Source organism: Steroidobacter sp. (assembly GCF_036402275.1).
GTDB lineage: Bacteria > Pseudomonadota > Gammaproteobacteria > Steroidobacterales > Steroidobacteraceae > Steroidobacter.
The window spans coordinates 115343-339377 of record NZ_DASWTF010000036.1; the positions used below are offsets into that span (position 1 = coordinate 115343).

248 protein-coding genes, 2 tRNA genes, 4 pseudogenes and 2 riboswitches (2 of these 256 cut by a window edge) are annotated in these 224035 nt (G+C 61.5%); of the genes and pseudogenes, 152 read left to right on the forward strand and 102 right to left on the reverse strand.

The features are described 5' to 3' along the window. The 3 genes from aceB to VGD45_RS19935 all read left to right on the forward strand — a co-directional run. Positions 1–36, forward strand: the 3' end of a protein-coding gene (gene aceB / locus VGD45_RS19925; protein WP_331157099.1) for a malate synthase A. Its footprint begins 1569 nt before the window's first position; the window shows 36 of its 1605 coding nt (coding positions 1570–1605); its start codon lies beyond the left edge, outside the window; it ends in the stop codon at positions 34–36. A 29-nt stretch (positions 37–65) separates the two neighbouring features. Further along, positions 66–1352: an isocitrate lyase gene (aceA, locus tag VGD45_RS19930; protein WP_331157100.1), complete on the forward strand. Its 1287-nt coding sequence runs from the start codon at positions 66–68 to the stop codon at positions 1350–1352. 308 nt (positions 1353–1660) lie between these two features. After that, a complete protein-coding gene (locus VGD45_RS19935; protein ID WP_414717594.1) occupies positions 1661–2290 on the forward strand; it encodes a uracil-DNA glycosylase in 630 nt (209 codons plus the stop codon). Between the two features lie 14 nt (positions 2291–2304). On the opposite strand, the gene yecR is transcribed toward VGD45_RS19935, so the two are convergent. The 4 genes from yecR to VGD45_RS19945 all read right to left on the reverse strand — a co-directional run bounded on the left by yecR (position 2305) and on the right by VGD45_RS19945 (position 5564). Next, the gene (yecR, locus tag VGD45_RS19940; RefSeq protein ID WP_331157102.1) at positions 2305–2628 is read right to left on the reverse strand and encodes a YecR family lipoprotein; all 324 of its coding nucleotides are present in this window, start codon (positions 2626–2628) and stop codon (positions 2305–2307) included. A 358-nt stretch (positions 2629–2986) separates the two neighbouring features. Next, on the reverse strand, positions 2987–3406 hold the full coding sequence (locus VGD45_RS34155; protein WP_349263311.1) for a type II toxin-antitoxin system VapC family toxin: 420 nt from the start codon (positions 3404–3406) through the stop codon (positions 2987–2989). Beyond that, entirely contained in the window at positions 3403–3657 is a 255-nt protein-coding gene (locus VGD45_RS34160; protein ID WP_349263312.1) for a type II toxin-antitoxin system Phd/YefM family antitoxin, read from the reverse strand. Before VGD45_RS34160 ends, VGD45_RS34155 begins: the two co-directional genes overlap by 4 nt. A gap of 173 nt (positions 3658–3830) precedes the next feature. Beyond that, entirely contained in the window at positions 3831–5564 is a 1734-nt protein-coding gene (locus VGD45_RS19945) for an NACHT domain-containing protein (protein ID WP_331157103.1), read from the reverse strand. Positions 5565–5765: 201 nt separating this feature from the next. Here VGD45_RS19945 and uvrC point away from each other — a divergent pair, with 201 nt between their 5' ends. From uvrC to VGD45_RS19970, 5 genes are all read left to right on the forward strand, one after another. After that, the gene (gene uvrC / locus VGD45_RS19950; protein ID WP_331157104.1) at positions 5766–7598 is read left to right on the forward strand and encodes an excinuclease ABC subunit UvrC; all 1833 of its coding nucleotides are present in this window, start codon (positions 5766–5768) and stop codon (positions 7596–7598) included. Next, on the forward strand, positions 7573–8217 hold the full coding sequence (gene pgsA / locus VGD45_RS19955) for a CDP-diacylglycerol--glycerol-3-phosphate 3-phosphatidyltransferase (RefSeq protein ID WP_349263313.1): 645 nt from the start codon (positions 7573–7575) through the stop codon (positions 8215–8217). Before uvrC ends, pgsA begins: the two co-directional genes overlap by 26 nt. Before the next feature lie 94 nt (positions 8218–8311). Then, positions 8312–8387: transfer RNA gene (locus VGD45_RS19960), tRNA-Gly, on the forward strand. A 92-nt stretch (positions 8388–8479) separates the two neighbouring features. Next, positions 8480–8553 (forward strand) — tRNA-Cys (locus VGD45_RS19965). 98 nt (positions 8554–8651) lie between these two features. Continuing rightward, a complete protein-coding gene (locus VGD45_RS19970) occupies positions 8652–10379 on the forward strand; it encodes an ATP-dependent Clp protease adaptor ClpS (RefSeq protein WP_331157106.1) in 1728 nt (575 codons plus the stop codon). A gap of 7 nt (positions 10380–10386) precedes the next feature. Here the strand turns inward: VGD45_RS19970 and VGD45_RS19975 are convergent, their stop codons facing one another. The 6 genes from VGD45_RS19975 to VGD45_RS20000 form a co-directional block, all read right to left on the reverse strand. Further along, positions 10387–11463, reverse strand: coding sequence for an alpha/beta hydrolase (locus VGD45_RS19975; RefSeq protein WP_331157107.1), 1077 nt, complete (start codon positions 11461–11463; stop codon positions 10387–10389). Positions 11464–11476: 13 nt separating this feature from the next. Continuing rightward, entirely contained in the window at positions 11477–12313 is an 837-nt protein-coding gene (locus tag VGD45_RS19980) for a MerR family transcriptional regulator (protein WP_331157108.1), read from the reverse strand. Between the two features lie 277 nt (positions 12314–12590). Then, a complete protein-coding gene (locus VGD45_RS19985) occupies positions 12591–13052 on the reverse strand; it encodes a hypothetical protein (RefSeq protein WP_331157109.1) in 462 nt (153 codons plus the stop codon). 3 nt (positions 13053–13055) lie between these two features. After that, entirely contained in the window at positions 13056–14021 is a 966-nt protein-coding gene (locus tag VGD45_RS19990) for an RHS repeat-associated core domain-containing protein (protein WP_331157110.1), read from the reverse strand. Continuing rightward, complete coding sequence (locus VGD45_RS19995; protein ID WP_331157111.1) at positions 14018–16087, reverse strand: hypothetical protein; 2070 nt, start codon at positions 16085–16087, stop codon at positions 14018–14020. The genes VGD45_RS19990 and VGD45_RS19995 overlap by 4 nt, the downstream gene beginning before the upstream one ends. Then, positions 16081–16563, reverse strand: a complete 483-nt coding sequence (locus VGD45_RS20000; RefSeq protein WP_331157112.1) for a hypothetical protein — start codon at positions 16561–16563, stop codon at positions 16081–16083. Before VGD45_RS20000 ends, VGD45_RS19995 begins: the two co-directional genes overlap by 7 nt. Positions 16564–16910: 347 nt before the next feature. Between VGD45_RS20000 and VGD45_RS20005 the strand changes: the two genes are divergently transcribed. Then, complete coding sequence (locus VGD45_RS20005) at positions 16911–17249, forward strand: hypothetical protein (protein ID WP_331157113.1); 339 nt, start codon at positions 16911–16913, stop codon at positions 17247–17249. Here the strand turns inward: VGD45_RS20005 and VGD45_RS20010 are convergent. From VGD45_RS20010 to VGD45_RS20030, 5 genes are all read right to left on the reverse strand, one after another. Continuing rightward, entirely contained in the window at positions 17226–18764 is a 1539-nt protein-coding gene (locus tag VGD45_RS20010) for an MFS transporter (protein WP_331157114.1), read from the reverse strand. The two genes, VGD45_RS20005 and VGD45_RS20010, sit on opposite strands and share 24 nt — an antisense overlap. Before the next feature lie 5 nt (positions 18765–18769). Continuing rightward, positions 18770–19894 carry a glycoside hydrolase family 88/105 protein gene (locus tag VGD45_RS20015; protein ID WP_331157115.1) on the reverse strand — a complete coding sequence of 375 codons (1125 nt, stop codon included), beginning with the start codon at positions 19892–19894 and terminating at the stop codon, positions 18770–18772. Between the two features lie 10 nt (positions 19895–19904). After that, positions 19905–20198: an L-rhamnose mutarotase gene (locus VGD45_RS20020; protein WP_349263326.1), complete on the reverse strand. Its 294-nt coding sequence runs from the start codon at positions 20196–20198 to the stop codon at positions 19905–19907. Positions 20199–20359: 161 nt separating this feature from the next. Continuing rightward, positions 20360–20584, reverse strand: coding sequence for a hypothetical protein (locus tag VGD45_RS20025; protein WP_331157117.1), 225 nt, complete (start codon positions 20582–20584; stop codon positions 20360–20362). A gap of 337 nt (positions 20585–20921) precedes the next feature. After that, positions 20922–22196: a PQQ-dependent sugar dehydrogenase gene (locus VGD45_RS20030; RefSeq protein WP_331157118.1), complete on the reverse strand. Its 1275-nt coding sequence runs from the start codon at positions 22194–22196 to the stop codon at positions 20922–20924. A 53-nt stretch (positions 22197–22249) separates the two neighbouring features. Here VGD45_RS20030 and VGD45_RS20035 point away from each other — a divergent pair, with 53 nt between their 5' ends. Further along, positions 22250–24385 (forward strand): fused MFS/spermidine synthase, encoded by a 2136-nt coding sequence (locus VGD45_RS20035; RefSeq protein ID WP_331157119.1) that lies wholly within the window; start codon positions 22250–22252, stop codon positions 24383–24385. On the opposite strand, the gene VGD45_RS20040 is transcribed toward VGD45_RS20035, so the two are convergent. From VGD45_RS20040 to VGD45_RS20065, 6 genes are all read right to left on the reverse strand, one after another. Then, positions 24378–25388 carry a RimK family alpha-L-glutamate ligase gene (locus VGD45_RS20040; protein WP_331157120.1) on the reverse strand — a complete coding sequence of 337 codons (1011 nt, stop codon included), beginning with the start codon at positions 25386–25388 and terminating at the stop codon, positions 24378–24380. The two genes, VGD45_RS20035 and VGD45_RS20040, sit on opposite strands and share 8 nt — an antisense overlap. Before the next feature lie 143 nt (positions 25389–25531). Beyond that, the gene (locus VGD45_RS20045) at positions 25532–26281 is read right to left on the reverse strand and encodes a BON domain-containing protein (protein ID WP_331157121.1); all 750 of its coding nucleotides are present in this window, start codon (positions 26279–26281) and stop codon (positions 25532–25534) included. Positions 26282–26398: 117 nt separating this feature from the next. Beyond that, a complete protein-coding gene (locus tag VGD45_RS20050) occupies positions 26399–27565 on the reverse strand; it encodes a glycosyltransferase family 4 protein (RefSeq protein ID WP_331157122.1) in 1167 nt (388 codons plus the stop codon). A gap of 27 nt (positions 27566–27592) precedes the next feature. Next, complete coding sequence (locus VGD45_RS20055; RefSeq protein WP_331157123.1) at positions 27593–28741, reverse strand: DegT/DnrJ/EryC1/StrS family aminotransferase; 1149 nt, start codon at positions 28739–28741, stop codon at positions 27593–27595. A gap of 130 nt (positions 28742–28871) precedes the next feature. Next, positions 28872–29858 (reverse strand): glycosyltransferase family 2 protein, encoded by a 987-nt coding sequence (locus VGD45_RS20060; protein WP_331157124.1) that lies wholly within the window; start codon positions 29856–29858, stop codon positions 28872–28874. A 73-nt stretch (positions 29859–29931) separates the two neighbouring features. Beyond that, entirely contained in the window at positions 29932–31542 is a 1611-nt protein-coding gene (locus VGD45_RS20065) for an amidase (RefSeq protein WP_331157125.1), read from the reverse strand. A 141-nt stretch (positions 31543–31683) separates the two neighbouring features. Between VGD45_RS20065 and VGD45_RS20070 the strand changes: the two genes are divergently transcribed. The 5 genes from VGD45_RS20070 (at position 31684) to VGD45_RS20090 (ending at position 37508) form a co-directional block, all read left to right on the forward strand. Beyond that, the gene (locus VGD45_RS20070) at positions 31684–32151 is read left to right on the forward strand and encodes a hypothetical protein (protein ID WP_331157126.1); all 468 of its coding nucleotides are present in this window, start codon (positions 31684–31686) and stop codon (positions 32149–32151) included. Positions 32152–32201: 50 nt separating this feature from the next. Next, entirely contained in the window at positions 32202–33098 is an 897-nt protein-coding gene (locus tag VGD45_RS20075) for a discoidin domain-containing protein (RefSeq protein WP_331157127.1), read from the forward strand. Positions 33099–33206: 108 nt separating this feature from the next. After that, positions 33207–33965: a TfpX/TfpZ family type IV pilin accessory protein gene (gene tfpZ, locus VGD45_RS20080; protein WP_331157128.1), complete on the forward strand. Its 759-nt coding sequence runs from the start codon at positions 33207–33209 to the stop codon at positions 33963–33965. A 178-nt stretch (positions 33966–34143) separates the two neighbouring features. Then, positions 34144–36525: a TonB-dependent receptor gene (locus tag VGD45_RS20085; protein ID WP_331157129.1), complete on the forward strand. Its 2382-nt coding sequence runs from the start codon at positions 34144–34146 to the stop codon at positions 36523–36525. Between the two features lie 41 nt (positions 36526–36566). After that, positions 36567–37508 (forward strand): SMP-30/gluconolactonase/LRE family protein, encoded by a 942-nt coding sequence (locus tag VGD45_RS20090; RefSeq protein WP_331157130.1) that lies wholly within the window; start codon positions 36567–36569, stop codon positions 37506–37508. Positions 37509–37565: 57 nt separating this feature from the next. Here VGD45_RS20090 and VGD45_RS20095 read toward each other — a convergent pair whose 3' ends face one another. Beyond that, complete coding sequence (locus VGD45_RS20095) at positions 37566–38999, reverse strand: esterase-like activity of phytase family protein (protein WP_331157131.1); 1434 nt, start codon at positions 38997–38999, stop codon at positions 37566–37568. 107 nt (positions 39000–39106) lie between these two features. Beyond that, positions 39107–40576, reverse strand: coding sequence for a porin (locus VGD45_RS20100; protein WP_331157132.1), 1470 nt, complete (start codon positions 40574–40576; stop codon positions 39107–39109). A 382-nt stretch (positions 40577–40958) separates the two neighbouring features. Here VGD45_RS20100 and VGD45_RS20105 point away from each other — a divergent pair, with 382 nt between their 5' ends. Genes VGD45_RS20105 through VGD45_RS20130 form a run of 6 tightly spaced genes read left to right on the forward strand, consistent with a single transcriptional unit; the run spans position 40959 to position 46776 of the window. Continuing rightward, positions 40959–43568, forward strand: a complete 2610-nt coding sequence (locus VGD45_RS20105) for a TonB-dependent receptor (protein WP_331157133.1) — start codon at positions 40959–40961, stop codon at positions 43566–43568. Between the two features lie 10 nt (positions 43569–43578). Next, entirely contained in the window at positions 43579–44016 is a 438-nt protein-coding gene (locus VGD45_RS20110) for a DUF6152 family protein (protein ID WP_331157134.1), read from the forward strand. Between the two features lie 8 nt (positions 44017–44024). After that, the gene (locus tag VGD45_RS20115; protein WP_331157135.1) at positions 44025–44807 is read left to right on the forward strand and encodes a hypothetical protein; all 783 of its coding nucleotides are present in this window, start codon (positions 44025–44027) and stop codon (positions 44805–44807) included. 14 nt (positions 44808–44821) lie between these two features. Then, positions 44822–45778, forward strand: coding sequence for a hypothetical protein (locus VGD45_RS20120; RefSeq protein WP_331157136.1), 957 nt, complete (start codon positions 44822–44824; stop codon positions 45776–45778). An 18-nt stretch (positions 45779–45796) separates the two neighbouring features. Next, a complete protein-coding gene (locus tag VGD45_RS20125; RefSeq protein WP_331157137.1) occupies positions 45797–46300 on the forward strand; it encodes a DUF6644 family protein in 504 nt (167 codons plus the stop codon). Positions 46301–46302: 2 nt separating this feature from the next. Then, positions 46303–46776: a DUF6644 family protein gene (locus tag VGD45_RS20130; protein ID WP_331157138.1), complete on the forward strand. Its 474-nt coding sequence runs from the start codon at positions 46303–46305 to the stop codon at positions 46774–46776. Positions 46777–46789: 13 nt separating this feature from the next. Here the strand turns inward: VGD45_RS20130 and VGD45_RS20135 are convergent, their stop codons facing one another. After that, the gene (locus tag VGD45_RS20135) at positions 46790–48433 is read right to left on the reverse strand and encodes a GAF domain-containing sensor histidine kinase (protein ID WP_331157139.1); all 1644 of its coding nucleotides are present in this window, start codon (positions 48431–48433) and stop codon (positions 46790–46792) included. Positions 48434–48613: 180 nt separating this feature from the next. Between VGD45_RS20135 and VGD45_RS20140 the strand changes: the two genes are divergently transcribed. Further along, entirely contained in the window at positions 48614–49516 is a 903-nt protein-coding gene (locus VGD45_RS20140; protein WP_331157140.1) for an ROK family protein, read from the forward strand. Here the strand turns inward: VGD45_RS20140 and VGD45_RS20145 are convergent, their stop codons facing one another. Next, positions 49517–50161 carry a glutathione S-transferase family protein gene (locus tag VGD45_RS20145; protein WP_331157141.1) on the reverse strand — a complete coding sequence of 215 codons (645 nt, stop codon included), beginning with the start codon at positions 50159–50161 and terminating at the stop codon, positions 49517–49519. A gap of 133 nt (positions 50162–50294) precedes the next feature. On the opposite strand from VGD45_RS20145, the pseudogene VGD45_RS34165 reads away from it, so the two are divergent. From VGD45_RS34165 to VGD45_RS20205, 12 genes and pseudogenes are all read left to right on the forward strand, one after another. Further along, positions 50295–50684: pseudogene (locus VGD45_RS34165) on the forward strand (chemotaxis protein CheB); the annotation flags it as partial. 113 nt (positions 50685–50797) lie between these two features. After that, a complete protein-coding gene (locus VGD45_RS20155; protein WP_331157143.1) occupies positions 50798–51784 on the forward strand; it encodes an ABC transporter substrate-binding protein in 987 nt (328 codons plus the stop codon). A gap of 8 nt (positions 51785–51792) precedes the next feature. Continuing rightward, entirely contained in the window at positions 51793–52386 is a 594-nt protein-coding gene (locus tag VGD45_RS20160; protein ID WP_331157144.1) for an SCO family protein, read from the forward strand. Positions 52387–52423: 37 nt separating this feature from the next. After that, positions 52424–52873: a hypothetical protein gene (locus tag VGD45_RS20165; RefSeq protein ID WP_331157145.1), complete on the forward strand. Its 450-nt coding sequence runs from the start codon at positions 52424–52426 to the stop codon at positions 52871–52873. A 27-nt stretch (positions 52874–52900) separates the two neighbouring features. Next, positions 52901–53659, forward strand: coding sequence for an ABC transporter permease (locus VGD45_RS20170; protein ID WP_331157146.1), 759 nt, complete (start codon positions 52901–52903; stop codon positions 53657–53659). After that, positions 53649–54443: an ABC transporter ATP-binding protein gene (locus VGD45_RS20175; protein WP_331157147.1), complete on the forward strand. Its 795-nt coding sequence runs from the start codon at positions 53649–53651 to the stop codon at positions 54441–54443. Before VGD45_RS20170 ends, VGD45_RS20175 begins: the two co-directional genes overlap by 11 nt. A gap of 197 nt (positions 54444–54640) precedes the next feature. Beyond that, positions 54641–55042 (forward strand): type IV pilin protein, encoded by a 402-nt coding sequence (locus VGD45_RS20180; protein ID WP_331157148.1) that lies wholly within the window; start codon positions 54641–54643, stop codon positions 55040–55042. Next, the gene (locus VGD45_RS20185; RefSeq protein ID WP_331157149.1) at positions 55039–55602 is read left to right on the forward strand and encodes a prepilin-type N-terminal cleavage/methylation domain-containing protein; all 564 of its coding nucleotides are present in this window, start codon (positions 55039–55041) and stop codon (positions 55600–55602) included. Before VGD45_RS20180 ends, VGD45_RS20185 begins: the two co-directional genes overlap by 4 nt. A 2-nt stretch (positions 55603–55604) precedes the next feature. After that, the gene (locus tag VGD45_RS20190) at positions 55605–57017 is read left to right on the forward strand and encodes a PilW family protein (RefSeq protein ID WP_331157150.1); all 1413 of its coding nucleotides are present in this window, start codon (positions 55605–55607) and stop codon (positions 57015–57017) included. Then, complete coding sequence (locus tag VGD45_RS20195) at positions 57014–57541, forward strand: pilus assembly PilX N-terminal domain-containing protein (RefSeq protein ID WP_331157151.1); 528 nt, start codon at positions 57014–57016, stop codon at positions 57539–57541. The genes VGD45_RS20190 and VGD45_RS20195 overlap by 4 nt, the downstream gene beginning before the upstream one ends. A gap of 10 nt (positions 57542–57551) precedes the next feature. Then, entirely contained in the window at positions 57552–60656 is a 3105-nt protein-coding gene (locus tag VGD45_RS20200; protein WP_331157152.1) for a pilus assembly protein, read from the forward strand. A gap of 4 nt (positions 60657–60660) precedes the next feature. Further along, positions 60661–61155, forward strand: a complete 495-nt coding sequence (locus VGD45_RS20205; RefSeq protein ID WP_331157153.1) for a GspH/FimT family pseudopilin — start codon at positions 60661–60663, stop codon at positions 61153–61155. Between the two features lie 32 nt (positions 61156–61187). Here the strand turns inward: VGD45_RS20205 and VGD45_RS20210 are convergent, their stop codons facing one another. After that, entirely contained in the window at positions 61188–61475 is a 288-nt protein-coding gene (locus VGD45_RS20210; protein ID WP_331157154.1) for a hypothetical protein, read from the reverse strand. Positions 61476–61982: 507 nt separating this feature from the next. Here VGD45_RS20210 and VGD45_RS20215 point away from each other — a divergent pair. From VGD45_RS20215 to VGD45_RS20225, 3 genes and pseudogenes are all read left to right on the forward strand, one after another. Further along, a complete protein-coding gene (locus tag VGD45_RS20215; RefSeq protein WP_331157155.1) occupies positions 61983–62300 on the forward strand; it encodes a helix-turn-helix domain-containing protein in 318 nt (105 codons plus the stop codon). Positions 62301–62949: 649 nt separating this feature from the next. Next, positions 62950–63245 (forward strand): annotated as a pseudogene (locus tag VGD45_RS34170) (type II toxin-antitoxin system RelE/ParE family toxin). An 11-nt stretch (positions 63246–63256) separates the two neighbouring features. Next, entirely contained in the window at positions 63257–63601 is a 345-nt protein-coding gene (locus VGD45_RS20225; RefSeq protein ID WP_331157157.1) for an addiction module antidote protein, read from the forward strand. Between the two features lie 88 nt (positions 63602–63689). On the opposite strand, the gene VGD45_RS20230 is transcribed toward VGD45_RS20225, so the two are convergent. The 12 genes and pseudogenes from VGD45_RS20230 to VGD45_RS20280 all read right to left on the reverse strand — a co-directional run bounded on the left by VGD45_RS20230 (position 63690) and on the right by VGD45_RS20280 (position 69600). Further along, positions 63690–63884 (reverse strand): DUF433 domain-containing protein, encoded by a 195-nt coding sequence (locus VGD45_RS20230; RefSeq protein WP_331157805.1) that lies wholly within the window; start codon positions 63882–63884, stop codon positions 63690–63692. Between the two features lie 158 nt (positions 63885–64042). Next, positions 64043–64369, reverse strand: a complete 327-nt coding sequence (locus VGD45_RS20235) for a helix-turn-helix transcriptional regulator (protein WP_414717590.1) — start codon at positions 64367–64369, stop codon at positions 64043–64045. After that, on the reverse strand, positions 64366–65877 hold the full coding sequence (locus VGD45_RS20240; RefSeq protein WP_331157158.1) for a hypothetical protein: 1512 nt from the start codon (positions 65875–65877) through the stop codon (positions 64366–64368). Before VGD45_RS20240 ends, VGD45_RS20235 begins: the two co-directional genes overlap by 4 nt. A 108-nt stretch (positions 65878–65985) precedes the next feature. Further along, positions 65986–66150: pseudogene (locus VGD45_RS34395) on the reverse strand (helicase HerA domain-containing protein); the annotation flags it as partial. A gap of 108 nt (positions 66151–66258) precedes the next feature. Beyond that, positions 66259–66444, reverse strand: coding sequence for a hypothetical protein (locus tag VGD45_RS20245; protein WP_331157159.1), 186 nt, complete (start codon positions 66442–66444; stop codon positions 66259–66261). A 26-nt stretch (positions 66445–66470) separates the two neighbouring features. Continuing rightward, positions 66471–66665 (reverse strand): hypothetical protein, encoded by a 195-nt coding sequence (locus VGD45_RS20250; RefSeq protein ID WP_331157160.1) that lies wholly within the window; start codon positions 66663–66665, stop codon positions 66471–66473. Continuing rightward, positions 66662–66955, reverse strand: a complete 294-nt coding sequence (locus tag VGD45_RS20255; protein WP_331157161.1) for a hypothetical protein — start codon at positions 66953–66955, stop codon at positions 66662–66664. The genes VGD45_RS20250 and VGD45_RS20255 overlap by 4 nt, the downstream gene beginning before the upstream one ends. Beyond that, on the reverse strand, positions 66945–67181 hold the full coding sequence (locus VGD45_RS20260) for a hypothetical protein (RefSeq protein WP_331157162.1): 237 nt from the start codon (positions 67179–67181) through the stop codon (positions 66945–66947). The genes VGD45_RS20255 and VGD45_RS20260 overlap by 11 nt, the downstream gene beginning before the upstream one ends. Continuing rightward, the gene (locus VGD45_RS20265) at positions 67181–67639 is read right to left on the reverse strand and encodes a hypothetical protein (RefSeq protein ID WP_331157163.1); all 459 of its coding nucleotides are present in this window, start codon (positions 67637–67639) and stop codon (positions 67181–67183) included. Before VGD45_RS20265 ends, VGD45_RS20260 begins: the two co-directional genes overlap by 1 nt. Positions 67640–67823: 184 nt before the next feature. Beyond that, positions 67824–68330, reverse strand: coding sequence for a sigma-70 family RNA polymerase sigma factor (locus tag VGD45_RS20270; RefSeq protein WP_331157164.1), 507 nt, complete (start codon positions 68328–68330; stop codon positions 67824–67826). Next, the gene (locus VGD45_RS20275) at positions 68327–68560 is read right to left on the reverse strand and encodes a hypothetical protein (RefSeq protein WP_331157165.1); all 234 of its coding nucleotides are present in this window, start codon (positions 68558–68560) and stop codon (positions 68327–68329) included. The genes VGD45_RS20270 and VGD45_RS20275 overlap by 4 nt, the downstream gene beginning before the upstream one ends. 14 nt (positions 68561–68574) lie before the next feature. After that, positions 68575–69600, reverse strand: coding sequence for a phage Gp37/Gp68 family protein (locus tag VGD45_RS20280; RefSeq protein WP_331157166.1), 1026 nt, complete (start codon positions 69598–69600; stop codon positions 68575–68577). Between the two features lie 51 nt (positions 69601–69651). On the opposite strand from VGD45_RS20280, the gene VGD45_RS20285 reads away from it, so the two are divergent. After that, the gene (locus VGD45_RS20285; RefSeq protein WP_331157167.1) at positions 69652–70008 is read left to right on the forward strand and encodes a hypothetical protein; all 357 of its coding nucleotides are present in this window, start codon (positions 69652–69654) and stop codon (positions 70006–70008) included. Positions 70009–70200: 192 nt separating this feature from the next. On the opposite strand, the gene VGD45_RS20290 is transcribed toward VGD45_RS20285, so the two are convergent. The 31 genes from VGD45_RS20290 to VGD45_RS20440 all read right to left on the reverse strand — a co-directional run bounded on the left by VGD45_RS20290 (position 70201) and on the right by VGD45_RS20440 (position 84809). After that, positions 70201–70401: a DUF551 domain-containing protein gene (locus tag VGD45_RS20290; RefSeq protein ID WP_331157168.1), complete on the reverse strand. Its 201-nt coding sequence runs from the start codon at positions 70399–70401 to the stop codon at positions 70201–70203. Then, a complete protein-coding gene (locus tag VGD45_RS20295) occupies positions 70398–70670 on the reverse strand; it encodes a hypothetical protein (protein ID WP_331157169.1) in 273 nt (90 codons plus the stop codon). Before VGD45_RS20295 ends, VGD45_RS20290 begins: the two co-directional genes overlap by 4 nt. Next, positions 70651–71367 (reverse strand): HNH endonuclease, encoded by a 717-nt coding sequence (locus VGD45_RS20300; protein WP_331157170.1) that lies wholly within the window; start codon positions 71365–71367, stop codon positions 70651–70653. Before VGD45_RS20300 ends, VGD45_RS20295 begins: the two co-directional genes overlap by 20 nt. 2 nt (positions 71368–71369) lie before the next feature. After that, positions 71370–71780, reverse strand: coding sequence for a hypothetical protein (locus VGD45_RS20305; RefSeq protein WP_331157171.1), 411 nt, complete (start codon positions 71778–71780; stop codon positions 71370–71372). 11 nt (positions 71781–71791) lie between these two features. After that, a complete protein-coding gene (locus VGD45_RS20310) occupies positions 71792–72067 on the reverse strand; it encodes a hypothetical protein (RefSeq protein WP_331157172.1) in 276 nt (91 codons plus the stop codon). Further along, positions 72064–72840 carry a hypothetical protein gene (locus VGD45_RS20315; protein WP_331157173.1) on the reverse strand — a complete coding sequence of 259 codons (777 nt, stop codon included), beginning with the start codon at positions 72838–72840 and terminating at the stop codon, positions 72064–72066. The genes VGD45_RS20310 and VGD45_RS20315 overlap by 4 nt, the downstream gene beginning before the upstream one ends. Further along, positions 72837–73475, reverse strand: coding sequence for a hypothetical protein (locus VGD45_RS20320; protein ID WP_331157174.1), 639 nt, complete (start codon positions 73473–73475; stop codon positions 72837–72839). The genes VGD45_RS20315 and VGD45_RS20320 overlap by 4 nt, the downstream gene beginning before the upstream one ends. After that, positions 73472–73930, reverse strand: a complete 459-nt coding sequence (locus VGD45_RS20325; RefSeq protein WP_331157175.1) for a zinc-finger-containing protein — start codon at positions 73928–73930, stop codon at positions 73472–73474. The genes VGD45_RS20320 and VGD45_RS20325 overlap by 4 nt, the downstream gene beginning before the upstream one ends. Then, a complete protein-coding gene (locus VGD45_RS20330; protein WP_331157176.1) occupies positions 73930–74148 on the reverse strand; it encodes a hypothetical protein in 219 nt (72 codons plus the stop codon). The genes VGD45_RS20325 and VGD45_RS20330 overlap by 1 nt, the downstream gene beginning before the upstream one ends. A 208-nt stretch (positions 74149–74356) precedes the next feature. Then, positions 74357–74695: a hypothetical protein gene (locus VGD45_RS20335; protein ID WP_331157177.1), complete on the reverse strand. Its 339-nt coding sequence runs from the start codon at positions 74693–74695 to the stop codon at positions 74357–74359. Further along, a complete protein-coding gene (locus VGD45_RS20340) occupies positions 74692–75180 on the reverse strand; it encodes a DUF1643 domain-containing protein (protein WP_331157178.1) in 489 nt (162 codons plus the stop codon). Before VGD45_RS20340 ends, VGD45_RS20335 begins: the two co-directional genes overlap by 4 nt. Continuing rightward, positions 75177–75941, reverse strand: coding sequence for a hypothetical protein (locus VGD45_RS20345; protein WP_331157179.1), 765 nt, complete (start codon positions 75939–75941; stop codon positions 75177–75179). Before VGD45_RS20345 ends, VGD45_RS20340 begins: the two co-directional genes overlap by 4 nt. Next, complete coding sequence (locus tag VGD45_RS20350) at positions 75938–77476, reverse strand: hypothetical protein (protein ID WP_331157180.1); 1539 nt, start codon at positions 77474–77476, stop codon at positions 75938–75940. Before VGD45_RS20350 ends, VGD45_RS20345 begins: the two co-directional genes overlap by 4 nt. Before the next feature lie 49 nt (positions 77477–77525). Continuing rightward, entirely contained in the window at positions 77526–77729 is a 204-nt protein-coding gene (csrA, locus tag VGD45_RS20355; protein WP_331157181.1) for a carbon storage regulator CsrA, read from the reverse strand. A 107-nt stretch (positions 77730–77836) separates the two neighbouring features. Continuing rightward, positions 77837–78838 carry a recombinase RecT gene (locus VGD45_RS20360; protein ID WP_331157182.1) on the reverse strand — a complete coding sequence of 334 codons (1002 nt, stop codon included), beginning with the start codon at positions 78836–78838 and terminating at the stop codon, positions 77837–77839. After that, the gene (locus VGD45_RS20365) at positions 78838–79773 is read right to left on the reverse strand and encodes a YqaJ viral recombinase family protein (protein ID WP_331157183.1); all 936 of its coding nucleotides are present in this window, start codon (positions 79771–79773) and stop codon (positions 78838–78840) included. Before VGD45_RS20365 ends, VGD45_RS20360 begins: the two co-directional genes overlap by 1 nt. After that, positions 79770–79952: a hypothetical protein gene (locus VGD45_RS20370; RefSeq protein ID WP_331157184.1), complete on the reverse strand. Its 183-nt coding sequence runs from the start codon at positions 79950–79952 to the stop codon at positions 79770–79772. Before VGD45_RS20370 ends, VGD45_RS20365 begins: the two co-directional genes overlap by 4 nt. Then, a complete protein-coding gene (locus VGD45_RS20375) occupies positions 79949–80146 on the reverse strand; it encodes a hypothetical protein (RefSeq protein WP_331157185.1) in 198 nt (65 codons plus the stop codon). Before VGD45_RS20375 ends, VGD45_RS20370 begins: the two co-directional genes overlap by 4 nt. Beyond that, entirely contained in the window at positions 80146–80418 is a 273-nt protein-coding gene (locus VGD45_RS20380) for a hypothetical protein (protein ID WP_331157186.1), read from the reverse strand. The genes VGD45_RS20375 and VGD45_RS20380 overlap by 1 nt, the downstream gene beginning before the upstream one ends. 193 nt (positions 80419–80611) lie before the next feature. Next, positions 80612–80809 (reverse strand): hypothetical protein, encoded by a 198-nt coding sequence (locus VGD45_RS20385; RefSeq protein WP_331157187.1) that lies wholly within the window; start codon positions 80807–80809, stop codon positions 80612–80614. 3 nt (positions 80810–80812) lie between these two features. Further along, positions 80813–80983, reverse strand: a complete 171-nt coding sequence (locus tag VGD45_RS20390; RefSeq protein WP_331157188.1) for a hypothetical protein — start codon at positions 80981–80983, stop codon at positions 80813–80815. 32 nt (positions 80984–81015) lie between these two features. Beyond that, positions 81016–81363: a hypothetical protein gene (locus tag VGD45_RS20395; protein ID WP_331157189.1), complete on the reverse strand. Its 348-nt coding sequence runs from the start codon at positions 81361–81363 to the stop codon at positions 81016–81018. Positions 81364–81383: 20 nt separating this feature from the next. After that, the gene (locus VGD45_RS20400) at positions 81384–81599 is read right to left on the reverse strand and encodes a hypothetical protein (RefSeq protein WP_331157190.1); all 216 of its coding nucleotides are present in this window, start codon (positions 81597–81599) and stop codon (positions 81384–81386) included. A 22-nt stretch (positions 81600–81621) separates the two neighbouring features. Further along, positions 81622–81780: a hypothetical protein gene (locus VGD45_RS20405; RefSeq protein WP_331157191.1), complete on the reverse strand. Its 159-nt coding sequence runs from the start codon at positions 81778–81780 to the stop codon at positions 81622–81624. After that, complete coding sequence (locus VGD45_RS20410; RefSeq protein ID WP_331157192.1) at positions 81780–82115, reverse strand: hypothetical protein; 336 nt, start codon at positions 82113–82115, stop codon at positions 81780–81782. The genes VGD45_RS20405 and VGD45_RS20410 overlap by 1 nt, the downstream gene beginning before the upstream one ends. Positions 82116–82335: 220 nt before the next feature. Then, positions 82336–82689, reverse strand: coding sequence for a hypothetical protein (locus VGD45_RS20415; protein WP_331157193.1), 354 nt, complete (start codon positions 82687–82689; stop codon positions 82336–82338). Then, positions 82686–82973: a hypothetical protein gene (locus tag VGD45_RS20420; protein WP_331157194.1), complete on the reverse strand. Its 288-nt coding sequence runs from the start codon at positions 82971–82973 to the stop codon at positions 82686–82688. The genes VGD45_RS20415 and VGD45_RS20420 overlap by 4 nt, the downstream gene beginning before the upstream one ends. After that, on the reverse strand, positions 82970–83434 hold the full coding sequence (locus VGD45_RS20425) for a hypothetical protein (protein ID WP_331157195.1): 465 nt from the start codon (positions 83432–83434) through the stop codon (positions 82970–82972). The genes VGD45_RS20420 and VGD45_RS20425 overlap by 4 nt, the downstream gene beginning before the upstream one ends. Then, positions 83431–83673, reverse strand: a complete 243-nt coding sequence (locus tag VGD45_RS20430) for a hypothetical protein (RefSeq protein WP_331157196.1) — start codon at positions 83671–83673, stop codon at positions 83431–83433. Before VGD45_RS20430 ends, VGD45_RS20425 begins: the two co-directional genes overlap by 4 nt. 156 nt (positions 83674–83829) lie before the next feature. Next, on the reverse strand, positions 83830–84291 hold the full coding sequence (locus VGD45_RS20435; RefSeq protein ID WP_331157197.1) for a hypothetical protein: 462 nt from the start codon (positions 84289–84291) through the stop codon (positions 83830–83832). 98 nt (positions 84292–84389) lie between these two features. Continuing rightward, entirely contained in the window at positions 84390–84809 is a 420-nt protein-coding gene (locus tag VGD45_RS20440) for a hypothetical protein (RefSeq protein WP_331157198.1), read from the reverse strand. 59 nt (positions 84810–84868) lie between these two features. On the opposite strand from VGD45_RS20440, the gene VGD45_RS20445 reads away from it, so the two are divergent. The 61 genes from VGD45_RS20445 to VGD45_RS20745 all read left to right on the forward strand — a co-directional run bounded on the left by VGD45_RS20445 (position 84869) and on the right by VGD45_RS20745 (position 126204). After that, complete coding sequence (locus tag VGD45_RS20445; RefSeq protein WP_331157199.1) at positions 84869–85102, forward strand: helix-turn-helix domain-containing protein; 234 nt, start codon at positions 84869–84871, stop codon at positions 85100–85102. Between the two features lie 420 nt (positions 85103–85522). Next, complete coding sequence (locus VGD45_RS20450) at positions 85523–85924, forward strand: phage regulatory CII family protein (RefSeq protein ID WP_331157200.1); 402 nt, start codon at positions 85523–85525, stop codon at positions 85922–85924. Positions 85925–86184: 260 nt separating this feature from the next. Continuing rightward, a complete protein-coding gene (locus VGD45_RS20455; protein ID WP_331157201.1) occupies positions 86185–86622 on the forward strand; it encodes a hypothetical protein in 438 nt (145 codons plus the stop codon). Continuing rightward, positions 86622–87587, forward strand: coding sequence for a hypothetical protein (locus tag VGD45_RS20460; protein WP_331157202.1), 966 nt, complete (start codon positions 86622–86624; stop codon positions 87585–87587). The genes VGD45_RS20455 and VGD45_RS20460 overlap by 1 nt, the downstream gene beginning before the upstream one ends. Further along, complete coding sequence (locus VGD45_RS20465) at positions 87574–88296, forward strand: hypothetical protein (protein WP_331157203.1); 723 nt, start codon at positions 87574–87576, stop codon at positions 88294–88296. The genes VGD45_RS20460 and VGD45_RS20465 overlap by 14 nt, the downstream gene beginning before the upstream one ends. After that, a complete protein-coding gene (locus tag VGD45_RS20470; RefSeq protein WP_331157204.1) occupies positions 88293–88571 on the forward strand; it encodes a hypothetical protein in 279 nt (92 codons plus the stop codon). The genes VGD45_RS20465 and VGD45_RS20470 overlap by 4 nt, the downstream gene beginning before the upstream one ends. Next, the gene (locus VGD45_RS20475) at positions 88568–88786 is read left to right on the forward strand and encodes a hypothetical protein (protein WP_331157205.1); all 219 of its coding nucleotides are present in this window, start codon (positions 88568–88570) and stop codon (positions 88784–88786) included. Before VGD45_RS20470 ends, VGD45_RS20475 begins: the two co-directional genes overlap by 4 nt. Continuing rightward, entirely contained in the window at positions 88786–89028 is a 243-nt protein-coding gene (locus VGD45_RS20480; protein WP_331157206.1) for a hypothetical protein, read from the forward strand. The genes VGD45_RS20475 and VGD45_RS20480 overlap by 1 nt, the downstream gene beginning before the upstream one ends. Further along, a complete protein-coding gene (locus tag VGD45_RS20485) occupies positions 89025–89444 on the forward strand; it encodes a hypothetical protein (RefSeq protein ID WP_331157207.1) in 420 nt (139 codons plus the stop codon). Before VGD45_RS20480 ends, VGD45_RS20485 begins: the two co-directional genes overlap by 4 nt. After that, positions 89441–89701, forward strand: a complete 261-nt coding sequence (locus tag VGD45_RS20490; protein WP_331157208.1) for a hypothetical protein — start codon at positions 89441–89443, stop codon at positions 89699–89701. Before VGD45_RS20485 ends, VGD45_RS20490 begins: the two co-directional genes overlap by 4 nt. A gap of 3 nt (positions 89702–89704) precedes the next feature. Then, positions 89705–90367 (forward strand): hypothetical protein, encoded by a 663-nt coding sequence (locus VGD45_RS20495; RefSeq protein WP_331157209.1) that lies wholly within the window; start codon positions 89705–89707, stop codon positions 90365–90367. A gap of 12 nt (positions 90368–90379) precedes the next feature. Continuing rightward, the gene (locus VGD45_RS20500; RefSeq protein WP_331157210.1) at positions 90380–90652 is read left to right on the forward strand and encodes a hypothetical protein; all 273 of its coding nucleotides are present in this window, start codon (positions 90380–90382) and stop codon (positions 90650–90652) included. Continuing rightward, positions 90649–90846 (forward strand): hypothetical protein, encoded by a 198-nt coding sequence (locus VGD45_RS20505; protein WP_331157211.1) that lies wholly within the window; start codon positions 90649–90651, stop codon positions 90844–90846. Before VGD45_RS20500 ends, VGD45_RS20505 begins: the two co-directional genes overlap by 4 nt. Then, entirely contained in the window at positions 90843–91109 is a 267-nt protein-coding gene (locus VGD45_RS20510) for a hypothetical protein (protein WP_331157212.1), read from the forward strand. The genes VGD45_RS20505 and VGD45_RS20510 overlap by 4 nt, the downstream gene beginning before the upstream one ends. After that, positions 91106–91399: a hypothetical protein gene (locus VGD45_RS20515; protein WP_331157213.1), complete on the forward strand. Its 294-nt coding sequence runs from the start codon at positions 91106–91108 to the stop codon at positions 91397–91399. The genes VGD45_RS20510 and VGD45_RS20515 overlap by 4 nt, the downstream gene beginning before the upstream one ends. A gap of 160 nt (positions 91400–91559) precedes the next feature. Further along, on the forward strand, positions 91560–91748 hold the full coding sequence (locus tag VGD45_RS20520; RefSeq protein WP_331157214.1) for a hypothetical protein: 189 nt from the start codon (positions 91560–91562) through the stop codon (positions 91746–91748). Beyond that, a complete protein-coding gene (locus tag VGD45_RS20525) occupies positions 91745–92008 on the forward strand; it encodes a hypothetical protein (RefSeq protein WP_331157215.1) in 264 nt (87 codons plus the stop codon). Before VGD45_RS20520 ends, VGD45_RS20525 begins: the two co-directional genes overlap by 4 nt. Beyond that, complete coding sequence (locus tag VGD45_RS20530; protein ID WP_331157216.1) at positions 91996–92979, forward strand: hypothetical protein; 984 nt, start codon at positions 91996–91998, stop codon at positions 92977–92979. The genes VGD45_RS20525 and VGD45_RS20530 overlap by 13 nt, the downstream gene beginning before the upstream one ends. Continuing rightward, a complete protein-coding gene (locus tag VGD45_RS20535) occupies positions 92976–93305 on the forward strand; it encodes a hypothetical protein (protein WP_331157217.1) in 330 nt (109 codons plus the stop codon). Before VGD45_RS20530 ends, VGD45_RS20535 begins: the two co-directional genes overlap by 4 nt. Then, positions 93302–93499, forward strand: coding sequence for a hypothetical protein (locus tag VGD45_RS20540; RefSeq protein ID WP_331157218.1), 198 nt, complete (start codon positions 93302–93304; stop codon positions 93497–93499). The genes VGD45_RS20535 and VGD45_RS20540 overlap by 4 nt, the downstream gene beginning before the upstream one ends. Then, positions 93496–93954 (forward strand): hypothetical protein, encoded by a 459-nt coding sequence (locus VGD45_RS20545; RefSeq protein WP_331157219.1) that lies wholly within the window; start codon positions 93496–93498, stop codon positions 93952–93954. The genes VGD45_RS20540 and VGD45_RS20545 overlap by 4 nt, the downstream gene beginning before the upstream one ends. A 1-nt stretch (position 93955) precedes the next feature. Continuing rightward, positions 93956–94240, forward strand: coding sequence for a hypothetical protein (locus tag VGD45_RS20550; protein WP_331157220.1), 285 nt, complete (start codon positions 93956–93958; stop codon positions 94238–94240). Then, complete coding sequence (locus VGD45_RS20555) at positions 94237–94749, forward strand: hypothetical protein (protein WP_331157221.1); 513 nt, start codon at positions 94237–94239, stop codon at positions 94747–94749. Before VGD45_RS20550 ends, VGD45_RS20555 begins: the two co-directional genes overlap by 4 nt. Before the next feature lie 10 nt (positions 94750–94759). Further along, a complete protein-coding gene (locus VGD45_RS20560) occupies positions 94760–95203 on the forward strand; it encodes a hypothetical protein (RefSeq protein ID WP_331157222.1) in 444 nt (147 codons plus the stop codon). Further along, a complete protein-coding gene (locus VGD45_RS20565; RefSeq protein WP_331157223.1) occupies positions 95200–95439 on the forward strand; it encodes a hypothetical protein in 240 nt (79 codons plus the stop codon). Before VGD45_RS20560 ends, VGD45_RS20565 begins: the two co-directional genes overlap by 4 nt. Continuing rightward, the gene (locus VGD45_RS20570) at positions 95439–95687 is read left to right on the forward strand and encodes a hypothetical protein (protein WP_331157224.1); all 249 of its coding nucleotides are present in this window, start codon (positions 95439–95441) and stop codon (positions 95685–95687) included. Before VGD45_RS20565 ends, VGD45_RS20570 begins: the two co-directional genes overlap by 1 nt. Next, positions 95684–96073 (forward strand): hypothetical protein, encoded by a 390-nt coding sequence (locus VGD45_RS20575; RefSeq protein ID WP_331157225.1) that lies wholly within the window; start codon positions 95684–95686, stop codon positions 96071–96073. Before VGD45_RS20570 ends, VGD45_RS20575 begins: the two co-directional genes overlap by 4 nt. Next, the gene (locus VGD45_RS20580; RefSeq protein ID WP_331157226.1) at positions 96070–96732 is read left to right on the forward strand and encodes a hypothetical protein; all 663 of its coding nucleotides are present in this window, start codon (positions 96070–96072) and stop codon (positions 96730–96732) included. The genes VGD45_RS20575 and VGD45_RS20580 overlap by 4 nt, the downstream gene beginning before the upstream one ends. 243 nt (positions 96733–96975) lie before the next feature. Beyond that, positions 96976–97263: a hypothetical protein gene (locus VGD45_RS20585; protein WP_331157227.1), complete on the forward strand. Its 288-nt coding sequence runs from the start codon at positions 96976–96978 to the stop codon at positions 97261–97263. A 92-nt stretch (positions 97264–97355) separates the two neighbouring features. Further along, a complete protein-coding gene (locus VGD45_RS20590; protein ID WP_331157228.1) occupies positions 97356–98876 on the forward strand; it encodes a hypothetical protein in 1521 nt (506 codons plus the stop codon). Between the two features lie 29 nt (positions 98877–98905). Next, positions 98906–99403: a hypothetical protein gene (locus tag VGD45_RS20595; protein WP_331157229.1), complete on the forward strand. Its 498-nt coding sequence runs from the start codon at positions 98906–98908 to the stop codon at positions 99401–99403. 11 nt (positions 99404–99414) lie between these two features. Continuing rightward, entirely contained in the window at positions 99415–99660 is a 246-nt protein-coding gene (locus VGD45_RS20600) for a hypothetical protein (RefSeq protein WP_331157230.1), read from the forward strand. Between the two features lie 2 nt (positions 99661–99662). Beyond that, positions 99663–101201: a hypothetical protein gene (locus VGD45_RS20605; RefSeq protein WP_331157231.1), complete on the forward strand. Its 1539-nt coding sequence runs from the start codon at positions 99663–99665 to the stop codon at positions 101199–101201. Further along, a complete protein-coding gene (locus VGD45_RS20610) occupies positions 101201–102469 on the forward strand; it encodes a hypothetical protein (RefSeq protein WP_331157232.1) in 1269 nt (422 codons plus the stop codon). Before VGD45_RS20605 ends, VGD45_RS20610 begins: the two co-directional genes overlap by 1 nt. Before the next feature lie 16 nt (positions 102470–102485). Continuing rightward, on the forward strand, positions 102486–103418 hold the full coding sequence (locus VGD45_RS20615; protein WP_331157233.1) for a hypothetical protein: 933 nt from the start codon (positions 102486–102488) through the stop codon (positions 103416–103418). After that, positions 103415–103972: a hypothetical protein gene (locus VGD45_RS20620; RefSeq protein ID WP_331157234.1), complete on the forward strand. Its 558-nt coding sequence runs from the start codon at positions 103415–103417 to the stop codon at positions 103970–103972. The genes VGD45_RS20615 and VGD45_RS20620 overlap by 4 nt, the downstream gene beginning before the upstream one ends. A gap of 50 nt (positions 103973–104022) precedes the next feature. After that, on the forward strand, positions 104023–104643 hold the full coding sequence (locus VGD45_RS20625; RefSeq protein WP_331157235.1) for a terminase small subunit: 621 nt from the start codon (positions 104023–104025) through the stop codon (positions 104641–104643). Further along, entirely contained in the window at positions 104588–105856 is a 1269-nt protein-coding gene (locus VGD45_RS20630; protein WP_331157236.1) for a terminase large subunit domain-containing protein, read from the forward strand. Before VGD45_RS20625 ends, VGD45_RS20630 begins: the two co-directional genes overlap by 56 nt. A 7-nt stretch (positions 105857–105863) precedes the next feature. Next, positions 105864–107348: a DUF4055 domain-containing protein gene (locus VGD45_RS20635; RefSeq protein ID WP_331157237.1), complete on the forward strand. Its 1485-nt coding sequence runs from the start codon at positions 105864–105866 to the stop codon at positions 107346–107348. Next, positions 107348–108418, forward strand: a complete 1071-nt coding sequence (locus VGD45_RS20640) for a minor capsid protein (protein WP_331157238.1) — start codon at positions 107348–107350, stop codon at positions 108416–108418. Before VGD45_RS20635 ends, VGD45_RS20640 begins: the two co-directional genes overlap by 1 nt. Positions 108419–108516: 98 nt before the next feature. Beyond that, the gene (locus VGD45_RS20645; protein WP_331157239.1) at positions 108517–109263 is read left to right on the forward strand and encodes a hypothetical protein; all 747 of its coding nucleotides are present in this window, start codon (positions 108517–108519) and stop codon (positions 109261–109263) included. Positions 109264–109278: 15 nt separating this feature from the next. Then, entirely contained in the window at positions 109279–110445 is a 1167-nt protein-coding gene (locus tag VGD45_RS20650; RefSeq protein ID WP_331157240.1) for a P22 phage major capsid protein family protein, read from the forward strand. A 71-nt stretch (positions 110446–110516) separates the two neighbouring features. Further along, positions 110517–110762 (forward strand): hypothetical protein, encoded by a 246-nt coding sequence (locus VGD45_RS20655; RefSeq protein ID WP_331157241.1) that lies wholly within the window; start codon positions 110517–110519, stop codon positions 110760–110762. A 3-nt stretch (positions 110763–110765) separates the two neighbouring features. Further along, on the forward strand, positions 110766–111260 hold the full coding sequence (locus tag VGD45_RS20660; protein ID WP_331157242.1) for a DnaT-like ssDNA-binding protein: 495 nt from the start codon (positions 110766–110768) through the stop codon (positions 111258–111260). Between the two features lie 10 nt (positions 111261–111270). Next, entirely contained in the window at positions 111271–111627 is a 357-nt protein-coding gene (locus tag VGD45_RS20665; protein WP_331157243.1) for a hypothetical protein, read from the forward strand. After that, positions 111627–112256: a hypothetical protein gene (locus VGD45_RS20670; protein WP_331157244.1), complete on the forward strand. Its 630-nt coding sequence runs from the start codon at positions 111627–111629 to the stop codon at positions 112254–112256. Before VGD45_RS20665 ends, VGD45_RS20670 begins: the two co-directional genes overlap by 1 nt. Then, on the forward strand, positions 112253–112687 hold the full coding sequence (locus tag VGD45_RS20675) for a phage tail terminator-like protein (RefSeq protein ID WP_331157245.1): 435 nt from the start codon (positions 112253–112255) through the stop codon (positions 112685–112687). The genes VGD45_RS20670 and VGD45_RS20675 overlap by 4 nt, the downstream gene beginning before the upstream one ends. A 106-nt stretch (positions 112688–112793) precedes the next feature. Further along, complete coding sequence (locus VGD45_RS20680; RefSeq protein ID WP_331157246.1) at positions 112794–113447, forward strand: phage tail protein; 654 nt, start codon at positions 112794–112796, stop codon at positions 113445–113447. A 12-nt stretch (positions 113448–113459) separates the two neighbouring features. Next, the gene (locus tag VGD45_RS20685) at positions 113460–113801 is read left to right on the forward strand and encodes a phage tail assembly chaperone (RefSeq protein ID WP_331157247.1); all 342 of its coding nucleotides are present in this window, start codon (positions 113460–113462) and stop codon (positions 113799–113801) included. After that, entirely contained in the window at positions 113801–114136 is a 336-nt protein-coding gene (locus VGD45_RS20690; RefSeq protein ID WP_331157807.1) for a DUF1799 domain-containing protein, read from the forward strand. Before VGD45_RS20685 ends, VGD45_RS20690 begins: the two co-directional genes overlap by 1 nt. Before the next feature lie 2 nt (positions 114137–114138). Further along, positions 114139–116712, forward strand: coding sequence for a phage tail tape measure protein (locus tag VGD45_RS20695; RefSeq protein ID WP_331157248.1), 2574 nt, complete (start codon positions 114139–114141; stop codon positions 116710–116712). 2 nt (positions 116713–116714) lie between these two features. Beyond that, entirely contained in the window at positions 116715–117314 is a 600-nt protein-coding gene (locus tag VGD45_RS20700; protein WP_331157249.1) for a hypothetical protein, read from the forward strand. Next, positions 117311–117886 carry a hypothetical protein gene (locus VGD45_RS20705; protein WP_331157250.1) on the forward strand — a complete coding sequence of 192 codons (576 nt, stop codon included), beginning with the start codon at positions 117311–117313 and terminating at the stop codon, positions 117884–117886. Before VGD45_RS20700 ends, VGD45_RS20705 begins: the two co-directional genes overlap by 4 nt. After that, complete coding sequence (locus tag VGD45_RS20710) at positions 117883–118287, forward strand: DUF6950 family protein (RefSeq protein WP_331157251.1); 405 nt, start codon at positions 117883–117885, stop codon at positions 118285–118287. The genes VGD45_RS20705 and VGD45_RS20710 overlap by 4 nt, the downstream gene beginning before the upstream one ends. A gap of 3 nt (positions 118288–118290) precedes the next feature. Further along, the gene (locus VGD45_RS20715) at positions 118291–123084 is read left to right on the forward strand and encodes a phage tail protein (RefSeq protein ID WP_331157252.1); all 4794 of its coding nucleotides are present in this window, start codon (positions 118291–118293) and stop codon (positions 123082–123084) included. Beyond that, positions 123081–123548, forward strand: coding sequence for a hypothetical protein (locus VGD45_RS20720; protein WP_331157253.1), 468 nt, complete (start codon positions 123081–123083; stop codon positions 123546–123548). Before VGD45_RS20715 ends, VGD45_RS20720 begins: the two co-directional genes overlap by 4 nt. Then, positions 123548–123889: a hypothetical protein gene (locus tag VGD45_RS20725; protein ID WP_331157254.1), complete on the forward strand. Its 342-nt coding sequence runs from the start codon at positions 123548–123550 to the stop codon at positions 123887–123889. Before VGD45_RS20720 ends, VGD45_RS20725 begins: the two co-directional genes overlap by 1 nt. A 7-nt stretch (positions 123890–123896) precedes the next feature. Then, positions 123897–124460, forward strand: coding sequence for a glycoside hydrolase family 108 protein (locus tag VGD45_RS20730; protein ID WP_331157255.1), 564 nt, complete (start codon positions 123897–123899; stop codon positions 124458–124460). After that, entirely contained in the window at positions 124450–125220 is a 771-nt protein-coding gene (locus tag VGD45_RS20735) for a hypothetical protein (protein ID WP_331157256.1), read from the forward strand. The genes VGD45_RS20730 and VGD45_RS20735 overlap by 11 nt, the downstream gene beginning before the upstream one ends. Positions 125221–125250: 30 nt before the next feature. Beyond that, positions 125251–125514, forward strand: a complete 264-nt coding sequence (locus tag VGD45_RS20740; protein WP_331157257.1) for a hypothetical protein — start codon at positions 125251–125253, stop codon at positions 125512–125514. A 306-nt stretch (positions 125515–125820) separates the two neighbouring features. After that, positions 125821–126204, forward strand: coding sequence for a hypothetical protein (locus tag VGD45_RS20745; RefSeq protein WP_331157258.1), 384 nt, complete (start codon positions 125821–125823; stop codon positions 126202–126204). A 645-nt stretch (positions 126205–126849) separates the two neighbouring features. Here the strand turns inward: VGD45_RS20745 and VGD45_RS20750 are convergent. After that, a complete protein-coding gene (locus VGD45_RS20750; protein WP_331157259.1) occupies positions 126850–127218 on the reverse strand; it encodes a sigma factor-like helix-turn-helix DNA-binding protein in 369 nt (122 codons plus the stop codon). A gap of 257 nt (positions 127219–127475) precedes the next feature. On the opposite strand from VGD45_RS20750, the gene VGD45_RS20755 reads away from it, so the two are divergent. Continuing rightward, the gene (locus tag VGD45_RS20755; RefSeq protein WP_331157260.1) at positions 127476–127805 is read left to right on the forward strand and encodes a helix-turn-helix transcriptional regulator; all 330 of its coding nucleotides are present in this window, start codon (positions 127476–127478) and stop codon (positions 127803–127805) included. Between the two features lie 428 nt (positions 127806–128233). Here VGD45_RS20755 and VGD45_RS20760 read toward each other — a convergent pair whose 3' ends face one another. Next, positions 128234–128692, reverse strand: a complete 459-nt coding sequence (locus tag VGD45_RS20760; protein WP_331157261.1) for a hypothetical protein — start codon at positions 128690–128692, stop codon at positions 128234–128236. A gap of 42 nt (positions 128693–128734) precedes the next feature. After that, positions 128735–128938 carry a hypothetical protein gene (locus tag VGD45_RS20765; protein ID WP_331157262.1) on the reverse strand — a complete coding sequence of 68 codons (204 nt, stop codon included), beginning with the start codon at positions 128936–128938 and terminating at the stop codon, positions 128735–128737. 235 nt (positions 128939–129173) lie between these two features. On the opposite strand from VGD45_RS20765, the gene VGD45_RS20770 reads away from it, so the two are divergent. Continuing rightward, the gene (locus VGD45_RS20770) at positions 129174–129917 is read left to right on the forward strand and encodes a PEP-CTERM sorting domain-containing protein (RefSeq protein WP_331157263.1); all 744 of its coding nucleotides are present in this window, start codon (positions 129174–129176) and stop codon (positions 129915–129917) included. A gap of 427 nt (positions 129918–130344) precedes the next feature. On the opposite strand, the gene VGD45_RS20775 is transcribed toward VGD45_RS20770, so the two are convergent. From VGD45_RS20775 to VGD45_RS20785, 3 genes are read right to left on the reverse strand one after another with little or no spacing between them, the layout of a single operon-like run. Then, positions 130345–130656 (reverse strand): hypothetical protein, encoded by a 312-nt coding sequence (locus VGD45_RS20775; protein WP_331157264.1) that lies wholly within the window; start codon positions 130654–130656, stop codon positions 130345–130347. Positions 130657–130691: 35 nt separating this feature from the next. Then, positions 130692–130892, reverse strand: a complete 201-nt coding sequence (locus VGD45_RS20780) for a hypothetical protein (protein ID WP_331157265.1) — start codon at positions 130890–130892, stop codon at positions 130692–130694. A gap of 10 nt (positions 130893–130902) precedes the next feature. After that, a complete protein-coding gene (locus VGD45_RS20785; protein ID WP_331157266.1) occupies positions 130903–132204 on the reverse strand; it encodes a tyrosine-type recombinase/integrase in 1302 nt (433 codons plus the stop codon). A gap of 632 nt (positions 132205–132836) precedes the next feature. Here VGD45_RS20785 and ccmA point away from each other — a divergent pair. The 11 genes from ccmA to VGD45_RS20840 are packed head-to-tail and all read left to right on the forward strand — an operon-like array spanning position 132837 to position 141101. Further along, positions 132837–133484 (forward strand): cytochrome c biogenesis heme-transporting ATPase CcmA, encoded by a 648-nt coding sequence (gene ccmA, locus VGD45_RS20790; protein ID WP_331157267.1) that lies wholly within the window; start codon positions 132837–132839, stop codon positions 133482–133484. Positions 133485–133513: 29 nt separating this feature from the next. Further along, positions 133514–134185 (forward strand): heme exporter protein CcmB, encoded by a 672-nt coding sequence (gene ccmB / locus VGD45_RS20795; protein ID WP_414717595.1) that lies wholly within the window; start codon positions 133514–133516, stop codon positions 134183–134185. Between the two features lie 7 nt (positions 134186–134192). Beyond that, entirely contained in the window at positions 134193–134930 is a 738-nt protein-coding gene (locus VGD45_RS20800; protein WP_331157268.1) for a heme ABC transporter permease, read from the forward strand. Positions 134931–134932: 2 nt separating this feature from the next. After that, positions 134933–135121 carry a heme exporter protein CcmD gene (gene ccmD, locus VGD45_RS20805; protein ID WP_331157269.1) on the forward strand — a complete coding sequence of 63 codons (189 nt, stop codon included), beginning with the start codon at positions 134933–134935 and terminating at the stop codon, positions 135119–135121. Further along, positions 135118–135576 carry a cytochrome c maturation protein CcmE gene (ccmE, locus tag VGD45_RS20810; RefSeq protein ID WP_331157270.1) on the forward strand — a complete coding sequence of 153 codons (459 nt, stop codon included), beginning with the start codon at positions 135118–135120 and terminating at the stop codon, positions 135574–135576. The genes ccmD and ccmE overlap by 4 nt, the downstream gene beginning before the upstream one ends. Before the next feature lie 8 nt (positions 135577–135584). Then, positions 135585–137540, forward strand: coding sequence for a heme lyase CcmF/NrfE family subunit (locus VGD45_RS20815; RefSeq protein ID WP_331157271.1), 1956 nt, complete (start codon positions 135585–135587; stop codon positions 137538–137540). A gap of 13 nt (positions 137541–137553) precedes the next feature. Further along, positions 137554–138087 carry a DsbE family thiol:disulfide interchange protein gene (locus VGD45_RS20820; protein WP_331157272.1) on the forward strand — a complete coding sequence of 178 codons (534 nt, stop codon included), beginning with the start codon at positions 137554–137556 and terminating at the stop codon, positions 138085–138087. Further along, the gene (locus VGD45_RS20825; protein ID WP_331157273.1) at positions 138084–138515 is read left to right on the forward strand and encodes a cytochrome c-type biogenesis protein; all 432 of its coding nucleotides are present in this window, start codon (positions 138084–138086) and stop codon (positions 138513–138515) included. Before VGD45_RS20820 ends, VGD45_RS20825 begins: the two co-directional genes overlap by 4 nt. Next, positions 138512–139603 (forward strand): tetratricopeptide repeat protein, encoded by a 1092-nt coding sequence (locus tag VGD45_RS20830; RefSeq protein WP_331157274.1) that lies wholly within the window; start codon positions 138512–138514, stop codon positions 139601–139603. Before VGD45_RS20825 ends, VGD45_RS20830 begins: the two co-directional genes overlap by 4 nt. Before the next feature lie 57 nt (positions 139604–139660). Then, complete coding sequence (locus VGD45_RS20835) at positions 139661–140548, forward strand: MaoC family dehydratase (RefSeq protein ID WP_331157275.1); 888 nt, start codon at positions 139661–139663, stop codon at positions 140546–140548. Positions 140549–140558: 10 nt separating this feature from the next. Next, positions 140559–141101 carry a nitroreductase gene (locus VGD45_RS20840; protein WP_331157276.1) on the forward strand — a complete coding sequence of 181 codons (543 nt, stop codon included), beginning with the start codon at positions 140559–140561 and terminating at the stop codon, positions 141099–141101. A gap of 3 nt (positions 141102–141104) precedes the next feature. Here VGD45_RS20840 and VGD45_RS20845 read toward each other — a convergent pair whose 3' ends face one another. Both VGD45_RS20845 and VGD45_RS20850 read right to left on the reverse strand, forming a co-directional pair. Further along, the gene (locus VGD45_RS20845; RefSeq protein WP_331157277.1) at positions 141105–143516 is read right to left on the reverse strand and encodes a hybrid sensor histidine kinase/response regulator; all 2412 of its coding nucleotides are present in this window, start codon (positions 143514–143516) and stop codon (positions 141105–141107) included. 13 nt (positions 143517–143529) lie between these two features. Beyond that, on the reverse strand, positions 143530–144525 hold the full coding sequence (locus VGD45_RS20850; protein ID WP_331157278.1) for an ABC transporter substrate-binding protein: 996 nt from the start codon (positions 144523–144525) through the stop codon (positions 143530–143532). Positions 144526–144781: 256 nt separating this feature from the next. Between VGD45_RS20850 and VGD45_RS20855 the strand changes: the two genes are divergently transcribed. The 3 genes from VGD45_RS20855 to VGD45_RS20865 all read left to right on the forward strand — a co-directional run bounded on the left by VGD45_RS20855 (position 144782) and on the right by VGD45_RS20865 (position 148832). Beyond that, a complete protein-coding gene (locus tag VGD45_RS20855; RefSeq protein WP_331157279.1) occupies positions 144782–146509 on the forward strand; it encodes a hypothetical protein in 1728 nt (575 codons plus the stop codon). A 96-nt stretch (positions 146510–146605) separates the two neighbouring features. Next, positions 146606–147802: a sodium/glutamate symporter gene (gene gltS, locus VGD45_RS20860; protein ID WP_331157280.1), complete on the forward strand. Its 1197-nt coding sequence runs from the start codon at positions 146606–146608 to the stop codon at positions 147800–147802. A 70-nt stretch (positions 147803–147872) separates the two neighbouring features. Further along, positions 147873–148832 carry a pyridoxal-phosphate dependent enzyme gene (locus VGD45_RS20865; protein WP_331157281.1) on the forward strand — a complete coding sequence of 320 codons (960 nt, stop codon included), beginning with the start codon at positions 147873–147875 and terminating at the stop codon, positions 148830–148832. Between the two features lie 391 nt (positions 148833–149223). On the opposite strand, the pseudogene VGD45_RS20870 reads toward VGD45_RS20865, so the two are convergent. Together VGD45_RS20870 and VGD45_RS20875 are read right to left on the reverse strand one after the other, a co-directional pair. After that, a pseudogene (locus VGD45_RS20870) lies at positions 149224–149898 on the reverse strand (HupE/UreJ family protein); the annotation flags it as partial. Positions 149899–149903: 5 nt separating this feature from the next. Beyond that, on the reverse strand, positions 149904–150407 hold the full coding sequence (locus tag VGD45_RS20875) for a cytochrome c (protein WP_331157282.1): 504 nt from the start codon (positions 150405–150407) through the stop codon (positions 149904–149906). 352 nt (positions 150408–150759) lie between these two features. On the opposite strand from VGD45_RS20875, the gene VGD45_RS20880 reads away from it, so the two are divergent. The 4 genes from VGD45_RS20880 (at position 150760) to VGD45_RS20895 (ending at position 154531) form a co-directional block, all read left to right on the forward strand. Beyond that, on the forward strand, positions 150760–151473 hold the full coding sequence (locus VGD45_RS20880; RefSeq protein WP_331157283.1) for a class I SAM-dependent methyltransferase: 714 nt from the start codon (positions 150760–150762) through the stop codon (positions 151471–151473). Positions 151474–151731: 258 nt separating this feature from the next. Next, on the forward strand, positions 151732–152010 hold the full coding sequence (locus VGD45_RS20885; protein ID WP_331157284.1) for an MbtH family protein: 279 nt from the start codon (positions 151732–151734) through the stop codon (positions 152008–152010). After that, positions 152007–152762 carry a thioesterase II family protein gene (locus tag VGD45_RS20890; RefSeq protein ID WP_331157285.1) on the forward strand — a complete coding sequence of 252 codons (756 nt, stop codon included), beginning with the start codon at positions 152007–152009 and terminating at the stop codon, positions 152760–152762. The genes VGD45_RS20885 and VGD45_RS20890 overlap by 4 nt, the downstream gene beginning before the upstream one ends. 119 nt (positions 152763–152881) lie before the next feature. Then, the gene (locus VGD45_RS20895; RefSeq protein WP_331157286.1) at positions 152882–154531 is read left to right on the forward strand and encodes a discoidin domain-containing protein; all 1650 of its coding nucleotides are present in this window, start codon (positions 152882–152884) and stop codon (positions 154529–154531) included. A 6-nt stretch (positions 154532–154537) separates the two neighbouring features. Here VGD45_RS20895 and VGD45_RS20900 read toward each other — a convergent pair whose 3' ends face one another. Next, positions 154538–155191, reverse strand: a complete 654-nt coding sequence (locus tag VGD45_RS20900; RefSeq protein ID WP_331157287.1) for a class I SAM-dependent methyltransferase — start codon at positions 155189–155191, stop codon at positions 154538–154540. Between the two features lie 124 nt (positions 155192–155315). Between VGD45_RS20900 and VGD45_RS20905 the strand changes: the two genes are divergently transcribed. Further along, positions 155316–156953: a carboxylesterase/lipase family protein gene (locus VGD45_RS20905; RefSeq protein WP_331157288.1), complete on the forward strand. Its 1638-nt coding sequence runs from the start codon at positions 155316–155318 to the stop codon at positions 156951–156953. 26 nt (positions 156954–156979) lie between these two features. Next, positions 156980–158527 carry a carboxylesterase/lipase family protein gene (locus tag VGD45_RS20910; RefSeq protein WP_331157289.1) on the forward strand — a complete coding sequence of 516 codons (1548 nt, stop codon included), beginning with the start codon at positions 156980–156982 and terminating at the stop codon, positions 158525–158527. Positions 158528–158531: 4 nt separating this feature from the next. Here VGD45_RS20910 and panB read toward each other — a convergent pair whose 3' ends face one another. Beyond that, on the reverse strand, positions 158532–159359 hold the full coding sequence (gene panB, locus VGD45_RS20915) for a 3-methyl-2-oxobutanoate hydroxymethyltransferase (RefSeq protein WP_349263327.1): 828 nt from the start codon (positions 159357–159359) through the stop codon (positions 158532–158534). Positions 159360–159483: 124 nt separating this feature from the next. Here panB and VGD45_RS20920 point away from each other — a divergent pair, with 124 nt between their 5' ends. Beyond that, positions 159484–160413, forward strand: coding sequence for a LysR family transcriptional regulator (locus VGD45_RS20920; RefSeq protein ID WP_331157291.1), 930 nt, complete (start codon positions 159484–159486; stop codon positions 160411–160413). Here VGD45_RS20920 and VGD45_RS20925 read toward each other — a convergent pair. Further along, positions 160374–160790: a DCC1-like thiol-disulfide oxidoreductase family protein gene (locus VGD45_RS20925; RefSeq protein ID WP_331157292.1), complete on the reverse strand. Its 417-nt coding sequence runs from the start codon at positions 160788–160790 to the stop codon at positions 160374–160376. The two genes, VGD45_RS20920 and VGD45_RS20925, sit on opposite strands and share 40 nt — an antisense overlap. Before the next feature lies 1 nt (position 160791). Then, on the reverse strand, positions 160792–160950 hold the full coding sequence (locus VGD45_RS20930; RefSeq protein WP_331157293.1) for a hypothetical protein: 159 nt from the start codon (positions 160948–160950) through the stop codon (positions 160792–160794). A gap of 261 nt (positions 160951–161211) precedes the next feature. Between VGD45_RS20930 and VGD45_RS20935 the strand changes: the two genes are divergently transcribed. Continuing rightward, positions 161212–162705, forward strand: coding sequence for a hypothetical protein (locus VGD45_RS20935; protein ID WP_331157294.1), 1494 nt, complete (start codon positions 161212–161214; stop codon positions 162703–162705). Between the two features lie 117 nt (positions 162706–162822). Further along, positions 162823–163695: an FkbM family methyltransferase gene (locus tag VGD45_RS20940; protein ID WP_331157295.1), complete on the forward strand. Its 873-nt coding sequence runs from the start codon at positions 162823–162825 to the stop codon at positions 163693–163695. A gap of 4 nt (positions 163696–163699) precedes the next feature. On the opposite strand, the gene VGD45_RS20945 is transcribed toward VGD45_RS20940, so the two are convergent. After that, positions 163700–164332, reverse strand: coding sequence for a LysE family translocator (locus VGD45_RS20945; protein ID WP_331157296.1), 633 nt, complete (start codon positions 164330–164332; stop codon positions 163700–163702). Positions 164333–164639: 307 nt separating this feature from the next. Between VGD45_RS20945 and VGD45_RS20950 the strand changes: the two genes are divergently transcribed. From VGD45_RS20950 to VGD45_RS21025, 16 genes are all read left to right on the forward strand, one after another. After that, positions 164640–165809 carry an ABC transporter permease gene (locus VGD45_RS20950; protein ID WP_331157297.1) on the forward strand — a complete coding sequence of 390 codons (1170 nt, stop codon included), beginning with the start codon at positions 164640–164642 and terminating at the stop codon, positions 165807–165809. A 3-nt stretch (positions 165810–165812) separates the two neighbouring features. Then, on the forward strand, positions 165813–167003 hold the full coding sequence (locus tag VGD45_RS20955; RefSeq protein WP_331157298.1) for an ABC transporter permease: 1191 nt from the start codon (positions 165813–165815) through the stop codon (positions 167001–167003). Positions 167004–167301: 298 nt separating this feature from the next. Then, positions 167302–168126 (forward strand): formate/nitrite transporter family protein, encoded by an 825-nt coding sequence (locus VGD45_RS20960; protein ID WP_331157299.1) that lies wholly within the window; start codon positions 167302–167304, stop codon positions 168124–168126. An 8-nt stretch (positions 168127–168134) separates the two neighbouring features. Beyond that, on the forward strand, positions 168135–169868 hold the full coding sequence (locus VGD45_RS20965; RefSeq protein WP_331157300.1) for a bifunctional protein-serine/threonine kinase/phosphatase: 1734 nt from the start codon (positions 168135–168137) through the stop codon (positions 169866–169868). 218 nt (positions 169869–170086) lie between these two features. Beyond that, positions 170087–170178, forward strand: a riboswitch (cyclic di-GMP riboswitch). Positions 170179–170387: 209 nt separating this feature from the next. Next, positions 170388–170915 carry a hypothetical protein gene (locus VGD45_RS20970; RefSeq protein WP_331157301.1) on the forward strand — a complete coding sequence of 176 codons (528 nt, stop codon included), beginning with the start codon at positions 170388–170390 and terminating at the stop codon, positions 170913–170915. Between the two features lie 5 nt (positions 170916–170920). Then, positions 170921–172807: a tetratricopeptide repeat protein gene (locus tag VGD45_RS20975; RefSeq protein ID WP_331157302.1), complete on the forward strand. Its 1887-nt coding sequence runs from the start codon at positions 170921–170923 to the stop codon at positions 172805–172807. Continuing rightward, positions 172807–175866 carry a tetratricopeptide repeat protein gene (locus tag VGD45_RS20980; protein WP_331157303.1) on the forward strand — a complete coding sequence of 1020 codons (3060 nt, stop codon included), beginning with the start codon at positions 172807–172809 and terminating at the stop codon, positions 175864–175866. Before VGD45_RS20975 ends, VGD45_RS20980 begins: the two co-directional genes overlap by 1 nt. Further along, positions 175850–176518, forward strand: coding sequence for a tetratricopeptide repeat protein (locus VGD45_RS20985; protein ID WP_331157304.1), 669 nt, complete (start codon positions 175850–175852; stop codon positions 176516–176518). The genes VGD45_RS20980 and VGD45_RS20985 overlap by 17 nt, the downstream gene beginning before the upstream one ends. A 10-nt stretch (positions 176519–176528) precedes the next feature. Further along, a complete protein-coding gene (locus VGD45_RS20990; protein WP_331157305.1) occupies positions 176529–176825 on the forward strand; it encodes a hypothetical protein in 297 nt (98 codons plus the stop codon). A gap of 55 nt (positions 176826–176880) precedes the next feature. Continuing rightward, positions 176881–177579, forward strand: coding sequence for a MotA/TolQ/ExbB proton channel family protein (locus VGD45_RS20995; protein ID WP_331157306.1), 699 nt, complete (start codon positions 176881–176883; stop codon positions 177577–177579). Between the two features lie 9 nt (positions 177580–177588). After that, positions 177589–178116, forward strand: a complete 528-nt coding sequence (locus tag VGD45_RS21000) for a biopolymer transporter ExbD (protein ID WP_331157307.1) — start codon at positions 177589–177591, stop codon at positions 178114–178116. Between the two features lie 34 nt (positions 178117–178150). Continuing rightward, a complete protein-coding gene (locus VGD45_RS21005) occupies positions 178151–178639 on the forward strand; it encodes a biopolymer transporter ExbD (protein ID WP_331157308.1) in 489 nt (162 codons plus the stop codon). Continuing rightward, positions 178626–180092 carry an AgmX/PglI C-terminal domain-containing protein gene (locus VGD45_RS21010; protein WP_331157309.1) on the forward strand — a complete coding sequence of 489 codons (1467 nt, stop codon included), beginning with the start codon at positions 178626–178628 and terminating at the stop codon, positions 180090–180092. Before VGD45_RS21005 ends, VGD45_RS21010 begins: the two co-directional genes overlap by 14 nt. A 26-nt stretch (positions 180093–180118) precedes the next feature. Beyond that, positions 180119–180215: riboswitch (cyclic di-GMP riboswitch) on the forward strand. 82 nt (positions 180216–180297) lie between these two features. Next, entirely contained in the window at positions 180298–185904 is a 5607-nt protein-coding gene (locus VGD45_RS21015) for a hypothetical protein (RefSeq protein WP_331157310.1), read from the forward strand. Then, positions 185901–191171 carry an OmpA family protein gene (locus VGD45_RS21020; RefSeq protein WP_331157311.1) on the forward strand — a complete coding sequence of 1757 codons (5271 nt, stop codon included), beginning with the start codon at positions 185901–185903 and terminating at the stop codon, positions 191169–191171. Before VGD45_RS21015 ends, VGD45_RS21020 begins: the two co-directional genes overlap by 4 nt. Before the next feature lie 43 nt (positions 191172–191214). Beyond that, a complete protein-coding gene (locus tag VGD45_RS21025) occupies positions 191215–191388 on the forward strand; it encodes a hypothetical protein (RefSeq protein ID WP_331157312.1) in 174 nt (57 codons plus the stop codon). A gap of 414 nt (positions 191389–191802) precedes the next feature. Here VGD45_RS21025 and VGD45_RS21030 read toward each other — a convergent pair whose 3' ends face one another. Further along, entirely contained in the window at positions 191803–192570 is a 768-nt protein-coding gene (locus tag VGD45_RS21030) for a hypothetical protein (RefSeq protein WP_331157313.1), read from the reverse strand. 306 nt (positions 192571–192876) lie between these two features. Between VGD45_RS21030 and VGD45_RS21035 the strand changes: the two genes are divergently transcribed. After that, positions 192877–193533: a hypothetical protein gene (locus tag VGD45_RS21035; RefSeq protein WP_331157314.1), complete on the forward strand. Its 657-nt coding sequence runs from the start codon at positions 192877–192879 to the stop codon at positions 193531–193533. An 8-nt stretch (positions 193534–193541) separates the two neighbouring features. On the opposite strand, the gene VGD45_RS21040 is transcribed toward VGD45_RS21035, so the two are convergent. The 6 genes from VGD45_RS21040 to VGD45_RS21065 form a co-directional block, all read right to left on the reverse strand. Further along, positions 193542–193994, reverse strand: coding sequence for a Mov34/MPN/PAD-1 family protein (locus VGD45_RS21040; RefSeq protein WP_331157315.1), 453 nt, complete (start codon positions 193992–193994; stop codon positions 193542–193544). A gap of 44 nt (positions 193995–194038) precedes the next feature. After that, positions 194039–195868: a ThiF family adenylyltransferase gene (locus VGD45_RS21045; protein WP_331157316.1), complete on the reverse strand. Its 1830-nt coding sequence runs from the start codon at positions 195866–195868 to the stop codon at positions 194039–194041. Next, positions 195798–196988, reverse strand: a complete 1191-nt coding sequence (locus VGD45_RS21050; protein ID WP_331157317.1) for a metallohydrolase — start codon at positions 196986–196988, stop codon at positions 195798–195800. Before VGD45_RS21050 ends, VGD45_RS21045 begins: the two co-directional genes overlap by 71 nt. Positions 196989–197283: 295 nt before the next feature. Continuing rightward, positions 197284–197517 carry a DUF2188 domain-containing protein gene (locus VGD45_RS21055; protein ID WP_331157318.1) on the reverse strand — a complete coding sequence of 78 codons (234 nt, stop codon included), beginning with the start codon at positions 197515–197517 and terminating at the stop codon, positions 197284–197286. Positions 197518–198135: 618 nt separating this feature from the next. After that, entirely contained in the window at positions 198136–199587 is a 1452-nt protein-coding gene (locus VGD45_RS21060) for a PIN domain-containing protein (protein WP_331157319.1), read from the reverse strand. Positions 199588–199630: 43 nt separating this feature from the next. After that, entirely contained in the window at positions 199631–200530 is a 900-nt protein-coding gene (locus tag VGD45_RS21065) for a DNA-binding protein (protein ID WP_331157320.1), read from the reverse strand. 139 nt (positions 200531–200669) lie between these two features. Between VGD45_RS21065 and VGD45_RS21070 the strand changes: the two genes are divergently transcribed. Beyond that, positions 200670–201047 carry a type II toxin-antitoxin system RelB/DinJ family antitoxin gene (locus VGD45_RS21070; protein ID WP_331157321.1) on the forward strand — a complete coding sequence of 126 codons (378 nt, stop codon included), beginning with the start codon at positions 200670–200672 and terminating at the stop codon, positions 201045–201047. Next, positions 201044–201610 carry a hypothetical protein gene (locus VGD45_RS21075; RefSeq protein ID WP_331157322.1) on the forward strand — a complete coding sequence of 189 codons (567 nt, stop codon included), beginning with the start codon at positions 201044–201046 and terminating at the stop codon, positions 201608–201610. The genes VGD45_RS21070 and VGD45_RS21075 overlap by 4 nt, the downstream gene beginning before the upstream one ends. 196 nt (positions 201611–201806) lie before the next feature. Here VGD45_RS21075 and VGD45_RS21080 read toward each other — a convergent pair whose 3' ends face one another. After that, positions 201807–202181 (reverse strand): ATP-dependent Clp protease adaptor ClpS, encoded by a 375-nt coding sequence (locus VGD45_RS21080; protein ID WP_331157323.1) that lies wholly within the window; start codon positions 202179–202181, stop codon positions 201807–201809. A 5-nt stretch (positions 202182–202186) separates the two neighbouring features. Beyond that, positions 202187–202960, reverse strand: coding sequence for a methyltransferase domain-containing protein (locus tag VGD45_RS21085; RefSeq protein ID WP_331157324.1), 774 nt, complete (start codon positions 202958–202960; stop codon positions 202187–202189). Positions 202961–203043: 83 nt separating this feature from the next. On the opposite strand from VGD45_RS21085, the gene VGD45_RS21090 reads away from it, so the two are divergent. Next, a complete protein-coding gene (locus tag VGD45_RS21090; RefSeq protein WP_331157325.1) occupies positions 203044–203247 on the forward strand; it encodes a hypothetical protein in 204 nt (67 codons plus the stop codon). A 101-nt stretch (positions 203248–203348) separates the two neighbouring features. Here VGD45_RS21090 and VGD45_RS21095 read toward each other — a convergent pair whose 3' ends face one another. Both VGD45_RS21095 and VGD45_RS21100 read right to left on the reverse strand, forming a co-directional pair. Beyond that, positions 203349–204803 (reverse strand): lipopolysaccharide biosynthesis protein, encoded by a 1455-nt coding sequence (locus tag VGD45_RS21095; RefSeq protein ID WP_331157809.1) that lies wholly within the window; start codon positions 204801–204803, stop codon positions 203349–203351. 56 nt (positions 204804–204859) lie between these two features. Then, complete coding sequence (locus tag VGD45_RS21100; protein ID WP_331157810.1) at positions 204860–206149, reverse strand: glycosyltransferase family 4 protein; 1290 nt, start codon at positions 206147–206149, stop codon at positions 204860–204862. A gap of 31 nt (positions 206150–206180) precedes the next feature. Between VGD45_RS21100 and VGD45_RS21105 the strand changes: the two genes are divergently transcribed. Both VGD45_RS21105 and VGD45_RS21110 read left to right on the forward strand, forming a co-directional pair. Beyond that, on the forward strand, positions 206181–207302 hold the full coding sequence (locus tag VGD45_RS21105; protein WP_331157326.1) for a radical SAM protein: 1122 nt from the start codon (positions 206181–206183) through the stop codon (positions 207300–207302). Continuing rightward, complete coding sequence (locus VGD45_RS21110; RefSeq protein WP_331157327.1) at positions 207299–208324, forward strand: FkbM family methyltransferase; 1026 nt, start codon at positions 207299–207301, stop codon at positions 208322–208324. The genes VGD45_RS21105 and VGD45_RS21110 overlap by 4 nt, the downstream gene beginning before the upstream one ends. Before the next feature lie 16 nt (positions 208325–208340). Here VGD45_RS21110 and VGD45_RS21115 read toward each other — a convergent pair whose 3' ends face one another. The 4 genes from VGD45_RS21115 to VGD45_RS21130 form a co-directional block, all read right to left on the reverse strand. Beyond that, on the reverse strand, positions 208341–208874 hold the full coding sequence (locus tag VGD45_RS21115; RefSeq protein WP_331157328.1) for a hypothetical protein: 534 nt from the start codon (positions 208872–208874) through the stop codon (positions 208341–208343). A gap of 18 nt (positions 208875–208892) precedes the next feature. Next, entirely contained in the window at positions 208893–209795 is a 903-nt protein-coding gene (locus tag VGD45_RS21120) for a hypothetical protein (RefSeq protein WP_331157329.1), read from the reverse strand. A gap of 109 nt (positions 209796–209904) precedes the next feature. Continuing rightward, entirely contained in the window at positions 209905–212526 is a 2622-nt protein-coding gene (locus VGD45_RS21125) for a response regulator (RefSeq protein ID WP_331157330.1), read from the reverse strand. A 137-nt stretch (positions 212527–212663) separates the two neighbouring features. Further along, the gene (locus VGD45_RS21130) at positions 212664–213686 is read right to left on the reverse strand and encodes an alpha/beta hydrolase (RefSeq protein ID WP_331157331.1); all 1023 of its coding nucleotides are present in this window, start codon (positions 213684–213686) and stop codon (positions 212664–212666) included. Between the two features lie 371 nt (positions 213687–214057). On the opposite strand from VGD45_RS21130, the gene VGD45_RS21135 reads away from it, so the two are divergent. The 3 genes from VGD45_RS21135 to VGD45_RS21145 all read left to right on the forward strand — a co-directional run bounded on the left by VGD45_RS21135 (position 214058) and on the right by VGD45_RS21145 (position 217992). Beyond that, positions 214058–214561, forward strand: coding sequence for a response regulator (locus VGD45_RS21135; protein ID WP_331157332.1), 504 nt, complete (start codon positions 214058–214060; stop codon positions 214559–214561). A gap of 270 nt (positions 214562–214831) precedes the next feature. Then, positions 214832–216505: an OFA family MFS transporter gene (locus VGD45_RS21140; RefSeq protein WP_331157333.1), complete on the forward strand. Its 1674-nt coding sequence runs from the start codon at positions 214832–214834 to the stop codon at positions 216503–216505. A gap of 134 nt (positions 216506–216639) precedes the next feature. Continuing rightward, entirely contained in the window at positions 216640–217992 is a 1353-nt protein-coding gene (locus VGD45_RS21145) for a hypothetical protein (protein WP_331157334.1), read from the forward strand. 27 nt (positions 217993–218019) lie between these two features. Here the strand turns inward: VGD45_RS21145 and VGD45_RS21150 are convergent, their stop codons facing one another. Further along, complete coding sequence (locus VGD45_RS21150; protein WP_331157335.1) at positions 218020–221100, reverse strand: TonB-dependent receptor domain-containing protein; 3081 nt, start codon at positions 221098–221100, stop codon at positions 218020–218022. A gap of 209 nt (positions 221101–221309) precedes the next feature. Then, positions 221310–221576, reverse strand: a complete 267-nt coding sequence (locus VGD45_RS21155) for a DksA/TraR family C4-type zinc finger protein (protein WP_331157336.1) — start codon at positions 221574–221576, stop codon at positions 221310–221312. A gap of 384 nt (positions 221577–221960) precedes the next feature. Between VGD45_RS21155 and VGD45_RS21160 the strand changes: the two genes are divergently transcribed. Beyond that, positions 221961–222299 carry a hypothetical protein gene (locus VGD45_RS21160; protein ID WP_331157337.1) on the forward strand — a complete coding sequence of 113 codons (339 nt, stop codon included), beginning with the start codon at positions 221961–221963 and terminating at the stop codon, positions 222297–222299. A 48-nt stretch (positions 222300–222347) separates the two neighbouring features. Here the strand turns inward: VGD45_RS21160 and VGD45_RS21165 are convergent, their stop codons facing one another. Continuing rightward, a complete protein-coding gene (locus VGD45_RS21165) occupies positions 222348–222806 on the reverse strand; it encodes a hypothetical protein (RefSeq protein ID WP_331157338.1) in 459 nt (152 codons plus the stop codon). 142 nt (positions 222807–222948) lie between these two features. Between VGD45_RS21165 and VGD45_RS21170 the strand changes: the two genes are divergently transcribed. Then, complete coding sequence (locus VGD45_RS21170; RefSeq protein WP_331157339.1) at positions 222949–223692, forward strand: endonuclease/exonuclease/phosphatase family protein; 744 nt, start codon at positions 222949–222951, stop codon at positions 223690–223692. A 23-nt stretch (positions 223693–223715) separates the two neighbouring features. Next, positions 223716–224035: the 5' end (the start) of a 3-hydroxyacyl-CoA dehydrogenase NAD-binding domain-containing protein gene (locus VGD45_RS21175; protein ID WP_331157340.1), read on the forward strand. 1708 nt of this gene lie beyond the right edge of the window; the window shows 320 of its 2028 coding nt (coding positions 1–320); its start codon is at positions 223716–223718; the stop codon falls past the right edge of the window.

Genomic DNA, 224035 nt, shown 5'->3' on the forward strand with positions numbered 1-224035 from the left:
TTTATCACTTTGCCGGCCTACCGGGTCATCCACTAACTCTTACTCAGAGTCACATCGAGGTTCCTATGACACTCCCTTCCGCCGAACAACTCCGCAAGGACTGGCAAACCAACCCGCGCTGGAATGGTGTCGAGCGCCCCTACAAGGCCGAGGACGTCGTGCGCCTGCGTGGTTCCGTGCATGTCGAGCATTCGCTCGCACGGCTGGGTGCGGAGAAGCTGTGGAAGTACGTGAACGAAAAGCCGTTCGTCAATGCGCTCGGCGCGTTGACCGGCAATCAGGCCATGCAGCAGGTGAAAGCGGGCCTGGATGCGATTTATCTCTCGGGCTGGCAGGTGGCGGGTGACGCCAACCTCGCGGGCGAGATGTATCCCGATCAATCGCTGTATCCGGCGAACTCGGTGCCGGCGGTGGTCCGTCGCATCAACAACACGCTGTTGCGCGCCGATCAGATCACGACCTCCGAAGGCGATACGTCGGTGGATTGGTTGAAGCCCATCGTCGCCGACGCGGAGGCAGGTTTCGGCGGCGTGCTGAATGCGTTCGAGCTGATGAAGAGCATGATCGAGGCGGGCGCCGCCGGCGTGCACTTCGAAGATCAGCTGTCCTCCGCCAAGAAGTGCGGCCACATGGGCGGCAAGGTGCTCGTGCCGACGTCAGAGGCGATCAGCAAATTGGTGGCGGCGCGTCTGGCTGCGGATACCGCCGGTGTGCCAACCGTGCTCGTCGCCCGCACCGATGCCGAGTCGGCGAACCTGCTGACGGCGGATGTGGATGAGCGCGATCGTCCGTTCATCAAGTCCAAGGATCGCACCAGCGAAGGTTTCTTCTATGTGAACGCGGGTCTCGATCAGGCGATCGCGCGTGGCCTGGCTTACGCGCCTTATTCCGACTTGATCTGGTGCGAGACCGGCAAGCCCGATCTGCACGAAGCGAAGCTGTTCGCCGAGGCCATCCACAAGAAGTTTCCGGGCAAGCTGCTGGCGTACAACTGCTCGCCGTCGTTCAACTGGAAGAAGAAGCTCGACGACGCCACCATCGCCAAATTCCAGCGCGAGCTGGGCGCGATGGGTTACAAGTTCCAGTTCATCACGCTGGCGGGTTTCCATGCGCTGAACTATTCGATGTTCCAGCTCGCCAAGGGCTACAAGGCGACGCAGATGGCTGCATACGTCCAGCTGCAGGAGCAGGAGTTTGCTTCGGAGAAGGACGGCTACACCGCCACGAAGCACCAGCGCGAGGTTGGCGCGGGTTACTTCGATGATGTGACTCAGACCGTCACCGCCGGTCAGTCGTCGGTGACGGCGATGAAAGGCTCGACGGAAGAAGAGCAGTTCCACAAAGCATCGTGATCGATATGCAGGCTTCCCGTCCGCTCTCGTGCCACAGTGAGAGCAGGAAGTGGCGGGAAGCCTGCAGACCCATGGCGACAATCAGCTGCCGCAAGCGGCAGTAACGCCGGCCGTCGCTCGCGCAGCGGGCCAAGTACAATGGGCGGATGAGCAAGCCATCCGCCCGCAAATCCTCCGTCCAGCCCACCAAGGCCGCGGCTAAAAGCGCCGAGCCCATTTCGATTCCTCGCTCCACCAAACGCAGCTCCGTGGAGCAAGTCGCCCTTGGCGACGATAAGGCCACCAACGGTTTGTGGCCTTCGGACGGCGTGGTCTTCGATCGAACCTGCACTGATTGTCCGCGCCTGGCCGCATTTCTCGAGGCGGGGCGCAAGCAATATCCGGACTACTACTGCGCGCCAGTGGCCCCGTTCGGCGATCGCAAGGCTAAACTCATCATTGTCGGTCTCGCACCGGGTTTTCATGGTGCGAACGCCACGGGGCGGCCGTTTACCGGCGACTACGCTGGCGTGCTGCTGTACCAGACTCTCCATAAATTTGGTTTCGCGAACAAGCCGGACTCCGTCCATCGCAACGACGGCCTGAAACTCACCGGCGCGCGCATCACCAACGCAGTGAAATGCGTACCGCCGGAGAACAAGCCGTTGCCCGTCGAGATCACCACCTGCAACCACTACCTGCAAGCCGAACTCGCCGCCGCGCCCAAAAACGTCGTACTGCTGGCGTTAGGCTCGATAGGACACAACGCGTGCTTGCGCACGCTGGGCTTGAAAATCAGTGACTACAAATTCGGTCATGGCGCCGAGTTCAAGCTGCCCGGCGGGCAATGGCTCATCGACTCGTACCACTGCAGCCGATACAACACGAATACGCGACGCTTGACCGAAGAGATGTTCGAAGCAGTGTTCAAGCGGGCCAAGGAATTGATCGAGGGCTGAACCACGCCCGACCATCACTGGGGCTTGTTCGCACCAATGCACTGATACTGCACACTCACTGTGGCGTTCAGACAGCTGCCATACCCGTTGTACTGGTGACAGTGGGTCTTCTGGCCGCCGAAGGCCTGGGCATCAGAATAGCCCCATGCTTGACAGCGTTGCGCAGCGACAGTGGCGCCTTGTTGAAAATCGACCTTCGCGGTCTCGAACATTCTGACGTCATATGACAGCTCGACGGTGCCGTCAGAGCGGCTGCCGCCCGTTGGTACTAACGTTTTCTGTACAGCGCACGCAGGGAGCATCGCGATAAATGCCAGGGCCAGAAGGGATTGTTTCATCGTGCTTCCTCGAAGGACATCCGTTGGGGACCGCTTAGTCCCCAGGATCACATCAGGCACGCAGTGCACGCCGTTAGGAGTAACTTGCGACCCGATAGCACGATCTTGTGTTCGATGCGAAAAGTGTGAAGGCGTGCGCTATTTCTCGACCGATATCTGCGTTGCGGCGAGGAAGCGCATGGCGGCGTAGCCGTGCCGGTTTGGGTGAACGCCGTCGATGCTGAAGTCGGGTTTCATCGCGCCATCGCTCGTCGCGAGCATCGAATGGTAGACAACGTATTCGAGCTGCTCTCGCTGAGCGTACTTGCGCAGCCATTGTTTAAGCTCGATGACCTGTTGGGACGGGCGAAGCTCCGCGCTATTTCCAGGGATTTACGATGGGGTTGGCGGCTTCCGCGAAGTCCGCAGAATTTCTTGTAACGAGCGTCAAGGAATGCACTTCGGCTGTAGCCGCGATCAGAGCATCCATGGCATGTATGGGTCGACCCTTCGACTCGCGACGCGCGACTAAGTGGCCCCATCTATCTGCTACAGCTGCATCAACTGGCAAAATGCGTTGCTCGAACCGCAACGGCAGATCGGCGCGCAGCCAGTCGTCGAGCTGTGTCCGCCGTTTGCCAGGCGACAATCGCTCAATTCCGTGACGCAGCTCAGCCAGTGTGACAACGCTCAGATACACCGAGTCCTCGTCAACATTCGCGAGCCAATCGACGACACCAGGATTGGGCCGAGGCTTGGTCCACTCCGAGACGACATTTGTGTCGAGAAGGAAGCTCACAATCCCGTCGGTCGCAGGCGGTCCTTGGACCGACGGATCTTCAATCCGGAACCACGCAGCGGAGACGCCGCGAAAAACTCCGCCAGATTCCCGCTACGTTTGGTTCTGCGTTCCCACTCTTCGATGTCAACGACCACAACTGCTCGTCGGCCATTTCTGGTTATGGTTTGTGGGCCATCACTCTGGGCGTGATCAATGACCTCACTCAGCTTCGCCTTGGCTTCTGCGACAGTCCAATGATCGGCTTCCATGATTGAGTTACTCTGGAATGACTAGGATGGTCATTATAGTCACGCGGGGCCCTGCTACAACAGGGCTGAACAAGGTACGGCGCTTGCCGATAAGCGGTTGATTTTACTGCCAATTGCGGAGGTCGAACCGGCAAGCTCGGCTCGATCCGGTAGAGCGACTGGACGTGCTTCGTCTAGGGGGAGACAAAGTCGGCAACGCGCGATTCTATCGCCAGCTCTGCCTCCGCTTTACTCAAAGACGTCCGAATTTCATTAATGACTTCCTGCACATGGGCAGTACAGGCGCTAAGCGCTCCTAGTTTAGCCGCCAAGTCTCCCACCCTTATGCGCTCATCGATTGCATTGGGAGTGGCCAGTTGCAATCGCAATTCGTAATGAAAAGTCCGGTCGAACGATTTCATGGCGATCACTTCGGCAACAAATCCTAATTCTGGCGCGAGGTCGAAGCGCCACGGGATCCCTGTTGACCTTAGCGCGAGGGTGACGGAATTCAGTATGTTCGTGGCGCTCTCTGCAGTTATTCGAGTTTGTGCTGTATCAATGCCGAAAAACTGCAACGCCGCCAGCGCGGAGGGAACGTAGAAATATCGTAGATATCTGGGCCGATCGATCTGAGACAGGAACTCCAGCTCTTGTCGCCATTTCGGCCACTTGCCAGGAGTCATGCCTGAATAGAACTTCCGCGCATTATCTTCGGATGTTCTGCTGACGAACGAAGCTGCATGGAACTCTACGACGCTCTTATGTATGAAATGGCACTCGAATCCTTCCTGTAGCATCAAGCACGCCACTTTCGTCATGTCGTGGATAAATGCTTCAGTGATGCACGAGATGCCGGTCGCCCCCGATGCTCGCTCCAAGAGCGCTCCGATAGTGGTCTCCTTGAGTACCAGCTGATCCTGCTGCCGCGCGGCGTAACAAAAAGCTTCGAACAGTTTGCGAAGCTCAGAGTCTGCCAGGCCAGTTTCCCGCTTGCGGCGAAATCCGGGCTTGTTCTTGTCGTGCCGGGTAAGAAGAGTGAAGAATATCGCGTCGTAGAACTCAGACAGCGACGAGGGGATCTCTTGCCGCGAGTTGTAGACCATGACCAGCAAGGTCAGCAGCAGCGGAGTCCGCAACAGTAACCTGATCTCAGTGCCGCTTTTAGCGATCGCGGCCGCAATTTCATCGACGCGAGGCCGTTCGGAGACAATTTTCGCGAGAAATGACCGGTGGTCATGCGAGGTCAGCGCGGCGAGCTGATAGACCCGGAAATGGGGTGAGCGTTCGATGCCGCTATCGGGGCGCGAGGTGACAACGATTTGAAGCGAGGGATACTGCTGTGCCAGCGCCTCAATTTCAGCAAGGACATCGGTTACCGCTCCCTGCTCGACTTCGTCGAACGCATCCAGTAGTAGAACGAGCTTTCCTGACTCCGCCAGGTAATCGAACATGGAGTCATCGCATGGAATCCGGTAAAGCGAAACGGCACTGATGAGAAAGGCTCGGAAGGACAGGCTGGGGTTATAACGGCGCAGCTCGACGAAAATGGGGATCCGATGGGAGGCGACTAGCTCCTTAATGCATAGGTAACGGAGAAAAATGGATTTGCCCTGGCCTACGGTGCCCTGGATGACGAAGTTCTCCTTGGTCGAAACTGCCGCCAACGACGTAATCGGGCGCGGTGTCTTGTCAATGATGAGGCGGGATGGATAGTAGAAGCTCGTGAGCGGCACCTCCTTGTCGATACGCCACATCGTTTTCACTTTTTGCACTGACTTTATTGACTTCTGGATGTCCTTGAGCTTGCCAGAAGCGATCAGGGAGCGAAGCCTGCGTCGAATAGTGTCCTTCGATCCGTTGTATAGGTCCTCGATAGGCTTCTTAAGGGCATTGGCGGCGACAGCCGCGAGCAGGGTGCCGGCCATGGTTTTCTTCCTTCCTGTATGGTGACTGCTAAGAGGCAGAGACCGGCAAAGGGCGGGGTATGTCCTCCGATCGAACGGTATGGGTCACGTCCCCATACAACCGTGGAGGATTCTCGGCTCACGAATAATGATCCGGTCACCCCATGGCGCGCGGGAGATGCCTGACCAGCGCTGACCAGTCACATCCACTAAAATGGCGACATGACCGGGTCACCCACCGCCGCCTTCGATTCCAAGCTGTTCCTGGCCAATGTCAGCCAGCGCCCCGGTGTCTATCGCATGATAGGCGCGGACGGCGAGGTGCTGTACGTCGGCAAGGCGCGCAATTTGAAGAATCGCCTGACCACGTACTTCGTGGGCAAGGCGCAGGCCGCCAAGACCATGGCGATGGTCTCGCAAGTGGCGAATGTGGAAGTGACGGTCACCGCCTCGGAGACCGAGGCGCTGCTGCTCGAGTACAACCTCATCAAGCGGCATCGGCCGCGGTTCAACGTCACGCTTCGCGACGATAAGAGCTTTCCCTACCTCTACGTCACCACCGAAGACGAGTATCCGCGCATCAGCTTCTATCGGGGCAGCCGCAAGCTGCCTGGGCGCTTCTTCGGGCCGTACCCGAATGCGCGGGCCACGCGTGAGACCATCCTGCTGCTGCAGAAGTTGTTCCTGCTTCGTCCATGCAGCGACACGTTCTTCGTCAATCGCTCGCGGCCCTGCCTGCAGCACCAGATCAAACGCTGCTCCGGCCCGTGCGTGCGTCTGATCTCGCCGGAGGAGTATCGGCAGGATGTGAACGACGCGATCAAAGTGCTGGAAGGCAAGGGCGCCGAGCTGATCGACGATCTCGCTCAGCGCATGGAGCAGGCGTCGCAGGAGCTGGAGTTCGAGCGAGCCGCGCGCTTGCGCGATCAGATCAACGGCATCAAAGCGATCCATTCGACGCAGTCCGTCACGCGCAACGCCACCGAGGACATCGACGCCGTCGCGCTCGTCTCCCATGGCAGCGATCACTGCGTGTCCATCGTGTTCGTGCGCGGCGGTCGAAATCTCGGCAGCAGCAACTTCTTCCCGAAGCCGGGCATCGCCGAAGCAGGGGAGTTGCTCTCCGGTTTCCTCGCGCAGTACTACCTCGGCCGCGAAGCGCCGGGCGAGATCCTGATCACCGAGCAGATCGAGGACGCGGATACACTCGAGCAGGCTTTGAGCGAGCGCATGGAGCGCTCAGTCAAGATTCGCACCAACGTGCGAGGAGTGCGCGCTCGCTGGCTGGAGATGGCCCGCACCAACGCCGAGCTCGGCGTGAAGATGCGTCGCGCGACCGAGGCGACAAGCGTCGAACAGCTCCAAGCGATGCAGGAAGTGTTCAATCTGCCCAACCCGCCGGCGCGTATAGAATGCTTCGATATCAGCCACACGATGGGTGAGCGCACCGTCGCCTCCTGCGTGGTGTTCGGTCCCGAAGGTCCGCTGAAGAGCGACTATCGGCGCTTCAACATCGACGGCATCGCGCCTGGCGACGACTACGGCGCCATGCGCCAGGCGCTGTCGCGTCGTTACGCCAGGATCAAGAAAGGTGAAGCGCCGACGCCGGATGTGCTATTGATCGACGGTGGACCGGGACAGCTGGCGCAAGCCACCGAAGTGTTGAAGGAATTGGACATTAATAATGTGTTGATCGCAGGCGTCGCCAAGGGCGCCGACCGCCGGCCGGGCCAGGAGCGCCTGTTCCTCCCCGGTCACGAGCTGCCGACATTGCTGCCGCCGGACTCGCCAGCGCTGCATCTGATTCAGCGGGTGCGCGATGAAGCGCATCGATTCGCCATCACCGGCCATCGGGCGCGGCGGGCCAAGGCGCGCACCGAATCCATCCTCGAAACCGTGCCCGGCCTCGGTCCGCGCAAGCGGAGGGAACTGCTGCGCCAGTTCGGGGGTCTGCAAGGGGTCAGCCGTGCGGGCATCGACGATCTAGCCAAAGTGCACGGCATCAGTCGCAAACTGGCGCAATCGATTTATGACACTCTCCACGCGAACGGCTGAAAAGTCCTTACAATTCGTCCCAGTGACTTTTCCCATCGCGAACATCCTGACCGTGGCCCGGATCATCATGATCCCGCTCGTGGTCATCCTCTTCTACATGCCTCAAGCCTGGGCCATGGCGGCCACGGGCTGGTTGTTCATCCTTGCCGCCGTGACCGACTCGCTCGATGGCTATCTCGCGCGCAAGCTCGGGCAGACCTCGGCGCTGGGCGCGTTCCTCGATCCGGTGGCGGACAAGTTGATGGTCGCGGTCGCGCTGATCCTGCTGGTCAGCTACGACCCGCCGATGCTCGAGTTCATCAAGTTCGATCCGCACACCGTGATCGCGTTGACCGCCTGCGTCATCGTCGGCCGCGAAATCACGATTTCCGCGCTCCGTGAATGGATGGCCGAAGTGGGCGCGCGCGCCAAAGTGGCCGTGTCCAACATCGGCAAGCTCAAGACCATCTTCCAGATGACCGGCCTGTCGATGATGCTGTTTCGCGACGACGTGTGGTTCATCCCCGCGTTCGAGCTCGGGTTTTATTGCCTGGTTGCAGCCGCGGCCCTGACGTTGTGGTCGATGGTCGTTTACCTACGGGCGGCCTGGCCGGACCTGATGAGGTCGAGTTCCAAGTAAAAAATGTTGTGCGAAATGCACAGCTTGCCTTGACAGCCGCGAAGCCAACTCTAGAATAGCGGCCTCTTCCGAGGGCACTGCCTTCGGATCCAAAGCGGGAATAGCTCAGTTGGTAGAGCGTAACCTTGCCAAGGTTAAGGTCGCGAGTTCGAGCCTCGTTTCCCGCTCCAATTTCCTCAATGCCGTCAGCAAGTTAGAAGCCGAATAAGGGCCTGGCGGCAGGCGCAGGAGCTGGGGTTTCGCCACTCCTACCCACTCCTACGGCTCGGTAGCAAAGTGGTTATGCAGCGGCCTGCAAAGCCGTCTACGCCGGTTCGATTCCGGCCCGAGCCTCCAGTCCTTCAGCAGCAAACTGCCACCTCGATCAACGCCTGCTCTGCATCGAGCCGCCTAGACTTCGCGCGGCCTCGAATCACGCATGAGCGTCGGCAATCATGGAATCTTCAAGTCAGGGATCCGAGCGACGAGCCTCTCTGCTCGCAACGGTGCGCGCGAAGCTGTCCGGCTCGCCCGATGATGCCGAGGCCATCGCCGAGGTCGCCGCCAAGTACATGTGCGAGCTGTACGACCACGCGCTCCGACAGCGTTCGGTTCCCATTACGGTGGTGTGGCTGACACGTCACATCGTCTTCGACATGCCGACTCCCATCATCCGTGCGCTGCTAACGGCGTACGACGTGAAGGTGGATCGGGCAGCGTTCGACGTCGCCGCCACAGATGCAGCGAGCGAAGCGAAGGATGTGTCACAAGACGCGATCGACGTTGTTGTGCGCGCCCGCTCTCTGTCTCTAGCCCGTGGCGATGGCCTGCGCATCATCGATCCCGCCGACGTACTCGTCAGCCTTGCCAACCATCCGACGTCGGCTGCGATTCTCGGCCGACTCGGCCTGACGTACCTTCACATCACATACTTCCTGAGCCACGATCGCGCGCTGCCGGCGGTGCGAGACGATGAGATCGAACATCTGAGCGAGCGCTCGGATGATGCCTACGTCTGCATCCATAACGATGGCTACTCAGCCATGGAGCTGGTCACCCGGCTGATCGGCGATGTGTTTGGCTTTGATGCCGAACAGGCGCAGGCAAGCATGTGGGCCATTCATCAGCACGAGGCGGCCTTCATCGGTCCATACGCATACGAGGAGGCCTATGCGAAAGCGGCGAGGGCGATCGAGATTGCCCGCGAAGCAGGAGCGCCGCTGCGAGTGTCAGTGACGCGGAAAAACTCGCTCAGCTTTGCCGACCTTGTTCGCGAAGAAAAGCATCGACGGCTGCGTCGCATATCAGCCACGCGAGGTCGACCTGTCGGTTTCATTCGTCAGCATTGGCGCGGCGACTGGCCGCTTGCGAAATCCTTCTGGCTGGTTGGCGTGATTGGCAGCATTCTGGTGGGGGTCGCCTGCGTGAAAACCTTGACGCAGGCCGCGTTGCACTTGAGCGATCGCGCCTTTGCCGGCACGTCGATGCTCCTCATGCCGTTCTTCATCGTCGTTTTCGTCTGGCAATGGGCCGGCGTCTGGCGCTCCGCCGCGAGATACAAAACCACGAAGTGGCGCACCTGGCTCGCAAAGTGTTTGCAAGCCGCGATGGTCGTGATAGGCATCGCGCTCTTCAGTAGATCGATCTGGTTGGCGCCGACTCTCGAAGGCTTCGGCCGACTGTTCAGCGACGAGCAACCCATTCCCAATTACTCGATCGAGCTGGAAGGCTCGGACACGGTCGTGTTCACCGGCGGCTTCCGGTTCGGCGCATCGAGAGATTTGAAACGCGTGCTCGACGCGCATCCCGAAGTAAGCGTCGTGCGCCTGCATAGCCCCGGCGGCCTCGGTGCGGAAGGGATGCTGATGCGCGAAGTGATCGAGGAGTACGGTCTCACGACACACGTCCGTGATACCTGCGCCAGCGCATGCACGTCTGCATTCCTCGGTGGCGCGCACCGATATCTAAGTGAGCAAGGTCGACTCGTCTATCATCGCTCGCGGCATGGGCTGCAAGATAACGCGCCGGAGAGTTCGTACTCCGCGGAATACCAGTTAGGCCGAGCCGGCATCGCGCAATCTTTTATCGATCGCGTGGCGAGCACGCCAGCAACCTCCAGCTGGACGCCGGAGCATGAGGAGTTGCTCGAAGCGGGCGTTGTGGAGGTGATCGGCGAGCCTTGAGCGCGCATCAGCTCGCGCGAGAAAAAATCTTCGCAAGCCAGGCCAGCATCACGCTGACCGCGGGCTCGGGATTCACTTGACCTTCCTTCTCGGCGAACGCGGCCGTCGCGCTTGGGAACTGGGCGAAGTGATGATTCATGCGCGGAATCTCGGCGAAAGTGCCGCGGCCCGGTGACTTTGCATTGACGATGCGAGTGATGAGCGTGGTCGCGTCGTGGGATTCGAACCAATCGTATTCGCCATACAGTGCGAGTACCGGCGCGTTGACTTTCGACCACGCACCCGCCCAGTCGGCTTTCTGCGCTTGTTGGTGGAAAGCGAAGGGCCGACCGTACTGCCCGTCGGCGCTCGTGCCGACGATGCGCGACCAAACCGCGCCAACATCCGGATCTGCCTTCATGATTTGAGCCGGCGTCTCGCCGCGGACCAGATACCTTTCCAGAAACTGCAAACGCAACGTCATTTCGCGAGCGAGTTGCGAAGCTGGCGCGCCACCGAGCTCCAGCGCGTTGCGCTCGAACTTCATCATGCGCTCGGCCCAGGTGGTCGCGCCTGCGCCCCAGATCATGACGCCGGCGACGCGTTCGTCGGCCGCGAGCAGGGGAGCATACGTGCCCCCGATGCTGCCGCCGAAGATGACGATGCGATTGGAGTCGACGTCGTCGCGGCTTCGCAGCTGCTCGAGCGCCTCACGATGGTCGGCGAGCTCGGTGTCGTAATCCATCGTCGCGCAGCTGCCTTCGCTCTGGCCCACGCCACGCTTTTCGGTTCTCCAGACCAGCGCGTTGGAGCGTCGTACGACGTTCTTCAGCATCGCTGACCAGCCATCGCGCGGATTGTCGGAGATGGCGATGGTGTCGCACGACAGCCATTGCACGAACAGGATCGCAGGCAGACGCCGCGTGGCCGCCGCGGGCTTGGTCACGATGGTTTGCAGTTTCGTGCCGTCACGTACCGTCAATGTTCCATAGGAGGTGTCGATGTCCGGATGGCTCTCGCGTGAATCAGCGGCCATCGAATCGGCATGAGCGAGCGATACGGCGGCGATGATCAGCGCCGATAGGGCTTTCGACTTGCACGTCATCGTGGTCTCCTGCTCAGGTGAGTGGCGCAACAGGCGCCTGCAACTCGGTAACGAAATCGACAGTGCTCGTGGCGAGCACCGCCGCGGGAAGCGAATAGCCGATCTGATCGGCGCCGTAGCGGTGATAAACCTCGCGCAGTGGCCCGGCCAGGCGCATGCCGCTGCGATTCATCCAGTCGAGCAACAACGAGTACGCGAGGGGTGTTTGCTCGTAAGGGCCCTGATAGGTGATAGACGCTGCGGCCTCGCATCGAGGCAAGATGTGCGTGTCCAGCTTTGTGCCGGGCTTCACTGGAATACAAACTTCAACGTCCGCTTCCTGCTCCCGATACTCCAAGTCATGAAAGATCGTGAAGGGACTCGCGGAGCTGCGGGCCTGCGCGGCGGCGACTGTTGCTTCGGCCGCCTCGAACAATGCCTGCATCGGCGCGCCGAAATGAGGAACGCGCTGGCGGATGGAATAAACCTCGATGGCCGGGGACTCTCGCAACAACACCGTGGGCTGACTCGCATTGCTGCGCTGATCGATCGCGAGCTGTAGCGCTTCGAGTCGGCGTAAGCGGGATTGATCGGCGGCGATGCTCGCCGCGAGTTCTTCGCGACGCTTCTCCAGTACTGACGCCAGCGATGCGGCGTCCGCATGGAGCAGGGCGCGGATCTGATCGAGCGCGAAACCGAGATCCTTCAGCAACAGGATCCGATGCAGAGTCTGAAGCTGGGTTGCGTCGTAGTAGCGATAGCCGGTGTGCGGGTCCACGTGCAGCGGCTGCAACAGGCCCGCCTCATCGTAATGATGCAGGGTCTTGATGGTGACCCGAGCCAGTCGCGAAAAATCGCCGATCCGGAACATGCCGACCTCGCCGGTGCGAGATCGTAGCTTGCACCCTGACGTAGCAGGAGAGTCAAGCGTCCGAGTGTAAGGCCCGAGGGCGATGCCGCGGCATCACCAGCGCGAGTGATCGCACGTTGAGTCGAAAGGCTTCCGCCCCGAGGATCATCGTATACAGAGAATTCACGATGATGCGGATGTCAGGGGTGATCGGGTGGGAAATCACCTCGAGCGGCGAGATCATGGCCTTGGCTGTGCGCCCCTGATTCCGGCGCTCGTCACGCCTCTACCTTGAGATTTACCACTTCGCTAGGAACTGAGGCAGATCCACTTGGTACGACCATGAGGGGTCTTCTGCGCAGGAGATCTCGTGCATGGAATTGTGCCGCCCGAGATAGATGTTTGGTATATCGACGCCGCGAAGAGCGAATCGCAACCCATGTCGCGTGCGGTAGGCATGCAGTGTGTCCAGCAAGGCATCGATTCCTGCTGCGTCCGGGTCCACGTCTTCGTAGAACTTTGAGATTCGTTGCGCCAGAGAGATGCCCTCGGGCAAAAACTCAGGAGGATTCTCCTCCAGCAATGCCTCGCGATGCGCGCTGAACCAGTCCCACAGGTCTCCGGCTTCGCAAAAAAATTCGGCTAGGCCAATCTGCGCATGAGTAAGCTCGTCACACACGAGAAGTCGATAGCGGCCAACGGACGTGCCCGTATCCGTCAAGGCGGGATCATCCTGCTTCTCGAGACGCAAAGCATACATCTGTCATTTTCCTTTGATGAGCTGCCGATACTGGGCCGGCGAGATATCCCCACGATTCGCAAACTCGCGAAGAACTGAAGTGGGCGCTTCGTTGCCGCGAATCGGGTATCCATGCCACGTACCTGCATTATCGGGCTGGAACTCGTATACCTTGCCTTCGTGGATACCGTATCGCTGTTTGCCTCCCTGTACGGAGCGGTTGAGGACGCGTTGTGCGGCTTGCGGATCGAGATCCATTTTGGTGCCCCATCCGCCTTCCTCGTGCTTGGGGCTGGATTTATAGCGTAGAGACTCCTGGTCATCATCGTCGGGATTTGGGGGCGTCGCCGCTGCACCGCTCTGTTCGATTCCGCCGCTTGATGAATTCGAGCCGCCGTTGCCTGTGGCTTGATTCAGCATCCCGGTGAGCACCAGATACCGGCTTAGGATGGGATCCCGACTCATCCCTGCCTGCAGCACGTTCCAGGTTGCCTGGCCGAATTTTTCACAGGAACCAGCAATCTGACACCCGCCAAAATAGATCAGAGCGCCAACTGCAACCGCCTCTATAGCTACCGCGGCCCGCCCGTCCGGGTCGACGAAGCGGTAGGGGTTGTTGTTCGCGTATGCATACCGATTGAAGGGGAATAGATTCTCGACATTGATCTCAGCCGGGTCGGTGCTGAGGAATCTGCCAATCACTGGGTCGTAGTGACGCGCGCCTGCGTAGATCAGCCCAGAGCTATCTTCCTGATGATGCCCTGTGAACCACATGCGATTGGAGCGGGGGCTCACTTCCTGGCGAAGGCGCTCGCCGTAGGGAGCGTAGTCTTCGCGCCAGAGCAGGTTGCCGTACTCGTCCGTCGCGACGATCGGCGAGCCGGTGGCGTCTGCGTGGAAGTAGGTGACTACGTCCTGGGCCGAAGCACTCGTGAGCAGTGCGAGAAAGAGAGCTGCCGCACCAAGTAGGACACTGCGAATGTGCTTCATGGGGTGGTGTCCTCGGTAGGCTGATCCCCGAGAATCATCTGTAGGATCGGAGTCAGCACCGCAGGGTTGAACCTCGGCTTGGGATCGAGATTGTCGGGGACGCCGTCGTTATCGGTATCGCTACGATCGGGTCGGGTGCCCAACTGGAACTCTTGCAGGTTGGTGAGCGTATCACCGTCCGCATCCACGATGCTCGAATCCGCCACGAGGGCGTTCAATCCATAGCGGCGCTCGTAGCTGTCGTTGAGGCCATCGCCGTCGGTATCGGCGTTGAACAAATTGGTCCCTGCCTGATATTCCTGCAGGTCGTTCAACCCGTCTCCGTCGGTATCCAGCGCCGCATCGCTGCTGTCATTGGGATTCATGCCGTTGCGCCATTCTACGCAGGTCGGAATGCCGTCACTGTCGGCATCCGAAGAGTCCGTGCACCGCGACCGCGAGGCGACCAGCAGGTCGCCAAGGTACATATAGTCGGTCGCCTCTTTATTGACGGTATCGACGTCGTAAAGGCGGTGCTCTGACAGAGTGTAGAGCGAGTAGCGCGTACTCGATCCGTCCGAGCGAGTATCGATCGCCACGCGGCCGTTACCGTCGTACGTGTACTGAATCCGTGCGGGGCTACCGACTGTGACTAGGTTTGAAGCACTGTCGTACCCAAACACACCGAAGCCCATCTCGTTTCTGCCGTTCGCTGTGACATTGCCATACGCGTCGTAGGCGAAGCTCATGATCGATGTGCCTTGCGTGATCGAGTCCAGCCGTCCAGTCGCATCGTTGTACTGATAAGTAAACGTCTGAGTCGGAAACGACTTGGCGGTGATATTGTTGCGAGCGTCGTAAGTGAAAGAGCCGCTCGCCGAAGCGCCGCCGACGCCATAGGGACCGGTCGCGGTGCGCAGCCGATTCACACCGTCGTAGGTCATCGAGCGGTTCTTGGTCGGATCGCGATAGTCATTAAGGTTCTTCACGTTCGTCTGCGAATCGTAAACATACTCCAGGTCGAGGAGGCTGGAGGCAGCGCCGTTCCGCGAGGCCCTGGCTTGCAGCGTGGTGGGCAGCAAACGGTTGTTTTGCCCGTAGTCGGTCGTGTAGCCATTCGCGTACGTGAGCGTGTCGATTTGGCCATTCGGGAAATAGATCACCGAGCTGATGTGTGTGCCCAGTCCCGACTGGACGCGGGTGGGCTGACCGAACGCATTCGGCTCATATGACACCTGCAGGCCGCTCGGATACAGAATCGTGGATAGCGCATCGCGTGTGTTGTAGCCATGCGTGATGCCGTACTGAACGCCGCCAATCGTGGCTCGCTCCAGCTCCAGGTTATTGTTCGCATCATAGGTGTAGTCCCATGTGACGCCACCTCGACCCACTTGTTTGATCAGCCCGTTCTTGTAGTAGTCATAGTCAACCATGAACGCCGGCTGCGAGCCGTTGGCTGGATAGTCGATGTAATCGGTTCGATACAGGTCGTCCAGATGAAAGATCGTCATTCCAGAGCTGCCGACTTTCTTACTCACCAGGTTGCCGATGTTGTCGCGGCCATAAATGATCGTGCCAAGCTCCGGATCGACCTCATAGATCAAAAAGAAATGCGAGTTGTAGCGGTATTCGCGGGTAAGGCCATCCTGATTCACAGCGGTCACCTGTCCGAGGCGATTACGCTCGATGGACGTGGTGACAGTCTTGGTTTCCTTGGGAGTATCGCCGGCACGCGCCGAGATGCGCATCAGCTCTTTGATATCGGGATCGCCATAGGAGCGATACGAGTACTCTCTCACAAAGCCACCCGAGGTGACGTGGACCTTGTTATTCGCTTGATACAAATAATTGATTCCATTGCCATCCGCGTACGTGATGTGTGTCGGACGGTTGAGCGCATCGTAGTCGATCTGCTCGTAGCTCGAACCGCTATTGGGCAGATAGCGCCGAGTCACACGCCCTTCGGCGTCCAGGAAATATTGCATCTCACGGACCTGCCCACTGGCCGTGTCCTGATAGGTGACCCTCTGGAGTCTGCCGAAACCATCGTATCGACGAGTCTGCTTCAGCGTGCCACGAGTCAACACGCGGTAGCGCTCGGATGGGCCCGGCGAGCCGGAGCGGGTAATCGTCGTGTTGTTGTCGGTGGTCTTTGCCGTGGTGACGCGCTCAGTTCGTTATTGTCATCGTAGGAATAGCCGGTGGTCTTTGCCTCGGCGTCGGTCACGCTCGCGATCGTACCCGAATCGTTGACGGTTCGGGTAATGCCGATGCCAGCGATGGGAGACTGTTCGGTCCGCGGGGTGCCGCGCTTGTAGTTCTGGAAGGTCCAGGTGTTTGAGACTGCATCGGTGATCGTATTGATCTCGCCGCGATTGGAGCCGCTGGTGTACCAGTCATAATCTGTTTCGACGCCCGCGACCGACACGCTGCGCAGGTCCCCGTTCGAATCGAACTCGCGATCGGTGACATGGTTGATAACGTTGCCGGAAGTGTTCGGCGGATCGCTGAACGTATAGACCGTGCCGGCGTCGCGAATGGTCTCGTCTTCCACGCGCTGCACGATCCAGTTCGTGGTGTCGTTGAGGAAAGTGCGATCAATAGTGCGAGAGTGCTGGCCGCTCTCATCGCTCTGCCACGCATTGAACCTCCGTGTCTATTTGCGCGGCGCGAAGATGCAACGTCGACGTGCTTCATGTCAACGCTTAGATGCGAGCATCGGGACATCGACAAGAGAACGTTAGTCCAATCCCTGATTCGTGAGCCGACGCGAGTATGCGTCGTTGACAGCCGCGCGTTGCGATAGCAACTTATGATTTGCGGTGAGCGGTCAGGGATGGCGCACGGCGGAATCCCGGTGCAGCTCTTGAGCGGCCTCGGTCCCACCAAGTTACCCAGGAGGGAGTCTACATGTATCGCCCGTCACATTGGTCGCGTACCGCCCTGGTCGCCGCCTTGCTGTCTTGTTCCTTCACCGCATCCGCGTGGGATGGCGTAAATGACGGTGTGCCCGGCCTCATCGAGGTCACGAACGCCAACAATTACGGCGTTCGCGTCCATCTCGCCAACCCGGTTTCGATGTGTGGCCCCAACAGCCACAGCTTTGTCTATTTCGAGCCCACCGACGACAACTACAAGAGTTACATGGCTACCATCCTTGTGGCCAAAGCTCAGGGAACCCAAGTGCGATTGTTCGCACTAGCGGATGGCAACGGGTACTGCAAGCTAGGGCATCTGGCGATGTTCTGAGCTTGGCGTAAAGGCGGAAGTCACAGCGGATGCCAGTGACCGTCCTTTGCCCCACAGCTCCTCGTAACGCCAGCCCGACAGATCCTCGACGATGCGACGGCTCTCGGCGTCGGGCAGCGTGTCTGTTTGATCTTTGAAGCGCTGGATTTCACGCATCAGCACGCCGTGGGTGTCGCGATCCAGGTGAAAGCGCAGCGACACGATCCAGCCAAAGGCGAGAAGGGTCAGGGTTCCGAGCGTCATCACCAGCAGAATGGTGCGCACGGCCTCGGGCGACTGAACCGTGCTGCCGGAAAGAAAGCCGCCGGCCTGCAGCACAAAGCCTACACCCATGACGGCCGCCGCTTGAGAGGTCTTGCGGATGAAGGTCATCACGCCGGCGAAAGCGCCTTCGCGACGCCGGCCGGTGACGATCTCATCGACGTCGGCCATGTAGTTGTAGGTGTTCCAGGGAATGTAATTGAGTCCGCCGCGGCCCAGGCCCGCGATCAGCACCGGCACATAGATCCACCAGGCCGGGACGGGTTGCACTTGATGCAGGCCGACGAACAACAGCACCGCCGTGGCGTACAGACTGACGGCGATTCGATAGGACGGCGCCGGATGCAAGCGCAGGCACAGAGGAATGAACACGGCGACCGCGACGAGCTGCGCGAAGGCCATCGTTCCCATCAGATTCGAAGCAGTCACGACAGTGCTGCCGAGCGCGAACACGACGAAGTACGTGAACACCGCGTTGAAGATGTCCTGACTGATATAGCCGCCCAGGTACATCCCCAGGTGCAAACGGAAGGCGCGGATGCGCAGCGTGGCGATCAAGTCGGAATACAGCTGAGTCAGCCGCCGCAGCGCCGATTGATCGCTGCGATCGACGGCGATGCTCTCGATCTCTTCGCGCGGCCGCTCCCAACTAAAGGTAAACACGGCCAGCGCCACCAGCATGAAAATCACCGAGAAGATCACGCCGAGATAAAAGAACGTTTCGGCCGAGCTCTTGCCGAACGCCTCGATGATGCGGCCGGGCAGAACGCCAGCCAGAATCGCCGACACCTGGCCGCATAGAATGCGCGCGCCGGCGAACTTGGCTTTGACCTTGTAGTCAGGCGACATCTCCGCGGCGAGCGTCTCGTATGGAATGAGCTCCATCGCATAGACGACCTCGAAGAACACGTAGGTGACGAGGTAGTACCAGAAGCTCATGCCGTCGATCCACATCAGCGAGAAGCTGGGCAGCAACGGCACGGCGAGCAGAATGAAGAACCGCCGGCGACCGAAGCGTCGGCCGGCGGCGGTACGGTGGAAATGATCGGAAAAGTAGCCGATCAGCGGGCTCGCGACGGCATCGAAGAGCCGCGCGATCGCGAAGATCGCGGCGGCCTGCACGGCGGACAGTCCACAGAACGTGGTGTAGAAGAACAGGATCCAGCCGCTGATGACGGCCATCGCGCCGGCGCCGAGGAAGTCGTTGCTGCCGTACGCGAGATAGTGGCCGAATCGAACCGTGCGAGTGGTCATGACGATCAGATGCGCGTGCGCAGATATTCAGCGAGGCACAGCATGGCCATGGCCTGACCGTAGGGCATGGGGGTCAAGGGAATCTTGCGATAGAACTCCAGGTCCGATCCCATGGCGGTCCCGAAAGAAACATTGCGCAGCTCGCCGTTATCAGCGATGTTCGCAAGCACACCCTGCACGGCGCGCAATCCGGTCTCGGCATAGCTCTGAGGCAGGTAGCGCCGGCGCACGGCTTTCAGAATGCCGTAGGCGAAGCCTGCCGTCGCAGACGCTTCCAGATACGAAGACTCATCATCGATCAGCGTGTGCCACAGGCCGCTTGCGTCCTGATGTTTCTGCAGTGTTCGCACTTGCGCTTCGAGCGTATCGATCAGGAACTCACGCAGCGCATCGCCGGGCTGCAAATTCAGCATCTCGATGAACTCGGGAATCGCGATCGTGACCCAGCAGTTGCCGCGCGCCCAGCGCGCTTCCGCGAAGTTGTGCCGGCCATCGAACGTCCAACCGTGGAACCACAGCCCGGTCTGCCGGTCGTGCAGATACTTCACGTGCAGCAGGAACTGACGCCGCGCTTCCTCCAGATACTGTGGCCGACCCAGCACTTGACCGATACGAGCCAGCGGCAGCACGCACATCATCAGCGTGTCGTCCCACAGCTGCTGCGGATTTTCGGAATTGAACACGATGTGCTGGAGCCCGCCTTCTTCGGTGCGGGGCATGTCGTTCATCACCCACTCGGCCCAGATATCGAGATAGGGCAGGTAGGTGGGCTCGCCGCTTGCCTCATACAGATTCGCCAGCGTGAGAAACGGCGCCATGGTGTTGACGTTCTTGGTCGGCGTGCCGGCGGCGAAACGATTGCTGAACCAGTCCTTGACGATCTGCAGGCAACGAGCATCGCCGGTGAGCTGATAGTACTGATGAATGCCGTAGAGGCCGATGCCGTGCGTCCACTCCCAGTCGTTCCAGCCTTTGGTATCGATGACGCGTCCATCGTCCAGGCGCAGCAGGAACTCGCCGGAGGAATCCTTCAGGTCGACCAGATTGGAGATCAGCAGTTGAACCGTGCGATGCAGGCGGGGCGTGTCCCACTCTTTGAGTGAAACAGGGGCACGAAGCGAGACAGGCATGAATCTTCCTTCAATCCAAATGAAACATGGGCACTAACGGCCATTCGCGCGGGCGCAGATCGGGCTCGGTCTCCATCAGCTCCGCCATGTACAGCCACCAGCGCTTCATGACGGGATGATCGGGCAACTCCTCGCGCCGATGATCGGGCGTGAGCTTGAGTACCGCGAACAGCTGCAGTGTCGTCGGGTCGAGAAAAATGGAGTAATCGTAGATGCCCGCATCGCGCAGGGTCTCGACGAGCTCGGGCCAGATCTCGTCGTGCCGGCGTCGGTACTCATCGACCCTGCCGGGCTTGAGCTGCATGCGGAAGGCGATCGTGGTCGCGTTGCTCACGGCTTATCTCTCACTTTGACAGGCTGAACGCGCATCGCATCATGTCGAGGTTTTCCCAGGGATAAATCGGTTACAAGGCGACGCGCGACATGAAAGGGGGCTGTCATGCCACGCGCCGCCTCGAACCGCACTCACAGTCGCGCTCGCACTCCGAGGAAGTAGCGTGACCCGTAAGTCTCGTTGGCGATGCGCAGGCCGGCGCGAGTGCCGGTGACCACGACTTCCTCGAGCTCGCTCTGTTCGGCGCTGTTCGCTATCGACGGCCATCCGTGTAAGGCCAGCACGGAGGCGGCGGCGACAGCCCAGCGCCCGCCAGTAATAGAGTGCGAGCGGCGATATCCACGAATATTCCTCATGTCATTCCCCGGAACTCGTTCGATGTTCTGCTGGTGTCCGACCGCCGCTGACACCGGTGACAATCCGGCACGGCGGCGCGCGGCCCGTTGCTTATATTTGCGCTACTTTGATCGGCTTTGCAACGATTTGTCAGAGAAATCGTCTTTGCGGCGCAAAAGAACGGCAGGAATGCTCAATTTCGGTCGCGAGGGATGCCAAAGACAGGGAGAACAGACAAGATGCGCGGGCTGAGGAGGGCGGCGCCGTCATCGAACAAGAAACTTTCGAATGCGATGTCGAGCAGGCGACACGCAAACATGCGCCGGCTGCATGCACAGCCGGCGCAGGCCAAAACGATCAGCTCTTGCGAGAGAGCTTCAGCAACTCACCATCCGGCGCTTCGGTGACCACATAGATCGCGCCATCGGGTCCCTGCTTCACATCACGGATGCGACGGCCGCGATCCGACAGCAGCCATTCTTCGCCGACCACCTTCCCTTCCTGCAACTGCAGGCGCACCAGCTTCATGCTGGCCATGCCGCCGACAAAAATATTTCCTTGCCACTCCGGAAACATGCTGCCGTCGTACACGATCATGCCGGAGGGCGCGATGACCGGATCCCAGTAGTACACCGGCTGCTCGAGACCTTCCTTCGCCGTGATGCCTTCGCCGATCTTCGGTCCCGAATATTCGATACCGTATGTGATCACGGGCCAGCCATAGTTCAACCCGGCTTGCGGCTGATTCAACTCATCGCCGCCGCGCGGACCATGCTCGATGGTCCACAGCTTGCCGGACGCATCGAGCGTCGCAGCTTGGATGTTGCGATGACCGTACGACCAGATCTCCGGCTTCGCGTCGCTTCGGCCGACGAACGGATTGTCGTTGGGCACGCTGCCGTCGAGGTTGAGGCGCACGACCTTGCCGAAGTGGCTGTTCAGGTCCTGTGAGTGCACGCGCGCTTCGGGCACGGAGCGCTCGCCCAATGCGAGGAACAATTTGCCATCGGGCGTGAACACGATGCGCGAGCCGAAATGCAGATTCGATTGGAACGTGGGCATCTGCCGGAAGATGACCTGCACCTTCTCGACGGCGGTGTCGTCGGCGGACAAAACGCCCTTGGCGAGCGCCGTGCCGTTTCCGCCATCGCGCGGCTCGGCGTAACTCCAGTAAATCGTGCGATTGCTGGCGAACTGCGGATCGAGCGCCACGTCGAGCAAGCCGCCCTGGCCTTCGAAGTAGACCTTGGGCAGACCTTTGATCGGCGCGGACACCGTGCCGTCCTTGCCGACGATGCGCATGTTGCCCTGGCGCTCGGTCACGAGAATGCGCTGATCGGGCAGGAACTCGAAGGCCCAGGCGCCGTTCAAGCCCTTCGCGACCACGGCCACGTCGATGGGGAATTCACTCTTGAGTCCCGGGGCGCGGGTCTGGCCGGCGAAGGCGGGTTTGAAGTCCTTGCCATTGGCATCCCGTGTTTCCAGCGATGCGCTCGCGGCGGCGGTGGAGGGCGCCGCGTCGTTTGCAGCCGCTTGCGGAGCGGCAGCTTCACGCGAACAGGCGGCACAAAGCGCGAGCAGCGACAACGTGGCGGCCTTCAGCAGCGATGAGTGCGTGTACGTCGGATGCATACGATCTCTTGCAATGAGTGGGTCGGTTTGAGGGTCGTCTTGGGCGGGAGTATATGCGTTATCCTGGCGCGATGAGCGCCGAACCCGGGTCCACAACGCAGGCTCGCTTTACACCGCTATACGGCGTTACTGTGATCCTCGGCGCCTGCCTGTTGTTCCTCGTTCAGCCGCTGATCGCCAAGATTATTCTGCCGTGGTTCGGCGGCACGTCGTCGGTCTGGAGCGCGGCGCTGGTGTTCTTCCAGGCGTGCGTGCTGGGTGGCTACAGTTACGCGCACTGGCTGACGACTCGCATTTCGCCGCGCCTGCAGAGTCTGATTCACGGGGCGTTGCTGATCGGCAGTTGCCTGCTGATGCCCATCCTGCCATCGGACGCGCTGCGCCCGGACGCCACCGACGATCCGGCGCTGCAAATCCTTTTGTTGCTGACGGTGACGGTGGGGCTGCCGTCGTTGATGCTCAGCTCGACGAGCCCGTTGCTGCAAGTCTGGTACATGCGGCGTACCGGAAGTGAGCCGCCTTATTGGATGTTCGCGCTGTCCAACGCGGGCTCGCTGCTCGCGCTGTTGAGTTTCCCGCTGGCGCTCGAGCCCGCTTTCACATCGAGTGCACTGGCGTGGGCTTGGAGCGCGCTATACGTCCTGTTCGCCGTGCTGTGCGCTGGCATTGCTTATTTGAATAGCAAACAGGTCGTGGTCGAGGCAGGCCAACCAGTCAGTGCGAGCAACCAGCAAACGGCGCCCGCTCCGAGCGTCAGTCGGATGGTGCTCTGGCTGCTGCTCGCGGCGTGCGCATCCGGGCTGCTCGTGACCGTGTCGGCGAACCTCAGTGCGAACGTCGCGCCGATTCCGCTGTTGTGGGTGGTGCCACTGGCGTTGTACCTGCTGACATTCATCCTGGCCTTCGGGCATCACCGCGTGTATCAGCCGGCGTTGTTCTTTCCGCTCGTGGCGCTGTCCATTGGCTGTCTTGCGTATCTGTACACGCAGCGGATCGAGAATTTTCCGATTCAATACGTGATTCCGTTGTATCTCGCGAGCCTGTTCATCCTGTGCATGGCCTGTCATGGCGAGTTGGTGCTGCGTCGTCCGGCCGGACCGTATCTGACGCGCTTTTATTTGCTGATCTCGCTCGGCGGTGTCCTCGGTGGCGCCTTCGTGGGCTTGATCGCGCCGCATGTCTTCAGCACCTACATCGAGTTGCCGGTGCTGCTGGTGCTGATCGCCGAGCTGTATGTCGTTCTGCAATGGAATCGCCGTGGCTCACAGCGGACGTTGTTGCTGGTGAGAGGCACGATGATCCTGGGCGTGGTCACGCTGTTCATCCACCTCGTGCTATCGGAGATCGTCACGCGCAAACTGAGCGTGCTGGTGCAAAGGAATTTTTATGGTGTCTTGAGCGTGCAGGACGATCCGCCCATCGACGAGCTGTCCCGCCGATACTTGGTCCACGGCACGATCAGCCATGGGTATCAGTACCTGACGGGCAAATATCGTCGTCTGCCAGCCTCTTATTTCTCGAAGCACTCAGGCGTGGGCCTCGCTTTGACGGCGCTGCAGTCTGAAAAACCAGTGAGATATGGGGTCGTCGGCCTCGGCGTCGGCGTGCTGTCGGGCTATGTGCGGCCGGCCGACTCCGTGCGGTTATATGAAATCAATCCGGACGTCGTGAGCATCGCGGAGAGTCATTTCACATTTCTGCCAGAGGCCCGGCAGTCGGGGGCAGACGTCGATGTCCTGCTCGGCGATGGGCGGCTCACGCTGGAGCGACAAGAGCCGCAGAGTTTCGATCTGCTCGCGATCGATGCGTTCTCGAGCGACGCCATTCCCACCCATCTGCTCACGAAGGAAGCGTTCGAGCTGTATTTCAAGCATCTGAAGCCCGACGGCGTGCTGGCCGTGCACATCTCGAATCGATACATCGATCTCGTGCCGGTGTGTGCTCGCGCGGCCGAGCATGTGAATCGACCCGCGCATGTGGTTCGCAGCTTGAGCGATGGCACCTACGACACGAGCATCTGGGTGCTCGTCACTTCGAACCAAGAGTTGATGGCGCGTCCGGAGTTTCAAACCGACCAGGTATATCCAGCCCGCGCCGACGAGTCGTTTGCCGGGTGGACGGATCAGTACAGCAGCATCTGGCCGCTGCTAAATGTTCGAGGCAAGGCGCACGCCTCAGCGCTCAAGTAGGCTCACGGACTGCAGGCGTCGCCGCGCGGCTTTCGAGCCGGACGGCATTGCGCAGAGAGTCGAGCAGGCGCTGCCAGGAACCGCGCCGACGGGATTTGGCCGGCAATCCGAGCCGGTCTCGCATGGCGTTGAAGATAGCGTCCGGCACACTGATGCGACAGGCTTTCTCCAGTCCTTGAAAGCCCGGCGAGGAATTGGCTTCGCATATCCGGTAGCCGTCGGCATCGAGCAGGATATCGACGCCGGCCACATCCAGCCCGAGCACGTTGGCAACACGCACTGCCAACTCCGCCATGTCCGCGGGCGGCTCGAATGCCGTGCCGATTCCGCCCAACGAAATGTTCGACTTGAAGCTGCCATCGGTGGAGCGCCGCTCCATGGCAGCGACCGCGCGCCCGTTGATCACGAGCACTCGCACGTCGCGGCCATGACTCGCTTTGACGTACTGCTGGAAAATGAAATCGGAGCCGGACTGCGCGCCGTCGAGCAGATTCGCCAGATCGTTGAACTGCTCGCGGTTGGCGCACAACAAGACACCATTGCCGCGCGTACCACGCAAAGTTTTCACGACTACCGGAAAGCCGAGCTCGCGCTCGATCACCCCGACATCGACGGGGAACTTGCCGAGGATGGTCTTGGGAATGGGGATGCCCGCGCCGGACAGAATTTGCAGAGTTTGCAATTTGTCGGCGACAGCCTCGACCGCGGCGGGGCTGTTGACCATCGCGATCCCCTGGCGCTCGAAATGACGGAGCACGGCCAGCGTAAAGTAGCTGGTCTCGCTGCCGGTGCGAGGAATGATCAGGTCGGGCTTGGCGAGCTTGCGGCCCTGATACACCGCCGACCAGCCTTCGGTGGAATCGACGATGAGCTCGAAGTCGCGCGGGTTGAGCACTTCGAGGCGAATGCCCGCTTGCGCGGCAGACTGCTGAAAGCGAAACACTTCAGCCGCTTCCGGAACGTCGCGACGCAATTCCCGATGAAACAGCAACCAGCAATGCATGCGACGGCCTCCGACCTCGAGGTCAACGAACGCGCATGCTGCGCCCCCGAGTGCGGCATGTCCATTTCAGAGTGGTTACAAATAAAGAAAGGGAAGGCGGTGACGCAGGGGCGCGCAGAGTTTGCGCGCCCCTTGCTCACTCATCAGCGGAATGTGCCACCCAGCCGCGTCGTTGTCTGCGTGCCTTGCTGAGTACCTTGCGTTTCGCTCACCACACGCAAGCTGTTGATCACGTCGCGAACGCCGGGCAAGCGCTCGATCAAATCCTCGGCGTGACGCTTCTGCATGCGCGAAGTCACGGTGCCGCTCAACATCACCTCACGATCGTTGACCGCCACTTCGATGTTGCTGGCGTCGATGTGATCGTCGTCGGTGAGGCACTGACACACGTCTTCCTTGATGCGCTCGTCCGAGCGGCGATAGCCGCGTGGCCCGAAACCGCTGAACTGACCGCGTCGCTGCGACGAGGAGGCATCGGCGTCGAACGACCGGCCGCCATACACCGATTCGTCCAGTTGCATGGTGTCGACGTCGGAGCGCCACGGGGTCATCGGTAAGCCGGCCTTGGAGCCGAAGTAGCCGCCGCCTTCGTAGGCCGCGCCCGCGTTCATCAGCGGCCGCTCGCCATAGAATGGATTGCCGCCGGTGCCGCCATAGCGACTTTCGCCGCGGTCTTCATCGGAGAATCTGCCGTAGCCAGGGCCGCTATAGGAATTTTCCCAGCGATCGTTGAAGCGGCGGCGCTCCTCGTCGTGGTCCCGATAGATATGCGCGCCGTAGCGTGCCTCGGTCTCGTCGTGCCAGGAGTCCCGCGACAGCGGGTCCAGCGGATAGCGCTGACGGTCTTCACTGTGCTCGCGGCGTCCGCCTCTAAAAAGATCTCTCAGTGCCATGGTTGTACCCTCGCTCTTCGGTGTTTTTCCGACGGCCGCGCCAACCGGCGCGGCTCAGCAAGGAACAAACGGGTCGGCTTTCCTGCAGTTCCGTGCGGAAAGCGAGGAGGCTCGTCGCTATCGCTGACGGATGCGAAGCAACAGATCTTCGTAGATGTCTCTGAGTCGTGAGGCGCTGACGCGCTCGTCGAAGTGGCGCACCACGTGCTTGCGTCCCTGCAGAGCCTGGGCTTGCAAAGTTTCCCGGCCCTCGAGCGCCGCTGCCATGTTGGCGCTCAGCTCTGAGACCGAGTCGTCGCGCGTGAATTTCAAGTACGGCTTCACGCCATTGGATTCGTACGCCTTGAGTGGGTTGGTGAGCACCGGCACACCGCACGCCAGGCTTTCCAGAATGGTGACCGGAAAGGCGTCCATTTGTGGGAAGTTCACCGTGACATCGGCAGCGACATACAGGCCCGGCTGTTGCTCGTAGGCCGTGCTCTCCAGCCAGCGCACGCGCGGCGCAACGCCCAGTTCTTCAGCCATCCGCCGCAGCGTGGGCAGCGAAGTTCCTACGCTGTGACCGAAGGTCCTCATGAGCAGATACGAACGCTCACGCGCAGCGACGGGCAGGTTGGCGAACGCCGTGATGATCTCGCCCGGCCGATAGAGGGCGCCGAGTTGTCGCGCCGACAGAAACACGACCGCGTCGTGCTCGATCTTCAGCCGCTCACGCCATTGCCGACGCTCCTCGGGCAAATCAGGATGAAACAACTTGGTGTCGATGCCGATGGGCAGCGTCGCGGTGGGGATCGGCTTGCCTGCGAGTTGATTCGCGGTGGTAGCGATGTCATCGCAATCGACAATGAGAAGATCCAGCTCACGCAACGCCGCCCCGATGCGCAGACGCGTGGCATCGTCCGCCGAGGCTTGTGCCGGTACGTTCAAGTCGCTGCCCCAGGCTGTGGCGATCAGCGGACGAGCGCCGGCACGACTCACATCGAGGACGCGTTCATCCATCCATTGCACGTGACACAAGTCGGCCTGCGCCGCGCTCAACAGCGCTCCCAGGCGCTGCTTGTGCAGGAACGAGAGCGCCCACGCCGTCATCGGACCGTCGAGGCGGCGCATGCGTCGCGGATATCTCAGATGCTGGACGCCAGGAATAACCTTCGATTCGAACCCGCTGTGCTCGATGAGCGTGATGGCGCAGCCCGCAAGCTGCAGCAGTCGCACGTAGCGCCGACAGTGAATGTGCATCTGGCCACCCTGGCCGAAGGGCGCCGCGAACATTGTGACTTTCATGGCCGCCGCGCTCCTTGCGAACGTGCGTTACGGGAGCGCACGCAGGGTATGCACGATCTCGTCGACGTGCTCGACGGATAGATTGGGATGCAGCGGCAAGGTGATCGCGCGTTTCGCGAACTGATGGGTGAGCTCCAGATGTGCGGTGAAGCGCTCGCGAAAGCCGCTGAACTCCAGAATGGAAGGGTAGTGCCTGCTGGTTTGTACGCCGATGTCTCGGAGCGCCCGGACGCCGTCGGTACGGGTCTCGGCCGAGTCCGCGACCACGACCATCAAGTGACCGGCCGAATGTTCCACACGATCGGCGAAGACCATGCTCCAGCGCTCGTCGCCTCGCAGCCCGTCACGATAGCGTGCGAGCAACTGGCGGCGACGCGCGTTGCCATCGAGCAACTTGGCGAGTTGTGCGCGACCGATCGCGGCATGGAGCTCGTCGAGCCGATAGTTGAAGCCGGAGACGGCGATGTCGTACGACCCAGCACCGCCATGTCGCTCCCACGACGAACGCGTCATGCCATGACTGCGCATCATCTGAATGCGCTCGGAGAAATCGTCTCGATCCGTGACCAGCATGCCGCCTTCACCGCACGCGAGATTTTTATTCGCGTAGAAGGAGAAGGTGCCGATGTCGCCGATGCTGCCGGCCATCGAGCGATGTGGCGCGCGACCTTGCGCGTCGTGGTAGGCAGCGCCGAGGGCGTGACACGAATCTTCTATCAACATCAATCCATGCTGCTTGCAGATCTCCAGCAGCTCCCGCATGCGCGCGAGATTGCCGCCGTAGTGCATGGGAACGATGGCCTTGGTGCGCGAAGTAATGAGTTGCTCGACATGACGGGGGTCGAGCGTGGGCTCGGTGAGGCTGCAAATATCGGCGAACACGGGCGTGGCGCCGGCAAGCAAGGTCATGTTCGCGGCCGCCACGAAGTTGGCGCCTGGTTGAATCACTTCATCGCCAGGACCGATGCCGATCGCATGCATCGCTAAATGAAGCGCGGCCGTAGCGCTGGAGAGGGCATAGGCATATTTGCAGTTCTGCAGGGCCGCGAACTCCCGTTCGAACGCCAGCACCTCGGGCCCCATGGACAGCCATTTTCTGCCGATGACTCGTTGCGCGGCAGCCGCTTCTTCCACCCCGTAGTCCAGCACGGACAACGGAACGCGCCACTCAGTCAAAGGCGGTTCTCCCTTTGTTACTTTTCATAATCCCGCGCGGTTCATGTCACCGCAGCGTGATTGGTTGCCTCGTCGGGGTCAATTCGAGACAGCCGTGACAATGGATGGCCCCGAGCGAGTCTGTGCGGACTTACTTCGTCAGGCCCCGCGGCACGGCCATCGCCATGCGCATCGACCCCTTCAGCTTGCGCAGCGCAGAGCCGGAAATCCTGAACGTTTCCCGATAGGTTCGCAAACCGGCCCGCACCCGGCCCAGCCGGGTTTGATACAACGCCGCGTCGATGTGCGCTCTGACCAACCGGTCGCGATACGCGCGCAGATCGGTCTCACGAGTGACGTGCGGCGCGAGCGCCTTGAGCCCATTGAGCTTGTGAATCACCATCTCGCCCTGGTCGAGCGTTGCATTCGCGTCATGCCGGCGCACCTCGGCCAGCACCGCATCGGTGAATACGACGCCGCCCGCCAGATATGCTTTGAGCACGAAGTTGGTGTCTTCGCCGAGCGTGAGCGTGGGCTCGAAGCGCAAGTGTTCGATCATGCTACGGCGGAACATCATCACCTGCGTGTAAGCAGGAATGTCACCGCACGCGACCAACGCGCTGAATGCTTTTTCCTTGGGTATTCGGCCATGCGCATACGGCGCATCCCGAAGCAGCGCCGGGCGTTTGATCTCCGGATAAGACTGGAACTGATCGCTCAGCAGCTGGCCGCTCGGGTGCTGGAAGCGAACGAAGTTACTGAACACCGAGGCGACCGTCGGATCTTCGGAAAGATAGGCGTGCATCGTCTCTAGAAAAATCGGCCGCCAGCGATCGTCCGCATCGAGAAAGCTGATGTACTCGCCGCGTGCGGCATCCAAGCCGACATTGCGGGCGCTCGATATGCCGCCGTGCTCCTTGCGGATGTACTGGATGCGGCGATCCTTATAGCGGCGGACCACGTCCGCCGTGTCGTCGGTCGAGCCGTCGTCGACCACGACGATCTGCTCGGGCTGCAGCGACTGAGCGAGGATGGAATCGAGCGCTTCGCCGATGAAGCGGGCGGAGTTGAAGCTCGGCACGATGACGCTGATCGAGGCTCGCGGCGCGTGCTGAGCGGGGTTGGCAGGGGCTGACATGCAGGAATTTTGGCGCAGTCGGCGTCCGAAAAGAAGCCGACCGTGCCGTCAGCCAGCGCTCTGGTCCCTGGGGCTAGGGCTCTGCAGGCGCGAACGCCTTCTGATCCGCTTCGATCGACGCGATGAACTTCGGCGTCACGCGCGCTTTCGCACGCTGCTCGAAGGCATAACCCGCCGCGAGCAGCACATCTTCCGACCAGGGCGCCCCGATGAAGGAAATGCCCAGCGGCAGTCCTTTCAACTCACCCATGGGCACGGTCAGGTGCGGATAACCCGCGACCGCGGGTAGGGAACTGAAAGATCCCGGTGAGCGCGTGCCGTTGATCGAATCGACACGGGGCGCCACGCCCGTGGTGGGTGCCACGATCAAATCGAGCTTGTGCTCGGCCAACGTTCGCATGATGCCTTCCATACCCGCGAGGCGTTTGGAGTCCGCGCGCGCCGTCATGTATTTAGTATCGCTCAGCGGCGGCATGCCGTTCGACTTCTCGAATGTTTCCTGTCCGAACAGCGCAAGCTCCGCCGGCGTGCGTTTGTTGAACTCGATCAGCTGCTCCAGGGTTCGCGCCCCGATCTTGGCAGGGGTCGAGGCCAGATACGCGTTGAGGTCGGCTTTGAACTCGGCATGCAACACCAGCTCTTCGGCCTCATCCACGCGAGTCATCTTCGGAGTAGGCGCCTCGATCAGCGTCGCGCCGGCTTCCTTCAGATGATTCAGCGCCTTCTCGTACACGGGATTGAGATAAGCGTTCCGGCCAGTCTCGAAGCGCCACACGCCGATGCGCTTGCCATTCAACGCCGTGGGCACGAGACCCTTGGTGTAATCGGACTTGGCGCAGCCCGCCGACGGAGGATCGCAGGCAGGCGCATCGCCCACCAGGGCCGTGAGCAACAGGGCCGCATCTTTCACATTGGTGGTCATCGGACCGGCCGTATCCTGACTATGCGCAATCGGAACGATGTATTTGCCCGAGAGCAGCCCCAAGGTCGGCTTCAAACCCACGATGCCATTCATCGCCGAGGGGCACACGATGGAGCCATCCGTCTCGGTGCCGATGCTGACGGGAGTCAAGCCTGCCGCGACGGAAACACCGCTGCCCGCGCTCGATCCACACGGAGTGCGATCGAGGACGTGAGGATTTCGGGTCAAGCCGCCGACCGCGCTCCAGCCGCTGATGGAGCTGCGTGAGCGGAAGTTCGCCCATTCGCTCAGATTGGTCTTGCCGAGGATGATGGCGCCCGCCTTGCGCAGGTTGGCGATGATGGGCGCGTCGCGCTTGGTCACGTTGTTGATCAAAGCGAGCGAGCCGGCGGTCGTGGGCATGGGGTCTGCGGACTCGATGTTGTCCTTCACCAGCACGGGGATACCGTGCAGCGGGCCACGCGGCCCTTTGCTCTGCAATTCCTTGTCCAACGCACGCGCTTGATTCAGAGCGTCGGGATTGATGGCGATGACCGAGCGCAGCTGCGGACCGTTGCGATCGATGGCTTCGATCCTGCGCATGAGTGCCTGCACGAGCTCGACGGACGTGGTCTTTCTGGAATCCAGATCGGCGCGTAACTCGCTCAACGTGCGAGTATCCGGTTCGTCGGCTGCCGCCATCGATGCGACCAGCGTCAGCGCGATCAGTGCCCCCAAAGAACGGCGCCAGGGCGCCTCGAGGAAATCCTTCGCAGCGAGCATTTTTATTCCACCAACGCCAGAATTGGCTTTGCTGGTGTATATCCAACCTGTGGTTCATCGACAAGTCACCGCAGACAGGGCGGAGTCGATTCGCTAGATTAGCGGGGGCGTGCAGGGACAAAAAAACATGGGGGAACAACTATGCCGCGTAACCGCGCCGCCTACGCCATCCTGTGGGGTGGCCTCATCGCCGGCGCCATCGATATCACTTATGCGCTGGGCTTCTCCGCCGCGCGCGGCGTGCCACCGACACGCATTTTGCAATCAGTTGCGAGCGGGCTGCTCGGCGGCGCTTCTTATCAAGGGGGCACGGCCACGGCGGTGCTCGGGTTCGTGCTGCATTTTGTGTTGATGCTCATCATCGCGGCGATCTTCTATTTCGCAAGCACGCGCTTGCGCTTCCTGGTGCGGCATCCGGTGGGGTGGGGCGCCCTGTATGGCTTCCTGGTCTACTGGGTGATGAACCTTGTGGTGCTGCCGCTCTCGGCGTTCCCCAGTGAAGTGAAGTTCGTGCCCATCGTGGTGATCACCAGCCTGATCGTGCACGCGTTCGGTATCGGTGTGCCGATCGCGATCGCCAGCCGTAAGGCTCAGTCGGTCGTCTCATAGCATCCGAACAGGCGCGGCCTGCGAAGACCCCTCGTCGTTCAGCCGCCGGAATGCGGTTGTATGAGGGTCGTGCTTTGATTCGCCGCCTGCAATTTGCCATCGGATGCGTGATTACTTTGCTGCTCGCCGCACCGGCATCGGCGCAGTCATTGACGCGAGTGACGCCGATTGCCGCCACGGCCAGCACCGCGGAGGTCGGCAAGCCGGCGAGCGCCGCCATCGATGGCAAGGCGGCCAGCTGGTGGGAGGGCGATGGTCTCGGCGCCTCGCTCACACTCGACCTGGGAACCGCGCGGCACGTGAAGCAGGTGCGCATCGCGTTCCACCTCGGCGGCGCGCGGGCCTATAACTTCGAGATCCAGTCCTCCACCGACGGCCAGGGCTACACGACGGCGGGCTACTTCCAGTCCTCGGGCACCAGCGCCGCCTTCGAAAGCTTCACCGTGAATGCGCCCGGCCGCTATCTGCGCATCGTCGGCTCAGGCAACACCATGGACCGCTCGAACGCGTACAAGGAAGTGCAGGTGTTCGCCGAGGCCACGCTCACGCGAATCAGGCCGGTGAGCTTGCTGGCCAGCCAATCTGAATCGCCCGGCTGGGCGGCCGCGGCTATCGACGACGATCCGAACACTTACTGGCTTGGCAACGGTGTCGGCGCGCATCTGACGCTCGACTGGGGCGTCCGCAGGGAGGTGAAGCAGGTCCGCATCGCCTTCTACAACGGCAACGCCCGTGTGTACGGTCTGCAGGTTCAGGTGTCGAGCGATGGCGAGTCCTACACCTCGGTCGGCACCTTCCAGTCCTCCGGGACCACCAGCACCTTCGAAAGCTTCACCGTGGATGCGCCCGGCCGCTACCTGCGCATCGTCGGTTGGGGGAACAACATCAATCGCGACAGCGCCTACTACGAGGTGCAGGCCTACGCCGCCGGGCCTCGGCCGCCTTGAGATGTGATCCATCGCACAAGCCGCAACACCGTGCGCCCCGGGGTTCTTCCAGCGTCGGGGCGAGTTTTGGATAATTCGCGGCTGGCACGTTATCGGAGCTGATGTCCCATGATTGCCTGGCGCGAGAAATTTCGTGCTGTGCTGTTGCACTTCTTTGTGACCCTGGCGATGGCGGTCGCCGCCGCCGCGCTGATCTTTTTCGTGTGGTACCCCGATCCGTTCCAGGACATGCTGGGCGGCACCCGCTTTTTCCTGCTCATCGCCATCTGCGACCTGGTGCTGGGTCCGCTGACCTCGCTGATCATCTACAACAGCAAGAAATCGCGGCGCGCGCTCATATTCGACTACAGCGTCGTCGGCGTCGTGCAGCTGGCGGCGTTCGTCTACGGCGTGATGACAATTTCCAGTGCGCGGCCCGTGTACATCGCGTTCGTAAAGGATCGCTTCGAGGTGGTGATCGCCGAGGACCTGGCCGACAAGGATTTGCAGGAGGCCAAGGATCCCTATCGCACGCGGCCCAAGTGGGGCCCCGTCCTCATCGGCACGCAGCGGCCCGACACTCGGGAAGCGCGCAACGCTCTGGTTTTCGCGGCCATGGAAGGCAAGGACATCCAGAACTTCCCGCGCTATTTCGTGCCTTACGAGGCCGTCGCCGACGCAGTGAAACAGGCCGGCCAGCCGATGGAGAAGCTGTACAAGCATCACCCGGAGGCGAGGCAGCTCATCGCGGACGAGAACGTGAAAGAGCCGGACGCGCAGCTGCGATGGCTGCCGATCCAAGGCACCCGATCGTTCTGGACCGTGCTGCTCGACGCCAACACCGGCGCGCTGCTCGGCTATCTGCCGATCGATCCGTACGAGTCGTGACCGAACGTTTTGTTATCTGTTGATGCGATGTTATCGCTGTAACCGCAACTGATGCGACAATCCGGCGCAAGCAGTCACGGGCTCGCTCGAGCCGGTGACTGCGTCGAAACCCGCTTGCGACTGATTCGTTGACCGTTCCGATCCTAGATTGCAAGCGCCCTGCAGGGAGGGGCGCAACATGCAATCGGGTCAAATGAAACATTGGTTGGGGTGGGTCACGGCCGTCGGTACCGGCGTGGCCTTGAATGTTCCGGCGTTCGCCCAGGACGCGGAGGGCAGAGTCGAAGAAGTCGTGGTGACCGCCCGCAACCGCTCGGAGCTGCTGCAGGAAGTGCCCATCCCGATCTCGGTGGTCAGCGGCGATACGCTCAATCGGGATCGTACGTTCACTGTCGCCGAGCTGAGCCAACGCGCGCCGGGCCTCACGGCAACCACGCCGAATGCGCGCCGCTCGGGCATTTCCATTCGCGGCATCGGCAAGACCAGCGGCAACGACAACATGGAGCCCGCCGTCGGCGTCATCGTCGACGATGTATTCCTGGGTCACGTCGGCATGACTTACCAGGACTTCACGGACCTCGAGCGCGTCGAAATCCTGCGCGGCCCGCAAGGCACCTTGCTCGGCAAGAACACCTCGCTCGGCGCGATCAAATACACCAGCCGCGCACCTTCCTTTACGCCGGAGGGAAGCCTGGATCTCGAAGGCGGCTTGAGCACCGAGTCTTACAAGGCCCGCGGCTCGTACTCGAATGCGCTCGTCGACGATGTGCTGGCGGTTCGCGCTTCGGCGTTCGTCGACAAGCAGGAAGGGGACATCGAGAACGTCGCGAACGGCGGTCATTGGCATGAGCGGGACCGTTACGGCGGGCGCGTGCAGCTGCTGCTCAAGCCCAGCGACGTGCTCTCCGTGAAGCTCAACCTCGATGGCGCTTTCACCAACGAGAACAGCAACACCAAACCCTTCATGGTCGATCCAACCACGCTGAACGACGGCTCGGTGCGTACGACGACCTACACGACGCGGCTCGCGCGCGATTACTTCGGCGGCTACACACCCATCATCGGCTCATGGGATCGCATCGAGCTCGATATGGCGCGGCCGCTCATTACAGACAACTACGGCGCATCGGCCGTGGTGAGTTGGGACGCGGGGGTGGTGGAGCTCACATCCATCACCGCTGCGCGCTGGTTTCACTTCGACGCCAACAACGATCAGGAACAGACTCGGTTCGCTATTGCCCGCACCGGCACTTTGGTGGACACACGACAGCTCTCGCAGGAGTTCCGCCTGGCCGGCGACATCGGCGATCGCATCGATTATCAGACCGGCATTTATCTGTTCAACATCGACACCGACACTACCAGTCGCAACACCTATGGCGCCGATGCCGGCGCGTTCTATGCCAGCGACTCGCAATATCGGACTTTGAATACGCCAGCGGGTCGGCAGCTGCTGCAGGCATCGTTGCGTGATGTCTTCGTCGTCACCAACCAGAAGCCGGTGTCCGACAGCGCCGCGGTGTTCGGCCAGGTGAACTGGCAAGTGACCGACCGCGCGAGTCTCACGTTGGGATTACGGCAGACCTGGGAATACAAGACCAACGAGGTGTATCGCCGTTCGAGCCTGCGCGACGGCTCCGCGCTGGTCTCTACCGGTAACGCCACAGCCGATGCGATTCGCGCGGCACAGACCGGCGCCGACTACGCGACGGTGGAGGGTGAGCGCATCAAGGACGACTCCATCGCATGGCTCATCAACCCGAGCTTCCAGCTCACCGATGATGTGTTGCTGTATGCGTCCGCCAGTGCGGGCGAGAAATCGGGCGCAGTGGCTTTTGACAACAACGGCGGCATCGCTAACGTCGAGCCGGAGAAGTCGTTGAACTTCGAAACGGGCGTGAAGAGCCAGTTGTTCGACGATCTGCTGACGTTGAACGTGAACGTTTATTACACGCGCGTGCGTGACTATCAGAACGTCACGAGCGAGCCCGATCCGACCTCGCCAACGGGATTCAGCTCGCGACTCGGCAACATTCCAGAGATTCGCGCGGTCGGCACTGAGTTCGATGCTTCGATCCGTCTAACGGAGAATCTGCTGATCACGGCCGGCGGCTCCTACAACGAGGCGACCTACACCGACTGGTCCACCGCGACGTGCCCCCGTTCGTTCCCCTCGTCGGTGGCAGTGTGCGACAACACCGGTCGCCAGATCGTCGGTGCCCCTCGCTGGACCGGCATCTTCGGCTTCGATTACCAATTGCCGCTGGCGTCGGGCTTTGGCGCGCACTTCTTCGGCAATCACGTTTATCGCTCGCGCCACAACCTGGAGCAGCTGCTGTCACCGTACGGCGAGCAGTCCGGCTATTCGCTCACCGATCTCGGCGCCGGCATCACGCACACGACCGACTCGGCGAAGTACGAGCTCAGCATCGTCTCCAAGAACGTGTTCGACACCAAGTACACGACCAGCGTCAACGACTTCAGCAACAGCGCGCCAGTGGGCTACGACGGCATCGGCCCACGTCGCTACGTGGGTGTGATCCTGCGCACGAGCTTCTGATCCTCACAGGGAACGCCCAACAAACATTCTGGGGAAATGATATGAAAACGATTCGCAGCTGGCCGCTCGCAAGCTTGTTGTTTGCCCTCGGCGCGCACGCTGACGGGCTCGTGACGCCCGCCATCGAGGGCGTCGTTGCGGCGGGCACACCCATCGAGCTCATCAAGGAAGGGTTTCAAGGCACCGAGGGGCCGATCGCCTTGCCCGATGGCTCGGTGGCGTTCACCGAAGCGCAGATCGATCAGATCACGCGCATCGCGCCCGACAACAGCACGTCGGCCTATCTGCAGAACACCCACGGCGCGAACGGCCTCGCGTTCAATAGCTCCGGCGAGCTGATCGCAGTACAGACAACCAGGCCCGGCATCGCGGTGCTCGCACCGTCAGGTCGTGAGCGCGTGCTCGTCGACAAGTTCGAAGGCACGCCGCTGAATCGGCCGAACGATCTGGTGGTCGACAAGAGCGGCGGTGTGTACTTCACCGACCCAGGCGCACGCCCGGAGGCTGGCAAGCCAGCGCCGCCGACCGCTGTTTATTACTTGTCACCGCAAGGCTCGCTGCAACGGCTCGCGACCGACATCGGTCGGCCGAACGGCATTCAGCTCAGCCCGGACGAGAAGACCCTGTATGTCGCAAACACTTATGGCGAGCACATCCTGGCGTACGACGTGAATAAAGATGGCTCGGTCGGCAAGCGGCGTAATTTCGCCAAGCTGGCGGGCGTCACCAAAACCGACACCGGCATCACCAGCGGCGCCGATGGTCTGGCAGTGGATTCGAAGGGCCGACTGTATGTGGCGTCAGCAGCTGGCGTGCAGGTATTCGATGCCAAGGGCACGGCGCTCGGAACCATCGCGCTGCCCAAGTCGCCGCAGAATCTCGCCTTCGCAGGTGAAGGCAAAAAGACGTTATATGTCGTGGGTCGGGGCGCGGCTTATAAGATTGCCGTGCTCACACCCGGCTTTGCCGGCCGGGTGAAGTAGTCGCGGTCGGTGCACGCTCACGCCATAGGAGCGCGCACCGACCCTGCGACGAAGGCGTTATTCCTGCGCCGGCCGGCACTCCTTGTCATGGCCGTCATGGTCGCGGCCACGGTGATCTCTCCGACCGTGGTCGCGATCGTCCTTGTCGCAGTCGAGCAGCGGCGCCGTGTGGATCACGATGAACTCGTTGTTGTCCGGCACGCCGAACTCGCGGCCGGCCGAGCCTGGATAGTTGTTGTCGTTGATGACCAGCAGACGGTTGTTGTCGAGCACCAGCACGTCTTCGATGGTGGTGAAGGGGAAGGTGAAGACGGTCTTCACTTTGCCATCGGCGGCCACATCGCGCGGATCGTAAATGTTCATCAGGTCGGCCACTTCTTCCTTGACGAGGAAACCGTTGGCGTCGGCTCGTTGCAAATCGATTTTGTAGATCCGCTTGAAGCGAGCGGGACTGGTGAAGCGCGGATCGCTCGCGTCGCCCTGGCCGCTGTCGCGCTCGATGATCAGGAACTGTGTGTCGGTCAGCGCCGTGAAGTCGCCGATGGCGTTGCTGGCGCTCTCCATCGGGTACGCGAACGTCTTGCCCGTGTACTTGCGTTCCTTGAGGCTGAACTCGTTGATCAGCAGCCGCTCGCGCACCGGATCGCCGGTGACGGCCTTCTCGAGCAACGCATACAGCTTCGTCTTGCTGGCGTTCAACGCCATGCCTTCGAAGCCGCCGGAGTCCGACAGATTGGCCGGCAGCGTGCGCTGTGGATTGCTCACGGCCTGGATCAACGGGTTGACGTCGTTACCGCCGGGCGTGCTCGGCAGCTTGCGGAAGTTGGGCAGCGGAATCGGCGCTTCGAGCACGCGACCCTTGCTGTCGGTGTGAATGAGATACGGACCGAACTCGTCGCCGAACCAGAACGTGCCGTCGGCCGCGCGACGGATGGACTCGATGTCGAAGTCCGAGCCCGTCAACAAACGATTGGCTTTGATCGAAGCGTCGACCGGGATCGCCGCGCCACCGCCCACCGGCGTGCTTGGATAAACATCGCCATCGGCGACGATGGCGAAGGGCACCTTGCGCCACGGATCGCTCAAGGTGATGTAGCTTTCGGAGGTGAAGTCGTTCAGCTCATCGCCGGAGAAACGATTCACCGGCGTCACCGTGCCGTCCTTGAAATTCGGCCGCACCGCGTACACGCGCAACAGCGCATCGTTGGAGTTGGCCTTGTTGCCGAAGCCGTTATCCGACATCACCAGGAAAGTGCCGTCCTGCGAGCCGGGCAGCACGGCCGAGAAGCCCTGCACGGGCTGCTTGTTGATGAAGGGCGTGACCACGCCGTTGCCGCCAGCGGCGAACTGTCCCGAGGTGGGACCGGTCGAGAAGCTGGCGCTCGGCAATACAGCTCGATCGAGCAGTTCAGCAGCCTGCGCTTGCGAGAGCGCGGCGCCCGCGGCGAGCAACGCCAGCGCGGACCGCAGCGGGTGATTCAGACACTTCATAGTTGTGACTCCGGCACGCTCACACGTCGACCTCGACGTGTTAGGGACGAGCGGCGCGCGACATAATCGTGCCGGGGTATTTCTATTACGTGACTGGAATGCGACAGTCAGAAGTTGAGCTGCAACTGCAAGCGTAGCGCGTCGGCCTCGAAGCGCGCGTAGTCGAGCCTGCCCGCCCGATTGCCGGTCACGAGGTTGTTGCGTTTCATGCGATGGTAGACGGCAGCCAGTTCCAATGGCTCGGCGATCTGCCATTCCACGCCGATCTCCAGATCGTTCACGTCGTTGACCGGCGCGTTGTTCTCGGCCTTGTTCGCACCGTCGAAGTACTGCAATTTCACGAAGGGCAGGAACGCGCCAAAGCGGTGGTCGAGCTTGTACATGGCCTGTACGTAGCCGCCGTTGAGATTCCTTTCCACGATGCTGTTGGTCGCGAGATCGAGGGCAGGGGTCGTGCCCCAGTTCCATTCAGCCTGCAGGCCGAAGGGCTGCGGATACCAGATGGCGCTCACGCCGACCCGCTCGTCGTCGTGACCGAAACGGAATTCGTCCGCGATCGTCGGCGTGAGGCTCACATCTCCTGGTGCGCGGTAGGCGGCAGTGCTCGGCACGTACTTGCCGCTGTAAGCCTGGATGCCCGCTTCGAAGAATTGTCCGTTCGACAACTCCCACGGATAGTCGAGGCGAGCCACGACGTGCTGATTGTTGTTGCGATCGCCGCGGTTCGCGCCCTGGCCGTTGTAGAGACCGAGACCGAACATGCCGTAGTTGCCGCTGTGCTTGAGGCCCTGCTTGTTTATCTGACTGAAGCGGGCCTGCACGTGCTCGGGCGTGTAGTAGTAGAAGACGCCGAGGTCGCGCTCGTCGCGTACACCGCTGTTGAGCGCATCGGCGCGGTCGAGCGCCAGACGATTGGAGCTCGATTGCAGATTCTCCCAACCGAAAGGCACTTTGGATTGGCCCACGCGGAGGCGGTGCACGCGGTCGGTGGTCAGATAGACGTCGCCGTACGCATCTCGCATCTGGACCACGTTGCCCGTGGTGCCTGCGCTGCTGGCCAAGTCGGGTTGGATGTAGAAGGAGAGGCGATCGCCCACGTCGCCCTGGAACACCAGGCGTGCGCGACGAATCAGATAGTTCTTGTCCGCATCGCCCAGCGAGTTCTGATCGCCCACGGAGCGATCCGACCAGAGATTGATGCCGTCGTCGCCGCCCAGCATCTCGGTGTAGCGCGTCTGCAGATACCCGCGAATCTGGAAACGGTCCGTGAACGGGCTGCGAGATTCATCGGCGTCGTGCTTCTCGAGCGCGGCGATCTGCTTCTCGTTGCGCTCTACGCGCTCCTCCAGGGGAGCGACCGGAGCGGGCGCTTCCTTGGCAGGCGCTTCGGCGACCGTCGCTTCAGTCTCTTCCACGGGCCGGAACTTGCCTAGTCGGACCCGGTTCGGGCCGGGTTCGGCGTAGATCTGCTTGGTCTCGGTGTCCATGTAGAGTTCGAGACTCTCGGCCGATTGGGACGGGGCAGCAGCGGTCGAGGCAAGAACGATGGTGCAGGCAATCGGAGCGGATTTCTTCATCAGGACAGTTCTAACGGGGGGCACGACTTCGACCGCGCATCATATGAAGGTTTCATTGCTGGATTACGTCGAATGTTGCTGGAATGTTGCTGGCTGCTTCGATGCGCCTGGCACGATCATCGGTTGCGCGCGGCGGCGGCGAATTCCCATCGCGCCGTGCGACCGAGCAAATAACAGGTCCTGACGGGCGAAGTTACACGGCGGTCACTACGACCCTGCAACCGCCGTTTCGGTAACGATCCGAACCGCTTTCGGTCGTCCCCCGGTTAGAAAGCGATCACATCCCGTTACATGCAACGCAAATAACGACACGGCATTTCGCCGCGTGTGCGCGCGTCGCTAGATTGCGCCGCCCGAACATTCACGAGGACTACTTGCCACCATGCGTCGCGTCTCTGCTGCGGCCTTTGTTTCTTTGCTGAGCGTTCATTCCATTACGACATTGCACGCGCAGGATGTGGATGCAAACGGAGCTGTGACCGACGCCAGTGTGATCGACAGCATCGTCGTGCTCGGCACGGCCCGGGAGAACACCACGGCGCTCACCAGCACCGCACCGGTTGACGTGATCACGCCCGAACAGTTGCGTGAGACGGGCGCGGTCACCATCAATCAGGCGTTGTCCAAGCTGCATCCGTCGTTCAATTTCCCGCAAGGTCAGAACGCGGTGAAGGGGCAGGGCGTGCGCTCGGCCTCGCTGCGCGGCGTAGGTCCGGCGTACACGCTGGTGCTGGTGAATGGCAAGCGACGTCACTTATCGGCACAGCTCTCGGGCACGGACCCATGGCCGGCTGCGCAGGTCGTCGACATCAACACCATTCCGGTGAATGCGATCGAGCGCGTCGAAGTGCTGCGCGATGGCGCGGCGGCTCAATACGGCTCCGATGCGATTGCCGGCGTCATCAACATCGTGCTGCGTAGAGATGCCGCCGGCGGCGCACTCGGCGGCCGCTACGGCGGATATTCCGATGGCGGCGGCGATACGCATCAGCTGTTAGGGAATCTCGCCGCCGGGCTCGGCGAAGACGGCTTCGTGAATGTCAGCGTCGATCGGCTGAAGAACGACAATGTCGATCGCAGCGAAGCCGACTGGCGTCAGCTGTTCCCGAACGGCGATCCGCGCAATGAAACATTCAACAAGAAGTACGGCCAGTGGGGCCAGTCCGATCGCGACAACTGGAGCGCGCTGGTCAACGCCGAGATCGGTTTGAGCGACAGCGTGCACGCGTACGGCTGGGCCAACTACGCCGATAAGTCGGCGATGAACTACGTCAACCCGGAGCGCATCGTCAAAGCGAACACTCGGGTGCCGACCGCGACCGATCCCACCCGCGTTTCCGAAACCGCGGTGATTCCGGTGTATCCGAATGGCTATCAGCCCAACATGACTTACGAGGCCGAAGATTTCGCGGCCGTCGCGGGCGTGCGCTTCGAGAGCGGCACGCTGGGCGATCTGGACGTCGGCGTGTCGTTCGGCCAGAACGAAACCGGCCGTTACACCGACAACACCATCAACCCGAGCTACGGCCCGGACAGTCCGACGAGCTTTTATCTCGGCTCGTGGAAGAGCCGCACCACCAGCGTGACGGCCGATTACACGAAAGACCTCACCCTCCCAGGGCTGCAATCGTCCGTGCTGTCCTCAGGCGTGCTGTATCGACATGAGTATTGGGGCGTGGAGGACATGGGTGACCCAGCGGGCTACACGAGCGGTCCACTGGCCGGTCTCACGATCGCATCGTTGTACGGCCCCGGCGGCATCTACAACGAGTACGCGTCGCTGTTTCCGACGGTGGATTTCGCGAATGACCGATCGGTGATTCCGGCGACGGGATCCTCGACTGCAGGTGTCCAGCCGCTCGATGCGGGCTCGGTGACACGCGATGTGTACGGCGGATACGCCGGCCTCGACTTCACGGTGTTCGACAAGCTCGATCTCGGCGTGACCGCGCGCTTCGAAGATTATTCCGACTTTGGCAGCACCACCAACTATCGACTGACCGGTCGCTACGAGATCATTCCTGAAGTCGCATTGCGTGGCACGGTGAGCACGGGATTCCACGCGCCGAGTCTGGCGCAACTTGGCCAGCAGTCGACTGGCTACACGAGCACGTTCACCAACAACGGTCAGAGCATTCGCACGCCGGGCCGTACGCGGTTGTTCCGCTCGAACGACCCACAGGCCGCGGGCTTCGGCGCAAAACCGCTGGAACCGGAAGAGTCGACGACGCTTTCATTGGGCCTGGTGCTGCGTCCGACGAGCACGAGCTCGGTGACCATCGATGCGTATCAGCTCGATGTGGACGATGTCATCACCATCACCGACACGCTGCAGAACCCGGCCGCCACGCCCCAGAATCCGAATCCGACGCCGGTGGTCACGAACGCGTTCAACGCACTGGGCCTGAACGGTTACACGCAGGCCACGTACTACCTGAACGCGTGGGACATGCGCACGCGTGGCATCGACCTCGTTGGCCGGCAGCAATTCAACTTCTCGGCGGGCGCGCTCGATCTCACGGCGGCCGCGAGCTTCCTCGACATCGAAGTGGAGACGGTGAAGCGCACGGTGAACGTGGGCGGCACGGATCTGGTCGCGATCGGCAACTCGCGTATTCGCGACGCCGAAACGGGCATCCCGCAGAACAAATACATTCTGAACGCGCGCTATCGCCTCAATGCCTGGTCGGTCGACGCCACCGCGACCTACTACGACAGCTACACATACAACGTGGGCGAAGTGCCCGGCGTGGCAACTGCCAACGGCAACATCGATCAGGAATTCTCGCCGGAAACCTATATCGATCTGGGTTTCGACTACGAGCTGAGCGCCGGGCTGCGCTTGAACCTGCTGGTGCAGAACGTGTTCAACGAGTACCCGGACAAGTACGTGAACGGCAATCGCTCGAGCGGCATCAACCCGTATTCGTTCATCGCTCCCAACGGCGCGGCCGGTCGCTTCATCCAGGGCGGCGTGACGTTCTCCTTCTGATGAGTCAGACATGAGCAAAGCAATCGTTTCCAAATCGTTTCTGTCCGCGCTCGCCGCCGGCTATCTGCTCGCCGGGTCGAGCCAGGTCGCCGCGCATCACGCATTCGCGGCCGAGTTCGACGCCGATAAGCCCATCGACCTGAAAGGCACGGTGACCAAGATCAAGTGGGTCAACCCGCACAGCTGGCTGTACTTCGATGTCACGGAGCCGGACGGGAAGGTCACCAACTGGGGCGTCGAGTTCGGCGCGCCCAACCAGCTCGCCAAAATCGGGTTGAAGAAATCCGATGTCGCTCCGGGCACGGCCGTGCGCATCCGCGGCTACCTCGCCAAGAACGGCGGCTCGTACGGCTACTCGGTGATTGTCACGTTGCCGGATGGGCGCAACTTTCAGACCGGCGGTGCACAGGATGCTCCCTCCGCCAGAACCGCCAGCGTGTCTCAATGAGCGCGACGATGCGTATCGCGATGAGAGCTCGCCTCGCGGCGTTGCTGCTCGGCGCCCTGGCGGTCAGCTCGATAGCAGCGGCCGCTGAGCCGAAGATTCCGCGATTGCCCAGCGGCAAACCGGATTTTTCAGGCATCTGGGAAACCACCAGCTCGGCGGAATATGACCTGGAACCGCATTCGGGCCGCGCCGACGCGCCGCCGAGCGCAGGCGTGATCGAGGGCAAATACATTCCTTATTTGCCGGCGGCCCTGGAGCGGAAGAAGAAAAATTTTGCCGTTCGCGACAAAGAAGATCCGCGCCTGAAGTGCTGGACGCTCGGCACGCCACGGGGCATCTACTATCGCGAGCCGTTCCAGATCTTTCAGCGCGATCGCGATCTGACCCTGGTGTTCCAGTTCGGACATTCCGTGCGAACCATCCATACGAATGGCACGCTGCATCCGGAAGTGACTGACAACGAGTTCTATCTCGGCGATTCGCGCGCGCACTGGGAAGGCGACACGCTGGTGGTCGATGTCACCGACTTCAACGAGGAAACCTGGCTGGACCGCGCCGGCAATTTTCACAGCCCCAAGCTGCACGTGATCGAGCGCTGGACGTATCTGGACGCGAACACCCTCGAGTACAAGGCGACGCTCGAGGATCCCCAGGTCTTCTCTCGTCCCTGGACGCTGAGCGTGCTGTTGCATCGGCATCGTGAGAAAGACTTCCAGCTGATCGAGAACTACTGCTTCACGCTGGGCTACGACAAGTACTACCCGGTGCCGCAGCCGGGAGCGACGGAATAATGAGCTCTGGAATCATGACGACGAAATTTCTGGCGCAGCTGACTTCGGTGGCGGCATTGCTTGCGCTGATTCCCGTGCACGCGCAAGAGCAGCAGGCGCCGGGCGGGTCGCGCATTCAGCGCGAGACGACGGTCACGCCCATCGCATCTGGCAAATGGACGGGCAAGCGCCTCTCCGACGGTCAGCCCGACGTGCAGGGGCATTGGTCGAACACCATCGCCAATCACAACAACTGGACGGATCCGCAAGGCGGTGTGCCTGGCGACCCTGGGCGTAACGGCCCGCCGAAGACTCCGCGGAATGAGCGAGCGCCGAGTCGTGTGAGCGATCCGCCGGACGGCCAAGTTCCATTTCAGCCGTGGGCGAGGGCGGTTCAACAGGAGTTCCTGCAGTACTTTCACAACCCGGTGAAGGAACAGTACATCGAGCCGCTGGCCCGCTGCGCGCCGGCGGGCGTGCCGAAGTCGTTCACGTGGCACGGCTATGAGATCCGGCAGTATCCCGGCTATGTGGTGCTGCTGTTCAACTCGGGCACTCGCATCATTCACCTGGACGGCAAGCCGCACCTGCCGGAGAACATCAAGCTGTGGAATGCGGACTCACGCGGGCGCTGGGAAGGCAACACGCTGATCGTCGATGTGACGAACAACAACGCCAAAGCGCGTCTCGCGCGAACTGGCGAGTTTTTCAGCGAGAACGCGCACATCGAAGAGCGCTATATCTTCAATGGCGAAGGCACGCGATATAACTACGTCGCGACCATCACCGATCCGACGGTGTACACGCGGCCCTGGACGGTCACCATTCCGGCGCGGCGCTTCACCGTGAACGATGAGCCTGATGGCTGGCACTACGAAGTGGCCCTTGCGAATCAGCCTGCCGGCAAGGCGCCGTTGATCGAGCGCTATGAACGGATCTGCGTCGAGAACAACGGGCCGTTCGGCAACATTGCGGTCATCAGCGCCAAGTAACGCGGACGAATTGCACTCATGTCTACTTTGTACGCACTGGCGGAGCAGCTCGAAGCGTCGGCGATTGGCGTGGCCATCGCGGAGTCGCGCTATGCCTATCCCATCATCGAGGGGATTCATCTCATCGGGCTGTCGATTTCGGTGGGGCTGATCTTTCTCACTGACTTGCGGCTGATGAATCTTTTCCTGACGCGCGTGCCGGTCATCGATGTGCTGCGGCATCTGCGGCCGTATGTCATTGGCGGCTTCATCGCGGTGTTCGTGTCGGGCGGGCTGCTGTTCTGGTCGGCGGCGGCACGCATGCTCGACAGTCCGGCGTTTGTCGCCAAGATGGCGTTCATGGCGCTGGCGGGCATCAATGCGTTGTATTTCGAACTGGTGATCGCGCAGCGCTCGCCGGTGCAGGAGAGTCACAAAGTGCTGCCGTCGAGTGTGCGCTATGCGGGGATTGCGTCGTTCGGGTTGTGGACGTTGGTCGTGGTGTGCGGCCGCTTGATTCCTTATCTGCCGAGCTGGGGCTGATCATGACCGCTTTCGAAGTGTTGACCTGGCTGCAAGACAGCGCCCTGGCTCACGCCATCAGCAAGACCGACCACATGGTTGGGGCGGGGCTGCAGATCGTCCACGTCATGGGACTGGTGGCGCTGCTGGCGTCGCTGGTGCTGATCGGCCTGCATCTGGTGGGCCTGGCGTTCAAACATCAGGCCACGACCGATATTGCCCATGAGGCGACCAAACTGGTGTGGCTCGGCCTGGCGCTCACGGCGCTGAGCGGCACGCTCATGTTCATCGCCACGCCGAAGCTGTATTTCTACAACCCGGCGTTTCGTTTGAAGATGGTGCTGTTCTTCGCTGCCGTCATCGTGCAACTGGCCTTGTTCCGCAAGACGGCCACGCAAACCTCCCCGAGCCCGGCGCTCGCCCGCGCCAGTGTCGGAATCTCACTCGCGGCGTGGTTCAGCGTCGCGATGGCAGGGCGGATGATCGGATTTATTTAAGGACGCTGCGCCTTCAGAGCACCGGCAGCTCGAAATAAAACGTCGAGCCGGCGCCCAGTTCGGTTTGGAAGTTGAGGGTGCCGCCGTGGTGTTCGATGATGACTCGGCTGATGTGCAGGCCAAGGCCGGAGCCGCCTTTGGGGTTGGTGGCGGTCCAGTTGGCTTGGGCGAACTTCTCGAAAATCTGCGCGCGGAACTCTTCCGGGATGCCTTCGCCGTTGTCCTTGACGCTGACTCTGATGCGCTCGTCGGTGCGGCTCACGTGCAGCTCGACCTTGCTGCCGGGTCGTGAATACTTGACGGCGTTGGAGAGCAGATTCGCGAGGACCTGCATCAAGCGATCCGCATCCGCGTGCAGGAACGCGCGAGGCAGGTCGGAGCTCACTTCGATCTGCACGTGATAGTGATCCGCATACGGCTTGAGCTCGAGCGCCGCCTGCGTCACGAGCTGATTCAGATCGAGATCGACATATCGATAAGCAAACCCGCCAGCCTCGATTTTCTCGATGTCCAGAATGTCATTGACGAGACGATGCAAACGCTCGGCGTTGCGATCGGCAAGCGCGGTCAGCGCTTGCGCCTTGGGTGGCAGCTGCCCAGCCGCGCCAGCGGCTAGAATGCCGAGCGCGCCACGCAGGGCCGTGACAGGCGTGCGCAGCTCGTGGCTCACCATGGTCAAGAACTCGGCCTTCGCGCGCTCGATGGTCTTGCGCTCGTGAATGTCCTGGATCTGCGAGACGAAATACAACGGCCGCTGCTTGTCCCAGACGAGCGACACGCTCAGCTGAGTCCACACAGCGTGCCCGGCCTTGTGCAGATATCTCTTTTCCATTTGGTAGCTGCGAATTTCGCGCGCCAGCACCTGTCGCACCTGGAGCAGATCGCTCTCCAGATCTTCCGGATGCGTGATGGCCTGGAAGGTCGTGCGTGTGAGCTCCTCGGCCGAATAGCCCAGGATGTCGCATAAAGATCGATTGACACGCAGCCACTCGCCGGACGGCGAAACGAGCGCGATGCCGATGGGCGCATTCTCGTACGCTTCACGAAACAAAGTCTCACTGCGCGTCAACGCCTGCATCGCCCCGCGAAGCGCCGTCGACGTACGGCGCTCTTCGAGCAAGGCCATGACCTGTCGCGACAACGCCTGTAACGCATCCTTTTGTTCTGGCCGCAGCTGTCGCGGCTCGGAGTCGATCACACAGAGCGCGCCCAGTGCATGGCCATCAGGAGAGACGAGCGGTGCGCCCGCATAGAAGCGGACATGAGGCTCGCCGGTGACATACGGATTCGTGGCGAATCGAGGATCCAGCCGCGCATCGGGCACGGTGAGCACTTCGTGGGGATCTAAGATCGCATGCGCGCAAATGCCGAGCGCGCGCGGCGCTTCGGAACCCGTCACGCCCACTTTCGACTTGAACCACTGCCGGTGCTCATCGATCAGCACGATCAACGCCATCGGAGTGCCACAGATGCGGGACGCGAGCAGGGTGAGGTCGTCGTAGCGGGCCTCCTCGGCGCTGTCGAGGATGTCATAAGACTGCAACGACAAGAGGCGCGAGTGCTCGTTGACCGGCCGGGATGCCGGCGTGAACCCGGCCTCGCGCGCCACGGCAGCAGGGTCCATATCGGGCGGCAGGGAGGGTATGCGGGCGGACATGCTAAGTTTTCGGCAGCAACCGGCGGGCCCTGAGTCACGGGGAGGTCGTGCATTGCTGAACTGAGAGGCTCATCACCTCAAGTGAGCATTTGCCGAAGGGGTGGAGCGGTGGGCCTCGGGGACACCCTGAGCGCCCTGACAAGCTATATTGAGACCTTCCTACCAGCGCTGGACGCCCAAGTGTTATACGGAGCCATCGAAGGCGGCGGGACCAAATTCGTATGCGCGGTCGGTGCGTCACCCGCCGACTTGCGGGAGAGTGTCGTGCTGCCGACCTCGAGCGCAGCGGCCACGCTCGCGGCCTGCGTCGAGTTCTTCAGCACGGCGGAGCGCAAGTTCGGCCACATCGACGCGTTCGGCTTCGGCTGCTTCGGCCCCATCGATCTGCGTTCTCACGAGCCGGGTTATGGGCAGATGCTCGCGACGCCTAAACCAGGTTGGTCGCGGGTAGACTTACTGGGTCCGCTGCGGGCACGATTCAGCGCGCCCATTCTTTTAGATACGGATGTGGGAGCGGCAGCGCTCGCCGAATGGCGCTTGGGTGCCGGAAGCGGATTGGGATCGATTGCGTATGTCACAGTCGGCACCGGCATCGGTGGCGGCATCGCGCCCAACGACCTGACGACGCGCCGGCTCATGCATGCTGAGATGGGACATATATTCGTGCGACGTGACGCGCGCGATAAAGACTTCCCGGGCGTGTGTCCATTTCATGGCGATTGCCTGGAAGGCCTCGCGAGCGGCCCGTCGATTCAGGCGCGCTGGCGTTGCCAGCTCGATGCCTTGCCGCCGCACCACGAAGCGTGGTCGATCATTGGCGGTTATCTCGGCCAGCTGGCGGCTTCGATTGCGCTCATGCTCTCGGTCGAGCGCGTTGTCTTCGGCGGCGGGGTGATGGCGAACGGACTGTTGCTGCCTCACATTCGCTCAGCCGCGGCCAGTTCGCTCAAGGGTTATTTGGAGCCCCTGAGCCAACCCGGGGTGCTCGATGAATACATTCGTGCTCCGGAGCTCGGCACCCGTGCCGGCATCGCCGGCGCATTCCTGTTGGCCGAGCAGGCGGCCGGCACGGTGCGATCGTAACTATCGACCGCTCGCGGGCGGTACGTCGAACTGATACGGCGTGCGCTGAGCGGACGGCCGTTCGCCGAAGGCGCGAACAAAGCTTTGGAGCGAAGCGTACTGCTCGACCGGCACCGTCTTGCGAAAGTGCAAATGGTCGATCATGCAAAACAACGAGGCCTCGAACAGACTGAGCCGCCGGTTCGCCGGCAGCGCCTCCAGCGCCTCGGCCACGTGAGCATCCAGCCACGCAAGCGCGCCCTCAAATCCCTGGCGCGCCTTCTCGAAATAAACATTGTCGCTCGGCAGCTTCGAGACCACCGTGCCGAACACGATCTGCACTTGCGCCGTCATGCAATGCCAGACCAATTCCTGCGCATTCCTCGACAGCGTCCCACGTAAGCGCTCGGGCCAGACGATCTCGTCCGCAGCTCCAGCGCGATCGGCGAGCGCGCGACAGATGTTTTCCGTGCCGAACACAACTTCCTCGCCCGCACGCAGGATGGGCAGCTTCAGCGCGGGATTGTCCGCATAGATCTGCGGCGCGCGCTCGGTCATGTCGAAGATGGGCACGATCTCGTAGGCGATGCCGAGCTCCTCGGCAAACAGGCGCGTGAGTCGTGTGAAATGCGAGCTGCGACGCCCGACGATTTGTAACTGTGTCATGTGCAGTTCCGTGATCCGAATCGAGCACACCATACCGCGGCCGCGGTCTCGAACAGAAGAGCCAATTACAACCTGACATCGGCAGCACAGTGTGGACTTTGCTCAGGGCGCTGTCGCGCGAGTCATTCAGGGATTGACGCGCTTGCCCCGCGTGAGCTCGGGCATCGCAGTCGTGCAGCACATGCCGGAAAAATTCACCGCCGCGTTCGCGAGCCGGTTGAACAGTCTATGTGAGATCGAAGTGCGCGAGGCCAGACATGGCGATCGTTTCGTTCAGTAGCGAACTGCGCGGGCGCGAATGCGCTCGGCGTCATCATGACTGGCATGGGCGACGATGGCGCACGGGGTCTCAAGGAGATGCGCGATATCGGCCGAGCACGATCGCGCAGGAGCGAGTTGCGTCGTCTTCGGGATGCCGAAGGAAGCCATTCGCATGGGCGGGGCGCAACGAATCCAGCCTCTGCAGGAGTTGCCACGCTCCATGCTGGAGTTCGGCGCAGGCAGGCGCAACGAAGGAAAATAAGCTCAACTGCGCGCTTGTCTCACGGCTGGGCTACAATTTGCGCCAGAGCTATTACGATCTGCCCTGGCATGCTCAGCACTCATCAACGACACCGTCGACAGGTTCTACAGGCAATGATGGCCGCCGCCATCCCCAGCGGCCTGGTGTCCTGCGCCAGCGAAAAGCCTTCCGATGCTCTGGTCGTCGGGGGACTGCCCGTGACCTGTAATCTCACATTGCCGGTGGCCTGCGTGGCCCGATCCAAGGCGACGCCTGCGCCCGGCGGCGGGCAGGCCCTTGCATTTGAGTACAGCAAATACAGCGGCTGGCCCGAGATCAAAGAATCCCTGATGGCCGGCCGCATTCAGGCGGCCTACATGCTCGCGCCGCTGGTCATGGATCTGGCGGATAAGAAAATCCCGGTGAAGATCGTCTCGCTCGGGCATCGCTCCGGCGCGGTCATCATGGTGCGCACCGATTCGCCGTATCAGAAGTTTCGTCAGCTGACCGGCAAGCGCATCGCCATTCCCAGCCGCTTTGCCGTGGATTTCCTGTTCTTGCGCAAGATGCTGCAACAGGAGGGCATGACGCCCGCGGAGATCGAAATCGTCGAAATGCCGCCGCCGGACATGCCGGCCGCGTTGTATGCCAACGCCGTCGATGCTTACTGCACGGGCGAACCTTTTGGCGCAGCGGCCCAACACGCCGGCTACGCCCGTCCGCTACGGATGACGCGAGATGAATGGCGCAATTACATCTGCTGTGTTCTCACCGTGCGTGAGGAGTTGATCCAGTCGAATCGCCCGCTGGTGCAGGATCTGGTCAATTATGTGCTGGGCGCCGGGCAGTGGCTGGATCTGCAGCAGGCCAATCGTGACAAGGCGGTGGCCATTGCCGCCGGCCGGCAGTACTTCAATCAGGATCCGAACATCATCCGTTTCGTGATGGAGAATCCGACGGATCGGGTCACGTACGGCGATCTGCGCATGATTCGCAGCGAGTTCGAGGAGCTGATGCAATTGTCCATCGAGGCGGGCACGATCAAGCATCCGATCGCCTACGAAACCTACATGGATGAGAGCTTCGCGAAGGCCGCCCAGCCCGCTGCGATCAGCATTTGATGCGCGCCATGAAACATCGTGCACGTATTCCTGCCTGGCTGGCGACGGCTGCGGCGCTGCTGTCGGCACTGTGCGCTCTTGCCGCCGATCGTCCGACGCTCAAAGCGGGGGTGTTCGAACCGCCTCGGGCCGCGCCCGAGCTGTCGCTCGATGCATCGACGGGCGGCACGCTTTCACTAGCCGGCTATCGCGGCAAAGTGGTGCTGCTCGGATTTGGCTTTACTTCGTGCCCGGAAGTCTGCCCGACGACGCTGGCTGTGCTGGCGCAGGCTCGCAAGCGCCTGGGTCCCCAGGCAGATCAGGTGCAGGTCGTCTACGTGACCGTCGATCCGGAGCGCGACAGTGCGGATCGGATGCGTGCCTATCTCAAAGGATTCGATCCCACGTTCGTCGGCGGCACCGGCACGCCGGCGCAACTCGCGGCGGCCCGAAAGAACTACGGCGTCATGGCCGAACGGAAGAACATCGGCAACACCTACACCGTCGGCCATTCATCCTCGGTGTACCTGATCGATCGGCAAGGGCTGCTGCGCGGGATGATGCCGTACGGACGGCTGCCCGATGACTATGTGCACGACGTTCGGGCGTTGCTGAGCGAATGATTTTGCTGGAATCCGCGCGATGGTCCGGTGTGCCTTCATGAGCCGCCGTCGATGGTCATTGATTCCGGCTATCGGCCTTGCCGTCGCCATTGCTTGGGCCGCCTTCGCTCCCGTGCCAATATCCGCCAACCGCGAGCAGCCATTCGTCATTCCCGAAGGCACGTGGGCGCGAAGAATGTCCGGGGATCAGGTCGACATCCTGCCGCAGCAGATCCGGCTCACCCTCGGCGTCAACGACGTCCTGTTCCTGAAGAATCTGGACTCGGTGCCGCAGACGTTCGGGCCGGCGCTGTTGATGCCAGGACAGAGCTTTCGCCTGCCGTTCGAGGTCGCCTCCGAATATCAGTTCGCCTGCAGCGCGCACAGCAGCGGGCAAATGACTGTCGTCGTCGACCCGTTTCCGGCGTCGCCGTGGGGCAGGCTGCGCTGGCGAGTATTAGAACTGGCCGAGGCATTCGGCAACAAATCGCATGAACCGACCGGTTGAAGACAACAGAATCGTGAGCTCGGACGCATGAGCAGACTACGGCAGTCGCTGCCCGGCATCGTGGTCATCGCGGTGCTGATCGCCGCCTGGTGGGCGATCGTCACATCCACCCGCAGCGTCATCTTTCCCACGCCCTGGCAGGTCGTCACTGGCACCGTCGAGCTGATTCGCGATGGCACGTTGTGGCAACACATTGGCGCGTCGCTCGGACGCGTGGCCGCGGGATTTTCGTTGGCGGTGCTGGTCGCCGTGCCGCTCGGATTGTGGATGGGCTGGATGCGCGGGGCCTACGACACGTTGAATCCATTGTTTCAGATCCTGCGGCCGATCTCGCCCATCGCCTGGATTCCCATCGCGATTCTATGGTTCGGCGTCGGCAACGCCTCGCCGATCTATCTCATTTTCATCTCGTCGGTGTTTCCGATGATCGTGCAGACCGTGGCCGGCGTGCACACCATCGAGAAGCGCTATCTGCGGGCGGCCGAGAATTTCGGCGTGTCCCGCTACAAGCTGTTCACACAAGTCGTGATCCCGGCGGTGTTGCCACAGATCATCGTCGGCATGCGCATCGGCCTGGGCGTCGCCTGGCTGGTCGTGGTCGCCGCCGAAATGATCGCTCTGCGCTCGGGGCTCGGTTATCTCATCATCGACTCGCGCAACGCCGGCAACCGTTATGACCTGGTGATCGCCGGCATGATCATCATCGGCTTGATCGGACTGCTATTGGATGGGCTGATGCGATTGCTGGAAGGCTTGAAGATCGTGCGGTGGCGGTATGCGCACTGAAGGGCTCACTAACACGCTCGTCAAGGCGCCCACCAAGATCGAAGTCGCGGGACTGCGCAAGCATTTCGCCACCGACAAGGGCACGCTGTCGGTGGTCGACGACGTGAGCTTGCAAGTGGGCGAGGGCGAGTTCATCGCCATCGTGGGTCCTTCGGGCTGCGGCAAATCGACGCTGATGCGAATGATCGCCGGCTTCATTCCCCCGGACTCGGGTCGTGTGCTCATCGATGGCGCGGCTCGCACGCAGCCAAGCCCGCAAGGCATCCTGATCTCACAACACGGCTCGGTCTTCCCGTGGCTCACCGTCCAGCAGAACCTGATGTTCGGTTTGAATGGCGCGCAGTCCATGGGCGAGAAGATCGCCATCGCCGACCACTACGCGAACATCGTGGGGTTGAAGGGTTTTGAAGCCGCTTATCCGCACGAGCTGTCCGGCGGCATGCTCAAGCGCGTCGAGATCGCTCGCGCGCTGGCCGTGAAGCCCGCGATTCTCTACATGGATGAGCCGTTCTCGGCGCTCGATGCGCTGATGAGTCTGCGGATGCGCAATGAGCTGCTCAAGATTCTGGGGCAGGAGCGCCACACCGTGCTGCTCATAACTCACGATGTGGAGGAGGCGATCCACCTCGCCGATCGCGTGATGGTGTTGTCGCCGCGCCCGACGCGGATTCAAGCGACGTTCGAAGTGAAGCTGCCACATCCTCGCAAGCTCACGAGCCCGGAAGTGCAGCAGCTGCGCACGGCGATTCTCAAGGAGCTGGGCGTTGAGGCCGACGCAGCGTAAGGATCGCGTCCGGTCGACGTCTGTCTGAGCGATCTCATCACCGGCGCCTAAGGAAAACCCTAACGAGCGAGTGTTATGTCTTGTGTGCTCCGCGCGCAGGGGTAAGTAGATGCCACATGCGCGCCAGAAATGTGATTCCTGTTGAGAATTCATCGCACTAAATCAAAACAATCCGGCCCATTCGACACTGGCCGGCCATGCGCAACTCATCACAACAAGGTTTTACGCTGATCGAACTGCTGATCACGGTGGCGATCGTCGCCATCATCGCGGCGGTCGCCGTTCCGAGCTATCGCCAGCACGTGATTCGTGCGAACCGGGCGGCGGCGAAGGAGGCGATGATGGACATCGCCAATCGTCAGCAGCAGTTTCTGCTCGCCAACCGCAGCTACGCGGATAAGGATGCTCTCGAAGACGCGGGCTACACGCTGCCGGAGCAGGTCAGCCGCAACTATACGTGGACCATGGGTCCGATCGACGGCGTTACCCGACCGAGCTTCGAGATCACTTTCACTCCCATCGGATCGCAGGCCGTTGACGAAGCGATCACCCTCGACAGCCAAGGAAATAAGGCGCCCGCTGAGAAATGGGCTCGATGACCCGGGCCCGCCTGAAACAACCCGGACAGCGCGGCACTTCGTTGATCGAAGTGCTGATCACCATCGTCATCCTGGCGATCGGCCTGCTGGGTCTGGCCGGCTTGCAGTCGCGCCTCGGGGTTTCTCAAGTGGAGAGCTATCAGCGCGCGCAAGCGCTGGTGCTCCTGCAGGACATGTCGAGCCGTCTCGCAACCAATCGCGCGCACGCCGCGAGCTACGTGACCGGAACTGCCGCTCCTCTGGCGGATGGAGGAATCTGTCCGGTCGCTGTGGGCACGCGAGCGGAAATCGATGCGAACCAGTGGTGTAACGCGCTGCTGGGTGCGGCGGAAATGGATGGAGGCAGCAAGGCCGGCGCCATGATAGGAGCGCGCGGCTGTGTCGAGGCGCTCTCCGCTAACGAATATCTGATCACCGTTGCGTGGCAGGGCCTGGGGCCGCTCGCAAGTCCTCCGGACAGCGTCGGATGCGGGCAGGGCGCGTATGACGACGACCAGTGCCCGAATGATTTGTGCCGACGCGCCGTCACGACCCTGGTGCGCATCGCGGACCTCAACTGATCATGCGCGCCGTTATCAAAAACATTCAGCGCGGCCTGTCGCTGGTCGAGTTGATGGTGGCCATGGCCATCTCGCTGCTGGTGCTGCTGGCGCTGGTGAATGTCTACGTCAATCTGGCGCGCGCCAATGACGAGATGGCGAAGAGCAACAGCCTGATCGACGCCGGCCGCTCGGCCATCCAGATTTTGCAGAACGACTTGGTGCACGCCGGCTATTGGGCCGGCTTCGTGCCGCAGTTCGACGATCTGACCTACGAGCATGTGCCCGCTGACGTGCCGACGGGCATCCCCGATGCCTGTCTCGCGTATGCATCGTGGACCAGTGCCTACAAGACCAATCTGATCGGCGTACCGGTGCAGAGCTCGGACGTGTTGCCCTCCGGCTCGGGATGCGCTCCGTTCCCCGCGCAGCGCCCGGGCACCGACGTGATTCTGGTTCGGCACGCGGAGACATGTGTTCCTGGTACGCCGAACTGCGATGCCGACGCAGCAGGGCGCTTGTACATGCAAGCCGGCTCGTGCGCGGCCGAAAAGAACGCCGGCACGGCGACTGGCGCCACCTCGCACAGCATCGATCTCGATGGCGATGCGTCCTCGGTCGATGGCGCGTACGCCGGACTGACGTTGCGCATCGTGAGCGGCACCGGAATGGGCCAGCTGCGCCACATCAATACGTACGTGGGTAGCAGCAGGACGGCCACGCTCGATACACCCTGGGCTGTCATTCCCGACAACACTTCCGTCTACGGCTTCGAATATGCGTTCGGCACCAGCGTGTTTCCTTTGCACAAGCGCGATTGCGTGGGCACGGGAACGCCGGCGAGCCTGCCGGTCACGGCCGGAACGCTTGCCGAGAAACGCCGCGTGATCTCGAACATTTATTACATCGCGGACCTGCCTCATCCGGACGGGCAAGAACGCACCGTTCCCACGCTGATGCGCTCGCAACTCGACCTCGCTGGCGGCGTCCTCACTCATCGAACGCCTGTCAGATTGCTCGATGGCGTGGAAGCACTGCGGGTCGAGCTGGGCATCGACGATACGGGCAAGACGGGCGCTGCCGCCAACTACAACCAGGCGGTGCAGTGGGAGGATGTGACGACCAAGACTCGCACCACCAATCGTGGCGATGGCGCCCCCGACTTCTTCAAGCGCTGCACGACCGCCACGCCCTGTACCGCCGCTGAGCTGATGAACGTCGTCGCGGTGAAACTGTACGTGCTGGCGCGCAGCCGAGACGCCACGCCTGGCTACACGGATAGCAAAGAGTACTGCCTGGGTGAGCCCGATGCGGATGGCTCATGTCCCACGGCCGATAAGATCCTCGCCGCGAACGACAGCTTCAAACGCCACGTTTTCGTGACCAGTTTGCGGCTGACCAATATTTCCGGCCGCAGAGAAACGCCCGAACCATGAGAACGCCATCCATCCATGCCGCCGGACGGCAGCGCGGCGCCACACTGGTGGTGGGCCTGATCCTGTTGACGCTGATCACCGTCATGGTGGTCGGCGCATTCAGCGTTAGCAGCACGAACGTTCAATCCGTCGGCAACATGCAGTTGCGCGACGAGGCGGTCGCTGCGGCCAATCGCGGCATCGAGCTCGTGATGAGCTCGACCTTCACCGCGGCGCCGGCGGCGCAGACGATCGATGTGGATATCGACAACGACGGCGCGATGGACTTTCACGTCGATTTCGAGCAGCCCACTTGCATCAGCGCCGAACGCATGCCCAGTGCGGGCGTGCCGGCGAGCAGCATCTTTCTGGGCTCCTCGTTCGGGTCTTCGACCGGCGACACATATCTGACCGTGTGGGATCTGAAGGCCGATGTATCGGCGTTCGATGACGGCACGGTCGCTCAGGGCACGTCGGTGCGCGTCCATCAGGGTGTGCGCGTCCGACTGACTGAAGTCGAATACAACGCTGTCTGCAGTGTGTGAGGAGCGGGCTATGACGCGGTCCATGAAACATTTGATGGGAATCCTCGCCGCCGGCGCCTGCTGGAACGCGACGGCTGAGGACATCGATCTGTTCCTCGGCGCTCAGACGGGCACCGGCGATCGGCCGCAGGTGCTGTTCGTCATCGACAACACGGCGAACTGGACGCAGGCCTTCGACAACGAAATGTCGGCGCTGCGCAATGTCTTCACCGGCATGACCGCCGACAAGCTCGAGGTCGGCGTGATGTTCTCGGCCGAAACGAGCAGCAGCGACAGCAACGTGCAAGGCGGCTACGTTCGCGCGGCGATCCGGCCGATGAGCGAGTTCAACAAAGGCCTATATGGGGCCATGTTCACCGCCCTGGACGTCGGCAAGGACAAGGGCAACAGCGGCCAGTCGAGCCTGGTGATGGCGGAGGCGTATCGTTATCTCAGCGGTGGTGCCGCGCGCTCCGGCAATAACAAGGCGAAGGCGGATTACACCGGCAACACCGCCGCGGATTGGTCTTCCGCCGCGACGACGCCTGCCTCCAAAGAAGCCATGCAGGCGATTTACCGTTTGGATGGTAATGCACTCGGCTCGAAGGGGGCGGAAACCTATAACGGACCGGGTGGCGGCAGCTGCAGCAAGCAGTTCATCATCTACATCAGCAACGGTCCCTCGCAGGACAGCTCTTCGATCATTTCGGCGGCCACTTCGATGCTGCGAGAGGCGGGCGGCGATACCACGCCGATCGCGCTGCCCATTGCAGGCTCTCAGGACAACGTCACCGACGAATGGGCCCGCTTTCTCAATGATCGGATGGGCGTCATCACGTACACCATCGAGGTGAACAAGAAGACCTCCGGACAAGGGCCGGGCTGGTCGTCTCTCTTGGAGAACATGGCGCTGTCCAATGGCGGCACATATCAGGACGTGAGCACCAACGCGCCGGACATCGAAAAAGCGATTCGTGAGGTGCTCACGCAGATCCAGGCAACCAACAGCGTGTTCGCCTCGGTGAGCTTGCCCTTGAGCGCGAGCGCGCAGGGCACTTATCTCAATCAGGTGTATGTCGGCATGTTCCGGCCCGATGGCACCGCCGCGCCGCGTTGGACGGGCAATCTCAAGCAGTACAAGCTCGGCTACAGCGGCACTGACTTGCGCCTGCAGGACTCACTGGGCGCGCCGGCCGTCGACGCCAGCACCGGTTTCGTCCAGGTTTGCTCCAAGAGCTTCTGGACCAAGCCCAGCAGTTACTGGAACTTCCGTTCGCAGCAGTTCGAGGATCAGGCCGGCTGCTCGGTGGAGGACGCATCGTTTCCGCCCATGAGCTCGGACTATCCGGACGGCAAGTTCGTGGAAAAGGGCGGCCAGGCGCAGCTGCTCAGGGCCACTCCCGATGCTGACCGGCAACTCGCCACTTGCACCAGCTTCGAGTGCTCGTCGGTGAAGGACTTCAATGTCACTAACGTGACACCGGAGATGCTCGGCATTTCCGACGACACGAAGCGACGCAAGGTCATCAACTGGGCGCGCGGCCAGGACGTCGACGATGAGCACACCATGGATTCCATCAGGCCCACGGCCACTGGCACCACGTCGAGAGCGATGCGGCCCTCGGTTCACGGCGACGTAGTGCATTCACGGCCCGTGGCCCTCAACTTCGGCACCGATTCGGACCCGAAGGTGGTGGTGTTCTACGCCGCCAACGATGGCGTGTTCCGAGCCATCAACGGCAACCGCCCGAGCGACGGACAAATCGACGGCGTGGCGCCCGGCGGTGAGCTTTGGGGCTTCGTGCCGCCGGAGTTCCACGGACATTTCAAGCGCATTTACGAGAACGTCGTTCCGATCAGCTTCCCGAATGTGACCACGGGCTCGCCGGAGCCGAAACCTTATGCAATGGATGGCGCCATCACTGCCTACCGCGGAGGCTCGAAGGCCCTGGTGTTCGCCACCATGCGGCGGGGCGGCCGTTCGGTGTACGCGTTCGATGTCGATGTCGATCATCCGAGCGACATCGATCTGGCATGGAAGATCGGCTGCGACGGTTCGGAATGCACCAGCAGCGAGCTCGACGGCCTCGGTCAGACCTGGTCGCCGGTGAAACCTTTCACCGCCCCAGGCTACGTCTCGGGCGGCACGCCACAGCCGCTGCTGATCATGGGCGGCGGCTACGACGCGTGCGAAGACGCCAAGCCTCATACGTGCACGTCGAGCAGCAAAGGTAACAAAGTGTTTGTGCTCGATGCGGCTACGGGCGATGTCGAGCGCAGCTTCGATACCGAGCGCGGCGTGGTCGCCGAAGTGGCCGTCGTGCCGGATCTCAACACGGGATTGGCGCTGTATGCCTACGTGGTCGATCTTGGCGGCAACGTGTATCGCATCGACCTGGGCGAGGGCGAGCCGGACGACTGGGCGATGACCAAGATCGCCTCGCTCGGCTGCGACACCGCGAGCTCGGGGTGTGCCTCCAACCGCAAGTTCATGTTCCCGCCGGACATCCTGCTCGAGAACGGGGCTTACGTGCTGTTGCTCGGCTCCGGCGATCGTGAGAAGCCGCGGGAATATACGAGCACGGTGCAGAATTATTTCTTCATGCTGAAGGACAAGCCGGAGGAGGGCTCGTGGTTGGCGTCGGAGACGACCAATTGCTCGGCCGCGGTGCTGTGCTTGAACTCGCTCACGCCGATTCTGGACATGGAGACGCCCACCACCGAACAGCTGGCCGCCAAGAAAGGTTGGTATCTGGCACTCAATCCGACCGAGCAGGTGGTCACCTCTGCGATCACCATCTTCGGCAATCTCACGTTCAGCACGCATGAGCCCGACACGGCGGCTCCCGCGATGTGTAGCGCGAACCTCGGACTCGCGCGCGTGTACAACATTTCCTATGTGAATGCCGCGGGTCAGGCCGCCGGCACCCAAGACCGCTCGGCGGAGCTGCCGCCCGACATCGGCCTGCCGCCGTCACCTGTGGCGGGCCTGGTCACGTTGGACGACGGTCGAACGGTGCCGTTCTGCATCGGCTGCACCTCGGACTCGCCGCTGGAAGGCAGCGAACCGAAGATCCCGCCCTCGAGCTTGCCTGCGCAGCCGAAGAACCGCGTCTATTGGTACATCGAGCGCTAGCGACATGAGCCCGCGAACCTCATCCGGTTTCACGCTCGTCGAGATGCTGGTCGCACTGGCGATCGCGGCCATTCTGCTCGCGATCGCCGTGCCCTCGTACAGCGGCTCGCAGTTGAACAGCCAGCTGCGGGCATCAGCGAATGAGCTGATCGGCAGCATCAACCTCGCTCGCAGCGAAGCGATCAAGCGCGGAGCGACGGTGACCTTGTGCGCCTCTTCGGACGGTGAGAACTGCGGCGGCACGTGGAACCAGGGCTGGGTAGTGCGCCGGAACGACGATTTACTCCACAGCGCCAGCGCGTTGCCCGCCGGCTTTCATCTCACGGAATCTTCCGGCACCACCACACTGCTGTTTCAGTCGACAGGCGTCGATGCAACGGCCGCAAACTTCACCTTGTGCCGCTCGACTCCCTCGGCCGGCAACCAGGAACGCGTGGTCAGCATGGACGCGACGGGACGCGCGTTCGTGACACGCACGACGACGGGGAGTTGCTCGTAAGTCAGGCTCGCGTCGCCGGGTTCGATCAGCGCTCAGCGGCGACCGAGTCCGACGGTGCGGACCAGCACCGGTTTGGCGTCCGACCCGGGTGTTGCCTCGGCGTACACGAGCATCTGTAGCGCTCCACGAAAGTCATCCAGCTCGTCGACGGCCTCCTCCAGAAACCACTCAACCCACTGCTCGAGCGACTTCGTTGCCAATGCGTTGTTCGGGACTTGCCGCAACCCTTCATGCCCCATCGGCTTGAACGCCGCTTCCCGCTCGTCCCGGAACAGCAGGTGGTACCAGTACCGCTGCCAATAAGGCTGCTTCGGTTGCATCACCCTTCACTCCTTAAGTTCCCGCGCTCCGTTGCCACGCACTGGTAATCACAACCTGCACAACTGAATGGCCAGCGGCAATCATATCTTGTCACCGAGCGACGACTGAGTGCTGGGAGCGAAAAACGGACGCAGGATTTGGGAATGCCATCGCGCTGTTCGCGTGCGTTCCGTAACCGATGCGTCACGGGCGTTCGCGCGAATGTTCCCGCGGGAAGCGCGACCATTGACGCTGCGCCTTACAGGAAATCAAACGCAGGAAGTAGGGTGAGGGACCGAATCTAAGGCGGTCAATGAAGAACCGGCCTGATACTCCAATCGGAGCGACCGTGCAGCAATCTACGGCGTGAGGATCGGCCCGCTAAATGAGGCTGTTAACGTCGATCGATTCCGGAAGGATTCCATGTTCAGCTCACACGCAAGGAGGCGGAACGTTCAAGATCGCAAATTGCGATCTTGAGCACTGTGCGATTGAAGGCTGTGCCGACGACAACGTGAGGAGTTGTGATGAAAGCGAAGAAGCGTTCCACGCCGAATGAACATGGCCCGAAGGCCAAGACGCCAGTGGGCCGCAGTGTGTTTCGTGATTTATTTCCTGCCGAAGAAGCGGCGGAACTCGAGATTCGCTCTACGCTGCTGCGGGGGCTAGAACACTGGCTCGCAAGCAGCGGCATGACTCAAGCAAAAGCCTCGGAAGTGCTGAGGATCAACGAGGCGCGAGTGTCGGATATCAAGCGCGGCAAGATTAATCAGTTCAGCCTTGACTTGTTGATCCGTTTGGGGGCGAGAGCGGGACTGCAACCGAAGCTACGGCTGGCGGCGTAAGACCGACTGAGAAGTCCGCTTGATCTCCTCGCGGATCCCGGATAGCGCAGCGGCAGCGCGGCCTAGATCTTCGAATCATGCTGATCCTGTCTCCGGAGCAAATATTGAACGTGCTGTCTTCGCTGCTTGGCGAGGGATGGTTCGCCAGCGCGGGGCGTTTTGCGATCTCGTTCATCGGGAAACGATGGAAGCGCTGGAGACGCCATATAAAAAAGCCCAATGTGCAGCGGCCGCACGGATTCCGCCATGCGGGCGAGGGTTGCGGCATCGAAGGGTTTCATCCCCTCACGTCTTGTTGAATCCGGGGCCTCAGGTGATTCCCGGAAATACTTGAGCAACGCCCATGACAAGCTCGGATTTGTTCTAGCCGTCGATATGCCCGCGCTCCTCGGCATAGCCGCGTTCCCTGGCGCTCTCAGCCAGTGCTGACGGTTGCGCTCGATGAAGGCGCGGTCCGGCCTTCGGTGGCTTCTCATGTCCTGTCGGAGATGCCCCATCTACGGCGCAGCGTATCGCCGGGCCTCTTGTGCAAACGCCGTCCGCCCTGAAAAACCTAGGCATTTTCTCGCATTCGGCAGGGGTTAACTGAGCACCTGTAACCGATCGTTTACAGAGTGTAACCGATCCATTACACTGAGGTTTATCGATCGTGTTCGAAGTTCGTCAGTCTTCGATCTACCGCGATTGGTTTGATCGCTTGCGTGACCGTCAGGCGAGGGTGCGCATCGACGTCCGCATTAGTCGTCTTTCGATGGGCAATGCTGGGACGCGAAGTCTGTCGGCTCGGGCGTGAGCGAGCTGCGTATCGACTACGGGCCAGGATATCGCGTGTATTTTAGCCGCAAGGGCAAGACAATCATCTTGCTGTTGTGTGGCGGCGATAAACGCACGCAACAAGCCGACATCGAGCGCGCGATCGAGATCGCAAAGCACTGGACCGAGTGAGGAACATAGTCATGGCAACGAAGCGACAGGGACGCAAGCCGGCGGCGAAGAAATCCGCCAGCACATCGAGAATCACATTCTCCAAGTGGGACGTGACCGATCATCTGCGCACTGAGGCGGATATCGTCGCCTATTTCGAAGCGTGCCTAGAAGAAGCGGGCGACGATCCGTCATTCATCGCTGCCGCGCTTGGCGACATCGCCCGCGCTCGTGGCATGTCGCGCGTCGCGCGTGACAGCGGCCTCACACGTGAAGGTTTATATCGAGCGCTCGCCAGGGGCGCGAATCCCAGTCTCGGCACGGTGCTCAAAGTTACACGCGCGCTCGGCCTCAAGCTGCGGGCAGAGGCGGCGTAACACCTCGAATGAATCTCCGTCACGCCGGCTCAATCATCTCTACCATCGAGCGCGGAAGGTTGGCGTCGATCAAGAAACGCATGCGTGCCTATGCAGCACGAAGAGCATGGAAAGATTCCTGCTCCGCGAGTTCGCCAACGAATTTCAGCGCGGCGCGAATATCTTCAGCGGTGAGGTCGTACTCGCGCTGGATCTCCTCGAACGACATGCCGCCTGCCAGGCTGCCCACTACGATAGTGACCGGCACACGGGTGCCGCGAATCACGGGTTTGCCGTGGCAGATGTTCGGTCAAGAACGATGTGGTCTTGAGCGTTCATGATGGGTGGATAGTAGCTCTTCCGAGCACATTCTCGAGTCGGATTCCGACTTTGGCTGGAGAATGGTGCCCGGGACCGGAACCGAACCTGTGCCGTAAATAACTGATTAGTAACGTGCGATGATCAAGCCCGCCCGTGATTGGCCCCCACGTTGGCCCCCACATTTTGACCCATTGAAACAGCCTCACGTTGCGCCGCTCGGGCCGTCAGATAGGCATCGATCTCGTGTTCAAACCAACCCACCGCGCGCACGCTCAGCTTCATGGCTTGTGGGAAGAGCTGGCGCTTCATGAGGTCGTAGATCTGCGTTTTCTGTAACCCGACGCGGTCGATGACATCAGGAAGCCGAAGGATACGCATCGAGCGCACGCGAGGCTCGGGAGTCATCGCCGGCTGAGGAGGAGCGATCACCGGATCGATGGACACCAGATGCTTGCGAATGGTATTCATGAGAACAGGTCCTCGCTGGCGCGGAGCTCGCCGCGGCCTTCGATGATGCCGAGTCTGCGTAGCTCGGCCATATATGTGCGCCAAGTGCCGCCGGACACCGCGATGTTCGTATCACGAGAGACATCGTCGACGCTGATCGAGTCCGGGTACACGGCGCACACTGCGTCGAAGATCTTGCGCTTGCCCGAGTCGCCAAGGCGGTGCCGCCAGTATTCGATGAGGGCTTCACCCGTTGGCAGCGGCTCGAAGGCGCCGAGCACGGCACGCCCCGGGCGGGTGATGCGCAAACGATCCTTTCCGCCTTCCACCCATCCGCGGCCGCGCAGTTCCGCCATGTACGTGCGCCAGGTGCCGCCCTTCGGGGAGATGTCAACCAGGATGGACAGTTTTCGCTGCGTCAAGCCTTCTGGGTACTGGGCGAGGGCAGTGAGGATGCGCCGCTTGCCGCCGGTACCGAGTTCGGCATCGCCGGCCGACGCGCCCCCGTCAATCTGCCGTGCACGACCAGCCGACGGCTCCGTCCATGCACTCGGTCTGTCGAGTTGCGCTACCGCACGGCTCTGTTGCTTACCGTCGGGCTGCTGGCGCGTTTCGATGCGTACCGGGTTCTCGGGGCGCGCGTCGATGACCAATGACTGCATCCCCGGCGACATGCCTGGCGACATCGATTCCAGCGCGGCCCGAACGGCCTTCGCACGCTCATCCCAGCCGAGCTTGTATCCGTGCGCCACGCCGCGGTTGAATCCATCGCGCTCGCCGGTCTGCCGCGCCTCGACGACATCCGCGTCCGTCTTGCTGCCTCCCGTTGCGAGTTGCCGCTCCAGATCGTTGATGCGCTTCTTGAGTTCGCTCGGGTCGTTAGCCTGGGCTTTAGCCACAGCGTCGCCGACGATGGCGCGCAGTTTCTCCCGATCTACGGTCGCCGTGCGGACCTCGATCGCATCGCCATCGCCGGTCGGCGTCGCGGTGTTGTCGAACGTGCTGGCTCGAGGGAACTGCACGAGTTCGAAGACGCGGGCCTCGCCAGAGCACAGCCACCCAGCACCAGTCTTGAGTGATGCCAACGAAGATTCGACGCGTTCGCGCGTAGCAGGATCGACGTTGGCCTTCAACCAATCCTTCACGGGCTTTTGGTCGGCCGGCGCCGTCATACGCTGCGCGATCATCGTGTCGCAGCTGCCGAGCAGGGCGTTGTGCAAGGACTGCGTGCGCTGAGTGACCAGCACCAGCCTGATGCCCTTCGAGCGGCCGGCAGTGGCCAGCATCTTTGCCCAGTGGATCATCATGTTTTCGTCGCCCATGCCCGAGCGCTCTTTCGGCGCGAATAAATGCGCCTCCTCGAGCACCAGGTAAACCACGCCACGCATGCGCCGGAGCAGTGTCGGCGCAAAGTCGATGAAAAACTTGGCCTGGCCGCCCGGTGCGAAATCTGCCATATCGATGATGAAGTGCCGGAGTGTGCCGGCCGCGACGAGTTCTGCGATCGCCTTGCCGGCGGCGGCGTGCACGGGAACGTGACCGCGCGGGCCGCCGAGAATATGGAAGGGCAGGCCGGCGCGCTTGCCGTCGGCGCTTGAGACCAGTCCCCACCAGTCCGACTTGATCGGATCCAGGATGCAAACGCGAGCACCGCTCTCAAACACATGCTCGATGATAGTTTTCGCCGTGTTTGTCTTGCCGCTGCCAGTCTTGCCGAGCACGGCGATGTGTTGGGCGAGGGCGCTTTCGGGTATCGGATATTTCATTTCTTCTCTGTTTTCTTCGTCTGGATCATCAACCATGCGAAGCTCGACGCTGCGTTCGTACGTGTAAATACTGTAATCCCCATGTGCAGTGCTCCAGCTGACCTAAACTGTAGGAAGCATTGAGAGGTACTCATCGACGCTGCGCTAGTCGCGGCGGCCTAGCATGGACACGAGCGTTCGCAAAGTGTCCGCGCATTCGCGCTTGGCCTGGCGCTCGCCTTGCGCGATGGCGTTAGGGATTTTCGCCTCGTCACTGCCGTCCATCGCGTTGGGCGTCTTCGCGTCCGATTCCCATCGGCGCGCCAGTTCAAGCAACACTGAATCATTCATCGTTTTCTCCTACTCAGGGATGGTTCTCAGCGCTGGTCCGCATCGCGCTTGTAAATAGTGATCGGCTCGCTGGTCCAAAACTCCTTAGCGGTTTTGGTGTCGCGGAAGCCCCAAAAATCACCTGGGCCATTTGGCGTACAGACAACCTCCACGTGAGCGCCAAGCGTCGTTGCGCTGGCTTCCATGTTTACAGTGACGATGTCGCCCTTGTTGATACTCATGATTGATCTTCTCTCCGGTTCGTCGCTGGGCACCCGGCACGATGGATGCGCCGACCGCCCTCGGCGGTTCCCAGTTGGCATTGAGGACATTCGCCGTAGTCACCCGCCGTTTCCTGAGCTGAGGAGAAGTGCATGTCGAGCGCATCGGGCAGCCAGTAGCAACTCTCGTTGTACTTCAGCGAGTAGAAGTGCAGCGTCGATTGCCCCATGTATCGATCGATGCCTTTGAACTCGACGAGCCCATGCGTCGTCGACTCGTAGATCGCGCCAGGGACGAACTTAGGCGTCATTTCTCTCTCCCGGAGTTGGCCTGCGCCCCCGGCCGGCCTTCGGCAGTCCGGCCGCATCACAAACTTGACGCGCTCGCTCGCGGGTGATGCCGTACTTTTTCTCGATCGCAGTGAATGTCATCCCTGCGCGCCTGTCGGCGCAAATTGCGGCATCTCGCTCGACGTTCTGCGGAAGCGCGCTCTTCTTGGTGCTCTTGCTCATGACGTGTGTGAACGGCTTGAACATCACACTTCCTTCGTTGGAGTTGCGTACGGGCGCGTAAGGTTCTGGACATCGGCAAGCGTCATCGGCTCGCACGCGCCGGTCGCTGATAGGAATATGCGGCGGCAAACGTCTGCAGCATCTCCCGGCGGTTGCGATGGTCGCGAGTAGAGCGGGTGCCACCCTTCACCTTTTGGCCGATCGCTTCCGGGTACGACCTCTTCGTCGTACTCAATACCAGCATCAGTGTGCAGGGTATGCCCCTTGATCCAGGCCGAGGGAAGTTGCTCAGCCGGCGGTTCGTTAGAAGCTCTCTGAGCCGCACGTCTTTCAATCGCCAACTCACGTGAGCATCCACGCAACTGCTCTTGCAGGCGCTCGATCTCGGCGTCTCGCTCTCCGAGGATGCTCCGCAACTCCTCGCGATCCTTGCCGAGATATTCAGAAAGGTCGCGCTCCTTCGATGTCCGAGTGTCGCTCATGGTTGCTTCCCGTCGTATCGACCGGCGATGTTAGTGACGGCGAGAAAAGTCGCCGCGCGACGGCATCGACCACATGTCACCTCGGCCGGCTCTGGTGTCACCATGCCGTGCGTGCCGCAGACTCCACGACCCGAGTTGGGCTTCGACGGCCAGTGGTAAGCGAGAGGCTTGCTCTGCTTCTTTCTCATGACCGCAACTCCGCGAGCATCGGGTCGTTCCGAAGTGCGGCATACGCGTGCGTAAGCTGGCGCAGGACGGTTCGATATGTATGACCCGTCGCTTCAGCTATCTGCTTGTACGTTTTCCCTTCGATGTGCATGTCGATGAACTCGCGCTGTCGCTTCGGAAGGCGGTCGAGAGCGCTTCGAACCGCCCTGCACGTATCGTCGTCCAGCACGGCATGCTCGATGGAGTCCTGTATAAACAGCTCAGCTGGCAGTTCATCGATGCAATCGTGTGGCTTGCTGTTGCATGAGACTTGGCGCGCGGCGTAGAGAACATTCTTTGCCGTTGCGAACAGGTAGCTCTGCGGTTTGGTGATGTTGTCTTCCTTGCCAAGCCGTAGCACTCGAATCCACAACTCCTGCGCGAGATCGTCGCTGTCCGATCGCGACGCGCCTCGGTTGCGGAGGAATCGCTTGACCGGCTTCTCGTGAGCGCGCACGAGTTGGGCGAGGGCGGCGGGTTTCAATGGCTGCTCCTCATGACGACGAACCGACCGGTGCGCACACGCTGGGCGTACTCTTTCGCGCCCCTCATGATCGTCGCGGCGGCTTGGTGGGGATTATCGTTCGCGTCATCCAGGGCAAAGCCGGCGAGCACGTGCATGAGCACTTCGCCAGCGTGCAGCGGGCAGCACGTCGACTGCTGGATCTGGAGACGCACTTCGTGGGCGACGCGCTCGATGTCGGCGGGAGTCATGGTCCGATCCGCGCTCATCGGGTGGTCCTCGGGAATTCGTTGTGCTCGCAGCGGTCGAGGAGGCGGCCGGAAATCATCTTCCCGACGCGATAGCAAGTGATGGCGCCGGGAGGGAAGGCGAACTCCTGCGTGCCATCCAATTGCAGCACCGTCGTTTCCGCAGGATGAGGCTCGGGCCGGTTGTCATAGTTGTCGCGCTTCGGCCGTCCGTACTTCGGATCAAAGTATATGTCGGACACGCCGTCCGGCATCTGTGAGATCGGCCACCAACTGCCCCACTGCTTGAAGAAGAACGCGACGCCTGCCGCCCCACACTGGTCGCGCAGCGCACGGAACCACTCTGGATGTGAGGGGCGCGCCTTGGAGCTGGATTCGCCGCCGGCAATAACCCAATCGATGCGTGGGTACTCTACAACCTTACCGGCGCAGTCGTTCTCACCGGCCGCCAGAGCGCACAAGTCGTCGTTGCAATCCGGGCTGTGCTCGAATCTCTCGCATTCCAGCCATTCATGATCAAGGCTGATCTGACCCAGCATCGGCTCGATCGACAGGAAGCGAACGCGCGCTGGCAGGGCCAGCAGCTTCGGGATGTCGCGGTCGGCTTCCTCCTGTGTCACGACCGTCGATCCCATCCAGACATTCGGATATCCGCTACCCCAATCGGCCGGCAGCATGCGCTTGGCGTTACCAATGCGCTTGGTCAGCAGAAGATAGTCGAGCGACGGCGTTGCTCTGATCATGTCGAACAGACTGTCGCGCCATTCTTGCGGTACCTTGTTATCGAAGACATCCGCGAGCGAGTTGACGAAAACTCGTTGCCGGCGGCCGTGCTCGCGCTCGAACGCCGCTGCGTTGGCTTCCCACTTCAGCGCCTTGCGCCGAGTGGCGTCGGTGGTGAGCTTTCGCTCTGCAAAATTTCGCCCGGCACGCTTCGCCCAGGTCTCTGCGTAGCAGTGGTCGCACGCCGGAGAGATGTGCTCGCACCCAGTCCACCAGTTGAGCGTGTGGTCAGCCCACTCGATTTTGGTGTTCTCGGCCATCAGTGTGGCATCCCCCGTTGCGCAGATCGCGGCATCTGCGATAGTCGAAACATGTTTTCCACGAAAACAGGTGAGATCATGTCCACTGATCGATCTAAAGTTGAGCAGTTGCAAGTGTGCGCCCGGGAAATCTTCAACGAAGGAAGGCGAGAGCCGGAATCCTTCGGGCAGCTAATTAGGGAAGTGCACGCCACATCTGAGGATTTGGCGGAACTCCTCACCTTCGTATCGTCCAAGTACGACGAGCATGTCCTGCGGAAAGCGCGTCCAGTGATTGAAGCGCACATCACAGTGACGCTAACGAGGGAGCATGTGCGTGCGCAGGAGCGAATGAGCGCATCCGCCGGATTCCTCGCGGCAGCCAGTGTTTTTCTCGCGATGGTGAGTCTGATCGGTAGCTGCAGCTGAGCAACGGATAAGTGCCTCATGGCCGTACACCCCACGACTGTCCGCTGACAATGCGCGACACGCTGCATTGACGCAGTCCGAACATCCGTCCGACCTCACGCTGCTTCAGTCGGCCGACGAAGTACAGCTCTCGGGCGACGCGCGCGACAAGAGGGCTGGAGTTGCGGTAATAACGTTTGCAGGCCGTGCGCTTCACGCCAGGCCTCCCCGCGGCACCGCCGCCCAACGCACGACACCCTCCGCCTCGAAGCCTTCTGCGTAGAGCCACTGACCGTCTTCGAAGTAGCCAAGCCACACCGGCTCGTCGGAACCGGGCACGCAGACCATAACTGTCGTGTTGTCGTCCGGGAGGCGCTCGCTGACCTCGTGCCAGGTGATTGTCTCGGTGATCATTGATGCGTGATCCGCTTCGCGCCGTTTGTCCGATTGGAATCTCCTTGCAGGGGCTTCGCGCCGGGCAACTGGCCCTGCGGTATGAACCCAGATCCCTGGCCGCCCACGACATTGAGATAGGCGACCTCTACCTTGGCAGTGTCGATGATCTGTCCTGCGACCTCGCACACCGCCTTGGCGCGCTCGATGTCGAGCGGTTTGTCCTTGTCTTTCAGCCCTTCGAGCGTCTCGAACAAATGTTTTCGGAGTTCATCGATCGTGTTGGCCATCGCTCACCCGCTTGTTGATCTGTCGCTTCAGCGCGCCTCGGAGCCGCACGATCTCGACGAGCGCCTCCGGCAAGTTGTGAATGGAGTTCCTCAGCATGAGATCGCGACGCGAGACCAGCTCGAGCGCGTCGACGGTGATCTCGGCGGCTTTGTTAGTCTTTCGGCCAGGCATGAATGCGACCGCGTGTCCTGGCGGCACAGGCCCGTGCTCAGCCTCCCACACGATCAGGTGAACGAATTTCCACCGTGCTCGTAGAGGCAGGTTGTCGTTGATCTTCCGCTCGAGATAGCCGTCTTTGCTGAGGCGCTCCGTTCCAATCGGCTTGTAGATCTCGCTCTCGCCCGGCACTGGCCGATCGAATCCATGGCGACGGCATTCGTTCTCGTATCCGCTCGCTCGATAAAGCACCCAGCCGGGATCGATGTTGCCGACTATGGCGTGAGTCTCGCGCGCCCAGAGCAGGTCGCCGGGCACGCCGAACGGACAGAGCACATCGCCAGTTGCCCAGCCGTAGTCAGGTCGATCCGTATGCGTCATGAACACCCATCGGCGATCGCCGCGTAATTCCGCCCGCACGGGCTCGTGGTGCGATGACAGCTGCGGCTGTGGCTTCACGATCCGGCGCGTCTGCGTCTTCCTGCCGTCGAGCAGGGCGCGGATCATCTCGGCGCTGAATAAGATCGGTCGTGATTTCACGGTCAGAACTCTTCCGGCAGATGTTCGTTGACGACATCGTTGGGGTATCGGGACTCAATCTGCGGCGACATCTCGCGATGCGCCGTGCCATTGAACCAGTGGAACAGGCGTGACGGCCCGGCCTCGCAGTGCCAGCGCCCGGATGCCTTGAGATAGCGAAGCAATTGCCGCGCCTCAGTCGGCCGCATCCAGAACGCGTTCCAGCACCAGTTGCCTGACCACTCTTGCTCGCGCTGGTAACGAAAGATGCGGCGTGAGATTCGGAGTCGGCCGGACCCTGCGTAGCCGATCGACATGCCGCGCTCGTCCTCGTGCCGGATCTCCATGTCGTGGCCGTACGTTACGGCATCGAAGCGGCCGGCGAAGTGGCCGTTTCGATGATTGTTGCAGGCGATGCTGACGATGGTGAGCACAGGCGGTTGCCTCAGAAGGGGATGTGGTCGAACTCGTCGTAGTTGTGCTTGCCGAAACGGCCGCCACACTCCGAGCACTTCCACCATTCGCGCAAGCAGCTCCACCGCAACCCGGCTTCATACCGCCACCAGTAGAGGCGCAGAGCGATCCATTCGCGCAGATCCCACTCGTGCCCAGTGCCGTGATGGCCGCAACGTTCGCAGTCGTAGACGCAGTAGAACTTCGCGCCATCTGGTTGCCAGGCATGGCCGAGGATCTTGCATAGGAGGTTCCGCGAGGCGCTCACGACTGAGGCTCCCGTCGCAACTCCAGCATCGCATTGAACGCCGCCACGAGCGCATGCAGAACAAACTTGCCTTCGATGTCAGGATGACCGTCGCTACAAACGATCGGCGTCATCACCGGGGAGTAGGTGCGCGCGAGACCCACGCGATTGAATGAATTGCTCGAGTAGACCGCCAGCGGCTCGCGAGGCGTGCCAAATGCCTGCATGGCTTCGTCGTAGGCGCGGAGGGCTGGACTTGTTCTCTTGGCCTCGTGCTGCTTACGTATCGCGAAACCGATGGCCGTGAACGCCTGCACATCACGCGCACTGAAAACCTTCTCGTCGCGACTCTTGCCACCGGTCGATACGTGGATTCCCTGCTCGCCGTCCAATGTAGTAGCCAACAGCTGCTTCAGGCGCTCGCAGTCCAGGCACGTTCCGGCGCGGCGCTCGATGATCTCCGTGAGCAGCATCCGCAGGAATGCCGTCGAGATCATCTGGCTGTCGAGCGCCTTGGCGCGGCTGATCTCCTGCAGGGAGGCTTGGAGATACACGTCGGAGACGCGCGACTGCTGAGTTGGAGCGGGGCCGGTTTTGCCCGTTCGACGATCGCGCCACTGCGGCGAGTGCCAGGTCGGATGCAGCTCGATCGACTCCATCATCGACGCGACGTTATCCGTCGTTTCAGCCCAGCCGAAAACCTTTCGATTGCCCTCACCGTCGTCGTACGTGACTTCGTAGGGCTGGCCACGATCGCCGACATTGGTGTGAGGTTTGCCGCCGCTGTGGGTCATGAGTGGTCCTCGTGCTTCGCCGTGACTGCTCTCGCAGCGTCGATGAAATCGTCAAGCTGCGTCTCGCTTGGGCAGTACACGCCGAGCCGAACGTTTATCTTCGGATCGGTCACAACGGCGACGGCTGAATCATTCCAGTGCTGATTTCTCAGCCACCGATACCGCTCCGCATCGCGTTGCACATCGCTTGGCGGTTGCGACTCGGGCTGCTTCAGGATGTTGACTGCCGCCTCCAGCACGCCACGGTGCAAGTAGTCGGCAATGCCTGGGCCGTAGTAGAGGCGCGTGCCATACGATTGTTGCTCCCAGAAGTGATCTGCCTTGAGCAGACCCTCTAGTCCCTCGACGCCTTTGAATACGCCGGCGGCAACGAGCTTGCGTATCAGTTCATCGCTCGATGGAGCGGGCACGGCGGGGCACGCGGAGTCCCCATCGCTTGCCGCAGCTTCTCCAGCCGTTTTCGCGCTCGGGCGATTCGCTGCGGTAGTGGCGTTGCCGTGCCCATTGAGTGATTCGATCCAGTCCGTTGCGGGGCTGACCTCCAACCAAAACGTGTGGTCTTCGTCGGCCCAACTCATCTCGTTTCGCGCGAGGGTGGCCAGCCGCTTCAATCCGGCAATGATGGCCTCGTTCACGCCGCCTCCTTCCGAGCCTTGGCCCAGGCGCGAACGGTGGCCGAGTTGGGCTTCTTCACTGCAATGACAGCGACGACCCGAGCGCACTGCTCGTGATCAAACATCGCGATGTGCGTCTGGTCGAACGGCAACTGCAACTGCTCGGCCAGCCACTCGTATGCACGACGGCGCATCAACTGACGAATGCGTCCGCTCACGTGCGGCATGTCAGGATACGCCTGAGCCCAGTCCTGCCAGAGGGGATCGAATGAAGCGTGCGCAGCCTTCCGGGCATTTCGGAGCGCGCGATTGGCGAGCGTGCCCTTCGGTGAGCCGTCCGGATGGCAGCCAACATACGAGTCGCAGCCGGCGTGAGGACACTCCCAGATCGAGCCGTAGTCGCGGCCGTAGATGTGCGCGCTCGATTTGCGGAAACGAGCGGGAACGTTGTGGACGGTGCAGAGGAGGGCGCTCACTACCGAATGCCCTCCAGCAACACAGCGTCGTCGACCTTCACCTTGCACTCGCGGATGCGGGCGGCGAGTGCGTTGAACGCATCGTCGCAATACGCGACAGTCGCGCCGCGGTTAAGTCTTTGCTCGTTCTCCCACACCATGCCGCGGCCCTCGGCGCGCAGCGCTTCGAGTTCGACAGCGCAGTTGTGAAGCGCGATTTGATGTTTGATGTCCGTCATGTCTCGAAAGACTCCAAAGTGACTTCTATCCCAACAAGCATCGCAGCGATCTTCGCGAGTCCACTTCGCATAGCCAGATAGTTGCGAATTGCCTGCGCGTATGACTCGACCGCAGCACGATCAGCGGGCTCCATGGAATCAATCACCGCGCGGATTGCCGCGAGCGACCGTTCGCAAATCTCGCGGTCGGTTGGTTGGCCGGGGACGCTCATGCGTGCAGCGCCTTGTGCCAGTTCACATCGAAGTCCGTCATTGCGGCAGCGGGCGATTTGCCGAACCCCGCGACGCCGTCCTGGAGGTTCTCGCCGTACAGCGCGCACCAGTGATCGCCGTCGATCGAAAGCGCCGGCCGATAGAGCACCGATGGGCGCCGCATCTCACCTCCGGCCGCGCTGATTTCACCCGCGGCCGCGGCAAAGTCCTGGCGGATCCCTTCGATGGCGTAAGAAGCATCGAGGTGGGCGGCGTCCCTAATGGCTTGACCGACATCACAGCCGTGGAGGCGACTGCGGACTGCGTCGTAAATGGCCTGATAGGTGTCGCTCATGACTCGCACCTCACAAGCTGCAGGTCAGCCGGCTGTCGCAGCGGATGCAGAGGTTCTCCGCGCGCCGTAAAACCGAGCGCGTGAACCTCACGGCGACGCTTCAACAGCTTCTCGATGTGCTCGGCGCGCTTCGGATCTCGACTTGCGTGTGCGCCCCAGGCGATGACAACACGCGACGCGCGCCGTAGCAGATCATTGATGTGCTCGTCGTTCTCGGGCCCGACAATGTCACCGCCGCCGCGCTTGTACGCCCACAGATCGGCCGGATTCGTGGCGCGGAAGGCGTACAGGTTGCCGACGAGGGCGCCCTGATAGCCCCACGAGCGCGTGAAGCCGATGACACGCCGGATCGTTGCATCATCAGTCGCGGCGTCAGCCGTCGATGGATTGAGCATGACCCACAGCAGCCAGCTCAGTGGCTTCGGTGTGAGCGGCCGTTCGAGCGTGTAGCGGTACGTCCCGCAGGCGGAGAAGACGGCGGTCACGACACGACACCTACGGCGGCGAACGCCTTCTCTGCTTCGGCCAGCTTCTTCCGCGCCTCATCCAAGGACTGTTGGGCGCTCTTCTGGCGGTACTCGCGGACAATCTGCAGGAGGTCATCCGGCACCGGTATGTCGAGTGCTTTGGCAGACGCGATAGCGCGCTCAGCGGAATAGGGCTGAGACCGAACTTTCTTGAATGCATCTGCAAGCAGTGCCGCTGCCTTTGCCCTTGCGTCTTCGAGAGACGTAAAGGGAAACACCTGCTCATATTCGAGCCACCACCCGATCTCACGATTCGCCGGCGTGCCGAAGAGCGAGAGCAACTTTTGTTTCTTCTCCCACCGGTTCTCGGTGTCGATCTCTTCTGCGGGCGTCGAGATCCGGATGCATTCCGGGTTGTAGCGATGCACGATGACGTAGTGCGTGAGCTTGCCGTCGAGGAACTCCTCGACGAACTTCAGCGACTCGTACCGCTTCAACTTGGCGATTCGTTCCTTGTGCGCTTGTTCGGCCTTGGAAACCTCATCCTGCAGCATGCTCAAGTGATCGCGGAGTCGAGCCGCCATCGCTTCGAGGTGTGTGATCTCTTTGTGTTGAGCCTCCACGGGCGGGTTGTCGAACACTTGTGCGACGATGGCAACCTCGCCGGAGAAATAAAGTTCGCCATCGTCCTCGTAGGCAAGTTCGACGATCTTGCGACCACAAGACAGCGTGCTCAGGACGCGCACGGCGCGGCCATCGATGGTGTAGACGGTGCTCACGCTGCACCTCCCACAGAGTCGGCAGCTTCATTCGCGGCGTCCGCAGTGGGATTCGCCACAGTCGAAAGCTTCGGCTCCGATTCCATGGCTTTGAGATGCCCGTCTTCGAGCACGAAACCCACCGTACCGGAGCCGTCAACGCGCTCTATCCACACCTGGAAGTCGAGCCGCTCGGCGACCTCCTCGAGGCGCTTCATGGCATCTTCGTCGAGCAGGGAACCTTGCCGAACACGGATTACGCGCAGCCGTGGGTTCAGGGCAGCGGCGATCGCAATCGATGCCTCCCACTGCTCGGCATCAGATGCCTGTTCGAAGGGCTGGCCGTTGAGTGTGATGAAACCGTCACCGAATCCCAGCCCGTCGATCGGCAGGTGAGCCTTGGCGATCGCCGCCTGCTTCTGCTGAGTGCGCTCAGCGATGCGTGCAGTCAGCTCATCGGCTGTTGCTCGAAGCTGCTCGGCCTGGCGCTCGTGATCGGTCTTTCGCTTCCGATCCTGTTCCCACGCGTCGAGCGCTCTGTTGGAATCGCGGGCCGCGTTCAACTGCTGGGCGAGGGCGGCGGTGTCGATGGGCTGCGGCAGTGGCTCCGCGGCATCGAGCCTGGCCTGAATCGCATCGGCTTCAGCCGTCGCGGCCGCTGCCTCGCGCTGACGCTCCTCGCGGATGCTGGCCATCTTGGCGACCGCATTCTCACCGACTGATTCAAGCCGAGCCTTCAATACCTCGATCTGACGGTTCAATGCCTCGATCTGCTGATTGATGTCGGTAGTATCGGCATCCAGTTGCTGTTGGATTGCAGCCTTCTGTGTTTCGATATCGTCGAGCTTGGTCTGTGCTCGTTCACGCGCCGCGCGCATGCTGCTCTCGGCGGCCTGGCGATTCGCCCGGCGGCGCTCGATGGTGGCGTTGTGGTCGCCGGCTTCCTGGATCTTCGCGACCAGGTCCTCTTCATCAACGCGCTCAGCAGGCGCATCCGGCGCCACCGCGATGGCGGCGGCTGCCGCGCGCGCTCGCTCGAATTCTCGATTGACATCCGTGCGGCGCGTGAAGTCGCCGCGGTTGAGGTTGTCGAGCTCCTCAATGTCGACCTCCGTCACGAACTTGCGGAGCGCATCGAACTGTTCCTTCGGCTTCATCTGCGCGAATGCGAGCGGATCGAAACTGAGTTCGCCAACCAGGTCGTCGAGCAGCTTCTGCGGGCTCTTGAACACCGCGCCGTCCGGGCTCTCCACCGAGATGGACGTCGTGTAGCCCCCGTCTTCCTTCGCTGCGAACCTGCGAGTAACGATCATCTCGCCCAGATCCAGCCGGATTCGGGCTTTTGCCTGACCGGTGCGAATCGGCGATTTCTGAATGTGCGACGCACCTTCGATCGCCCACCAGATCGAATCGAGCACGGATGTCTTGCCGTTCCGATTCTTTCCCGTGATCTGCACAACGTTGCCCTTGGGCTCGATGTGCACGGCGGAGAGGCGCTTCACGTTCTCAGCGGTTAGCGCGATGATTCGCAGCGGCTTATGAGATGTGGTTGTCATGGCGGCGATCTGGGTTTTCTTGCTGTTGCTGTGGGTGGTCGGCAGCGGCTCAGGCGTGAGCGTGTTTGTGGAGTGGCACCCGCCCGCCGTTCTCGGCGCGAATGCGATCAGCAACCTCCTGCCGATGCACCGGTATCTGGTCCGGTGCGGCGATGCCGACGCGCACCTGATTACCCTTGACGCCCAGCACTGTCACTTTGATGTCGGTGCCGATCTCGATCGTCTCGCCGACGCGTCTCGTGAGTATCAACATGATCCTTCCCCTTATATGTGAATGTGGCGGCCCTCGGCAGCACGGTCGCGTCCGGGATGACGGGACGGGCGCGAAATCCTCCGCGCCGCCTCGGGCCAGTGAAACTGTTACAACTTCGTCAACTCTTCCTTGCGGGCCTTATAGAGGTCCTCTACGTCCGGATGGATATCGCGCTTGGCCGTCGAGTGCGCCAAGCCGATTTCGACCCAAACCTTTTCCAAGCCGGCGACGTCTGCAGGCTTTTTGAGTTCCGAAATCGCGTGTGCGTTATCGAGCAGCGCCGGGCTTACGTCGCTACCGCCACGCAACTTATCTTTCATGGCATCAGCGCGTGAGCCGCCATCACCCTCTGTGTGGTCGTCAGGGGACTCAGGGGGAACCCACGAGCCATCCGAGGCACTCGATATATCGATCAGCTGAGAGCCGCGTTGTGACGCGTATTCGAGATCTTGGGCGCGCTGAAGCTCGACAGACTTCGGCATGTACTTGATGACCTGCAGGAGCGGAACCTTGCGGCCATACATCTCGAAGTGCTCGAAGCTGTAGTGCCTGTCGCCGACCTTGTTGAAGTAATTGCGGTGCTTGATGACCTTCTCGGCGCTCCAGACCTCGATGACCGGCCATTCAGCACCTTTCACACGGCCAACCGCATACAGATATCGGAGGTTGTCCGGGTGCTGGCTGACATCATCACCTGGTCGGTGCGTGATGAAGGGACGGTCGCCGAGCGCATAATCGAATTGGTCGCCCCGATACACGGCGCCGGTCCAGCAGGTCGCGCGACCCGTTCGCGAAACGAGGTCGACAAAGCCTTGCCAACCTGGAATGAGCTGACACTCTGTCTTGTAGGGCACCAGATAGGACTGGCCAAGAATCCCTGGCTCCAGACCGAGTTGCGATGACATGATGATTGCGGCGAACACGCTGCGCGGATCGCATTGCCCCAGTTTCGGGTTCTTCCGAAACTCGGTCAGAGCGATTCGCATCATTCGGTCGGCCGTCAGATGTGAGGGTAGAGCGCGCGCAATCTCCCCCTTGAATGTCTCCAGCATCGCTGGGAAGTTTTGCTTCTCGGACCGCTTTGCAACGGCGTTCTGTGCAGCACTCATCAGTTCTGGACCTCTTTCACCTTGAGAAGGAAGACGCGGGCGCCAGGCTTGGGTACCTGATATTTGCGCCATAGGTCGGGGTGATGGATGGCGAAGCTCTCTTGATCGAACTTCGTGCCATCCTTGTTGTTCTTCCAAGTAGCGAGCCGGCCGGTCCGCCCCACCAGTTCCTCGGCCTCGCCCATCGCACATTTGATCTGCAGTTCCAGCTGCTCTTTCTTTTCCTCATCGCGCTTCATCTGCGCCTTGAGATTGGCGAGCTGCTGAGCGATCTCGGTCGTGGTGGCATCGGCGGTGACGCGCAAGAGCGGTTTGTTACGCGGCCACATGAGCTTGGCGTCTTCGAGTGACTGCACTGGCGGTGGCGTACGTGTACGCAGTCGCTCCATGAATTCCAACTGTCGCTTCGTCATGAGGTCGATGAACTCGTCATCGCGCCTGATGATGTAGATCGCAAACTCCCAGCGGGGCAGCAGGACCGGAACGTACACGTGCTGGGCGTCCGTGCAGGCCATTCCATGCTGCGCCTGGCAGTAGTAGTCATCCGGAACGTCTTCGTCGCCGTCGCCCCAAACAGCGCCGGTGATCTCCGTCTTCTTCGCTTCAACCAGTCCGCCGTCGGATGCGCGACCGTCCAGCGTCACCCACCGCCAAGGATGTTTCGGATCGTGGACGCGCAACTGGCGGTCGGTGACCGGCATTTCCGTGGTGCGTTCGAAGTGGCCCAGGATTACTGGCTCGAGTGCGGAGCCACCTTCCAGACGAAGGCGGTCCTTCGGGTCTTCTGGCTTGCGCGGAACACCGTCGGCGTCGTTGACCTTCTGCAAATACGCTTCTAGCGGCGATCGGTAAGCAGACAAACCGATCACGGCTGCGGATTCGCTCGCACCTATACCGTACGCGCGTTCTTTCAGTTGTACTGCTGTGAGACTCACTGCGCTTTCCTCACAAACGTGCTCGAATGAAATGCGGTCTGCGGCTGATAGCTGAGCGCCGCCCGGCGTCGCTCCAGTCCTGCGGTCCACTTCGGATCCGGCACCACACGCGGCCGCACCGGCTCGATCACATTGACGGGCTCGGGCTTGCGCATCCAGTTCAAAAGGCGGCGGATCATTCAGCGATCTCCCGGAGAAAGGCAGCGCTGAGTCGGAACGTCTGCGCAAGTTCGCTCTGCGGCCGCGAGCACGCCTTCGCTCTGTCCTCATTGATCATCGCGATCTCGAGCGCACGCTGGCGCTGCTCGCGTGAGATCATCTTCATGCCGGCCGATGCGCTGAGTTCGGGCGATGTCGGTGTCGAGTCGGACATCAGTTCAACTCCAGTTCGTCGGCTTCGATCTGGTTAACAATCGCGTCGTGCAGGCCCGGCAGCATCGGCAGGGTCTTGCGCTCGGCACCGTCCTCGTACGTGACCGACAGGACAGTTACATCTGCGTCTACGCCGTGGCCGCGATGCCAAGTCGATGGATACGAGACCCGGAATTTCACATCGGCGTCGAGTGACCACGTGCCCATCTGGAGCGTGATCGTCATCGTGCGTTCGGGGCTAACATCGCGTGCGATGCGTACAACAGCGTTCATCGTCGATCCTCACGCCACCCTGGGGCGAGTTCGCAGGCGACATGCATCGATCCCACGCGGGCTTCCCGATGTTCAATGCAAGCCAATACGATCCGCCGTTCGACGACGCCGGCACCGATGTATATGCCCAGCGATGCGACGGTCAGTCCCGTGGCAACGAGAAGGGCGGTCAAGATGACTGTGAGCTTCGGCATCACTCCTCCATCCTGCGCATCAGCTCGGGCATGTCCTCGCCGAGCGCGTCAAACGGCGGATCCGACTGCGCCGACTGCAGCGCCTCGGCTGCTTGCTGAGCGCGTGCGCGTTGAATCCGGTTATGATCGAGACGGCACCGACGCACGAACATCCGCGCCTCGAAATCGCCCGCCAGCAGTGCGCCCGGTGTGCGCATCGCTCAGACGCTCCCGAGTAGGGCTGCAGCCCAGAGCACCAGAGCAACTTCTGCGATGATGCGGCCCGCGGCTCGCGCCTCAGATGTCTCAAAGTTGCCAGTCCGCAAGCGGGCAGCGCGGCTGATGACCGAGAGCAGCAGGAAGACGATGGAGACCAGCAGAAAGATCTTCATTTGAGATGCTCGTGGTGTGAGTTTCGGACGCTCTAGGAGATGGTCTGTGCATCAAGCGCAACAAGTGCGTACTTGATGTTCTCTTCCATCGCGCCAACGCGGTACGAGGCAGGCTGATCTGCGCCGGCCAGTTCGAGCGCGCGGCGAAGATGTTTGATTGCTGACACATGCCGTTCGTCACGCTGAGCGCGTTCGATAGCCTCAGGGATGATGTGTTCATTCATCGCCGAGCTGAACGCGCGCCACTGCTTGGCCGTGATGTTCACGCTGTATTCGCGATCGTCGGGCGCGTCGTAATCCTCGCGAACCTGCTCCGGGTCGATCTGCTTGTCGAAGCTTGCTTCGAGTTCTTCGAGAATCGCTTTTTGTGTTGGCGACATGGCCGACTCCTGATTTGATCTCAGCTCTCGCTGGCGAGTTCGTGGGCCTGGATGTCGCGGCCCTTGAAGGCACGAAGCTCGGCAACGTTGCGGTAACGCGGCGTTGGGTCTTGTTCCCACGAGATTTGCGCGAAGTCTTTCAACTGATCCCACGCTTTCCGCGGGGTGCCGTCGTGATAGTTCGGCTTCACCAGAAGCTCCTGTTCGTATGCGATTTGACCCGGTGACTTGTTCATGGCGCGCCACACTCTCGATCTGTTAATTGCGAAGGAACATCACCGCGAGCACAAGGCCGGCCGCGGGCGGCAACAGCACCCACCACCACGACCAGTTGATGGCACCCGCGAACTTCAGGCTGGCGGCCATCGCAGTGAGACAGGCGAGCGTGCCGATAGCTTTGGTGAGTTCAGCACTCATCACAGCGGCACTCGCGTCAGCCGTTCGAACTCCTCGCGGCTGATCTCGCGCACGACCTCTGCGCTAATCGCCGACGGTTCGCGCCACAGGACTCGATTTCCGGCGTGCGTGTGGTCTTGCGCTTCGAGGTGACGGTAGTGCACACGGCCCAGCGATTCGAACTGCACCGTGAAGTAGCGCGTGCCGTTGTTCTCAGGAGAAAGGGGGCCGACCTCGGAAATACCGAGGACGGCCATAGCCTCGTCTCGAGGATCAGCGCGGAGTTGGTCAACCAAAGACTGAGTGCGATCGCTTGTGAGGAAATCCCACAGGGCGTCGATGTCATCGGCGTGCATCAGTGCGTCCTCCGTGTGCGGGCGCGTGACGGCGGTCTCGACAGACGCACACGCAAGTCGTGGAATGCGCGGAGCCGATCCAGAGCGTCGCGCATCATCCAGCCATCGCCGCGGACCAATGGATTGAACCAAAGCGCGGCATCTGCCTCGGCTTCATTCATTCCCCGACGCAGAGCGATGCGGAGTGCCGACAAGTCGTCATCAGTGAGGCGCAGCGTTCTCATCGCGCACCTCCCCACGGATACCACCGAAGCCCAATGCTGGCGCCGTTCTCGCCGCGGTCTTTGCCAGTAGCCAAGCTCGACCGATGCCATGCCTCGGCGTAGAGCTTGAGTTCCTGCCGGAAGAATGTTTGCTCGTAGCCGATCGCGGCCCGGCCGTAGGGATTGAAGGCATCGCGGCGGAAGTCGGTTTGCGTGGTGCTGCCACGCTCCACCAGCCCGACGCGCTCGATCAGCGTGAGCGTGGTTTCGCGTGTGTACTGCTCGACCCCCGCGTCAAGCGCGGCCAGGCTGCCGTCGATGTAGAGGCCGGACAGATCGAGGCAGAGCAGGGCGATCCAGGTGCAGCTCATGACTGCCACCCGTCCCGATATTCCGCGTCGTCGTCAATGGTGGCGCCGACGCTTTGATCGATGCGGACGATGCAGCCGTCGATTGTCAGGCCAGCGGTGCCGTGTTCGCGCTTGATCTCAGCGGTGTACTGCCACATATCGGCGCATGCCTCGGCTTCGCGGGCGCGATATGTGAGTTCTTCGTTCTGCTCGGAAAGCACAACGGCTGCTTCGGCGAGCTGCTGGAGCGCGATGCGATCCCAGCGGCGGCGGATAGAGGGAGTGAGGACTGCGGTCAATGTCATGACTGCTTGCCCTCGGCCACCGCGATGACTTCGCGAATGTCTTCACACTGCGGGCATGGGTCGCCTACCTTCAGACCGCGCAGCGGATAGTCGAAAGCAACCACGCCGTTGCCAGAGCACTCGCCGCACTCTTTGGCGATCTCACGCAGCTTGGTGAGCATCGTTGGTGCGGCGGCGATCAAGGCGGCGTTGCCTGGCATGCGCCCTTGTCCGCAGGAATAGACGAGCGCGACCAATCCCTCTGTATAGGAACGTTCAGTGCCGTCATCGTCCCCGATCGTCGTTTCACGCACGAACGGCTGCGCGTATACGCCGACACCTTTGACGATCCACGGTCCCTGGGTGTGCGTGAGGGTGGCCGGGAGCTCCTCGCCCACAGGCACGCCAGCCATGGCGACGTAGCCGTCGTCCAGCGCCTGGCGCTGCTCGTCAGTGAGGCGCGGGAGGTTGGAGGTGCTCATGACTGCGGCACCTTGCTGGCGTCGATTGCCGCACGCAGGCCGACCGCGATCTCGTCAGCCAGGTGGCCATAGGTTCGCGACTGGGTGAGAGAGCGATGAAAGGCCGTGACGAGCGTGTGCCGATTGGCGGGCTGGGCGGCAAAGAGGCGAGCGGCGCTCGGGTCGATCTCACCGATCAGCGCGATGGCAGCAGTGATACCCGCGTTTTCAGTGCCGACGTTGCGACTTGCGATTGCCATCCCGCTGCTCCCTCGGTGAACCATCACCGTGGAAGTAATCTATTACTAGATCGGGGTAGCAGTCAAGTAACACGTTACTAGATAGTTCTAGGCCCTCTCTGAGGCTGGCTCAAGGAACGGGCGGCAGGTGGTCGACGCGGCAACGCCGCAGCGTGGTTAGAGCTTGGAGGCGGCGTCACGCTTCGCTTGCTCGAGCCGGGCGGCAGCCTCCAACTGGAGCGCCAAATGACCGAACACGACGATAGATTCATCGATGCGTTGAAAGCGCTCGATCGTTGTGATCGAAACTGCGTTGCCGCGCCAGACCGCAGTCTCTGACGTAGCTTTGGCACCAGAAATTGCGGTGATCTCCGCAATCTCTGTTTCAGTCGGCTCGCCATATTTCTCGACGAGAATGCTACGGAATCGAGCGTAATCTTCTTGCTTCGGAACGAGGTGAACTGCGGCGACTTTGCCATCGTGGAGATGGACTGATGCAGTCATCACGATGTCGGTGAATGGTAGGCCGCTCAGCAGAAGGATCGTTTCCGATCCGGGGTTCTGAACGCAAAGCCCCTTCGCCGGCCCTGCTTGGGGGCATGTCGGCAATGACGGGCGCGCTCCTAGTTCGATGCCCATCACTGACGTGGGCTCCTTCGCCCATTTCGGCGCCGCTACGGCCTGAGCGAGGGTCAAGGCGACGGTACAAAACGCAAACGAGGCCCAGTTATGGAGTCTCACGGCAGATCGGCCTTCGCCGCGAATCCAGCCGCCATTGTTTCGGTGTGGTGGCGGCCATCGTCTTTGCACTTCAGGTAGTTCTCGACCAGTGCGACCAGTCTCTCGCGATTCGGGCTCTGCAGGTCGGAAGCCTTCAGCGTCGGAATGAACAACACCCACAGTGGCACGCCAAGTGCCGTTGCCAGCGAATCGAATGTGCTGAGCTTCGCATCATCGAGACGAGCTTTGAGTACGTTGTTGATGGTCTTCTGTGAGACCGGCCGAGGCGATTTCTTTTTCACCACGTCTACAAGCTCCGGCTCTGTAATTCCCTGAGCCTCCATCGTCCAGATGGCATTGCGGGCGAAAGCGGCGACTGCAATCGAGCTTGGCGACGGCTTTTGCTGGCGGTTCGGCATGGTAAGCCATTGTTCCATATGGCACTAGTAATGGATTGCTTGAGATTTAAGTAATGTGTTACTAGACTGGCTGGCCTATGGACCTTCTCCAGCGAACCACCGAGCTGATCAAAGCCTCGAAATTGACGTATCGCGAGATCGCGGACGGGGCCGGTGTCGATATCCAGTGGTTCGCGAAGTTCAAGCAAGGGCGCATTGGGGATCCTGGCGTCTCGAAAGTGCAGGCGGTGCACGATTTTCTCGCCAGTAAAAAGGGCGCCGCATCCGGAGATGCGGCCTCTGACGTTCCCTCTTGTAACCATGCCGCTTAACCCATGTTGGTTTCTGAGGCAGGACAGTCTGCACACCAAATACGTAGGGGCAAGAGCCGTCGAAATGATTGACGCGCAGCACGCAAATCACGAGCCAAAGGTCTAAGCGGCATTTGCGGCCAATGACCGTCACACAGCTGTCAAAAATGAGAACTACGTCACAGTGCGGAAAAATGCGACGGATGACACGGAAATCTGTACCTGCGCGCCGCGACGCAAAATGTTTGTTTGTTGTAGCAACAGAGCATAAGGGATGCCCTGATTTTCCCCTATTAGGAACACCCGTGACCGGTTGAGTAAACAAATCGTGCCCCATCCACCGCTGATGTTGTTCGTATCGCGCAAGCACTGCGATTCGCGGCATGCGTTGCTTTGTAAGAATCATCACGCATTGGTATCGGAAACTATCGGTGATTCGTCGTGCGCATAGTTTCCGAGAACCAACTCACCCTTGAGTTGCAGCCGAATTTGCTCAGGCGCTTCTCCACGCTGCGCCAGTGTGTCCACCACACGGCGCTCAACTATCAACGGGGCATGAAGGAGCTCGCTGCCGACCTGGACCTGTCCGAGTCGGAACTCTCACGCCGACTGAACCCGAGCGATGGAGATCACCGCAGCTGTGACGTGAATCTCATGGTGCAGATCGTGGAGAAAACAAATGATCTGACGCCGATTCATTGGCTGATGGCGAAATTCCTTTCTGACGCTGAGAGCCAGAAGCAAGCCGCGATGAATGCCCTCGTGCAGATGGCGCCGCAGATGCTTGCGTTGTTTGTCGAAGCAGGGCTCGTTCCACAGCAGAAGCCGCGCAGGCGGGAATAACTGCGCGCAGCGGACGCTGGGTTCATGCCCGGCGAATGACGAAACGTTTGAGAAAGAAGGCCGCAGCAGAGATCTGCGGCCGAGGATCAGCAAATGCCAGCTGCATACCCAGCGGGCGGAAAAGAAACGATTGACGTGGACCATAGTTCCGCGCCCTCGAATAGCGGCTACCAATCCGGGTGTCTGTTGGACCGTGATTTGCGCACGGGCACCGGGCCGCAACCTGACGTCGGCCCAGGGTCGCGGGAGGCCGGCAGATCGTGATCAAGCGCAAGCAACTCTTCCGCCACGATCCTGCTAACGGCGTCTATGGCGACTGCCATCGCACGGCGATTGCGTGTCTGCTCGACCTCGAGCCCGACCAGGTGCCGCACTTTGGCGAGCACTACACCGACAGCGAAACGTTTCACCGACGTGAGTCAGAGTGGTTGGAGACGCGAGGCTGGTGCACGGTCTCCGTGGCCTACAACGCATCGCTCGATGACGTGCTGCGATGTCAGGGCTTCATGAATCCCGACGTCCTCTACCTGCTCGGCGGCAAGAGCCGAACGGGCTGCGGACACACCGTCATTGGTTGCGGTGATCGCATCATCTGGGATCCGTCTCTTGATGACAGCGGCATCATCGGGCCATTCGATAGCGACGGCCTGTACTGGGTCACGTACCTCGTGCCGCTGGCGATGCGGAGGGCCGCGTAGTGCGCGACTACTCCAAGTTCTCACCAAAGTATTGGACGGGCGAAACGGGCAAGCAGATCCGCGAGCTCGGCCACACCAGCCAGGTGGTCGCGATCTACCTGTTCACGTGTCCGAGCGCCAACATGCTGGGGCTCTACTACCTCTCGCTGCCGACCCTCTGCCATGAGACCGGAACCCCCTTGGAAGGGGCTTTGAAGGCCCTTCGAAGCCTGGAAAACATAGGGTTTGCTTATTACGACGCGAAAAGTGAGCACGTCTACTTGCCGAACATGGCCCGCGAGCAGATCGGCGAGGCGCTCAAAGCGAAGGATAACCGCGCGGTCGCCGTACGTAAGGAATTGGAATCGCTGAGGAAAACGCCATTCTTCAATGATTTCATCGAGCGCTACCGCGACGCGTACCACCTTCACGACATACATATTAATAAGCCCCTTCCAAGGCCCTCTGAAGGGGGTTCGAAGGCCCTTCGAAGGGGCTTCACAGGGTCTACGGACCCCCTTCGAAGCCAGGAGCAGGAACAGGAGCAGGAGCAAGAACAGGAGCAGGATGTACATGAGGCGAGCGGCGAGAAAGGTCGAGATTCAACTTCGCTTCGTGTCGAGCTGACCGAGTCCGAACATCACGAGCGCTTCGTCCGCCTGATGGCTGGCTATCCCGAATTCGCCGGCGCGGCCAAGGAGATCCTGGTCGAGAAGGTTTGCCGGCAGCTGATCGACTCGGGCGAGGAAACCTGGGACAGCCTCGATGCCCATCGCGATCGCTTCGCGGACTTCGTCACGCTCGGCGGCCGGAGTGAGCCCAAGTACGTCGAAACCCCGCTGACGTTCTTCAGCGACCCCGCGCTGCGCCGCGACCCGTGGAAGCCACCGCGGAAGAAATCCGACCAACGCCTCGAATCCAACCTCAGCGCCGCCGAACAGGCGAAGCGCGAACTGCAGGAGGAGTTGCAACGTGACGCTGGATGATTTCGATGCGTTCTCGGAGGTCATGCTTGGCTTCGCGGAAGTGAAGGCCAAGGAACTCTCGAAGCGAGCATTGAAGCTGTACTTCCGCGCGATGCAGGACTGGTCGCTGGAGGAGTTCCGGGCGGCGGCCGTGCATCTGCTGAAACATCACCCGTTTCCGACGGTGCCAACGCCTGCGGACTTCGAGCAGCTGCGCAAGGCCGGCGAGTCCACCGCGGCCGAGGCCTGGGCCATCGTGCTGAGTGGCGCGCCGTTGCCGCCAGGCAGCCGGATGGCACGTGCTGCCGAGACGCTCGGTGGTCAGCAAGCTATTCGTCACCAGGACGTGGAGAAATCGCTGCCGTTCACGCGGAACAAGTTCATCGAGGTCTACGAGGGCCTGACGAAGGTGGACCCCGTGCGCGACTCAGTCCCGCAGATCGCCGTTCATGGTGCACGCAAGGCGCTCAGCGCGCCCACAAACATCGCGAGCCTGCTGCCGGCCGAGCTCACGCGGCGCTCACCACCTCAGTCGGCATCCGTTGCGCTTCCGGCGCCTGCAGTTGCGGCCGCGGCGCTGAAAGTTGCACTCACGCCGCCAAAATCAGCACGCGAGAAAATCCTCAAGCTGTTGACGCTCGGCTGGGAAGACGACGCGATCGCCAAGGTTGCCGGCGAGTCCGTCGACGTCGTGCGCCAGGTGCGTGCCGAGCAGGAGCGTGCAGCGTGACCCAGGTATTCACGCCCAACAACGGCGCGGGCTACTGCACGAAGTGCCAGCGAGGTTATGCGATTGGCCCGCATGCGTGCCCGGATCCCATCGCAAACCAGCTCGACATGATGCCCGGCGCGCTGGTCGACGGCGCCGTGCTCGAGCGCATTGCCGAGCAGTTGCCGAAGGCGCGCGAAGTGACATCGCGATTGCCGCTCGACGGTGTGCTCGACCGTGCGGACGTCGGCCACGAGCTCGTGCTGCCTGAGCGAGCGCGGGAGGATCACCGATGACCGACATCCTGATCATGCTCGCGCCCAACGGCCTACCCGGTCGCTTCTTCATCGATCGTCGCGAGATCTCGGGAGTGACTGCGTGCAGCGTGGAACAGGCCGGCCATGGGTTGGTCGTCGTGAATCTGTCGATCGCGCCGATGGATTTCCAGATCGTTCCGCCCCCGAAACACAGGCGCGCACCGAAGATGCAGGCGCGGCGGAGGGCTCGCTGATGGCCACTGAGCTGCAGAACGCCGTGCTCAAGATCCAGGACCCGTCGACGGGGGAATGGCGCGAAGTCGTCGCAGACGTCGTCGGCTATTTCCCGGTCGCCGCGATGTTGCGCACGCGATCGAGCGCCGAGGAGAAGCGCTGGCGTCGAGACTGTCGGCCCGACGGCATGTCGCAATCCCACTGGCGAAAGGTATGGCGAGAGCGCGATCTCGGCCGCGCCTTCCGGGACTGCGCGCAATGAGCACACCCGCGCTATCACCGTTCGAACTGGGATGGCTGGTCGGCCTGATTGAAGGCGATGGAACGTTCACCTTCGACGGCGTGAACGTCGTGGTCGTCCTGAAGATCACTGACCTGGACACGGCACAGCGATTCGCCGGGTTGATGCGCACAACCGTCTCTGGGCCTTACCACTACGAGGGTCAGCAGCTCGGATCAAAGCCGTACTACATGACCAAGATCGCCGGGAAGCGGGCGCGTGAGTTCATGTCGTCCACTCATCAGTATTTCAGTCAGAGACGGCAAGAACAGATCGCGGAACTGCTAGGTGACCAACTGGCGATCGATCTACCACCAATCCCTCAACTGGTCGACTTGGATCAGGAGCCGCTGATCGTGGATGTGGTGCAGCGAGAGATCGCGGGGCTTGTCGCATGAGCGATGTTCATCGTGAAACAAACAATCCACAGCTTCTATGGAAGCTGGTCAGCGACATGCGGAAGGTAAGCATGTGCGGCCGCTATGTCATCGATCGAGAGCCGCACTACGACAACTTCCCGGCGATGGATTATCGCTACGTCGCCAAGCGCCTGGATCTTCAGGCCAACCCGATCGACACGTGCAAATCATTCGACCTCGCCGCCGCTGCGTGCGAGCGCCATCTCTCTGCCCAACCACAACCGAAGGGGAAATGATCCATGGCTTTCACATTGAAGTCGCGAGAAGCGACGCTCATCCACATCAACGTCAGGACGGAGAAGCACGGGAAGGAGCAGGTGCCGGCCCGCGATTTGCTCTTGCGCACCCTCGTGTCTAAGGGTGAGCTGAATCGCATCACCCGCGACAAGTTCAAGTTTTCTCAGATGTACGACGTCGGAGTGAAGCCCATCGAGCCGCTGTGGAAGGGCGGCGATTGGCAACCACACGCATTCAAGACGAAGTTCACCGATTGTGAATTCGAACTATTCTTCGGCGTATCGAACAAGACTCTGACGGTCGATGGCAATCATCCCGTGCGCATCAAAGGGATCAAGTTCATCGGGAACCTCGGCGGCCAGACCACGATGGAGTTCCTACTGCAGGCAAACTTCGAATTGAACGCCGAACTGGCGGAGTTGGAGGCGTTTCAAGGTAAGCCTGTCACGCTCGAATCGCTGACCTTCGGCAAGGTGGATGAAGGCCAAGCGAAGAAGAAAAAAGGTGCCCAGGGTGAGTTGGGCTTGGATCACAACGCCGAGGACGAGGATGGCGCTGAGGAAGAGGAGGAGAGCGACGACGAAGAAGACGGCGACGAGGACGAGGACGGGGACGTGACCACCAAATCCCGCCGGCGTACTCGCGACGAGCAGCGCCCGCACTGACGCCAAGCCACAATGGCCGACGAGCAACAGAAGACCGCCGACATGCAACTGGCCTTCAGGACCGAGGGCCAGTGCTTCAACGCGTATGTCGAGCGGCACGGGACCAAGCCTTTCGTGCACCTCATCGGATCCGTGAGCATCAATGTTTGCGAGGCGGATCCGCTGATCTTGGCCACATGGGAGAAACTGATGGCACTTGCCGTCTGCAGGTTCGCTGAGCGCCTTTCAGGGGAGCCGACGCAGATCATCGGTCGGCGCACCGTACCGGCAGGGGGCACAGCGTGAATCAGCGTCGCGAGCGCATCGCCATCACACAAAGCGAGTTCGATGTGCTCGCGCTCATCATCGGTCATGTTCAACAGTACAACCGCTGTTGGGTTGTCGATCTGGACATGAAACGGACGGCCGGCACGAGCACGCCAGGTGACTTGATGATCAACGCCATGACGTTCGGCCACGAGCCGCGGAGCCACGCGTGAAGCTCATGACCGTCACGAAGGCGGTTCTGCTCATGGGCCTGGGCGGTGCCTCGGCACTGCTGGGATCAATGATCACGGTCGATCGCCCGTGCCCCTCGATGCTCGCAGTGTCAGAGCTCGTGGATAGCTGCCTCGATGGCAATCGACGCGCTTGCGCACAGCTTGATCGGACGGTGCCGGCGTCGTGCCTCATGGAGCGTGCCTTCGAGGCGACGGAAGTGCGGCGCCAACTCCATGGCGAGCCAGAGGAGATCGTTCTGTGACGAACTCACCCTGGGTCGGCCGTGCGCCACAAGTTCAGTCCGAGCACACAGTGTCGACGGAGGAGTTCGCCTCTCTCGTCGAATCACTGTCCGAGGTGCTCAACGGCCGCGCCTGCTGCCCACAGCACGCCGCGATCGCCTCGGTCACCGCCGCCGCGGCTGCGCTGCATGCACTTCACGGCGACAAGCTCGACACCATCGACCGCGAACTGCAGAACGTTTGCAACCTGGTCATGAACAATTTCCGCAGCGGGCTATTTCGGCCCGATGTCGCCCGAATGGGAGCGTGATGTACGCGCAGAACGAAGCCATCGCGCACGGCACCGGAACATGCATGAAGTGCGGCCGCGGCGTCCATCGGATTCTCGTCGGTGATCGCAGCGTTGGCGGGCACCGCGAGTGGCGCGTGGTCGATCCGCATCCGTCTGGCAACGGTTGGCTGCCGCACAAGTGCCCGACGAAGCCGGATCCGACGCCGGCGAGGAAGGCAGCGTGATCAAGCCGAAGATCGCGAAGCACGGCGGTCGATGGATGGTGTTCTTCACCGCCGTGACGCGACCAGACTGGGTCAGCAAGGCCCTGCGGTTTGTCGATGCCCGTGATTGTTGGCTCGTCGTTGAGCCGAGGGATGCAGCATGAGCCTCGCCCGCAATCATCCGCATCCCGATCTGCTGCTGGTCGCCGATGACATGCGCAAGAAGATCGCAGACGCGGTTCCGTGCTGCGCGAATCACGCCTGCGAGGCGGCGCTCATCGCAGCGTTCTCGTTTGCCGCTGACGTGGCGCAGGACGATCCAATCGAGGCGAAACGATTTATCGACTCACTTTCCAACCACATCTTCCGCGCGATTGAGCGCGGACAGATCCAATTCGTGAGGTCCCATCGGTGTCTGAACTGAAACCGTTATGTATCTATCACGGCAACTGCGCCGATGGGTTCGGCGCTGCCTGGGCTGTGCGTCGCGCGCTCGGTCCGGACGCTGTCGAGTTCTACGCCGGCGTCTACCAGAACGATCCGCCGAATGCGGCCGGTCGGCACGTGATCATGGTCGATTTTTCGTACAAGCGTGACGTGATGATCGAGTTCGCCAGGCATACCCAGGGAGTGCTGTTGCTCGATCATCACAAGAGCGCAATGGAAGATATGTTTCCGGGCGGCGCGAACATCTCACTACAGCACATCCAAGATTTGCGGGAATACAGCGGACGACTCAGCTGGAATCGATTCCTGGGAAACACGTATCAGGACCGATGCGAAGGCGCGCCGTTCGGCCGCATCTATGCGCTGTTCGACATGAATCGATCTGGCGCCGGGATGTCGTGGGACTTTTTTCACGAGGGGCGTGATCGACCACCCCTCATCGATCGAATCGAGGATCGTGACTTGTGGCGATTTGCCTACCAGGACACTCGTGCAATTCAGGCGTCGGTGTTCTCGTATCCGTACGACTTCGACACATGGGATCTGTTGTTCAAGGCCGATTTGTCCGTGCTGCGCACCGAAGGTGAAGCCATCGAGCGCAAGCATCACAAGGACATCGCCGAGTTGGTCAAAGCGTTCCGCCGCGAGATGTGTATCGGTGGTCACTGGGTGCCGGTGGCGAACCTTCCATACACGCTGACGAGCGATGCCGGCCATCTGATGTGCGAGCCGTACCAATCGCCGAACCTGGCCGGTGAGTGGGTCACGCCACCGTTCGCCGCTTGCTATTGGGACACGCCAGACGGCCGTGTGTTCTCCCTGCGCTCACGTGATGACGGCATGGACGTCTCCGAGATCGCAAAACAGTACGGCGGGGGCGGTCACAAGCATGCGTCGGGATTTCGCTTGAGCTTCGACAAGGCCCGCGAGCTTGAGGTCACGCCATGAACGGCGACCAACTGCAACACGAGATCGACAACGCCGGCGTGCCGCTCGATCAACGCTCGGACTATCCCTACTGCTCGTTCGATGCGGAGGACTGGGCGAAGGCGTTCGTGCTTCAGAACCCGGGGTTCGATATCGACTTGGCGCGAGCGTGGTTTGCGGCTGCGCTGATGCGGGGCTATGACCAACGCTCTGGAACCATCGTTCACGAATTTCTCGCTTGGCTGAGCGGTGACATTCCCGAGCTACACATCATCGAGGCGCCGAAGCTATTGGAGTCGTGGGTGCGCTTCAAAGCAAAGCGAGCCGAGGGAGGTGCGCAGTCGTGAACATCGAGGAGATCAAGCAGAAGCGTGAGCAGCTGCGATCGTCGATCCGGCAGCTGATCACGCAATTCGAGTCCGAGACTCGGTGCAGCGTGACTAGCGTCGATGTGAGCCGGGTGACGATCGACACGATCAGCGATCACGGCGTGGGAAAGACGGTCGTGTCAGATGTCGATGTCACGGTGGTGCTGCCGTGACCGCCATCCAGGACGTGCCCACCATCATGCTGCAGGACATGGCAACGTTGTTCGCCGGAAAGCTGATCGGCAGCGGCATCACACGCAACGTGTATTCCTACGGCATCAACGATGACTGGGTGCTGAAGTTCGAATACGGCGAGGGCTACTTCCAGAACACCAAGGAATGGCTGGTGTGGAACCACGTCAAGGAAGTGAGCGGAATCGCCAGCTGGTTCGCTCCCTGCAATCACATCAGCGGGATGGGTAAGTGGCTCATCCAGCGGCGCACGAAGCCGGTGACGATCGTCGAGCTGCGCAAGGAACTGCCGCGCGTGCCGATGTTCTTCACCGACTTGAAGGTGGGCAACTGGGGCCGGCTCGGCAAGCGCATCGTGTGCCACGACTACGGCACGTGCCTCATCACGCAGGACGGCATCACCACGAAGATGCGCAAAGCGGACTGGTGGGAGTAGCGTGCTCCGCAAGCCCCCATACACCCCGTGCAAGCTCTACTACGACGGCAACGCCGCGGTCGAGGTCGGCCACTTCCTGCGCACGCCGGCGGGCTCCGCGTATGCCGTCCAATCGGTTCGTCGCGACCGCAAGCGCGACTATCGCGTCCATCTCAACTGCCTGCGGTGGCCGGAAGCTGAGATCCCGGCCGAGGCCACCGTTCATCCACTGCATTGGTACAAGCGCCAGCATCGGCGCGCAGTCTCGCTCTCAGCAATCAACAAACGACAAGGGGAAACTTTGTGAGCAAACTCATTCTCGGAATCGATCCTGGCGTTACGGGTGCTTTCGCGCTGATCGATGCGGCGTCGGGGGCATACGTGCACGTCAATGACATGCCAGTCGTGAGTGATCAGTCGCTCTCGTGGGTCGATGGCGCCGAGCTCCAGACCTTGCTGCTCAGTTCGATCAACGGTCGGCCGGCTATTGCCGTCATCGAGCGAGTCTCAGCGATGCCACAGCAAGGCGTCTCATCGACCTTCAAGTTCGGCGTTGCGGTGGGATCAATCCTCGGGACCGTACAGACGCTCCGCATCCCGCTTCACCTGATCCATTCCAGCCAGTGGAAGCGTGCCCTTGGCCTGACTTTCGAAAAGGACGTGAAACAGGCGGAGCGAAAGCGTGCGTCGCTCGATAAGGCGAGATTGCTCTTTCCGACTGCGCCTTTGGATCGACAGAAGGACAATGGCCGGGCCGAAGCTTTGCTCATCGCACACTGGTACCTGCAGAACCGAGTCGGCGCCAAGGCCGCATAGGAAACATCGCATGCCGAAGCGAGTCATGGTCGAGTATCAGGGCGAGGTGATGCGTGCGGAGGAGCTCGCCAAGCGCATCGGCGTCAGCCAGTCGTGCATCGCCAAGCGCTGGCTCAAGGGCTTGCGGGACGATGCGCTGGTCGCACCCAGCCAGAAGGGGCGCCCGGGCGTGCCGCGCAGCTTCGAACATCGCTTTGCTGCCGCGGAGGCAGAGAAGATCCGGCGTGCCGAGGATGCCGCACTGGCGCGGCGAACGGAGTTGCGTCGTCGTGCGCGGGAGAAGGCTGCCAATCTCGCACTCGAGCTCGCCGCGGCGTGCGCACGGCCGTTGATCGACGCGAAGCTGCTGACGACGGAAGAGCGCATCGACAATCAGCAGAAGGTGAAAGGGCGGCAGCGGTGGAATGCGGGTTGGTTGGGCGAGTCGCACGAGTCGAGGGAGCAGGGGAGATGAAGCAGCTCTTCCTTGCGACTTTCATCGCGCTGGCGGCCTGTTCTGATCCACCGCCACTTCAACGCGCCTTTGCTCTGGAGAATTGCTGGACTACTGCAACCGATGAGGAACGGACCCGGCGGGTGCATTGGTATACGCAATGGGTCGGCAAGGTTCCCGTGCAGCACTATCGCACGGTCAGCGAGCGACGCTACGTTGTTGAGTGTCGTGAAAGCGAGTGGAGACAATCACCTTGATGTGGCTCGCCACCTTCAGACCTGGCCGCAAGGATCCGATCGTCACGAAGGTCGACGCATTCGAGCTGGTCTTCGACCGTGGCGGCAATGGCCGCAGGAGGATGAAGCTGCCTTATGCGCGCCCAACCGTCGACGGCGGTGCTACAGCGCTGAGTCAGTCGCCGGAGGGGGCGATCGCGAGCGCCAAGTGCGTGCTCGAAGAGCAGAATATGGGGCGCGAACTGCGCTCGAAGCGAGACAGAGCTTGAGTCGCAGGTCGTCAAAACAGGCGAAGCCGCTCACTGATATCGAGCGCGAGGCACTAACGAAGGCGGCCGACGATTCGGAGGAGCGGCGTCGAAGAGTCGTTCGCGCATTCCTCGCTCTGCGCGAGGTGAAGTCGATTGGCATCGATCCCGAGCCGGTGTTCCGTCGCCTGCGTCGTCATCTCGAACGCTTGCCCGATCTCGCCGCCGAGTTGGAATTCGAGGACGCCGTTACCATCGAACGTATCCTCGAACTCATCTCGTGGCGGATCCTCGAGGACGTGGAGGATGTGCTTCGCTCGCTGTATGTTCAGCCGGCATCACCTGCACTCGCCCGTTACGTCGAGGCAGACCGCGAACTGAAGCAGCTGGATCTGGCGGACCAATGAATCCATCCAAAGCCTGGGCGCTTTTGACTGCACGCGGAGTGCAGATCGGTGGCGTGGGTGGTGGTGGCATTCCCAATCTGCTTCCCTCGGACATTGCACGCATGCTCGACGGCCTGGAGCGCGGTCCCTTTCTCGCCGGCATGGTGCGCGAGAGTGGCGACGCGCAGTCAATCGGGCCGCTGGAGCGATGGCTCTATGTCGAGACACTGCTGCTGGCGGATCCTCGCGACGCCCAGGGGCGACCCATCAAGCGCCTGCGTTGGCCCGACAACCACGGTCAGGCGTACTGCCGCCGTCTTGCCGGGCTCGCCGTGTTTGAATTCGTCGCGCCTCGGCCGCTGATCTGCCCCGACTGCAAAGGGCAGGGGTGGAAGCGAGCGCATGGCAACGGCACGGCATGCCCAACATGTAAGCCGGAGATGCCTGATCTGCGCATCACGATGCGAAAGTCATACGATCCCGGCGACGAACCGGGCGGCACCGGCTACATCTCGCTGACGCCGGCGGCGCGCGCCGATCTCGCCGGCATCCCGCTCAAGAGCTGGAACGACGGATGGGATGAGCGGTACGAGCAGGTCCACACCCTGGTCACTGGATGGCACGCCACGGCCCTCGCGCACTTGCGCAGAGCGCTTTTGGAGTACCGCGCGATCGCCTAGTCTTTGGGAATATTTGCAAGACCCCCGAAATCGGGGTAGTTTTCGCGCCAAGAGTGGTAATGCCTGCCCAATCGAAAGGCAAAGCCGTGTAACTCACCTCACACTTCAAGCGACGCTGCAATAGCCAACCCCAACCCGGTGCTCCGGGTTCGGGGGCGGCCGTTACAGCACTTGATAAGCCCCGCTCCGAGCGGGGTTTCTTGTTTCTGCAGCCATGGAAATCCCAAAGATGGAAATGGCTCGGTGTCCGCAATCGAGTCAACCAACGAGGTCTATTCCATGCTGCGAATGAAGATGGTCGTCAACACGGTTTCGCGCTCCGCGGACCACAACGGTGACATCAGCGCCGAGGAAATCACCTTGAGCGCGGTCTACAGCGACAAGGAAGGCAGCGCAAACAAGCAATGGTCGAAGTGGACGCCGACCGGGAATCTCCGCTTCTCGGTGACCAATCCGGCCGCGTTCGGCAAGCTGCTGCCCGGCAAGTTCGTCTATCTCGACATCACCGAGACGGACAAAGACAGCCTGTAACGATCCCCCTTCTGATGGCCTCGGCTGGGGGCCGTCAGACACTCCGGCCCGCTAACCATGCGGGCCTTTTTCTTTTCCGCGAGGTCCTCGCAATGTTTCGATCCGTCGCCGCCACCTTGGCGATCGCGTTGCTGTGCGCGCCTGTCGTGCACGGCGCCGTCGAGACCCGCACCCACACCACCTACCAGGTGAGGCGTGGCAAAGTGAACCTTCCGCCCGCACCGACTTCGAAGCAGGAGTGCATCGACCGTGCGGATGCCGCCGCGGAGGAGGAGGGGAAGACTCGCGAGTCCGGCGCCAACGATTTTCAGTGCCACGATGTGCTGCACGTCCTCGCCACGTTCAAGCCGAATCCGACGTGCCCGGCGTTGCCACCGCCCGAGGGCCGCGTTGTTCAATGCCCGTCAGGGACGACGGGCGCCTACACGCAGACGAAGTCCTGGACCGCAGCGCCTTACCCGGCCTGCGCGGTCGAGGGAGAGTGGGTGCCGACCACGCCGCCGGCGAGCTGCGTACCTGTCGATACAGATTCGGATGGCGTGCCGGACTCCATGGACCAATGTCCTACCGTCCCATCTACAGAGCCCGACGGTTGTCCGGCAACGCCTCCGACTTGCAACTCTGCGCCAGCTGATCGCGTCCATCAGTGTCCGAGTGGATACAGCGGCACGTGGACCCAGCGAGCAACCGTCAGCCCGTATCCAGGTTGTGAAATCACCTGGTCGCCGGTCGCGTGGCCCCCCGAGGCATGCACGCCAACGTCCGGGCCCGAGCCGCTGTTCCGTGACAACTTCGAATACGAGGTTGGCAGGAACATCACCAACGCCGATTCGCTGTTCGGCCAGCGCGGCTGGAACGGCGTGAAAGCCAATAATGCGAGCGCGGCCCGCGGCGGCGGGTGGGTCTACACGCAGAACAATTCGGCGAAGGGCTCCCGCGTGTTGGTGCTGGAAAGCGTTCCGGGCCCGACGCCGATGCAGGGCATACCGTACTCGCAGACCGACTACTACTTGCAGCTCGGCCGCGAGGGCTCGACTGCGCAAGTGCTGCCTGCGAATGTTTGGATCCAGTTCTGGACCTATGCGACGCCGGAGAGCCGCTTCAGCACGCGAGACAAGACCATCTACCCGTGCAGCGGGCACTACGCGTGCAGCTGGGGGCCGGATCTCGGCTGGCTGTTCATGTGGGGCTCGGGCGGCTTCAATACCAGCGGCGACGGCTCGTCGCGACGTTTCCTCGCAGTTGAAGCACAGAACGCCGACAACCGCGGCGACTCCGAGTATCCGACCAACAAGGCGAAGCTGAAGCAGAACCTTGTCTCGACGCCACTGGCTGGCGGCCGCTGGTATCAGGTCCGGCTGCACTTCGACACCAGCGGCGCGCAGGGCACGTATGAGGCATGGGTGCGCGAGCTCGGCCAGTCGGCCTGGACCAAGGTTTCCGACTGGCGCGGTGGCCAGACTGCGAACTTCTTCTGGCCCATTCCCGAGAATCAGCGCCGCGGTCACACGATGTTTCGTCTGCCGACGACGGTCAACGGACCTGGCTCGTCTACGGTGTATATCGACGACTTCGTGATCGGCCGCTCGCTCGCAGAGCTGCCGGCGAATTGATCTAACACGTAAACCCCGAGGTGATTCTCATGAAGCGGAAGTCGTTCCGAGGTCTGGTCGCGTCCGCGATCGTTGCAATCGGTCTGCTCGCGTCGGCCGGCGCGAATGCAGCTTCGCTGATCTACGACTCGTTCTTCGGAGATATTTTCTCCGGGAACATCGCGGTCAACAGCGACACGTTCCGCTGCATGCTCGTCACATCGAGCTACACGCCGAACAAGGGCACGCACAACCGGCGCGACGATGTCACTAATGAGGTCACCGGCACCGGCTACACCGCGGGCGGGACTACGTGCACGGTCAGCGGTTCGCTCGACACAACGAACCACCGCTACGACATCACCGTTACGGGCCCAAGCTGGACCACGGCGACGATCACTGCGAGGGCGATGGTCGTCTACAAATATCGTGGCGGGGCGTCGAGCGCGGATGAGTTGGTGATGTACGTGGACTTCCTCAGCGACGTGAGCTCCACAGCGGCAACATTCGCGGTGACCGTGACCTCGCCGTTGCGAATTCAGAACTGAGGCTCGCTGCTGTGAGGACCTCGGCTGAAATCAAAGCGGAGATCGACACGATCAACCGCAAGCGCGTCGAACTCGATCGCCAGATTCAGGATCGGCGCAACACGCAGAAGGAACTGAACGCGCAGATGCCCGCGCTCGAGCGCGAGTACCAGGCGGCCGTCGCGGCCGAGCAGCAGCAGGCGGCGCAGACACAAACGCCTTCGGCCAGCGAGAGCGACGGCGTACCAGTTGGAAGTTCGGAGACGCCGCAGGCCTGACGATGGGCAGTCCGCGCGCTCTGATCACCTTCGGCGTACGACAACGCAGCGCTGACGGGCGCTTCTACGCGCGTTGGCCGCTCGGTGACAAGCCATTGCCGAGCGGCGCCGGCGTAAGTGTCGCGGTTGCGGCTGCGCTGGGATTTGCGAGCGGATCGGGTGCCTCCAACTACGACTACGGGCCGGTCACGCATGTCGCATCACCAACGCAGACCGGCACCGGACACACTGGCAGTGAAGCGGATCCGCTCAGCCCCGCAGACCTCCTGAACTTCAACGCAAACGGCAACCACTTTCACGCGCGCCTGATTGCCGGTAACTGGGACACGACGCTCAATCATCCCAGCAACAGCAAATTTGCTTACTGGGGCCCCCGCATCGGCGGCACACAAGCGAATCGCGTCATCTGGTCAGGGGCCGAAAACCCCAACGCGCCAGGCGCTTCCGACTATCCGAGATTCCGTCGCGTTGGCGGCGCTGGCTCCATCGTTGGCACCTACCTCGTCGACAACGTCGTGTTCGACCGGATTTCTATCCCGACTTGGACGAACGCGCCGGGCAGCGAGAATTTTCAGTATTCGTGCTGGGAATCCGACGGCGTCACGCTGTCGCGATCGCTGATTGATGGCGAATCGGCTGGTGTGGTCACTGACGCCAGCACCAACTGCGGAGGTGTGTATCACCAGAACGCAGCCCGGTGCCGAGTCCTCGACACCACCATTCGTAACATCGGCTCTGCGTCTGGCACGCAACTCTGGAGCGGCATCGAACACTACGAGGTCGACGATTTCCAGGTCCTTCATTGCACGCTCGACACGATCAGGGGTATCGGAATCTTCCAGAAAGGCGAGCAGTCCGGTATGCCGTTCCGCGCGACGCGCTACGGCTGGAACTTGGTAAAGAACATTCGCCGTCGCGGCATGTTCCAGTACACGCACCACACGGGAACAAACATCACCGACGCGGCCTGGTGGTTTGGCAACCTCGTCTACGACTGCCAGGAACAGGCGTTCTGGATCAATCCGCCCGTCAACCCGAACGGCACCAGCGGTGTCATCATCGTCAACAACACCTTCGCGTACAGCGGATTTGCCGGCCTCACGTGGCGTTGGGGCGCGGACATCGTTCCCCCGTTCCGGCCGCTGTTCGCCGTGCGCAATAACATATTCCTGCACAACACGAAGAACATCGAGATCGAGTTCAGCAACTGGGCCACGGTCGGCGCACCGAGCGGGCAGTTCGATCGCAACCGCTACCACGGACACACGACGCACTACGACGATTCAGGCGGGGCACGATCGTTCACCGGGTGGCAGTCGCTCGCGGGCTATGAAGGTCTGCCGTGTGATGCAAATGGCCAGCAGGGTGATCCGCTGGTGGTCGATGCAGCGGGAAGGAACTTTGAGCTGCAGGCCGGCAGCCCCGCGCGCAATGCGGGCACGGACTTCTTGGGCCTCCTGGGCGGATCCACATCGGCGCCGATCAATCAAGGCTGGCAGATCACCGATGCCACGCGCGTCGGCGCTCGGAGTGATGCGTAATGGCCGTACGTTTCTTCTGGCGCTTCGAGGGCACGACACTCGACGCCACTCACGATCACGTCAACGGTTCCGCCGATAACACTGCCACGGCGAACGGCAGTGCTAGCCTCAGCACCACGGCGGCCCGAGTTGGCACGAATGGCGGCTTGTTTCCTGCGAGCGGTGGCAATCAGTACCGCTTCGACACCTCGACCGACATGGTCAACCGCCTGCTCGGCGCGTGTGCCTTCTCGCTGCGAATCACGACGGCTCCAAGTGCCGTGCAAGGGATCTGCAACATCAGTGGCACTGACGGCAGTATTACGTTCCAGGCGCTGGCGACGGGCGAGATTCGCGTCATCACAAACCTTGAGGGAACAGGCGAAAGTCAACTGACCACTGACGGCGCCGGCATCACGACGAACACGTGGTACACCGTCGCGTATCGGTGGGATCACGCGAACGACTTACGCTCGCTCGAGGTGTACAACAGCTCGGGCGTGTTGATCGATTCCGTTCTTGACGAGAATCCGTTTACTGCGCCGGCCAACTTGGTTAACACGAATGGGCTGAGGATCGGCAACACGGACGGAAACGACGCCGTATTTCACCTCGATAACTTTTTCATCGCGGACCTGTACGCCGAGCCGTTGCCGGCGAATGCGACCATCACGAGCTACACGGCCTACGATGCCGGTGGCAGCAGCGTCACGATCGACAGCATCGACGATGTCACGCTCACGCACGGCCAGACCGGCGTCACGATCACTGGCACCGGGTTCGGCGCGTCGCAGGGCTCCGGCCAAGTCATTGTCTCCCCGACCGACAACGTCAATGATGTCGCTGCGATCGCGCAAACAATCACCTCGTGGAGCGACACATCGATCGACTTCACGGCAGTGCTCAGCTCGTTCGCGTTCGGCGCCACGCTATATGTCTTCGTGGTGAATGATGACGACGAGTCGAATGCAGATGGCGAGGCAGTGTCGCGCATCATCGCGAGTGCGACGCTCGACTTCACGGGCGTGAACTTCTTCTTCGACGAGAACGGCGACCCTGTTCAGGCTTCGGGCATGACGCTGTACGTCTGGCGATCGCCGCGGCCACCGAGCTCGGTCGGCACACCGGACCAGATCATCACATCGGTCGCCACCGACGTGGACGGCGAACTATCGCAGGCCATCAATCTGGGTAGCCTCGATAGTGACGACACCGTCTTCTGCACGCTCTTCGCTGCTGACGGCACGGATCTTTATTGGGCCGGCGAGAAGCTGCCTATCTACGCCTGAGACGGAGGGCTGACGCATGCCGCTGCTTTCCGATCTGCGCGGAGCGAGCGGCGGGCACTATCTCTATGACCTGCTCGATCCGCCTGGCGCAGCGAATGCCGCCGGCGCTGGCGCTACTGCCACGGCGAGCGCGAGCAACGCCACTGTTTTCACTGGCACAGCCGGTAATGCGAGCGGCGCAGGCGTCACCGATGCAGCCTCAGCTGCGACGGGCTCTGCTCTCGGTTACGCGCTCGTCACAGTCGCAGCGCCGATCCTGAATGCGCCGGGCTCGATCTTCTACGGCTTTGGTCAGCCCTGGGGCAACTTCGATGGCACGCCTCAGCCTGGCGACACAATCCGCCACGAGACACGCAACGGATTTCGGATCGCGCCGAACGGTGAAGTCGAAGCGAACGAGTACGGGACCTACACGTACTTCTACCAAGACGGCACGGGCGAGGTTCAGCGCTCCATCACGCTCGATGCGAGCGCCCAGGTCTTCCCGAGTGGCGCGACGGCGACCGCGAGTGCATCTGATGCGAGCCTGTACGGCGGCGTCAACATTGCAGGTGATGCGCCGGATGTCGCACCAACGCCGGCCAGCGGCACAGCGGCGGCAGGAAACATCGCGACTGGCGCTGGTCCATCGGTTACCGCGACGCCCGCGTCCGGATCGGTCCAGGCGGGCGCGGCCGCGTCGGGTGCTGGGCCCTCAGCGACGGCGACCCCTGCAACGGGCGTCGGCGAGAACATCGTCATCGCCGAAGGCGACGGGGTCGGCGTCACAGCGACACCGGCGCAGGCTTCAGCATCGGGCGACGTGTTCGCCGTCGGCGGCGGCGCCACGGCCGTTGCAACGCCTGCCAGCGCGGTTGCAGTCGGTGATCGCCTGCCGGGCTCAATCCCGTACACCGTCATGACCACCGTGTATCCACGAACTGTTCTGATCGCGAGGGCTGCTGCGTGACCGTGATCGTCATCCAAGACGAGAAGCACGCAGGCGAGACGCGGCAACGTGGCTTCGATCTGACGCCGTTCTCGACTAACTACTGGCGCAAGATCATGCGCATCACGGCGGGCTTCTGCGTTCGGCCGGCACCAGCGGAGATGGCGCTGGCGCTCGGCTACGAGCCGCGGGAGAGCAACTCCGAGCAGTATGGGTATGAGTTCGTCGCGTCCGTGGTTGGTGGTGGATCCCAAGGCACGACGGGAACCAAGGAGCCGCGATGGAGTGCCGATCCGGTGACCGATGGCTCGATCATCTGGACACGCAGACCTATCACCGGCGTCAGCTTGTTCCGCACGATCAGCAATCCGTCCGCCATCCAGTGGATTGGGCCTGATGAGATGGAGGTCACGAATCCTGTCGCCGTCGTCGGTAGCGTGCTGCAGATCGCGGCCCACCACGCCGGCGGCACCGAGGGCGAGCAGCATCGCGTGATCGCTCGCGTGCCGTATTCGGACGCGTCCATCGAGGACTACGCGATCGACTGGACCATTCTCGACGACCAAGTCGAGTGATTCCTTGGCTGTCGCGCGGCGACGGCTCCAACGATTCAACCGAGGGTTGAATGACCACCGAGACGAGTGACGAAGCAACGCCAGCGCTGCCAAAGCTCACGCGCCGCCGACAGCGATTCGCAGATGAGTACCTGACGGGCGTCAGCGGCGCCGAGGCCATGCGCCGCATCGGCAGCAAGGGCGAGCCGCAGCAGCTCGCTCATCGCGCGTATCGGATGCTGCAACGGGCTGAAGTTCGGGCGTATCTCACGGAGCGGCGCAAGAACCTGAGCGAGGCAACTCAGATTCGCGCCGAGCAGATTGCGCGAGAGCTGTCGCTGATCGCATTCGGAAATCTCAAATCTCTGTTCAATGAAAAGGGCGAGCTCGTCCGCATCGACCAGCTGCCGGACGATGTCGCAGCGTTTGTGTCTTCGATCGAGGTCGAGGCGAATTTCGAGGGTCGGGGCGAAGCACGCACCAGAGTCGGCGACGTGCTCAAGATCAAGGCATGGAACAAGGTCGAGGCGCTGGAGAAGCTCGCCAAACTGCTCGGATTGCTCAAGGAAAAAGTCGAACTCGATTTGCTGAATGCGCCGCCACCGGTGATCAGCATCACGCCGTACCCGGACGCTGATGACGCTGAGCGAGAGGCGCGTGCTGCCTTTTCACGTAACTCGCCCTCAGCATAGTTTCATCAGCGCGCCCGACCGATTCCCCTGCCTGTGTGCGGGATTCGGATCGGGCAAGACCGTCGGCGGTGTCGTCCGCGCGCTGGTGCTGAAGGCCAAGTACCCGAAGCTCGACGTCGGCTATTACCTGCCGACGAAGGATCTGGTGAAGAGCGTCGGTTATCCGGCCTTCATGGAGGTCATGGACTTGATGTCCCTGCACGGGACGATCAAGAAGTCGGACCACGCGATCGAGGTGCGCGGAGCCGGCCGGATCATCTTCCGGTCGATGGACGACCCTGCACTCATCGTCGGCTACAAGCACGCGGACGCCGTGGTCGACGAGCTCGACACGCTGCCCACGAACAAGGCGCGGCTGGTCTGGAACAAGATCATTGCGCGCAACAGGCAGAAGAAGCCCGACAGCGCGTTAAATACGGTAGCCGCTGTGTCGACCCCGGAAGGATTCCGGTTCATGTATGAGCGCTGGCACAAGAGTCCGGCGCCGGGTTATCGGCTGATACGAGCATCGACCTTTTCGAACGCTCGCAACCTGCCTGCGGACTACATTCCGTCCCTGCAGGACAGCTATCCGACGAACCTGCTGCAGGCGTATCTCGAAGGGCTGTTCGTCAATCTAACTGCGGGGTGCGTGTACCCGGAGTTTCACCGCGACCTCAACGACACAAAGGTCGTGGCGGCGCCAGGCGAACCGCTGCACGTCGGCATGGACTTCAACGTCGGCAACATGAGTTCCGTGATTCACGTGCAGCGGGATGGCGAGCCGCACGGGATCGACGAACTCATGAAGGTGCTCGACACGACGACGATGATCCGAATGCTCCAGGAGCGCTGGAAAGGACACCCAATCCTCGTCTACCCGGACGCGAGCGGTAAGAGCCGCAAGTCGACGAATGCCAGTGAGTCAGACCTTGCGCTGCTTCGTCAGGCTCAGTTTCAGGTCTGCGTGAATCCCGCCAACCCAGCGGTGAAGGATCGAGTGATATCGCTCAATGCAATGATTCACCGTGACGGCAAGCGTGGGTATCGCATCAGCCAGGACCGTTGCCCGATTGCCGTGGAGTCCCTAGAAAAGCAGGCGTATGACAGCAATGGTGAGCCTGACAAATCGAGTGGACACGATCATCCGCCCGATGCCATCGGCTACTACGTCTCGTATCGCTGGCCAATTCGCCGACCCGCAACCGTGATCAAACTAGGAATGGCTCACTGACACCATCATGGCGAACGAAGTCACATTCCAGCATCCCGACTACAAAGCCGCGCTGCCGGACTGGGAACTCGTTGCCGACGCTGCCGCCGGCGAACGCGCCGTCAAGGCTGCCGGCGAGAAGTACTTGCCCAAGCCGAACAAGGCGGACACGAGCCGCGAGAATCAGGCCCGCTATGAGCAGTACGTTGCTCGTGCCATGTACTACAACGCGACACGGCGCACGCTTTCGGGCTTGTGCGGTGTGGCGTTCAACAAGTGGCCGGAGATCGAACTCACTGGATCGTTGGAGGAGTTCCAGAACAACGTGACGGGCGCGGGCGTACCGCTCGTCCAGCACGCGCAGGCGACGCTCGCTGAGATATTGAAGACAGGCCGAGCGGGATTGCTCGCCGACTATCCGAAGACGGACGGCGCGGTTTCACGAGCCGATCAGAAGAGTGGGGGCATCCAGCCGACGATCACGATGTATCCGGCCACCGCCATCATCAACTGGCGCACGTTCAAGCGCGGCTCGGAAGTTCTCCTGAAGTTTGTCGTGCTGGCGGAAACGCACGAGACTGACAACGGCTTCGAACTGAAGCAAGAGCCTCAGTTTCGCGTGCTGCGTCTGACCGAGGCGGGCGTATACCAAGTCGAGATCTGGCGCAAGGTGAAGGATTCGGCCTCGAACAAGGAAGAGTGGCGCGAGATCATCGAGGAGCGCTCCTTCCCGACCACCGGCGCCGGCAAGCGCTGGGACCGCATTCCGTTCCAGTTCATCGGCAGCATCGACAACGATGCGAGCGTCGACCCCGCGCCGCTGCGTGATCTCGCCGTGGTCAACATGGCGCACTATAGAAACAGCGCGGACTACGAGGACAGCGTTTATTTCTGTGGTCAGCCCCAGGTGTGGATGGCCGGGCTCGACGAAGTCTGGGTGAAGCTGCTCAAGGAGGAGGGCGTCTATTTCGGGTCGCGCTCGTATCTACCGCTGCCGATGGGTGCCTCGGCTGGCTTGCTCCAGGCGCAGCCCAATTCGCTCGTCGAAGGGGCGATGAAGAACAAGGAAGCGCAGATGGCTGCGCTCGGCGCACGCCTGCTGACCGCTGGCAGTGCGAACGCCGCGCGGAAGACTGCCACCGAAGTCGACAGCGACGACGCCACAGCGCACAGCGTGCTTTCGCTCTGCTGTGACAATGTGAGCCTCGGTTACCAGCAGGTGCTCACCTGGGCGGCGATGTTTTCTAACGCGCCAGACAATGTTGTCTTCAGCATCGGCACCGAATTCATCGCCGCCAACATCGACGCGCCGTTGCTCACCGCGATGGTGCAAGCGGTGCAGGCCGGCGCGCTGCCGCTTTCCGAGTTCTGGGCCAAGTTGCGCAGCGGCGGCCTCATCGCCAGCGACAAAACCGACGAGCAGATTCGCGAGGAGATCTCGAAGAACCCACCGGCCACGGGCGGCGCGCTGGACGACGACACGGACGATATCGAGACCACTGAGGCGGCGTAGTGGCCGTCAGTGCGGTCGAGATTGCCGACGCGTTTCTGCGTCAGCAGGTCCTGTTGCTGCGTGTCGCCGAGGGCGAGCGCGAGAAGTTCTTGCCGTTCCTCCGTGAGATGTACACGGAGATCCGCGATCGCCTGGCCAAGGGCGAGCTCACCGAGTTCAGCCGGGCTCGCCTCGAGCGGCAACTGAAAGCCATCGATGTGATGCTCGATGCGCTGCTGGCCGACTTTCAGTCCGGATTGCTGGAGCAGGTCGAGCAGATCGCAGTCAACGAAGCGGAATTCGCTTCACGAGCTATGGCTCGCCTGGAGTTCGAGACGGACATCCCAGCGCCGGCACAGATCCGAGCCGCGGTATTCACAAATCCGCTCAGCATCAAGAGCGGATCGCTGCTGAAGCCCTTCGTCGAGGACTGGACGGCCGCTGAGCGACGATCGGTGACAGGTGCGATTCGCCGCGGCGTGTTCCAGGGCCAGACGAACGCTCAGATCGTCCAGGCCATTCGCGGCACGAAGGCAGCCAGGTACCAGGACGGATTGCTCGATATCACGGCACGGAATGCACGGACGATCGTGCACACAGCCGTTCAGCACGCGTCGACCCAGGCGCGGCAGTCGCTGTTCGAATCGAACGCCGACATCGTCAAGGGCGTGCAGTGGATCAGCACACTCGACAGCCTGACTTGCCAGACGTGTCGATCGCTCGACCAGCGCATCTTTCCGCGTACGAAGGGCCCGCGGTCTCCGATTCATCCGTTCTGCCGCTGCACGATGATCCCCTACCTCGGCAAGCAGTTCGACATGATCACGCGCGCCGGGACACGAGCGAGCATCGGAGCCGGTGGCGGCAAGCAGGTGGCCGCGACGCTCGACTATTACTCGTGGCTCAAGTTGCAGCCGCGCTCATTCATCGAGGTGGCGATCGGCCGCAAGCGCGCCCAGTTGTTCCTCGACGGCGGGCTGTCTGTTGATCGATTCGCAGCGCTGCAGCTCGATCGACGTTGGGAGCCGCTCACGCTGGAAGAAATGAAGCGGCTCGAACCGTTGGCGTTCGAGCGTGCCGGTCTGCACTGACCGCGAGCTCACTTTCGAGAACACCGGGCCTCGCTGGCAGCAGCGGGGCCTTTTTGTTTCCGCCGGCGCGGCCGGCTCCACCCGCTACGAGGTAGCAAATGTCTCTCAAGTACAAGTTGGATTCGCTGGACGGTCTCGACGACGCAACCAAGGCGCTCTACGAGAAGAAGGGCGACAAGTACGTTCTGAAGGTGGAGGGCGTGGAAGAGGGCGATGTGGTCGGCCTCAAAAACAAGGTCGAGACGCTGCTCGGCGAAACCAGCGAACTGAAAAAGAAGATCAAGGAAAAGGAAGACGCGGAGGCAACCGCACGCGAGGAGGAGCGAAAGGCCAAAGAGGAGGCAGCGGCCAAGAAGGGCGACATCGAAGGGCTCCGCAAGAGCGCCGACGAACGCGTCGCCAACAAGGAAAAGGAAGTTCGCGGCGAACTCGAACCGAAACTTCAGAAGCAGGACAAGACGATTCGTCGGCTGCTGGTCGACAACGTCGCAAAGGACATGGCGACGCGCATCGGCTTGAAGGGCAGTGAATCGTTGCTGATCCCTCACATCACATCTCGACTCGATGTCGAGGAGCGCGACGGCGAGCTCGTCACCGTGATCAAGGGCGCCGACGGCAAGGCCTCGGCGATGTCGATCACCGATCTCGAAACCGAATTCAAAGGCAACACGGCTTTCGCACCCGTGCTTGCCGGCAGTCAGGGTTCCGGCGGCGGGGCCGGCGGAAACCAATCAAAGGGTGGCGGGGCCGCTGGTGCGAAACAAATCAAACGATCCGAATTCGATGCGCTCGATCCCGCGGGGAAGGCAGCAAAGATGAAGGAAGGCTTCACCGTCACTGACTAACGAGGTTTTCATACCATGAGCAATACCCTTACCGGGTTGATTCCGGTCATCTATGAAGCGTACGACATCGTCGCGCGCGAGATGACTGGGTTTATCAACCACGTCTTCCGGAACTCGAGCGCCGAGCAAGCGGCTCTAAACCAGGATGTGACTTATCACATCGCTCCGCCCGCCACGACCGGCAACATTACTCCGGGGCAGACGCCGCCGGATGATGGCGACCAGACGTTCGGCACGGACTCGCTGAAGATCACGAAGTCCAAGTACTCACCGGTCCGCTGGAACGGCGAAGAACAGAAGAGCGTGAAGGGGACTTACACCAACATCGTTCGCGATCAGTTCGCGCAGTCGATTCGCGCTCTCGTCAACGAGATCGAGATCGACTTGGCGCTGACTGGCAAGTTGGCCGCTTCTCGCGCAGTGGGCACCGCGGGCACGACTCCGTTCGGCACGGCCGGTGATCTCTCTGACTTTGCGCTGCCGCTCCAGGTCCTCGAGGACAACGGCTGCCCCGGCTCGGATCGTCACATCGTTGTGAATTCGAACTCAATGGCGAACCTGCGCGGCAAACAGTCGGTGCTGTTCAAGGTCAACGAGGCGGGCACCGATGCATTCCTGCGCCGAGGCATCATCGGCCAAGTGCAGGGACTCGACATCGGCAACTCCGCAGGCCTCACGCTACACACGAAGGGAACCGGCACCGGCTTTGCGCTCAATAATGTCGCCGGTTACCCGGTAGGCTCGAAGACGATCGCCGTCGACACGGGTACCGGCACGATTCTGGCCGGCGACGTGTTCACGAACTCGCAGGCGGGTCGAGATGCGAACAAGTACGTCGTCAAGACGGCACTCGCGGCCGGAAGCTTGGTGCTCAACAACCCCGGCACCCGCGTCGCCTGGCTCGACAACGACACGGTGGCTGTGGGCAACAACTACATGCCGAACCTAGCGTTCCACCGCTCGGCGATCCACTTGGTGACGCGCGCGCCTGCGATGCCGGTCGGTGCCGACGGTCAGCCGATCGATATGGCCGATGACGTGATGACGGTCGAGGATCCCATCACCGGTCTGGTATTCCAGGTGGCGCTGTACCGCCTGTACCGCCGCATCCGGTACGAGATCGGCATCGCCTGGGGCCAGAAGGCTGTGAAGGACGACTTCATCGCCCTGCTGCTGGGCTAACCGGTTACCGGAGTAACATCCCTTGCCACTGAGGGCGGCTGCTCGCCGGCCGCCCTCCCTTAGGAGGCGAAATGTCGAAGCCGAAAGATACAACCCCCGCGGCTAACCCCGCCGACGAGGCGGAAGCCAAGGCAAAAGCGGAAGCCGCCGCAAAAGCCCAGGCCGATGCGGACGCCGCTGCTGCAGCTGCGAAGGAACCCAAGCTGGTCAAGATGAAGCGGAGTGAGCCAGTCCATGCTGGCGGCCCTGTGACCGCTGACGTCCATCCGGACGAGGTCGACAACTGGATCGCCGGGGGCTGGCGCCGCGCCGGGTAAATCATGGCCCTCGTCATCGAAGACGGCACCGGCCGCGCCGACGCCCAGTCATACGCTTCGGTGGAAACACTGCGGGCGTATGCCAAGGCACGGGGCGAGACGGTGCCCGGCGGCAACAGCGATTGCGAAGCGTTGCTGATGAAAGCGATGGACTATATGCGCGGGAAGGAATATGTCGGTGATCGCGCGACCAAGGAACAGGCGCTCGATTGGCCGCGCGTCAACGTGGTCGTGGAGGGCTTCCCATACGCTTCGACCGAGCTCCCGCGCCAGGTCGAGCAGGCACAGTGCGCGCTGGCGATCGCCGCGCAACGCGTCGACTTGCTGCCCAACACGCCGGCGAACACTTCCGGCCCCATCTCGGAGCGCACCGTCGGGCCAATCACCACGAAGTACTCGAACACTGGCCGGGTCAGCCAGGTGCCAGCGATCGCCAAGGCCGATGTCATTCTCCGGACCATCCTGAAGCGCAACGGACTCTTCGCGGTCCGAGCCTAGAAACATTCCCATGTTCGACTACATCGAGACCGCTGCAGAAGTCACTGCGGCGATCAAGGACGTTGGCGCGCCCATTACTTTGGTCGTGGAGTCCGACGGCGACTACGACGCCGCAACCAGCGAGGTCGTGGCCGGCAAGCGCCGCTACGATGGTTTTGGCTTCAAGCTCGACTACGAGTCGCGACACATCGACGGCACGAATGTGCTGGCCGGCGACGTTCGCTTTTATCTCGCCGTCGACGGGCTGCCGGAGCCCAAGCCAGGCAATCAGATCGAGCAAGGCGGCGAGGTCTGGCGAGTGGTGCGACCTAAGATCCTGAAGCCGGCGCTGACGGCTGTCATGTACGAGGTCCAGGCGAGGAAGTAATGGCCGCGTCACCTCCGTCTCACTTCGCCCTTCAGATCAGAGCCTGGGCGGAGAAGACGGGCGCGCGCATGGATGATGCGTGCCGCGCAATCGCCATTCAGGTGCTGACGCACGTGGTTCGAATGTCCCCTGTCGGCAACCCCGAACTGTGGGCAGCCAACGCTGAGGCAGCCCTGCAACGGTCGCAGCACAACCAGGTGGTCGATCAGATCACGGCCAACCTGATGGCGAACCCCGCGAACCTCACGGCTAAGGGAAACCTCAAGCGCAGCGTCCGCAGTTCGTACAACAAGCGCTTGTCGAAGGCGCAGCTCGCGCAGACGTACCCGTTCCGGCAGGGCAAGTATGTGGGAGGCAGGTTCCGCGGCAACTGGCAGGTGAGCGTGAGCTTTCCGTCGTCGCGCCCCCTCGATCGCATCGACCCGAACGGCTCGCAAACAATCGAGGCGGGCGCGGCCGCGCTCGCAGGCTTCGAAGCGGGGCCTAGCATCTACATCATGAACAACCTTCCGTACGCGTTGCGGCTCGAAAATGGTTGGAGCAAGCAGGCGCCGTTCGGCATGGTGGCGGTGACGGTTGTTGAGTTCGAGCGACTCGCACAGCAGGCGATCGCGAGCGTACCCGAATGAGCCAAATCCGCTGCCGACAGCTCATTGAGTCGCGCTTGGCGCAGTGGGCTGAGCTCAACGACATCAAAGTCGGCTATCAGAAACAGACGTTCACACCGCCGCCGATCGATAAAACAGATCAGTATCGGCACATCCGTTGTTTCCAACTGCCGGCGCGCACTGGCACCGAGGATCTGGAAGGCACTCACAAGGTTTACCGCGGCGTCTTCGCGATCAATGTCATCACCCCGAAAGGTCGCGGCCCTGCGGAAGCTGGCGCGATCGTCGCCCAACTTGAAGACTTGTTTCCAACGAACCTGCTGCTCACTGCGGCCGACGGCTTCGAGTGCAACATCGTGAGCCCGCTGACCGAGTCCGCAGTCATCGAAGGCGACGTGGATGACACCACGCCGACTAGCTTCGAGTACGAAGCACGCACCAGTCCGAGCTGATCAAGCTCACAAACGAACCTGACTCAACCCCTGAAGGCCCGCCATCGAGCGGGCCTTTTTCGTTTCCGCTGCCCAGTGGGCGGCTTTCTTATGGAGATCGTCGACCATGGCAAACTTTCGCCTTCCCAACGGCGCGACGCTGCATATCGCCTCCGGCCTTGGCGCGGCTAAAGCGATCAGCGCGTTCAGCAACGCAAACCCAGGAGTCATGACACTGGAGGCCGCGCACGGCATCGCAACCGGCGAACTATTCGTCGTGAACAACGGTTGGTCGCGCACCAACGGTCGAGCGTTCAAAGCCGGCACGGTCGCCACCAACGACGTGCCGGTGGCCGATCTGGATACGCAGAGCACGGCGCGCTTTCCGTCAGGCGGTGGCGTCGGCACGGTTCGAGAGATTACGGGCTGGAATCAGATCATCGGCGTCATCAACTTCGCGTCCGAAGGTGGCGAGCAGCAATACACGACGGTCCAGGAACTCGAAGCCGAGGACGAGACGCGCCTACCAACCAACCGAAGCGCGCAGGGTCTGAACATCTCGGTCGGCGATGACACTTCGTTGCCCTGGTATGCCACTGCAAAGGCGGCGAGTGAGAGCGGCGACGCGACAGTGCTCCGCCTGCTGCTCAAGAACGGAAACTTCATCTTGTACAACGGCATTCTCACGTTGAATGAGACGCCGAGCACCACGGTGAATCAAGTGATGGCGCTCAGCATGTCGTTCTCGCTGTCGGGCCGCCCGGTCCGCTACGCCTCTTGATAGCGAGGCAGCATGACCGAAGTCAGATTGCAGCCGGAGCCGACCTTCGAGGCTCCGGTGAAGATTCATGTGCCCGGCAAGGGCGAACTGGAAATGAATTGGACCTTTCGGTATCGCAATGCCGAGGAGGTCCTGAAGTTCCAGCGCAAGTGGACGGGCGGCGAAGGCAGCAGAAAGAAGACGGATGATTTCGACTCGATCGGTTACATCATGGACATGGCGGCGGGATGGGAACTCACGGAAGAGTTCAACAAGAAGAACGTGGAAACGTTCTTTCGCAACTATCCGACAAGTGCTACGAAAGTGGTTTCAACCTACTTCGAAGAACTTGCTGGGGCTCGAAGAAAAAACTGATTGGAGCGGCGCGCGCGCTCTATTTCAACCAACAGGCATTTGAGGCGGAAGCAAACCCTCTTTGCCTAACGTGCGAGGACTACGCGGACGAGATCGCGGTGTTCTGGATATTCCCGGACAACCTTCTCGCGGTGGTCCTGTTTGAGGCGATGCGCACTCAGTGGCGCACGGGATTCGCGGGGCCAACCGGTCTCGAGTATTCGGTGCTGCCTACACTTTTCCAACTCCATGACGTGAAGCGATCGAAACGGCGACAGCTGTTCGATGACGTGCGCGCCATGGAAATCGAGGTGCTTTCGATGTTCGCTGAACAACGGCCGAGTTCGGAAGACTAGTCATGGACTTTGCGTCACTCGGAATCCGAGTCGATTCAGCCGAGGTCAAGGAGGGCAAGAGCGACCTGCAGGAATTCACAGGGGCTGCCAACCAAGCGGCCACCGCGGTCGAGCAACTGGCGCCGGCCACGCAACAGGCTGGCGCTGGTCTTCGGAACGTCAGTCAGCAGGCCACGGCGGCACAGCCCGCGATTGCGGGGACCGCCACACAGATGCGAGCGGCCACGCTGTCCGCACGCCAGTACTCTCAGGCCATGCGCCTGCTGCCGGCGCAGATCACGGATATCGTCACGAGTCTTGCCAGCGGCTCGCCTGCCTACTTGGTCGCTATCCAACAGGGCGGCCAGATTCGCGATAGCTTCGGTGGCATCCGCGAGGCCTTGCGCGGGATTTCGACCGTTATTACTCCGGCACGCCTCGGCCTTGGACTGACAGCCGGCGCCGCACTCGGGCTCGCGAAGGCTTACAACGACGCTCAGAACGAGTCGTTCGGTCTCACCAAGCAGCTCATATTGAGCGGTGACGCGTCTGGCAAGACTGCCGATCAGCTTCGGGAAATGGCCGAGGCTATCGATCAGATCGTCGGAACCCGGGGTGCCGCGACGGAGACTCTGGCGCAGATCGCCTCAAGCGGCCGGGTCGCAGCAGATGACATCGAGCGCTTCGCCATCGCCGCTCAGCTGATCGCGAAGAACTTGGATCAGCCTGTCGAGGAGACGGTGAAACTGCTCGAGCAACTCGGACGCTCGCCGGTCGATGCCGCGGTGAAGCTCAACGAGCGCGTCAACTTTCTGACCGAAAGCATCTATGAGCAGATCGTTGCGGCGGAGCGCCGCGGCGATGTGGATGAGGCGGCGGCGCTGGCTCAGAACGCCTATATCGAAGAATTTCAGCGACGGGCGAACGTCGTCGAAGGGGAGTTGCCGCTGCTGGCGGAGGCCGCACGGGGCGTTGGAAGCGCATTCCGCGAGATGTGGGACGGCATCACGGGGGCCTTCCTGCCCACCACAGCGAATGATCGGCTTGCAGAACTGCGAGAGCTTCGCGGCGACCGTGAACTGTTTGGTGGCCGGGCCCGATTCGATGTTCGCGTCTACAACCTGGACGCCGAGGAGCAGCGGTTGGCGGAAGCCATCGCGGCTTCAGAACAGCGGGCGGAGGAGCGCGCTGAAGAGGCTCGCCGGATCAGGAACAAAGAGCGCGAGCGACGTGAGATTGCCTCGCAGCTCCAATCTCAGCGAGCGATCGCCGAGGCGACAGCTGGCGCACGCTCCGCCACGGTCCAGCGCGACTTGGATGACGCCCTGGCTCAATACGCATCCTATGAAGCGCAGCTAGAGGCCCAGCGCGACGCACGCCTGATCGATGAGGCGGACTACTACGCCGAGCGCCGGAAGCTCATCCAGGAAAGCACGGCGACGCAGATCGATGCACTCCAGTCCGAGATCCATCTGCTCGAGGAACAGCGTGCGCGCATCCAGGCAAGCGCCCGGCAGGATGCGTCCCTCGCGCAGACGCCGGCCGAGCGCGTCAAAGCTGAAACCTCGGCGCAGACTCAACTGATCGCGAATCAATCCAAGATCCTCGATAACGAGTCGAAGATCGCACGGCTTCGCCAGCAGGCCATCGCCGACACGAACGTCCTCAACACCACGCAGCAGGCGGCGAACCGCGCGCTGGAACAGTCTTACTTGGACGCGCGCGATGCGGCTCAGCAGTATCTCGATACAATCACACGAGCCAATCAGCGCCAGCTGGAAGGATTCGGCCGAGGCGATCGGCAGCGCGAGATCGACGCATCTCGTAACGATATCGATGATCGGTTTGCGCAGCAGAGACTAGATCTCGCGGCGGAGCGTCGGCGCGGAGACATCACTGAGGAGCAGTATCAGCGAGAACTCGACATCATCAACGAGTTCAACGCGAGAGCTCTCGCCGAGACGGACTCGTACTATGACCAGCTCGCCGAGAAGCAGGGCAGCTTTCTGCTCGGTGCTCAGGACGCATATCAGAACTTCATCGACTCTGCGAAAAACCAATCTGAACAAGCCTCTCGACTGGTTACCGACGTCTTCGATGGCGGTCTCGATGCGCTAGTAGATTTCGCGATGACTGGCAAATTGAGCTTCAGTGACTTTGCTGACTCGGTCATTCGGGACCTGCTTAGAATGCAGATGCAAGCTCAGCTCGCGAAAATCTTCGAGGGCCTGGGCGGTGGCAATTGGTGGAGCGGGCTGTTCGGCTACAAGGGCATCAGCACCAGCGCCAGCAATGCAGGTTCGCTCACCGCCACGCAGCCTGCACTCACTGCCGATGTAGGTATCCGGCGCGTGCCACGCGACAACCAAGTCGCGATCTTGCACAAAGATGAAGCCGTCATTCCGGCACGCATGAATCCCTTCGCCGGTGGCCGCGGCTTCGGCGGTCCCAACATCAACATCACGCAGAATCTCTACCCCGCACCGGGCAATGACGTGGCGCAGGTCCGCGCCGTGCAGAAACAGGCCAAGGACGAGGCAGTCGCAGAGGTGCTGGAGAACCTGCGCGCAGGCCGCTGGGCCGGAGTGGTGTCCTAATCATGGCTGTCTATAACTGGCCCACTGCAATCAAGGTGGGCCCGGTCGACTATGCCGTCGAGTTTGATGTCCAACTGACGATTGCGCGCTCCGGAAAGATATTCACATACGGACTGCCGGGGGCGCGCTGGACGTGCTCAATCCGCTTCGAGAACGATCTCGAGCAGCGATTCCGTCCGGCGCTCGAGGCGATGCTCATCAATCTGGAAGGCGGCGCCCATCGCCTATCCTTCGGCCACTGGGGGCGGCCGATCCCGAACGGCTCACTTCGCGGCAATCCCACGCTTGGCTCAGCTGTTGCTCGCGGCGCTACTAGTCTCACCATCGTCAACGCCAACGGCGGTTTGAAAGCGGGGGACATCATCGGCTTGCCCGGCCAACTCGTGATGGTGATGGCGGACATCAATCCGACCCTCACAAATCTTAACAACGTGCAGGTCAAGCCGGCGATTCGCTCGGCGCACAACTCCGGTACGGCCGTCACGTGGAATCGCCCGACGACGCTGTGGATCCCTGACACGAACATCGCCGGACCTTTTCCGTACAGCCAAGCGCGATCGCGGCCGGGCTTCTCGTATCGGTTTATCGAGGCCTGGGCATGAGCCGCGGACTCGCTGCGCAAGAACTATCTGCGGTCACCGCATCACATCGCGCCATTGCTCCATGCATCGAGGCTCTGTTCGATTCAGGCGCACTGCGCCTGACATTGGCTCCGTGGGATCTCACATTCGGCGGTAACACCTATATCGCCGCCGGCGCGCTCATCAATGTGCGTGAGGCGCGAGAAGCTACGGGCAGCGTCGAGGGGCTGGAATTTTCGCTTACCGGCCTGGACCCCGCCATTCTGACGATTGCCACGCAGGAACCCTATCGCGGTCGAGTCATCCGGCTCCAGAAAGGCATCTTCAACACCGCCACCAACACGCTCATAGCGAACCCGCGCACGTGGTTTTTAGGCCGCATGAAATCAATGGTGATCACAGAGACAAACAATTCGTGCACGGTGACCGTCGTAGCCGAGCACTATGAGGCGGCGCTGGGACGGCCGTCACCGCTGCGGTTGAACGACGCCGATCAGCAGCGCATGTACCCCGGTGACCGCGGCTGTGAGTGGGTCGAGGCGATGACGGAGAGAAACATCGTGTGGCCCGCGCGAGAGGCTCTGATGCGATGACGCGCGTTCCAAATTGGCCCGAGTTGCTCGCCGAATACGTCGAGAGCCGCCGTACGCGGCCGTTCGAATGGGGCTCCAACGACTGTGCCTTGTTTCTCGCCGACTGGATCGTCACCGCCACAGGCGTCGATCACGCGAAGAGATGGCGGCGCTACAAAACCGCAAGCGGCGCGGCCGCTATCGTCAAGCGCAACGGCGGCATGCGTCGGCTCGCGCTCAACGCGGGGCTCGCAGAGAAGGCTGTCGGCATGGCTCAACGCGGCGATGGCGTGCTCGCTGTGCTCGAAGGTCGCGAAACGTTCGGCGTCGTAGCGGGAAATGCGATGTGGTGCGGACCCGGCGAAGACAGTTTGCTCTTCCGGCCGATCAGCGACGACGTGATCGCGGCATTCGAGGTGTAGTCAGTGCCGCAAGTCATTCCGCTGATCATCCAAGGCATTGGCGCCTATATAACAGGCGCGTCGGTTGTAGGACTCACGCTCGCATCCACGATCGCAGTCGGCATTTACGAGTACGATAGAGCAAAGAGCAAGGCGCGCGACGCCCGTAATGCCTACAACGAGAGCCTGCAAGATCGCATCCTCACGGTACGGTCGGCCATAGCGCCACGGGAGTATCTGCTCGGCACCCTGCGCAAGGGCGGCACGCTCGTCTATGCGGAAACCGTGGGTCCAGATAGCACCTCGCTGGATTCGGTCACCGCGATCTGCTGCAACAACACGGAACTCGTCGCTTACTACATTGGGGACGACTTTCTCACGCCGGCTCAGTTCCCCGGCGAAAAATATGGCCGCGCGGAAGTGCAGGACAATGAGGAGCGATTCACCTCCGGTGGTTCCGGCACGCGTGTCTTTTCGCTGGCGCTGAATCCAATCCCCGAATCTGTCGAGGCTTTCGAGCGCACTGCGAGGGGGGATCATAGACGCGATGTGACGTCCGTCGTGAATAACGAAGTCACCGTCGCGGGGATTCTCGGCAACGGCTCTCTCATCTTCATTCGCTATCGCGCCAACAGCGGCGAAAAGCTTCGCATCCAGTACAAGAGCGGCAGCTCAGGCCAGACCGTGACAAATTGGGATGTCGCCACGACGCCGGGCTGGACAGCGGAGCATCGACTGCGAGGTGTCACATATATCCGCACGTTGATGCTCTGGGATGAAACCATCTACGCGAACGGCGCTCCGCCGATCAGCGGTGTGTTTCGCGGTCTCGCTGTGGAAGGCCACCCGTTCTACGACCCGCGTACTGGCACTGGCCCCGTCTACACGGACAATCCTGCAATCCTCGCGGCGTGGTACATGACGATGCCGCGATCGCTGGGTGGCTGCGGTATCCCGGCGTCGTGGATCAACTGGTCGTGGGTCTCGGCGGCGGCAAACGTTTGCGATGAGTTGATCGAGGTCCGCTCCCTCACGCCAGGCGGGCCGAATGAATTCGTGAAGCGCTATCAGTGCCACACCGTGATCAGCACTGCGCGTGATCCGCTGCAGAACCTCCAACAGATTTTGAGCGCGATGAATGGTCGCTACGCCTTTACGGCCGGTGAGTATCGCATCGTCGCGGGTGCGTTCCGGGCGGCGACACGCACGCTCACGATGGATGACATCGCTGGCGATGAGGAGATGCAGATCATCACCGTCAGCAGCGAGGATGATCCTCCCAACTTGGTGACGGCGCAGTTCGCCGACGCGGCCAAAAACTGGGCGGAGACGAGCCCGCAAGCGGTGCGCAACGACGCATACATCACCGCGGACGGTGCCGAGATTCCGCTCGACGTGAAGTTACCCGCGACGACCGACGCGCGTCAGGCGAACTATCTGCAGGGCGTAATGCTGGAGACCAAGCGGCCAGCCTTTGGCGTAAGTCTCGCGGTCGGTGGCATCGGCGAAGACATCGCCATATTCGACACACTCGCCATCGACTTGCCAGACCGGCCCACCTACGCAGGCAAAACTTACGAGGTCCTGAACACGCTCGATCGTTGGAACGGAAAATTCCGCCTCACGTTGGCCGAGATCCGCCCGCAGACCTGGGCTCTCGATGCCACGCGATTCACGCCACGCAATCCGGTGGTACCGCCAGATCTGAGTTATCTATGGGACGTGCCCCCGATCACGGGATTGGCTGTTGAGCTTGGCGAGCCGCAAATCCTCCCCGACGGGAATGCCATCACTCAGGTCGAGTTGACTTGGGATGCTGTGACGGCTCTCTACATCGGGGCCGGTGGACGCATCGAGATCCGCTACGCCGAGGCCGGCGGCCAATGGATCTACGTCGCTCCTGTGCCAGGCGACTCCACGGGGACGACGATCACAGCGAGCCTCGTCGAGGAATCCAACTATGTGTTCCAAGTGCGGCTCGTCAACAGCATCGGCGCGACCAGCCGAAGCTGGACACAAGTGTGGGTCGAGGTCGAGGGCATCGAGCTTGCCGTCGGTGTCGCTGGCCCGGGTATTTTTACTTGGGCCAACCCGGTCGGCGTGGATACCACCTCGAGCTCGATCACGAAGACCACTACGTCGGCAGCGTGGGACGCTGGTGCTCATTCCCTGCAGTCCTACACAGGCGGATGTTTCGTAAGCGCGCGCGTCGGCCAGCTCAGCGCCAGGCGCATGATCGCGCTGAACAGCGATCCGGCCGTTGATGCCGGCTATCTCGGGCTCGACTACGCGCTGCATACGCATCTCACAAACATCCTGCAGGTGTACGAGAGCGGGCTGCTGGTGAGCAGTCACGGGGCGATCACGGAACAGACGCTCGTCACCATCAAGTACAACAACGCTGACATCGTCTACGAGAAAGACGGCACGCCCATCAGGACAGTTGCGGCCGGCGCGAACCGCCGTTTCTTCATGGACACCTCGCTCTACGAGGTCGCTGCGACGCTAGTCGACATCGCATTTGGTCCCATGGGCGGCATCGGTCCGCAGGGCCTGCCGGGCGCCAACGCGCAAGCCGTGCGACTCAGCGCTTCGTCGCAAGCGTTCACGTATGACGGCAGCGGCGCGGCATCGCCAGGCGGGCAGTCCATTACGTTCACGGTCGTGCGCCAGAATATCGCGGCAGCCGCGGTGTGGACTGCCGTCGGCCCCGATGGCTTGCCGGTGACGCTCACCGGATCAGGTGATACGCGGACGCTCACCCTGGCGAACTTCGGCACGCGGTCGTGGGCGAGAGTGCGTGCCGAGGCCGGTGGATTTTTCGATGAGATCACCGTCGTGCGACTCACGCAGGGCGCGAACGGTGCCAACGCGATCCAGGCGTTCCTCACGAACCAGAATCACACGCTCGCCGCGAACCCGGATGGAGTGGTGGGCAGCTACGCCAACGCGAACGGACGATTGTTTGTTTACGAGGGAACGACCGACGTTACAGCTGGAGCGACGCTCTCGATCCAGTCGCAGACCGGTTGCACTGTCCAGATCAACACGGCGGCTAACACGCCGGTCAGCGGTCAGCCCAAGGGCTTTTATCGCGTGACCGCCATCACTGCGGATCAAGCGCAGGCGGTTCTACGTGCGGTGTATGGCTCGATCACTCGCGATCTGCCGCTGACGCTGACGAGGGCAAGGGAAGGGCAGCCCGGTGATGGGCAGAACATGCTGCCAATCGGCGATTGGGTCGTGGGCACGACGGGCAGCCAGGGCCCCGGCGGGCGATGGTCAGCGAATGGCACTGCGGCCGAGAGTGCGATCGTCCTCGGCGGCGCCGGTATAGCGCCGCTCGGTCCATTCGGCACAAGTGAGGTACTTTGGGAATGTCGACCGGACGGCGCCAACGATGGTGATGGCGGCTGGAATGTGACCGTCAGCATCGATCATCGTCGCACATACCGGTCGACCGTATGGTTCCGCATCAATCAGTCCTCCGGCAGCTTCTATCACGGCTGCTCTCTTTTCGGTAATAGCGACACGCTTAACCTCGACGGAACGGTCAACTCAAACCCGTACTTCACCGCAGTTTTCCTGCCTGGAGCGCAAAACGAAATTCGCCCGAATAGGTGGTATCTCTCGGTTGGCATCATCCACGGTTCGGGCTACACCGGCGGATATAGTGGCGTCGCCGGCATCTATGACCCGGAGACCGGACGACGAGTCATCCAGGGCACTGAGTACAAGAACGCCACGACATCAACGGCACAGACGCATCGCTGCTATCACTTCTACAACGCGAACGCCTCGACGCGCCAGTGGATGCCGAAGCCGCGCTTCGAGGAAGTGAACGGCAGCGAACCGTCCATCGACGCGCTGCTCGCCTTCCAGCGCTCGACGCCGTGGATCGAAACCGGCAACTGCTATGCGAGCACGACTAGCTTCTTCAAGATCGGCGGCACCGAGGTATGGGGGCAGGACGCCGTTCACAGCGCGCTCAGCTATCGCACATTCCACCTGCAATGGAAACCGGGAACGCTCAACGCCCACTATATGGTGGGCGCCAACTCTGACCCAGGAGCGGACGCCAGCTACGCGTCTATCGATTTCGCGCCGTATCGGCATCCAGGCGGGCTACAAATATATGAAAGCGGTCTGTTGGTTGGCGACTTCGGGGCCTGTACGCTTGACACTGAGATTGGAATGACCGGCGATGGTTCGTTCATCCGCTATTACAAAGATCGCACTCTGATTCGGACCGTGGCGTGTGCCGCCGTTCCGTATGGTCTCGACTCTGCGTTCTATTCGCCTGGGTCGCAGGCCAACAACGTTCGATTCGGGCCGGGCACAGAGTTCGAGAGTATCAGCACGGGAGAGATCGCGCCGAACGCGGCGACGGAATTGGCGTTCACGAGCGCACAGCAGATCAGCGGGAACTCGCCGGACACCACGAACTATTGGAGCCTCAACTTAGTTCGTGCTGGAGGTGATCTGCTTACGAGCGGCGGCGGGTCAGCAATTTTCACAGGCCCAATCCCATTCAACTGCATTGCCATCGTTACGGCGAATTTCACAGCGAGCGCGTCTCTCGGAAGCGTTACGGTCTATCCGTACTTGAGGAATCTCGGAACTGGGGTTGTGAGCACCGGATCGCAATATGGATTCCGACAACTCACGCCGTCGCTTGTACCAGCAACAGTGCAGGGCCAGTTCATCCTGACCGCGGGGCAGTCCTATGAGATCGGCGTCAAGAAGCTTGCTTCGGCTATCAATCTCGAGGAGTGGCGTGAGCCCCTCAGTGTGAACATCGAGTACATCAAGCGATGAGCGACCTAGTCGATATCCATTTCTACGATGAGATTACTGGGATCTTTACTGGCAGCACGATCACTGTATCAACACCCAGCGTTGTAAGGATGGTCGCGGCCAACACGCAACCAGGACAGCGAGCGTTTGTTGGTCAAGCCGATCCTCTCTCTCAGCGCGTCGATCCGCAGACCGGTGATCTTGTCGACTACCAGCCCCCAGCGCCTGATGATGATCACGAATGGGTGATCGAGGACGAGCACGGCAACCGTCGCCACCGCTGGGTGCTCAAGGCCGAAGCCGTCGAGCGCCAGACTCGAAAGGCGGCAGCAACGGCCCGCATCGCTGAACTGGGACGCAAGACCGAACGCGCAACCCGAGAGTTCCTGCTCGGCATCGTTCCTACCGAAGAAGATCGCGCCGCGGGCGCCATGACGCTCGAAGAGATCGAGAACGAGCTCGCCACGCTCAGATTGGAGGTGTGATGAATGGAGTCCCGGCAGAACATGCGTTCGAACTGTCGATTTGGGTGCTCGGCGGACTGCTCGCACTCCTGGCAACACTCGTTGGCATCATCTATCGCCACCTCGAGCGGAGGCACGACGAGCACGACGCAGCCATCAAATGGCTCCGGGAGAACCACGTGAGCAAGGACACCCTTGAGCGCGTCGAGCGCACCTTCCGGGACGCTGTCGACGACATGGTCGAACAGCGGCAGCAGTATCACCAGGAGAACCGAGACGCGATGCGCGAGCTGAAGGAAAGCGTCACCGGCATCCATCGGCGCATCGACGAAGAGTTCCGCTTCCGCAACGGCGGCCGGTAGTCCTCCAATGAGTGCATTCCTCGCAGCTTGGCTCAAGACGGGCCGGGAGGAGGGCGGCTACGTCGACGATCCACGGGACTCCGGTGGCGAGACGAACTGGGGCATCACCGAGCGCGTCGCTCGAGCGCATGGCTACCCGGGCCCGATGCGCGAACTCACACAGGCAAGTGCCCGCATGATTGCGAAATCTCAGTACTGGGATCTGATGCGCCTGGATGCGGTCGCGGCGATCTCAGTATCAATCGCCGAGGAGATGTTCGACACAGGCTTCAACGCCGGCCAGGCCACCGTCGTCAGGTTTTTGCAGCGATGCCTCAACGTCGCGAACCGGCAGCAGCGCGACTACCCCGACATCCTCGTCGACGGCCTGATGGGGCCGCTGTCCATCTCCACACTCCGGCAATTCTTGAACAAGCGTGGTCGCGACGGCGAGCGCTGGATGCTGCGCGCGCTGAACGGATTGCAGGCTGCCCACTACATCGAACTCGCCGAGAGGCGGGAGAAAGATGAAACGTTTGTGTTTGGTTGGATTTTGAACCGTGTTCACATAGGAGAAGGCGATGAGCGCTGAAGAACTGAAGGCTTTACTGTCGACGCCTGCGGCGTTGTTCGTACTGATGCTGCTGGCGTCGTTCGGCTCCGCTTGGAAGCAAATGCTGGTCTCACGTCGCAGCGGTACCGGAGTCAGCGTGGCGTCCTACTTCCTAGACAACTGGCCGGAAACGTTGGCAATGATTGGTCACAACATTCTTGCGTTCGTGATGCTGATCTTCACGGACACGTTGAATCCTGCAGCGGCCATTGGACTCGGATACATCGCAAACGATGCAGCGGATGCGTATACGAAAGAGGGTCGCTCGTTCTCTATTGGTCCGAATGATATCGCCGGCAACAAACAGAAAGGATTCGCACGGATCAGTCTGCTCGTCACTCTGGCCGTTCTCACGATGCTTGCGCTGGGCGCCTGCCAGACGCCACCTCACAAGGTGATTGAAGTCGCCTGTACGCCTGGCACGAAGTACAGCGTCGAGCGCTGCGTGAAAGGCATCGGAGAAACGTGGGAGGTCTACCAGATCCGCGCCGAGGTCATCGTCGCCGATCCGCTGACGCCGGCCGACGTGAAACGCGGCGTGCAGCAGGCCGAGGCAGCGAGCCGCCCCGTGGTGAGGGACACGCTTTTGGCGGGAGCGGAGTATGCCGAGATCAAGCAGCAGGTCGCCGCGGGCACCACAGAGGCCGAGAGGCTCACGATCGCCAACGCCAACCTGGAGGCATGGGTCGCGAAGGCGCTGCCGTTGGTCCAGAGCTTCGGGCGCAAGCTCGGACGCTGATTCGTTCTGTTCGCAACCGAGGACCAATCCATGAACTTCCAACTCTGGTTCCAATTCGCCACCAGCCTAGCAACCATCGTCGCTCAGCAGAGCGGTAGGGCGCCGCGTGAGCTTGCCTATCTGCAACTACTCACGAATGCCGCGACGCTGGCCGCCATCACCGACGAAGACCTGACCGAGCTCAAGGCGCGGTACGAACTCGAAGTCGCTAGCGATACGCCGACGACGGCTGCCGACTTACTCGCCGTTGCTGAGCGCATTGAGGCGCGTGGGGCGCGGATTCAGTCATCCTAGAGATCGGAATCCGGAACACGCTCGCCGGACGCGAGCCGGACGGCCATAGACTTGAGGCAGGGCAGCGAGCAAAGCGAATACGTTGTCATGCCTGATTCCTCGGAGGAACCTTGTGAGTGCTTCACAGTGATTTCGAAGTAGGGGTGCTTGGATCCGAAGCCGTCAGGCGTTCCGATGTCTTTACTGCATTGGTCGCAGGTGTGGACGACTATCTCTCTCGGCTTGTGAAACTGCCCGGTCTTCCGCCAGCCCATAATTCACCGTTGTACATCGATGGAGGCTCAATTGAACCACGACTCCTGCTCAATGAAGAAGGTCGCCAACGAAGCGGCCGTGCGCGCCGGCAAGCCCGGCGCGTTTGCCTTCGAGGTCGTCACCGAGGGCGATGCCACATTCAAGCGAATGTGGGTGCATCTGCCCTCTGGGTTCGTCGGCGCGTTCAACCTAGAGCCGACACCTGCGCATGTACCGTTCTCTTGGCCATGGAACGGCTCTGTCGCCAAGCCGACGATCGGTCGGCGAATTCTGCTGCGTGAGCAGTGGTCCGGTCAGATCAAAGACGGGAAGATGATCAGCGATCCGGCAGGCGAGTCAGTATCGACACTGGTAGAAGTAATGCCGCCGCCACCGTCGCCAGTGCGTGCGGCCGTGAAGCAAGCCATGCGATCACGAACCAAGTCCGCAAACTAATTTGGGCTGTTCGGCCGCCACCACGACCATCCTTTCCATGTGCGGAGCGAGTATTTCCTGCCGGGCCTGAGCTGGCGCAGCTTCCTGCCCGCATGACAATTGCCGTTCTTCCACTGTAAATCACGCTGGTCGAACAAGCTGGCATGCTGACGAATGAAGTGGAGGATATTGCGTCCACTGTAGTGTTCCCCCTCCGGGGATCGCAGCGAATAGGGTCTCGCGTGCCGATTTCCGGGGCCCTTGCCGGCGGGCCCGACTCGGGCTACTTGCCCCTTTTTGAACCTTAGTCCCTCATCGGCAGCACGGTTTCGCAGTCCTTCGGGAGTGCGCCCCAGGATCGCCGCAACCTCTCTCGTGGTGTGCTGCTCGGCCAGCCTTCGCATCCGTTGCAGATCCGCCTCGGTGTACCTGGGCCAGCTGTTGCGCCACGTAACCTGCAGTTTCCTCGCGCGCATTAGTACCGAGGCATGTGATCTACCCAGTGTGATGGCGGCTTCTGCGACCGATGTCTTCGGCGCCAGCCTTCTAAGCACTTGGTCTTCAGATTCGCTCCATTCCCGCCGCTTCAATGACATCCATTTGCTTCCAGCCACCGCGATCATCGATCGATGACCTCACCAAATAGATAAACCCCTCCAAACCGCTTCAACCCGAAGCGACCTTCCTTGCTATCTCGGGCGGTAACTGCCGTCCGCTCCCGCCACCGTCCGGATCCGGAATCCCAAGCATCCACAGGCTCATCGATGTCTGAATGCGCATCAAGGACGTCCGCACCGTGTCCACTTCCAGCCCCAGCAACCCGGCGATCTCGGAAAACCCGACCCCATCCCAGTAGTGATTCAACATCTCGCGGTCCGACGGCGGAAGCCGCTCCAGAAACCGATTCACGAGTTCGATTTCGGCAGCGGAGAGATCTCTGTCCGTTAGCTTACTGCTGAAGTCGTTGACGACCAGGCGTAGATCCGCGTTGCTCTCGGCCGCTCGCTGCATGTTCGCCATCGCGCGGCTGGCCACGTCTCGACGCTGAGTACAGTCCGGCCCAACAGAGTCGGCGCTCGCCGCCGGCGCTGTGACCCGCGCCCGTTCCCGCCCACAAACCGACTGTATGATGCTTCGCAACAGTTGCATTGTACTTCCCCCTTTGTTTCCGATTTTTCTGGGAGTGTACAGCGCCACGAAAAGCGGACAAGTGCCACCGATTCGGATACCGGGGCACTCGTCCCTTATTCGTAGCGGCCCAAATGGACGTAGGCCAACGCGCGAACCTCCTCGTGAAACACCAGTTTTCCAGCCGTCACCAAGCATTGATGGATGTGCTTAGGGAATTGAGGGAGAGCGCACGGCTCACCCAGCGCGAATTGTCGCTCAAAATCAAGCGCAGCCACAGCTACATCCACCGCGTCGAGATTGGCGAGCGCACGCTCGATTACCTTGAGGCGTTCGATGTGTGCGAGGCACTGGGTGTTGATCCCTTCGAGCTGCTCGACCGCGTGCTCAATTACGACAAGCCGCCGCCCAAGATTGAGCCGATCGTGGTCTCAGCGGCGGAGCCGACGAGCAAGAAGACCAAGCCGAAGCCCAAGCCCAAGAAGAAGCGTTGAGCCTCCACGTGGCGGATCCGATTTGCGGACGCTCGTCGAGCAAGCAGGAGAATACGCTGCGCCTCTCTCAGCAGCCGCCATGGCCTCCCGATACATCGCTTGCCTATCCACGACTCCCTCGCTCCTGAAGAACGGGTCTACCGTACCGCTCCCATCGCTCATTGAATGCCTCATAGTACGGATCTCCGGGCTGACACCACTTGGCCGCATAAGCGCACAGGGTTTCCCCGCGCTTGTAGGCCTCTCGCACGTATAGCACCGCTTGGCGTGACCACTCGTAGGGTCCATCCGCGATGTATTCGCCGGTCGAGGTCTTACGGCTCATCAACTCGGCAATGATGTAGGCCGGTGGCCAGCATTCTGCCGCCTCTGGGTTGCTGCTGTAGGCTGGGTCACTCATTGCTCAGCTCCGTTCAGACCGGTGGCTCTCAATCCCCAGCGTGAGATGTCGCTTGCGTCGGCTTCCTCGGCCGGCCCGGCCTGCGCTGCCACCCCAGGGCGAACGTTGACAGATCGCCTTTCCGCCACACTGGGCCTGTGGAGAGGCGCTCAATGGGCGCGGGGAAATCTTCGCGTTTGCTGAGCGCCGACGCGCGCTGCTTGCTGACTCCGAGCATCTCCGCGACCTCAGCCACGCCGGCGAGTTGCGGGCGCTCCGACGCGCGCCTATCGGCTTCGGCCGTCGTCATGACCTCGATCGCCACCACCGTGCCCGCGAGGCGCTCGGTTGCTGTCCTGATCGCGCGTGCTGAGGCCTCCGCGGGATCGGGTGCCTGGACCGTGAATGTAATCTCGACGTGCCGCCCGCCAACCTGGCCAACGGCGACGCCGCCGATCTCGGCGACATCGAAGAGCGCGTCCTCAGTGAGAGGGCGCTTCGTCTGCAACGTGATATCTGCTGTGTATTCCATCTGTCCTCCAAACCCCGGTCAAACCGGGGCACCTGCTCGACGTAGCCTGCTGATCGTGTTCTGCCAAGCTCGGTGGTCAGATGGCGTCTTGTGGACGTTGATGGGTGGGAGGTTTTTGTCGGGGGGATAGATCATCCAGCCCTTCTTGACCTCCACGACCCGCCAGCCCGCCCATTTTTGTGCCTCGGCGATCAGCTTGCGAATGTCTTTCTGGTCGGGCATCGAGGCTACCTCTTAATTGTTGATGGGGTCAATAATAAATTAAATATCGATACATCGTCAATAGATTATTTGACCCCCTGAATTCACGTCGGACCCGCTTACATCCGTTGGAGGACGCTGCGCCGATGGTTCCGGCAAGTGTCTGCGTCAATTCTGATTTCGACGCACTGGCACGCACGATGCACATTGCGGCGTTGAGGATCATCAAACAACAATTCGGGGACGGGATCAGCCCATGATGAACAAGGGATCGTGGCGCGCCTGCGTTTCTGCAGTCGCGTTGGCTTTTGCTTTACCTGCGCACGCGATCGTCATTCTCACCGGGGAATATGAGATCGGAACGAGCAGCGGAGCCACCGGCGTTACATCCGGCGACACTGTGCACATCAGCGCGTTTTATGACCCACTCTATGCGCAATTGACGTATCAGAATCAGTGGTCCGTCGTACACACGTTCGGCGCCGAGCACGCTGGACTGACCATTACGGTGGGTGATCTGGTCTGGAGAACGACAGGCCCGATCACTCTCAACACGTACTACCACGAAGATCAACTCGGACGGCCCAAATATGTGGGTGTGGATTTCATTGGAGCGACCCGGCTCTTCATGGAAGGGCAGGCCACATCGACACTGGATACGCCTTGGAGTTCTGACGTGACCGGACAGGAATGGCTCTACTATCTGCCGCAGTTCACGTCGAGGGTCGGTTTAGATCCGGCCCAGATTCTGGGTCCACGCCTCTATACAGAGGAAGATTTCGAATCCTCACTCGTGCAAATCCCCAACGAGTTCATTGGCTCAGCGCTTGCAGAGACCGCGAACGGCTCGCGGTTCTTCAACGTGCGCGATCCGAACTACGTGGGGCCGATAGCGTCGGTCCCGGAGCCTGGTGTGCTGGCGCTGTTCGGCATTGGGTTGCTCGGATTGGCTGTGAGTCGCAGACGAGCCTACGTCTCGCGCACAACATGGGCTCGATGAAAGAGGGCATCGGTGTAGCGAGTCGTTCAGTCTTCGTCATGGACAGAGTAGATTTCACAGAAGCCAGGCGGCATCTGGCCCAGGCGATTGCAGTGGCAGGGCACGCCAGGCTCACCACAACAGTCGCCCCACGGCGTCAACGGATGCGCCTCACACACCCAGCGCTCGCCTCGGCACGTGGGGCAGGTCTCAGTGCGTGGGGAGGGGATCGTGTCCTTGTTCGTCATGATAGAGGACCTCGGACAGGTTCCTCAGATCGAACGCCTGACCGCACTCGGGGCAGAGTTCGTAAAATTCGAGCTCGTCCGTAGGCTCAACGTCGAGCGGGCGGCCGCGGATCCCTGCGGCGGGGTTCTCTGTGTTCATGACCACAGCGTAAATGCGCATCCCTGGCCAAAGTTCGCCCATTTCTGGGCGAAACCTCACGTTAACCCACTTGACTCGCGCTCTCCTGAACCCGCCAGGCAAGCCGGAACCGTTCGTCGTCCTGTTCCAGGATCAGCAATTGGACATTCTCTGGATAGTCCCACGGCGCCTCACGGAAGGCCTTTTCAAGACCGGCAACGTCGAGGTAGTTGAACGCTCCGATCGCGACATGGCACTCCATCGCCTTGATATTGGTCCCGTGCTGGTCAACTGGGTGCAAGCTGCCCATTTGCTGCGCCGACAGCCAATCATTGACCGCGTTTAGGCCCGGGATGTCCCAGCCATATTCGGTGTCGGCGTCGTTCGATTCCATGCACGGAATCAATAGTACGACATTGGTTACAACGCTCATCGTTGCTCAATTCCAGATCGCCCAGGCTTCGGCGGCTCACCAACGACCTCGATCACAACATCAAACGAGGTTGCCTTATGCACGCTGATCTTCACCTCGCCGACTTTCCAGGCATGGCCACCGTGCGCCTCAACATACTCGCGCACTGCGTCGCGAAGGTTTTCGGACAGTTTTTCGCGATCGGGTGACGTGGGCATGGGCTAGCCTCTACGCGCTCTTCGCAAAGATGGAGACGACGTTGCCGCCCGCGCGAAGCGTGTCAAGGTAGTCCGCATACGCCTGCATCATCTTTCGGCGCTCGGCGAGCTTTTGCGCTTTGTTATACACCCTGCGGGTCTTCTTGCGCTCCTTGTGAGCGAGTTGCAGCTCGATTGCGTCGGCGTTCCAGCCCAATTCGTTCAGGAAGGTGTCGGCGACAGTTCGGAATCCGTGGCCGGTCATCTGATCGACCGTGGAGTACCCCATCCGGCGCAATGCTGCGTTGACTGTGTTGTTGCTGATAGGGCGGTCCTTCGATCTTTGCCCAGGAAACATCAGCCGTCGATGGCCCGTGAGTTGATGCAGTTTCTTGAGGATCTCGATTGCCTGGTCAGGCAGAGGAACAATGTGATAGTCGGGCATTTTCATGCGTGGGCCCGGAACGCGCCACTCCTTGGCTTGGAAGTTGATCTCGCTCCACTGTCCACAGCGGATCTCAGAGTTACGGAGGAACACATAGGGCAGGAGCCGTAACAACAGCTGTGTGACAGGCTCACCGTTGTAGTCATCGATGGCGCGCAACAACCCGCCAACGGCGACAGGATCAATGATCGCTGCGTGATTGGTTGTGACGACTGGCACCAGCGCTTCACTCAGATCAGACGATGGATTTGACTTGCAATAGCTCGACGCTTTAGCGAATCGATATATCTTGTTGATCATCCAATACACGCGATGCGTCGTCTCATTGAAGCCTCGCTTCTCGATCCGGCGGAGCAGGCTCAGGATCTCTGGCGGCTCCACTTGGTCCGGCAGCCTTCTGCCGATAAAAGGGTAGACATATTCCTCTAGCCAGAACTTCTTCTTCGCGATGGTCTTAGGGGCGAGCGGCTTCTTCTTCTGGATTTCGCTTTCGTCATTGCGGGAGTCCTTCGATCCCTTCGGTTTTTCCGCGCCCTCGTCGTCAGCTTCCTCTGTATCCGGGTTCTCAAGTGTCGCCAACCATTCCTTCGCGATGTCCTCGAATAGCTTCAGTCCATCGTTCTTCTCCCGCTGCATCTCGATCTTTGGGTCTTTGCCCTCATCAAGATATTGCTTGGCTTTGTTCCGGAGGAGTCGTGCAGCTTTGAGCCCGACCTTGGGATAGACACCGAAGGAGCACTTGTCCTCCTTTCCGGCAAACCGATACTTCAGCTTCCAGTATCGGCCGCCCTTGGGATGGATGAGCAGATACAACCCTTCTCCATCGAACAGCTTCCACTCTTTTTCTTTGGGCACAGCGGCCCGAACTTCAGCATCGGTGAGCGGCACAACGATTTCCCCTAGTTATTGGTGGGGGCCCCATGAAACTCATGATCGAGCGATGGGCCCCCAATTTGGTCCCCGTTTTGCGCTGGCTCCTACCGGAACCAACCGAACGGTGACGGATCGTTTATGCAGGAAAACGCCGGGAATTGACAAGACGTGCGGACGGTACCGAACGCTACCGGAAGAGGTGATGGTGCCCGGGACCGGACTCGAACCGGTACGGAGTTGCCTCCGAGGGATTTTCGTACTCGCTACAGCTTTCGCTGCCGAGCGACGGACTCGAAATCCGTTGCTCGTTTGGAGTCTGGACTTTCTCTTTGTCGTGTCTCGAGAGCGACCCAGCGCCGCGAGAGTTAGACAGGGGCCGTCAAGTCTCTACACTTTCCTGGCGAACCAGGCTTAGCTCGGGATTGCAGGCACGCGGACGCCGAAGCGCAGCGTGAGGCTGGTTCCCCGAATTTGACCCCATTCACGCCGGCCGTTTCCGAGCCGGGTGCTCAACATTTTAAGTCCCTTGCGTCTACCAATTTCGCCACCCGGGCAGGGCGGGGCGTGGATTGTAAGCCACTTGAACACAGTCTGCTAAACTTGCGCGCGCTAAGGAAGCGCCACTACAAGCCCACAAGCCACCCAGCATGCTCGCCCAGGTCGCTGCGACCTCACCGCAGCCGCAACTCGAAGCTCGCGCCGTCCATCTCTGGCGCGGCGAAAAACACCTGTTACGCGGCGTATCGTTCGCGCTTTACAGCGGCGAGCTATTGCAGGTCGTGGGGCCGAATGGCGTGGGGAAGACCAGCCTGTTGCGCTCGGTGGCGGGGCTGCTGCCGGTGGAGGCGGGCGAGATCTTCTGGCGGGGACAGCAGTTGCCGGAGGGCCGCGATGACTTTCACGGCGAGCTGGCGTATCTCGCGCACGTCAACGGGCTCAAGTCGGATCTGACGGCGCTGGAAAACCTGCGCTACGGTGTCTCGATCCGTCGCGACGTGACGACGGAGGAATTGCGCGACACTCTCAAACTGCTGCGGATCGAGTCATGCTCCGACTTGCCGGTGCGCGCATTGTCGGCGGGGCAGAAGCGACGAGTCGCGCTGGCTCGAGTGATGCTGACGCGTGCGTCGCTGTGGATCCTGGACGAGCCCATTACCAACCTCGACAAGGCGGGTATCGCGCTGTTCGAAGCGCGCATCGCCGAGCACATGCGCACCGGCGGCATGATCCTGACGGCCGCGCATCAGCTGCTGCTGCAGGGCCAGCCGGGCGTGCGCACGCTGGAGTTGCAGTGATGCAGTCGTCCGTTCAGACGACGCCGGGCTTGAGCAAAATACTGATGCTGGTGATGGCCCGCGACTTGCGGCTGGCCGTGCGGCACTGGGATCAGGTGCTGCAGCCACTGATTTTTTTCGTGATCGTCACGACGCTGTTCCCGCTGGCCATCAGTCCGGCGCTGGACGAGTTGCGCAAGATCTCGCCGGGCGTGCTGTGGGTCGCGGCCATGCTGGCGTCGCTGCTCGCGCTTGAATCGTTATTCAGGCCGGACGTCGAAGACGGAACCATGGAGCAATGGGTCCTGTCGGGCCAGCCGCTGTCGCTGCTGCTGCTGGCCAAAACCGCCACCCATTGGCTGCTGACCGGCCTGCCTTTGGTATTGATGGCGCCGATCGTGGGAACTGCTTTGGGAATGCCGCAGTCTGTATGGCCGGTGCTGGCCGGAACGCTGGCGCTGGGAACCGGATCGCTATCCGTCCTGGGCGCCATCGGAGCGGCGCTCACAGTCAGTGTCCGGCGCGGCAGCGTGCTGCTGGCGTTACTGGTGCTGCCGCTGGAGATGCCGGTGCTGATCTTCGGCGCCCGCGCCGTGGATCTAGCGATGCACGGCGAACCGGTGGCCGGTCCGCTAAACTTGCTGGCAGCGCTTTTATTGTTTTTCGTCAGCCTCGGGCCCTTCGCCATGGCTGCCGCCATGCGAATCAGTGTGGAGTCCTAAGAAAGCTATGTGGCTGTGGTTTCACAAGCTCAGCTCGCCGCCTTACGCCTACCGCACGGCCGGGCTGGTGCGCCCGTGGCTGTTCTGGCCGGCGGTGCTGTTGATGGCGATCGGCGCGGTCGGCGGGCTCGTGCTCGCGCCTGAGGATTATCAGCAGAAAGACGCCTTCCGCATCATCTATGTCCACGTGCCGAGCGCCTCGCTGTCCTTGATGATCTACACCGTGATGGCGGTGGCGGCCGGTGTCGGCATTATCTGGCGCATCAAGCTCGCCCACGCGGTGGCCGCGGCCTGCGCCCCGATCGGCGCCTGGTTTACGGTTGCGACGCTGGTTACCGGCTCGATCTATGGCAAGCCGATGTGGGGCACCTGGTGGGAATGGGATCCGCGGCTCACCTCGGAGCTCATCCTTCTCTTCTTATATCTGGGCTACATGGCCCTGCGAGCGTCATTTGATGACACGCAGCGGGCCGACCGGGCCAGCGCCATTCTGGCCATCGTCGGCGTGGTCAATGTGCCCATCGTCAAATACTCGGTGGTCTGGTGGAACAGCTTGCACCAGGGCCCCAGTATCTCGAAACTTGCCGCCCCCTCCATCGAAGGGTCCATGCTCTGGCCGTTATTGATCATGATGCTGGCCTTCGTGCTGTACTTCGGAGCGGTGCTGTGCGACCGCCTGCGCGGGGAAATCCTCCGGCGTGAGCGCAATGCGAGCTGGTTAACCGAAAGCCTTGCCCGATCATGAACTTGAAAGACGTACTTGACATGGGGGATTACGGCGTTTACGTCTGGTCCTGCTATGGGCTGGTGCTGGCCGTGCTGGTGCTGAACGTGTGGCTCGGGCGGCGCGCGCTGGCCGAGCAGGTGCTGCACGCGAAGCGCCGCGTGCAGATGGCGTCCTCGGCTGATTCATTACAGGGGGAGTCGTCGTCATGACACCTCGTCGCCGCCGCATGGGGCTGGTCGCGCTGATCGTGCTGGGCGTGGGCGGAGCCGCTGCGTTCGCCCTGACCGCGTTCCAGGACAATCTGCTGTATTTCTATTCGCCTTCGGACGTGAGCGCTGGCAAGGCGCCGAAAGATCGCGTGTTCCGCGTCGGCGGCATGGTTCCGGAAGGCAGCTTCACTCGCGAGCCGGGCAGCTTGAAGGCGCACTTCGTGCTCACCGATTACGCACACAACGTGAAGGTGAGTTACACGGGCGTGCTGCCGGATTTGTTTCGTGAGGGGCAGGGCGTGATCGCGCGTGGTCGCATGGGCGCCGACGGCGTGTTCGTCGCCGAGGAAGTGCTCGCCAAGCACGATGAGAACTACATGCCGCCCGAAGTCGCGAAGACGCTGAAAAAGCAGCACGAAAAGCCCACGGAAACCGGGCCGCTGCCCACCACATAGGAAGCGACATGGCCGCCGAACTCGGACACTTCGCGCTGATCCTGGCGTTCTGCCTGTCGCTGCCGCAGGCCTTCTTCGGCCTCGCCGGCGCGCAGTGGCGTCGGCCTCATTGGATCGCGCTCGCCAATCGCGCGGTCGCCGGACAATGGGTGTTCACGCTGTTCTCGTTCGCCTGCCTCGCGTACGTTTTCAATCAGAACGATTTCTCGGTGCTGTACGTCGCGCAGAACTCCAACTCGGAGTTGCCGACGTTCTATCGCTTCGCCGCCGTGTGGGGCGCGCATGAAGGATCGCTGCTGTTGTGGCTGCTGGTGCAGGCGACCTGGTCGCTAGCCGTGGCAGCTTTCAGCGGCAACATGCCCGAACAGATGACCAGTCGTGTGCTCGGCGTTCTGGGGCTGATCAGTGCCGGTTTCGCCTTGTTCATTCTGATGACCTCGAATCCCTTCCTGCGCCTGTGGCCGGCCGCGCCCGACGGTCGCGATCTGAACCCGCTGCTGCAGGATCCGGCGCTGGCGATTCATCCGCCGATGCTCTACATCGGTTATGTGGGGTTCTCCGTGCCGTTCGCCTTCGCCGTGGCGGCGATGCTGGAAGGCAAGCTCGATTCGTTGTGGGCGCGATGGGTTCGCCCCTGGGCGACGGTCGCCTGGATGTTTCTGACCTGCGGTATCGCGCTCGGCAGCTGGTGGGCGTACTACGAGCTCGGCTGGGGCGGCTGGTGGTTCTGGGATCCGGTGGAGAACGCCTCCTTCATGCCGTGGCTGATCGGCACGGCGTTGATCCACTCGTTGGCAGTGACGGAGAAGCGCGGCCTGTTCAAGAGCTGGACGCTGCTGCTGTCGATCACCGCATTCTCTCTGTCGTTGCTCGGCACGTTCCTGGTCCGTTCGGGCGTCATCGAGTCGGTGCACGCGTTCGCGAGCGATCCGGGCCGCGGCTTGTTCATTCTGTCGTTCCTCGGCGTCTGTGTCGGCGGAGCGTTGGGGCTCTACGCCTGGCGTGCGCCGCTGTTTCGCTCCAATGCCGGTTTCGCACCGGTGTCTCGCGAGTCGTTCCTGCTGATGAACAACGTGCTGCTGGTGGCGGCGACCGCGCTGATTCTCATCGGCACGACCTATCCGATGTTCATGGACGCCTTTGGACTCGATAAGGTCTCGGTCGGCCCGCCGTACTTCGAGGCGATGTTCCTCGTTCCGATGCTGCCGATGGTGTTTTTGCTCGCGCCTGGCATGCACGCAGCCTGGAAGAGAGCGTCGTTCGAATCCACCAAGAAGATTCTGGGCATCCTGCTCGGTGCGGCGGTCGTGCTCGCTCTTGCGATTTCAGCCGGCGTGTACGGCTGGAAGTCCGTCATGACAGTCATCGGCCTCACGGCCGCGCTATGGGTCGCAGGCGCAGCCCTCGTCGATCCGATCAGCCGCTGGCGCAACCAGCATTCGCTGCCGGCGAGCATCATCGGCATGAGCGTTGCGCACTTGGGTCTTGCGCTGTTCATCATCGGCGCGACCACGGTGGAGTCGTACAAGGAAGAAGCGGATCTCAGCCTCAAGCCCGGCCAGACCGCCGAACATGCGGGCTTCGAGTTCACCATGACCAAGATCGAAGACGTGGCCGGCCCGAATTACGAAGCCGTGCAGAGCGAAGTGATCATCACGCGCGACGGCGAGCAGGTGGCCGTGGTTCATCCGCAGAAGCGCGTTTATCGCGTGCAGAAGAACGCGATGACCGAAGCAGGCATCGATGCCCATTGGAATCGCGACTTGTTCGTCGCCATGGGCGAGCCGCTGGGCGAGGGCGCCTGGAGCCTGCGGCTGCAGTACAAGCCCATGGTGCGCTTCATCTGGTTGGGCGCGGCCATCATGGCGTTGGGTGGCTTGATCGCGGCCTGCGATCGACGCTATCGCAAGCGTGTGACCGTTGACGAAGGCGCCGCTGCCGCCGCCGGCGCGAAGACAGCCTGAGCCTCGCTTTCGCATGTTCAAGTACCTGCTTCCTGTCGGGCTGTTCGCTGCACTCGTCGGCTTCCTGTATTACGGCCTGGGTCGGGACAAGGAGACGTTGCCGTCGCCGCTGATCGGCAAGACCGCGCCCATTTTCGAGCTCACACGGCTGGAAGATCCGGCCAAGACCTTTTCCAACATCGAGTTCGCAGGCAAACCGTATGTGCTGAACGTATGGGGCACCTGGTGCGTCGGTTGCCGGCAGGAGCACGGCGCCTTGCTCGAGATCGCGCGCCGGGGCGAGGCGCCCATCGTCGGTTTGAATTGGAACGACGACCGGCAGCAGGCATTGAGCTGGCTGCAGCAGCTCGGCGATCCGTACGTGGTGAGCGCGTTCGACGGTGAAGGGCGCGTCGCCATCGATTGGGGCGTGTATGGCGCGCCGGAAACGTTCCTGATCGACGCGAACGGTAAGGTCATCAAGAAACATATCGCGCCCATCACGGTGGAGATCTGGGAACAGGAGTTCGTGCCGCTGTTGCCACAGGCGAGGGCGGTGTCACCATGAAACAGTTGTTGTTAGCAGTGATCGTCACGCTGTTCGGCCTGCAGGCGTTTGCCATCGACAAGGCGCCGGCGTTCGAGGATCCGGTGCAACAGGCGCGATACGAGCGCCTGGCGCGCGAACTGCGGTGCCTCGTGTGCCGCAGCGAAACCATCGCCGATTCCAACGCTCAGCTCGCCGTAGATCTGCGTCGGCAGTTGCGCGAGCTCATGGCGGCCGGCAAGAGCGATCAGGAAATCCTGCAATACATGACGGATCGTTACGGCGACTATGTGCTGTACAAGCCGCCGGTCGCGCCTCGCACCTGGTTGTTGTGGGCCGCGCCGGTACTGCTGGTCATCGGCGGGGGCATCGCCGCCGCGATCGTCATCTCGCGCAAATCGAAACTGCCCGACACCGATCCTGCCGATCCCGGCCTGGGTGCCTCGTGACCACCTTCATCATCGTCTGCGTCGCCATGCTCGTGGCGGCGTTGTTGTGGATGGTGCTGCCGCTGCTGCGCGCCCCGAAATCCAGCGCGTCGAGCGACTCCGCCGACATCACCACCTACCGCTCCGAGCGTCGTTTTTCGGGATTGGCGCTGGCGTTGCTGGTGCCGGTGCTGGCCATCCTCATGTACGCGGGCTTGAGCAACTGGGACTGGAAGGGCGCGCAGATCGCGGCCAGCCAGGCGATGGACATGGAACAGGCCATCGACAGTCTGGAAGCGAAGCTCAAGGAGGATCCGAAGAATCTGGAAGGCTGGCTTCTGTTGGGCAACACATACACCCGAACGGGGCGCTATCCCCGCGCGGCCGACGCGTTTCAGCAAGCCTATGACCTGACGCAAGGTCAGAACGTAGACGCACTGATCGGCCTCGGCGAAGCGCTTGCGCTCACCGATGAGGCTTCGCTCGCGGGCCGTGCGGGCAAGCTGTTCGATACCGCGCTGACCATGGCGCCGAATCACCCAAAGGCGCTCTGGTACGGCAGCATCGCAGCGCTGCGAGCGGGCGACCTGCGTCGTGGCCGCGATCGGCTCCAACTGCTCATGGCGCAGAATCCGCCTGAAGAATTGCGCGGCGTTCTGGAACGACAGATCCAGGACCTGGATCAGCAACTCGGCGAAGGCGGGCAGGTGGGCACGACGCCCTCTGCACCCGCGGGCTCAGAGCGACCAGCGGCGGCGAGTTCGCGCGCCATCCCGGTCGCGGTCTCCTTGTCGCCGCAACTGCGCCAGCAGGTGTCTGGGCCATTGCCGCTGTTCATCCTGGCGCGTGACCCGAGCGCCGGCGGCCCGCCCCTGGCCGTACAGCGTCACAGCTCCGACAATCTGCCGTTGAATGTGACACTCACGGAAAGTGATGCGATGATCCCGGCCCGCTCCATTGCCACCGTGCCGAAGGTGGTAGTTGTTGCACGGTTGTCGCGCTCCGGCGCGCCCCAGCAGCAAAGCGGAGATCTCTACGGCGAGGCCGAATACGAATTCGGCAAGAACAGCGGTCCGTTGACGATCGTTATCGACCGCGTCGTACCTTGAGCCTCGCCGTGATCTAATCGTGCCGCGCCACTGTCCCTGACCTGCAGCCGCTCATTGATGTCATCACCGACCAAGATCTCTTTTGCCCGCCGCCCCTCGATGGTCCCGGCCTATGCGCGCGTGCTGCTCGGCCGCAAGCCCTACAGTGCACCGGACGGCACTCGGATCGAGCCGGTCGAGCTCGAAGCGCGCAAGGTGGTGCTGTCAGCGGCGCACATCCGGAAGTATCGCGAGGTCTGCGCAGTGCCGCCCTCGGCGCAGGGCCTGCCGCCAGCCTATCTGCACGTGCTCGCGATGCCGCTACACATGCAGTTGTTCGTGGTGAAGAACTTTCCGGTGAAGGTGCTGGGCCTGATTCACCTGCGTAACACCATTCGGGTGCTTGCGCCGGTCGAGGAGCGGGAGCCGCTGCGCTTGCGGGTGTTCTTCGACACCATGCGCGTGACCGACTTCGGCCAGGAATACGACTTCACCACCAGCTTCGAGCAGAACGGCTCCGTGGTCTGGGAAGAGGTCAGCACGATGTTTGCTCGCGGCACCTCGGGGCCGAAAGAGGGCAACAAGCGACCGGTCATCGAGCGCTCCAATCATCCTGAGAACGGCGTGCTGACGGATACGCTCGACGTCGCCGACAACACCGGGTGGCGATACGCGCGCGTCTCCGGCGATTTCAATCCGATTCATCTCACGGCGCGCACCGCGCAGATGTTCGGCTTCAAACAAGCGGTGGCGCACGGCATGTGGTCCATGGGGCGTTGCCTCGCGTCCGCTTCGCCGCGCATTCCCAACGTGAAGATTCAGATCGACACGCAGTTCAAACTGCCGGTCTATATCCCCTCGCAGGCCCTGGCCCGTACCTGGGAAGTGCCGGGGGGCGCGGAAATTTCGATGTGCACGATGAAGGGCGACCGGTTGCATCTGGCCATGCAGGTCCGGACGCTGTAGAGGATTCGAGATGGATTTGCTGGAAGGCATTCAGTCGCGGACCTCCGCGAAGAAGCTCGATGCGCCGGCCCCGAGCGCTGCTCATCTGGAGCAGATCGTTCGTGCCGGAACACGTGCGCCGGATCATGGCCGCTTGCGCCCGTGGCGGTTTACGGTGTTCGAGGGCGCTGCCCGCGAGAAGCTTGGCGATGCGATGGCGAACTGTCTGCGCTCGCGCGTGCCGAACTCGCTGCCAGAGCATCTGGATGCCGAGCGAGGCAAAGCCATGCGCGCGCCGCTCGTCATGGTCGTCGGTGCGAAGATCAGCAAGGGCAAGATCCCGGAGATCGAGCAGGTGTCCGCAGTGAGCGCCGCGATCCAGAACATGCTGCTGGCCGCGCACGCGCTCGGCTACGGCGCGATGTGGAAGACGGGAGCCGCGGCTTATGACCCGGCAGTCAAGGAACTCTGCGGCCTTGCCCCGGAAGATCACATCGTCGGCATCGTTTATCTCGGCACCGTGACATCGGCGGGGCCGCTCGTGGAAGCGCCGATCGAGATCAAACGCGTTTGAGCTTCAAGCCGCCGAGGGCTGTTCGTCAGCCCGCGGCGAGCGCCGGTCATACACCCAGCGCTGCAGCGTCTTGCGAATCTCTTCCCGGCTCACCGGCTTGCTCAAATGATCATCCATGCCGGCGGCGAGGCACTTGGCGCGGTCGTCCGCCATGGCGTTGGCGGTGAGAGCAATGATGGGCACGCGTCGCTCGGGTCTCTCGGTCTGTCGCAGCGCCTGGGTGGCGCTGTAGCCGTCGAGCTCCGGCATCAAACAATCCATGAAGATGATGTCGTAACGCAGCTGGCTCGCCATCTCGACCGCCTCCCGGCCATTGCCCGCCAGATCGATGCGACAGCCGAGCTTCTCGAACATGCGCTTCACGAGCAGTCGATTCACCGCGTTGTCTTCGGCGACCAGCACGCGGGCCGCGGCATGCTCATCCGGCGATTCGTCGATGACCGGCAGCTTCGCGGTACTTTCCAGATCGACTGTGGAGCTCGATGACGCGGGCGCCGGCAATGTGAACCAGAACTGCGAGCCGCGCCCGAGCACACTGCTGAATCCAATCTGACCGCCCATCAGCTCGACCAGACGCTTGCCGATGGCGAGCCCGAGGCCGGTGCCGCCAAACTCGCGTGTGGTGGAGGAGTCGGCCTGCGAGAACTGCTGGAACAGCAGCGGCTGCTTTTCAACCGGAATGCCGACGCCCGTGTCGGTAACCGTACAGCGAACGAACGGCGCGTCAGCGTCGGCCGCGATGCGCTCGACTTCGACGCGCACGTGACCCATTCGCGTGAACTTGATCGCGTTCCCCACCAGATTGAGCAACACCTGCCGGACGCGACCCGGATCGCCATCGAGCACCGACGGCACATCGGGCGCGACGTGAATGCCGATCTCCAGACCTTTGGCCTGCGCCTGATGCGCCAGCAGGTCGGTGACTTCCTCGGCGGCGCGCGCCAGATCGAACGGGATCTTCTCCACCTGCAGCTTGCCGGCCTCGACCTTGGAGAAATCCAGAATGTCGTTGATGACATGCAGCAGCGATTCCGCCGAATGGCGGATGACCTGCACGTGCTCGCGCTGTTCCTTGTCGAGGGGGGTATCCAGCAGCAGATTGGTGAAGCCAAGCACGCCGTTCATCGGCGTGCGGATCTCGTGACTCATGTTCGCGAGGAATTCGCTCTTCGCGCGGCTCGCGGCCTCCGCGGCGATACGCGCCTGCTGCAGATCTTCCGCCTGGCGCGCACGCTCGGCGATTTCCGCTTCCAGCACGCTCGCTCGCCGCAGCTCCTCGGCTTGTTTGGCGCGCTCCGACATTTCCGCCTCGAGCGCGACGGTCTTGCTCTCGACGGTGTCGGCCATCTCGTTGAAGGCGCGCGACAGTTCGCTCGACTCGTCGTGACCGACGATGACTGCACGTGCCGAAGTTTCCCCTGCAGCGATTCTGCGTACGACATCGGTGAGAGTGACGATGGGGCGCGCCATCCGTCGTGCAATGAGAAAGGCTGCAACGGCGCTCAGGATCAGCGCGATGAGTACGATCCACGCTGCTTGGAAGAACATGTGCCGCACCGGTGCAATCACGTCCGCGTAGTGAGCGATCGTCACCACGCGCCAGCCGCCGGCACGATTGACGCCATAGGTCGGCAGGCGAGTGAACGCCACCAGCACGAATTCGCCTTCACGCTCCACCAGCGTCCAGCCGGCTTCGTTGCGGCTCATGCGCTCCAGCAGGGTGGGATCGGCTTGCATCACCAGCCGTAACTGCTGCCCGCGATCCATCGGATCCGAGCTCAGCAGCTTGTCGCCATTCGGCTCGATCAAATAGGCGCGCTGCGTGCCTCGGATGCGTTTGCTGATATCGCGCAACATCTCTTCGAAGGGGGCGTCGAGCAGTTCAGCGATCAGCACGCCGCCCGGACGATGCTTGTCGTCGGGCACCGTGATCAAGAGATGAAACGTCGCATCGTCCCGCTCGCGTTCGTGCCTCAGGCTCACCAACTCGGCCATGCCGACGGGCCGCTGCTGAACGCTCGTGAAGTTGGCACGCAGCCCCGGAGAAAGCTCGTACACCGACTGGCCCACGTCGCTGACATCCGAGGAGAACATCACTTTGCCGTGCGGATCGGCGAGGTAGATGCGCCGCATGTACGGGTAGATGTAAGTGAAGTTTCGCAGCCGTGCGCCGATCTCCGCTGGCGAGCCTTCGCGGACGGCATGATCGTCGACATGCACGTACATGCCGCGCACGGCATCGAGCAGGAGGTTGTCGATGGCGCGAGCGGTGGGAACGAGGCTGTCCTCGAAGCGGGCTGCGACCAGCTGTTCGGTATGCAGCTTCATCATGGGATAAAGCGCACCGACGGCGACGGCCAGCGACACAGCCGTCATGCCGAGCAGTGCAGCGAGTATTTTTCGGGTGAGAGTCACGGCGGCCGCCCGCTCACTGCAGCGCTCGAATGAACCGCGAGTCCAGATGGGCGGGACTGTCGACGCGGCGCGCGGCCAGACCGCGATCGATCATGAAGTCGTTCATCCGCCGCCACGAGCCATGCAGCGACTCGAAGCCGGCCGCATACGAAAATGCGCGTCCGTTGTCAGCTACGTCGAGCACCCGATCGGTACGCAGCAGCTCCTGAACATAGGGTTCGGTTTCCTTGGAGAGCCGGGCCACGATTTCGCAGGCATCGATCGGGTGATCGCGAATGAAGCGTTCCGCCCGGTGCCAGACCTGCACCAGCGCTTCGACTTCGCGCGGGTGAGATTCGATGAAGTCACGTCGCATCGTGAAGACGGAGTAGGTGAGTCCGGGGACATCCGCGGCCGACAGGATCTGCACGCCGCCCGCCGCTTTGGCTTCGGAAACGAAGGGCTCCCACATCAGCACCGCATCGACGCGCCCCGCGATGAAGTCCTGAATGGCCTCATCGCCAAAGCGCTCGATGAGCGTGATGTCGTCGAGCTTCACACGCTCGCGCTCAGCGACCACCGAGAGTAAATATTCCAGATAGGTGCCCCGATGCAGCGCGAGCTTTTTGCCGCGCAAGTCGCGCAGTCGGCGGATGCCAGGCCTGGCGATCAATCCTTCGGCGGCTTCGGAATAATCGATGGCAATGATGCCCGCGAGATCGTTGCCGGCGGCCACGTGGCGGACCAGGTCATACTGCGTGAAGCCCATGCCATGCAGCTCGCCGGCGTTCACGGCGTGCATGGATTCGAAGTATCTGCCGTTCACGTCGACGCGTTCGACGGTCAGGCCCGCGTCACGAAACCAGCCCTTGTCCCAGGCGATGTCCACCCAGTAGCTGCCCGGCCACAGGTAGGTCGCGATGCGGATGGGTTCGGAGGACAGCGGCGGCGATGCTGTCGGCGCTCCACAGGCGCTCAGGAGCATGCTGGCAATGAGGCACGCTGCCGCCGCCGCCCATCGATTCTTCATGACCCGGAGGACGGCTTGTTTGACGGAATCTTGAGCGCCAGGCGCTCGGCTCGCGGGATGCGTCACGAGTTGGGCGTTGGTTAGGCAAATGACTGAGGCGGCCAGCAGCGTCCGCCCACCATCGCCTTGAGAAAACAGGCAGCCCGGATCGCGGCTGCATGAACAATTCATCCGCGTGCGCCGCGGTCGGCGATTTCGAAAGGATAATTCCGCGGTGGTTCCGCAAAATGTCGAGCCACGCAAAGGGAGGAAACGCATGCGGTTCACGGGACACGGCCGGTGGCTCAGCTGGTCGCTCGCATTGATGGGCGGTCTGCTGCCGGGCCTGACGGGGGCTCAAAGCGAAACGCCGCCTCCCGCATTGAAGCTCGAGCTCAAGCCGCACGCCACCGAGGGCGACTTCGACTACGTCGAAGGCCGGATGACCCTCGAAGCGCCCAAGGTTGCCGCCGGCGAGACGCTGGTGAAGATGCCTGTCCTGGTCGTTTCGATACCGACGGCTCGCTACGACGGCGACGCACTCGAGGCGCGCGACGATGCCGGCGATCTGCCGCTCACCATCAAAGACGATCCGCCCACACCGACGATGAACGAGCGACGCTGGCTTGCTACGCGCGCCACTCAGGGCGATGTCGTCATCACATTCCGCGCGCCGCCTCGGGAGATCACACCGACGACCCGCAATGGTCCGTTGTTCGATCTGCGCGCCAATGGCGGCGGCATGACGGGCGCCGGCGTCACATTCATTCCGGTGCCGGACACGACCTTTCCCTATCGCGTCAGCCTGAAGTGGGATCTATCGGCGGTGGCGCCGGGCTCACGCGGGGTATGGAGCCTGGGCGAGGGCGATGTCGAGGCGACCGTTCCCGCCGCGACCGTGGCTTTCAGCTTCTACGCCGCGGGTCCGCTGAACAGCTTCCCCGCACAACCTACGCCTGAATTCGGCATGTATTGGCTGGTGCAGCCTCCGGTCGACACCGATCAACTGGCGCGCGGCATTCAACATCTGTACGGCTACATGTCCAAGTTCTTCCATGACGAGGGCCAGCCGTATCGCGTCTTCATCCGCAAGAACTTCAATCACGGCAATGGCGGCACGGCGCTCGCGCGCTCATTTACGTTCGGTTGGAGCGAATCGACCGCGCCGACGCTCGACAGTCTGCAATCGTTGCTGGCTCACGAGATGACGCACAACTGGCCCGCGATGTCGGGCGACCACGGGGACACCGCGTGGTATTCGGAAGGCGCGGCGGAGTATTACTCCATCCTGCTGTCACATCGCGCCGGCGTCACCACGCTCGAGCAGTTCCAGAAAGAAGTGAACGACCGCGCAGCCGGCTATTACACCAATCCTTATGTGCGGCTGACCAATCGGGAAGCAGCGAAAATCTTCTGGAGCGACTGGGGCGCGCAACGCGTGCCCTATGGCCGCGGCTTCATGTATCTCGCGAAGGTCGATGCTCAGATCCGCGCCAAGTCGGGCGGCAAGCGCAGCCTGGACGACCTGGCGGTGCCGATGTTCGAAACCAAGAAAGCGGGCGCGCCGCCGTCGATCGACGAATGGGTGCAGCGGCTGACCGCCGAGATCGGTCCCCAGGCCAAGCGCGACTATGACGATATGGTCGCGGGCAAGATCGTCGTGCCGCCGAAGGGCAGCTTCGCTCCTTGCTTCAAGGTCGTGAAGCATCCGGAGCGGCCGTACGTCCTGGGTTTCGATAATGCCTCGCTCAACGGCCAGCCGAAGATCGTGAAAGGGCTGGTCAAGGGCAGCGCCGCCGCAGCCGCCGGTTTGCGCGATGGCGATGAAGTGCTCGAATTCGTCGATCCGTTGGATCTGCAGCGTGAGCGCACCAAGAATATGGCGATGACCGTGCGCCGGAACGGCGAGCAGCTGCGCATCGAATATTCGCCCCGAGGCGAACCCGCCACCGCTTACAAGTGGGAGCGCGTAAGCGGCGTGCCAGAGACTGAGTGCAAGCTTTAAAACCCGGTCGCGTTGCCGGTCGTTGAAAGGGCCGCTCCTGGTGAGCGGCCTTCTTTTTTTGTGAGCCGGCCGTTGCGATGGCAGTATTCGCCCACCATGAAGCTGGGCCTCATTGAAACCACCGCGCTGGCCAGCCTGCTGTTATTTCTGGGCTATCGAGCCCGCGCTGCCGTTCCCATCCTGTATCGACTGAACATTCCCGCACCGGTCATCGGCGGCCTCGCCATGTCCATCGTCGTGCTCGCGCATCGTGCGCTTGCGCCCGAGCCGCTCGAGTTCGACACCACCTTGCAGCGACCGTTAATGATCGCGTTCTTCACCAGCATCGGCTTCGCCGCGAGCTATCGGCTATTGCGCGTGGGCGGGCCGCAGGTGTTGTCATTTCTGCTCGCTTGCTCGGTGCTGGCAGTGCTGCAAAACATTCTGGGCGCGGGCGTTGCGACGATGTTCGGTCTGCCGCCGCTGTTTGGAACGTTGACGGGCGCAGTCACGCTGGCCGGCGGCCCAGCCACGGGCATGGCGTTCGCACCGTTGTTCGAGGAAGCAGGCGTTGCAGGGGCAGGCTCGATTGCGCTCGCCACAGCCATGGGCGGCATCGTGCTGGGGAGCGTCTTGGGCGCGCCGCTCGCGACATTTCTGGTGGAGCGCCACAAACTTCGTACCGGTAGCGAATCGAGCGCGGAGAACGTGTCGTCGATGGCGGTCGTCGCTGACCCCGAGCCACCTGCCGACAGGAGCTATGCCGCCCTGAAGAGCCTCGCCTTCGTGCTCGTGGCCATGTGGTTGGGCTCGGGCGTCAGCCATCTCATCGAGCGAGCCGATGTCACGATGCCGGCCTACATCGGCGCGCTCGTCGTGGGCGCGATTTTGAGGAATCTCGATGACGCGACCGGCTGGCTGAAGCTGCCGCATCGAGCCATCGACACGATCGGCGCGGTGGCGCTGTCGTTGTTTCTGGCGATGGCGTTGATGACGCTCGATCTGCTGAAGCTAGTGAATCTCGCCTGGCCCTTGCTGATCAACCTGATTCTGCAAACGGCGCTGGTCGCGCTGATCTGCATCGGGCCGATCTTCCGGCTCATGGGCAAGGATTACGACGCGGCGGTGATGAGCGGCGGTTTCGCGGGCGTCATGCTCGGCACGACCGCGAACGCCATGGCGGTCATGCGCTCGGTGGTCGAACGCTATGGAATCGCGCCGCGCGCGTTTCTCGTGGTGCCCATCGTCGGCGGCTTCTTCATCGACTTCACCAATGCGCTGATCATCACGCTGTCGGTGAACCTGCTGCGCTGATGCGCCATCGGCTTATAATGGCACGCACCGGCGCCTTCTTTTGAACTTGCGCCATCGGATGGGGATGCCAATGACTCTGACCCTGGCGGATATCCGCGCCGCGCACACGCGCATCAAGGATCGCATTCATCGCACGCCGGTCATGACCAGCGCCGCGCTCAACGAGAAGGCCGGCGCCCAGCTGTTCTTCAAATGTGAGAACCTGCAGAAGATCGGCGCGTTCAAGGCGCGTGGCGCGACCAACGCGGTCGCTCTGCTTTCAGATGAGCAAGCCCGACGCGGCGTGGTGACGCATTCCTCCGGCAATCATGCCGCGGCCCTGGCCCGTGCGGCCAAACTGCGCGGCATTCCGGCCTATATCGTGATGCCTTCGAATTCACCGCAGGCCAAGCTTGCCTCGGTGCGTCGCTATGGCGCCGAAGTGATCCAGTGCGAGCCGACCATGACGGCGCGAGAGAGCACCGCCCAAAGCGTCGTGGAGCGCACCGGCGCGACGTTCGTCCATCCGTACAACGATGTCCGTGTCATGGCCGGGCAGGGCACGACCGCGCTGGAGTTGCTGGAAGACGTGCCCGATCTCACGGACATTCTTTGTCCGGTGGGCGGCGGCGGATTGATCAGCGGCGTCTCCGTCGCCGTCAAGAGCATCAATCCAGAAATTCGCGTGCTCGGCGTCGAGCCTCAGGGTGCGGATGACGCTGCACGATCGCTGGCCGCGGGCCACATCATTCCAAGCACATCGCCGAACACGATTGCCGATGGTCTGCGCTCGTCGCTGGGCGAGCTCACCTTCGAACAGATCCAACTCCACGTCGATGGCATCGTGACGGTCTCGGAGAATGAGATCCTCCATGCCATGCGCGCGATCTGGGAAGTGCTGAAGATCATCGTCGAGCCGTCCGGCGCGGTGGGCTACGGCGCGCTCGTGGATGGTCAGCTCGATCTTCCCGGGCGACGCATCGGCATCATTCTCACCGGCGGCAACCTCGATCTGGACACGTTGCCCTGGACGACGCCGGCTAAGGCGTAGCGCCGCCCTCGATCCGCCCCAGCTTGGTGTAGTAGCCGCTGACCTCCAAGACGATGGTCAGCGGCGTGTCGCCGAGATTGCGCCAGTACCAGCCGTGCATGCCGGTGAACGGCGCCACGAAGGAACCGTGCGCGGTCTGGCTGCTCTGGACCGTCTCGTAGCTGCGAAAGTAGCCCTCGGGCCATGCGCCCTCGGTGGGCTCGCCGTGAAATTCGTAATAAACGGCGCCGCCTTCAGTGCCCCACGAGTACAGCATCGGCTCGCCAGCCGCGAGCTTCGCTTTGTACTCGAGCTCCTCACGCGGCTTGACTTCGATCTCGATGCGCGCCGAACGATGCTTGCGCGGATGGGCATGCATGATGTCGTTGGCGAGCCGTTCGCCCTGGGCTCCGAAATAACCCGTGAGCTGATAGGCCACGAGCACGAAGCCCGCCGCCATCAACAAAACATTGGCCGCCGTCGCATGACGCTTGAATGAGGGCGCGGCTCGCCAGTAGGTCATCACGATCAGGATGGCGCTCAGCGCGAGCACCTGACCGATCTCCACACCCACGTTGAAGGCGAGCATGTTCGGCACCAGTGCGTCGGCCGACAGACTGAAATCCTGCAGCTTGGTGGCGAGCCCGAAGCCGTGACAGAACCCGAAGATCAGCACCGCCGCCTTGGTGTTGGGCTGCACGCCGAACCAGCGCTGGAACGCGCCCAGGTTGTCGAGCGCCTTATAGACCACCGAAAAGCCGATGATGGCGTCGATCAGGTAGGGATCGACCGCGAGCCCGCTGAGCACGCCATATAGCAGCGTGACGCTGTGACCGATGGCGAACAATGTGACATACGCCACCACCTCGCGTGGCCGATACAAAAAGAAAATGACACCCACCAGAAACAGCAGATGGTCATAGCCCGTGACCATGTGCTTCGCGCCGAGATAGATGAACGGCAACAGCTGCACACCTGTCGCGTTTTGCAGCAACGCCTGGTCTTCGGGCGGGATTCCGTGGGCCAGCGCATGGCCGCCGAGCGCGCAGCAGGTCACAAACAGCAACAGTGAGATCAGCCGACGCATGCTCGTTACTCGCCCGTGGGCTCGGGCGTGAAGATGAACTTGGAATGACAGTCCGTGCAGGTCTGGTAGATCTCGCCAGCGGCCGCAAACAACGCCTCTGGATCTTTGACATCCGTAGCCTCGATCGCAGTACGCGCCGCTGCGCTCATGGCGCGAGCTTTGGCGGTCCAGTCCTGCGGATCTTGAATCTGCGAGGCGTGCGCTCGCCCTTCGAGCAGCAGCAGGTTGCCCGACTCGAGCACCATGGCCGCATGACTACGAATGTTGTTCCATTCCTCATCGGTGCGCGGCTGCACGTGTTCCTCGCCGTCCTCGGTCACGATGGTGGCGACCGCGCCGAACACCACTTTGGCGCTCGGATCGATCACCCAGCTCATCAGCTGTCGGGTATCGATGGAGGTGTCGAAGCCGGCTGCTGTAGCAGTTGCAGCGGGAGCGGGGGACGGGTCGCTGCAACCGGCATGCAGTACGAAGCAGGCGAGCAGCACCGCCATAGTTGTTGTTCGCATGAGCTCGGGCACCGACCGAACGTCGAGATTGGGGCGACTATCGTAGCGCACCGCCCTAGGAAGATTGCCAGGGCGACAGTAAAGAATTGCCCACGACCTTGCTGAAAACTCCGCTGTCGCCAGCCGCCGTCACGCAGCGGTCACACGGGCAAAATAAATTGTCGCGTTCGCGGCAATGATACGTACTTTATTTCTAATGTGACCGATTGCTGTACACTAGCCGTGAGCGCGGCAGCGTCGTGCAATTTATGCAGACGAGGTCGCGTTCTTCCACCTTAAGAGAGTGGACACATCAATGGCGGGCCGCGTCGGCCGGCCGCGACCGTGTCGCTGCATTATCGGAGGAAGCTGTTTGAACGCACTCCAGTCCCTGGTCCCGTCCCGCTTTCGTCCCGCCGCCAAGCGCGCGTTCTTCGCCGGTCAACGCATCGTCAATCTGCCGCTCACCCTGCTTCACAAGCTGGTGTTGACCCCGGCGCACCTCGTCAGCCGTCGCTCCCGACAGCACCGCAAACTCGAGATCGGTCCCGGCGATCAACGCATCGACGGCTTCGAGACGCTCAACGTCATTCCCGCGTCCAACGTCGATTATCTGTGGGACGCCGCCAAGCGACTGCCGTTTGCGGACGGCGCCTTCGAAGTGGTGTATGCGAGCCACATCCTGGAGCACATCCCCTGGTACAACACCGAAGAGGTGCTGGCCGAATGGGTGCGCATCGTCGCGCCGGGCGGACGGCTGGAGATCTGGGTGCCCGACGGGCTCAAGATCTGCAAAGCCTTCGTCGAGGCGGAAGAGCGGCACTCACGCGACTACGAGCAGGATGGCTGGTATCGCTTCAACGAGCAGAAGGACGCGTGCCGCTGGGCGTCCGGGCGCATTTTCTCGTACGGAGACGGCGTGGGCACGCTTGGCCATCCCAACTGGCACCTGGCCGTGTTCTCGTACCGCTACCTCGAGCAGGCGCTGAAGAATGCGGGCTGTCGCAACGTCGAACGTCTGCAGCACTCGCAGGTCCGCGGGCACGATCACGGCTGGATCAATCTGGGCATCGCCGGCATCAAATGATCCCTGGGTTTCGAATGATCGTGCGTAGTTGTTTGCACGCGCAGCGCGACTGAACCAACCAACAATCCGTGCCAGAGCCATCACCCGGGTGATGCGGTCCTGGCGCGCCTCATAGCCGTTTCCACACGGCAAATCCTGGAGCTGCGCGTTCCTGCGCCTCCCGGAAGGCAACGCCGCCATCGAACCAACCGAACCTCCTTGTGCTTCCCCCGCTAGCATCGCGCGGTTATCGACGTAGCCAATCCGGAGGGGTGCACCATGGCTGGTGGGTTCGACGATGAGAATGGCAAGTTCCGCGTGCTGGTGAACGAGGAAGAACAATATTCGCTGTGGCTGGACGGCATGGAGGTCCCGCGCGGCTGGACCGATACGGGCGTCGCTGGCGATAAAAAGACCTGCCTCGACTATGTCGGCAAAGTTTGGACGGACATGCGTCCCAAATCGCTGCGGATCTGGATGGAAGAACACGCGAAGAAGACCGCGGCGGAGGCTCAGTCGAACGAGGCGGCCACGGCCGGGTCGTCCCCTGGGGCATGAACCTCGACAGCAAGGTTGCATTGCTGTGTCTTCCCTGCGGAGGCGCCAGCGCCACGATGTATGAGCGCTGGCGCTTGCGTGCGCCGAGCTGGATTCGAGTGGTTCCGGTCGAACTGCCCGGTCGTGGCGCGCGCGCCTTCGAACCGTTCAGCAGGGACTTCGACGCGTTAGTGGAGCAGCTCTGTTTGGAGCATGCGCGCGTGCTCGAAAGTCCCTACGCCTTGTTCGGGCATAGCATGGGCGGGCTGCTCGCGTATGGGATGGCCGCATTGTTACATCGATGTCATCGACCGCCGCCATCGATGATGTTTGTATCCGCAAGTCCGAGTCCGGCCAGTGACCGCTGGCGCTTTACCGGGCGTGACAACGACGACGCCCTGATACGTGACCTGCGTCATTACGGCGGCGTCCCCGAAGAAGTGTTCGAATGTCCGGAGATGCTGCGTCCGGCGCTGGATACGCTCGCGGCCGACTACGTCGTGATCAACAGCTTCCACTATCGCGCTCCAGCACGCCTGCCTGTTCCGTTGCGAGTGCTGGCGGGACGCGATGACGAGATCCGACTGGACCAACTCGTCACCTGGCGCAACGAAACCCTCGCAAGCTTTGCACTACATTGGTTCAGCGGCGGACATTTCTATCTTCGTCCGCACGAAGCCGCGGTGCTGCGTTTGATCGAGCACGAGTTGGGCAACTCACGTAGGGCACTCAAGGAAAACACTGAAGCGCCATCGCCCGCTTTGCCGGTCTGAATTTGGAAGTCGGGCTCATCAACAACCTGCCTCGCCGGGCCGATCCTGTGCACGCGAACAGTCGATTCGCGTAAGGAGCCCGTGAATGACTCGCGGGCCAGCACCTGAAGGAGATCACCTTGAGAGCAGCAGCACGGTTGCTGGGGTTGTGGATGTTGACGGGCGCGGTGGCGGCCCAGGCGCAGCAGTTCGACAAGCTCGGCTTTTTTGTTGGCGAGGCGACGCCCGCGATCGCGGCGCCTCAGTATCGATCCTTCGTCGAGAAGGTTCAGCAGATCCCGAACTCCACCAATGTGTTCGTCGATTATCGCGAGCCCATCTGGAGCCCCGGCACTTACGATCCGAAGTGGCGTAACAACGCCGCGTGGGCGGCGGGCAATCTGGCCGAGCTGTGCTCGGTCGAGCATCTGAACCGCCTCGACGCCGAGGGGCGGCCCAATCTGATTCCCATCGTCAGCGTCGGTCTGACCGACGACCCCACGGTGTTTCAACTGAACCTGCCCGAAGGCGATCCGAATCGCGGCGTGTACAGCGAATCGGCCGCGGTCGCGATGATGAACGACGTCGCCGCCGGCAAATACGATGTCGAAAATCCCGCCGCCGGCCGCTATCGCGTGTGGCCGGCCATTCTCGACGCCTTCAAGAACCAGGGCTTTCGCAAAATCTATTTGCGCATCGGTTGGGAACAGAACGGCAACTGGTATGGCTGGCGCGTGCGTAACGAAGCAACACGTGCGGCTTATATCGCCGCGTGGCGGCACGTCGCCGATCTGGCGCATGCTTACGCGAATGCTCACGGCATGGTCATCGAAACCATGTGGAGTCCCACGGCTTCCTATGCCAACTATGGTGTGAGCGAGGAGAGCAGTTATCCGGGCGATGCGTACGTCGACATCGTCGCACCGACTCATTACAGCCCCATCTGGAATCCGACCCGCTCGCGCGACAAGACGGCGTATCACGATTGGAGCAGCGGCCAGAATGTGACGCTCGCCGACTGGCTCGCCAATGCGGCCAATCGTCGTGTCATCTGGGATTATCCAGCGGCCGACTACTGGAATCCGAAGCGAGGGTGGGGCCTGCCGGCTGCCATCGAGTTCGCGATGGCCCGGAGCAAACGTTTTGCACTGTCCGAAACGGGCACTGGCAACTTCGGCGTGACACGCAACGGCGGCGGTCCAGTCGATGAAGGGGACTACCCGTTGTATCTCGGCGAGCGCCTTGCCGCCGGCGTGAACCGCGGTCTGGAGCTCGAAGTGATCGAGATCTGGCCGCAGGCCAGCGGCAGCGATCGACTCACGTTCCTGAGTGGCGAGCGCCCCCTCGAGGCGAATGGCTGGAAAGACTTCGGCAGGATACTCGCCGTCGCCGAATCTCCCATCAACCTCGCGAAGGGCAGGCGGGCCTATCCGAGCTCGACGTACAGCAGCACCTATAGCGCCGCGCAAGTCACGGACGGCAGCACTGCGACCAGCTGGCGCAGCGCCGTTGGCACGGAGAAACAATGGATCTACGTCGACCTCGGGCAGAACTATGCGATCTCTCGCGTGCGGCTGACCTGGGATGGCGCCCATGCGTCGGAATACATGATTCAGACCCAGGTGAGCCCGAACAACTGGGCCACGATCTATCGGACGACGAGTGGCGACGGCGGTGTGGACGATATTCGCGGGCTGAGTGGCGTGAGCCGACATGTCCGCGTGTTTGCGCTCAAGTGGGGCACGACGACGCGCAACTACGGGCTCAAGGAATTCGAGATCTACCCGTGATTGCAGTCACGCGCGGCGCGCGACCACCAGCCAATTGTTGAAGGGCGTCCGGCCCCAAAGCGGCTGGAACTCGGCCTGCAGGCCATGACGGCGAAGCCCGGCGCGCAACTCCTGCGCGCTGGGCTGAGCTTTGAACGATGTTTTCATCCAGCCCACCCAATGCCCGAAGCGGTCGGTCACCCGGGTCATGGCGCTGCGCCAGGTGCCGTCGGCGAGTCCGGTGCGAATCACCAGCTGGCCTTCCTTGCTGACACATTCCGCCGCCTGCGACAGCAATGTTCCCTGCGCCTGTCGTGGCAGGTATTGCAGGACATCCAGCAGAGCGACGCTGCCCCGATGCTCCGGGAACTGGACGCTCAAGTCACAGACCTGGAACTTCGCATCGTCGTGACAGCCAACGGCCGAAGCGGCGCGCGCTGCTTCGATTTTCACGGCGTCCGTATCCACGCCGATATAGGGCAGTTGACGCCCGCTGGCGCGCAGACAGTGCAGCAGCAAGCCAATTCCGCAGCCCAGATCCAGCACCGGCTCCGACTGATTGCGAAAGGCGCCAGGCACCGCGTCGTACAGCGGATCCATCGCAAGTTTGCTCAGCGAATACCAGTAACGATATCGGTCCGGCAAAAAGCGGGCGGCGATGGCGCGTTTGGGCAGGGTCATGTTGGAACGTTAGTTTTCGACCGGGAAGAGGCGGACACCTTTCTTGACATTGTCGGCGCGTCCTCGCGCTGGCGCCAGGGTTACTATGCTCGCATATCAAGAAACGCCGGATCGAGGGGGGACCATGATCGGCAAGGTATCGCGGCGGCACATCATCGCGAACGGATTGACTCTGAGCACGGCGCTCGTCGCGGGGGCGCTGCCAACCTCGAGAGCTTTCGCCAACTCGGCGCCCGTCGCCGAGACCCGCGCTGGCAAGGTCAGAGGAGTGACGAGCGAAGGCGTGCACGTATTCAAAGGCGTGCCCTATGGCGCACCCACCGGCGGCCGCAATCGTTTCATGCCACCGCAGCCGCCGTCGCCATGGACCGGCGTGCGTGACGCGTTCGACTACGGGCCCAGCACGCCACAAAGGGATCCCGCGGCTCCACGAGGCGGCAGCGCCGTCGCAGCGCTCATCGGCGAGCTGAGCGACCGGCCCGAGAGCGAAGATTGCCTGGTGCTCAACGTATGGACGCGCGGCCTGCGCGATGGCGGCAAGCGGCCCGTGATGTTCTGGATTCACGGCGGCGGATTCACCGCAGGTTCGGGATCCTCGCCCGGCTACGATGGAACCCAACTTTGCAAACGTGGGGACGTGGTGGTGGTCAGCATCAATCACCGCTTGAATGTCGCGGGCTTCGCTTATCTGGGCGGCGTCGGTGGCGCCGACTACGCGAGCACGGGCAACGTCGGCATGCTGGATATCGTTCAGGCGTTGCGCTGGGTCCGCGAGAACATCGAGAACTTCGGCGGCGATCCCAATCGCGTGATGATCTTTGGCGAGTCCGGCGGCGGCCGTAAGGTCGGCACCTTGCTCGCCATGCCCGACGCCAAAGGTCTGTTCCATCGTGCCGTGATCCAGAGCGGGCCGACGATTAAAGTCGTCTCGCAGGAAGATGCGACTCGTATCGCCGAATTGCTGCTCGATGAGCTGCAGATCGCTCGCACCGACGTCCGCAAGCTGCAGGAAATGCCCATCGATCAGTTGATGCGCGCTTATCACGTCATCAGCCGCAGGCATCAGCTGGCCCACACCACGAACGGTTTCGCGCCGGTCGTGGAGGGCAAGGTGCTGCCTCAGCATCCGTTCCATCCGCAGGCGTCGGCGTTGATGGCCGATGTGCCGTTGATCATCGGCACGAACCGCACCGAAATGACCTTGCAGCTCGCCGGCGATCTGGCGGCGTTCAAGCTCGACGAAGCAGGTTTGCAGACGCGCGCCAGAGGTCTGCTGGGCGACCAGGCGCAGACCGTGCTCGCCGCTTATCGCAAGGCCGAGCCCAAGGCGACGCCCTCCGAATTGTTCTTCCTGATGATCAGCGACCAGCGATACTGCGCGCCCATCATGACCATCGCCGATCGCCGTGCCGCGCTCGGCAAAGCGCCGGTGCACTGCTATTACTTCACCTGGGAGACGCCGGTGCAGGGTGGCCGGCTGAAATCCCCGCACGCGCTGGAGATTTCGTTCGTCTTCGATCGCACCGAGCAGTCGGCCAACTTCACGGGCGGCGGCCCCCGAGCCGCCGCGCTAGCCGACAAGATGAGCGATGCATGGATTGCATTTGCCCGCTCGGGCGACCCCAACACAGCCAAGCTGCCAAAGTGGACACCGTACACGGCGACACAACGTGCCACGCTGGTGCTGAACGATTCGAGTGTGATCGTAGACGACCCGCTGGGGCCGCGACGCGCGGCCATGCAGGCGGCAATGAAGCTCTGATCCGTTTGGAAATCGAGGGACTGCACATGAGGACTGTGTGTCGGCGGGGGCGCTGGTTTCCCGTGTTCGTGAGTGCGTTGCTGTGCTTCGCGGCCGCACGTGCCGATGAGCCAATCGTTCGAACGGCGGAAGGGCAGCTGCGTGGCGCCCAACTGCAGGATCCGGCTGTGTATGTATTCAAGGGCATCCACTACGGTCGCTCGACCGAAGGCGCGGCGCGCTTCAAACCGTCGACCCGGGTCCCAAGATGGTCGGCAGTCAAAGACGCATTGAAGTTCGGCCCGGTCTGTCCACAGGCCGGCGAGCCCGGACGGCGCACGACCACGGCGGGCGAGCAGTTGCCCATCAGTGAAGATTGCCTGGTGCTCAACGTCTGGACGCCATCGATCGAGGCCGGCGGCAACCGTCCCGTCATGGTGTGGCTGCATGGCCGCGGCTTCTATGCCGGCGCGGGCTCCGAGCCGCTCTATGACGGCGCGCGCCTGGCGAGGCGGGGCGATGCCGTCGTCGTCACCATCAATCACCGCCTGAACGTGTTCGGCTACCTGCATCTGGTCCATCTCGGCGGCAAGCAATTCGCCAGCTCCGGCAACGTCGGCGTGCAGGACATGCAGCTCGCGCTGGAGTGGGTACGCGACAACATCGCGGCCTTCGGCGGCAATCCGCAGAACGTGACGATCTTCGGTGAGTCCGGCGGCGGCGTGAAAGTATCCACGCTGCTTGGCGTGCCCGCGGCGAAAGGTTTGTTCCATCGCGCCATCATCCAAAGCGGCGCGCGGACGCGAGGCATGCCGGCCAAGACCGCGTTGTCGAACGCACAGACCGTGATGGCGAAGCTGGGCGTCACGAGCACCGCCGATCTGCAGGCCGTACCGATGGAGAAGCTGCTTGCCGCGGTCACGACAACCGGTCGCACCGATCCGGAGTTCGGCCCCGTCGTGGACGAGACTTACTTGCCCAGGGACATGTTCGAGCCGGTGGCTGCGGCGACCGCGCGTGGCATTCCCATCATGGTTGGGTCGAACAAAGACGAGCATGCCATCTACGCTCGCGAACATCCTTTGATGGGCAAGATGACGGCGGCTCAGCTACGCGAGGATCTATTGCCCAGTTTCGGTGAGAACACCGATGCGCTGATCGCCGCCTACGAAGAGTCGCGGCCCGAGGCGACACCGTGGGACCTCATGGTCGCGATTCGCAGCAATCGCTTTCACATCGGCACCATCCGCCTCGCGGAGGCGGCCGCCAAAGTCGCACCGGTGTATGTCTACAGCTTCGACTTCGAAGCGTCACCTCTGAAGGCGGCACACGGTTCCGAGATCGCGTTTGTCTTCAGTAACGCGACCACGAGCAAGGACGCGCGCCAGGGTGCGAAGGCCGTCGAGGACGCGATGAGCGAGGCGTGGATCGCCTTCGCCCGTACTGGCAATCCCAATCACCAGGGCCTGCCGTCGTGGCCGACCTACGATGCTCAGAATCGCGCCACCATGGTGTTCGACACGAAGTCGATGGTGGTGAACGACCTGCGCGCACCCGAGCGCAAGGTGTGGGAAGGCAAGGAACTCGTCCGGTAACGGCTCAGGCGGTCAGCAAGGCGCGGAAGTGCTCTTTAGCTTCCGCGCCCAGATCCGATGTTTGCTCTGCGCCCGGAAACGTTCCTTCCGAAACGTCCCTGACGAACTGACGAGTGGCGCCCACGATCTCCTGCGCCACGTTCAGATAACGACGTGTGTGCTTCGGCTTGAAGTCGGTGTACAGGCCGAACAGGTCGTGAAACACCTGCACTTCGCCGTCGCAGTACGGCCCGGCGCCGATGCCGATGGTGGGAATCGATACTCGCCGGGAAATCTCTTGAGCCACCGTTGCAGGCACGAGCTCCAGGACGATCGCAAACGCTCCGGCAGCTTCGAGCGCCTTGGCATCGGCAACGAGCGACGCGGCCGCCGATGGTTCTTTACCCTGGATGCGTGGACCGCCCATTGCATGGACGGATTGTGGCGTGAAGCCGAGGTGACCGCAGACCGGGATGCCGACGCTCACCAGCCGTTCGATGGTCGGCGCGATGGCAATGCCACCTTCGATTTTCACCGCACCGACTTTGCCTTCGGTCATCAGACGCGCCGAGTTACGTAACGCATCCTCCACGGACACCTGGTAGCTCATGAACGGCATGTCGCCGACGAGCAGGGCGCGCCGACTGCCCCTCGCAACCATCTGTGAGTGATAAATGATCTGCTCGAGCGTCACCGGCAGGGTGGTGTCTTGACCCTGCACGACCATGCCCAAGGTATCGCCGATCAAAATAAACGGAACGCCGGCGGCGTCGATCATCTGCGCCGACGTGTAGTCGTATGCGGTCAGCGCCGCAATCCGCTCGCCACGGCGCTTCATGGCGACGATGTCCATCGTCGAAAGTCGTTGACCCTTCACGCAATGTCCCCCGGTTGTCGGTGTGACGATTCCATTTACGTGGCTATTAGTCAACGCTAAGGTACTCTGCATTGATCCAAGTAAATGCTTATATGCCGTCATGACACTCGAAGACCTTCGGATCCTGGTCGCGGCCTGCGAAGCCGGCAGCATGAGCTCCCTGGCGCGCGAGCTGCAGCGGACACAGTCCTCCGTCAGTCAGCACATCGCGCGACTCGAAGCAGAGCTGGGGATCCGGCTGTTCGAACGCCATGCGCGCGGCATTCAACCGACGGCGGCGGGCAAAGTGCTGAAGGACTTCGCGCTCGAAGGGCTGGATGCGATCGAGATCGGCCTGCAGCGGGTGCGGGCTCTACAGCATGGCGAGTCGGACACGGTCACCATCACGACCGGCGGCACCACTGTGCGGCATTTCATGCGACAGGCCGTGGTTCGCTTTCGCAAGGAGCATCCCGGCGTCAATCTGCGTTTCCTGCCGGCGAGCTCGACGCGTCGGTGCTTCGAGATCCTGCGTCTGAGTCAGGCGGACCTGGGTTTCGTCACCACCGGCGAGCCGGCGCGCGGCATCAACGAGAAAACCATCGCCAAACAACGGCTGTTCCTGCTCACCACCAAGAGCGACGAACTGTCACGACGTCGCAAACTGCGGCTGCAGGATCTCAAAGACATTCGCTACCTGGGGCTCGCGGGCGGCACCACTCATCACAGCGCCATCGAGCAGGCAGCGCTACACCGGGGCGTGGAGCTGAAGGCCGAAGTGGTGTTCGACGATTTCGATACGGCGAAACTGTTCGTCGAGCTCGGGTTGGGTCAGGCCATCGTGCCGGCGGTCCATGCCTACAATTTCGAAAAGAGCGGCTCGGTGAAAGCTGTGCCGATCGTCGACCTGCCGTCCGTATCCATCGGCTGGGCGTTCCGGCATTGGCAACACCTGTCGCCGGCCGCGCGTGAGTTCGTCGATATCACCAATCAGGAGATCGGCAAACTCCATCATGTGCCCGGACTGGAGTTGGCAGCGGCGCTGCGCTGATCCAGGCGCGAGCGCCCGAGCAGCTTCAACGTGAGATTTCGTCCCGCGCGCAGAATAGGGTAGGCGAACCGGGAGAAGGCTCGCGAGCGGAAGACGAGCGAGTTGATGCGATTGAACCAGCCAGCCGGCGTCGTCAACAGCGCCAGCGCGTGAATGCAATCCGCGCCATGATAGTAGCGCCCGTTCAATTTCAGAACCATGCCGGCGTCCACGTCGTAACCGAGCCGCCGAACTTCATCGACGAGCTGCGGATACTCACGGGCATTCGCCAAGGTCACGGGCCCAACCGCCTCCCGCAGGCGTACGTGAACCACATAGCGCGAGCAGAAGGGGCATTCGCCGTCGTAGAGCAGCCAGTTCGCCGAACTCTCGGTCACATCAATCCCGGGCGGCGGCAGTGCCGGTTGCAGATTTGTCAGGGCAGTCTGAGTAGAAATTACAACCGCTCAGCACGGGCAGGTTACGCAACGCGTCGTATGCGCCGGCGAGCGCCAGCGCGACGAGAAAATAAAGCGCCAATTTCCTGCGTGAAACCATGTGAATTCCTCCTGCGAGGTGACGCCGATATTACTCCAAACGTACGCTTGGGTTCATCTGCATCGGCGTCGGCACGCTTTTCGCTTCAACTTGCGCCGATGCGCGAAAGTTGCGTGCTCCCACTAGTGGCGGGCCACGATGACGCAGCTTGGGAACAGGTGGCGCCATGCCGGTGCGGCTGGCACACTCCGGCGACCTCGGAATCCGGGGGCGCTCGCAGGGTTGAGAGATAAACGGAGAAAACAAGGGGCAAAACAGAGGATGAGCGCTCGCGCAGATCGTTCCATCGTCGATTGGTGGCGTCACTTGCGCCCGGCCGTCAGCCAGACCACGGAGCGTGTGGCGGCCGATGGCTTGATCGCGTTTTCACCCGTGTGGGCGGCCGCTGCGATTTTCAGCCTGGCCGGCGATCGCGGCATGTTGGTGTTTCGTGACGGCGTGTTGCTCGGTCTGATGACGTGGGCAGCCATCGCGGTGGCGCTGCTGCTCGTCTGGCGGCCACGCTGGACTGCGCTGCTATTCCTGCTCGCCGGCGTGATGCTCACGCGATACGCCGTGGCCATGCCGGTCGCGGGCAATAACAAGATGATCGCCGCTTTCATGAACGCGAGCATTCTCGTCATTTGCGCACACGCCGTCCTGCGCTATAGCAATGCGGCCGAAATGCGAGAAAACATCTACGAGAACATGCGGGTGGTGGCGCGTGCGCTGCTCGCCATCATGTACTTCTACGGCATCTTTCATAAGATCAACACGGACTTTCTGGATCCGCGCGTCAGCTGCGCCGTGGCCTTGTACATGCCGCTGGCCGACGGCTTCGGACTGCAACACAATCTCACCGGCAAGTATCTCGCGATCTGGAGCACTTTCATCGTCGAGGCCATCGCCATCGTTTCTTTGTATTGGAAACGCTGGTTCGCCGTGGGCCTGCTGCTGGCGCTCATGTTTCATTTCGTGATCCCGATCTCCGTGTACTCGTGGTACATGGACTTCTCGAGCCTGGTGCTCGCGCTGTACATCCTGTCCGTGCCTCGCGAGGTGAGCCAGCGGTTCTACGACAGCAGCGCGCGAATGTTCCGTCTCTTGCGTGACCGCTTCGGTGCGCTCGGTCAGGCATTGCCCTTTGGCATCGTGATCGGCGGGGCAGTGGCGCTCGTCGCCGTTCTTTCGTTATTCAGCCGGCAGGCACACATCGCCCCATCGCATGCTTATCAGTCGGTGTGGGTGCTGATGTGGGTGGCGTACGGTGGCATCAGCATGCTGTTCCTCGCTGAGGCCGCGCTCAGTCATTTGCCTTGGCGGGGCACGCCCGGGCCGCGGCGTGCGCTGTGGCTGTATGCGCTTCCTGCCGCGCTGTTCATCGTGTGTACTGCTCCCTACGTCGGCCTGCGGACCGAAGCGTCGATCGCCATGTTCAGCAACCTGCATACCGAGGCGGGCGTCTCGAACCATCTGCTGATGCCGCAGCCGCCGTATCTGTTCCCGTATCAAAGCGACGTCGCCATGATCAAAGCGTCGTCGGATCCGGATCTGCAGCACTTCGCCGATCGCAACCAGGGCCTGGTGATGTTTTCTCTGAAGGAACGCCTCAGGAAGAAACCTGAAGCCTGGGTCACTTATGAGCTCAACGGCGTGCGCCACGAGCGGGCGACTGCGCAGTCGCTGGGCGCGTTCACTCACGCGAGCTTCTGGGAGCGCAAGCTGCTCATCTTCAAACATGTGGACTTCGCCCGGCCGAAGGTGTGCACGCACTAGCGCCGAGATTCGACTTGCATCTGACTTCCTGCAGCGCTGGGCCGGCAACTATCCGGCCCAGTGCTGCGTGATACAATCGCGTCCGTCGATTGGACAAGCAATCCCTTCACGGACGTCGTGGCCATTGCACCTAAACTGATTCGTAACGCGCCTGGAATCGCGCTGAAGCGCTTATTGTGGAGTCTGCTGAGGCGCCGAGAGTTCGAATACGAAGTAGTCACAGCGCACGGCTGGCGCATCAGCGGTCACACACGCGATTGGATTCAGCGAACGCTGTATTACTTTGGCTTGTGGGAGCCCAACCTCACTGCATGGATTGCAAGCCGCTTGCAACTCGGCAACGTGTTTGTCGATGTCGGTGCAAACGTCGGTTATTTCACACTGCTCGCCGCGCGTTGCGTGGGGCTCGAAGGCAAAGTGGTTGCCATCGAAGCGATGCCGTCGATTTTCGAGCATCTTGCGAAACATGTCCGCGACAACGGACTCACCAATACGAGACTGGTGAACAAAGCCGCCGTCGGGCCGGACTCGCCACGCGAAGTTGAATTATTCTGGGGCAGCACGGACAACATCGGCTCGACGGGCATGATGGGCCGAAGCGGTAGCAGTCGCGGCGTCGCCATCGCCGCGAGCACGTTATCGGACATCCTTACCGATGACGAATGCGCACGAGCACGGCTGATAAAAGTCGATGTCGAGGGCGTGGAGCCCGAGACCGTGCACGGCCTCGGCTTGGAAAGTGGACGTTTCAGCAAGGACCTCGAACTGATCGTCGAGGTGGCCCACGATCCGGAGCGCCTAGCGCAGCGCGCCTGGCTGCTGGATTATCTCCGCGGCCTGGGGTTCTTCAGCTACGTTCTTCCGGAGACGCACGGTTTCCGTCATTACGCGTATCCCGAGAGCTCGCGCGAACGTCCTCGCCGGCTGAGAGAGCCCCTCACACGCATGCACAATGTGATTTTCTCGCGAATCGACGCGGATCAGCTGTGATCGATCAACGGCGAGATTCGACCGCCATTCGGACCGCAAGGCCAGCGAGCACCGTGCCCATCAGCCAGCGCTGCACGACCTGCCACGTGGGGCGTGATGCAAAGAAGATCGCCACGCTGCCGGCCATGACGACGATGAGCGCATTCACGCTCACGCTGATCGTGATCTGAGTGAGCCCCAGCACCAGCGATTGCAGCAGCACGCTGCCGTGCTCGGGCTGAATGAACTGCGGCAGCAGCGACACGTACAGGATCGCGATCTTCGGATTCAGCAGGCTGGTGAACAACCCCATGCCGAACAGGCGCCGGGGACTATCCTGCGGCAGGTCCTTCACTTCGAATGGCGAACGGCCACCGGGCTTGAGCGCCTGCCATGCGAGATACAACAAATAGATCGCGCCAGCGATGCGGAGCGCGTCGTAGGCGAGCGGCACCGACAGAAAGATCGCGGTGATGCCAAGCGCCGCGCACATCAAATAGATCATGAACCCCAGCGCAATCCCGCCAAGGGAGATCAGCCCCGCCATCCGCCCCTGACAGATGGCGCGCGAGGTCAGATAGATCATGTTGGGTCCGGGGGTGAGCACCATGGCGAGGGCCACCAGAGCGAACTGCAAATGATCGGTGAGGGTAGGCATGGCGAGACTGCGGCGACCGGGAACCAAATCATGATAGAGGCTCTCGATCAGCCCCGGAAGCAGAATCGATTAGAGCGTCGGGGGCAGGCGGATTAAGGTTGAGCCTGGTCTCGTGCATCGTAGGATCGATCATGTCCACCAAGCATCCAATCCGCTCCGGTTTTCGCGTCGTATCCGCGGTGGCCATCGTCGCTGCCGCGGTGATGAATCTCGTGTCCCACCTGCCCACGGGGGGCTGACCGGCATGTGAGCCCGGTCACGCCGTCAGCTGCGGGCGTTCCGCAGACATTCTGCAGGTTGGCGCCGCGTGAAGTATCTGCATCTGATCTGGGCGAGCCTGTTTCGTCGCAGGATGCGAACGATCCTGATGCTGCTGTCCATCACGATCGCTTTTCTACTGTATGGGCCCCTGGAAACGGTGCGCAGCACCTTCGCCAGTTTCGGGCAATCGGTCGCGGGACACGACCGGCTGCTGACGATGTCGAAACTGCGGCCGGGTGCGCCGGTCCTGCCGCAAAGTTTGTATTCTCGCATCCAGGAAGTGCCGGGCGTCGCCAACGTCGATTTCTCGTATTACTTCGGCGGCACGTACCAGGATCCCAAAAACGCGATTCCGCTGGAAACGCACACCGACACGTTCTTCGACCTTTATCCCGAACTAGCCGTCACGCCCGGCGGACGTGAGGCTTTCCAACGCACGCGCACCGGCGTCATGGTCGGCGTGGGGCTGGCCGCGAAATATGGTTGGGAGGTGGGGGACAAAATTCCAGTGGAAACGTCAGTGACCCGCAAGGACGGCTCCAATGTCTGGACCTTCGATGTGGTGGGAATCTATGAATTTACCGAAGCCGGTATGAAGGTCTGGAACAGCATCGTCTATGTCAACGGAGAGGGATTCGATGCGGCGCGGGCCTCCGATAGCGGCAAGGTGGGGTGGTTTGCTGTAAAGGTCGCTGATGGATACCCGGTGGACAATGTCGCGCATGCGATCGATGCGCTGTCCGCCAACTCGGATCACGAGACCAAGACACAAAGCGAGAACGCGTTCAGCGCCGGATGGATCGGTCAGATCGGGGACTTCGGAGTCATGGTCACCTCGATCATGAGCGCCGTGTTCTTCACCTTGCTGCTGTTGACCGGCCACACCATCGCCCAGACGGTCCAGGAGCGCATTCCTGAGTTCGGTGTTTTGAAAACGCTCGGCTTCTCTGGGGGCGCCGTCCTCGGCCTGGTGCTCGCCGAATGCGTTCTCTTGCTACTCCTCGGCAGCACGCTCGGCTTGAGCCTGGCGACGTTGGCGGTCGCCTTTGCGAGCTCGCTGCCGGCGGGCGCCTTGCCTTTTCCACTGCAGCCCTTGGGGGGCGCGGTGTGGCTTCGAGGTCTGACGGTTGCGATTCTCATCGCTATGGCGGTGGGGGCGTTACCCGCGCTGCGCGGCCTGCGACTCCGCATCGTAGACGCTTTGGCCGGAGGCTGACTCATGTCACTTCTCGGCAGTCTCGTACAAATGATTTCGGTCACAAGCGTCGGCATCGCCACGATTCCCAAACGGCTGGGCGCCTCCGCTGTTGTCGTCGCCGGCATCGCCGGCGTCGTCGGCGTACTCGTGGGATTGCTGGCGATGGGCGAGGGATTCGAGAAGACGCTGCATCAGACGGGTGCGGACGATCGAGTCATCGTGCTTCAGGCGGGGGTTCTGTCGGAGGCCGGATCGACGCTCACACGCGATGCGCCCGCAATCGTGTCTCAAGCGCCGCAGATCCGGAAGAATGATCGAGGACAGCCCATCGTGTCATCCGAGGTGTTGGTTGCAGCGACCCTGCGCAAGAAAAGCACTGGCCTCGAGGCCAACATCGCCGTTCGCGGCCTCGGCGAGCGAGCTTGGGAGTTGCGGCCTCAGGCGACCATTACCGCGGGTCGTAAATTTCAGCCCGGCTTGCAGGAGCTCGTGGTTGGTCAGGATGCGCATCGACAGTTCTCGGGCACGGACATCGGCGCGACGATGATCCTCAACGGTCAGTCCTGGACAGTGGTCGGGCTGTTCGATTCTGGAGATGCTCACAACTCCGAGATCTGGGCTGATACCGACGTGCTGGCCTCCGCGTTCCGCCGCGGCAGTGGCAAGAACTCACTGGTGGCGCAACTCAACGATGCCGCCGCGGTCGATGCGTTCAAAGCGCAACTCGCCAGCGATCCCCGGCTCAAAGTCGACGCTCAAACGACAAGGCAGTACTACAGCCGTCAGTCTGCGAGAGTGGCGACGTTGACTCGTGTCTTCGGTATCACCATCGCCGCCATCATGGCGCTCGGCGCGATCTTTGGCGCGCTCAATACCATGTATTCCGCCGTAGCGGCTCGTACTCGCGAGATCGCAACGTTGCGGGCCATTGGATTTCGCTCCGTGCCGGTGATCATGTCGGTGCTGATCGAGACCATGTTGTTGGCCCTGGGAGGAGGGCTGCTCGGCGCCAGCGTCGCCTGGGCATTGTTCGACGGTTTTTATGCCTCGACGCAGGGATCGGGCGGGCAGGTCATGTTTGCTTTCGACGTATCCCCAGAGCTTCTGCTGAAGGGCGTGAGCGTCGCGCTGGCGATGGGGTTGGCGGGAGGATTGCCGCCGGCGATCCGAGCGGCGCGTATGCCCATCGCTACGGGGCTGCGCGAACTTTGATAACACCATAAGCTCGTCGGCTCTCATACGGGGCAAACATTCTCGGAAGTGCACCGTAACGGCGCAGAAGCAAGCGCTCACGTCAGATTCCACGCGGCCGCGAGGCCGGCAACCATTGGCATGCCACTTGCTGGAATGAAGCGTTCGATCCAACGAGGGGTCGACAGGGCACAGCAGCCAAAGGCGGGCCATTCCTTTCCCGCCTCATCACTCGCTATCGCGCAATTCAAGCGCCGAGTGACAAACCCAAGCTCTCACTGACTCACCGTTGCTCGCTTCATGAGGCGTTAGAACAACCATGTCCTATCTGGCACCGTCCGAATTTGTCACCAAGATGGTCGATGCGGGTGAATCCAAGGTCTTCATGGCCACGCGCGACACCTTGATCCGCGCGTACATGGCTGGCGCGATTCTCGCGTTGGCGGCCGTATTCGCCGTCGCCGTCTCCCAGCAGACCGGTTATCCGATCATCGGCGCGATCCTGTTTCCCGTGGGCTTCTGCATGTTGTACCTGCTGGGTTTCGATCTGCTGACCGGCGTGTTCGTGCTGTCACCGCTGGCCCTGATCGACAAGCGCCCCGGCGTAACGCTAGGCGGTGTGTTGAAGAATTGGGGACTGGTGTTCACCGGTAACCTCGCGGGCGCGGTGACGGTCGCCTTCATGATGTCGATCGTGTTCACCAACGGCTTTTCCACCGAGCCGAACGCCGTCGGCAAAGTCATCGCCGGTATCGGTGAAGCCCGCACGCTGGGTTACAAGGAATATGGAGCGGCGGGTATGCTCACGCTGTTCATCCGAGGCGTGCTGTGCAACTGGATGGTCTCCACCGGCGTGGTCGGCGCGATGATTTCCACTTCCGTGGGCGGCAAGGTCATTGCCATGTGGATGCCCATCATGGTGTTCTTCGCAATGACCTTCGAGCACTCTGTGGTCAACATGTTCCTGTTTCCGTCCGCGCTGATCATGGGCGGCAACTTCTCGATCATGGATTACATCGTCTGGAACGAGTTGCCCACGGTCGTCGGCAACCTGATCGGCGGTCTTGCCTTCACCGGGCTGACGCTCTATTCCACGCATCTGCGTACGGGCGCGAAGAAGAAAGCATTCCCGCGCGCTGCTTGATCTGACGCATGCTGCCCACTGGATTGAAAATCTCCCTTGGGCAGCATTCAGGCCGGGGTCGCAAGGAAACCAACCAGGACTTTCACGGCGCCTGCATTCCAGGCGAGCCGCAACTGACCGCCAAAGGCATCGCCGTCGCATTGGCCGACGGTGTGAGCAGCAGCAACGTCAGTCAGATCGCGAGCGAGGCGGCCGTCAAAGGCTTCCTGGAGGACTATTACTGCACGTCGCCTGCATGGTCGGTGAAACACTCCGCGCAGCGCGTGCTCACCGCAATCAACTCGTGGCTCTATGCCCAAACGCGGCAGAGCCAATACCGCTACGACCAGGACCGCGGCTACGTGTGCACCTTGAGCGCACTGGTGCTGAAGTCCACGACCGCACACATCTTTCATGTCGGCGATTCGAGAATCTACCGGCTGCGTGACCAGTCTCTGGAGCAGCTGACCGAAGATCACCGGGTGTGGGTCTCACAAGACAAGAGTTATCTCGGCCGCGCGCTGGGAGTCAATCCACAGCTCGAAATCGATTATTGCGCGGTGAGCGTGGGGCAGGGCGATCATTTCATTCTTGCCACCGACGGCATCCATGAGCACGTCAGCGCGCGTTTCATCACCGACGCGCTGGCGCAGCGACCTGACGATCTTGACGCTGTAGCAAAGGTGATCGCCGCCGAAGCCTATGAGCGCGGCAGCGAGGACAACCTCAGCATCCAACTGATTCGTATCGAGGAGTTGCCTGAGGCCGAGGCCACCGAAATCCATCACAAGCTCAGCGAACTTCCGTTACCTCCGGAGCTCTCGCCACGGATGTTATTCGATGGCTATCGCATCATTCGCGATATCCACATCAGCAGTCGCAGCCATGTTTATCTGGCGCTCGATGTGACTTCCGAGGGCGCCGAAGCACCCGTCGTCATCAAGACGCCATCCGTGGATCTGCGCGGCGATCCTGCTTATCTGGAGCCATTTCTGCTGGAAGACTGGATCGCGCGTCGTATCGATAGTCCGCACGTGGTTCGCGCCGTCGCGCTGACCCGGAAAAGAAACTACCTCTATACCGTCACCGAGTTCATCGACGGCCAGACGCTGACGCAATGGATGATCGACAATCCCAGGCCGAAGCTGGCCAGTGTGCGCGGCATCGTGGAACAAATCGCCAAAGGCCTGCAGGCGTTTCATCGCCTGGAGATGCTGCACCAGGACCTGCGGCCCGAGAACATCATGATCGACGCCACCGGCACCGTGAAGATCATGGATTTCGGCTCGACACGCGTCGCCGGCATCGTCGAGAACACGACCACGGTCGATCATCTGCCGCAAGGAACTCTGCAATACACGGCGCCGGAGTACTTTCTGGGCCACGCGGGCTCGTCACGCTCGGATTTGTTTTCCCTCGGCGTCATCGCCTACCAGATGCTTTCTGGCCGGCTGCCGTTCGGCGCCGAAGTCGCCAAGTCCAGAGCCAAGGCCGAGCAAAAACGCTTGAGCTATCGCTCGCTGCTCGATGAAGAGCGGGACATTCCGGTCTGGGTCGATGAAACGCTGAAGAAGGCTACGCACGTGGACCCCGATAAGCGCTATCAGGAGTTATCCGAATTCATTTACGACCTGAGTCATCCCAACGACGCTTACCTGCGCAGGACTCGGCCGCCGCTGCTGGAACGCAATCCGACGATGTTTTGGAAGACGCTGACGCTGCTTCTGACGATCGTCATCGTCGTGCTGCTCGCCACACGCTGACGTCGGATTGACGCAACCTTCATTATTGTCAAAGACGTCGCTCGCGCGGTTGCCGAGTCAACGTGACGTTCTCAAGAAGATGAAACCTTCTGAGAAGTCGGTTCGTGTTGAACTAAATGTGCCCACGGAAAAGTGAGAAGTGCGTCACATTTTTCCTGAATTGTGAGACACACGTCACACCCGTTCGTTCCATCCACGAGCAATAGTTCTCACGCGAATTACGTCAAGGGCAAAGCCATCGAAAGATGGCGACGCAAAGTCACCGGTCTAAAGAGCGCCTCGCGCGCTCCATGACGGCGGGACCGCCGGAGTCGACGTCCGATCCAATCGGGCTGCCTCGAACCCAATGCGCCTGCGTGCCCAAGGTTGAATGGAGGTGGCTCATGACTCGCTGGAACTCGATCGCGAACGCGGACACGGCTTTGCCGTCGGTACGTGACATGCGCGCATTCCCCAGCGCCTGAAGCCGAAACCCTCTCGGTTTTCCATCTCAATCCGCCACCCATCGGGCGAACCAACATGCAGAAGATTCTCTGGACCGTGATGTTCAGCGCTTGGTGCTGTCTGTCGGCCGCGGTTTGCGCCGCCGACGACAGCTATCGCGCGCAGATGAAGGGCCTCGATGAGCAGGTGCAGGAGATCAAGTCCGATGTCCTGAGCATCGATGCCGAGCTGCGGCGGCTGGAGGAGAAGCTGCTGTATCCCTCCAACACGCACGTGGCGATGTTCGTCGCGCTGGCCAAGGACGATTCGATGCGCCTCGATGCGGTTCAGATCCAGCTCGACGGCAAGCTCGTCGCGCATTACATCTACAGCTACAAAGAGCTCGAAGCGCTGCAGAAGGGCGGCGTGCAGCGGATCTACACGGGCAACATCGCGACCGGATCGCATCAGCTCGAGATCTCCGTGATGGGCAAGCTCGACGGCGGCAAGGACTACTCGCGCACCGAGACCTTCACGATCGACAAGGGCATCGAACCGAAGCTGGTCGGCATCACGCTCGCAGGCGCCGGCGCGGGCCAGGCCATCCAGGTCGGAGACTGGTGAGCATCATGCGTCGCGCAGCTCACAATGCGCTCGGACTCGGCCTGACGGCGATGTGCGCCGTGAGTCCGTGTTCCGGCGGCGATCTCAAGGATCTGCACTTCGGCGAGGCCGTGTATTACGCCCACCAAGGTCAGTATCTCGAGGCGCTCGAACGACTCGATGCAGAGCTCGGCCAGTATCGCGATCTCGACGAGCCGCAGCTCGACACCTTGCACTTTCATGTCGGCGAGGCGGAGTTTTCGGTCGGCGACTTCGAGCTCAACTATCGGATGCACCATCGGGCCGGCCGCGCGATCAAAGCGGTCCTCGAAGGGGCGGTCGATGAAGCGGTCCGCAACGAAGCGGCGTTTCGCCTGGCGCGCATTCACTTCCAGAAGGATCAATTGGAAGAAGCGCTGCATGCGCTCGATCGCATGCAAGGCCGCGTGCCGGACCCCATCAAGGATGAAGTCGAGTTTCTGCGCGCGAACGTTTATCTCGCGAGCGGCCGTCCCGAGGATGCCGCAAGCGTTCTGCAGCGGCTGCAGGGCGCCGATGGACTGACGGGCTTCGCCGAATACAACCTCGGCATCGCATTGTTACAGGGGCAGCGAGCCGATGCGGCGCTGGAGCAACTGGACAAAGCGGGCAAGATCCAGGCGCGGGACGAAGCCGTCCGATCCATCAAGGACAAGTCCAACCTGATCCTCGGGGATTTGCTGTTCGAATCGAATCGCTTCGACCGCGCGCAGCTCTCGTTCGATCGGGTTCGGCTCGAAGGTCCGTTCTCGAATCAGGCGCTGCTGCGTTCGGGTTGGGCCGCCATGTCGGCCGAGCAGTACGACAGAGCGATCGTGCCGTGGAGCCGGCTCGTCGAGCGCGATGTGACCGACGGCGCCGTGCAAGAAGCCTTGCTGGCGCTGCCGTACGCCTACGGCAAATTGAACATCAACGGGCGCGCCGCGCTCATGTATGGCCGAGCTCTCGAAACATTCAGCAAAGAAGGCGAGCGCGTGGATGCCTCCATCAGGAGCATCCGTGAAGGCAAGTTCTTGAAGGCGCTGGTGCGCGAGGAGATCCGCCAGGACAAGGACTGGGTCATTCGTCTGCGCACGCTGCCGGACACCCCAGAGACGTATTACCTCGCGTCGCTCATGTCCTCGCACGACTTCCAGACCTCGCTCCAGAACTATCTGGATCTCGAGGACGTGCGCAAGAAGCTGGAGACCTGGCAGCGCAGCTTCGCCGCATTCGAGGACATCATCGAGCTGCGCCGTCGCAATTACGAGCCGCTCTTGCCGGAGGTCGACGCGAAGTTTCGCGAGCTCGACTCGCAGATCCGCCTGCGTCAGGAACAGCGCAAGAACATCGAGAAGCGGTTGCACGGCATGTTGACGGCGCCGCGACCGGATTACCTCGCGACCGCAGACGAGAGAATCGTCCACGAGCGCCTGAATCAGATCGAGCGCGCCCTCGAGACGATGCCGGAAGCCCAGACCGAACACCAGCGGCGCCGCGTGGCTCGTCTGCAGGGCGTCCTGACGTGGCATCTGAACACGCAATATCACGAGCGCCTGACCGAAGCGTACGAGCACCTCGAGCAGCTCAACTCGGATATCGCAAAGATGACTGCGCAGTACCAGGCGTTCGTCCGCGCCCGGCAGGCGGCCACGCATAGCTACGTCGGCTATGACGATTCAATCAAACGCCTGCGCCGTCGCGTCAGCGAGTCGCTTCAGCAGGTGACGCTCGTCATGGCGCGACAAGGTCGTGTGCTGGAGATGGTTGCCATCAATGAGCTCGGCATTCGTCGCGATCGCCTGGAGTCCTATGAGAGCCAGGCGCGCTACGCCGTCGCCGACAGCTACGACCGCGCCACGCGTGCGCAGGCCAATGCGGGAGGGCAGAACTGATGCGTCCTCTGCGTGTGGCACTGATGCTTTCGCCCGTGTTGGTCACGGCCTGCGCGCCGGCTCCAGACAAACAAACGCTGGCGGAGCTTCGCAACGTGCCGGCGGACACGGCCGATGTGCACGTCGATCAGGGCCTGGATCGAGCCATGGAAAGTTATCGGCGTTATCTCGAAGAGACGCCGAAGACCGCGATGACGCCCGAGGCGATGCGGCGTCTGGCGGACCTCAAGGTCGAGAAGCAGTTCGGCATTCTGGGCGACGGAAAAATGGTCGAGCTGGCGGCGCCCGAGCCGGCCCCGGAACGCATGGTGCTCGCTGCGACGGGCGCCGAGCGTCCCAAGGCCGCCGGCATCGCCGACCTCTCCGAATCGCAACAGGAGTTCGAACGTCGCGCGACCAGCCAGGCGCAGCTCGCTTCGGGCGGCCGGGAGCCTGTGTCCGTTCCGGGAACGACGGACACGCAGGCAGCCTCCGGCCCTCTGGAAGCGATCGCACTCTACGATCAGCTACTGTCGGAATATCCGACCTACGAGCACAACGACAAGGTGCTCTATCAGAAGTCCCGTGCGTACGACGAGCTCGGGCGCACCGAGGAAGCGATGCAGACCATGGAGCGTCTCATCGCCGAGCACCCGGAATCGCGGTACATCGACGAAGTCCAGTTCCGGCGCGCGGAGTACTTCTTTACCCGCAGAAAGTTTCGAGAGGCCGAGGGGGCCTACGAGGCCATTATCGCGCTCGGGGCTCGCTCGGAATATTACGAACTCGCGCTCTACAAGCTCGGCTGGACGCTCTACAAGCAGGAGTTCTACGACGAGGCTCTGCATAGATACGTTGCGCTGCTCGATCACAAGGTCTCCATCGGTTATGACTTCGACGCGCGCCATGAGGAAGGCGACGAGCGCCGGGTAGCCGATACGTTCCGCGTCATCAGCTTGAGCTTTTCGAATCTCGGCGGCTCCGAAGTCGTGGGCGAGTACTTCGCCACGAATGGCAGCCGCACCTACGAGGACCGCATCTATAGCAACCTCGGCGAGTTCTATCTCACCAAGCTGCGTTATCACGATGCCGCCGCGGCGTACAAGGCATTCATCGGGCTGTATCCGCTGCATCGGACCTCGCCGCATTTCAGCATGCGCGTGGTCGAGATCTACACCAAGGGCGGCTTCCAGAAACTGGTGCTGGATTCGAAGAAGGAGTTTGCGAAGACCTACGGGGTGCACGCCGAGTACTGGCGCCACTTCGCCATCGACGAAGCGCCGGAGGTGCTCAGCTATTTGAAGAGCAACCTCAAGGACCTGGCCAACCACTATCACGCGCAGTATCAGCGTGCGGACCTGTCCGAAGAGAAGCCGGCCAACTATCGCGAAGCCTTGCAATGGTATCGGGAGTTCCTCGCTTCCTTCCCGAAGGATGCGGACTCGCCGCCGACCAACTATCAGCTGGCCGACCTGCTGCTCGAAGAAAAGAACTTCGGCGAGGCGGCGAGAGAGTACGAGCGCACGGCGTACGATTATCCAGCGCATGAAAAGGCTGCCGCGGCCGGCTATGCCGCCATCTTCGCGCATCGTGAGAACTTGAAGGCAGCTGACGAGATTGCACAGCCGACGATCAAGCGCGACACGATCGCAAGCTCGCTCAAGTTCGCGGACACATTCCCACAGCACGAGCACGCGGCGAAGGTGTTGGGCGCGGCTGCCGACGATCTCTATGAGTTGAAAGACTTCAAGCCGGCATTGGCCGCCGCGCAGAAGTTGATCGAGCGTTATCCGGCCGCCGAGCTGCCGGTGCTGCGTTCAGCCTGGACGGTCGCTGCTCACGCATCGGTCGAGCTCGCTGAGTATCCGCAAGCGGAGCTCGCGTATACGCGTGTCCTGGAACTCACGCCGGAGAACGACGAGAAGCGTGCGGCGCTCGTCGACAATCTGGCGGCTTCCATTTACAAGCAAGGCGAAGCCGCCAACACCGCACAGGACTACCGCACGGCGGCGAACCACTTCCTGCGCATCAAACAAGCGGCGCCGACATCCAAGATTCGCGCGGCTGCCGAGTACGACGCCGGCGCCGCTCTCATTCGACTGGAAGACTGGACGGCCGCGGCCGACGTACTCGATGCATTCCGGCGCACGTATCCAGAGCACGAACTGAATCGCGAAGCGACCAAGCAGATCGCCTTCGTGTACCGCCAGAGCGGGCAGGTTGCCCGTGCGGCGAGCGAATACGAGCGCATCGCTACCGAAGCCGACAAGCCGGAGCTGCGCGGCGAGGCGCTGCTTCTCGCCGGTGATTTGCATGAGCAAGGCAAGAACACCGAGCGGGCGCTCGCCGCTTATCTGGCGTACGTAAAGGAGTTTCCGAAACCCCTCGATCTCGGTGTGGAGACGCGCTTCAAGATCGCCGAGCTTTATAAGAATGCGAGCGACATCGCGCGATATCACGAACAGCTGCAGCAGATCGTGAGCATCGATGCCGCAGCCGGAGCGGAGCGAACCAATCGGACTCGCACCCTGGCGGCGGGCTCGGCGCTCGTGCTCGCCGAGCAGCTTTATGCGCAGTTTGCGTCCGTGAAGCTGATGCAACCGTTCGAGCGGAGCTTGCAACTGAAGCAGCAGCGCATGGACGCCGCGATGAAGTCGCTGAGCGCGCTGGTGGATTATCAGGTTGGTGAAGTGACCGCCGCCGCGACGTTCTACATGGCCGAGGTGTACTACGGCTTCAATCGATCGCTGGTGGAGTCGGAGCGTCCAAAGGATCTGCAGGCGAGCCAGCTGCAGGATTACGAGCTGGCGCTGGAAGAGAATGCGTTTCCCTTCGAGGAAAAAGCCATCGGCGTGCACGAGAAGAATCTCGAGCTGATCCGCTCCGGCATTTACAACGAGTGGATCGAAAAGAGCCTGGCCAAGCTCGCCCAGCTCATGCCCGCGCGCTATGCGAAGACGGAGTTGAGCAGCGGTTTTCTGGGCTCGCTGGATCGCTATGCCTACCGCACGCCGTCGGCGCCGCCGCCGGAACCGGCAATCGCCGCCACCGCAGGAGTTCCCAATGCGACCGGGCGTTAACAGGTGTTTCAAGGCAGGGCGTCGCCTCGTGCTGCTTGCGGCCATGTTCGTGGCCGCGTGCTCGACACCGACCAAGCAGGACAAACCTGTGCAGAAGGGGCTGGCGAAAGCAGCGCCCGTGGCACGGGTCGATATTCAACAGGACGCGACTGGCTTCACGATCCTCGAGGATGTTCGCGTGAGCGCGGACCTTCGCGCGGAGTACGAAAGCGCTGTTCGCATGCTGGAGCTGCAGCAGTACGAGCAGGGAATCGCATCCCTACTCAAGATCACCGAGAGCGCGCCCAACGTCACCGCCATTTACATCGATCTCGGCATGGCCTACGCGCGCACGGGCGATCTGGACAAAGCCGAGGAAAGCTTGAAGAAGGCGGTGCAGCTCAATCCACGTCACCCCATCGCCTACAACGAGCTCGGCGTGGTGTATCGGCGCAAAGGCAAGTTCAACGAAGCGCGCGCCAGTTACGAGAAGGCGCTCGAGTTGTTCCCGAGCTTCCATTTCGCACAACGCAATCTCGCGATTCTCTGCGATGTTTATCTCGCGGATCTCGGCTGTGCGCTCCAGCACTACACCGCCTATCAACAAGCAGCGCCCGACGATCCCGAGACGGCGAAGTGGCTTGCCGACTTGAATGCCAGAGCCAAGCGCTAGGAGAAACCACATGATGCGCAGACTTCTGATTCCAGCGTGCTCGTTACTCGCGGCAGCCGCCTTCGCAGCCGATGAGCCTGCGCCGAGCGCAGCGAAAGCAGATACCGGCCCGAAAGCGCTGTCGGGCATGTCGATCCTGGGAAATCAGGAAGCGCCCAAGGCGCTCGTGATCGTTCCCTGGAAGAGCTCACAGCTCGGCGACACGCTGGGCATCGCGAAGACCCTCGACGATGGTCGGCAGCCCGTGGACAAGGAAGTGTTCATGCGGCAGCTGAGCTACTACCAGATTCGGGCCCACTCGAAGTGAATCCGCAGCGACGCGATTCGACTCCGTAACTTTGTCACTGAAGAGGCGTAACACCGTGGATATTTTCTATTCAATCGCGAATTTCTTTACCCGGGGCGGCGCGTTCATGTACCCGATCCTGCTCGTCGCCGCGCTGGCGGCCGCGATCGCGATCGAACGCTATGTCACGCTGAGCCGGCTTTCCATCAAGAACCGGGCCGCGTGGAATCGCATCGAGCCGGTGCTGACCGAGGGCGACTTCGACAAGGCGCGTGAGGCGACTGCGAAGGACGAAACAGCGGTCTCGCAGCTGCTCGCTGTTGGCTTGGCGCGGCAGGGCGCCGTGCGTCGCGTCGATGACGTAGAGAAGGCGATGCGCACGAACCTGATGGAACTGATTCCGAGGCTCGAGAAGCGCACTCACTATCTCGGCACGTTCGCGAATCTCGCCACGTTGCTCGGCCTGCTCGGCACGGTCAGCGGTCTGATTCACGCGTTCACGGCCGTGGCGACCGCGAATCCGGCGGAGAAGGCGAACCTGCTCGCCGCCAGCATCTCCGAAGCCATGAACTGTACCGCCTTCGGTCTGATGGTCGCGGTGCCGGTGCTGTTCATCCACGCGTTCCTGCAAACCAAGACCGGCGAGCTGATCGGCAGCCTGGAAACGGCAGCGATGAAGTTCCTCACCTTGGTCGGCGACAAGCAATCGGCCCGGATGCAGAACCGCCTCGAGCTCGCTCAGTTGCCGAAGGATCACGCGAAGGCCGCGGCCTGAGGATCGATCATGCCGTCCAACTACACGCGTTCGTTCGCCTACGACGGTCCGCTGATGCAGTCGAGTTACACGACTCGAATGCGTAAACCGGTCGAGCTGATGCTGGTGCCGATGATCGACATCTTCACGGTGCTGGTCACGTTCCTGCTGATGACGGCCGTGTTCTCGCGCATCACGATTCTGCAGCTCGATCTGCCGAGCTCGGATTCGGCGAGCGCGGGCACGCCGCCGGAGTTCCGTCTGGAAGTGATCGTTCGTCACCAGGGCTTCGAGCTCACCAACGGTACCAAGCTGATCGCGACGATTCCGAAAGTGAACGATCGGTACGATTTCGACACGCTGACCCAGATGGCGCTGTCGCTGAAGCAGGAGTATCCGAAGGCGAACGATGCGTCCGTGCTGTTGGAGCGCGACGTGCAGTACGACTATCTGATCCAGGCGATGGATGCGATCCGCACCGCTGAAGTCACGCAGCCCGATGCGACGACGACCAAACAGGAGTTGTTCGCCAACATCGCCGTCGGCGAGGCGCCGTGATCGCCACGGCATCGCCGAGTCGAGGAACCCACTTATGAGTCTATTGAATCGCTCGCAGCCCCGTTCGGACGCGGAGCTCAACCTGATCCCACTGATCGACATCATGTCGGTCATGGTCGCGTTCCTGCTCATCTACTCCACCGAAGTGGAAGTCGTGCAGAACTCGAAGGGCATCGAGATTCCACAGTCCACCGCCGAGGTGAAGCCGCAGAACGCGGTGGTCGTGATGATCACCAAAGAGCAGGTGTTCGTGCAGGGCGAAGCGGTTGCGACGATCGCCGAAGTGCAGAGCACGCAGACCCCACTCATCGAACCGCTGCGCGACGTTCTCGAACGGCCGATGCTCACCGGCATCGCGACCGGCGCTGACGAAGCGTCGTCGCGCGAAGTCACGGTGATCGCGGACAAGAGCCTGCCGTTCGACGTTGTGAAACGAGTGATGGCCACCTGCAGCTCTTCCTCCTACGGGAAGATCTCGCTGGCCGTCCTGCAGAAGGAGAAGCCCGCCAATGCAGCCAGCTAAAGCACGACTCGAGGCGGAGGAGATCCCTGTATTGTCCGAGGCCGTCGACACGACTGTTGTCGACGCGGACCAAGACATTCAGCAGGCGCTCGCAGCCGGGCTCGCTCAAGCGCGCCAGGCACTCGATGAACTGGCGGTCGAGCTCCACGCGGTCGATCTCGAGCTCGGAGATCTTGCAATCGAGCGCGCCCAGTATGGCGTGCTCCAGGATGCCTGCAACGCCCTCGACAAGCTCGACAAGATGGGCGGCGCCGCGTTGTTCTGGGGCGAGAACGCCGACGGCAACGCGAGCGCGAATTACGTCCGTCGCGTGCGGAGCCGCGTCGCACAGTTCGACGAGCGGATCAAAGAGATCGAGGATCGCCGCGCGGCCGTCGTCGATCGCATCAATCAGCAACAGGGTCATGCCGAGCTGATGGAAGACATCCTCTTCGAAGCGCTCGAAGAGGAGGAGCGGCGCAAACAGGAATGGATCGTCGAGCGGGAGATCAGCAAGCTGCCCGCGTACAAAGCGTCCATGCCTTGGACGCGTGGCGGAGAAGAGGACAAGCGCTTTCGCAAGTCCGCCGCGACGGCGCTGCTGCTATGTTTGATCTTCGCGCTCATCGTTCCGCACATTCCTTTGCCGACGCGCATTCTCAAGCCCGAGGCGGAAGTGCCGGAACGCATCGTTCGTCTGTTGATCGAATCGCGGCCGAAGCCACCCGTGCAGGCGCGCGAACAACCGAAGCCGAAACCGCAGGAGAAGCCCGTCGAGCAAAAGCCGACCAAGGAAGCTCCGAAGCTTGCGGCAAAGCCCGAGAAAGAGGTGCCAGAGCCTGCCGCTGGCGAAGGTCCGAAAGTGGCGGCGGAGCAGGGCATTCTCGCGTTCCGCGAGAAGTTCGCAGGCATGCAGCAGGATCAAGCGCTCGCACGACTCGGCTCGCAGGCGCAGATCAACAATGCGAGCGACTCCGGACCGGTCCAACGCGCGATGCTCACCACGAACGCGCCAGGCTCCAGCGGCGGAATCAATCTCGCGTCGTTGAGTCGCGGCGTGGGCGGCACTGGCGGTAACGGCGGCATGGCGAATGTCCAGGTCACCCGCGTGACCAGTGGCATCGGCGGCATCGGCAAGCCGGGTGCGGATCGGCCGCTCAGTGGCGACGGTGTTGGCCCGTCACGCACCGACGAAGAAATTCAGATCGTGTTCGATCGCTATAAGGCTTCGCTCTATCGACTCTATAACAAGGAACTGCGCAAGGACCCGACGTTGCGCGGACAGATGGTATTGCATCTGACCATCGAGGCGGACGGCAGCGTGTCGATGTGCGCCTTGCAGTCTTCGGACATGAATGCGCCCGAACTGTCGGCGCAGGTGGTGGACCGCGTCAGGACGATCAACTTCGGCCCCAAGGAAGGCGTGCCGGCCATCACGATTTTGTATCCGATCGACTTCCTCCCGGCCGCCTGAGGTCGTAGTCAGAGTCTTTCGCAACAGTCCGACAAAGGCAAAGCCACCGAAAGGTGGCGACGCAAAGTCACCGGTCTAAAGAGCGCCGCAGCGGCGGCGCTCCACGACAGCGGGACCGCCGGAATCCAGCCCGTTTCAAGGGCGATCCCTCGGTCCGTTCGTGACTCGCGTGAATGTCCAACGCGGGCAAATGGAACGAGGGTGTATGAGCTCCAGGGTAAGCAACTATGTGAGAGCAGGGCGCAGTGGCATCGCCACATTGTTGCCATTGCTGCTCTTTGCCCTGTTGATGACGATCTCTTTCGACGTGAGCGCGCAGACGCAGGTCGACTGCTCGGCGGCGCCCTATAACGGCACGATCGACGGCAACGTGCGGCCCGTGCCGCCGACCAACGTGAAGATCGACACTCACTGCACCATCCTCAATTACCCAGGGGGCATGAGCACCAACTTCACGTTCGACAACAACGATCCCACGCCTTATCTGGTCGTGTTCGACAACGTGGTCCACACCGGCAACATGTCGTGCAATGCCGTGGCTCAGCACAAGATCTGGTTCACCAACGGCTCGTCCACGACCATTCAAGACAGCTGTCAGAACTACCTGATCCCCGTCGAGAAGATCGACAAACGCAGTCCCGCGCCCTATGCCGCAGTCGGCGTGCCGTTCACGTACCGGCTGACGATTCCCGTGCTATTCGATCCGGCAACGGGCACCGTCATTCGCAACAGCGGATCGGTCAACGATCTGCATACGATTCGCGTCGTCGACGATCTGAATGAGATGGGTGTCGACGTAACGCGGGTTGGCACACCTACGGTCACGTGGTTGAGCAACGGCACACCGGTGCCGCACACGTTCACCGACGCGAGCGGCGTGCTCACATTCAACATCACGCCGATCATTCCCGCCGACACACAGATCGCCATCGATATCACGCTGGTGCTGGAGGACACGCCGAACAATTTCCTCGGTCGCACCTTCACGAACATTGCACGGTGGTCGTTCGGTCGAGCGGTCGACGTGAACGAAAACGGCGTGATCGATGCGGACGAGTTTTTCTCGCCGCTGCCCGGCGAGAACGGCATCTCGCAGCCGATGACCATCGGCGCGCCAAATCTCACGCTGACCAAGTCCGGGCCTGCCACGATGAATCTTGGCCCGGGCGCGCAGTTCACGCTCGATGTGATGAACAACGGCACGAGCGACGCGTGGAACTTCGCTATCGTGGATCGCCTGCCGACAGGTCCGACGGGGGGCATGTGCGATGTCCCACCGGCACAGCTGAGCGTGACACTGGGCGGCACTCCGCTCGTTCAGGGCACTCATTACTCCGCGAGTTACACCGCCGCGCCGACGTGCGAGCTGACACTCTCGCTGCTCGATGCCGCGGGACCTGTGGCGCCCAATCAGCATCTCATCGTCACCTATCGAGCACAGCTCGACACGGATACGCAGAACGGCGCGACGCTCACAAACATTGCCGCCGCGACTCAGTGGGCGAACGACCGCACCACCAACCCAGATCGCACAGTGTTCAACAGGACACTGACCAACGGCACCGAGGGTACGCTCGATCACGAGGACAGCCACACTGTCACCATCGCGCTCACGGGCAACTTCTTCGAGAAGACGGTCACGAATCTGCGTACCGGTCAGAACCCGGCGACGGTGGCAGCGCCGGGCGACACCTTGCGGTACACGTTGCGTCTGCAGACGACCACGAACTCGCTGAGCAACGCGAGGATTTACGACGAGATCGACGCGCTCAATACGCCGGCGGCCATCGTTCCTGGATCCCTGTCGATTGTCGGTGCGCTCCCCGCCGGCGCCGTGAACAACAGCAATCCCAATGGCGGTGCGAAGGGCACCGGCGTCATCGATATCGGCAATATCAATGTGTCGGCGGGCAGCCAGATCGTCATTCAATTCGATGTGCAAGTCGCGGCGGGCGTTGCCGCTGGCAGCATCATCGCGAACCAATCGCAGCTGAGCGTGAATGGCACGCCGCTGATGGTCAGTGACGATCCGAACGTCAACGGCCAGTCAGACCCGCTCCTCGCGGGCGATGAAGATCCGACGCGAGTCGCCGTGGCCGTTCCCACGCTGCTGTTCCACAAGACCGCGATCTCCGGAGCAACGGCCAATCCCGCGGATGTGGTGCGGTATCGGCTGCAGGTGACCAACGTCAGCAATGTCCCCGCGTTCGGCTTCTCGCTCCTCGATGAGATCGACATGCTGAATAGCTCCGCGATGTTCGTTCCGGGCACGGTGTGGCTGGTGAGCGCGTTGCCGGGCGGCGCGTCGAACAACAGCAATGCCAACGGCGGCAGCAAAGGCACGGGTTTGCTCGACATTCGCAACTTGACGCTGGGCGTCGCGGGGTCGGCGACTGACTCGGTGATCCTCGAGTTCACCGCACAGCTCGTTCCCGTCATTGCGAACGGCACCCTCGTATTGAACCAGGCGCAGCTGTTCATCGCCGGCGCCGAAGTCCAACGCAGCGACGATCCCGCCGTCGGTGGAACGCAGGACCCAACCGCGATCACCATCGAGTCCGCGCCGGTGTTTCGCGTGCACAAGATCTCACAGGATGTGACGGGCGATCCGAACCTGCTGCTCGCAGGCGAGACGCTGCGCTATACGATCACGGTCAAAAACATCGGCAACGCCAACGCGACCGATGCAGTGCTGCGAGACCAGGTTCCCGTCAACACGACTTACGTTGCCGGCAGCACGCTGCTGAACGGCGTCGCGGTCGCCGACGTATCAGGTGTTTCGCCACTCGTGAATGGCATCTCGATCCACGCGCCAGAGAACGCGACGCCGGGCGCGATGCGGGCGGATGCATCGGCCACGACGACCAACGTGGCGACGATCACTTTCGATGTTCGCGTCAATCCTGACGTAGTCGACGGGACCATCATCTCGAACCAGGGCTTCGTGAGCGCGGTCGCCAATGGCATCGTCGACTATCCCTCCGACGATCCGACGACTTCTATTCAGAACGATCCGACGCGCGACATCGTCGGCGCCGTGCCCTTGCTGTTTGCCGACAAGCGCGCAGCGCTGCAGGTGGATCTTGGCTCGCCGGGCGTCGTCGATCCAGGCGATGTCCTTCGCTACACGATCACCGTTTACAACAACGGCAACGTTCCCGCGACCGAAGCCATGCTTCGCGATGCCGTGCCGGCAAATACGACCTATGTCGCCGACTCGCTCTATCTGAATGGACTCGCGGTCGGTCAGCCGGACGGTGGCGTTTCGCCGCTCGTCGCCGGCATCGACATCAGCTCCGCGGATCTGACGCCGCCATTGCCTGGAGCGGGGCAGGGCACGCTGACCGCCGGCAATTCTGCAGTCATCCAATTCGACCTTCGTGTGAATGCCGCCGTGCCTGCCGGCACGCTCATTACGAACCAGGCGCGCGTGCTCACGAACGAACTGCCCGATCAGTTGACCGATGGCGACGGCAATCCCGCCACTGGTCCGGAACCGACGGTGGTCGTGGTCGGTGTCGGTCAGCAGTTGTCCATCGTGAAGCAAGTGGCAGTGGTCGGCGGTGGTTCGGCCGTCGCGGGCTCGACACTCGAATACGTCGTGCGCGTGACCAACATTGCGAGCGTGCCCGCGCAGTACGTGGTTATCACCGACGATCTGAATGCGCCGATGCCGGGATACCTGGCGTATGTCGATCAATCGGCGACATTGAACGGCGTGACCACCGGCATCACGGTCGTGAACTCGGTGATCACCGCGGATTACTCAACCGCGTATGGCCCGTTGCAACCTGGCCAGTCCGCCGTCCTCCGCTTCCGCGCGGCGATCAATCCCAATCTGCCAATCGGCACGAGGATCACAAACACCGGCGTCGTCACCTGGAACAACCCGCCGCGCACGGCGCGCGCGAGCGTATCCATCGATGTTGGCGGTATCGTCGGCGTCGGTACGCTGAATGGCACGGTGTGGCACGACGCGAACTTCAATCGCACGGTCGACACCGCTGAACGGCTGCTCGAGGGCTGGAGCGTCGATCTGTATCGCAACGATCGACTCGTGCATTCGGCCATCACCGATGGCAGCGGCGCCTATCGAATCAGCGGCATCGCGCCCAACTACATCAACGGTGATCGCTATGAATTGCGCTTCGTCGCGCCCGGTGCGGGTTCGAGCACCGCCAAGCTCGGTCGCGCGCACTCGGAGTTCAACAACGATCTGCAGCGGATCACCGAAATCGTTCTGCAGCCCGGCAGCAACATTCAGAACGTGAACCTGCCAATCGAGCCCAATGGCGTCGTCTACAACACCATCGCGCGAACGCCAGTGCCGGGCGCCATCGTGACGATGCTCAGCGCCGCGACCCAGGCGCCGCTGCCGGAGAGCTGCTTCTACGACCCCACGCAGCAGAATCAGGTCACGCTGCCGTACGGCTACTACCGCTTCGATCTCAATTTCTCGGAACCGACGTGCGCGAGCGGCGGCGGTTATCTGATCGAGGTGACCGCGCCGACGGTGGGCTACATCGCTGGGCCGTCGCAAATCATTCCGCCTACGTCGGATGCTTCGACCGCCGCGCTCTCGGTGCCGACCTGTCCAGCGAGCGTTGACGACGCGATCGCGGCGACCGCTCAGCACTGCGAAGTGCAGATCTCCGAGTTTGCGCCGCCGCCCTCGGTTCGCGCTCGCACGGACGGCACGCGATATCACAAGCACTTCAGGTTCGATGACAGCGCCGTGCCCGGCTCGACGCAGATCTTCAACAATCACATTCCGGTCGATCCGGATCTGCAAGGCGTGCTGTCGCTGTCGAAAGTCACGCCGATGCTCAACGTCACGCGTGGCCAACTGGTGCCGTACACGATCACCTACACGAACGTGACGCCCGTGCCGCTGTTCGACATCACGCTCGTCGATCGCTTCCCGGCGGGCTTCCGCTACGTCGAAGGTTCGGCGCGTATCGACGGTGTACCGGTCGAGCCAACTTTGATCGGGCGCGAGCTCAGGTGGAACGATTTATCGGTCGATGGCAACGCGCGGCACTCGATCGTACTGCTGCTGGCCGTCGGCGCCGGTGTGAGCGAAGGCGAGTTCGTCAACCGCGCACAGGCCATCCAGTCGTTCACCAACGCTGCGATCTCGAACGAAGGCTCTGCAACCGTGCGGGTCATTCCGGATGCGACCTTCGACTGCACGGACGTGACCGGCAAGGTCTTCGATGACGCGAACCGCAACGGCATTCAGGACACCGGTGAACGCGGCCTGTCGGGCGTACGTGTGGTGAGCGCCCGCGGCTTGACGGTGACCACAGACCGCTTCGGCCGATTCCACATCACCTGCGCCATCACACCGCGAGAAGGCCGCGGCAGTAACTATGTGCTCAAACTCGACGATCGCACGTTGCCGAGCGGCTATCGCGCCTCCAGCGATCAGATCCGAATCGAGCGCGCGACGCGCGGTAAAGCGCTGCGCTTCAACTTCGGCGCATCCATCCATCGCGTGATCGGTCTCGATATCGCGGATGCGGTGTTCGAGCCGGGTACCACAGAGATGCGCATGCAATGGAAGCCGCGCTTGAGCCTGCTCATCGAAGAGCTGCAGAAAGGCCCCGCGGTGTTGCGCCTGTCATACCTGGCAGATGTGGAAGATGCGCGCCTGGTCGAGAAGCGCATGGACGCGATGAAAGAACAAATCATGCAGTCCTGGCAGGCGCTGAACTGCTGTTACCAGCTCACCATCGAGCCTGAAGTGTTCTGGCGACGGGGCGCACCGCCAAAACGGGCGGCCGTGCAGGCAAAGCAGGTGAACGAATGATGCATCACAAGTATCTATCGCTCTTGTGCGGAACATTGCTTGCGATCGGCGCGGGCGCGGAGCCTGTTAGCGAAGCCGCGCTCGGCGGGTCCGTGGAGCGGCACCTGTCGAGCGATGAAGCGATCACGCAATGGACGCATGATCCGCAGCGGATCAATACCGAAGCGGGTGACATGATCGTTCAGACGCAAGTCACCAAAGAGGAGCTCGAAACTGTCAAGTTGCAGAACGTGATCCCGCCGATCCGTTTCGAGTCGGGCGTTGCCGATATTCCACCCGGCTACATCGAAGCGCTGCGCAAAGTGCTCGATGGCATGCAGGAACGCCGCAACGTTCGATTGCACCTGGTCGGCCATGCTGACGATCAACCTCTCTCGGAGGCTCTTGCTCGCGTCTACGGCGACAACGCGGGCCTCTCGCGTGAGCGCGCGGGCGAAGTGGCGGAGTACCTGCAGGGACGCCTCAATCTGCGACCCGAAGCCATCTCCTACGAATGGGCTGGCGATACTCAGCCGATCGCGACGAACGCGACCGCCGAGGGCCGCGCGTTGAATCGTCGCGTGGAAGTGGAGGTGTGGTACGACGAGATTCGCGAGCGCGCCGCTCAAGAGGACGTACTGCTCAAGGAGAACTTCCGCCGCCTCAAAGTGTGCCGCATGGAGACGGTCTGCAAGATGCGTTTCATGGAAGGCCACTCACGCCGTGCGCGCATCAAGAACCTCGTGCCGCCGCTGCACTTCAAGGATGAGACGACGGAAGTCTCCGAGGCGTTCGTCGAGCACATCCGCAAGGGCCTGCACAACCTGCAGGGCAAACAGAACGTCATGGTGAAGTTCATCGGCTATACCGACGACCTGCCGCTCGTCGGTCGCGACGAACGCATCTACGGGACGCATGTCGCGTTGTCCAAAGCTCGCGCGCATCGTGTGGCGCTCGCAATTCAAGAGCGATTGCTGCTGCCGACGGCCGCGGTATCGAGCGACGGGCGCGGAGCGACCTTGCCGCTCGCGTCCAACGAGACCGACCAGGGTCGCGCTCTGAACCGACGGATCGAGGTCGAGTTCTGGCACGACGATCCTCTGCAGGAAATGCCGGACGAGCCGCAGATGTGTCCCAACGATGGCGGCGATGAGATCGTGACCAAGGTTTACGAGCCGTCGTGGGGCCGCATCGAGCCGTTACAGCTCGATGCTGGACGCGCGGCGATCCCGGCGGGCTATACGGCCCAACTGCGTCGCGCGATGAACGATATCGCCGATAAGACGAATGTCCGGTTGCGGTTCATTGGCTACACCAGGAACGAGCGACTGGATCGCCGGGCGGCCAGTGTCTACGGAGACGATATCGGGTTGTCCGCCGCACGCGCACGCCGTGCGATGGATACGATCCGCGAGCAGATGCAGCTTACGGAAGCTCAGGCCGAGCACGAGGGCCGGGGATTCGTGCATTCGAGCGACGTGGTGAACTTCGGTTTCACGCAAGGGGAGACCTCGCACATCGTCGTGCAAGTCGTCTACGACGAACCTGCGGTTGTCGACGACTATGAAGGCGTGGACATCACCAAGCTCACGCGCGAGTTGTCGCCGAAGAATCCGTTTGGTTTGAACCTCATGCGCATTACTGTCGACGGCGAACCGATCGACGACAAGAATCGCAGCTCCGCGGACATTCAACGCTGCACCGACGTGGCGCTGGAGCGCGCGGACATTCAGTTCCAGTTCGACAATCTGCAGTCGAGCCGGCGACTGAGCGTGGCGGCGTCACCGAAGACCGTCGTGCTCCATGATTTCGTGCGTTCGGCGCAGCCGTCCGAAAACGATGCATCATTGGATGGCTCGGACGCGGAGCAAATCGCGGCGGATTCGGAGCCGACCGATGACGCTGAGCCGTTCGACTTCGCGGCTGCGGAGTCCATTCCCGACGACACAGGGTTGGTCACAGATGAAACTGACGCCGATCTCGATGAGGCGACCGAAGCCTCTGCTGAACGCACGCCGCGTTTCATCGGCGCACCCGTGCGTTTCCGCATGTACGCGAACTATTCCGCGTTCCTGGACCGTGCCGAAGTGCGTATCTTTGCCGCCGATCAGTCGCTGCAGGCGACGCCTGTCGCGATCACGTCGATCGATTCCAACGGCTTTGCCGAATGGCAGCCTACCTCCGATCAAGTCGAAGCGCCGTTGCGTGAGCTGAAGTACGTCCTGCGTGCGTACGACAAGAGCGGCAACTTCGATGAGACCGCTCCGCAATCGCTCTGGCTCGTATACGGCAACGAGGCGGGTACAGAACCGGATGCTGAGAAGGCGAAGCAGGGCGATGAGGAACTGCTCGCTGGTTACGGCGAGAGCGCCCTCTCAGTGAGCAATATCCGCCTCGGCAGCGGCACTGTGAAAGTACGCGGCAGCGGCATTCCCGCCGCACACACGGTGTGGGTTGCGGGTAAGCAAGTCCCGGTGGATCGCAGTGGCAACTTCGTCGCTGAGGAAGTGCTGCCATCCGGCCTCCACACCGTGGAAGTCGCGGTGCTCGACGAAACCGGCAGCGGCTCGCTGTATCTGCGCGACCTCGAATTTGAGCGCAACGATTGGTTCTACGTCGGTCTTGCGGATCTCACAGTGTCCGAGAATCGCACCTCCGGTCCCGCCGACCTGCTGCAAGGTGAGAACGCGCCGTACGACTACGATTCGAGCTTCGACGGCCGCCTCGCGTTCTACGTCAACGGCAAATTCGGCGAGCACTGGGGCCTGACCGCGAGTGCCGACACTCGCGAAGGCCCGGTCGAGGATCTCTTCAGCAACTTCCTCGACAAGACGCCGGAGTCGCTGTTTCGTCGCATCGATCCCGATTATCACTACCCAACGTTCGGCGACGATTCGATCGTCGAAGATGTGGCGCCCACGCTCGGCAAGTTCTACGTCAAGGTGAATCGGGACCAGAACCACGCGCTGTGGGGCAATTTCAAGATCAACTATCTGGGCAACGAGCTCGCCCACGTCGATCGCGGCCTGTACGGCGGCAACTTGCACTTCCAATCCGAAGAGACCACGAGCTTCGGCGAGCAACGCCTCGCGCTCGATGGCTTCGCGGCTGAGCCTGGCACGCTGGCCAGCCGAGAAGAATTTCGGGGCACCGGTGGCTCTCTCTATTTCTTGCGCAACCAGGACATCCTGGTCGGTTCCGAGCGCGTCCGCATCGAGCTACGAGACAAGGATTCGGGGTTGGTGACTGGCGTGCAGAATCTGCGGCCCGTGCTCGACTACGATATCGACTATCTGCAAGGTCGCATTCTCTTGACTGAGCCGCTCAACTCCACGGCCGATGACAATCTGCTCATTCGCAGTAGCGGTCTGAGCGGTGACGAGGCCCATCTCGTCGTCCGTTACGAGTACACGCCCGGCTTCAGCGACATCGACGCGCTCGCCACGGGTGGCCAGGGCCACTACTGGATCAACGATCACGTGAAGGTCGGTTTGACCGCAAGCACGAGCGAGGAGGGCGACTCGGAGAGCTCGCTCAATGGCGCCGATGTGACGTTGCGAATGAGCTCCGAGTCCTGGCTCAAGGTGCAAGGGGCCAAGAGCGAAGGTCTGGTGTCCAGCGCTCTGTACTCCGACGACGGTGGTTTCGGATTCGTGAGCGACGGCGCTACCACGTTCGATGAGGCGAGCGCGGACGCGTATCGCGCCGACCTGAGTGTCGGCTTCGAAGATCTCATCGACGCAATTCCTGGTCGCATCACGCTCTACACGCAAACCCTTGGCGAAGGTTACTCCGCGCCTGGATTGACGACCCTCACGGACACGACCCATCACGGCGGCACGCTCCGGGTGCAAATGACCGAGCAGCTACAAGTTCGCGCGAAGGCTGACAAGAAAACGCAGGAGCAGGGGTATTCCATCGACGCGCAAGAGTTCAACGTCGGTTATCAAGTGAGCGATCGTTGGAACCTCAGCACGGGCGTGAGAAAGGATGCACGCGAGTACGACGGCGCGATCGTGCCCGCGAGTTTGCAGCAGGGCGAGCGCACGGACGGCGTCTTGCAGGTCGGCTTCGATTCTCGCTCGACCTGGCGTGCGTACGGTTTCGCGCAGGATACGTTGTCGCGCTCGGCCGAACGCGAAGCCAACGGTCGCGTCGGCCTGGGCGGCTCGTATCGTTTCACCGAGCGCTTCCGTGCTGACGTGGAAGTCTCCGATGGCGACCTGGGGCCCGGCGGCAAGGTGGGCACCAACTTCCTGTATTCCGAGCGCACCAGTCTGTATTTGAATTACGCGCTGGAGAACGAGCGCACCGACAACGGCTTGCAGGGCCGTCGCGGCAATCTGATCTCCGGCATGAAGCGGCGCTTGTCGGATTCGAGCAGCATGTATGTCGAAGAGCGATATCAGGACACGGACTCCGCGTCGGGCCTGACGCATTCCACCGGCATGACGCTTGCACCGAACGATCGCTGGAACTTCGGCACCAACACCGACATCGGCACACTGGTCGACTCGCGCACCGGCACGAAAATCGATCGCGAGGCGGGCGGTGTGCGCGTCGGGTATGGTTTCGATTCAGTTCAGTTCTCCAGCGCCGTCGAATATCGGCTCGACAAGACGCAGCAGCCGGATCAGACACTCGCCGAGCGGACCACGTGGTTGTATCGAAACAGCTTCAAATATCAGCTCACGCCCAGCTGGCGGCTGCTCGGCAAGTTCAATCATGCCGACAGTTCCAGCTCGCTCGGACAGTTCTACGACGGCGGCTATACCGAGGCCGTCATGGGCTACGGCTTCCGGCCCGTCGAGCACGATCGCTTGAACGCCCTGGCGAAGTACACCTACTTCTACAATGTGCCGACGACGGAGCAGGTGACGCCTCAGTACGTCGCCGCGCAGTTCATCCAGAAAAGTCACATCGGCGCCCTTGATGTGACCTACGACCTGACCGACCGCTGGTCCGTCGGCGGCAAGTACGCCTATCGCCTCGGCCAGGTGAGCCTGGATCGCGAGTCCCGCCAGTTCTTCGATAACTGCGCGCAGCTATACATCCTGCGCACCGATCTCACGTTCGCTCAACACTGGGCCGGCCTGATCGAGGGCCGCATGCTCGACATGACGGATTTGAACGAGCAACGCACCGGCGCCTTGGTCGCGTTGTACCGGTACGTCGGCAATCACGTGAAAGTCGGCGTCGGCTACAACTTCACGGACTTTTCCGAAGACCTCACGGACTTGAGCTTCGAACACCAGGGCGCGTTCCTCAACATCATCGGAGCGATGTGAGTCGCTCCCAGAATGTTTTTTTGGCTATTGCGGAGGTAAATCGATGAAGAAACTCTTTTTGATCTGTACGGCGCTGTGCGTGATGCTGTCCGGCTGCGTGGTTCACGATCATCACCGGCCCAGGCTGCCCAGCGCCAAAGTGGTCGTGCCGGTGCCGGTGGTCGTCCAAGACAAAGCGCATTGTCCGCCTGGGCAAGCCAAGAAAGGCAATTGCTGAGGTCTGGAGGGAGGCAAAGCCATGGATGGCCCCGTAGGCGGGTTTCATGCCTGGGACTGGGTATCTGGTTCGGCTTCCATAAGGCGCATAATCAGTATTATGGTAAATAATGAACGGGGTCAGGATGCGGAGACCGGACGTGCCGGATCCCCCGTCCATCACTCCGATTGTCGGTGATCATTAAATCCTTCCGCCTGATCAATAATTCCTTCCACGAACCGCCAAATGCCTCAATGAGTTGCAATCATTTTTGATTGGGCTCGGTACACCAACATTTTGGCGTCCAATTGCACCGGCAATTGGGGGGCGACGGATTGCGTCCGAGCTCCGACCGCGACGTTCGCAGACGACGCCGCTACCCGTCCTGTGCTTCAGTTCGACTCCGTCGCGCGGCGTCAGAAGCAGCGAGACTTGTTAGTCGTCCTCGCGCACAAAGATATTCGGGTTGATCTCCGGCCCGTCCACTTGGCCGCCACCTTCAACGACACGAATGACCGCCAACCGCTTTGGCAACAGCGCGCCATTACCCTTGAGCGATTCGACGCAGGCTGGCGCGAACTCCAGATCCAGTCCGCAGAAGTATCGAGCGATGAGCTGAAGGGACAGCGTGGTGCCGAAGGGATACAAGCGTGTGTCCTTCACGCCGGCGGCAAGCGCCGTGTCGATGGGAACGACGCGAACATTCGCGCACGGTAGCCTTGAAACATGACTCGCAATCAAGGGGGATAAACCCCACTGCCAGGGATGGTAGCCCAGCGGGCCCACGAACTGCGTGGAGGGCTCGTAGTCATACAGCAGCAGCTGCGCTTTCGGCGCGGCCTTGAGGATTCGTTTGAGCTGCGCTTGCCGGAACTCAGGAAACTGCGTCGTGTGCGGACGCCGGCGCTTGGCTTCTAAATAGGCGGCGCCAGTCACCGGTTTCGCCGCTTTGTGGATCACGCTGATCAGCAACCCGATATCGCCGAAGGTTGCTTCGCGCCTGCCCGTAAGCTTATAGCACTCCATGCTGATCCGTACGCGCTCGGTGCCGCGAACATACGGGCGTGTTTGCAAACAGCCCTGGATACTGCGAAGCAGCTGCCGACTGAGAAAGTTCTCGTCCCAATCATGTGGGTAGGCCTGATCCATGACCTCGTTGATCTCATTTTCCAGTGTCGCCGCGACCTCGAGCCATGTATCCATTCGATGTTTTGCCCGCGCTTTAGCGGTCTCGTTCTTTGGGGGCGAAATATTACCGGATGGACCCGAGCGGAAGTACATGATCTCTCGGAGCGTTGCAGACGCCATTACCGCGTGGACGGGAGCCGGACGTATTCGCCCACCGGCATCCCCGCGATGCAGAAGGTCGCTGTTTCACTCTTTGGTACCGCGTCAGCCGCTTTCGTGAGTTCCGTGGCGAAACAGGTTGTACTGGTATGCTAGGTCGGTGTCATTGGGCCGTGATACCGAGTCTGCCAAGTTACAGTAAGAACCTTCAGGCGCAAAAAAGTGGAAAAGCTGCCGTTCACAAACTTCGATTTCTGGGGTTACCTCGCATCGGGGTTCCTCCTCCTGTGCGCTGTGGATTTGGCCGCCGGGTACGGACTAATACAGCGCGAGAATTGGACAATCGTTGAAGGAATTCTAGCGATCTCGATGGCGTATGTGATTGGACACGCCGTGGCCAGCATTTCATCGCTTGTCCTCGAGCGCGGTTTGGTCGCTGGGCTACTTGGCCGGCCCAATCAAGCTCTATTCGGGACCTCGCGGGCGCCGTCCTGGTTACGCAAACTGTTCGGGTTCTATTTCGAGCTGCTCCCCGGAGAAACCAGAACGACGATTTTCGATCGTGCCGCAAAGGCTGGTATTTCCAGAGCTGGGGAAGGCCTGTTTTGGCTGGCTTTCGCCGAAGCACGCGCCAGCGAGCGGACAATGGCCCGATTGGCTGATTTCTTGAATCAGTACTCGTTCTGCCGCAACGTATCTTTGGTCTGCTTTGTCGATGCGGCCTTGCTGCAATGGGCGCATCTCCGCAGTGGAGATGACGCACAGCTGCTATGGACACGCGTTTCGCTCGTCGTTGGGCTTGTGCTGCTCATGCGCTACCTGAAATTCTTGCGCCTCTATTCGGTAGAACTCTTTACGTCATTTGCGCACGCGCGATGATCTGTACTTCACAGACCTGCACCGGAGGGTTCGGGGGCAAGCACCGCTTTTCCCAATACGCCATGGAAGGCGAGATACAAGCCATTGGGGAATTCTGCTTGACCGACGATGACGAGGAAGAAGCCCGCCAGGTCATGCGAGCTGTTCCTTACTAACTCCTGAATACTGTGCTCATCGGTCCCTGACGGATGAGGTACACATTGGCGATGGGTGTGCCAGTCTCCCACAAAGTGACGCCCGATGGCATATCGCTCTTTGATCTCTCGCTTCTCAGCGGCCCGATCAGGTTCATAGTTATTGCGCGATCGCCGGTCAGTCGGTCGAGGGCCACTGATGTCCACTATCCTCACCAATGAAGGCTGATCGAGTATGGCGAACAGCTGCCCGCCAGCCTCCCGATCCCACCATCGCGTCTGCTTGTGAGCAGCGAGATGCTTGAGGACATCGATTGAAAGCTCCACCCTTCCTAGCCCATTGGGCAATGAATATCGAAGAGGGTGCTCAATCAAGTTGCTTGCTGGCATGCTGGGCAGTCGCCGCATTGAGTGACGGCGCGCTCGTACTCAAACGCGCCATGAAAGTTCGGTGGTCGATGTTTCAGATGCGCATCGGACCAACTGCCACCGGCACGTTGAAGTTCGGCGGTGGAACGGGCAGAGACGTGATGTCGTGGTGGCGAGAGCTCGCCAGCCAACAATTGGATGCAGAGCCTGGATACCAAGACTTCCCCGACGGCGGCATCGATCGGCCCGTACGGTTGGTAAAGAGTGCCGCACGCGGGCTCGCTTTGCATTACGCCCTCGCCTTCCCAGCGTGTTTCGGGCACACGCAAAAATCCAGCTGAGTCGAGGATGCAGCTCAAGGCTGGGCCAGTGTTGGACAATGCCAAGGCGTGGGTGGCAGATCCGTGCTCATCTAACCATCCGTAGACTACGGGGGGCCTACCCGGGCGACGTTGCCACTCTCCCAGTTGACCATCGCCGCCCCAATCTCCCATACACGCAACAACCAGCGTTGCCTGCTCCAAGATAGTGGGATCGTTCGAGTATTGCTCCTGCCAACTGACGGGAAAATGCTGGACCTGCCGAATATGAGGAAAACGCGACCGCAAGATGCTAGCCAAGGCGGCGGCTTTGTTGATGCCCACGGCGCCCATGCCCAACGCGTGTCGCCCAATGTTTGCAGAGGAAAGTTCGTCGGGGTCGAGTGCAACAATTCCGCCGACTCCCGATTGTGCCAACCGAATCCCGACTTGCGAACCCAAAGATCCGCACCCGGCAAGAACCACCGTTGCCGCTGCCAACTTGGATTGATGACGGTTCATGCCGCGTCCGTGGATCCAGGGCGCATCCACGCGTTCGACCTTCATACGCTGCGCCGTGCTCTTCATGGTCCATAGCGTGCGCATGGTGGAGAGCTTCGCGACCTGGTTCTTTCGGAATCCGTCGAAGTTCGACGGCGGCGAGATTGTCATGCCGATCAATCCAACCCGAGACGCAGCAGTTGCTGCCAATACGATTGTCGCCTTCTCTAAGATCGAAAGACGCCCGAGGAGTGGAGTGACTGAAGGCGCGCGTGCGTCAAGGAGTGCAAGAACTTCACGCGGCGTCTTTGGGAAAGGTGGCGTCGGTGGCCGATCCAGAAAGCCGAACACACCGTTGGTGATCGCATTCGGCTCGGTACGTCCCCAGTTTTTTAGCCAGGCATTCACTGCATCGGCTGTCTCGCCAACGACGATGTATTTCTCCCCGAACCATACAGCAATCAGCCGCGATCGTTGATCCGTGAGATCGAGCAGAGAACGGGCGCGCGTTGCTCCAACTTGCACGCTTTGATGCCAATAGGAAACGAACTCCCGCTGAAACTCGGCCTCGACGAAACCCGGTTCGCTAGATTGATGGACCAATTCACACGCATCCTCGAGCGCGACCGCAATTGCCCCATCGATCGATGAAGTCGGGGGCGCTCGCCGGGGTAGACACAGGACGCCTGCGGGTTCGACATGGGGCCAGCGTAGAAAGGTCTCGTCCGATCGATAGGCAATTCGTATGGGTGAATACGGAAACTGACCGTCGACGAGGGCATCGAACAGCAGCGCATTGTCAGCTTTGGCGATGCGCACCTGCCAACCGGCAACAAACTGCTTAGGCTCATATCGCTTGAGCTCGTCCAGCGTAAGCACTCTTGCGTCGGGTATCCGATCTCGTAACCAATGGCCAAGCGTGCGCTTCGCGGAATCGAACTCGCTTGCCGAGCCGAGCAGCTCACCGGGCATATCGCCCGCCGCCTCTTTTTTCCACTTCGCGCGGGCTGTGACCTCCGGATACGCTGACAAAGCCCGCACCAGTCGAACCGGGGCCTGATTTGCGATCGGGACCATTGCTACGAATGACGAAGCGAAGCACATCATCGATACATTCGTCCGCAACGCATACGAACGACCCGCTGACACTATGGACGATGTCCTCGTATTCGCGCTTGGCACGAATACATGGTGGATCGATGTCGTCGTCCTTGATCTCGTTGCAGCTTCCGACAATGAACGCTTTTGATCGCGCCTGACTCAACGCGCTGCGCGCATCGGGAGACACTTTCGCCTTCTCACGCTTCTCCGACCAGCTGTCGTACGACAGTGAATGCCACGAGCAATGATGGGGGGCGAGAAGAATGTCGTAGGAGAGTCGATCTGTGCGGGCCTTGTTGCGGAACCATACGCGTTCCCAGTTTTCAACTTCCGCATCGCCACCGGTCAGAAGCAGTCCAGCGCCCTGCTGGCCATCGCCCGTAATGCTGAAGCGAATGACCGTGCTCGAGTGATTTTTACCTGAGAGCGTCTCTGCCTCTTCCTTGGTGACAAGTTGCGGGGCCAAGAGCCATGCACGAAATGTATGGTCTATCTTGCCGCAGATCTTAGTGATCTCGGAGTCCGTCTTGACGAGGATGTCGGTCAGCGCGTCGGTCTTACCGTCGCGGTCCTCCCCCAACACCTGAATCCGATCGCCATCGGCGATCAAATCCTTTTGCTTGGTTGCCTTGTACAGGTTGACCCGCCGACGCGCTTCGTTCCACCACGCTTCCGCATCTGGGCACAGTGCTCCATCGATGTCCTTCTTGCGTCGGAAGATGATGGGTGATGACCACATCTCGCGAATCAGAATCTTGTCTTCCTGCTTGCTCCAATCTTGCGGCGGTCCGAGGTGAAAGTGGCGTTCAAGTCCGCTGCAATGATCCTTGTCCGGATGCGTCAGCAGGAGCGCATCAACGTACAGGCGGCCGTTAGCATCTCGCTCGAGCCGATCCTTCAGCAACTTGGCTACGTCGATCGCTTCATCATCACTTTCGTCATCCGCAGCCTTGCGAATATTGACGTCTACCAAGATGGTACGGCCGCTTTCCAATGTCAGCAATGTCATATCCCCGTTACCCACGGGAAAGAATTCAATCGTTGCACTCACAAGTAGCTCCATTCGTTTAGAGACAAGCTCGACGTATCGTGAGTCCGCAAACAAGGCATCGCGGCGGTATTTTTTGCGCGGAGAGCTCGGAACAGATGACCACGTTTGTCGATCGGTTGCACCAGCCCGCCGAGTTCATTGGATATCTGATTCAACTGTGACCGCCGTTGACGAGCACTGCGAACAGTTTGAATCCCACCGTTAGGCGGGGATTTAGTTCAGGCCCGGCCAAGTTCTGATGCTTGAACAACAAAGGTTCGCCTTCGAGCGTCGAAGGCGAACCACGTCGTTTGACCTATCTATTCTTGTCTCGCGGCGGTAGCGGGTTCGCGCCCATACGAGTTCTTTTCGCCAATGGTTCCATCGCGGCGATGAATTGAGTGCTCGTACGCTGCTCGCGAGCAATCTCGCGGCCGCGGTCGGCGGCATTCTCCTGCGTTCGGTGCTTGCTTACGACCTCACCGCCGAGCTTGTTGACCCAGCCTTTGCCGCCGGGGTTTGGGGTGGTATGAACCGTCTTCTTGGACATCTGACATCGCCTCATGAATGGTTAGAGAGCGCTCCAGGGCCGGTGCGCACTCATGGCATCCCTCAGGCTCCCCGCGAGAACCGGCCAAGCCGTGTCGCGGACCGTCGATGTGCTGTACTGAGCGCGAAGTGGCACTCGAGCCCGTTCAGCATACGTCTACCGCGTAAAACCTACAATACGTCGGGATCCATTACTTGTGCCACGACGGGACCGAGCCCCAAGATGTTGTGTTTTCGCCCGACCGAACGGGCGTCTGCTCTTAAGTTGCCCCCGGCGCTGCCACTGCTCCGTAGCGGCTCAATGAGCGTCATGATCGGACGAGCCGCCGATCCGCTCAAAGCGAGCTATATCTCATTGCTCAGCCGTCGATGAGCTCGCCCGAATTTCTGCCGCTCGTCGGCCCCGGTGAGCACTCACGCCCGCCTGAGGTGGGAACTCGGGCAGGTGTCAACAAGCTTCCGGATTGCGATTCTCAAACTGTCCCGCACAGCTCTCTGATCGGTGCTCGTTGATTCATAAGCACGCGGCGGTGATGCGTTGTGCGAGCCATCGTGACCTTTCGGCGGTCGATACATCGCCAGTTCATCGCAGGATGACGTAGCGCTCGCTCGTGTATCGTCAATGATCGCGAAGGCGCCAACGCTTGGCGATGGCGAGCGTATCGTGCCTCTCATAGGTGAGATCGAGCCGTACACGCTTTTGAAGCGCGTCGGGTAAATTGCGGGCCGAAACGCGAAAGTACAAATGAGACCGCGCCGGCGCGATGTCAGCGGGTACAAAGAGCCAGAGGCTGAAACTCTCGGCGTCGGCACCGTGCCTGAGTTCCTCCACACCAAACACGCAGCTGGATCCCACCGAATCCTTGTCTTGTCGATAGAAATCATGTCGACCCGGGACGACGCGGGGACGCAGCAGCGACGTGCCGATCGGGTTGCCGGGAATGATCGAGGTGGCCCGCTCCAGGGTGTGCGCCCAGCGCGCGGCGGTGTATTGCCCTTTCGGTGCCTGGGGGGGCTTGTTCAAGGTGATCACGCCGTCCAGTCCTCGAAGCTGCCGAATCATCGCCGGGACGGCGTCAGCGTGGCTCGCCAACATCTTGATACCGGCATGCGCCGTGACCTTCAACTGCAGACCATCCGCTGGACAGAGCCCTACGTTTCGCAGCTGAAAGCGCACTGGGATGACGCGGCCGGCCGCATTCAAGCGGACATGCAAGCGCTCAAATTTCCGTGACGTCGCGGTGAGCCATTCCGCGTACGATGTCTCATAGGCTTTGATGCTATCGGAGGTCGGCGGCTCCCAAGTCCGCAGTTGAGCGATGATCGTGTTCTTCACCAGGTCATCGAACTCTGATTGCGGTGGTGGTTGCTCGCCGAAATCGGTCGCGATCGGATAACGCGTCTTCACCGCGCGGGTAAGTTCAACCACGGTGTGCTCCGCCAGCGGCGGATAACAGGGCAGCGTTGCCGCGATCGATCCGACCGTTGCGGCGTCTTGATCGTTGACGCGCAGCGCGAGGACCGGGTGTGCGCTTCGCAACCGCGCCAATTCGGTCGTGAGCAGCTGGATTTGCTTGTCACGTTCATCCGTCTCTGGCGCCAGCCGCCAATTGGGACCGACGGGCACGACCCGCACGCCATGACGCTTGGCCTTCAGCTGCATTCCCGTATCGTCGGTCAGGACACACGCGGCCGGGTCGCCACGGCCGAAATGAATGACTTCTTCGAGAAGCCGGTCGTCGGCGCGGGTGAGATCGAGGGTGTCCAGCCGGGGCCGCGTGACAGGTAACGATGGCGCGAAACTGATTTGCACGGTCGGGTTGCGTTCGCGGATCACCAGCGGCGTCTCATCGGCTTGCGCCAGCATACGTCGGAACAGCGCGTTTGCATCCCGGGCGCGCTTGGCGCGCCGACTGTTGCCATCCTGCTTGTGACGGTCGACCTCGTCTTGCACCGGCGCGCCAATCAACACATGCACGAGGTCGACGTCACCGTGCTCGTGCCAAGGCAGGTCGGCGAGCGGCTTGCAGTGAAACAACACATTGGTGTCGGGAAAGACGACGAGCTTCATGCGGAGTCGAACTACAGCCCAGTGTGTTCGCAAGGCTAACGCATCAGGACCGTGCCCGTGCGACCTTGCGGCTGGACTTGCGCCGTCGTGATTTGGTTTTGGTCCCCGCTTTCGCCCCGGCGCTGGCGTCTCGTGCGAGCGTCTTTAGAGCTTGTAGCTCGGCCGACCACCGAGTCGCTTCGGCTTGCGCCTCGGCGTGCTCCTTGACCAAGTGGTCGCGCTCGGCACGCAGCGTCTGCAAACGTTTTTGGTCCTCCCGTTGGGCTTGGTGAAGGCGATCGATGTCTTGGGCCGAGCGGTTCTGCAATAGGTCGTAGCGTTCGTTCAGCCGCTCACGCTCGGCCGTATGGCTCGCTTGCTCCGCGGACAGCTGCTCGCGTAATTGGCTGAGTTCCCCCTCGACGCCAGCGCGGTGGTGACGGGCTTGCTCGAGCTCCTGATCGCGTTGGGCGAGGGCGACTTCCAGCACCCGGGCGCGCTGATTGGCTTCCTCCAGCTGGCGCTCGGCGAGCGCCAGGGCAGCGGCCTGCGCCTCCAGGCGCGCCTGAACCGCAGCTTCGCGCTCAGTGAGGGCCTGCTCACGCGCATCCAGCGCCTGACTGCGTTCGGTGAGCGCCAACTCTCGTTCCAGCAGGGCGGCGTGCAGGCTCTGCCGCGATTCGCCCAAGGCCAGGTTCCACAGTTCCACCAAGTGCTGACCAATCGCCTCGGGCACACCGGGCAGAGCCAGCCCGGCGGACTCGCGAAAGCGGATGCCGAGCTCGCGCCACCAAACCTCCAGATGCTCATTGATGGTGTTGGGCGAGCCGCGCCCTAACCGCACACGCACCCGATCGATGGTCGGTTTGTGGCCCTCGCCCAGCAGCGCATCGGCGGCCGCGAACACATCCTGGGCCGAGATCCGCGGTGCGCGGCGGGGCAGATCGGTGGCGTCAGCGTTCATAGTCGATGTCTCGCGGGTGTTATTCCGGGCTTTCCTTGCCGTGTTGCGTACCCTACTCTTCCATCAAGCAACTAACGATAAACAGGTGATATCGTTAATAGATATACATCATTGAAATTACGAATTTTTCTCCGATTTCATGAGCATTGAACATCAATATTTATGTGGCTACAATGTGGTCATGAAAGAGTCATTAGTCAGAGCGCGTATCGACGGGGAGTTGAAGGATCGGGCCATTGCCGTTCTCAAGGAGAATGGTCTCGAGATGAGCGATGCCATTCGTCTGTTTTTAACTCATGTCGTCCGCAAGGGCGGCCTACCTTTCTCAGTTCGCATCCAACAACGAGCTGCTGGCCGACGCAGGGAATCGCGCCTGGCAAATGAGTTGGACCTTGACTTATTAGATGAGCAGCGTGCGTTGTCGCCGGCTGAGAGACTGGATATGTTTCTGAGGCATAGCCGTCAAATGGCTCAGTTGCAGGATGCGGGCGAAGCGCTGCGGTCGCGCCGAGCATGAGAGCTACGACGCGCGGCGAATCTGCGCTGCTCCTCATCGATGTGTTGGACGTACTGCGAGCAAAGTCCGTAACGTACGCGATCATCGGAGCGATGGCTGGCGCCGTGCACGGCGTTGTCCGAGCCAGCTTGGATGCCGACGCGATCGTGTCGTTGGCCGCCTTGGAGGCGCCTGCACTCAGCAAAGACCTCACAGACGCAGGCTTCAATGTGGAACTCAAGAAGGGAGCCTTCGATGATCCCATCGCAGCTGTTCTCGTCATCAAGGACAGATACAAAAATCGTGTGGACTTACTGTTTGGATTAAAAGGGTTCGATCGTGAGGCTTTCGATCGGGTGCTGCAGGTTGAGATGAGCGGGCAGTTACTCCAGGTAATCAGCAAAGAAGACTTCATCGCCATGAAGCTGTATGCGGGCGGGCCCGTCGATTTAAGGGATGCGCAGCAGGCGTACTACGTAAATAAAGAGGCTCTCGATATCGCCCTACTTCGGAATGTCACGCGAAAATTCGGTCGGGCCTCGTTAAAGGCGCTGGAGTCGATCATCGCTGGGTTCGATGCCTAGACGCGTAGGCGATGCTGCTTCCTACAACCGCACTACTGCAGGCGTACTGTCGGGAGACAGATTGGTTGTGTTCTCGGGCGTCAAGCCGCCCGCAGGATCGAAACCTTCACACCTTCCGCGCGAGCGAATCGTGGCGTTGCTGAAGACTGTACTTGATCGACTGCCCAAGTGAGCGCCGCGCCAATCGAGGACAGAATCACGATTCCCGATCGACGCTGACTGCTTTGCACGACAGGGGATGACCTCGATCATGCGCGTGCCACGTGATAGCACTCGCGACTCGTTCAGCCTCCTCGCGCGTTTTCAATGCCAGGAGCGCACCGCCTTTTGTATGGATCTGCAGCATCGTGCGCGTGGCTGCTTTCGTATCGAATCCCAACTCCTTCTCCAGTACCCAAACAACGAACACCATCGGCGTCTTGTCATCATTCAGAATCTCGATGCCGTGGCTGAAGCCCTCAGGAACAAACCCGCCCATGGCCAGCAACGATGTCCCTGGCGGCAACAGTAGCGCCGGCTCAGGCTTGAACCAGTTCCGAACGCGATCGAGCAACTGACTAATGGCGCTCATGATCATTACACGCGCTTCTTGGCCACGATCAGTTCTGTTTCGACCCGCTCCCTGAAGACGCCGGGTGGATTGATTCTTCGCAGGGTCTCTGACAGCTCGCGCTCGAACTCTAGAGCGCGATTTCCGAACGCCGACCTCGGCGATGTTGATGAGGAGTACACGTATCCGACGATGGAATCGAGGTCACGGTCGAACGCCATGCCAAACTCGGTCGTGGTGAACTCCGAGAAAGATGCCGAGCGTAGCAAGGACGGCTCGTGCGCAAGCTCGGGACTCTTGCTCGGGTGCCGCTCGTTCGGAGCGACGTAGCGAGCGATCACGCCATAGACAAGCGACTCCCAACTTTCCTGCGGCCGACGACGGCCCGGATTGATCAAGACCAAGCCGCCGCCGGGTTTGATCAGCTTCGCCACTTGGCTCAGCACCCGATCGCGCTCCATCCAATGAAAGGACTGCCCCATCGTCACCACGTCGAAGTCGCCCACCTCCTCCGTCGCATCCTCTGCTCTCATGCATCGCCACTGGATGTTGCCGGAGTCAGCGAGCTTGCGACCTTCCTCGATCATCTCCACGCACGGGTCGACCGCAACCACCGAGCCCACGACCCGAGCGAGAGGAATCGTCACCGTACCCGGCCCGCAGCCCAGATCCAGCACACGGCTGCTGTGGTTCAATCCAAAGGTGGTTTGGATGCTTGCAAAGGCTTCCGGTGCGTATGGGGCGCGAAACCTGTAATACGGCGCGCATTCGGCGAAGGCGAGTTTGGATGGATCGGCCATTCCTTCGATCATATCCCGACGCCAGAGTGGTGGCTAAACTAACGCGGCCGCCCTCTCTTGAAACTCACGGACACCCGAAACAAATGAGAGAGCAGATCCAGATTCCGCAGGATATTTGCGCCGAGGCGCTTCAGGTCGCTGTTTATGACGGCCTTCCTGAGGTGATTCGTATCTTGAATTTCTTCCAGGACGGCGCGGCCGGGTTGAACAGTCGAGAGACGGCACATTTTGGATTTTGCGCGCCTTCTGCGACAACGAGCTCAATTGCACTATCCCAACTGGGATGACACAGAGTCGCCACATGATCGCGAGCACGAAGACAACTTCCATGAGGTGAAGTGCTTGCCATCGATTCTCCCCGAGTGCACGTAATCCATCAATCCGACCGTCACAACAGCGACGGCGCCGAGCGCACGTGCTGGAGCAACACCGACGCTTCCGGAACCCGTAGCAACAAGAGCATCGTGGCGAACGCAGCGACGTAAGCTGCAGCTCCAAGCAGCACGCCGGGAAAACCCAACAGTTCGGTCCAGAAATCGCCGTACAGCACCGCGGCGGCGAGCCCGGCGGCGACGACGACTTTGCCAAGATCCTTCCAAGGCGCCAACTGGCTCAGCGGCACTTCGTAAGCGCGCATCGTCTGCCAGCCGAGATAAACGCCCTCAATGAGCCGCGAGACGACGAATGCGATCACGGCACCAGTCAATCCCCACAGCGGCAACAGCAGCGACACCAGCACCACGTTGATGACGATGGCCAGCACGTTGCTACGAAGGATCGGCGTGGTGCGATTGATCGCTCGCAGGGGCACGCCGAAATCCAGGCTCTCGCGCGCGAACACCAGCAGATATATCTGCAGGATGCCGACCGCGGGCCGATACTCCTCGGAGAACAGCGTGATCACCAGAATCTCCGCGAAGCGAGCCAGCATGACTGCCGCCGCGATGAGCAAGATCGCGATCACGACCGTGGTACGTCGAAACAGCAGCAGCATGTCCTCGTGCGTTTCGCGGTTACGCGCGACCATCTCGGGCAAAAGCACATCGGAGACCGAATTGCGGAGCACGGTGATCACCGGCTGCAGATACGTGCCGATCGCATAATGCGCGAGGGCAACCGGCCCCATCGTCTTTGCGACGAACAGATTGCCGATGGAGCGGTTGAGCGAGGCGATCACCATCGAGCCGCCGAACGGCAGGCAGTACCATAGCTGCTCGCGCAGCACGCCAGTCGTGTCGGCAGTGACGGGCTGCACGCGCCGACGCCAGCTGATGAACGAAATCGTGAGTCGCGTGGCTTCCAGGCAGACCAGGGACCAGACGATCACCCTCACCTGCCCGCTGAGCGCCGCGGCGGTGATCACCGTCAGCAGGCGCGCCACCAGCCGCCCGGTCGTATAGCCGAGCACGGCGAAACTGCGTTTCTCCGCCAGCCACAGAAACTCCCAGAAATCCAGGTTCACGAACAGCAGCACGTAGATGGCCGCTGGCAGTGCGAACTCGCCCATGGCCCTGCCGTCGAGTGCGGTGTCGACCAGCAGCGCCACCCCGGTAACCAGCACGCTGCTCGCGAAGGTCAGCGCGACAGTATGGTGAACGTAACGCCACTTCAGCTCCGGTCGACTGGGAATGAAGCGCAGCAGGCTGTTACTGATGCCGAGCGCGGCGAAGCTCAGCAGTACGGTCGTATACAGCAGGAACTCGCGGTATCTGCCGAAATCCTGCACCGAGAGCAGGCGAACCAGCACGATCGGGCTGATCAGTATCAGCCCCTGATTGAGCAGCCGGGTGATGGAGATGACCGCTGCGCGGCCGCCTAGTCCGCGAATGACGCTACTCCGCAGATGATGCCGCCAATAAACAAATTACAACGCACGCCGGCGCTGCGATGTAGAAGTTACTACACCACTCCCCTCGAGCATCGCTCGTGGCGCACTGCCACCGCCTGCTCCACCAACCGCTCCCAGGCTTCAACAACTTGCTCACGGGAGAAGCGCGTCATGCCAGAGGCTGTCTGCTGCGCCAGGCGGCGTCGTTCGTGCGGATTCTCCATCCAACGAGCCATCGCGTCCGCCAGAGCCGCTGGATCCTCGGGCGGCACCAGCAGCCCATCGACGCCATCCCGCACCAGCTCGCGGATGCCGCCGGCAACGGCGCGCTCGCCGAACTTTCGCGGGCGGCTTGGACAATCGGTGGCGATGACCGGCTGACCGCATACGAGCGCTTCGGCGACGGCCATCGGAAAGCCTTCGTAGCGTGAGGCAAGCACGAAGAACTGCGCACGACACAACAGTGCGAACGGCGACGCAAGCGCCCCTGTAAAAATCACCTGTTGTTTCTCCATCAACTCGCGTGCGAGATGATGTAACTGCTCCCGCAACTCGCCGTCGCCGATGATCACAAGCTGCCATTGTGGAAACCGTGCCGCGATCCGTGCAAACGCCGTGAGCAGCACGTCGTGGCCCTTTGCATGCGACAGCCGGCCAATGCTAACGATCCACGGACGATTTAGATCCAGCCCGGACGGCAGCTCCAGCTGCGACCGCAACTGCGCTGCTATTGGCACAGGATTATGGATCACCTCCCTGTGTTCTGCCGGTAGCCAGGCGAAGCTGCGATCGATCGCCCTGCTCACACTCACGACTTTGAACGCGTGCGGATAGCAATGCCGACGCATCCGATACCACAACCATTTCTTCCAGAGGCGCGGCCTCGCCGCTGCGGGTCGCACCGGCACATCCCCATGCTCGGTGACGATGACCGGGACCGGAGAGCCTCCCATCGCCAGCAACGTCGGCACGTTGATCTGGGGCGCGTGCGATATCACGACGTCTGGCTCGCTCGTTTCGATCGCTGATCGCAGTGCTCGCAGTCTGGTGCGTGTCATCGGCAACAGCTGCAGAAATGGAGTCGGCGCGCCGGCGCGAATATTCAGCGATATACGTGCAACGTTTGGCGGCAGCGCGAAGAAATCCGTGCCCGCAGCTGCATAGGTGATGACGGTCACATGGTGACCTCGCGCCAGCAAGTCACCGGAAAGCGACACAAGCGCACGCTCGATGCCGCCGCAGCGCAGGCCCGCGGCTACGAAAGTTACTCGCCGCGGTTGAGCTGCGCCTGCTCCGATTCCCCGCAGGACGCCCACTCCCGCGGGTCCGCATGCATCTTGCATCCGATCCTCATACGCCATGGCAGTGCCGAACGATGGGAGGGAGGACGTTATGAGCACGCATTCGATCTTACGGGAGTTGCTCGAACCGGTATACCGGGACAAGCCATCCCTCAAGGAGCAGTTGCGCGCGGCCCAGGCGCAGCTCAATCGCCTGCGCAGCAGCGCCTGGGAGCGTTTTCCGCAGCTGATCCATCCGCATCCGGAGCATATTTATCTGGTGCTCACCGCGAACTGTAACCTGCGCTGTAAGGGCTGCCGCTATGGACGCGATTTCATGCCCGGACAGCAGCTGGCGCTGCCGCTGGTGCGCGATCTGCTCGATGACGTCAAGGAATTGAACTTCGAGGTCGTGCGCCTCTACGGTGGCGAGCCGCTGCTGCACAAACAGATTGTCGACATCGTCGAATACTGCACGCAACTGCGTTTGCGCGCGTATCTGACCACCAATGGCCTGCTGCTGAAGAAGAAGATGGACGATTTGTATGCTGCCGGGCTGCGTGTCGTGCAGGTGGGCCTGTACGGCATCGGCGAAGATTACAACCAATACGTGCAACGTAAGGATCGGTTCGACCAGCTCGAAGAGAACATCGACTACGTGCGCGAGCGCTATGGCGACAAGGTGAGACTCACGCTGAACTGGTTGCTGATGAAACCCACCTGCAGCATCGATACCGTACGCGAGACGTGGAACTTCGCCGCCCGATACAACGCACCCATCTGCATCAATCTCATTCACCACTCGCTGCCCTACTTCACCGAAGGACAGGATCGCGAGCTCGCGTTCTCGGAAGCCGACAGGCCGGCGCTCAACGCCGTCATCGAGGAATTCATGCGACTTCAGAGCCGCGAGCCGCACCTGCTGCAGTCATCGCCTGCCGTTATTCGCTCGATTCCCGATTGGCTGATCAAAGGACCGAAAATGCGCGTGCCCTGCGACCGGCATCGCCTGATCTGGGTCGGCGCGGACGGCACGGTGCAGATGTGCTATGTGACGTTCAAGCTCGGCAATCTGCACGAGAAGCGGTTGAAGGACCTGCTGTTCACTCAGGCGCATATCGACGCGGCACGCGACGCGTTCAAGCTCAACTGCCCGAACTGTCATTGTGCATACGGGAACCGAGTGAGCGGCCACGGACCAACGCGACGAAAGTACATGACGGCAGAGTCATGAGCGTAGCGCGACGGCTTTCGGCAGCTCTTCATGAGCGCAGCGCCTTACAGTTGCTAGCGACGTTCGCGCAACGTGGCGCCCGAACCAGCTCACTCGCGCTGCAGAGACATCTGTTACGTCGGCGCTTCATCGAGAAGCGCATCCACGACTATCGGCTGCTGCTCGATGCCGACGATCCTGGCATCGGCAGACAGCTCCTGAGCCGCGCAGGCCGCGAGCCCGAGCAGAAATTCATCGTCGAAAGCACGCTTCGCCCTGGCATGGTCGCATTCGATCTCGGTGCGAACGTCGGCTACTACACGGTCATGATGGCGAAGCTCGTCGGCGCGAGCGGGCGTGTCCACGCCGTCGAGCCGTTTCCCCAGAGCTTTCGCTTGCTCGCGGAGAACGTGCGGCGTAATGGCCTCGGCAACGTTTCGATCGAGAACATCGCAATCGGCCTCGAGGACGGCAAGGCACAGTTGCAGATCGCCAGGAAATCGAACTGGCACAGCCTGCATGTACCGCGGCCCGACCCGAGCATTTCCTGGCAAGCGAAATACGCACGCACCATCGTCGGCTCGATACCGGTTCGGACGTGTTCGCTGCGAAGCTATCTTGCCAATCGAGAACCGATGGATCTGTTACGCATGGATCTGGAGGGGTACGAGGTCGAGATTCTCACGAGCCTGATCGATCTGCCCCGGGCGCACATACGCAGGATGAAGATCCTGTTCGAGACGCATCCAGAGTTCTACGATTCCGCTAACGGCATGCGCGGCACGCTCGAAGAACTCTGCCGTGTGCATGGATACAGATTCGAGCAGCTGATCTCCGACTTTCAACACGGCTCGCCCCGCGACGCCGACGTCGAACCAGGACGCGAAGTGTTCGCGCGCCGTGGCTACACGTCTGCACACATCGTCCGGAACTTCGCCAACCGAGCGATCTATACAAACGTGCGCACGGAAGATGCGATCGAGCTCGTGTGTACGAGCGAATGCGTCCATGCGGCGTTGATGACGCCAGATGACAGAGCCTAGCGCTTGCAGGCCGGGCTCACTTGTTTCGCCACTCTTCCCGAATGCCACGGACCAACGAAGTCAGATTTTCTCTGGCACTGCCCTCGCGCGCTCGCACGGTTCTGGTAGCGCCGGCAAACGCCGTGGAGCTGAACTCGGAATCGTAGGATGCCGACCAGACGAGATTGCCGGCGCTATCGGTGAACCTGTAGGTCACTACCATCGTTGCGGTGTACTGCAAGCCTCGGCTGACTTTCTGGTCCTGCGATCGGATCGTCGCGTGGAGCGCCAGGTCCCCACGATCGCTGCTCACTTCCCTGAACAAGCCGGATTGCTGAAGCGCGAGGATCAATGCCTCTTTGTATTGGTCGTCCTCGATCATCTGCGGGCCGCCGAATTGCGATTTTCGACCGCCACTGACATCCATGACTCGAACACTGGCGTCGATTTTCGACGATGACATTGCCGTGGGTTGCGGGGCCATTCGCGCCGGCTTGAGCGAGGCGCAGCCGCAGATCGCGAGCGGGATCGCCAACAGGATCGACAAACGTTTCTTCGCATGGGTCTGCATGTCGGCGGTTTCCTTTATTTATTCATTCGAGGACACGGCGGATGGCCCGGCAAGGGGCTTGAACATGACGTCGCGAAACAGCAGCTCCAGGATCGGACGATTGGCAATGACCTCGGGATGCACCGGGTCGCCGCCAGTTCGCACTGCGTTGGACCAGGTCAGCTCGCCGGACTGCAGATCGACCAGGGCGCCTTCCATCACCACGCCGTCCGTTTGATAGCCTGGCATGAAAATGAGGGCGTACCCAGTTCCCAAGCCCGCCGTTGCAACACCCGTGAACACGCCCACTGTCGTGCTGAAGACCTTTTGAGCTACACGCTTGGCGGCCGAACGACTGGTGCCCAAGGCGCCCAGGAAGAGAACACTCGACACACGAGCTCTCTCCTGGATGACGCCCGCAGCGGCGCGGAACTCGCTCATGTCGATGGAGGCCGCCGGTTCCGCTTCATCCGCGTCCTTCTTGTCCACCGCGGCACGCTCGAAAGCATACGTGCTGATCACGCCGAGCGCCCGGACATACTGAGGATCTTCAGTGTGGCTTCCAGAAATACGGAGCGGCTGTGGGGCCTGACGCTTCTCGGCGTCGACATTGTCAGCAACGCTGATGAGCGAACCATCCGCGTTGAGGCGAGCGGCGCATACAGCGGTAACTTGCGAGCGCACATGAAGGTCGCTGGGCGCAAGATATTTGTGGAGCGCTTCGAGCGCCGCCTGGCCGCCCGACGCCGACTCGTCGATCAGGAAATAGTCGTCATTGCCAACCTGGTCGCGTTGCACGCAGACGTCGACCAGCAGTAGCACGCCGCCTTGTCGGCTCAACACCGGATCGCTGGATACCTGTTGACTCTTCGGTGGGGTCGCGGTGCATCCGCATGACAGTCCAACCACCGCGATTGCAGCGAGAAACGCGAACCGATGCATCTGGAATTCTCCAGTCGTTCTTGCGAGGCATCGGGAGTTTGCCCATTTCCAAACATCAGAGGCGGTGGAATCCGCGTAGCGCCCGAGTCATCGCCCTGAGCAGCTCACCTCACGCTCCCCGGGCGCGAAGATACGCAATCGCGTGCTGCATTTCATGGCGTAACGCCTCCGTCAATCTTGCAAGCGACCCGCTGTCGCCGGCGCGAGCGGCGCTTTCCAGACGCTCGGCCGCGAGATGGACGGCGGCTGCCTGCATATTGGCGCTGGCGCCCCGCAGGGTGTGTGCGCTGCGTTGAACAGCGGCGATGTCATTGTCGGCCAGCGCCTGGAGAATGGCATCGAGGGTGCTGGCGCCATGGCTCATGAATGTGTCGACGAGCTCCCGCTCGAATTCCCGGTCGCCGTCGGCCAGAACTGCGAGGGCCACCAGGTCGATGGGCGCTTCTCCATCGAACGCGCGGGATGCCTCAGCTTGATCGCGTCGTGCCGCTGCCTTGTCGGCAAGGAGCCGATCGAGGCAGGCATCGAGTCGCTCGCGATTGATCGGCTTGGGAATGTAATCGTCCATACCCGCCGCCCGGCATTCCTCGTCTGCTCCCTTCATTGCGTCAGCAGTCAGCGCGACGATGGGAATGTGCTGCCCGCCGCCTTCGCGACGGCGGATCTCACGAGTCGTCTCGTAGCCGTCGAGTATCGGCATCTGGCAGTCCATGAGGATGAGATCGAACCGGCCAGTCTCCCAGGCGGCGAGCGCTTCTTTGCCGTTGTTCACCGCCTCGGCGCGATAGCCCAGCTTCTCCAGCATTCGGCGCGCCACTTTCTGATTCACGGCATTGTCATCGGCGATGAGCACACATCGTTTCTCCCGCCCGCGCCGGGCCCGCAAATCATGTCGAGTGACGATCGTCTGGGTCTGCGTATGCCATTCCTCCGCGTCCGCGGCCAGCACGATGAGCAGGCAATCGACCAGGTCGCGTTGTGACACCGGCTTGAGGAGATATCCGGCGAACCCCAATTCGGCAAACTGATGCCCGTCGCCCCGCTGCCCGGAGGATGTGAGCAGCACCAGCCGCGTGGATTTCAGTCGTTCGTCGGCGATGATGATGCGACCGAGCTCGGCGCCATCGCAATCCGGCATCTGATGATCGAGAAACGCCACTGCGAAGGGACGGCCTGCTTCGCAGGCATCGCTCATCAAAGTCAGCGCCTCGCTCGCAGATCTCGCGCCCACGGGCTCCATCCCACATAGCTTCAGCTGGCCCGTCAAAATCTTGCGGTTGGTGGCGTTGTCGTCCACGAGCAGCACACGCTGGCCCTTCAGGTTTGCTGGCATTACTCGCAGCGGCGCGGCGGCGTTCGACGCTTTACCGAAGCAGGCAGTGAACCAGAAGATGGAGCCGACCCCTTCAGTGCTCTCGACTCCGGCGTCGCCTTGCATGAGCTCGGCGAAGCGCCGGACAATCGTCAGCCCGAGACCGGTGCCTCCAAACCTGCGTGTCGTCGAGGCATCGAGCTGAGAAAACGGTTGGAACAATGCGTCCAGACGATCGGCGGGAATACCGATGCCGGTATCGCGAACTTCACATCGCACCCGGATCCCCTCAGCGTCCATGCTTAGGGGCTTCACGTCGATCGATACTTCCCCCTGCTGAGTAAACTTGACGGCGTTTCCGCACAGATTCAGCAGCATCTGCCGGACCCGCCCGGGGTCGCCCTTCACCAGTTCGGGGATCGATGAATCGACATGCGCGGTGATCTCCAGTCCCTTCGCGTGCGCTTGAATGGCGAGCAGGCGCGCCACGTCCTGCACCGTATCCCGCAAATCCATGTCGATCTGTTCGAGCGCGATCTTGCCCGCCTCGATTTTGGAGAAATCCAGAATGTCATTGATGACGGTCAACAACGCCGCGGCGCTGTCTCGGATCGTTTCAGCGCAGTCCCGCTGCGCCGGCGTCATCGATGTTTCGAGCAGCAGCTCGCTCATGCCGATCACACCGTTCATCGGCGTGCGGATCTCATGACTCATATTGGCGAGGAACTCGCTCTTGGCGCGATTCGCCTGCTCCGCGGCTCGTTGGTTTTCGATCAGCGCGGTCCGCCATCGATTCATCGCCCGCAGAGCGATGAGCCAGCAGATGAAGATCATCGGCAAGGCCACCGCACAAATGCTCACGACGACACGGACCCTGCGAGTGTCGCGCTCGACCGCCCAGAGCACCGAGCGCTCGAGCGCGGTGTCGAACTCATCCATCCCGGCCGCGTAAATCTCCTTCTGCCGCAGATATCTTTTGTTGGAAAGGATGGTCCGTGCCTGAACCAAGAGCTGCTCGCGGACGTACTCGAATACTCGATTCTCCATCTGCACGAGCGCAATGTTGGCTGCGTCGGTGCGCGCGATGACTTCAGCGGCGCCGGTATCCCGCGCCAGAGACACGGCCTCCTCGATCGCCGCCGTCAATACCGGCTCGAACTTTCGGTAGCGCAGCTCCCACTCGGGATCTCCGGTGAACGCCGCCATGTGCGCCGACATGGTCAACACCTCACCGAGATGGACGATCTGTCCACGCAGTTCTTCGATGCGCAGGTGGTGGCGGCGCAATTCATCCACCTGTCTCATGGAAGAGAGCGCATTCCAGGCGAGACAGAGCAGCGCCAGCGCCGTGAGACCCAGGGCCAGTTTCAGCGCGCGAGTGGGACCGGATGACACGACCCCTTGCCGTTCAGCCTTCATGGTGCATCGCTTTGTTGTGCTGTTCGATCGGAAGAGCGTGGTCGCCGTTCTATGCAGATCTGTAGTAATCCTCCATACGGAAATACTGCGGCTGGCCGCCAGTGCGGTCTATCCGATCAAAGCGCAGCGCGTCTGCCCTATTTTTTAGATGCACTGCGCATGAGAAAGTCGCCGTCCCATACCGAGCGTAAGCCCCACGCGAGCAGCGGCGGTATAACACTGGCGTGACTCTCCCCCGCGAAGGCGCGGAAGTGCAGCTTCAGTGATGGATAGCCGCGCGTTTTCAGGATCTCGGGAAATCGTGCCGTGCTACTGAAGATGCCGAGGGTATTTCCGTCGAGCACTTCTTTATCGCCCGCGCCGAAGAACACCGTCGCCGGAAGATCCGTATGCTGCTGGGCGTAGCGCTCTTCGATCCGGAACACCTCGTAATCGCCTGCGGCGAGGGCAGCACTGCCACAGACGTATCGGTTGAATGCCTGAGGCTGCGTCAGCAGCGCATAGGTGCAAAACAGCCCCCCACCCGAATGCCCGAACAAAGCGTGGTCGTTCGCCATACGGTAATCGTGGCTGAGCTTCTGGCGTACATCGTCTGTAACAAACGGCAGGAAACGCGGAGCCCCGCCGAATCGATCGATGGGCGTTTTCCCCTCTGCCTTGCGCTTTTTCTCTCCGGCCTTTTCACGCTCGGCATGCGCAGCGCTGCCAAAGCCCTTGTAACCCGCCGTCTCCGTGGGGCTGAAGTCGAAGTTTCGTCGCATCTGAGTTTCTTCCAGCGCCTCGGCGGGCGCGCCAATGCCGACGACAATCATCTCGGGCATGTGCTGGCGTGCGCAGCTGGTGACCAGTGCGGTCGCCAGCTGAAACAACAGGCTGCCGTCAGTGACCCAAAGCACCGGAAAGCGCTGGTCGGTTTTCCCATAGGAAGGCGGTAAAGCGATCTGGATCTCGTGCTCCCAGGGATAGTCTTTCGCCCGCATCCGTCGACTCGGCTCGATGGTCGCGCCGGCGGCCTTCACCTGATCCATATCGGCGGTGACGAGTCTGCCCGGCGTGGGCACGAGGAACTTGCCGGGGCCGACCGGAACCTGGTTGTTGAGCCAGGCCTCGCAGTCGGGCAATGCATTGGCTGCACTGAGCGGCGAACAGGCGAGGACCATCGCGGCCCATGCAATCGCAATCGCGTGATTCATTGGGATTCTCCAGCGGCAAGATGTTTGTCAATTTCGACTTCCTGCCCCAGAACACGAGCATGCGATAGAAGTTACACCGATCGTTGGGGCGCGCCCGCCTTGCGTGAAAGCTGTTTTGCAGCCGACACCTCATGAGCATTGTCATCACAACTTCAAACGATCCCTGTTTAATCGCGACCAGCCGCGCGAGGAACCTTTTTTCGCGATCGCTCGTGTCTCTACTGGATGGGTGGAATTCGTCGTCGATCCGCGACGACAAAGACTGATTCGAAGCAGGAACTTCGTCGCGAGCGAGGCGATTCCTGGAGCACGACTTCATCACGACTTTGGGAAGAACGATGCACTCTCGACCTGACATCCTGGTCGTCAACGACCGCCCGCTGGACACGCAGATGACCTTGGTCGCGCTGGAGCAGGTCGCGCCACGAGCGCGCGTGTTATCGCTCGAGTCCGGTCGCGAAGCGTTGGAATATTTGTTTGTGACAGGTGAGTTTTTTGGACGCCCGCCGGGGCAACCCGACCTCGTGTTGTTGTCACTCGAGCTGAAAGGCGTGAGCGGGCTGTGCGTGCTCGACCTGATGCGGGCGCATCCCTCGACACGAGAAATCCCGGTGGTGCTGCTGGGACTCGAAGCCGACATCCGCAAGTACCGGCGCCACGATGGATTCGACGCCGACGCCTATCTCACTCAACCTTGCGATTTCCGGCGCTACTGCGCGGTCCTGAGAGGCTGCGTCAGGCATTGGGCGGGATGGGCGCTACCTTCCGAACGGCGCTCCTCCATCACCAGCGGCCGCTGGCCGCGACTCCCCGCCTCTTCCTTTTTACAAGCAGGCGGCTGAGCGCGCCGCGCGTCGGCTTCAGCGGCGGCCTGCCGTTCATCCGCCTGGAGAGCGATGCGCGGTGGGGCTGGGATTTTTCGCTGCGGCTTCGGCGCCAAGCCGCCGGCCAACGGCGGGCTGTTCGAGCACAACGGACGACCCCGAGCGCGATCGCAGCTCGGCGCCGGCACTTGCCGATCCGCACTCACAGCGACAACATGTACCCTCCTTGCCCGCGCCGGACAGCGGACGTTCAGACATCGCGCAGGAATAAGCAGTACGGGGGAATGCATGGCCACGACCGTCGGCACCGACACTCTGGCTGGCTCATCGAGCCCCGCCCTTCATCTGCTCGACAAGCAACGGACCATCGCGAGGCCGGGCTTCAATCGCTGGCTGGTGCCGCCCGCGGCGCTGGCGATTCATTTATCGATTGGCATGGCCTACGGCTTCAGCGTGTTCTGGTTGCCGCTGGCGCGCGCCGTGGGCATCGAGCAGCCAGCGACCTGCGACAACGTGGGCTTCATCGAGCTCATCACCTCCACCCGCTGCGACTGGCCGGTCTCCATGCTCGGTTGGACTTACACACTCTTCTTCGTCCTGCTCGGTTCGTCCGCGGCGTTATTCGGACATTGGCTGGAACGAGCCGGGCCACGCCGGGCCGGCGTCGTCGCGGCACTGTGCTGGAGCGGCGGTCTATTCGTGGCCGCACTCGGCGTCTATTCCCATCAGATCTGGCTGATCTGGCTGGGCTCGGGCGTGATCGGCGGCATCGGCCTGGGCTTGGGCTACATCTCCCCGGTCTCCACGCTCATCAAATGGTTTCCGGATCGCCGCGGCATGGCGACTGGCCTGGCGATCATGGGCTTCGGCGGTGGCGCCATGATCGGCGCGCCGCTCGCGGATCGCCTGATGAATTTGTTTGCTGGCCCCACGACCGTGGGCGTGTGGCAGACCTTCGTCGTCATGGGGATCATTTATTTCACCGCCATGATGCTCGGCGCCTTCGGCTATCGCCTGCCACCGCCAGGCTGGCAGCCGGCCGGTTACGTTCCGGTCGCCAACAACAAAAGCTTGATGACTTCGCGCCACGTGCATGTCAACGAAGCTATCAAGACGCCGCAGTTCTGGCTGCTGTGGGGTGTGTTGTGTCTGAACGTGAGCGCCGGCATTGGCGTGATCGGCATGGCCTCCCCCATGCTTCAGGAAGTCTTCGGCGGCAAACTCATCGGCGTTTCAGCGCGGCTCGGGGAACTGGCCGCGGGCGAGCGCGCTCAAGTGGCCACGATCGCGGCGGCCTTCGCGGGTCTGTTGTCGCTGTTCAACATCGCAGGCCGCATTCTGTGGGCATCGTTTTCCGATGTGATCGGTCGCAAGATCACCTACCTGATTTTTTTCCTGCTCGGCATCGCGCTGTACATCAGCGCGCCTCTGGCCGGCGAGGCGGGCCGCGTCGCGGTGTTCGTCACGCTCTTCTGCGTCATCCTCACGATGTATGGCGGCGGCTTCGCCACCATCCCCGCCTATCTCGCCGATCTGTTCGGCACGCAACATGTGGGAGCGATCCATGGGCGACTGCTCACGGCGTGGTCGGTCGCAGGCATCGTCGGGCCAGTGGTCGTGAACTACATCCGCGAGTTCCAACTGGCGCGCGGCGTGCCGCCGGACCAGGCATACAACATCACCATGTATGTGCTCGCCGCCATGCTGCTGGGCGGATTGATCTGCAATCTGCTGGTGCGACCGGTCAAGGAACATCACTACATGACCGATGAGCAACTCGCGGCCGAGCGAGCCAAGGCGCACGATCAAACGGTGGCGCAGCAATCCCCGGCGATTTCCAACGACACGGCCGTCGCAACGAGCAATCCCGCCCTGCTCGTCGCTGCCTGGACGGCCGTAGCGATCCCTCTCGCGTGGGGCGTGTGGATCACCTTGAGCAAATCGCTCGTGCTGTTTCAGTAACAAACGCTCGCGCGTGTAGGCCTTACAAGGCGCATTATGCCGTTGCAGTTACGCGGCACATCGTAGTATGTATGCTCGCGCCGAGGAGTGTGGGAGCAAACGTCAGGTTCCGTCCACTGGTCTGGAGGGTCTACATGGCAGCGTCCGCCCGTCGTTTGCTATTGCTCGAGCTCAACGAGCTGTGCCCGAGCCTCATCGACAGATTCATGGCCGAGGGCGCGCTTCCCAACTTCAAACGTTTGCGACAGCGCTCTCGCGCCTTCATCACTCACACCGATGAATCGGTGCTCGAGCCGTGGATCCAATGGGTCACGGTGCACACCGGCGTGCCGCTCGATCAGCACGGCATTCTCGATCTGGACGAAGCCGGCAAGCTGCGGCACGAAGCTTTCTGGGATCGACTGTCGTCGGATAACGTGTTGCTGATGTGTCCGATGAACGTGCGCTTCAATCGCACCGACGGCTCCATTTTCATGCCGGACCCGTGGGCTGCCTCACAAACGCCGTCGCGTGACATCGAGCCGTTCTATCGATTTGTACGCAGCGCCGTAAACACGCACGCGCGCTCATCGGGCTTCGAGAAGAAAGTCGCGCTGGACGCTCTGCGTTATCTGACGAGCCACGGCATGACCGCCAGCACGTTCTTCATGCTGGCGCGGCAATTGCTGTCCGAACGACTCGGCAGTCACGATGTGAAATGGCGCCGCGCCACTGTGTTGGACAAGCTCTGTTGGGATGTTTTTGCGCATTTCTGGCGGAGCCAACGTCGGCCGCGCATTGGCGTGTTCTTTTCCAACTCGACAGCTCACTACCAGCACAAGTACTGGAGGCATCACGACCCCGACGCGTTTTCGTTGAAGCCGGACGCAAACGAGCTGCGCAGCTACGGCGATGCGATTCGCTACGGCTATCGAGGGCTGGATGAGCTGATCGGTAATGCGCTCGCGATGGCCGGCTCCGATACAGCCATTGTTCTATGCACGGCGCTGAGTCAGCAGCCCATGCGCGACTACGAGGCGCGCGGCGGTAAAGCCATGTACCTGCCGAAGGACTTCAAGCGGCTGCTGGACGCGCTGGGCGCACCGCCCAATGCGCGTGTCGAGCAGATCATGGCCGAGGAAGCCCGCCTCCACTACAGCAACCCGGCGGACGCGGAGCTGGCGCACGCCGTCCTGAAAGACGTGACGACCAGCGAAGGTCACCGCCTGTTCAAGCTGCGCAGCTTCGACGGTGAGGCATTTATCGTCGGGTGCGGCGTGTTCTCGGGCGAAGTCAGGCCGCACACCCGATTCACGTCGGTGAACGGCCTGTCGGAGAGCTTCCACGAGCATTTCGTGCGGATGCCGACGACGACCAGCGCCAAGCATCATCCTGACGGCGTGTTGTGGGTCGCCCTGCCCTCAGGCGTGCCAAATGCGGAAGTCGAGCACATCCCGCTCACACAGGTACGCACGCAGTTCGACGAGATACTCGCCCTCCACGGCTGATCGCGAGAAAACCCGTCTCTCGTTTGTTTAGAACTTCGCGTTGATACCCATGTAGTACTGACGTCCGAGAATGTCGCCGTACTGCGTGCTCGGGAACGAGGGCATTTCGTCGGTCAGGTTCTCAACGCCGGCGCGCAGCGTCAGCGCTTCGGTGAGATCGTACTGCGCCGAGACGTTGTGACGATAGTTGTCGTCCAGCACCGGATACAGCGTCGTCTCGACGGTGGACGTGTTGGTGCTTCTCACCGATGGCAGATAATTCAGCGAGTAAGCCAACCGCACCGGCCCCACCGTATAACGAACATCGAAGCGCGAGCGCCAGTCGGGCTGCGCCGCGGTGCCATCGGTGCGCGTCAGATCGACGCCCGTGACCGAGGTTTCGAGCAGGCTGACGTGCGTGGCTTCGATCGCGAGCGACAGGTCTCCCGGTCCGACCGGCAAGACATAGCTCAAGTTGTATGTTTCGCCCCGGAAGCGGATGGAGCCCGCGTTGAAGGTGATCGCCGAGCTTGCGATCACATGGCCCTGCTCGTTACGAGTCGAGATCGCGCAGATGTCCGCCGGCTGCGGCGAGGAATCGAAACAGGTGGCCAGGAAGTCCAGCGGCTGGAAGAACGACAGGCCGTTCTCCAGCTCGATCTCGACGCGGTCGACGATGAGCGTCAGCCCCTCGACGAAGCGCGGCTGGAAAATGAAGCCGTAGCTCCAGGTGTCGGAGATTTCGTTCTCCAGATCCGGATTGCCCCCGGAGGTGATCAACGCGCCCGCGAAGTTCTCGTTCGGATCCTGGAACGTCGCGAGCGACCCGTAGCCCGGATTGGCCGCGAACAAGGCCTGGCAGTTGGCCAGTCGCACGGCCGGGTTGGTGCCGTCGTTGATACGGTCGGCGTCGCAAGGGTCGCGGGAGATGGCGCCTAACTGCACCTGCGCCGGTGCAAACAACTGAGTGAGATTCGGCGCGCGGAAGTTGCGGCTGCGTGATCCACGCAGTGTGATGTCCGGAACGATGGTCCAACGCAGGCCCGTGCTCCACACGTTCTCGGAACCAGCGAGCGAATGATCGACTGTGCGGAAGGCGCCGGTGAGCTCGACCGCTTCAGCGCCAGGAAAAGTGAAGTCCGCGCCGACGATCGGAATCAGCAGCTCCGCCGAGAATTCGTTCGTGTCGTATTCACCGCGCTGGGCCGGCGTCGGCACCCCCAAACGCCCGAGACCTGCCTGCTCGGCCGGCAGCGGATCGAACTCCGCTTCTTCCTCGCGATGCTCGAAGCCGACGCTGAAGCGCACGACGCCCCCTGGAATGGTGAACGCATCGCCGCCCAAGGTGGCCAGGTAATCGCGCTGAGTGTTCTGATAATCCTGACCGAAGCGCGTGCTCACATAGTTACGAGCCGCATCGCTGACCGTGCCGACGCCGAACGGATTGATGGGCGAGCAGGACGCATCGTTGTTGTTGGGATCTGCATCGACGTTGATGGCGCACGCCGGAGCGCCGCCGGCGTCCAGCACCGAGTTGATCGCGTTGTTATAGCGCGCCTGCCACACGCCCCAGGTGCGGATGCTGCCATCCACTTCGGCGTGACTCGCGGACACTTCCCAATACATCTCGCGATCGGCGAATGTGAAATCGCCCTGCAGGGCGACCAATGCACGCACCGTGTCGACTTCGCGCTCGCCCACCGGCGACGGGGTCAAGTCGGCCCAGCTCTTCGACAACGTGACCGGAATCGGCGCGCCCGCGGCCCAGGCAAAGCCCGAGTTCGGGCCGAACAGCGCCGGATTCGAATTCAGATAGTTGACGATGGAAGCGCGCGCTTCCGGCGTCAGGAACGCATTCGACGCCCGGATGGGAATGGCGCCCGATCCTGTATCGGCGCTATTCAAAATCGTGTTGGAGGGAATCTCTGCGCGCGGATCCTCGCCTTCGACGGTCGCATACATCAGCTCGGTCGACAGCTTCACGGTGTCGGTCAGATCGTAATGCCCGATGATATTCGCAGCCGTGCGCTCGACCCCGCTGTAGAGCGCCGTCAGATCCTTGTACTCGAAGCCGTCGCCGCCGCTCGAGAATGGGATGGAAGGTCCGGCGCTCGGAAAGCTGCCCGGGTTGTAACCGACGAGCGCAGTGCCGTCGGCGTTGAACTGCGCCGGGATGCCGCCGGAGGCATACGAACGGCCGTCGGTCGTGATGAAACAACGATTGGGGAAGCACGTCGGATTGGGCGGCGCGAACAGCACGCCCGCCTCGTTGAATTCCCAGAAATGCGCATCGGACACCGGCAGCACCGACGGCCGCCCGTCGTTCGGTCCGGTGTTCGCGGGATTCGACGATGAAACGAGAATGCGCGTTCCTTTCTGTCGATCCGTAGGCAACAACGGATCGGTACGCGACCACTCGACATTGACCGCCACGTTGCCACGATCCGCGAAGTTCGTGCCCCACGTGACACGAGCGCTCGGCGTCTCGTAATCGCCGCGCGTGGACTGACCGTACTGCGCGTCGAATTCCAAGCCTTCGAAGTCGTCGCGGAAGATGTAGTTGACGACGCCGCCCATCGCATCGGAGCCATACACGGCGGCGCCGCCACCCTGCACGATCTCCACGCTCTTGAGCAGGCCGATCGGAATCATGTTCGTGTCGACGACGCTGTCGTTGGTGCTGCTGCCGAAGCCGCTGCTGAAGCTGCCCGCCGATGTGACGTAGCGACGTCCGTTGACCAAGGTCAGCGTGCGGCCCGCGCCGAGACCGAACAGCGCGGGATACTGCTCACCACCGCCACTGCTGTCGCCATTGAGCGGCGAGAGCGGCCGCGAAGGCACGTTGGCGGTCGTTTCGTTGAGCGCCTGACCGACCTGGGTGAAGCCGCGATCCGCCAGCGCCTGCTGATCGACCACGGTGATCGGCGCTGCAGTGGCCGTGTCGGAACGACGAATGCGAGAGCCCGTGACGACGATTTCCTGCAGTTGCATGGACTCGCCGCCTTCGCCGGCAGCGGTCTCTTGAGCGTTCGCCGCGCCAAATACCAGCAGCGTCGAAGTGGTGACTGCCGCGACTTTGCGGCTCGCTCGTGCGGATCGAAACAAGCCTCTGCCAATCGAGTGGGCCATCGTCATTCTCCTGCGCCAGATCAGGTTTGTTTTCCGTTTGATCAACGGGGGTCGAGCCCTGAATGTGACAAAAAGTTTGCCACTCGATGCGTGCAAGTTCGTTTCCTTTTCGCGGACCGCACCGGCTTGTCATGAATCGTTAATGCACGATCGAACCTCGCACGCGTGCGCGCGAGGTCAATGTGAAATATGAAACCGACGGAAACCGGTCAGCGCAGCTGACTGTCCTTGCTGCCGCGGCGGTTGTAGCCGCTGAAGGCGGCGCTCTCTTTGTCTTCGGCTTCCTGGCACGGGATGCATAGGCGAACGCCCGGTAGCGCCCTGCGGCGGGCCTCCGGAATCTCGGCTCCACAATGGGCGCAGTGAGTGAGCCCGGGGCCGTTGGCCAACTGGCTCTTGGCGCGCTCCACGGCGTCTTTCACCGTCGCGTCGATCTGGTCCTGCACGGCGCCGTCACCGGCCCAACCCGTCGCCATGGTCACCTCGCATGCGTTAAAACACTGAAACAATTGGGGCGGAGTGTAAATCGCTCAAGCCCGCCGCGAGTTCATGGCAGAGACACGCGACACCGCATCGGCGCGGAGCGGACTGCGCATCGTGCTGACCTCTCGGGGCGCACTACCTAAGCAAAGCGACCACAATTACCGGCAATATCAATCGCATCGCCAAAAAACCGTCACGGGCCCGTTGCCTTTCGAAGTCGCAGGAGTATATTCCGGGCCTAGTCGCTTGAGCGGATGGAAGAAATGCCGCCGCGGCGACTTAAAGTAACTTCTCAGCTATCGCTCGCCGTTGTTGTTGCTCGAACGATCGAAGTGATCCTTGGCGCTCAGCGGCTAACCCATCCGGGAGTCAGTTGAATGAGCAGCGCCTGGGAGAATTTTTTCGCCGCCACGCTGGTGCTCGCCTCCGCCGGGCCGATCAAGCATCGTCTTGCCGAGGCTTTCCGAGAGCACCTGGCGGATCTTGAAGAAGACGAGCTGCCGCGGGAGATCCGCGACGAATTCACGTCCTTGTCCTCCACCCTGTCCTGTGTCCGCCCGATGCGGGGCGAGACCGCCGTTCAGGCGACGGTCCGCAAAATGTCCGATTCGGAAGCCGGCGGCTGCGCGGTTCGCATCGTCGGCATGCTCGGAGTGCTGGCGCGTCTGCAGGCGGCACAACGCGCACCGAAACTGCGCGCGGTGGGCGAAGATTAGCGGGACAGCAGGCCGCGGCCTTGGGGAAAGGCCGCGATCGTAAAAGAATCAGTCGAGCTTGAACTCGATCGTGTCCCACCGGGCCGTGTCCTCGTGACGGGCCTGGCGTCGGATGGCGTCCGTGATGGTGCGCTCGTTCCACTCGATGATCTCATCGCCGAGCGCTTCCAGCTGCACCGGCACCTTCTCCTTGACGCCGAACTTCTCCAGCACGATCACCGGCTTTTCCAGCCCCTTGGCGCAGTTCAGCTGGAAGTCGATCAGCTCCCGATGCCGCACGTACAGCGCCGCCGGCACGATCACCACCTCGGCCAGGCCGATCTGCTTGCGCAATTCTTCCTTCATGACCTCGCGCGAACTGGTGGCGAACTCCGGATTGCTACAGTTGCGGTAGTAGAAGTTGTGCGAACTCTCCAGGTACTCGAACACGCGGTGATAATCGTCCGAGGGCTCGAACGCATGACTGACGAACAGCCGCACCGGATTGTGTTGAGAAATACTGCCCACAAAGCTCGCTCCTGCCGCGATGGAGGGGCCATTCTAATCCATAATGCTGCTGTAGAATGCGGCCCCCCGCCGGCGGCGCTGTCGACGCCCCTGCCCGGCGGGCCGCCGCTCCGGCTGACGAGTTGAGTGCCCCGCGAACACGATGCGCTTCGTTCTGTACAACATCCGGTACGCCACCGGTTTCGGCCCGGCCTTCCACCTGCCGGTGCCCGGCGCGGGCTACCTCCGGAGCAACAGCAAGGTCCTGAACAGCATTACCCAGTGGCTCAAATCGCTCGATCCCGACCTGGTCGGGCTGATCGAGATCGACACCGGCTCGATCCGCTCCGGGCTGGTCAACCAGGCCAAGCAGATCGCGGACTCGCTAGGCCACTACTCCACCTACCAGTGCAAGTACGGCACGGCCTCGATCAATCAGCTCATGCCCATCGTGCGCAAGCAGGGCAACGCGTTCCTGGCCGCGCCGCGCGTCGAGGGCGAGCGCTTCCATTACTTCGAGACCGGCATCAAGCGGCTGATCATCGAGCTGGAGCTCGAGGAGTGCGCCATCTTCCTGGTGCACCTGTCGCTGAAGTTCCGCCATCGTCACGACCAGCTGCGTCACCTGCACGAGCTGGTCAAGCGCGCCAGCAAGCCGGTGATCGTCGCGGGCGACTTCAATACGTTCTGGGGCGACCACGAGATCTACCTGTTCATGGAAGCCTCGGGGCTGAAGAGCGCCAACCGGCTCGGGTTGCCCTCCTACCCCAGCCACAAGCCACGCAAGGAGCTGGACTTCGTGCTGTACTCCAACGGCATCGAGGTGACCCAGTTCGACGTGCCGGACGTGCGGTTCTCCGACCACCGGCCGCTGATCTGCGATTTCAACATCCGACCGCGAACTTAAAAAACAACTGCGGGAGTCGAGTCATGACGGAAGCCACCTCTGCCACGCACTGGCGTTTGCAGACCGAAGCCGACGGCGTCGCCTGGTTGATCATCGACAAGGCCAACGCCGCGGTGAACAGCCTGTCGCGCGAAGTGATGGAGGAGCTCGACGGCATCCTCACGTCGCTGACGCGCACGCCGCCCAAAGCGCTGATCGTCAGCTCGGCGAAGAACGGCTTCATCGCCGGCGCCGACATCAAGGGCTTCGTCGGTATCGAGTCGCCGGACCAGGCGTATCAGATGATCCGCCAGGGGCAGCTGGTGATCGACAAGCTCGCCGCGCTCCGCTGCGTGACCGTCGC

Bases quoted from the DNA above. Each gene is read 5' to 3' on its own strand.
- aceA (WP_331157100.1), top strand. From the start codon at position 66: ATGACACTCCCTTCCGCCGAACAACTCCGCAAGGACTGGCAAACCAAC.
- yecR (WP_331157102.1), bottom strand. From the start codon at position 2,628: ATGAAACAATCCCTTCTGGCCCTGGCATTTATCGCGATGCTCCCTGCG.
- VGD45_RS34160 (WP_349263312.1), bottom strand. From the start codon at position 3,657: ATGGAAGCCGATCATTGGACTGTCGCAGAAGCCAAGGCGAAGCTGAGT.
- VGD45_RS19945 (WP_331157103.1), bottom strand. From the start codon at position 5,564: ATGGCCGGCACCCTGCTCGCGGCTGTCGCCGCCAATGCCCTTAAGAAG.
- uvrC (WP_331157104.1), top strand. From the start codon at position 5,766: ATGACCGGGTCACCCACCGCCGCCTTCGATTCCAAGCTGTTCCTGGCC.
- pgsA (WP_349263313.1), top strand. From the start codon at position 7,573: ATGACACTCTCCACGCGAACGGCTGAAAAGTCCTTACAATTCGTCCCA.
- VGD45_RS19970 (WP_331157106.1), top strand. From the start codon at position 8,652: ATGGAATCTTCAAGTCAGGGATCCGAGCGACGAGCCTCTCTGCTCGCA.
- VGD45_RS19975 (WP_331157107.1), bottom strand. From the start codon at position 11,463: ATGACGTGCAAGTCGAAAGCCCTATCGGCGCTGATCATCGCCGCCGTA.
- VGD45_RS19980 (WP_331157108.1), bottom strand. From the start codon at position 12,313: ATGTTCCGGATCGGCGATTTTTCGCGACTGGCTCGGGTCACCATCAAG.
- VGD45_RS19985 (WP_331157109.1), bottom strand. From the start codon at position 13,052: ATGTATGCTTTGCGTCTCGAGAAGCAGGATGATCCCGCCTTGACGGAT.
- VGD45_RS19990 (WP_331157110.1), bottom strand. From the start codon at position 14,021: ATGAAGCACATTCGCAGTGTCCTACTTGGTGCGGCAGCTCTCTTTCTC.
- VGD45_RS20005 (WP_331157113.1), top strand. From the start codon at position 16,911: ATGTATCGCCCGTCACATTGGTCGCGTACCGCCCTGGTCGCCGCCTTG.
- VGD45_RS20010 (WP_331157114.1), bottom strand. From the start codon at position 18,764: ATGACCACTCGCACGGTTCGATTCGGCCACTATCTCGCGTACGGCAGC.
- VGD45_RS20015 (WP_331157115.1), bottom strand. From the start codon at position 19,894: ATGCCTGTCTCGCTTCGTGCCCCTGTTTCACTCAAAGAGTGGGACACG.
- VGD45_RS20020 (WP_349263326.1), bottom strand. From the start codon at position 20,198: ATGCAGCTCAAGCCCGGCAGGGTCGATGAGTACCGACGCCGGCACGAC.
- VGD45_RS20025 (WP_331157117.1), bottom strand. From the start codon at position 20,584: ATGAGGAATATTCGTGGATATCGCCGCTCGCACTCTATTACTGGCGGG.
- VGD45_RS20030 (WP_331157118.1), bottom strand. From the start codon at position 22,196: ATGCATCCGACGTACACGCACTCATCGCTGCTGAAGGCCGCCACGTTG.
- VGD45_RS20035 (WP_331157119.1), top strand. From the start codon at position 22,250: ATGCGTTATCCTGGCGCGATGAGCGCCGAACCCGGGTCCACAACGCAG.
- VGD45_RS20040 (WP_331157120.1), bottom strand. From the start codon at position 25,388: ATGCATTGCTGGTTGCTGTTTCATCGGGAATTGCGTCGCGACGTTCCG.
- VGD45_RS20045 (WP_331157121.1), bottom strand. From the start codon at position 26,281: ATGGCACTGAGAGATCTTTTTAGAGGCGGACGCCGCGAGCACAGTGAA.
- VGD45_RS20050 (WP_331157122.1), bottom strand. From the start codon at position 27,565: ATGAAAGTCACAATGTTCGCGGCGCCCTTCGGCCAGGGTGGCCAGATG.
- VGD45_RS20060 (WP_331157124.1), bottom strand. From the start codon at position 29,858: ATGTCAGCCCCTGCCAACCCCGCTCAGCACGCGCCGCGAGCCTCGATC.
- VGD45_RS20065 (WP_331157125.1), bottom strand. From the start codon at position 31,542: ATGCTCGCTGCGAAGGATTTCCTCGAGGCGCCCTGGCGCCGTTCTTTG.
- VGD45_RS20070 (WP_331157126.1), top strand. From the start codon at position 31,684: ATGCCGCGTAACCGCGCCGCCTACGCCATCCTGTGGGGTGGCCTCATC.
- VGD45_RS20075 (WP_331157127.1), top strand. From the start codon at position 32,202: ATGCGGTTGTATGAGGGTCGTGCTTTGATTCGCCGCCTGCAATTTGCC.
- tfpZ (WP_331157128.1), top strand. From the start codon at position 33,207: ATGATTGCCTGGCGCGAGAAATTTCGTGCTGTGCTGTTGCACTTCTTT.
- VGD45_RS20085 (WP_331157129.1), top strand. From the start codon at position 34,144: ATGCAATCGGGTCAAATGAAACATTGGTTGGGGTGGGTCACGGCCGTC.
- VGD45_RS20090 (WP_331157130.1), top strand. From the start codon at position 36,567: ATGAAAACGATTCGCAGCTGGCCGCTCGCAAGCTTGTTGTTTGCCCTC.
- VGD45_RS20095 (WP_331157131.1), bottom strand. From the start codon at position 38,999: ATGAAGTGTCTGAATCACCCGCTGCGGTCCGCGCTGGCGTTGCTCGCC.
- VGD45_RS20100 (WP_331157132.1), bottom strand. From the start codon at position 40,576: ATGAAGAAATCCGCTCCGATTGCCTGCACCATCGTTCTTGCCTCGACC.
- VGD45_RS20105 (WP_331157133.1), top strand. From the start codon at position 40,959: ATGCGTCGCGTCTCTGCTGCGGCCTTTGTTTCTTTGCTGAGCGTTCAT.
- VGD45_RS20110 (WP_331157134.1), top strand. From the start codon at position 43,579: ATGAGCAAAGCAATCGTTTCCAAATCGTTTCTGTCCGCGCTCGCCGCC.
- VGD45_RS20115 (WP_331157135.1), top strand. From the start codon at position 44,025: ATGCGTATCGCGATGAGAGCTCGCCTCGCGGCGTTGCTGCTCGGCGCC.
- VGD45_RS20120 (WP_331157136.1), top strand. From the start codon at position 44,822: ATGACGACGAAATTTCTGGCGCAGCTGACTTCGGTGGCGGCATTGCTT.
- VGD45_RS20125 (WP_331157137.1), top strand. From the start codon at position 45,797: ATGTCTACTTTGTACGCACTGGCGGAGCAGCTCGAAGCGTCGGCGATT.
- VGD45_RS20130 (WP_331157138.1), top strand. From the start codon at position 46,303: ATGACCGCTTTCGAAGTGTTGACCTGGCTGCAAGACAGCGCCCTGGCT.
- VGD45_RS20135 (WP_331157139.1), bottom strand. From the start codon at position 48,433: ATGTCCGCCCGCATACCCTCCCTGCCGCCCGATATGGACCCTGCTGCC.
- VGD45_RS20145 (WP_331157141.1), bottom strand. From the start codon at position 50,161: ATGACACAGTTACAAATCGTCGGGCGTCGCAGCTCGCATTTCACACGA.
- VGD45_RS20155 (WP_331157143.1), top strand. From the start codon at position 50,798: ATGATGGCCGCCGCCATCCCCAGCGGCCTGGTGTCCTGCGCCAGCGAA.
- VGD45_RS20160 (WP_331157144.1), top strand. From the start codon at position 51,793: ATGAAACATCGTGCACGTATTCCTGCCTGGCTGGCGACGGCTGCGGCG.
- VGD45_RS20165 (WP_331157145.1), top strand. From the start codon at position 52,424: ATGAGCCGCCGTCGATGGTCATTGATTCCGGCTATCGGCCTTGCCGTC.
- VGD45_RS20170 (WP_331157146.1), top strand. From the start codon at position 52,901: ATGAGCAGACTACGGCAGTCGCTGCCCGGCATCGTGGTCATCGCGGTG.
- VGD45_RS20175 (WP_331157147.1), top strand. From the start codon at position 53,649: ATGCGCACTGAAGGGCTCACTAACACGCTCGTCAAGGCGCCCACCAAG.
- VGD45_RS20180 (WP_331157148.1), top strand. From the start codon at position 54,641: ATGCGCAACTCATCACAACAAGGTTTTACGCTGATCGAACTGCTGATC.
- VGD45_RS20185 (WP_331157149.1), top strand. From the start codon at position 55,039: ATGACCCGGGCCCGCCTGAAACAACCCGGACAGCGCGGCACTTCGTTG.
- VGD45_RS20190 (WP_331157150.1), top strand. From the start codon at position 55,605: ATGCGCGCCGTTATCAAAAACATTCAGCGCGGCCTGTCGCTGGTCGAG.
- VGD45_RS20195 (WP_331157151.1), top strand. From the start codon at position 57,014: ATGAGAACGCCATCCATCCATGCCGCCGGACGGCAGCGCGGCGCCACA.
- VGD45_RS20200 (WP_331157152.1), top strand. From the start codon at position 57,552: ATGACGCGGTCCATGAAACATTTGATGGGAATCCTCGCCGCCGGCGCC.
- VGD45_RS20205 (WP_331157153.1), top strand. From the start codon at position 60,661: ATGAGCCCGCGAACCTCATCCGGTTTCACGCTCGTCGAGATGCTGGTC.
- VGD45_RS20210 (WP_331157154.1), bottom strand. From the start codon at position 61,475: ATGCAACCGAAGCAGCCTTATTGGCAGCGGTACTGGTACCACCTGCTG.
- VGD45_RS20215 (WP_331157155.1), top strand. From the start codon at position 61,983: ATGAAAGCGAAGAAGCGTTCCACGCCGAATGAACATGGCCCGAAGGCC.
- VGD45_RS20225 (WP_331157157.1), top strand. From the start codon at position 63,257: ATGGCAACGAAGCGACAGGGACGCAAGCCGGCGGCGAAGAAATCCGCC.
- VGD45_RS20235 (WP_414717590.1), bottom strand. From the start codon at position 64,369: ATGAATACCATTCGCAAGCATCTGGTGTCCATCGATCCGGTGATCGCT.
- VGD45_RS20245 (WP_331157159.1), bottom strand. From the start codon at position 66,444: ATGAATGATTCAGTGTTGCTTGAACTGGCGCGCCGATGGGAATCGGAC.
- VGD45_RS20250 (WP_331157160.1), bottom strand. From the start codon at position 66,665: ATGAGTATCAACAAGGGCGACATCGTCACTGTAAACATGGAAGCCAGC.
- VGD45_RS20255 (WP_331157161.1), bottom strand. From the start codon at position 66,955: ATGACGCCTAAGTTCGTCCCTGGCGCGATCTACGAGTCGACGACGCAT.
- VGD45_RS20260 (WP_331157162.1), bottom strand. From the start codon at position 67,181: ATGTTCAAGCCGTTCACACACGTCATGAGCAAGAGCACCAAGAAGAGC.
- VGD45_RS20265 (WP_331157163.1), bottom strand. From the start codon at position 67,639: ATGAGCGACACTCGGACATCGAAGGAGCGCGACCTTTCTGAATATCTC.
- VGD45_RS20275 (WP_331157165.1), bottom strand. From the start codon at position 68,560: ATGACTCCCGCCGACATCGAGCGCGTCGCCCACGAAGTGCGTCTCCAG.
- VGD45_RS20280 (WP_331157166.1), bottom strand. From the start codon at position 69,600: ATGGCCGAGAACACCAAAATCGAGTGGGCTGACCACACGCTCAACTGG.
- VGD45_RS20285 (WP_331157167.1), top strand. From the start codon at position 69,652: ATGTTTTCCACGAAAACAGGTGAGATCATGTCCACTGATCGATCTAAA.
- VGD45_RS20290 (WP_331157168.1), bottom strand. From the start codon at position 70,401: ATGATCACCGAGACAATCACCTGGCACGAGGTCAGCGAGCGCCTCCCG.
- VGD45_RS20295 (WP_331157169.1), bottom strand. From the start codon at position 70,670: ATGGCCAACACGATCGATGAACTCCGAAAACATTTGTTCGAGACGCTC.
- VGD45_RS20315 (WP_331157173.1), bottom strand. From the start codon at position 72,840: ATGACCCACAGCGGCGGCAAACCTCACACCAATGTCGGCGATCGTGGC.
- VGD45_RS20330 (WP_331157176.1), bottom strand. From the start codon at position 74,148: ATGACGGACATCAAACATCAAATCGCGCTTCACAACTGCGCTGTCGAA.
- VGD45_RS20335 (WP_331157177.1), bottom strand. From the start codon at position 74,695: ATGAGCGACACCTATCAGGCCATTTACGACGCAGTCCGCAGTCGCCTC.
- VGD45_RS20350 (WP_331157180.1), bottom strand. From the start codon at position 77,476: ATGACAACCACATCTCATAAGCCGCTGCGAATCATCGCGCTAACCGCT.
- csrA (WP_331157181.1), bottom strand. From the start codon at position 77,729: ATGTTGATACTCACGAGACGCGTCGGCGAGACGATCGAGATCGGCACC.
- VGD45_RS20360 (WP_331157182.1), bottom strand. From the start codon at position 78,838: ATGAGTGCTGCACAGAACGCCGTTGCAAAGCGGTCCGAGAAGCAAAAC.
- VGD45_RS20370 (WP_331157184.1), bottom strand. From the start codon at position 79,952: ATGATCCGCCGCCTTTTGAACTGGATGCGCAAGCCCGAGCCCGTCAAT.
- VGD45_RS20375 (WP_331157185.1), bottom strand. From the start codon at position 80,146: ATGTCCGACTCGACACCGACATCGCCCGAACTCAGCGCATCGGCCGGC.
- VGD45_RS20380 (WP_331157186.1), bottom strand. From the start codon at position 80,418: ATGAACGCTGTTGTACGCATCGCACGCGATGTTAGCCCCGAACGCACG.
- VGD45_RS20385 (WP_331157187.1), bottom strand. From the start codon at position 80,809: ATGCGCACACCGGGCGCACTGCTGGCGGGCGATTTCGAGGCGCGGATG.
- VGD45_RS20390 (WP_331157188.1), bottom strand. From the start codon at position 80,983: ATGAAGATCTTTCTGCTGGTCTCCATCGTCTTCCTGCTGCTCTCGGTC.
- VGD45_RS20395 (WP_331157189.1), bottom strand. From the start codon at position 81,363: ATGTCGCCAACACAAAAAGCGATTCTCGAAGAACTCGAAGCAAGCTTC.
- VGD45_RS20400 (WP_331157190.1), bottom strand. From the start codon at position 81,599: ATGAACAAGTCACCGGGTCAAATCGCATACGAACAGGAGCTTCTGGTG.
- VGD45_RS20405 (WP_331157191.1), bottom strand. From the start codon at position 81,780: ATGAGTGCTGAACTCACCAAAGCTATCGGCACGCTCGCCTGTCTCACT.
- VGD45_RS20410 (WP_331157192.1), bottom strand. From the start codon at position 82,115: ATGCACGCCGATGACATCGACGCCCTGTGGGATTTCCTCACAAGCGAT.
- VGD45_RS20415 (WP_331157193.1), bottom strand. From the start codon at position 82,689: ATGAGCTGCACCTGGATCGCCCTGCTCTGCCTCGATCTGTCCGGCCTC.
- VGD45_RS20420 (WP_331157194.1), bottom strand. From the start codon at position 82,973: ATGACATTGACCGCAGTCCTCACTCCCTCTATCCGCCGCCGCTGGGAT.
- VGD45_RS20425 (WP_331157195.1), bottom strand. From the start codon at position 83,434: ATGAGCACCTCCAACCTCCCGCGCCTCACTGACGAGCAGCGCCAGGCG.
- VGD45_RS20430 (WP_331157196.1), bottom strand. From the start codon at position 83,673: ATGGCAATCGCAAGTCGCAACGTCGGCACTGAAAACGCGGGTATCACT.
- VGD45_RS20435 (WP_331157197.1), bottom strand. From the start codon at position 84,291: ATGGGCATCGAACTAGGAGCGCGCCCGTCATTGCCGACATGCCCCCAA.
- VGD45_RS20440 (WP_331157198.1), bottom strand. From the start codon at position 84,809: ATGGAACAATGGCTTACCATGCCGAACCGCCAGCAAAAGCCGTCGCCA.
- VGD45_RS20445 (WP_331157199.1), top strand. From the start codon at position 84,869: ATGGACCTTCTCCAGCGAACCACCGAGCTGATCAAAGCCTCGAAATTG.
- VGD45_RS20475 (WP_331157205.1), top strand. From the start codon at position 88,568: ATGACCGACATCCTGATCATGCTCGCGCCCAACGGCCTACCCGGTCGC.
- VGD45_RS20480 (WP_331157206.1), top strand. From the start codon at position 88,786: ATGGCCACTGAGCTGCAGAACGCCGTGCTCAAGATCCAGGACCCGTCG.
- VGD45_RS20485 (WP_331157207.1), top strand. From the start codon at position 89,025: ATGAGCACACCCGCGCTATCACCGTTCGAACTGGGATGGCTGGTCGGC.
- VGD45_RS20490 (WP_331157208.1), top strand. From the start codon at position 89,441: ATGAGCGATGTTCATCGTGAAACAAACAATCCACAGCTTCTATGGAAG.
- VGD45_RS20495 (WP_331157209.1), top strand. From the start codon at position 89,705: ATGGCTTTCACATTGAAGTCGCGAGAAGCGACGCTCATCCACATCAAC.
- VGD45_RS20500 (WP_331157210.1), top strand. From the start codon at position 90,380: ATGGCCGACGAGCAACAGAAGACCGCCGACATGCAACTGGCCTTCAGG.
- VGD45_RS20525 (WP_331157215.1), top strand. From the start codon at position 91,745: ATGAGCCTCGCCCGCAATCATCCGCATCCCGATCTGCTGCTGGTCGCC.
- VGD45_RS20535 (WP_331157217.1), top strand. From the start codon at position 92,976: ATGAACGGCGACCAACTGCAACACGAGATCGACAACGCCGGCGTGCCG.
- VGD45_RS20560 (WP_331157222.1), top strand. From the start codon at position 94,760: ATGCCGAAGCGAGTCATGGTCGAGTATCAGGGCGAGGTGATGCGTGCG.
- VGD45_RS20565 (WP_331157223.1), top strand. From the start codon at position 95,200: ATGAAGCAGCTCTTCCTTGCGACTTTCATCGCGCTGGCGGCCTGTTCT.
- VGD45_RS20570 (WP_331157224.1), top strand. From the start codon at position 95,439: ATGTGGCTCGCCACCTTCAGACCTGGCCGCAAGGATCCGATCGTCACG.
- VGD45_RS20580 (WP_331157226.1), top strand. From the start codon at position 96,070: ATGAATCCATCCAAAGCCTGGGCGCTTTTGACTGCACGCGGAGTGCAG.
- VGD45_RS20590 (WP_331157228.1), top strand. From the start codon at position 97,356: ATGTTTCGATCCGTCGCCGCCACCTTGGCGATCGCGTTGCTGTGCGCG.
- VGD45_RS20595 (WP_331157229.1), top strand. From the start codon at position 98,906: ATGAAGCGGAAGTCGTTCCGAGGTCTGGTCGCGTCCGCGATCGTTGCA.
- VGD45_RS20605 (WP_331157231.1), top strand. From the start codon at position 99,663: ATGGGCAGTCCGCGCGCTCTGATCACCTTCGGCGTACGACAACGCAGC.
- VGD45_RS20610 (WP_331157232.1), top strand. From the start codon at position 101,201: ATGGCCGTACGTTTCTTCTGGCGCTTCGAGGGCACGACACTCGACGCC.
- VGD45_RS20615 (WP_331157233.1), top strand. From the start codon at position 102,486: ATGCCGCTGCTTTCCGATCTGCGCGGAGCGAGCGGCGGGCACTATCTC.
- VGD45_RS20625 (WP_331157235.1), top strand. From the start codon at position 104,023: ATGACCACCGAGACGAGTGACGAAGCAACGCCAGCGCTGCCAAAGCTC.
- VGD45_RS20630 (WP_331157236.1), top strand. From the start codon at position 104,588: ATGACGCTGAGCGAGAGGCGCGTGCTGCCTTTTCACGTAACTCGCCCT.
- VGD45_RS20635 (WP_331157237.1), top strand. From the start codon at position 105,864: ATGGCGAACGAAGTCACATTCCAGCATCCCGACTACAAAGCCGCGCTG.
- VGD45_RS20645 (WP_331157239.1), top strand. From the start codon at position 108,517: ATGTCTCTCAAGTACAAGTTGGATTCGCTGGACGGTCTCGACGACGCA.
- VGD45_RS20650 (WP_331157240.1), top strand. From the start codon at position 109,279: ATGAGCAATACCCTTACCGGGTTGATTCCGGTCATCTATGAAGCGTAC.
- VGD45_RS20655 (WP_331157241.1), top strand. From the start codon at position 110,517: ATGTCGAAGCCGAAAGATACAACCCCCGCGGCTAACCCCGCCGACGAG.
- VGD45_RS20660 (WP_331157242.1), top strand. From the start codon at position 110,766: ATGGCCCTCGTCATCGAAGACGGCACCGGCCGCGCCGACGCCCAGTCA.
- VGD45_RS20665 (WP_331157243.1), top strand. From the start codon at position 111,271: ATGTTCGACTACATCGAGACCGCTGCAGAAGTCACTGCGGCGATCAAG.
- VGD45_RS20670 (WP_331157244.1), top strand. From the start codon at position 111,627: ATGGCCGCGTCACCTCCGTCTCACTTCGCCCTTCAGATCAGAGCCTGG.
- VGD45_RS20675 (WP_331157245.1), top strand. From the start codon at position 112,253: ATGAGCCAAATCCGCTGCCGACAGCTCATTGAGTCGCGCTTGGCGCAG.
- VGD45_RS20680 (WP_331157246.1), top strand. From the start codon at position 112,794: ATGGCAAACTTTCGCCTTCCCAACGGCGCGACGCTGCATATCGCCTCC.
- VGD45_RS20685 (WP_331157247.1), top strand. From the start codon at position 113,460: ATGACCGAAGTCAGATTGCAGCCGGAGCCGACCTTCGAGGCTCCGGTG.
- VGD45_RS20695 (WP_331157248.1), top strand. From the start codon at position 114,139: ATGGACTTTGCGTCACTCGGAATCCGAGTCGATTCAGCCGAGGTCAAG.
- VGD45_RS20700 (WP_331157249.1), top strand. From the start codon at position 116,715: ATGGCTGTCTATAACTGGCCCACTGCAATCAAGGTGGGCCCGGTCGAC.
- VGD45_RS20705 (WP_331157250.1), top strand. From the start codon at position 117,311: ATGAGCCGCGGACTCGCTGCGCAAGAACTATCTGCGGTCACCGCATCA.
- VGD45_RS20710 (WP_331157251.1), top strand. From the start codon at position 117,883: ATGACGCGCGTTCCAAATTGGCCCGAGTTGCTCGCCGAATACGTCGAG.
- VGD45_RS20720 (WP_331157253.1), top strand. From the start codon at position 123,081: ATGAGCGACCTAGTCGATATCCATTTCTACGATGAGATTACTGGGATC.
- VGD45_RS20725 (WP_331157254.1), top strand. From the start codon at position 123,548: ATGAATGGAGTCCCGGCAGAACATGCGTTCGAACTGTCGATTTGGGTG.
- VGD45_RS20730 (WP_331157255.1), top strand. From the start codon at position 123,897: ATGAGTGCATTCCTCGCAGCTTGGCTCAAGACGGGCCGGGAGGAGGGC.
- VGD45_RS20735 (WP_331157256.1), top strand. From the start codon at position 124,450: ATGAGCGCTGAAGAACTGAAGGCTTTACTGTCGACGCCTGCGGCGTTG.
- VGD45_RS20740 (WP_331157257.1), top strand. From the start codon at position 125,251: ATGAACTTCCAACTCTGGTTCCAATTCGCCACCAGCCTAGCAACCATC.
- VGD45_RS20745 (WP_331157258.1), top strand. From the start codon at position 125,821: ATGAAGAAGGTCGCCAACGAAGCGGCCGTGCGCGCCGGCAAGCCCGGC.
- VGD45_RS20765 (WP_331157262.1), bottom strand. From the start codon at position 128,938: ATGCCCGACCAGAAAGACATTCGCAAGCTGATCGCCGAGGCACAAAAA.
- VGD45_RS20770 (WP_331157263.1), top strand. From the start codon at position 129,174: ATGATGAACAAGGGATCGTGGCGCGCCTGCGTTTCTGCAGTCGCGTTG.
- VGD45_RS20775 (WP_331157264.1), bottom strand. From the start codon at position 130,656: ATGGAATCGAACGACGCCGACACCGAATATGGCTGGGACATCCCGGGC.
- VGD45_RS20780 (WP_331157265.1), bottom strand. From the start codon at position 130,892: ATGCCCACGTCACCCGATCGCGAAAAACTGTCCGAAAACCTTCGCGAC.
- ccmA (WP_331157267.1), top strand. From the start codon at position 132,837: ATGCTCGCCCAGGTCGCTGCGACCTCACCGCAGCCGCAACTCGAAGCT.
- VGD45_RS20800 (WP_331157268.1), top strand. From the start codon at position 134,193: ATGTGGCTGTGGTTTCACAAGCTCAGCTCGCCGCCTTACGCCTACCGC.
- ccmE (WP_331157270.1), top strand. From the start codon at position 135,118: ATGACACCTCGTCGCCGCCGCATGGGGCTGGTCGCGCTGATCGTGCTG.
- VGD45_RS20815 (WP_331157271.1), top strand. From the start codon at position 135,585: ATGGCCGCCGAACTCGGACACTTCGCGCTGATCCTGGCGTTCTGCCTG.
- VGD45_RS20820 (WP_331157272.1), top strand. From the start codon at position 137,554: ATGTTCAAGTACCTGCTTCCTGTCGGGCTGTTCGCTGCACTCGTCGGC.
- VGD45_RS20825 (WP_331157273.1), top strand. From the start codon at position 138,084: ATGAAACAGTTGTTGTTAGCAGTGATCGTCACGCTGTTCGGCCTGCAG.
- VGD45_RS20835 (WP_331157275.1), top strand. From the start codon at position 139,661: ATGTCATCACCGACCAAGATCTCTTTTGCCCGCCGCCCCTCGATGGTC.
- VGD45_RS20840 (WP_331157276.1), top strand. From the start codon at position 140,559: ATGGATTTGCTGGAAGGCATTCAGTCGCGGACCTCCGCGAAGAAGCTC.
- VGD45_RS20850 (WP_331157278.1), bottom strand. From the start codon at position 144,525: ATGAAGAATCGATGGGCGGCGGCGGCAGCGTGCCTCATTGCCAGCATG.
- VGD45_RS20855 (WP_331157279.1), top strand. From the start codon at position 144,782: ATGCGGTTCACGGGACACGGCCGGTGGCTCAGCTGGTCGCTCGCATTG.
- gltS (WP_331157280.1), top strand. From the start codon at position 146,606: ATGAAGCTGGGCCTCATTGAAACCACCGCGCTGGCCAGCCTGCTGTTA.
- VGD45_RS20865 (WP_331157281.1), top strand. From the start codon at position 147,873: ATGACTCTGACCCTGGCGGATATCCGCGCCGCGCACACGCGCATCAAG.
- VGD45_RS20875 (WP_331157282.1), bottom strand. From the start codon at position 150,407: ATGCGAACAACAACTATGGCGGTGCTGCTCGCCTGCTTCGTACTGCAT.
- VGD45_RS20885 (WP_331157284.1), top strand. From the start codon at position 151,732: ATGGCTGGTGGGTTCGACGATGAGAATGGCAAGTTCCGCGTGCTGGTG.
- VGD45_RS20890 (WP_331157285.1), top strand. From the start codon at position 152,007: ATGAACCTCGACAGCAAGGTTGCATTGCTGTGTCTTCCCTGCGGAGGC.
- VGD45_RS20900 (WP_331157287.1), bottom strand. From the start codon at position 155,191: ATGACCCTGCCCAAACGCGCCATCGCCGCCCGCTTTTTGCCGGACCGA.
- VGD45_RS20905 (WP_331157288.1), top strand. From the start codon at position 155,316: ATGATCGGCAAGGTATCGCGGCGGCACATCATCGCGAACGGATTGACT.
- VGD45_RS20910 (WP_331157289.1), top strand. From the start codon at position 156,980: ATGAGGACTGTGTGTCGGCGGGGGCGCTGGTTTCCCGTGTTCGTGAGT.
- panB (WP_349263327.1), bottom strand. From the start codon at position 159,359: ATGGACATCGTCGCCATGAAGCGCCGTGGCGAGCGGATTGCGGCGCTG.
- VGD45_RS20920 (WP_331157291.1), top strand. From the start codon at position 159,484: ATGACACTCGAAGACCTTCGGATCCTGGTCGCGGCCTGCGAAGCCGGC.
- VGD45_RS20930 (WP_331157293.1), bottom strand. From the start codon at position 160,950: ATGGTTTCACGCAGGAAATTGGCGCTTTATTTTCTCGTCGCGCTGGCG.
- VGD45_RS20935 (WP_331157294.1), top strand. From the start codon at position 161,212: ATGAGCGCTCGCGCAGATCGTTCCATCGTCGATTGGTGGCGTCACTTG.
- VGD45_RS20945 (WP_331157296.1), bottom strand. From the start codon at position 164,332: ATGCCTACCCTCACCGATCATTTGCAGTTCGCTCTGGTGGCCCTCGCC.
- VGD45_RS20955 (WP_331157298.1), top strand. From the start codon at position 165,813: ATGTCACTTCTCGGCAGTCTCGTACAAATGATTTCGGTCACAAGCGTC.
- VGD45_RS20960 (WP_331157299.1), top strand. From the start codon at position 167,302: ATGTCCTATCTGGCACCGTCCGAATTTGTCACCAAGATGGTCGATGCG.
- VGD45_RS20965 (WP_331157300.1), top strand. From the start codon at position 168,135: ATGCTGCCCACTGGATTGAAAATCTCCCTTGGGCAGCATTCAGGCCGG.
- VGD45_RS20970 (WP_331157301.1), top strand. From the start codon at position 170,388: ATGCAGAAGATTCTCTGGACCGTGATGTTCAGCGCTTGGTGCTGTCTG.
- VGD45_RS20975 (WP_331157302.1), top strand. From the start codon at position 170,921: ATGCGTCGCGCAGCTCACAATGCGCTCGGACTCGGCCTGACGGCGATG.
- VGD45_RS20980 (WP_331157303.1), top strand. From the start codon at position 172,807: ATGCGTCCTCTGCGTGTGGCACTGATGCTTTCGCCCGTGTTGGTCACG.
- VGD45_RS20985 (WP_331157304.1), top strand. From the start codon at position 175,850: ATGCGACCGGGCGTTAACAGGTGTTTCAAGGCAGGGCGTCGCCTCGTG.
- VGD45_RS20990 (WP_331157305.1), top strand. From the start codon at position 176,529: ATGATGCGCAGACTTCTGATTCCAGCGTGCTCGTTACTCGCGGCAGCC.
- VGD45_RS21000 (WP_331157307.1), top strand. From the start codon at position 177,589: ATGCCGTCCAACTACACGCGTTCGTTCGCCTACGACGGTCCGCTGATG.
- VGD45_RS21005 (WP_331157308.1), top strand. From the start codon at position 178,151: ATGAGTCTATTGAATCGCTCGCAGCCCCGTTCGGACGCGGAGCTCAAC.
- VGD45_RS21010 (WP_331157309.1), top strand. From the start codon at position 178,626: ATGCAGCCAGCTAAAGCACGACTCGAGGCGGAGGAGATCCCTGTATTG.
- VGD45_RS21015 (WP_331157310.1), top strand. From the start codon at position 180,298: ATGAGCTCCAGGGTAAGCAACTATGTGAGAGCAGGGCGCAGTGGCATC.
- VGD45_RS21020 (WP_331157311.1), top strand. From the start codon at position 185,901: ATGATGCATCACAAGTATCTATCGCTCTTGTGCGGAACATTGCTTGCG.
- VGD45_RS21025 (WP_331157312.1), top strand. From the start codon at position 191,215: ATGAAGAAACTCTTTTTGATCTGTACGGCGCTGTGCGTGATGCTGTCC.
- VGD45_RS21030 (WP_331157313.1), bottom strand. From the start codon at position 192,570: ATGGATACATGGCTCGAGGTCGCGGCGACACTGGAAAATGAGATCAAC.
- VGD45_RS21055 (WP_331157318.1), bottom strand. From the start codon at position 197,517: ATGTCCAAGAAGACGGTTCATACCACCCCAAACCCCGGCGGCAAAGGC.
- VGD45_RS21060 (WP_331157319.1), bottom strand. From the start codon at position 199,587: ATGAAGCTCGTCGTCTTTCCCGACACCAATGTGTTGTTTCACTGCAAG.
- VGD45_RS21065 (WP_331157320.1), bottom strand. From the start codon at position 200,530: ATGAACGCTGACGCCACCGATCTGCCCCGCCGCGCACCGCGGATCTCG.
- VGD45_RS21070 (WP_331157321.1), top strand. From the start codon at position 200,670: ATGAGCATTGAACATCAATATTTATGTGGCTACAATGTGGTCATGAAA.
- VGD45_RS21075 (WP_331157322.1), top strand. From the start codon at position 201,044: ATGAGAGCTACGACGCGCGGCGAATCTGCGCTGCTCCTCATCGATGTG.
- VGD45_RS21080 (WP_331157323.1), bottom strand. From the start codon at position 202,181: ATGAGCGCCATTAGTCAGTTGCTCGATCGCGTTCGGAACTGGTTCAAG.
- VGD45_RS21085 (WP_331157324.1), bottom strand. From the start codon at position 202,960: ATGGCCGATCCATCCAAACTCGCCTTCGCCGAATGCGCGCCGTATTAC.
- VGD45_RS21090 (WP_331157325.1), top strand. From the start codon at position 203,044: ATGAGAGAGCAGATCCAGATTCCGCAGGATATTTGCGCCGAGGCGCTT.
- VGD45_RS21100 (WP_331157810.1), bottom strand. From the start codon at position 206,149: ATGGCGTATGAGGATCGGATGCAAGATGCATGCGGACCCGCGGGAGTG.
- VGD45_RS21105 (WP_331157326.1), top strand. From the start codon at position 206,181: ATGAGCACGCATTCGATCTTACGGGAGTTGCTCGAACCGGTATACCGG.
- VGD45_RS21110 (WP_331157327.1), top strand. From the start codon at position 207,299: ATGAGCGTAGCGCGACGGCTTTCGGCAGCTCTTCATGAGCGCAGCGCC.
- VGD45_RS21115 (WP_331157328.1), bottom strand. From the start codon at position 208,874: ATGCAGACCCATGCGAAGAAACGTTTGTCGATCCTGTTGGCGATCCCG.
- VGD45_RS21120 (WP_331157329.1), bottom strand. From the start codon at position 209,795: ATGCATCGGTTCGCGTTTCTCGCTGCAATCGCGGTGGTTGGACTGTCA.
- VGD45_RS21125 (WP_331157330.1), bottom strand. From the start codon at position 212,526: ATGAAGGCTGAACGGCAAGGGGTCGTGTCATCCGGTCCCACTCGCGCG.
- VGD45_RS21130 (WP_331157331.1), bottom strand. From the start codon at position 213,686: ATGGTCCTCGCCTGTTCGCCGCTCAGTGCAGCCAATGCATTGCCCGAC.
- VGD45_RS21135 (WP_331157332.1), top strand. From the start codon at position 214,058: ATGCACTCTCGACCTGACATCCTGGTCGTCAACGACCGCCCGCTGGAC.
- VGD45_RS21140 (WP_331157333.1), top strand. From the start codon at position 214,832: ATGGCCACGACCGTCGGCACCGACACTCTGGCTGGCTCATCGAGCCCC.
- VGD45_RS21145 (WP_331157334.1), top strand. From the start codon at position 216,640: ATGGCAGCGTCCGCCCGTCGTTTGCTATTGCTCGAGCTCAACGAGCTG.
- VGD45_RS21150 (WP_331157335.1), bottom strand. From the start codon at position 221,100: ATGGCCCACTCGATTGGCAGAGGCTTGTTTCGATCCGCACGAGCGAGC.
- VGD45_RS21155 (WP_331157336.1), bottom strand. From the start codon at position 221,576: ATGGCGACGGGTTGGGCCGGTGACGGCGCCGTGCAGGACCAGATCGAC.
- VGD45_RS21160 (WP_331157337.1), top strand. From the start codon at position 221,961: ATGAGCAGCGCCTGGGAGAATTTTTTCGCCGCCACGCTGGTGCTCGCC.
- VGD45_RS21170 (WP_331157339.1), top strand. From the start codon at position 222,949: ATGCGCTTCGTTCTGTACAACATCCGGTACGCCACCGGTTTCGGCCCG.